This window comes from Micromonospora sp. NPDC049274 (assembly GCF_040678875.1).
Taxonomy (GTDB): Bacteria; Actinomycetota; Actinomycetes; order Mycobacteriales; family Micromonosporaceae; genus Micromonospora.
The window spans coordinates 112,978-337,658 of sequence record NZ_JBFAQS010000005.1 but is presented as its reverse complement, the minus strand read 5'-3'; the positions used below and the strand labels follow the sequence as shown (position 1 = coordinate 337,658).

At 70.7% G+C, this 224,681-nt stretch carries 207 protein-coding genes, 6 tRNA genes and 1 pseudogene (2 of these 214 only partly in view); 102 read left to right on the top strand and 112 right to left on the bottom strand.

Going from position 1 to position 224,681, the window contains the following annotated elements; genetic code table 11:
- Window positions 1–1,231, bottom strand: partial view of an MFS transporter gene (locus AB0K10_RS12665; protein ID WP_363682745.1) — the 5' portion only. The gene continues 206 nt to the left of window position 1, outside the view; only the first 1,231 of its 1,437 coding nucleotides appear in the window; it begins with the start codon at window positions 1,229–1,231; its stop codon lies off the left edge, out of view.
- Between the two features lie 32 nt (window positions 1,232–1,263).
- Window positions 1,264–2,589 (bottom strand): FAD-binding monooxygenase, encoded by a 1,326-nt coding sequence (locus tag AB0K10_RS12660; RefSeq protein WP_363682744.1) that lies wholly within the window; start codon window positions 2,587–2,589, stop codon window positions 1,264–1,266.
- Between the two features lie 219 nt (window positions 2,590–2,808).
- On the opposite strand from AB0K10_RS12660, the gene AB0K10_RS12655 reads away from it, so the two are divergent.
- Window positions 2,809–3,969: an epoxide hydrolase family protein gene (locus AB0K10_RS12655; protein WP_363682743.1), complete on the top strand. Its 1,161-nt coding sequence runs from the start codon at window positions 2,809–2,811 to the stop codon at window positions 3,967–3,969.
- A 66-nt stretch (window positions 3,970–4,035) separates the two neighbouring features.
- Here the strand turns inward: AB0K10_RS12655 and AB0K10_RS12650 are convergent, their stop codons facing one another.
- From AB0K10_RS12650 to AB0K10_RS12635, 4 genes are all read right to left on the bottom strand, one after another.
- Window positions 4,036–4,569: a copper resistance CopC family protein gene (locus tag AB0K10_RS12650; RefSeq protein WP_363682741.1), complete on the bottom strand. Its 534-nt coding sequence runs from the start codon at window positions 4,567–4,569 to the stop codon at window positions 4,036–4,038.
- A 2-nt stretch (window positions 4,570–4,571) separates the two neighbouring features.
- Window positions 4,572–5,129, bottom strand: coding sequence for a hypothetical protein (locus AB0K10_RS12645; protein WP_363682739.1), 558 nt, complete (start codon window positions 5,127–5,129; stop codon window positions 4,572–4,574).
- A 110-nt stretch (window positions 5,130–5,239) separates the two neighbouring features.
- The gene (locus tag AB0K10_RS12640) at window positions 5,240–6,295 is read right to left on the bottom strand and encodes a carboxymuconolactone decarboxylase family protein (protein ID WP_363682737.1); all 1,056 of its coding nucleotides are present in this window, start codon (window positions 6,293–6,295) and stop codon (window positions 5,240–5,242) included.
- A gap of 172 nt (window positions 6,296–6,467) precedes the next feature.
- Window positions 6,468–7,271 carry a helix-turn-helix transcriptional regulator gene (locus tag AB0K10_RS12635; RefSeq protein WP_363682735.1) on the bottom strand — a complete coding sequence of 268 codons (804 nt, stop codon included), beginning with the start codon at window positions 7,269–7,271 and terminating at the stop codon, window positions 6,468–6,470.
- A gap of 914 nt (window positions 7,272–8,185) precedes the next feature.
- Here AB0K10_RS12635 and AB0K10_RS12630 point away from each other — a divergent pair.
- Entirely contained in the window at window positions 8,186–8,851 is a 666-nt protein-coding gene (locus tag AB0K10_RS12630; protein ID WP_363682733.1) for a MerR family transcriptional regulator, read from the top strand.
- A 163-nt stretch (window positions 8,852–9,014) separates the two neighbouring features.
- Here AB0K10_RS12630 and AB0K10_RS12625 read toward each other — a convergent pair whose 3' ends face one another.
- Both AB0K10_RS12625 and AB0K10_RS12620 read right to left on the bottom strand, forming a co-directional pair.
- A complete protein-coding gene (locus AB0K10_RS12625; RefSeq protein WP_363682731.1) occupies window positions 9,015–9,437 on the bottom strand; it encodes an SgcJ/EcaC family oxidoreductase in 423 nt (140 codons plus the stop codon).
- 215 nt (window positions 9,438–9,652) lie between these two features.
- Window positions 9,653–10,834 carry an acyl-CoA dehydrogenase gene (locus AB0K10_RS12620; RefSeq protein ID WP_363682729.1) on the bottom strand — a complete coding sequence of 394 codons (1,182 nt, stop codon included), beginning with the start codon at window positions 10,832–10,834 and terminating at the stop codon, window positions 9,653–9,655.
- Window positions 10,835–11,081: 247 nt separating this feature from the next.
- Here AB0K10_RS12620 and AB0K10_RS12615 point away from each other — a divergent pair, with 247 nt between their 5' ends.
- Entirely contained in the window at window positions 11,082–11,822 is a 741-nt protein-coding gene (locus tag AB0K10_RS12615; RefSeq protein ID WP_363682727.1) for an SDR family oxidoreductase, read from the top strand.
- Between the two features lie 95 nt (window positions 11,823–11,917).
- Here AB0K10_RS12615 and AB0K10_RS12610 read toward each other — a convergent pair whose 3' ends face one another.
- Complete coding sequence (locus tag AB0K10_RS12610) at window positions 11,918–13,156, bottom strand: cytochrome P450 (protein WP_363682725.1); 1,239 nt, start codon at window positions 13,154–13,156, stop codon at window positions 11,918–11,920.
- Between the two features lie 234 nt (window positions 13,157–13,390).
- Between AB0K10_RS12610 and AB0K10_RS12605 the strand changes: the two genes are divergently transcribed.
- The 3 genes from AB0K10_RS12605 to AB0K10_RS12595 all read left to right on the top strand — a co-directional run bounded on the left by AB0K10_RS12605 (window position 13,391) and on the right by AB0K10_RS12595 (window position 15,901).
- Entirely contained in the window at window positions 13,391–14,149 is a 759-nt protein-coding gene (locus AB0K10_RS12605; protein ID WP_363682723.1) for an LLM class F420-dependent oxidoreductase, read from the top strand.
- 146 nt (window positions 14,150–14,295) lie between these two features.
- Entirely contained in the window at window positions 14,296–14,652 is a 357-nt protein-coding gene (locus AB0K10_RS12600) for a YciI family protein (RefSeq protein ID WP_363682721.1), read from the top strand.
- 1 nt (window position 14,653) lies between these two features.
- On the top strand, window positions 14,654–15,901 hold the full coding sequence (locus AB0K10_RS12595) for a sigma-70 family RNA polymerase sigma factor (protein ID WP_363682720.1): 1,248 nt from the start codon (window positions 14,654–14,656) through the stop codon (window positions 15,899–15,901).
- On the opposite strand, the gene AB0K10_RS12590 is transcribed toward AB0K10_RS12595, so the two are convergent.
- The 9 genes from AB0K10_RS12590 to AB0K10_RS12550 all read right to left on the bottom strand — a co-directional run bounded on the left by AB0K10_RS12590 (window position 15,864) and on the right by AB0K10_RS12550 (window position 30,415).
- Window positions 15,864–16,685 carry a PIG-L family deacetylase gene (locus AB0K10_RS12590; RefSeq protein ID WP_363682718.1) on the bottom strand — a complete coding sequence of 274 codons (822 nt, stop codon included), beginning with the start codon at window positions 16,683–16,685 and terminating at the stop codon, window positions 15,864–15,866. The genes AB0K10_RS12595 and AB0K10_RS12590 overlap by 38 nt on opposite strands.
- Complete coding sequence (locus AB0K10_RS12585; protein WP_363682716.1) at window positions 16,682–17,959, bottom strand: glycosyltransferase; 1,278 nt, start codon at window positions 17,957–17,959, stop codon at window positions 16,682–16,684. Before AB0K10_RS12585 ends, AB0K10_RS12590 begins: the two co-directional genes overlap by 4 nt.
- 48 nt (window positions 17,960–18,007) lie before the next feature.
- Window positions 18,008–19,243 (bottom strand): glycosyltransferase, encoded by a 1,236-nt coding sequence (locus AB0K10_RS12580; RefSeq protein WP_363682714.1) that lies wholly within the window; start codon window positions 19,241–19,243, stop codon window positions 18,008–18,010.
- 23 nt (window positions 19,244–19,266) lie between these two features.
- Window positions 19,267–21,039, bottom strand: a complete 1,773-nt coding sequence (locus AB0K10_RS12575) for an ABC transporter ATP-binding protein (protein WP_363682945.1) — start codon at window positions 21,037–21,039, stop codon at window positions 19,267–19,269.
- Between the two features lie 5 nt (window positions 21,040–21,044).
- On the bottom strand, window positions 21,045–22,865 hold the full coding sequence (locus AB0K10_RS12570; RefSeq protein WP_363682712.1) for an ABC transporter ATP-binding protein: 1,821 nt from the start codon (window positions 22,863–22,865) through the stop codon (window positions 21,045–21,047).
- A 204-nt stretch (window positions 22,866–23,069) separates the two neighbouring features.
- Window positions 23,070–23,429, bottom strand: coding sequence for a VOC family protein (locus AB0K10_RS12565; protein ID WP_363682710.1), 360 nt, complete (start codon window positions 23,427–23,429; stop codon window positions 23,070–23,072).
- A 132-nt stretch (window positions 23,430–23,561) separates the two neighbouring features.
- Entirely contained in the window at window positions 23,562–25,106 is a 1,545-nt protein-coding gene (locus AB0K10_RS12560) for a non-reducing end alpha-L-arabinofuranosidase family hydrolase (protein ID WP_363682708.1), read from the bottom strand.
- A gap of 474 nt (window positions 25,107–25,580) precedes the next feature.
- Complete coding sequence (locus tag AB0K10_RS12555) at window positions 25,581–26,912, bottom strand: cellulose binding domain-containing protein (RefSeq protein ID WP_363682706.1); 1,332 nt, start codon at window positions 26,910–26,912, stop codon at window positions 25,581–25,583.
- A 518-nt stretch (window positions 26,913–27,430) separates the two neighbouring features.
- Entirely contained in the window at window positions 27,431–30,415 is a 2,985-nt protein-coding gene (locus AB0K10_RS12550; protein ID WP_363682704.1) for a BTAD domain-containing putative transcriptional regulator, read from the bottom strand.
- A gap of 247 nt (window positions 30,416–30,662) precedes the next feature.
- On the opposite strand from AB0K10_RS12550, the gene AB0K10_RS12545 reads away from it, so the two are divergent.
- The gene (locus tag AB0K10_RS12545; RefSeq protein ID WP_363682702.1) at window positions 30,663–31,925 is read left to right on the top strand and encodes an MFS transporter; all 1,263 of its coding nucleotides are present in this window, start codon (window positions 30,663–30,665) and stop codon (window positions 31,923–31,925) included.
- 201 nt (window positions 31,926–32,126) lie between these two features.
- Entirely contained in the window at window positions 32,127–34,247 is a 2,121-nt protein-coding gene (locus AB0K10_RS12540) for a glycogen debranching N-terminal domain-containing protein (RefSeq protein WP_363682700.1), read from the top strand.
- 19 nt (window positions 34,248–34,266) lie between these two features.
- On the opposite strand, the gene AB0K10_RS12535 is transcribed toward AB0K10_RS12540, so the two are convergent.
- The 3 genes from AB0K10_RS12535 to AB0K10_RS12525 all read right to left on the bottom strand — a co-directional run bounded on the left by AB0K10_RS12535 (window position 34,267) and on the right by AB0K10_RS12525 (window position 36,109).
- Window positions 34,267–34,782, bottom strand: coding sequence for a sigma-70 family RNA polymerase sigma factor (locus tag AB0K10_RS12535; RefSeq protein ID WP_363682698.1), 516 nt, complete (start codon window positions 34,780–34,782; stop codon window positions 34,267–34,269).
- 177 nt (window positions 34,783–34,959) lie between these two features.
- The gene (locus AB0K10_RS12530; protein WP_363682696.1) at window positions 34,960–35,412 is read right to left on the bottom strand and encodes a DUF4333 domain-containing protein; all 453 of its coding nucleotides are present in this window, start codon (window positions 35,410–35,412) and stop codon (window positions 34,960–34,962) included.
- Window positions 35,413–35,428: 16 nt separating this feature from the next.
- Complete coding sequence (locus tag AB0K10_RS12525) at window positions 35,429–36,109, bottom strand: hypothetical protein (protein ID WP_363682694.1); 681 nt, start codon at window positions 36,107–36,109, stop codon at window positions 35,429–35,431.
- A 229-nt stretch (window positions 36,110–36,338) separates the two neighbouring features.
- Between AB0K10_RS12525 and AB0K10_RS12520 the strand changes: the two genes are divergently transcribed.
- Window positions 36,339–36,635, top strand: coding sequence for a WXG100 family type VII secretion target (locus tag AB0K10_RS12520; protein ID WP_007457407.1), 297 nt, complete (start codon window positions 36,339–36,341; stop codon window positions 36,633–36,635).
- Between the two features lie 86 nt (window positions 36,636–36,721).
- Window positions 36,722–41,119 carry an FtsK/SpoIIIE domain-containing protein gene (locus AB0K10_RS12515; RefSeq protein WP_363682693.1) on the top strand — a complete coding sequence of 1,466 codons (4,398 nt, stop codon included), beginning with the start codon at window positions 36,722–36,724 and terminating at the stop codon, window positions 41,117–41,119.
- 72 nt (window positions 41,120–41,191) lie between these two features.
- Here AB0K10_RS12515 and AB0K10_RS12510 read toward each other — a convergent pair whose 3' ends face one another.
- Window positions 41,192–41,863 carry a hypothetical protein gene (locus tag AB0K10_RS12510; RefSeq protein WP_363682692.1) on the bottom strand — a complete coding sequence of 224 codons (672 nt, stop codon included), beginning with the start codon at window positions 41,861–41,863 and terminating at the stop codon, window positions 41,192–41,194.
- Window positions 41,860–42,165: a hypothetical protein gene (locus tag AB0K10_RS12505; protein WP_363682691.1), complete on the bottom strand. Its 306-nt coding sequence runs from the start codon at window positions 42,163–42,165 to the stop codon at window positions 41,860–41,862. The genes AB0K10_RS12510 and AB0K10_RS12505 overlap by 4 nt, the downstream gene beginning before the upstream one ends.
- Window positions 42,166–42,364: 199 nt before the next feature.
- Here AB0K10_RS12505 and AB0K10_RS12500 point away from each other — a divergent pair, with 199 nt between their 5' ends.
- The 4 genes from AB0K10_RS12500 (at window position 42,365) to AB0K10_RS12485 (ending at window position 46,248) form a co-directional block, all read left to right on the top strand.
- On the top strand, window positions 42,365–44,185 hold the full coding sequence (locus AB0K10_RS12500) for a hypothetical protein (protein ID WP_363682690.1): 1,821 nt from the start codon (window positions 42,365–42,367) through the stop codon (window positions 44,183–44,185).
- A complete protein-coding gene (locus AB0K10_RS12495; RefSeq protein WP_363682689.1) occupies window positions 44,182–44,760 on the top strand; it encodes a type VII secretion system-associated protein in 579 nt (192 codons plus the stop codon). Before AB0K10_RS12500 ends, AB0K10_RS12495 begins: the two co-directional genes overlap by 4 nt.
- 220 nt (window positions 44,761–44,980) lie before the next feature.
- A complete protein-coding gene (locus tag AB0K10_RS12490) occupies window positions 44,981–45,529 on the top strand; it encodes a sigma-70 family RNA polymerase sigma factor (protein ID WP_358110402.1) in 549 nt (182 codons plus the stop codon).
- Window positions 45,526–46,248, top strand: a complete 723-nt coding sequence (locus AB0K10_RS12485; RefSeq protein ID WP_363682688.1) for a zf-HC2 domain-containing protein — start codon at window positions 45,526–45,528, stop codon at window positions 46,246–46,248. The genes AB0K10_RS12490 and AB0K10_RS12485 overlap by 4 nt, the downstream gene beginning before the upstream one ends.
- A gap of 157 nt (window positions 46,249–46,405) precedes the next feature.
- Here the strand turns inward: AB0K10_RS12485 and AB0K10_RS12480 are convergent, their stop codons facing one another.
- The 3 genes from AB0K10_RS12480 to AB0K10_RS12470 all read right to left on the bottom strand — a co-directional run bounded on the left by AB0K10_RS12480 (window position 46,406) and on the right by AB0K10_RS12470 (window position 51,644).
- Window positions 46,406–47,320 carry a hypothetical protein gene (locus AB0K10_RS12480; protein ID WP_363682687.1) on the bottom strand — a complete coding sequence of 305 codons (915 nt, stop codon included), beginning with the start codon at window positions 47,318–47,320 and terminating at the stop codon, window positions 46,406–46,408.
- A 119-nt stretch (window positions 47,321–47,439) separates the two neighbouring features.
- A complete protein-coding gene (locus AB0K10_RS12475; protein WP_363682685.1) occupies window positions 47,440–48,648 on the bottom strand; it encodes an alcohol dehydrogenase catalytic domain-containing protein in 1,209 nt (402 codons plus the stop codon).
- A gap of 167 nt (window positions 48,649–48,815) precedes the next feature.
- On the bottom strand, window positions 48,816–51,644 hold the full coding sequence (locus AB0K10_RS12470; RefSeq protein ID WP_363682683.1) for a BTAD domain-containing putative transcriptional regulator: 2,829 nt from the start codon (window positions 51,642–51,644) through the stop codon (window positions 48,816–48,818).
- 339 nt (window positions 51,645–51,983) lie between these two features.
- On the opposite strand from AB0K10_RS12470, the gene AB0K10_RS12465 reads away from it, so the two are divergent.
- The 4 genes from AB0K10_RS12465 (at window position 51,984) to AB0K10_RS12450 (ending at window position 54,644) form a co-directional block, all read left to right on the top strand.
- Window positions 51,984–52,988 (top strand): sigma-70 family RNA polymerase sigma factor, encoded by a 1,005-nt coding sequence (locus tag AB0K10_RS12465; RefSeq protein WP_363682681.1) that lies wholly within the window; start codon window positions 51,984–51,986, stop codon window positions 52,986–52,988.
- Window positions 52,989–52,992: 4 nt separating this feature from the next.
- Complete coding sequence (locus AB0K10_RS12460) at window positions 52,993–53,745, top strand: GNAT family N-acetyltransferase (RefSeq protein ID WP_363682679.1); 753 nt, start codon at window positions 52,993–52,995, stop codon at window positions 53,743–53,745.
- Window positions 53,746–53,882: 137 nt separating this feature from the next.
- A complete protein-coding gene (locus AB0K10_RS12455; protein WP_363682677.1) occupies window positions 53,883–54,338 on the top strand; it encodes a hypothetical protein in 456 nt (151 codons plus the stop codon).
- 3 nt (window positions 54,339–54,341) lie between these two features.
- Entirely contained in the window at window positions 54,342–54,644 is a 303-nt protein-coding gene (locus tag AB0K10_RS12450) for a transcriptional regulator (RefSeq protein ID WP_363682675.1), read from the top strand.
- Window positions 54,645–54,666: 22 nt separating this feature from the next.
- Here AB0K10_RS12450 and AB0K10_RS12445 read toward each other — a convergent pair whose 3' ends face one another.
- The 3 genes from AB0K10_RS12445 to AB0K10_RS12435 all read right to left on the bottom strand — a co-directional run bounded on the left by AB0K10_RS12445 (window position 54,667) and on the right by AB0K10_RS12435 (window position 58,409).
- The gene (locus AB0K10_RS12445; protein WP_363682673.1) at window positions 54,667–56,262 is read right to left on the bottom strand and encodes a Na+/H+ antiporter; all 1,596 of its coding nucleotides are present in this window, start codon (window positions 56,260–56,262) and stop codon (window positions 54,667–54,669) included.
- Window positions 56,263–56,347: 85 nt separating this feature from the next.
- Window positions 56,348–56,959, bottom strand: a complete 612-nt coding sequence (locus AB0K10_RS12440; RefSeq protein ID WP_363682671.1) for a YdeI/OmpD-associated family protein — start codon at window positions 56,957–56,959, stop codon at window positions 56,348–56,350.
- A 178-nt stretch (window positions 56,960–57,137) separates the two neighbouring features.
- On the bottom strand, window positions 57,138–58,409 hold the full coding sequence (locus AB0K10_RS12435) for a cellulose-binding domain-containing protein (RefSeq protein ID WP_363682669.1): 1,272 nt from the start codon (window positions 58,407–58,409) through the stop codon (window positions 57,138–57,140).
- Between AB0K10_RS12435 and AB0K10_RS12430 the strand changes: the two genes are divergently transcribed.
- On the top strand, window positions 58,408–58,659 hold the full coding sequence (locus tag AB0K10_RS12430; protein ID WP_363682667.1) for a hypothetical protein: 252 nt from the start codon (window positions 58,408–58,410) through the stop codon (window positions 58,657–58,659). The two genes, AB0K10_RS12435 and AB0K10_RS12430, sit on opposite strands and share 2 nt — an antisense overlap.
- Before the next feature lie 198 nt (window positions 58,660–58,857).
- Window positions 58,858–60,840 carry a GTP-binding protein gene (locus tag AB0K10_RS12425; protein WP_363682665.1) on the top strand — a complete coding sequence of 661 codons (1,983 nt, stop codon included), beginning with the start codon at window positions 58,858–58,860 and terminating at the stop codon, window positions 60,838–60,840.
- A 9-nt stretch (window positions 60,841–60,849) separates the two neighbouring features.
- Here the strand turns inward: AB0K10_RS12425 and AB0K10_RS12420 are convergent, their stop codons facing one another.
- Entirely contained in the window at window positions 60,850–61,347 is a 498-nt protein-coding gene (locus tag AB0K10_RS12420) for a YcxB family protein (protein ID WP_363682663.1), read from the bottom strand.
- 65 nt (window positions 61,348–61,412) lie between these two features.
- Complete coding sequence (locus tag AB0K10_RS12415) at window positions 61,413–61,835, bottom strand: GNAT family N-acetyltransferase (RefSeq protein ID WP_363682661.1); 423 nt, start codon at window positions 61,833–61,835, stop codon at window positions 61,413–61,415.
- 95 nt (window positions 61,836–61,930) lie between these two features.
- Here AB0K10_RS12415 and AB0K10_RS12410 point away from each other — a divergent pair, with 95 nt between their 5' ends.
- On the top strand, window positions 61,931–62,455 hold the full coding sequence (locus AB0K10_RS12410; RefSeq protein ID WP_363682659.1) for a hypothetical protein: 525 nt from the start codon (window positions 61,931–61,933) through the stop codon (window positions 62,453–62,455).
- 17 nt (window positions 62,456–62,472) lie between these two features.
- A complete protein-coding gene (locus AB0K10_RS12405; RefSeq protein ID WP_363682657.1) occupies window positions 62,473–63,975 on the top strand; it encodes an MFS transporter in 1,503 nt (500 codons plus the stop codon).
- Between the two features lie 227 nt (window positions 63,976–64,202).
- Here AB0K10_RS12405 and AB0K10_RS12400 read toward each other — a convergent pair whose 3' ends face one another.
- The gene (locus AB0K10_RS12400; protein ID WP_363682655.1) at window positions 64,203–64,796 is read right to left on the bottom strand and encodes a CDP-alcohol phosphatidyltransferase family protein; all 594 of its coding nucleotides are present in this window, start codon (window positions 64,794–64,796) and stop codon (window positions 64,203–64,205) included.
- A gap of 141 nt (window positions 64,797–64,937) precedes the next feature.
- On the opposite strand from AB0K10_RS12400, the gene AB0K10_RS12395 reads away from it, so the two are divergent.
- From AB0K10_RS12395 to AB0K10_RS12385, 3 genes are all read left to right on the top strand, one after another.
- Window positions 64,938–66,041, top strand: coding sequence for a sensor histidine kinase (locus AB0K10_RS12395; protein ID WP_363682653.1), 1,104 nt, complete (start codon window positions 64,938–64,940; stop codon window positions 66,039–66,041).
- Window positions 66,038–66,685, top strand: a complete 648-nt coding sequence (locus AB0K10_RS12390; protein WP_363682651.1) for a response regulator transcription factor — start codon at window positions 66,038–66,040, stop codon at window positions 66,683–66,685. Before AB0K10_RS12395 ends, AB0K10_RS12390 begins: the two co-directional genes overlap by 4 nt.
- 102 nt (window positions 66,686–66,787) lie before the next feature.
- Window positions 66,788–67,669, top strand: a complete 882-nt coding sequence (locus tag AB0K10_RS12385) for a fructosamine kinase family protein (protein WP_363682649.1) — start codon at window positions 66,788–66,790, stop codon at window positions 67,667–67,669.
- A 77-nt stretch (window positions 67,670–67,746) separates the two neighbouring features.
- Here the strand turns inward: AB0K10_RS12385 and AB0K10_RS12380 are convergent, their stop codons facing one another.
- The 3 genes from AB0K10_RS12380 to AB0K10_RS12370 all read right to left on the bottom strand — a co-directional run bounded on the left by AB0K10_RS12380 (window position 67,747) and on the right by AB0K10_RS12370 (window position 70,293).
- A complete protein-coding gene (locus AB0K10_RS12380) occupies window positions 67,747–68,430 on the bottom strand; it encodes a phosphotransferase (RefSeq protein ID WP_363682647.1) in 684 nt (227 codons plus the stop codon).
- Between the two features lie 67 nt (window positions 68,431–68,497).
- Window positions 68,498–69,139: a response regulator transcription factor gene (locus AB0K10_RS12375; protein ID WP_363682645.1), complete on the bottom strand. Its 642-nt coding sequence runs from the start codon at window positions 69,137–69,139 to the stop codon at window positions 68,498–68,500.
- Window positions 69,136–70,293: a histidine kinase gene (locus tag AB0K10_RS12370; RefSeq protein WP_363682643.1), complete on the bottom strand. Its 1,158-nt coding sequence runs from the start codon at window positions 70,291–70,293 to the stop codon at window positions 69,136–69,138. Before AB0K10_RS12370 ends, AB0K10_RS12375 begins: the two co-directional genes overlap by 4 nt.
- A 136-nt stretch (window positions 70,294–70,429) precedes the next feature.
- Here AB0K10_RS12370 and AB0K10_RS12365 point away from each other — a divergent pair, with 136 nt between their 5' ends.
- Window positions 70,430–70,840 carry a hypothetical protein gene (locus AB0K10_RS12365; protein WP_363682641.1) on the top strand — a complete coding sequence of 137 codons (411 nt, stop codon included), beginning with the start codon at window positions 70,430–70,432 and terminating at the stop codon, window positions 70,838–70,840.
- Between the two features lie 4 nt (window positions 70,841–70,844).
- On the opposite strand, the gene AB0K10_RS12360 is transcribed toward AB0K10_RS12365, so the two are convergent.
- Window positions 70,845–71,900, bottom strand: coding sequence for a glycosyl hydrolase 53 family protein (locus tag AB0K10_RS12360; RefSeq protein ID WP_363682943.1), 1,056 nt, complete (start codon window positions 71,898–71,900; stop codon window positions 70,845–70,847).
- 130 nt (window positions 71,901–72,030) lie between these two features.
- Window positions 72,031–73,257 (bottom strand): cellulose binding domain-containing protein, encoded by a 1,227-nt coding sequence (locus AB0K10_RS12355; protein WP_363682639.1) that lies wholly within the window; start codon window positions 73,255–73,257, stop codon window positions 72,031–72,033.
- Window positions 73,258–73,467: 210 nt separating this feature from the next.
- On the opposite strand from AB0K10_RS12355, the gene AB0K10_RS12350 reads away from it, so the two are divergent.
- Both AB0K10_RS12350 and AB0K10_RS12345 read left to right on the top strand, forming a co-directional pair.
- On the top strand, window positions 73,468–75,228 hold the full coding sequence (locus AB0K10_RS12350) for a DUF1996 domain-containing protein (protein WP_363682637.1): 1,761 nt from the start codon (window positions 73,468–73,470) through the stop codon (window positions 75,226–75,228).
- A gap of 169 nt (window positions 75,229–75,397) precedes the next feature.
- Window positions 75,398–75,787, top strand: coding sequence for a hypothetical protein (locus AB0K10_RS12345; RefSeq protein WP_007457332.1), 390 nt, complete (start codon window positions 75,398–75,400; stop codon window positions 75,785–75,787).
- A 40-nt stretch (window positions 75,788–75,827) separates the two neighbouring features.
- Here the strand turns inward: AB0K10_RS12345 and AB0K10_RS12340 are convergent, their stop codons facing one another.
- Window positions 75,828–75,998, bottom strand: a complete 171-nt coding sequence (locus AB0K10_RS12340; protein ID WP_363682635.1) for a hypothetical protein — start codon at window positions 75,996–75,998, stop codon at window positions 75,828–75,830.
- A gap of 127 nt (window positions 75,999–76,125) precedes the next feature.
- Complete coding sequence (locus tag AB0K10_RS12335; protein WP_363682633.1) at window positions 76,126–76,818, bottom strand: MOSC domain-containing protein; 693 nt, start codon at window positions 76,816–76,818, stop codon at window positions 76,126–76,128.
- Window positions 76,819–77,042: 224 nt separating this feature from the next.
- On the opposite strand from AB0K10_RS12335, the gene AB0K10_RS12330 reads away from it, so the two are divergent.
- Window positions 77,043–77,870, top strand: a complete 828-nt coding sequence (locus tag AB0K10_RS12330; protein WP_363682631.1) for an SAM-dependent methyltransferase — start codon at window positions 77,043–77,045, stop codon at window positions 77,868–77,870.
- A gap of 781 nt (window positions 77,871–78,651) precedes the next feature.
- Entirely contained in the window at window positions 78,652–79,917 is a 1,266-nt protein-coding gene (locus AB0K10_RS12325) for a PHB depolymerase family esterase (RefSeq protein WP_363682629.1), read from the top strand.
- Window positions 79,918–79,962: 45 nt separating this feature from the next.
- Here the strand turns inward: AB0K10_RS12325 and AB0K10_RS12320 are convergent, their stop codons facing one another.
- Entirely contained in the window at window positions 79,963–80,232 is a 270-nt protein-coding gene (locus AB0K10_RS12320) for a hypothetical protein (RefSeq protein WP_363682627.1), read from the bottom strand.
- Window positions 80,233–80,442: 210 nt separating this feature from the next.
- On the opposite strand from AB0K10_RS12320, the gene AB0K10_RS12315 reads away from it, so the two are divergent.
- Together AB0K10_RS12315 and AB0K10_RS12310 are read left to right on the top strand one after the other, a co-directional pair.
- Window positions 80,443–80,748, top strand: a complete 306-nt coding sequence (locus AB0K10_RS12315; RefSeq protein ID WP_363682625.1) for a hypothetical protein — start codon at window positions 80,443–80,445, stop codon at window positions 80,746–80,748.
- A gap of 162 nt (window positions 80,749–80,910) precedes the next feature.
- On the top strand, window positions 80,911–81,153 hold the full coding sequence (locus AB0K10_RS12310; RefSeq protein ID WP_363682623.1) for a potassium transporter TrkA: 243 nt from the start codon (window positions 80,911–80,913) through the stop codon (window positions 81,151–81,153).
- A gap of 48 nt (window positions 81,154–81,201) precedes the next feature.
- Here the strand turns inward: AB0K10_RS12310 and AB0K10_RS12305 are convergent, their stop codons facing one another.
- Window positions 81,202–81,531, bottom strand: a complete 330-nt coding sequence (locus tag AB0K10_RS12305) for a TraR/DksA C4-type zinc finger protein (RefSeq protein ID WP_363682621.1) — start codon at window positions 81,529–81,531, stop codon at window positions 81,202–81,204.
- Window positions 81,532–82,106: 575 nt separating this feature from the next.
- On the opposite strand from AB0K10_RS12305, the gene AB0K10_RS12300 reads away from it, so the two are divergent.
- On the top strand, window positions 82,107–84,377 hold the full coding sequence (locus AB0K10_RS12300; RefSeq protein WP_363682619.1) for a glycoside hydrolase family 44 protein: 2,271 nt from the start codon (window positions 82,107–82,109) through the stop codon (window positions 84,375–84,377).
- Window positions 84,378–84,465: 88 nt separating this feature from the next.
- On the opposite strand, the gene AB0K10_RS12295 is transcribed toward AB0K10_RS12300, so the two are convergent.
- The 4 genes from AB0K10_RS12295 to AB0K10_RS12280 all read right to left on the bottom strand — a co-directional run bounded on the left by AB0K10_RS12295 (window position 84,466) and on the right by AB0K10_RS12280 (window position 87,906).
- A complete protein-coding gene (locus AB0K10_RS12295; protein WP_363682617.1) occupies window positions 84,466–84,693 on the bottom strand; it encodes a ferredoxin in 228 nt (75 codons plus the stop codon).
- Entirely contained in the window at window positions 84,690–85,919 is a 1,230-nt protein-coding gene (locus tag AB0K10_RS12290; protein WP_363682615.1) for a cytochrome P450, read from the bottom strand. Before AB0K10_RS12290 ends, AB0K10_RS12295 begins: the two co-directional genes overlap by 4 nt.
- 174 nt (window positions 85,920–86,093) lie before the next feature.
- Complete coding sequence (locus AB0K10_RS12285) at window positions 86,094–87,314, bottom strand: MFS transporter (protein ID WP_363682613.1); 1,221 nt, start codon at window positions 87,312–87,314, stop codon at window positions 86,094–86,096.
- 103 nt (window positions 87,315–87,417) lie between these two features.
- Window positions 87,418–87,906 (bottom strand): isochorismatase family cysteine hydrolase, encoded by a 489-nt coding sequence (locus tag AB0K10_RS12280; protein ID WP_363682611.1) that lies wholly within the window; start codon window positions 87,904–87,906, stop codon window positions 87,418–87,420.
- 61 nt (window positions 87,907–87,967) lie between these two features.
- Here AB0K10_RS12280 and AB0K10_RS12275 point away from each other — a divergent pair, with 61 nt between their 5' ends.
- Together AB0K10_RS12275 and AB0K10_RS12270 are read left to right on the top strand one after the other, a co-directional pair.
- Window positions 87,968–88,984 carry an aldo/keto reductase gene (locus AB0K10_RS12275; protein ID WP_363682609.1) on the top strand — a complete coding sequence of 339 codons (1,017 nt, stop codon included), beginning with the start codon at window positions 87,968–87,970 and terminating at the stop codon, window positions 88,982–88,984.
- A 1-nt stretch (window position 88,985) separates the two neighbouring features.
- The gene (locus tag AB0K10_RS12270; RefSeq protein WP_363682607.1) at window positions 88,986–89,450 is read left to right on the top strand and encodes a MarR family transcriptional regulator; all 465 of its coding nucleotides are present in this window, start codon (window positions 88,986–88,988) and stop codon (window positions 89,448–89,450) included.
- 81 nt (window positions 89,451–89,531) lie between these two features.
- On the opposite strand, the gene AB0K10_RS12265 is transcribed toward AB0K10_RS12270, so the two are convergent.
- Entirely contained in the window at window positions 89,532–89,867 is a 336-nt protein-coding gene (locus AB0K10_RS12265; protein WP_363682605.1) for a cupin domain-containing protein, read from the bottom strand.
- A gap of 71 nt (window positions 89,868–89,938) precedes the next feature.
- On the opposite strand from AB0K10_RS12265, the gene AB0K10_RS12260 reads away from it, so the two are divergent.
- Window positions 89,939–90,856 (top strand): helix-turn-helix domain-containing protein, encoded by a 918-nt coding sequence (locus tag AB0K10_RS12260; protein WP_363682603.1) that lies wholly within the window; start codon window positions 89,939–89,941, stop codon window positions 90,854–90,856.
- A 77-nt stretch (window positions 90,857–90,933) separates the two neighbouring features.
- Here AB0K10_RS12260 and AB0K10_RS12255 read toward each other — a convergent pair whose 3' ends face one another.
- On the bottom strand, window positions 90,934–91,920 hold the full coding sequence (locus AB0K10_RS12255) for a hypothetical protein (protein WP_363682601.1): 987 nt from the start codon (window positions 91,918–91,920) through the stop codon (window positions 90,934–90,936).
- Between the two features lie 70 nt (window positions 91,921–91,990).
- On the opposite strand from AB0K10_RS12255, the gene AB0K10_RS12250 reads away from it, so the two are divergent.
- The 4 genes from AB0K10_RS12250 (at window position 91,991) to AB0K10_RS12235 (ending at window position 94,459) form a co-directional block, all read left to right on the top strand.
- Window positions 91,991–92,599 (top strand): TetR family transcriptional regulator C-terminal domain-containing protein, encoded by a 609-nt coding sequence (locus AB0K10_RS12250; protein ID WP_363682599.1) that lies wholly within the window; start codon window positions 91,991–91,993, stop codon window positions 92,597–92,599.
- Window positions 92,600–92,776: 177 nt separating this feature from the next.
- Window positions 92,777–92,902: a hypothetical protein gene (locus AB0K10_RS12245; RefSeq protein ID WP_363682597.1), complete on the top strand. Its 126-nt coding sequence runs from the start codon at window positions 92,777–92,779 to the stop codon at window positions 92,900–92,902.
- On the top strand, window positions 92,899–93,831 hold the full coding sequence (locus AB0K10_RS12240) for an AEC family transporter (RefSeq protein WP_363682595.1): 933 nt from the start codon (window positions 92,899–92,901) through the stop codon (window positions 93,829–93,831). Before AB0K10_RS12245 ends, AB0K10_RS12240 begins: the two co-directional genes overlap by 4 nt.
- An 88-nt stretch (window positions 93,832–93,919) precedes the next feature.
- The gene (locus tag AB0K10_RS12235) at window positions 93,920–94,459 is read left to right on the top strand and encodes an HAD domain-containing protein (RefSeq protein ID WP_363682593.1); all 540 of its coding nucleotides are present in this window, start codon (window positions 93,920–93,922) and stop codon (window positions 94,457–94,459) included.
- Window positions 94,460–94,581: 122 nt separating this feature from the next.
- On the opposite strand, the gene AB0K10_RS12230 is transcribed toward AB0K10_RS12235, so the two are convergent.
- The 6 genes from AB0K10_RS12230 to AB0K10_RS12205 all read right to left on the bottom strand — a co-directional run bounded on the left by AB0K10_RS12230 (window position 94,582) and on the right by AB0K10_RS12205 (window position 100,743).
- Window positions 94,582–96,705, bottom strand: coding sequence for a cytochrome c oxidase assembly protein (locus AB0K10_RS12230; protein ID WP_363682591.1), 2,124 nt, complete (start codon window positions 96,703–96,705; stop codon window positions 94,582–94,584).
- Between the two features lie 55 nt (window positions 96,706–96,760).
- Window positions 96,761–97,321: a copper resistance CopC family protein gene (locus AB0K10_RS12225; protein WP_363682589.1), complete on the bottom strand. Its 561-nt coding sequence runs from the start codon at window positions 97,319–97,321 to the stop codon at window positions 96,761–96,763.
- A 22-nt stretch (window positions 97,322–97,343) separates the two neighbouring features.
- The gene (locus AB0K10_RS12220; RefSeq protein WP_363682587.1) at window positions 97,344–98,585 is read right to left on the bottom strand and encodes a Dyp-type peroxidase; all 1,242 of its coding nucleotides are present in this window, start codon (window positions 98,583–98,585) and stop codon (window positions 97,344–97,346) included.
- On the bottom strand, window positions 98,582–99,175 hold the full coding sequence (locus AB0K10_RS12215) for a copper chaperone PCu(A)C (RefSeq protein WP_363682585.1): 594 nt from the start codon (window positions 99,173–99,175) through the stop codon (window positions 98,582–98,584). Before AB0K10_RS12215 ends, AB0K10_RS12220 begins: the two co-directional genes overlap by 4 nt.
- Window positions 99,176–100,019: 844 nt before the next feature.
- On the bottom strand, window positions 100,020–100,427 hold the full coding sequence (locus AB0K10_RS12210; RefSeq protein ID WP_363682583.1) for a nitroreductase family deazaflavin-dependent oxidoreductase: 408 nt from the start codon (window positions 100,425–100,427) through the stop codon (window positions 100,020–100,022).
- A gap of 169 nt (window positions 100,428–100,596) precedes the next feature.
- Window positions 100,597–100,743 (bottom strand): hypothetical protein, encoded by a 147-nt coding sequence (locus AB0K10_RS12205; RefSeq protein WP_363682581.1) that lies wholly within the window; start codon window positions 100,741–100,743, stop codon window positions 100,597–100,599.
- A 49-nt stretch (window positions 100,744–100,792) separates the two neighbouring features.
- On the opposite strand from AB0K10_RS12205, the gene AB0K10_RS12200 reads away from it, so the two are divergent.
- The 3 genes from AB0K10_RS12200 to AB0K10_RS12190 all read left to right on the top strand — a co-directional run bounded on the left by AB0K10_RS12200 (window position 100,793) and on the right by AB0K10_RS12190 (window position 105,575).
- Window positions 100,793–103,300, top strand: coding sequence for a hypothetical protein (locus tag AB0K10_RS12200; RefSeq protein ID WP_363682579.1), 2,508 nt, complete (start codon window positions 100,793–100,795; stop codon window positions 103,298–103,300).
- Window positions 103,297–104,346 carry a hypothetical protein gene (locus AB0K10_RS12195; protein WP_363682577.1) on the top strand — a complete coding sequence of 350 codons (1,050 nt, stop codon included), beginning with the start codon at window positions 103,297–103,299 and terminating at the stop codon, window positions 104,344–104,346. Before AB0K10_RS12200 ends, AB0K10_RS12195 begins: the two co-directional genes overlap by 4 nt.
- A 344-nt stretch (window positions 104,347–104,690) precedes the next feature.
- The gene (locus AB0K10_RS12190; RefSeq protein WP_363682575.1) at window positions 104,691–105,575 is read left to right on the top strand and encodes a methyltransferase domain-containing protein; all 885 of its coding nucleotides are present in this window, start codon (window positions 104,691–104,693) and stop codon (window positions 105,573–105,575) included.
- 181 nt (window positions 105,576–105,756) lie between these two features.
- Here AB0K10_RS12190 and AB0K10_RS12185 read toward each other — a convergent pair whose 3' ends face one another.
- The gene (locus AB0K10_RS12185) at window positions 105,757–106,269 is read right to left on the bottom strand and encodes a MarR family transcriptional regulator (protein WP_363682573.1); all 513 of its coding nucleotides are present in this window, start codon (window positions 106,267–106,269) and stop codon (window positions 105,757–105,759) included.
- 40 nt (window positions 106,270–106,309) lie between these two features.
- On the opposite strand from AB0K10_RS12185, the gene AB0K10_RS12180 reads away from it, so the two are divergent.
- The gene (locus AB0K10_RS12180; protein ID WP_363682571.1) at window positions 106,310–107,581 is read left to right on the top strand and encodes an NAD(P)/FAD-dependent oxidoreductase; all 1,272 of its coding nucleotides are present in this window, start codon (window positions 106,310–106,312) and stop codon (window positions 107,579–107,581) included.
- A 146-nt stretch (window positions 107,582–107,727) separates the two neighbouring features.
- Here AB0K10_RS12180 and AB0K10_RS12175 read toward each other — a convergent pair whose 3' ends face one another.
- From AB0K10_RS12175 to AB0K10_RS12165, 3 genes and pseudogenes are all read right to left on the bottom strand, one after another.
- Window positions 107,728–108,114: a tautomerase family protein gene (locus tag AB0K10_RS12175; RefSeq protein ID WP_363682569.1), complete on the bottom strand. Its 387-nt coding sequence runs from the start codon at window positions 108,112–108,114 to the stop codon at window positions 107,728–107,730.
- A gap of 282 nt (window positions 108,115–108,396) precedes the next feature.
- Window positions 108,397–108,870 carry a hypothetical protein gene (locus tag AB0K10_RS12170; RefSeq protein WP_363682941.1) on the bottom strand — a complete coding sequence of 158 codons (474 nt, stop codon included), beginning with the start codon at window positions 108,868–108,870 and terminating at the stop codon, window positions 108,397–108,399.
- A gap of 12 nt (window positions 108,871–108,882) precedes the next feature.
- Window positions 108,883–108,963: pseudogene (locus AB0K10_RS12165) on the bottom strand (TetR family transcriptional regulator); the annotation flags it as partial.
- On the opposite strand from AB0K10_RS12165, the gene AB0K10_RS12160 reads away from it, so the two are divergent.
- Complete coding sequence (locus tag AB0K10_RS12160) at window positions 108,928–110,382, top strand: NAD(P)/FAD-dependent oxidoreductase (RefSeq protein ID WP_363682567.1); 1,455 nt, start codon at window positions 108,928–108,930, stop codon at window positions 110,380–110,382. The pseudogene AB0K10_RS12165 and the gene AB0K10_RS12160 sit on opposite strands and share 36 nt — an antisense overlap.
- Window positions 110,383–110,645: 263 nt before the next feature.
- On the opposite strand, the gene AB0K10_RS12155 is transcribed toward AB0K10_RS12160, so the two are convergent.
- From AB0K10_RS12155 to AB0K10_RS12135, 5 genes are all read right to left on the bottom strand, one after another.
- Window positions 110,646–111,734: a CHAT domain-containing protein gene (locus AB0K10_RS12155; RefSeq protein WP_363682565.1), complete on the bottom strand. Its 1,089-nt coding sequence runs from the start codon at window positions 111,732–111,734 to the stop codon at window positions 110,646–110,648.
- Window positions 111,640–113,511, bottom strand: a complete 1,872-nt coding sequence (locus AB0K10_RS12150; protein WP_363682563.1) for a hypothetical protein — start codon at window positions 113,509–113,511, stop codon at window positions 111,640–111,642. Before AB0K10_RS12150 ends, AB0K10_RS12155 begins: the two co-directional genes overlap by 95 nt.
- A gap of 20 nt (window positions 113,512–113,531) precedes the next feature.
- Window positions 113,532–114,251 (bottom strand): DUF6338 family protein, encoded by a 720-nt coding sequence (locus tag AB0K10_RS12145; RefSeq protein ID WP_363682561.1) that lies wholly within the window; start codon window positions 114,249–114,251, stop codon window positions 113,532–113,534.
- Window positions 114,248–114,427, bottom strand: a complete 180-nt coding sequence (locus AB0K10_RS12140; RefSeq protein WP_363682559.1) for a hypothetical protein — start codon at window positions 114,425–114,427, stop codon at window positions 114,248–114,250. The genes AB0K10_RS12145 and AB0K10_RS12140 overlap by 4 nt, the downstream gene beginning before the upstream one ends.
- Window positions 114,428–114,856: 429 nt before the next feature.
- Complete coding sequence (locus AB0K10_RS12135) at window positions 114,857–115,558, bottom strand: HAD-IA family hydrolase (RefSeq protein WP_363682557.1); 702 nt, start codon at window positions 115,556–115,558, stop codon at window positions 114,857–114,859.
- 508 nt (window positions 115,559–116,066) lie between these two features.
- Between AB0K10_RS12135 and AB0K10_RS12130 the strand changes: the two genes are divergently transcribed.
- On the top strand, window positions 116,067–116,495 hold the full coding sequence (locus tag AB0K10_RS12130; protein WP_363682555.1) for a hypothetical protein: 429 nt from the start codon (window positions 116,067–116,069) through the stop codon (window positions 116,493–116,495).
- 173 nt (window positions 116,496–116,668) lie between these two features.
- On the opposite strand, the gene AB0K10_RS12125 is transcribed toward AB0K10_RS12130, so the two are convergent.
- The 3 genes from AB0K10_RS12125 to AB0K10_RS12115 all read right to left on the bottom strand — a co-directional run bounded on the left by AB0K10_RS12125 (window position 116,669) and on the right by AB0K10_RS12115 (window position 119,939).
- A complete protein-coding gene (locus AB0K10_RS12125; RefSeq protein WP_363682553.1) occupies window positions 116,669–117,223 on the bottom strand; it encodes an SMI1/KNR4 family protein in 555 nt (184 codons plus the stop codon).
- Between the two features lie 202 nt (window positions 117,224–117,425).
- Complete coding sequence (locus AB0K10_RS12120) at window positions 117,426–118,721, bottom strand: hypothetical protein (RefSeq protein WP_363682551.1); 1,296 nt, start codon at window positions 118,719–118,721, stop codon at window positions 117,426–117,428.
- Window positions 118,722–119,006: 285 nt separating this feature from the next.
- On the bottom strand, window positions 119,007–119,939 hold the full coding sequence (locus AB0K10_RS12115; protein ID WP_363682549.1) for a hypothetical protein: 933 nt from the start codon (window positions 119,937–119,939) through the stop codon (window positions 119,007–119,009).
- Between the two features lie 950 nt (window positions 119,940–120,889).
- On the opposite strand from AB0K10_RS12115, the gene AB0K10_RS12110 reads away from it, so the two are divergent.
- From AB0K10_RS12110 to AB0K10_RS12100, 3 genes are all read left to right on the top strand, one after another.
- On the top strand, window positions 120,890–121,669 hold the full coding sequence (locus tag AB0K10_RS12110; RefSeq protein WP_363682547.1) for an FkbM family methyltransferase: 780 nt from the start codon (window positions 120,890–120,892) through the stop codon (window positions 121,667–121,669).
- A gap of 257 nt (window positions 121,670–121,926) precedes the next feature.
- The gene (locus tag AB0K10_RS12105; RefSeq protein WP_363682545.1) at window positions 121,927–122,424 is read left to right on the top strand and encodes an LURP-one-related family protein; all 498 of its coding nucleotides are present in this window, start codon (window positions 121,927–121,929) and stop codon (window positions 122,422–122,424) included.
- Between the two features lie 395 nt (window positions 122,425–122,819).
- Window positions 122,820–123,638: an MOSC N-terminal beta barrel domain-containing protein gene (locus AB0K10_RS12100; protein ID WP_363682543.1), complete on the top strand. Its 819-nt coding sequence runs from the start codon at window positions 122,820–122,822 to the stop codon at window positions 123,636–123,638.
- Between the two features lie 190 nt (window positions 123,639–123,828).
- Here the strand turns inward: AB0K10_RS12100 and AB0K10_RS12095 are convergent, their stop codons facing one another.
- Window positions 123,829–125,070, bottom strand: coding sequence for an NAD(P)-binding protein (locus tag AB0K10_RS12095; RefSeq protein WP_363682541.1), 1,242 nt, complete (start codon window positions 125,068–125,070; stop codon window positions 123,829–123,831).
- 637 nt (window positions 125,071–125,707) lie between these two features.
- Between AB0K10_RS12095 and AB0K10_RS12090 the strand changes: the two genes are divergently transcribed.
- Window positions 125,708–126,859 carry a Shedu anti-phage system protein SduA domain-containing protein gene (locus tag AB0K10_RS12090; RefSeq protein ID WP_363682939.1) on the top strand — a complete coding sequence of 384 codons (1,152 nt, stop codon included), beginning with the start codon at window positions 125,708–125,710 and terminating at the stop codon, window positions 126,857–126,859.
- A gap of 838 nt (window positions 126,860–127,697) precedes the next feature.
- A complete protein-coding gene (locus tag AB0K10_RS12085; protein ID WP_363682539.1) occupies window positions 127,698–128,477 on the top strand; it encodes an HAD family hydrolase in 780 nt (259 codons plus the stop codon).
- Here the strand turns inward: AB0K10_RS12085 and AB0K10_RS12080 are convergent.
- Window positions 128,435–128,986 carry a kinase gene (locus AB0K10_RS12080; RefSeq protein WP_363682537.1) on the bottom strand — a complete coding sequence of 184 codons (552 nt, stop codon included), beginning with the start codon at window positions 128,984–128,986 and terminating at the stop codon, window positions 128,435–128,437. The two genes, AB0K10_RS12085 and AB0K10_RS12080, sit on opposite strands and share 43 nt — an antisense overlap.
- Window positions 128,986–129,840, bottom strand: coding sequence for an AAA family ATPase (locus AB0K10_RS12075; protein ID WP_363682535.1), 855 nt, complete (start codon window positions 129,838–129,840; stop codon window positions 128,986–128,988). Before AB0K10_RS12075 ends, AB0K10_RS12080 begins: the two co-directional genes overlap by 1 nt.
- Window positions 129,841–130,040: 200 nt before the next feature.
- Between AB0K10_RS12075 and AB0K10_RS12070 the strand changes: the two genes are divergently transcribed.
- The 11 genes from AB0K10_RS12070 to AB0K10_RS12020 all read left to right on the top strand — a co-directional run bounded on the left by AB0K10_RS12070 (window position 130,041) and on the right by AB0K10_RS12020 (window position 137,479).
- Window positions 130,041–130,439 (top strand): transcriptional regulator, encoded by a 399-nt coding sequence (locus tag AB0K10_RS12070; protein WP_350856940.1) that lies wholly within the window; start codon window positions 130,041–130,043, stop codon window positions 130,437–130,439.
- A gap of 257 nt (window positions 130,440–130,696) precedes the next feature.
- Window positions 130,697–132,343, top strand: coding sequence for an FtsK/SpoIIIE domain-containing protein (locus AB0K10_RS12065; RefSeq protein ID WP_363682533.1), 1,647 nt, complete (start codon window positions 130,697–130,699; stop codon window positions 132,341–132,343).
- The gene (locus tag AB0K10_RS12060; RefSeq protein WP_355388513.1) at window positions 132,340–132,645 is read left to right on the top strand and encodes a spread protein; all 306 of its coding nucleotides are present in this window, start codon (window positions 132,340–132,342) and stop codon (window positions 132,643–132,645) included. The genes AB0K10_RS12065 and AB0K10_RS12060 overlap by 4 nt, the downstream gene beginning before the upstream one ends.
- Before the next feature lie 24 nt (window positions 132,646–132,669).
- Window positions 132,670–132,858, top strand: coding sequence for a hypothetical protein (locus AB0K10_RS12055; RefSeq protein WP_363682531.1), 189 nt, complete (start codon window positions 132,670–132,672; stop codon window positions 132,856–132,858).
- Window positions 132,855–133,121: a hypothetical protein gene (locus tag AB0K10_RS12050; protein ID WP_363682529.1), complete on the top strand. Its 267-nt coding sequence runs from the start codon at window positions 132,855–132,857 to the stop codon at window positions 133,119–133,121. The genes AB0K10_RS12055 and AB0K10_RS12050 overlap by 4 nt, the downstream gene beginning before the upstream one ends.
- The gene (locus tag AB0K10_RS12045; protein ID WP_363682527.1) at window positions 133,106–133,714 is read left to right on the top strand and encodes a hypothetical protein; all 609 of its coding nucleotides are present in this window, start codon (window positions 133,106–133,108) and stop codon (window positions 133,712–133,714) included. Before AB0K10_RS12050 ends, AB0K10_RS12045 begins: the two co-directional genes overlap by 16 nt.
- Window positions 133,711–134,148 (top strand): hypothetical protein, encoded by a 438-nt coding sequence (locus tag AB0K10_RS12040; protein WP_363682525.1) that lies wholly within the window; start codon window positions 133,711–133,713, stop codon window positions 134,146–134,148. The genes AB0K10_RS12045 and AB0K10_RS12040 overlap by 4 nt, the downstream gene beginning before the upstream one ends.
- 5 nt (window positions 134,149–134,153) lie before the next feature.
- On the top strand, window positions 134,154–134,375 hold the full coding sequence (locus AB0K10_RS12035) for a hypothetical protein (RefSeq protein ID WP_363682523.1): 222 nt from the start codon (window positions 134,154–134,156) through the stop codon (window positions 134,373–134,375).
- Window positions 134,372–136,108 (top strand): replication initiator, encoded by a 1,737-nt coding sequence (locus AB0K10_RS12030; RefSeq protein WP_363682521.1) that lies wholly within the window; start codon window positions 134,372–134,374, stop codon window positions 136,106–136,108. The genes AB0K10_RS12035 and AB0K10_RS12030 overlap by 4 nt, the downstream gene beginning before the upstream one ends.
- A gap of 13 nt (window positions 136,109–136,121) precedes the next feature.
- Complete coding sequence (locus AB0K10_RS12025; RefSeq protein WP_363682519.1) at window positions 136,122–136,388, top strand: helix-turn-helix domain-containing protein; 267 nt, start codon at window positions 136,122–136,124, stop codon at window positions 136,386–136,388.
- Window positions 136,388–137,479: a tyrosine-type recombinase/integrase gene (locus tag AB0K10_RS12020; RefSeq protein ID WP_363682517.1), complete on the top strand. Its 1,092-nt coding sequence runs from the start codon at window positions 136,388–136,390 to the stop codon at window positions 137,477–137,479. The genes AB0K10_RS12025 and AB0K10_RS12020 overlap by 1 nt, the downstream gene beginning before the upstream one ends.
- A 59-nt stretch (window positions 137,480–137,538) precedes the next feature.
- Here AB0K10_RS12020 and AB0K10_RS12015 read toward each other — a convergent pair.
- Both AB0K10_RS12015 and AB0K10_RS12010 read right to left on the bottom strand, forming a co-directional pair.
- A tRNA-Val gene (locus AB0K10_RS12015) sits at window positions 137,539–137,610 on the bottom strand.
- A gap of 50 nt (window positions 137,611–137,660) precedes the next feature.
- Window positions 137,661–138,239 (bottom strand): TIGR02611 family protein, encoded by a 579-nt coding sequence (locus AB0K10_RS12010; RefSeq protein WP_363682515.1) that lies wholly within the window; start codon window positions 138,237–138,239, stop codon window positions 137,661–137,663.
- 273 nt (window positions 138,240–138,512) lie between these two features.
- Here AB0K10_RS12010 and AB0K10_RS12005 point away from each other — a divergent pair, with 273 nt between their 5' ends.
- Window positions 138,513–138,944, top strand: a complete 432-nt coding sequence (locus AB0K10_RS12005; protein ID WP_007457244.1) for an SsgA family sporulation/cell division regulator — start codon at window positions 138,513–138,515, stop codon at window positions 138,942–138,944.
- A gap of 181 nt (window positions 138,945–139,125) precedes the next feature.
- Here the strand turns inward: AB0K10_RS12005 and AB0K10_RS12000 are convergent, their stop codons facing one another.
- On the bottom strand, window positions 139,126–139,902 hold the full coding sequence (locus AB0K10_RS12000) for a RhlG family 3-oxoacyl-ACP reductase (protein WP_363682513.1): 777 nt from the start codon (window positions 139,900–139,902) through the stop codon (window positions 139,126–139,128).
- Window positions 139,903–140,092: 190 nt separating this feature from the next.
- Here AB0K10_RS12000 and AB0K10_RS11995 point away from each other — a divergent pair, with 190 nt between their 5' ends.
- Window positions 140,093–141,085, top strand: coding sequence for a helix-turn-helix domain-containing protein (locus tag AB0K10_RS11995; RefSeq protein WP_363682511.1), 993 nt, complete (start codon window positions 140,093–140,095; stop codon window positions 141,083–141,085).
- Between the two features lie 7 nt (window positions 141,086–141,092).
- Entirely contained in the window at window positions 141,093–141,548 is a 456-nt protein-coding gene (locus AB0K10_RS11990; protein WP_007457237.1) for an Rrf2 family transcriptional regulator, read from the top strand.
- Between the two features lie 6 nt (window positions 141,549–141,554).
- Here the strand turns inward: AB0K10_RS11990 and AB0K10_RS11985 are convergent, their stop codons facing one another.
- Genes AB0K10_RS11985 through AB0K10_RS11975 form a run of 3 tightly spaced genes read right to left on the bottom strand, consistent with a single transcriptional unit; the run spans window position 141,555 to window position 142,845 of the window.
- Complete coding sequence (locus tag AB0K10_RS11985; protein WP_363682509.1) at window positions 141,555–142,166, bottom strand: malonic semialdehyde reductase; 612 nt, start codon at window positions 142,164–142,166, stop codon at window positions 141,555–141,557.
- Complete coding sequence (locus AB0K10_RS11980; RefSeq protein ID WP_363682507.1) at window positions 142,163–142,726, bottom strand: flavin reductase family protein; 564 nt, start codon at window positions 142,724–142,726, stop codon at window positions 142,163–142,165. The genes AB0K10_RS11985 and AB0K10_RS11980 overlap by 4 nt, the downstream gene beginning before the upstream one ends.
- Window positions 142,723–142,845: a hypothetical protein gene (locus tag AB0K10_RS11975; RefSeq protein ID WP_363682505.1), complete on the bottom strand. Its 123-nt coding sequence runs from the start codon at window positions 142,843–142,845 to the stop codon at window positions 142,723–142,725. The genes AB0K10_RS11980 and AB0K10_RS11975 overlap by 4 nt, the downstream gene beginning before the upstream one ends.
- A 460-nt stretch (window positions 142,846–143,305) precedes the next feature.
- Here AB0K10_RS11975 and AB0K10_RS11970 point away from each other — a divergent pair, with 460 nt between their 5' ends.
- Window positions 143,306–143,485 (top strand): DUF4236 domain-containing protein, encoded by a 180-nt coding sequence (locus tag AB0K10_RS11970; RefSeq protein WP_007457220.1) that lies wholly within the window; start codon window positions 143,306–143,308, stop codon window positions 143,483–143,485.
- Window positions 143,486–143,654: 169 nt separating this feature from the next.
- On the opposite strand, the gene AB0K10_RS11965 is transcribed toward AB0K10_RS11970, so the two are convergent.
- Together AB0K10_RS11965 and AB0K10_RS11960 are read right to left on the bottom strand one after the other, a co-directional pair.
- A complete protein-coding gene (locus tag AB0K10_RS11965; RefSeq protein WP_363682503.1) occupies window positions 143,655–144,659 on the bottom strand; it encodes a hypothetical protein in 1,005 nt (334 codons plus the stop codon).
- A 25-nt stretch (window positions 144,660–144,684) separates the two neighbouring features.
- Window positions 144,685–145,206 (bottom strand): VOC family protein, encoded by a 522-nt coding sequence (locus AB0K10_RS11960; RefSeq protein ID WP_363682501.1) that lies wholly within the window; start codon window positions 145,204–145,206, stop codon window positions 144,685–144,687.
- Window positions 145,207–145,255: 49 nt separating this feature from the next.
- Between AB0K10_RS11960 and AB0K10_RS11955 the strand changes: the two genes are divergently transcribed.
- Window positions 145,256–145,717: a MarR family transcriptional regulator gene (locus AB0K10_RS11955; RefSeq protein ID WP_363682937.1), complete on the top strand. Its 462-nt coding sequence runs from the start codon at window positions 145,256–145,258 to the stop codon at window positions 145,715–145,717.
- 57 nt (window positions 145,718–145,774) lie between these two features.
- Window positions 145,775–147,418, top strand: a complete 1,644-nt coding sequence (locus tag AB0K10_RS11950; protein WP_363682499.1) for a tetratricopeptide repeat protein — start codon at window positions 145,775–145,777, stop codon at window positions 147,416–147,418.
- 24 nt (window positions 147,419–147,442) lie between these two features.
- Here AB0K10_RS11950 and AB0K10_RS11945 read toward each other — a convergent pair whose 3' ends face one another.
- Both AB0K10_RS11945 and AB0K10_RS11940 read right to left on the bottom strand, forming a co-directional pair.
- On the bottom strand, window positions 147,443–148,804 hold the full coding sequence (locus AB0K10_RS11945) for an ATP-binding protein (protein WP_363682935.1): 1,362 nt from the start codon (window positions 148,802–148,804) through the stop codon (window positions 147,443–147,445).
- An 83-nt stretch (window positions 148,805–148,887) separates the two neighbouring features.
- Window positions 148,888–149,544 (bottom strand): response regulator transcription factor, encoded by a 657-nt coding sequence (locus AB0K10_RS11940; protein ID WP_363682497.1) that lies wholly within the window; start codon window positions 149,542–149,544, stop codon window positions 148,888–148,890.
- An 88-nt stretch (window positions 149,545–149,632) separates the two neighbouring features.
- On the opposite strand from AB0K10_RS11940, the gene AB0K10_RS11935 reads away from it, so the two are divergent.
- Both AB0K10_RS11935 and AB0K10_RS11930 read left to right on the top strand, forming a co-directional pair.
- A complete protein-coding gene (locus AB0K10_RS11935) occupies window positions 149,633–150,748 on the top strand; it encodes a sigma-E factor regulatory protein RseB domain-containing protein (RefSeq protein ID WP_363682495.1) in 1,116 nt (371 codons plus the stop codon).
- 185 nt (window positions 150,749–150,933) lie between these two features.
- Window positions 150,934–153,231 carry an AAA family ATPase gene (locus AB0K10_RS11930; protein ID WP_363682493.1) on the top strand — a complete coding sequence of 766 codons (2,298 nt, stop codon included), beginning with the start codon at window positions 150,934–150,936 and terminating at the stop codon, window positions 153,229–153,231.
- Between the two features lie 51 nt (window positions 153,232–153,282).
- Here AB0K10_RS11930 and AB0K10_RS11925 read toward each other — a convergent pair whose 3' ends face one another.
- Window positions 153,283–153,702, bottom strand: a complete 420-nt coding sequence (locus AB0K10_RS11925) for a hypothetical protein (RefSeq protein WP_363682491.1) — start codon at window positions 153,700–153,702, stop codon at window positions 153,283–153,285.
- Window positions 153,703–154,011: 309 nt separating this feature from the next.
- Between AB0K10_RS11925 and AB0K10_RS11920 the strand changes: the two genes are divergently transcribed.
- A complete protein-coding gene (locus AB0K10_RS11920) occupies window positions 154,012–154,386 on the top strand; it encodes a hypothetical protein (RefSeq protein WP_363682489.1) in 375 nt (124 codons plus the stop codon).
- Window positions 154,387–154,456: 70 nt separating this feature from the next.
- On the opposite strand, the gene AB0K10_RS11915 is transcribed toward AB0K10_RS11920, so the two are convergent.
- The 3 genes from AB0K10_RS11915 to AB0K10_RS11905 all read right to left on the bottom strand — a co-directional run bounded on the left by AB0K10_RS11915 (window position 154,457) and on the right by AB0K10_RS11905 (window position 158,426).
- Window positions 154,457–155,422 (bottom strand): sporulation protein, encoded by a 966-nt coding sequence (locus AB0K10_RS11915; RefSeq protein ID WP_363682487.1) that lies wholly within the window; start codon window positions 155,420–155,422, stop codon window positions 154,457–154,459.
- A 201-nt stretch (window positions 155,423–155,623) separates the two neighbouring features.
- On the bottom strand, window positions 155,624–156,397 hold the full coding sequence (locus tag AB0K10_RS11910) for a DeoR/GlpR family DNA-binding transcription regulator (RefSeq protein WP_363682485.1): 774 nt from the start codon (window positions 156,395–156,397) through the stop codon (window positions 155,624–155,626).
- 37 nt (window positions 156,398–156,434) lie between these two features.
- Window positions 156,435–158,426, bottom strand: a complete 1,992-nt coding sequence (locus tag AB0K10_RS11905; protein WP_363682483.1) for a beta-galactosidase — start codon at window positions 158,424–158,426, stop codon at window positions 156,435–156,437.
- A gap of 285 nt (window positions 158,427–158,711) precedes the next feature.
- On the opposite strand from AB0K10_RS11905, the gene AB0K10_RS11900 reads away from it, so the two are divergent.
- The 7 genes from AB0K10_RS11900 (at window position 158,712) to AB0K10_RS11870 (ending at window position 166,267) form a co-directional block, all read left to right on the top strand.
- Window positions 158,712–160,043: an ABC transporter substrate-binding protein gene (locus tag AB0K10_RS11900; protein WP_007457188.1), complete on the top strand. Its 1,332-nt coding sequence runs from the start codon at window positions 158,712–158,714 to the stop codon at window positions 160,041–160,043.
- A gap of 21 nt (window positions 160,044–160,064) precedes the next feature.
- Window positions 160,065–161,021, top strand: a complete 957-nt coding sequence (locus AB0K10_RS11895; RefSeq protein WP_363682481.1) for a sugar ABC transporter permease — start codon at window positions 160,065–160,067, stop codon at window positions 161,019–161,021.
- Window positions 161,018–161,932, top strand: a complete 915-nt coding sequence (locus AB0K10_RS11890) for a carbohydrate ABC transporter permease (RefSeq protein WP_363682479.1) — start codon at window positions 161,018–161,020, stop codon at window positions 161,930–161,932. The genes AB0K10_RS11895 and AB0K10_RS11890 overlap by 4 nt, the downstream gene beginning before the upstream one ends.
- Window positions 161,929–164,136 (top strand): alpha-galactosidase, encoded by a 2,208-nt coding sequence (locus AB0K10_RS11885; protein ID WP_363682477.1) that lies wholly within the window; start codon window positions 161,929–161,931, stop codon window positions 164,134–164,136. Before AB0K10_RS11890 ends, AB0K10_RS11885 begins: the two co-directional genes overlap by 4 nt.
- A gap of 93 nt (window positions 164,137–164,229) precedes the next feature.
- The gene (locus tag AB0K10_RS11880) at window positions 164,230–164,631 is read left to right on the top strand and encodes a YciI family protein (protein WP_363682475.1); all 402 of its coding nucleotides are present in this window, start codon (window positions 164,230–164,232) and stop codon (window positions 164,629–164,631) included.
- A 4-nt stretch (window positions 164,632–164,635) separates the two neighbouring features.
- Window positions 164,636–165,898 (top strand): sigma-70 family RNA polymerase sigma factor, encoded by a 1,263-nt coding sequence (locus AB0K10_RS11875; RefSeq protein ID WP_363682933.1) that lies wholly within the window; start codon window positions 164,636–164,638, stop codon window positions 165,896–165,898.
- A 48-nt stretch (window positions 165,899–165,946) separates the two neighbouring features.
- Complete coding sequence (locus tag AB0K10_RS11870; protein ID WP_266250832.1) at window positions 165,947–166,267, top strand: multidrug efflux SMR transporter; 321 nt, start codon at window positions 165,947–165,949, stop codon at window positions 166,265–166,267.
- Between the two features lie 53 nt (window positions 166,268–166,320).
- On the opposite strand, the gene AB0K10_RS11865 is transcribed toward AB0K10_RS11870, so the two are convergent.
- Window positions 166,321–167,685, bottom strand: coding sequence for a cellulase family glycosylhydrolase (locus AB0K10_RS11865; RefSeq protein WP_363682473.1), 1,365 nt, complete (start codon window positions 167,683–167,685; stop codon window positions 166,321–166,323).
- 376 nt (window positions 167,686–168,061) lie between these two features.
- Between AB0K10_RS11865 and AB0K10_RS11860 the strand changes: the two genes are divergently transcribed.
- Together AB0K10_RS11860 and AB0K10_RS11855 are read left to right on the top strand one after the other, a co-directional pair.
- Window positions 168,062–169,024, top strand: coding sequence for a TIGR03557 family F420-dependent LLM class oxidoreductase (locus AB0K10_RS11860; RefSeq protein ID WP_363682471.1), 963 nt, complete (start codon window positions 168,062–168,064; stop codon window positions 169,022–169,024).
- On the top strand, window positions 169,021–169,854 hold the full coding sequence (locus tag AB0K10_RS11855; RefSeq protein WP_363682469.1) for an alpha/beta hydrolase: 834 nt from the start codon (window positions 169,021–169,023) through the stop codon (window positions 169,852–169,854). Before AB0K10_RS11860 ends, AB0K10_RS11855 begins: the two co-directional genes overlap by 4 nt.
- A gap of 152 nt (window positions 169,855–170,006) precedes the next feature.
- Here the strand turns inward: AB0K10_RS11855 and AB0K10_RS11850 are convergent, their stop codons facing one another.
- From AB0K10_RS11850 to AB0K10_RS11825, 6 genes are all read right to left on the bottom strand, one after another.
- On the bottom strand, window positions 170,007–170,810 hold the full coding sequence (locus AB0K10_RS11850; RefSeq protein ID WP_363682467.1) for an endonuclease/exonuclease/phosphatase family protein: 804 nt from the start codon (window positions 170,808–170,810) through the stop codon (window positions 170,007–170,009).
- An 8-nt stretch (window positions 170,811–170,818) separates the two neighbouring features.
- Window positions 170,819–172,309: a phosphatase PAP2 family protein gene (locus tag AB0K10_RS11845; protein WP_363682465.1), complete on the bottom strand. Its 1,491-nt coding sequence runs from the start codon at window positions 172,307–172,309 to the stop codon at window positions 170,819–170,821.
- A gap of 70 nt (window positions 172,310–172,379) precedes the next feature.
- Window positions 172,380–173,381 (bottom strand): YihY/virulence factor BrkB family protein, encoded by a 1,002-nt coding sequence (locus tag AB0K10_RS11840; RefSeq protein WP_363682463.1) that lies wholly within the window; start codon window positions 173,379–173,381, stop codon window positions 172,380–172,382.
- Entirely contained in the window at window positions 173,374–174,378 is a 1,005-nt protein-coding gene (locus AB0K10_RS11835; RefSeq protein ID WP_363682461.1) for a diacylglycerol kinase family protein, read from the bottom strand. Before AB0K10_RS11835 ends, AB0K10_RS11840 begins: the two co-directional genes overlap by 8 nt.
- 93 nt (window positions 174,379–174,471) lie before the next feature.
- Window positions 174,472–175,050, bottom strand: coding sequence for a Clp protease N-terminal domain-containing protein (locus tag AB0K10_RS11830; RefSeq protein ID WP_363682931.1), 579 nt, complete (start codon window positions 175,048–175,050; stop codon window positions 174,472–174,474).
- Window positions 175,050–175,286, bottom strand: coding sequence for an HTH domain-containing protein (locus AB0K10_RS11825; protein WP_007457155.1), 237 nt, complete (start codon window positions 175,284–175,286; stop codon window positions 175,050–175,052). Before AB0K10_RS11825 ends, AB0K10_RS11830 begins: the two co-directional genes overlap by 1 nt.
- A gap of 177 nt (window positions 175,287–175,463) precedes the next feature.
- Between AB0K10_RS11825 and AB0K10_RS11820 the strand changes: the two genes are divergently transcribed.
- The 3 genes from AB0K10_RS11820 to AB0K10_RS11810 all read left to right on the top strand — a co-directional run bounded on the left by AB0K10_RS11820 (window position 175,464) and on the right by AB0K10_RS11810 (window position 179,641).
- A complete protein-coding gene (locus AB0K10_RS11820; RefSeq protein WP_363682459.1) occupies window positions 175,464–176,324 on the top strand; it encodes a universal stress protein in 861 nt (286 codons plus the stop codon).
- A gap of 67 nt (window positions 176,325–176,391) precedes the next feature.
- The gene (locus AB0K10_RS11815) at window positions 176,392–178,785 is read left to right on the top strand and encodes a phosphoketolase family protein (RefSeq protein ID WP_363682457.1); all 2,394 of its coding nucleotides are present in this window, start codon (window positions 176,392–176,394) and stop codon (window positions 178,783–178,785) included.
- A gap of 10 nt (window positions 178,786–178,795) precedes the next feature.
- The gene (locus AB0K10_RS11810; RefSeq protein ID WP_363682455.1) at window positions 178,796–179,641 is read left to right on the top strand and encodes a universal stress protein; all 846 of its coding nucleotides are present in this window, start codon (window positions 178,796–178,798) and stop codon (window positions 179,639–179,641) included.
- A gap of 94 nt (window positions 179,642–179,735) precedes the next feature.
- Here the strand turns inward: AB0K10_RS11810 and AB0K10_RS11805 are convergent, their stop codons facing one another.
- The 4 genes from AB0K10_RS11805 to AB0K10_RS11790 all read right to left on the bottom strand — a co-directional run bounded on the left by AB0K10_RS11805 (window position 179,736) and on the right by AB0K10_RS11790 (window position 181,854).
- Entirely contained in the window at window positions 179,736–180,746 is a 1,011-nt protein-coding gene (locus tag AB0K10_RS11805) for an NAD-dependent epimerase/dehydratase family protein (RefSeq protein WP_363682453.1), read from the bottom strand.
- 149 nt (window positions 180,747–180,895) lie between these two features.
- Window positions 180,896–181,546 carry a TOPRIM nucleotidyl transferase/hydrolase domain-containing protein gene (locus AB0K10_RS11800; protein ID WP_363682452.1) on the bottom strand — a complete coding sequence of 217 codons (651 nt, stop codon included), beginning with the start codon at window positions 181,544–181,546 and terminating at the stop codon, window positions 180,896–180,898.
- 112 nt (window positions 181,547–181,658) lie between these two features.
- Window positions 181,659–181,733: transfer RNA gene (locus AB0K10_RS11795), tRNA-Val, on the bottom strand.
- Between the two features lie 48 nt (window positions 181,734–181,781).
- A tRNA-Gly gene (locus AB0K10_RS11790) sits at window positions 181,782–181,854 on the bottom strand.
- Window positions 181,855–182,003: 149 nt separating this feature from the next.
- Here AB0K10_RS11790 and AB0K10_RS11785 point away from each other — a divergent pair.
- Complete coding sequence (locus AB0K10_RS11785) at window positions 182,004–182,276, top strand: DUF6458 family protein (protein ID WP_363682450.1); 273 nt, start codon at window positions 182,004–182,006, stop codon at window positions 182,274–182,276.
- A gap of 136 nt (window positions 182,277–182,412) precedes the next feature.
- Here AB0K10_RS11785 and AB0K10_RS11780 read toward each other — a convergent pair whose 3' ends face one another.
- Window positions 182,413–183,228 (bottom strand): isocitrate lyase/phosphoenolpyruvate mutase family protein, encoded by an 816-nt coding sequence (locus tag AB0K10_RS11780; RefSeq protein WP_363682448.1) that lies wholly within the window; start codon window positions 183,226–183,228, stop codon window positions 182,413–182,415.
- Between the two features lie 70 nt (window positions 183,229–183,298).
- Here AB0K10_RS11780 and AB0K10_RS11775 point away from each other — a divergent pair, with 70 nt between their 5' ends.
- The 5 genes from AB0K10_RS11775 (at window position 183,299) to AB0K10_RS11755 (ending at window position 192,036) form a co-directional block, all read left to right on the top strand.
- On the top strand, window positions 183,299–184,279 hold the full coding sequence (locus AB0K10_RS11775) for a DUF5937 family protein (protein WP_363682446.1): 981 nt from the start codon (window positions 183,299–183,301) through the stop codon (window positions 184,277–184,279).
- Window positions 184,280–184,456: 177 nt separating this feature from the next.
- Entirely contained in the window at window positions 184,457–185,389 is a 933-nt protein-coding gene (locus AB0K10_RS11770; RefSeq protein ID WP_363682444.1) for an ABC transporter ATP-binding protein, read from the top strand.
- Window positions 185,386–186,108: an ABC transporter ATP-binding protein gene (locus AB0K10_RS11765; RefSeq protein ID WP_363682442.1), complete on the top strand. Its 723-nt coding sequence runs from the start codon at window positions 185,386–185,388 to the stop codon at window positions 186,106–186,108. Before AB0K10_RS11770 ends, AB0K10_RS11765 begins: the two co-directional genes overlap by 4 nt.
- Before the next feature lie 7 nt (window positions 186,109–186,115).
- On the top strand, window positions 186,116–189,280 hold the full coding sequence (locus tag AB0K10_RS11760) for an FtsX-like permease family protein (protein ID WP_363682440.1): 3,165 nt from the start codon (window positions 186,116–186,118) through the stop codon (window positions 189,278–189,280).
- On the top strand, window positions 189,277–192,036 hold the full coding sequence (locus AB0K10_RS11755; RefSeq protein WP_363682438.1) for an FtsX-like permease family protein: 2,760 nt from the start codon (window positions 189,277–189,279) through the stop codon (window positions 192,034–192,036). Before AB0K10_RS11760 ends, AB0K10_RS11755 begins: the two co-directional genes overlap by 4 nt.
- 82 nt (window positions 192,037–192,118) lie before the next feature.
- Here the strand turns inward: AB0K10_RS11755 and AB0K10_RS11750 are convergent.
- The 3 genes from AB0K10_RS11750 to AB0K10_RS11740 form a co-directional block, all read right to left on the bottom strand.
- Window positions 192,119–192,193 (bottom strand) — tRNA-Val (locus tag AB0K10_RS11750).
- 13 nt (window positions 192,194–192,206) lie between these two features.
- Window positions 192,207–192,277: transfer RNA gene (locus tag AB0K10_RS11745), tRNA-Cys, on the bottom strand.
- Window positions 192,278–192,311: 34 nt separating this feature from the next.
- Window positions 192,312–192,384: transfer RNA gene (locus AB0K10_RS11740), tRNA-Gly, on the bottom strand.
- A gap of 411 nt (window positions 192,385–192,795) precedes the next feature.
- Here AB0K10_RS11740 and AB0K10_RS11735 point away from each other — a divergent pair.
- The 3 genes from AB0K10_RS11735 (at window position 192,796) to AB0K10_RS11725 (ending at window position 197,436) form a co-directional block, all read left to right on the top strand.
- Window positions 192,796–193,398, top strand: coding sequence for a TetR/AcrR family transcriptional regulator (locus tag AB0K10_RS11735; protein ID WP_363682436.1), 603 nt, complete (start codon window positions 192,796–192,798; stop codon window positions 193,396–193,398).
- Between the two features lie 108 nt (window positions 193,399–193,506).
- Window positions 193,507–194,088, top strand: a complete 582-nt coding sequence (locus tag AB0K10_RS11730; RefSeq protein WP_363682434.1) for a TIGR03086 family metal-binding protein — start codon at window positions 193,507–193,509, stop codon at window positions 194,086–194,088.
- Between the two features lie 414 nt (window positions 194,089–194,502).
- Window positions 194,503–197,436, top strand: coding sequence for a M36 family metallopeptidase (locus AB0K10_RS11725; RefSeq protein WP_363682432.1), 2,934 nt, complete (start codon window positions 194,503–194,505; stop codon window positions 197,434–197,436).
- Window positions 197,437–197,524: 88 nt separating this feature from the next.
- On the opposite strand, the gene AB0K10_RS11720 is transcribed toward AB0K10_RS11725, so the two are convergent.
- Window positions 197,525–198,379, bottom strand: coding sequence for a hypothetical protein (locus AB0K10_RS11720; RefSeq protein ID WP_363682430.1), 855 nt, complete (start codon window positions 198,377–198,379; stop codon window positions 197,525–197,527).
- 180 nt (window positions 198,380–198,559) lie between these two features.
- On the opposite strand from AB0K10_RS11720, the gene AB0K10_RS11715 reads away from it, so the two are divergent.
- Together AB0K10_RS11715 and AB0K10_RS11710 are read left to right on the top strand one after the other, a co-directional pair.
- Window positions 198,560–199,228, top strand: coding sequence for a 50S ribosomal protein L11 methyltransferase (locus AB0K10_RS11715; RefSeq protein ID WP_363682428.1), 669 nt, complete (start codon window positions 198,560–198,562; stop codon window positions 199,226–199,228).
- A 66-nt stretch (window positions 199,229–199,294) separates the two neighbouring features.
- Window positions 199,295–200,419 carry a cytochrome P450 gene (locus AB0K10_RS11710; protein WP_363682929.1) on the top strand — a complete coding sequence of 375 codons (1,125 nt, stop codon included), beginning with the start codon at window positions 199,295–199,297 and terminating at the stop codon, window positions 200,417–200,419.
- Here AB0K10_RS11710 and AB0K10_RS11705 read toward each other — a convergent pair.
- On the bottom strand, window positions 200,393–200,686 hold the full coding sequence (locus AB0K10_RS11705) for a hypothetical protein (protein WP_363682426.1): 294 nt from the start codon (window positions 200,684–200,686) through the stop codon (window positions 200,393–200,395). The genes AB0K10_RS11710 and AB0K10_RS11705 overlap by 27 nt on opposite strands.
- A 110-nt stretch (window positions 200,687–200,796) precedes the next feature.
- Here AB0K10_RS11705 and AB0K10_RS11700 point away from each other — a divergent pair, with 110 nt between their 5' ends.
- From AB0K10_RS11700 to AB0K10_RS11690, 3 genes are all read left to right on the top strand, one after another.
- Complete coding sequence (locus AB0K10_RS11700) at window positions 200,797–201,639, top strand: polysaccharide deacetylase family protein (RefSeq protein WP_363682424.1); 843 nt, start codon at window positions 200,797–200,799, stop codon at window positions 201,637–201,639.
- A gap of 83 nt (window positions 201,640–201,722) precedes the next feature.
- A complete protein-coding gene (locus AB0K10_RS11695; protein WP_363682422.1) occupies window positions 201,723–202,655 on the top strand; it encodes an ATP-binding cassette domain-containing protein in 933 nt (310 codons plus the stop codon).
- Window positions 202,652–203,473, top strand: coding sequence for an ABC transporter permease (locus AB0K10_RS11690; protein ID WP_363682420.1), 822 nt, complete (start codon window positions 202,652–202,654; stop codon window positions 203,471–203,473). Before AB0K10_RS11695 ends, AB0K10_RS11690 begins: the two co-directional genes overlap by 4 nt.
- A gap of 31 nt (window positions 203,474–203,504) precedes the next feature.
- Here the strand turns inward: AB0K10_RS11690 and AB0K10_RS11685 are convergent, their stop codons facing one another.
- The 4 genes from AB0K10_RS11685 to AB0K10_RS11670 form a co-directional block, all read right to left on the bottom strand.
- Entirely contained in the window at window positions 203,505–204,122 is a 618-nt protein-coding gene (locus AB0K10_RS11685) for a response regulator transcription factor (protein WP_266251523.1), read from the bottom strand.
- 56 nt (window positions 204,123–204,178) lie between these two features.
- Window positions 204,179–205,765, bottom strand: a complete 1,587-nt coding sequence (locus AB0K10_RS11680) for a histidine kinase (protein WP_363682418.1) — start codon at window positions 205,763–205,765, stop codon at window positions 204,179–204,181.
- Between the two features lie 54 nt (window positions 205,766–205,819).
- The gene (bioD, locus tag AB0K10_RS11675; RefSeq protein ID WP_363682927.1) at window positions 205,820–206,524 is read right to left on the bottom strand and encodes a dethiobiotin synthase; all 705 of its coding nucleotides are present in this window, start codon (window positions 206,522–206,524) and stop codon (window positions 205,820–205,822) included.
- A gap of 136 nt (window positions 206,525–206,660) precedes the next feature.
- Complete coding sequence (locus AB0K10_RS11670; RefSeq protein ID WP_363682925.1) at window positions 206,661–207,797, bottom strand: 8-amino-7-oxononanoate synthase; 1,137 nt, start codon at window positions 207,795–207,797, stop codon at window positions 206,661–206,663.
- Between the two features lie 252 nt (window positions 207,798–208,049).
- On the opposite strand from AB0K10_RS11670, the gene bioB reads away from it, so the two are divergent.
- From bioB to AB0K10_RS11655, 3 genes are read left to right on the top strand one after another with little or no spacing between them, the layout of a single operon-like run.
- A complete protein-coding gene (gene bioB / locus AB0K10_RS11665; protein ID WP_363682416.1) occupies window positions 208,050–209,045 on the top strand; it encodes a biotin synthase BioB in 996 nt (331 codons plus the stop codon).
- Between the two features lie 20 nt (window positions 209,046–209,065).
- A complete protein-coding gene (locus AB0K10_RS11660) occupies window positions 209,066–209,266 on the top strand; it encodes a hypothetical protein (RefSeq protein ID WP_363682414.1) in 201 nt (66 codons plus the stop codon).
- Between the two features lie 4 nt (window positions 209,267–209,270).
- On the top strand, window positions 209,271–209,777 hold the full coding sequence (locus AB0K10_RS11655) for a GNAT family protein (RefSeq protein WP_363682412.1): 507 nt from the start codon (window positions 209,271–209,273) through the stop codon (window positions 209,775–209,777).
- Between the two features lie 68 nt (window positions 209,778–209,845).
- Here the strand turns inward: AB0K10_RS11655 and AB0K10_RS11650 are convergent, their stop codons facing one another.
- The 5 genes from AB0K10_RS11650 to AB0K10_RS11630 form a co-directional block, all read right to left on the bottom strand.
- Window positions 209,846–212,350, bottom strand: a complete 2,505-nt coding sequence (locus AB0K10_RS11650) for a non-reducing end alpha-L-arabinofuranosidase family hydrolase (RefSeq protein ID WP_363682410.1) — start codon at window positions 212,348–212,350, stop codon at window positions 209,846–209,848.
- 206 nt (window positions 212,351–212,556) lie between these two features.
- Complete coding sequence (locus tag AB0K10_RS11645; protein ID WP_363682408.1) at window positions 212,557–212,922, bottom strand: hypothetical protein; 366 nt, start codon at window positions 212,920–212,922, stop codon at window positions 212,557–212,559.
- Between the two features lie 147 nt (window positions 212,923–213,069).
- The gene (locus AB0K10_RS11640; protein WP_363682406.1) at window positions 213,070–215,973 is read right to left on the bottom strand and encodes a glycoside hydrolase family 9 protein; all 2,904 of its coding nucleotides are present in this window, start codon (window positions 215,971–215,973) and stop codon (window positions 213,070–213,072) included.
- 340 nt (window positions 215,974–216,313) lie between these two features.
- A complete protein-coding gene (locus tag AB0K10_RS11635; RefSeq protein WP_363682404.1) occupies window positions 216,314–217,390 on the bottom strand; it encodes a GNAT family N-acetyltransferase in 1,077 nt (358 codons plus the stop codon).
- A gap of 92 nt (window positions 217,391–217,482) precedes the next feature.
- Window positions 217,483–218,184, bottom strand: a complete 702-nt coding sequence (locus tag AB0K10_RS11630) for an amino acid-binding protein (RefSeq protein ID WP_363682402.1) — start codon at window positions 218,182–218,184, stop codon at window positions 217,483–217,485.
- A gap of 150 nt (window positions 218,185–218,334) precedes the next feature.
- Here AB0K10_RS11630 and AB0K10_RS11625 point away from each other — a divergent pair, with 150 nt between their 5' ends.
- Together AB0K10_RS11625 and AB0K10_RS11620 are read left to right on the top strand one after the other, a co-directional pair.
- On the top strand, window positions 218,335–219,414 hold the full coding sequence (locus AB0K10_RS11625; RefSeq protein ID WP_363682400.1) for a phosphotransferase family protein: 1,080 nt from the start codon (window positions 218,335–218,337) through the stop codon (window positions 219,412–219,414).
- Window positions 219,414–220,622: an acyl-CoA dehydrogenase family protein gene (locus tag AB0K10_RS11620; RefSeq protein ID WP_363682398.1), complete on the top strand. Its 1,209-nt coding sequence runs from the start codon at window positions 219,414–219,416 to the stop codon at window positions 220,620–220,622. The genes AB0K10_RS11625 and AB0K10_RS11620 overlap by 1 nt, the downstream gene beginning before the upstream one ends.
- Before the next feature lie 11 nt (window positions 220,623–220,633).
- On the opposite strand, the gene AB0K10_RS11615 is transcribed toward AB0K10_RS11620, so the two are convergent.
- From AB0K10_RS11615 to AB0K10_RS11600, 4 genes are all read right to left on the bottom strand, one after another.
- Window positions 220,634–221,680 carry a LacI family DNA-binding transcriptional regulator gene (locus AB0K10_RS11615; RefSeq protein ID WP_363682396.1) on the bottom strand — a complete coding sequence of 349 codons (1,047 nt, stop codon included), beginning with the start codon at window positions 221,678–221,680 and terminating at the stop codon, window positions 220,634–220,636.
- A gap of 82 nt (window positions 221,681–221,762) precedes the next feature.
- Complete coding sequence (locus AB0K10_RS11610) at window positions 221,763–223,196, bottom strand: GH1 family beta-glucosidase (protein WP_363682394.1); 1,434 nt, start codon at window positions 223,194–223,196, stop codon at window positions 221,763–221,765.
- Window positions 223,193–224,038 carry a carbohydrate ABC transporter permease gene (locus AB0K10_RS11605; RefSeq protein ID WP_039905712.1) on the bottom strand — a complete coding sequence of 282 codons (846 nt, stop codon included), beginning with the start codon at window positions 224,036–224,038 and terminating at the stop codon, window positions 223,193–223,195. The genes AB0K10_RS11610 and AB0K10_RS11605 overlap by 4 nt, the downstream gene beginning before the upstream one ends.
- 70 nt (window positions 224,039–224,108) lie before the next feature.
- On the bottom strand, window positions 224,109–224,681 hold the 3' portion of the coding sequence (locus AB0K10_RS11600) for a sugar ABC transporter permease (RefSeq protein WP_363682392.1). The gene runs 414 nt beyond the window's last position; 573 of the gene's 987 nt are visible here — the last part of the coding sequence; its start codon lies beyond the right edge, outside the window; the stop codon is at window positions 224,109–224,111.

Sequence of the window (224,681 nt, the reverse complement as noted above, 5' to 3'; positions counted from 1 at the left end):
GGGAGGCGGTGTTCATCCCCGACGCGAGGCCGAGATCGGTCTCGGCGACACCGGCGAGAGCGGCCGCCGAGGCAGCGACCGTGCCGAGCCCCAGGCCGGTGCCGAAGACGAACAGCCCGATGAACAGCCCGACGGACGAGCCACCGGACGCCACGGCCTGCGCCAGCAGCAGGCTGCCGGCCCCGAGCAGGACGAGGCAGATCGCCGCGACCGGCCGGAAGCCGTACCGCGTGATGAACGACTGCCCGGCGTACGAACCGACCAACGCCATCAGCGGCATGATCGACTGCCGGATGCCGGATTCCAGCGCGGTGTCGCCGAGCGGTCCCTGGGTGTACTGGGCGATCGTCACCGACATCCCGAAGGCACACATGATCATGGTGACCATGACCAGGTTGCCGCCGACAAGCGTCGGCGAGCGCAGCAGCCGCAGCGGCAGCAGGGGCTCGCTGGACCGCGCCTCGATGGCGACGAACACTCCGGCCAGCACGATCGCGGCGGCGAAGGTGCCCAGGGTCTGGACGCTGAGCCAGCCCTCCGCCGGCGCGGTCACCAGGGCGTAGATCACGAGCACGAGCGCCGCGGTGCTCGTCACGGCGCCCGCGACGTCGTACGTGCGCCTGGCGTTCAGGTCCCTGCTCTCGCGCAGCAGGACCGGGATGAGGGCCAGCATCAGAAGTGCCACCGGCACGTTGACGAAGAAGACGGCGGGCCAGCCGAAGCTGCTGGTGAGCCAGCCACCGATGAGCAGACCCACCGTCGCGCCGACACCGGCGATGCCGGCCCAGCCGGCCAGTGCGAGATGCCGCTCGCGGCCCTCGGGGAACATGCTGGTGAGGATCGAGAGCGCGGTCGGCGCCATCAGGGCCGCCGAGAGGCCGTGCACGGCCCGGGCGGCGATCAGCACCTCGCCGTTCCACGCGAAGCCCGAAGCCAGCGAGACCAGCAGGAACAGCACAGTGCCGACGAAGAACATCCGGCGACGCCCGAGCAGGTCGGCTGCTCGGCCACCGAGCAGCAGCAGACCACCGAAGGTGACGAGATTGGCACTGAGCACCCACTGGGCCGCGCTGGGCGCCAACTGGAGTTCGGTGCCGATCGTCGGCAGCGCCAGGATGACGATCTGCGTGTCGAGGATGACCATGAAGTTCGCGGTGCACAGCAGGACGAGCGCCCACCATCGGCGCGAGTCCGGTGGCGCTTCGGTGCCGGCGAGCTGAGCTGTGTCCATGTCGCTGTCCTTCGTCTCGATGGCTGGAGGGGTCAGCGCCGCGAGCGCAGCACGCGAGAGATGATTGCGGGACGCATGAGTGCCTGCGGCGGGTCGACCAGCCCCGCGGAGCGCAGGAAGGCAGTCGTCAGCACGCCGTCGTGAGCCGCTGCCGCCTGCAGGCGGGGGATGTAGAGATTGCCCATCCGCACCTTTGCCGTCCGTCGCCCCACGACACCGGGGAAGCCGAGGTCGGCTCCGGCTGACATGTCCCACGGCGCATCGATGAGCCGGGACAGGTCGCGGAAGAAGGCCCGCGGCGTCGGCGGACCGGAACGCACGTGCTCGCCAAGCAATCGGGCGGACATCGCCGCCACCGTCATGCCCTGGCCGTAGACGGGATTGAAGACACACGCGGCATCACCGAGGACGATCAGCCCATCCGGCGTCCGCGCCAGCCGATCGTAGCGCCGACGGATGCTCGCCGGGAACCGGAAAGAAGCCGCCGGTCCCATCGGCTCGGCGTCGCGGACCGCCTTGTAGATCTCCGGTACGGGCAGGGACTGCACGTACGCCAGGAAGCCCTCGTGGTCGGTCGGGGGGCGGTCGCCAAGGATGCCTGTCAGCGACACGGCGTACCGGTCGGGCATCCGGGCGAAGATGGCGCCGCGCGGCTGTGCCGGGGTGGCGACCGGGAGCAGCGCGATGTCCTCGCCGATCGGGTCGAACGACAGCGGGCCGTGAAAGTCCATAGTGGTGTATGTCAGGTCCATCTTGACCCGATCCTCGGGCACCCGCTGGTAGCCCAGCTCCTCCAGCCAGAGCGGCGTCCGCGAGCCACGCCCGGTGGTGTCGACGACCAGATCCGCGTCGAGGATCTCCCCGGGTGCGCTCGGCGCCCGCCCCTGCACGCGGACGCCGGTGATCCGCTGCCGATCCGGCGACGCGACCAGACCCACGATGTCGGTGCGCTCCCGATAAGTGACGTTGCCGAGAGCCCGGACGCGGGCGCGTACGCGCGACTCGAGCAGCGGCCGTCCACTCGCGACACAGATCAGCCCGGTCTCGGCCTTACGGATCATCTGGCCGTTGAAGTACCAGCTCAGGCTGGTGCCGAAGTCGCCGATCGGCACTCCGCCGGCCACCAGCTCGTCGGTGAAACCCGGGAACAGCTCCTCGAGGATCTGCTGGCCGCGGGCGAGCAGAGCGTGGATGTGGTGGCCCTGCGGCGCCGCCTGGCGAGGCTCCACCGGCCCGAAGAGGTCGTCGCGGTCGACGACGGTGACCCTCTCGCAGGCCGGTGACAGGACCCGGGCCGCCAGCGATCCGGCGACGCTGCCGCCGAGGACCACCGCATGCGCAATCAGCGGAATGCCCATTACCGTCAGCCTCCTGCATTGGGATTAGAATCAATTGTTGCCAGTTATGGTATCGACCGGAACCGTCAATTCTTCTTCCAGAATGCTCTCTCCCGAAAATGGATTCCGCGAGCCTTTCCGGTCGACCTTCGCATCGCTAACATGGTCCGCGGACGCCGCCGCGATATTCCCTGTCGCGAGGAATAGCGTTCCGTTCCCTCATCGAGTGAGGATTGCCGCATGAAACCGTTCCGGATCGACATTCCGCAGGCCGACGTGGACGACCTGCGCCGCCGTCTCGCCGACACGCGCTGGCCTGCCGACTCGCCCACCGAGGACTGGAGCCGGGGCGTGCCGGCCGGCTACCTGCGCGAACTGGTGGAGTACTGGCGAACCGGTTACGACTGGCGTGCCGCCGAGACCCGGCTCAACACCTTCGAGCAGTTCACCACCGAGGTCGGCGGCACCAACGTGCACTTCCTGCACGTCCGCTCCCCCGAGCCGGACGCCACCCCCGTGATCATCACGCACGGCTGGCCCGGATCCTTCGCCGAGTTCCTCGACATCATCGGACCGCTCACCGATCCGCGCGCCCACGGTGGCGACCCGGCGACGGCCTGCCACCTGGTCATTCCCACCATTCCGGGCTTCGGTTTCTCCGGGGCTCCCAGTGGCCCGGGCTGGACCATGCCGCGGGTCGCCGCCGCCTGGGCGGAGCTGATGGCCGGCCTGGGCTACGAGCGGTACGTCGTCCAGGGTGGCGACTTCGGCGCCTGGATCAGCCTGGTGCTGGCGGGCCTCGACCACGAGCACGTCATCGGCGCGCACGTGAACTTCCTGCCGACGCCGCCCTCCGGCGATCCCGCCGACCTGGCCGGGCTGACCGAGGTCGAGGGGGGCCGGCTGGGGCTGTTGATGAACTACGTCGACGACCAGTCCGGGTACATGAAGATCCAGGCCACCCGGCCGCAGACGCTGGCGTACGCCCTGAACGACTCGCCGGTTGGTCAGCTCGCCTGGATCGTCGAGAAGCTGCACGAGTGGAGCGACTCGACAAAGGCTCCCGAGGAGGCGATCGACCGTGACCGGATCCTCACCAACGTGATGCTGTACTGGCTGACCGGCACCGGAGCCTCGTCGGCCCACTTCTACTACGACAACGCCGAGCTGCTGCCCATCGCCAAGACGCCCCCGCCGCCCCCGCCGCCGCTGCCGGTGCCCCTGGGCGTGGCGATCTTCCCCCGCGACCCCGGGCAGCCGGTCCGGCGCTTTGCCGAGCGCGGTTTCCCGAACATCGTGCAGTGGACCGAGTTCGACAGGGGTGGCCACTTCGCCGCCATGGAGCAGCCGGACCTGCTGGTCGGTGACCTGCGCTCGTTCGTCGCGACCCTGCGGAGCTGAACACACGGCGAGGGCCTCGGATGTCGCGGCATCCGGGGCCCTCGCCGTGCGGCCTGTCCAAAGGCGCTACCGCGGAGGTACGCGGCGGGGCGCTGGTCGGCGGAGGAGCAGGATCGCCAGGACGACGACCGTGACGAAATTGATCAGGAGCAGTACCGCGCTGAGCCCGTCGACGCCGTGCTCGTGCTCGTGCCCGGTGGCCACGTCCGCGGCACCGGACGCCCGCGTGCCGACGGCGAACCGGATGACGCCGCTGGTCTGCCCGCCGGCGACGCCGATGACGTGGTAGACGACCGTGTACGTGCCGTTGGCCTCGATGCGCACGGGCACGCGCAGGATGTCATCCGGCCCGGCGGTGACCGCGCCGGAGTCCACCCGCCGCCCCGCGCTGTCGACCACCGAGAGGTGCGACAGCGCGGGGTCGGCGGCCGCCGAGAGGTTCAGTCGTGCCTCGCCCGGAGCGACCGTCAGGCTCTGCGCGTCGGCGGGCGAACTGCCCAGGAGGCGTACCGCCGGCGCGCGGCCGGTGACCGTGACGAGCCAACCCAGTGGCAGCAGGACCAGCACGGCAGCGACGAGAAGGCGGGTCCGACGAGACACGGTCAGGCCGGTACGACGCTTGGGTGCGACTGCGTCTGCACGCAGTTGCAGCGCGTCTGCTCCAGTTCCCGATCGTTCGGCCGCAGGTGCAGATACATTCCGATGATCATCGGCAGGAACACGACCGAGTTGTAGAACAGGTGCAGCTCGACGCGCGGATAGATCAGTTGCAGGACACTTGTCGGCACCGCCGCACCGAAGAAGTTGGTGTGCAGTTGCGCCTGCAACAGCAGCAGGAAGTGCTCGATGTGGTGCCAGAACTGGATCACCAGGGCGACCGTCCACCAGGTCCGGGCCCGGCCGACGAAGCCGGGTCGGAGCAGGAACAGTCCGACCAACATGACAAGCGCGTACCCGTAGTGCATCCATTCCGAGGTCACCAGCCACGGAAGGAACTGCCCGAGCACGCCGCGCGCCTGCGGGCGGGCCCAGCCGAGCACCCAGATCTGGTAGGCCTGGACCAGGTGTTCGGCCCAGTGCGCGAGCGTGATTGCCAGGAAGCCACCGAGCGCAGCCCGGTGGTGGGCATGGTTGAGGGTGCGAACCGGTGCGACCACCATTCGGTTCTCCTGTTCCGTGGGGTTCGATCCACGTGCCGCATGGCCGCGGCACGGGGGCCAACGAGAAACGACAGTGGTTCCCACCGGCGTTGGCACTTCGCACGCGCCTCTCAGGACCCGCGAGGCACGCCAGCGCCATTGTCATGCCAGAGACGTCCGTCATTCTTCTTCTCGTGTGCGCTGTGCCGGACGCCGATCCGACGGGCTGCGGCGAAGCTGGCCCAGGCGGCCACGTCGACAAGCGTGGCGTCCGCCGGGTGGTGCCGACGGAACTCCTCGACGACCTCCGGGCCGACGCGGTAGGAGGCGAACGCGCTCAGCAGCGCGAGGCGTGCCGCCGCCCGCTGTGGTGCGGCAAGCGGCTCGATCAGCTCCTCGCACCAACTGGTGCTGAGACCGGCGTCCTCCCCCGCCCACCCGTCGAGCCGGGCCAGCACGAGGCGGCGGACCGCGGGGTCAAGCGAGCGCTCCCCGGCGACCTCGAAGACGCGGTAGGAGCGTGTCATCGCGTCCGCGATCCGCGGGCTGCCCGACGCCCAGCTCACGTCCGAGGTCGGTGACGCGGCGTCGAGCAGTCGGGTGGCTCGACCAGCGACATGCTGTCCCCGGAGGGTGGGCCGGAGCACCCGGCCGAGCCCCTGGTTGAGCCGGCGCCGCGCGCGCGGGCCGAGGCCCTGCGGTAGCAGTGAGTTGGCGAGGAAGACGTTTACCACGCGGCTCAGGTAGTGGAAGCCCACCACGACACCGACCAGCTCGGCGCGTTCCACATCGGACAGTTCGGGTGGCAGCGGCGGCCCGTCGGAGAGGTGCGCACCTCGGGCCCACTGCACGATGCGGCGCGTCCGGATGTCGTCGATCTCGTCCGGCCGGTCGGCGGCGATCGCCTCGGCGTCGCGCTCGTCGGAGAGTTCGAAGAGGCCGGCCACGTGCAGGTCGGCACAGTAGGGACAGGTGTTGGCCACGGACACCGTCGCCGCGACCGCTTCCTTGACCGCGCGGTCCACCACGCCGGCTGGCAACAGCGGCTCCCGGGTGATGGCCCAGTAGGCCGCCAGGACGTCGGCGGACGGCGAATGCAACAACGCCGGAGGCACCACGATCTGATATTCCTCGGCGACCTGGCGGTACACCGCGGCGACGAGTCCGCGTGCCGTCGTGGCAGGCACGACGGTAAGGAATTTGACGTGCTTCTGAGCGACCGAGGACGCAACCCGTCTCGCCACCATCAGGACCTCCCGCGCCGGATTCGACGAATGCTCCCGCTGCCCGCGGGCGGGTGACGCAGACCGCGCACCTGCGGCCGGCTCGGCCGCCCCCCTGCCATCCGGGTCGGCGCACTCAGGCGGCCGCGCCCACCCGGTCCCGTAGCGCGGCACTGCCGAGCTGGGCCTGACTCAGCGCGTACTTGCGCGCGTCGAGCAGGGCGAGCAGCACCGGCGGATCCAGTGCGCTGCTGCGCCGCAGCACCACGTCCGCGGTGACCTTCGAGTCGGCGCGGACCGTGAGCGGGCCGTACGTCGCGACCGAGACGGCACGATCGGCCACGTCGGCGGCGGCGCCGTCGGATTCGGCCGACACCGACTGGGCCAGCAGGTACCAGGAGCCCAGGGGGACCGCGTCGAAGTGGACCCAGCCCGGTTGCTGCAGCACAGTGCACCGCACCGGACGTCCTTCCGGGATACGGCCGCTGAACAGACCGACGAAAATGAGCTGTTGGCCGTCGTCTTCGGCGAGGCGGACCTGGCACGACACCTGGCCGCTCGACGAACGCCCGGAGCGCCACTCGAAGTGCGGGTGGATGGACTGCGTGTAGCCGGCGTGTCGGCGGAACGCGGTGGGCGACATACCGACGCTGCGGCTGAACCGCCAACTGAACGTACCGACGCTGTTGTATCCCACGCGGACGCTGATGTCCGCGACGTTCATCGACGTGGTGATGAGCAGGTCCTTCGCCCGCTGCAGGCGCAACGCCGAGAGGAAGCGAGCCGGCGAAACTCCTGTCACCCGCCGAAAGATGCGTGTGAAGTGGAATTTGCTGAACATTGCGGCGCGGGCCATGTCATCGACGGTCAACTGTTCGCCCATGCGGTCGTGCATCGCTGCGACTGCGCGCAGTACCGCTTGCTCGGAAACGTCTTTCATGACACTCCCCCAGATGCTGTTCCGCTGAATCATTCAACTCGTGGCAGTCAGATATTCGCGCCTACCTGACAATTGAATGCAGGAGCCGAAACAGTAGATTAGTTTCGTCGGATGATCTCCCGACTTATGGCAACAGTATCTGACGCCAGGTCGGCAATCAACCCTGCGTGAGCACGCGACGCAATCGTGGAGAAGCGGCAGGTATTGGCGCTACTGGATATGGATAGCGTGTATCACCGGTATATGAAGACCTCCCGGCCGGGACGGTCCCCGCTCGCCCGGCGTCGCGTTCCGCCGACGTGAGAACCGAATTCGATCATCAATCGCACTGCTGAGCGCGCACGAGACTGGTCGCGGCGGGCAGACGAGCGCGGGCACGTGACCGATCCGCCGGCAGGTCTGCTCAACCCCCTGGCGTCACCGGGCCGCCAGGCGCCGACACCCGCCGACGATGCCGCTCGCATACGTGGTCAGCACGCCGTCGTGGTGCCAGCCACCGGTCTCAGCCAGGGCTTCCGCGGCGGCCAGTTCTATTTGTGCGGTCGACCGTGACAAGGGGCGCGGCGCACGCCGCCGGTCACCCGCATCCGTTCCCCAGCCAGTGACGGAGGTGATTGGGAGGCGAACTCTGGTCACTAACAGTGTTTGTGTGGTAATTGAGGGTTGCCGAAGTATGTCCAAGTCTCCTAGTCTCCTATCGGACGGCGCAACCATCAGCCCTTCGATTGCGCATCCGGCACCACGCTCGGAAGGAGCCGATCACCCGTGCTTCTCGGTCCACACCAGCCCAGGACAGCCACGACGACCACCGCCGGCAGCGACGCCGCAACCACCGCGTTATTTCCGCGGCGCAGCCACGGCTAGCACGAGCGGTCGCGATCCACGGGCCTGACACGTTGATCACGGGAGCCACGATGCGAATTTCTGACTTGAGTCGGCAGTCCGGGGTGCCGGTCGGGACGATCAAGTTCTACCTGCGCGAACATCTCCTACCACCCGGCGAACCGACAGGACGCAACCAGGCACTTTACAATAAGAATCACCTACGACGTCTTCGACTCATCAAGATATTCACCTCAATCGGTGAACTCGATCTCACGTCGGTACGGCGGCTCCTGATCGCCGCCGAAGAGGAAAACCTGCCGGCGATCGAGTTGTTCGAGGTGCTCAACCAGGTGTCGATGGCCGGCAAGGACACCGCCACCGAGGAGGACGAGAGCCTCGAACTGGCCCGCGCCGACGCGAACCGCATCATCGAATCGTCCGGCTGGGAGGTCAACCCGGACGCCGCAGCCCGCTCACACCTCACACTCGCGCTCGCCGCGATGCGACGTCTGGGTTGCGACTGCGATCCCGACTTTCTCGACGTCTATCGGGAGGCAGCCGATCGGCTCGCCCGGCACGAGGTCGGTCGGATCGCGAACGACCACACCGCTCGCATCGAGGCCCTCGCGCGCAACGTCCTGCTGCACCAGGCATTCGCGGCGATGCGCCAGCTGGGACAGCAGCATCATCTGTCCCGCCGATTCGGCCTCGTGCGGGCGAACCAGGGAACGGCCGAAGACGGCGACCGCTCCTGACACCACCGGAGTCGGTGCGCCGAGCCGCACTTGTCGACCGATGAGGCCGTCGGCCCGGCGGGCGTCGCCGACGGCCTGCCTGAGACAACCGTCTGCCGCGGGCCGCGAGCCGCTCACTCACGCGTGAGGGCCGGCCACCCGGCCGGCCCTCAGAACTGACTACTCAGGCCGGGTCACGCGGGCAGTTCTGGTAGACCGCGAGCAACCAGCCTTCGTCGCGCTTGACGAGGATCCAGGAGGCCCGGATGGCGTCCGCGGCGGCCAGCTCGGTGCTCCCGGCCGCGATCACCCCGCCGACGGTCAACAGGGCGACCGCACCGGGCCCGAGAGGCTTGACGTCGATCGGCTGCCCGGTGACGGTCGTGCCGGCGTACACGCCCTGGTAGGCGTCCGCCATGTAGTCGCGAATGGCCGTGCGGCCCTTCACGTACACGCCCGGCAGGATGAGCGTGCCGTCCTCGGCGAACAGGTCGGCGAAGGCGTCGGCGTCGTGTGCCGCCCAGGCCTTCACCATCCGGGCCGACACCGCGCCGATCGCCGCCTGATCCGATCCGTCCAGGACCGGAACTTCCGTTCTGGTGGTCATCTGCTACCCGCTTTCGTCGGTCGTTCATCGATGACAACTGATGACCATCGTGTCCGGATCCGCGCCGTCCTGGCGTCTTCCAGCGTGCGGCGGGTCGGTAGGGCGCAACGTCCGAGAAGTGCCGGCGGCCCGGACCGGACCGCCGGCAGCATCGGCTCGTATGCGCGCGGATGCCCACCGACGTGTCGGTGGGCATCCGCGCGTTGGTGGACAGTTCAGATGAAGAACGTGTTGGGCTCCAGGCCGCACAGCACCCGGCCGTAGAGCTCCATCGTGGTCGTCGGCAGATGCAGAGCATGCAGGGTGACCGCGCGGACGTCGCGCCGGATCCGCTGGATCGGCTCCCGCGTGTAGATCGAGGACGCCCCACAGGCGCCGGCCAGGATGTCGACCGCCTCGGCGGTCAGCTGCGGCACGCGACCGGCCACCGCCCTGGCGTACGCCCGATCGCGGACCGTCCACGGCTCACGCGTCAGACCGCGCTCGTCCACAAGCGTGGCGAGCCTGCGCGCGTGCCCCTCGGCCTCGTCGATCTTGAGGGCGGCGTCGGCCGCCTGCAGGTGCGTGATCGGCGCGTCCGCCTGGCGCTCGTAGTTGGTGTTGGAGATGGGCCGTTCGTTGATCCGGGCGTAGAACTGCTCCTCGGCCGCACGGGCCATGCCGATCATCTTGCCGGAGGTCGACGCCGCGACCGCCGCGACCAGCGGCGACTGGAACATGGGCAGGTCCCGGTTGCGCTCGGACGCGTACTCGCCGGCGGTGAACGCGGCGATCCGCATGACGTTGGCGCCGGGCACGAAGACGTCCTCCGCGACAGCCCGGACGCTGCCGGTGCCGGAGAGCGCCGAGACGTGCCAGTCGTCCACGATGCGCAGCGCGCTCATCGGCACCACTGCCATCACCGGCTCGGGCTCGCCGTCGGACGGGATGAGCAGGGTGGAGAGCAGCTTCCATCCGCTGTGCGCGGCGCCACTGTTGAACGCCCACTCCCCGTTGACCACGATGCCGCCGTCCTTGGGGACTCCGGTGCCGTCGAGCGCCAGCGTCCCGCTGATCCGGGCGTCCGGATCGGCGAAGATCTCGTCCTGCACCTCGTCCGGGAACAGGCCGACGTTCCACGAGGTGATCCACCAGGCGGCGACGTCGAACGCCGCGGCGCCGTCGCCGCGGCCCAGCTCGATGCCGACGTCCAGCAGCGTGTGGGCGTCCGCCTCGTACCCGCCGAAGCGCGCCGCGGTACGCATACGGAAGATTCCGGCAGCCGTCATCGCCTCGACGCTCTCGTCGGCCAGCCGGCGGTTCTCCTCCTGCCACAACGAATTCTTCCGGAGCACCGGAACAATGTCGGCCGCCCTCTTCGTCAGATCGGTTCGGTGTGACGTCTCGGTTGTCTGCACGAGGTCTCCTCCTGGTACGGCCCCATCGTGCCCCCGCCGGAAAGCGGATGGCGCAAACGGGCGGCTGCATGAAGCGCGAAGGTCGTTGCCGGGAATTCAGGAAGTCACGTTAACCCCTGGGCGTCGGCCGGAAAAGGCATTCCGGAGCCACGCACAGAACCGCGCATTCTGAAAGAAGATCGGGCTCGACCGGGATCGTAGCTTTACGGTGACCAATTGACCGACGGCATCGGAAATGGTGGACGACATGAGTTACTGGTCCGATCGCAAGGTGCTCGTCGTCGGGGCGAGCCGTGGCCTCGGCCGCGGGGTGACCGAGGCGTTCCTGACCGCCGGCGCGACGGTGACGGCGCTGTCGCGGGACACCGCGCCGCTGGCCGCCCTGGCCGACGGGCACGGTCACCTGAGCCTCGTCGACGCGGACGCCACCGACCCGGCCAGCCTTGACGTGCTCCGCCGCAACCCGCCGGACGTCCTCGCCCTGGTGGCCGGCGCGTCACCCGAGCTGCGTCCGCTGGCCGAGCAGACCTGGGAGACGTTCTCCGCACCCTGGAACACCGACGTGCGCATCGCGTTCCTCTGGCTGCGCGAGGTGCTGCGGCAGCCCCTGGCGCCCGGCAGCCGGGTCATCGTGACCAGCAGCGGCGCCGCGCTGAAGGGGTCCGTGCTCAGCGGCGGCTACGCCGGAGGCAAGGCGACAGTCCGCTTCCTCGCCGACTACGCGGAGCAGGAGGCCACGCGTGCGGGGCTGGGCATCACGTTCCACACGGTGCTGCCGCAGCTCACGCCGGAAACGGGCCTCGGCCGGGCGGCGGTCGACGCGTACGCCGAGCGCGCCGGCGTCACGCCCGAGGCGTTCGTCGAGCCGCTGCGCCCGGTGCTGACGCCGAAGGCGGCGGGTACGGCCTTCCTGCGGCTCGGCGGCGACCCGGATCCGGCCGGCACCGTGCACCTGCTGTCCGGCGCCGGCCTGACGCGACTGCCCTGAGCCCGCGCAGGACCGTTTCCGAGGAACCCCGGACGTACGCATGGCGGTGGCCACCATCGTGGTGGTGGCCACCGCCATGACTGTCGGCACGGGGCTCAGGCGGCAGCGGGGACCGCGGCGGTGAGGTACATGGGCACCCGGTCGTAGCCGTTCATGATGAACGAGCCCTGTGGGGGCAGCTCCTCGCGCGGCACGGCCAGGGTCAGGTCGGGAAAGCGCTCGAAGAGGGCCGGCAGGGCCACCATCGACTGCATCGTGGCCAGCGGCCGGCCGAGGCAGTAGTGCTCGCCGTGACCGAACGACAGATTCGTCTTGTCCGGCCGGGTGATGTCGAAGTCGTTGGCGTTGTCGCCGTGCAGCGCCGGGTCGCGGCCGATCCCGGCGTACGCGATCAGGACCAGGTCACCCTTGGCGATGTGGACGCCGGCGATGTCGATGTCCTCCTTCGCGTAGCGGAAGGGCAGCTGGGCGACGGCGGCGTCCTTGCGGACCGCCTCGTCGAAGGCGTCCATCCAGGTGTACTGCCCGGAGCGGATCAGCTCCAACTGGTCCCGGTGGGTGCTCAGGTCGATGATGCAGTGGGCCAACACGTTGCTCAACGTCTCCGAGCCCGCGCCGAGCAGGACGTGCAGGCTGCCGATCAGCTCCTCGTTGGAGAGCGTCTCACCGTCCTCGTTCGCGGCGATCAGGACGCTCGTGAGGTCGTCTCCCGGGTCCTGACGGCGGCGGGCGGCGAGCTTGGACATGGCGTCGTGCCACTGGTCGAGGTTCGCCGCCGCCATCTCGCCGGTGTGGTTGGTGAGGCTGTTCTGCTTGGTGCCCCTGAGCGCCTCGTCCCGCACCTCCTCCGGCACACCGAAGAGGTCGCAGATGAGCGTCGCGGTGAGGGCGTACGTGAACTGGCCCTTGATGTCGACAGTCTCGCCCGCTCGGGTGGTGGCCTCCATGTCGTCCAACAGCCGCCGCACGATCGACTCGACGCGCGGGCGAGCCTTCTCGACCTCCCGCGGCGTGAAGGCGTGCGACACGAGCTTGCGCAGCCGGTCGTGGTCGGCGCCGTCGCGGACGGTCAGGTTGTCCATCGCCACCCAGGTGATCAGCTCCCAGTCGTGCGGCACCTCGCCACGCACGAACGGGGGCCAGTCCTCCTTTGCGTTCTTGGAGAGCTGGTCGCCGGACAGCAGCTTCTTGCCGACGTCGTACGTCGTGACGCACCAGGCGCGATAGCCGCCGGGAACCTCGACGAGGGTGACCGGACCCTCGGCGCGGATCCGGGCGGCTTCGGCATGAATGTCACGTCCCTCAGGGTCGAGCATGATCGGGCATTTACCCATCGCGGGCCTCCATGGTTCGGTGCACGGCACCGGGCAGGGATCCGGTGGTGCGAAGAGCGGTATCTGCGCCGAACCTAATGACCCCCACGGCTGCATATTTCTTCTCGATTGCCGAGCGGCGGAAAATACTCCACGCGTGCCTTTCTGGCGTCGGAACAGCAATTCGGGAGAGGTTTTGCGGGGCTGGCTTGGGCATCCTCGACTCGATAACGCGTAAACCCAGAGGAGACGGTCATGGCTCGATTCAAGGTCGGGGTGCTCTTCAAGCCGCAGCACTGCGAGATGGCCCAGCTACGCGAGAGTTGGCGTGCGGCGGACGAGCTCGGTGTGGACACCGTCTGGACCTGGGACCACTTCTATCCGCTGTACGGCGACCCGGACGGCGCGCACTACGAGTGCTGGACCACCCTGGCGGCGCTCGCCGCCGACACCCGGCGCGCCCGGTTCGGCTCGCTCGTGACGTGCAACAGCTACCGCAACCCCAACCTGCTCGCGGCCATGGCGGGCACGGTCGACCAGATCAGCGACGGTCGGCTGATCCTGGGCCTGGGCGCCGGTTGGTTCGAGCGGGACTACACCGAGTTCGGCTACCGGTTCGGCAGCGCCCCGGAGCGGCTGCGGGCGCTGGAGGACGGCGTGCGGACCGTACGCGCCCGCCTGGCCGCGCTGGTCCCGTCGGCAGCGCGGGTGCCGCTGCTGATCGGCGGGGGCGGCGAGAAGGTGACCCTGCGCATCGTGGCCCGGTACGCGGACATGTGGAACGACTTCGGTTCGGCGGAGCGCTTCGCCCACAAGAGCGCCGTCCTCGACCGCTGGTGCGCCGAGCAGGGCCGCGATCCCGCCGAGATCGAGCGCACCACGATGATCGAGACGGCGGAGGTGGACGAGGTCGACGCCTACCTCAAGGCCGGCGCCACCCACGTCATCCTCGGCCTGGACACCCCGTTCGACCTGGAACCCCTGGACCGCCTGCTCGCGCACGCCAGCGACTGAACCGGTCAGCCGACGGCTCGGCGCGGGACACGTGCCGAGCCGCCGGGGCCCAGATTTTCGTCGCTGCTGTCGATCTACCGCCCGTGCGACCCGTCGTAATGTAGAGGCCACCACCCAGGGGGCCGGCACACGACAGGACATGAGACATGGCCAAGTACATGATCCTCATCTACGGCGACGCCCAGCAGTGGGACGCGATGACCGACGAGCAGTGGAAGGCGCACGACGCGGCGCACGAGGCGTTCGTCGCCAAGGCCGGCACGCAGATCATCGACGGCCAGCAGCTGGAGATGGCGCCCACTGCCACCACGCTGCGCTCGGACTCGGCGGGCCAGATCCAGACGACCGACGGCCCGTTCCTGGAGACCAAGGAGGCCCTCGGCGGGTACTACCTGATCGAGGCGACCGACCTGGACGACGTTCTGTCGCTGGCGACGCTGCTTCCCGAGGTGCACGCTTCGCACAGCGGTGTGGAGATCCGCCCGGTGGTCGACCACGGCTGACGTGGCCAACCCACTGATGAAGGACGAGGTGGTCGCGGCGGTCGCCCAGGCGCACCGCCGCGACTGGGCCCAGGTGTTCAGCACCACGGCCCATCTGACCCGGGACCTCGACCTCGCCGAAGAGTGCACGCAGGACGCGTTCGCACAGGCCCTGGAGACCTGGACGGAGACCGGTGTCCCCGACCGGCCGGGCGCCTGGTTGACCACCATCGCCCGCAACCGGGCCCGCGACGTCCTGCGCCGCGAGTCGGTGCTCCGCCGCAAGATGCCGCTGCTCGTCGCCGACGAGACCACGCCGGGGCCGGAGGACGGCCTGGTCGACGACCGGCTGCGCCTCATCTTCACCTGCTCGCACCCGGCACTGGCCCGGGAGGCGCAGGTCGCCTTGACGCTGCGCCTGGTCTGCGGGCTGTCCACGCCGGAGGTGGCACGCGCGTTCCTGGTGCAGCCGGCCACCATGGCAGCCCGGATCACCCGGGCCAAGAAGAAGATCGCCGCGGCCCGCATTCCGTACCGCGTGCCCGGCCCGGACCAGCTCGAGGAGCGGGTGAGCGCCGTCCTGGAGGTCGTCCATCTGATCTTCACCACCGGCCACACGGCGCCGCTCGGCGCGCAGCTGGTTCGCCAGGATCTGGTGGACAGCGCGATCAGCCTGGCCCGGATGCTGCATCTGCTCATGCCGACCAACGCCGAGATCAGCGCGCTTCTCGCGCTGCTGCTGCTCAACGCCTCGCGCCAGGACACCCGCATGTCCGCGGACGGGCGTCTGGTGCTGCTGTCCGAGCAGGATCGCTCGCGCTGGAACAGGCAGCTCATCGCCGAGGGCCGGTCGTTGGTGACCGACGCGCTGCGCCGGCGGCCACCGACGCGGTACGCGCTGGAGGCCGCGATAGCAGCGCTGCACGCCGAGGCGCCGAGCTGGCGGGACACCGACTGGGCCCAGATCGTCGCGCTCTACGACGCCCTGTTCCGGCTCTGGCCCTCGCCCGTGGTCGATCTCAACCGGGCCGTCGCGATCGGGCTCCGCGACGGCCCCCGGGCCGGCCTCGACGCGCTGAATCCCCTGCTCGCCGATCCGGCCCTGGCCACGTACGGATACCTCAGTGCCGCCCGGGCCGACTTCCTGCGCCAGCTGGGGCAGTGGTCGCAGGCCCGGACGGCCTACGAGGAGGCGCTGACCCTCACCGACAACGACGTCGAGCGCGCGTTCCTCAGCGAGCGCTTGACCGAAGTGGAGCGGAATCTGTGAGCGTCAGCACCGCACGGACGGTCTCGTAGAAACCGTCGACGCCGTGGTGGCCGCGGCGGGTCGCGCAGTCGTCGGCGTACTGCTCGCTCATGGTCTGGCCACCGCTCTCCAGCATCGCGATCTGGCTCGCGTAGGCGCCCACCGCGCGCAGTTTGCGGGCCCACTCGCTGTCACTCATGGCGACGGCCACCGGCTCCGACACGCGCACACCGGCCGGTAGCGCGGGCATGACGTTGACCCCGGGCCACGCGAGGTAGGGGAAGTCGTCCCAGAGCGACAACGGCGAGTCGGTCCCGGCCGCCGCGGCGAGGACGGCGTCGCGGGTGCGCCGGTGGTCAACGTGATTGCCGACCGCAGCGCAGGTGACGACCCGGTCGGCGGAGTACTCACCGATCACCCGCTCGATGTCGGCGGTGATGTCGGCGACCAGCTCGTCCTCGTCGTCGGCGTGGTGGTCCATCGGGTTCTCGTCGTCGATCACCCAGCCGCCGTGCGCGTACCTGCGGTAGATCGCGTCGAGGAACGGGCCGCACAGGTACGGCGGGTCGATGCCGAGCGTGGCGAGGGCCGCCGCGTTCTCCTCGCGTCGTGCCGCCACGGGATCACCGACGATCGCCCACTGGTCGTGGAAGGTGGTCGCGATCGGCGAGTACGGCGGCTCGGGACTCCCGGCGAACACCGTGTACACGACGACGGGTTCGCCGGCGTCAACCAGCTGGACGAGGTGGCCGCCGTAGGACAGCACCGCGTCATCGAGATGCGGCGACACCACAAGCGTTGTCATGCGGCTCTCCCTTGGAAGTGGGTTTCCAGCGAATGTGCGGTCGGCAGCACCGGGTCGGCGTACGAGATCGTCCGGCGGCCGATCCGGCTGGCCTCCGCGAGGATCTGCATCCCCCAGGTGTCCCAGACGCCGGCCATCCGTGAGGTGATGACGACAGTGCCGGCGCTGTCGTCGCTCAGCGGCGTGTACAGCCCGACGGCGTGGTAGCCGCTGTGGTCCCCCGAACGCACGGCGCGGTCGAGGAGTTCCTGGTCGAAGTCGACGACTGTCGCCCCGGTCACCGTCGCGGGCAGCTCACCACCGCACCCGATGATGGTGACCGCCTCGCCGTCGGGCACGTCCGCCAGGGCGCGGGCGATCTCGTCCGCGACGCTCAGACCGCGCGCCCGCTGTTGCCAGTCGAGGAGCTCCACGTACATCGGCTCCCACTGCCAGAACTCCCCCTTCTCCACCATCACGGCCAGACCCATCTCGACCGCGGGCTCGGGGAACTTGCTCAGGAACACCCGCATGTTCGCGAACAGCTCGTCGAAGTTGGCCTTGTGGTCACGGTCGTGCGGCGCGACGACCGCCCACGCCTGGGCCGCGAGTTCGATCGTCAGGCCGGCGCGGTGCAGCCGGAATCCCAGCTCCATGTCCTCGCCACCCCAGCCCTGGAAACGCTCCTCGAAGGCGCCGACCCGGCGGAAGTCGTCCATCCGGATCGAGCAGTTGCCGGTCCAGAAGGCCTTCCAGGGGATCGACCGTTTCGTCAGGTCCATCCCGCAGCCGACGAAGTAGGGCTGACGCACGTCCTGGAACTCGGGTAGGTGGCGGTAGCGCTCCACCACCAACTCGGGAGGCAGCTGCGCGAGGAGCTCGTCCACCCCCGCCATCGGCACGTCGGGGTTGTAGCCGTAGCTCGGCCCCACCACCGCCCGCCGCGACTCGCGGCCCACGTGGGCGGCCAGGTGCGCGGCGAGGAATTCCGGACCCACCATCGAACCGGTGTCGAGAATGACCAGCAGCGCGCCGACCGCCATCCGGGCCGCGCCGTTGCGCGCGGACGCGACCCGGAACCCGCGGTCCTCCTGACGGACGTACGTGATGTGCAACAGGTCGGCGTAGGAGCGCACGACGTCGCCGGTGTGATCGGTCGACCCGTCATCGCCGACGATCACCTCGAAATCGTCGGTGGGGATCGTCTGCCGGGTGAGCTGCCGAAGGGTCTCCGACAGCAGGTCGGCCTGGTTGTAGGTCGCGATGATGACGGATGCCCGCCGCCGGTGGCGCATGGTTCTCCTTCGCATGGTCGGTTCAGCCCTTCGAACTGGCCTACGGGTTCACGAGGAGGCCGGACCGGCGTACGGGATGGTCCGCCGGCCGATCCGGTCGGCCTCGGCCAGGATCTCCGCGCTCCAGGTGCCCCACAGGCCGGCCATCCGGGAGGTGATGACGACCGTGTCGACGCTGTCGTCGGCGAGCAGCGTGTGCACCCCGACGGCGTGGTAGCCGCTGTGGTCCCCCGAACGCACGGCACGGTCGAGGAGCTGGTCATCGAAATCGACGAGTATCGCGCCGGTCACCGACTCGGGCAGCTCGGCGCCGCACCCGATGATCGCTACCGACTCGTCGGCCGGCACGTCCGCCAGGGCCTTGGCGATCTCGTCGGACACGCTGAGGCCGCCGGCCTGCTTCCGCCAGTCGAGAAGCTCCCGGTACGACTGCTCCCAGGCCCAGAACTCCCCCTTGTCGAGCATCACGCCCAGGCCCAGCTCCACCAGCGGCTCCGGAAACTTGCTCAGGAACATCCGCATGTTCACGAAGAGCGCGTCGAAGTTGGCCTTGTGGTCGCGCTCGTGCGGCGCCACCAGGACCCAGGCGTCCGGCGCGACCTCGATCGTCAGGCCGCCGCGCTGCAGCCGGAGCGCCAGCTCCATGTCCTCGCCGCCCCAGCCCTCGAACTTCTCCTCGAAGCCGCCGACCCGGCGAAAGTCGTCGGTGCGCACCGACGCGTTCAGCGTCCAGAATGCCTGCCAGGCCACCAACCTCCTGCTCAGGTCCATGTCGCAGTCGACGAAGTAGGACTGGCGGACATCCTGGAATTCGGGCAGGTCGCGGAACCGCTCCACAGCCGTCTCCGGGAGCATCTGCGCGAGAAGCTCGTCCACCCGCGCCGTCGGCACCTCGGGGTTGTAGCCGTAGCTGAGCCCGATCACGGCCCGCCGCGAGTCGCCGCCCTCGTGGGCGGCCAGGTGTGCGGCGAGGAATTCCGGACCCACCATCGAGCCGGTGTCGAGGGTGACCAGCAGCGCGCCGGCGGCGAGCCGGATCGCCGCGTTGCGGGCGGCGGCCGCGCGGAATCCCCGGTCCTCCTGGAAGACGTACTTGACCTGGAGAGTGTCGGCGAAGGACCGCGCCACCTCGGCGGTGTGGTCGGTCGACCCGTCATCGCCGATGATCACCTCGAACTCGTCGGTGGGAATCGTCTGCCGGACGAGGTAGCGCAGTGTCTCGGCCAGCAGGTCGGCCTGGTTGTAGGTGGCGATGATGACGGATACCCGGATCCGGTGGCCCATGTCTTACTCCCTCGTGTGGTCGGTCAGCGGTACGCCTTGGCCTGGATGGCGAACATCTCGGCGTAGGGGCCGCCGGCGCGCATCAGGGTGTCGTGGTCGCCGACCTCGAGCAGTTGCCCGTCACCGACCACGATGATCTTGTCTGCCATCCGTGCCGTGGAGAAGCGGTGCGAGATCAACACGGTGACGGCCCCGGTCTGCGCACTGGTGCGCCTCGCGTGCTCGGCGTAGCGCTCGAACAGCTCGTGTTCGGCCTGCGGGTCGAGGGCCGACGTGGGTTCGTCGAGCAGCAGCAGCATCGGGTTGTCGCGCATGAGAGCCCGGCCCAGGGCGAGCTTCTGCCACTGCCCGCCGGACAACTCGACGCCATCGGCGTACGACGTGCCGAGCTGCGTGGACAGCCCGTCCGGCAGGGCACGCAGAACGTCCGTGGAGTGCGCCTTCACCAACGCGTCGTGGACCGCGGCCTCGTCCGACACCCGCGCCACGTCACCGACACCCACCGCTTCGAGCGCGCGGATCTCGTACCGCACGAAGTCCTGGAAGCCGGCGGCCATCCGCTCGCGCCACCGCTCGACGGGCAGCCGTCGCAGGTCGACACCGTCGACGAGGATCCGGCCGGCCGTGGGCTGGTAGAAGCCGCACAGCAGCTTGACAAGCGTCGTCTTGCCGGCGCCGTTCTCACCGACGATCGCCACCGTGCTGCCCGCGGCCAGGTCCAGATTGACATCGCGCAGCGTCTGCCGATCGGCGCTCGGGTAGCTGAAGCTCACATTCTCGAAGGCGATCCCGGTGACCAGCCGGTCCGGGACCGGCTGGTCGGCGGCGGGCCCCGCAGTGGTGACCGCGTCGCGCAACCGTCTCAGCCGCGCGTAGGTGTTGGCGAGCCGTTGCAGTTGCTGCAACTGCGCGACGGCCCCGGTCACCTGCTGATTGACCTGGGTGGCCAGCACGATGACCAGGACCACCTCGCCGACGCTCTGCTGCCCGGCTATCGCGTCGCGGACGACGAGCAGCACCGCTCCGACGTACGCGAGGCCGAAGACGACCTGACCCGCCGCACGCAGAGCCATGGCCCTGAGGTGCGCGCCGTAGAGACCGCGGGTGGCGGTCCGCCACAGGCTCGCGTACCGCTGCCGCAGTTCCTTCTCCACCCCGAACACCCGCAGCTCACCGGCGTAGCGGGCGGTGGTCGTGGCCTGGAAGAGGTTGAGCGCCACGCGGGTCGGCTCGGCGACCGCAGTCTTGGCCCGCTCCAGGGCGCTCTCCGCCAGCCGGCCGGTGATCAGCGGCACGGCCGCCGCCACCGGAAGCAACAACAGCAACGGGCTCTGCCAGGCCAGGATCGCCGCGCCCAGGACGACCGCCAGCACCATCGTGGCCGCCTGGAACAGCGACTCCATGCTGCTGCGGAACTGCCCGCTGTCCTGGACCAGGACGGTGAGGTCGTCGGCCTGCTCGGGGCGCTCGTGATGGCCTATCCCCGCGGATCCGTTGGAGACCGCCAGCAACTCCCGGTGCAGATCCAGTTCGATGAGTTCGGACAGCTCGAAGTACGCGACCATGGCGAACTGACCGGAGGACTGCGCCAGGATGGCGAGCAGGGCCACCACCGCGCCCAACACGGCGGCCTCGGTCGCGTGCCGGCCGATGACCGCGTCGGTCATCATCCCGAGCGCCACCGCGAGCAGGGCGGCCGACGCGGCCAGGGCCAGCATCAGGAAGGTGGCGACCACCGTCTTGCGCGCGTCGATCCGCCAGGCCGCGGACAGCAGCTTGCCGACGCCTGCGAACATGGCCCTCACAGCAGCACCTCGTCCCGGTCCGCATCGGTGTTGTCGGCGAAGCGGTCGGCCTGCAATCGGAACAGCTCGGCGTAGCGCCCGTTGCGCGCCAGCAACTCGTCGTGCGAGCCCTCCTCGCTGACCCGACCGTCATGCAGCACGACGATCTTGTCGGCGTGCCGGACCGTCGAGAAGCGATGGGAGATGAGCAGCGTGGTGGCGCCCTGGGTGAGCGCCGCGAACTGGTCGAAGAACTGCGCCTCGGCGCGTACGTCGAGGCTCGCGGTCGGCTCGTCGAGCACGACGACCGACGCGCCGTGCCGCAGCGCGAACAGGGCACGCGCCAGCGCCAGCCGCTGCCACTGGCCGCCGGACAGCTCGGCGCCGCCGGTGACGTGCGTGGCCAGCGGGGTGTCCAGCCCGCGGGGCAGCGAGCGCAGCACCTCGGTCAGGCCCATCGCGGCCACTGCCTCGCGGACCCCGTCCCGATCGTCCGCCGAGCCCACCGCGCCGAACGCCACGTTGTCGGCTGCCGAGAACTCGTAGCGCAGGTAGTCCTGGAAGATCACGGCGAGCCGGGCCCGCCACTGCGACAGCTCGAACGTCCGGATGTCGACGCCGTCGAGACGTACGGCGCCGCTGTCCGGCTCGTAGAGCCGAGCGAGCAGCTTCACCACTGTCGTCTTGCCCGCGCCGTTGAGCCCGACGATCGCGGTGCACCTGCCGACCGGGATGCGCAGGTCCAGGCCGTCGAGCACCGGCCGATCCTGACCGGGGTAGTGGAACGACACGCCATCGAAGTGAATCTCACCGACCGGCTCCGGCGCCGGGTCGCCGGAGCCGGCCGGTTCCAGCACCGTGAACCGGTCGATGTGCTCGGAGAACCGGCGTACCGCCCGGTGGGTCTCGGTGCCGATCGCGGTCTCCAGGTCGGCCTCCGGGTAGAACACCGACAGCCGGATGGCGCCCAACGCCGCCTGCATGATCAGGATGAACTCGGTGAGCGTCAACGTGCTGATCGCGGTGGCACCGATCGTCGCGAAGATCGCCCCGCAGGCGATCAGGCTGAACCCGGTGGACCACACACCGGGCCACAGGTAGACCCGCCGCCGCGCCGCCCACAGCGGCGTGAACCACGCGCGGTAGGAGGACCGCATCTCGCCGTCCATCCAGTTCGCCAGACCGAAGACCCGGATCTCCTTGCCCGCCGGCGCCTGCACGGCCAGGTTGCGGACGTACTCCACCTTGTTCTGCTGGGGCATGAGGCTGAACCGGGCGTGGGCGTAGCGACGCAGACCGCCGCGCTGCACGTTGCGGAACCAGAGCACGGTCACCGCCACCGCCAGGGCCGCCCACCAGGAGTAGACGACGCCGATGACGACCGCGTAGCCGACCAGCTGGCCGTACCGCGCGATCAGCGCCAGAGTGCCGGCGCAGGCGCTGCCCGGCCCCCACATCTGCAAGCCGTGCTCCAGCTCGCGGGCGGCGTAGCGCAGGTCGGCGAGGACGGCCTGGTCCTCCATCGGGGCAACCCCGGTGCTGCGCGTCGACGCCCGCATCACGTCGTCCACAACGGTGCCGTCGATCCGCCGCGCCAGCAGCTCACCCAGCGAGAGCTGGGCCGGGGCCAACACCTGCTGCAACACGAAGATGCCGGCCGCCACCGCGAAGACCGGCACCAGCTCCTGCCACGCCGTCGAGCCGAGGCCACCGTCCACGGCCCCCGGCACCTTACCCAGCACCAGGCTGGACGTGATGACGAACGCGATGGGCAACGCGGCGAGGAGCAGGTTGAGCAGCAGGAGCGCGCCGAGGAGGCCGAAACCCCCTCGCGGCATCAGGCGGAGGATGCTCGCACGCGCGGATATCAGTCCCCACAGCCTGCTGCGCATCATCATCGATCTCCCTACTCGACCGCCGGTGCTGTCACCTCCCCGACGAACGTCGAGCGGTCGAGATCGACACGACTGTCGAAATCAATCGAGGAACATGGTGCGAGCGGACGCGCGGCGGAGCAACGCCGCACGATGGGAGAAGGCAGCTCAGGTATCGGCCTCGACGGCGAAGGTGTTGCCGTCCGGGTCCTGGAACCACGCGATACGACCACCGCCGGCCCGCTCGGTGATCCCCTTCGGGTCGTGGTCGAGCTGCTCGTAGCGGACGAACTCGACGCCGGCCGAGGACAGCTCGTCGACGATGTCGTCGATGTCGTCGACGTACCACGTCGCCAACGTCGCCGGGGTCTTCCCGGCGGTGACCGACTGGTACACGTTGAGGGCCGGACCGCCACCGGAGGCGTAGATGCGACTGCCGTCGGCGATGGTGGCGCTGGGCGCGGACCGCAGCGACACCAGGCCGAGCCTGCCCTCGTAGAAGGCGACAGCCCTCGCGATGTCGGACACGGCGACCGATGTCCTCAGGTGGTGTGCGTTCAATGGCATGACCCACCCTGGCATGGACCGGTGGCCCCCACACGCGACGCGGGGCGGGTTCGGCGTGGTGCCGAGCCCGCCCCGCTTCGGGGGGTGGTGGTGTCAGCGTTGCAGGGTGAGCAGGCCGGGGCGGTACGGCAGCAGGCCGTAGGGGACACCGTCCGAGCTGGGGGAACGACCCTGGTAGAGCAATTGCAGGTTGCAGGCGTCGACGGTCATCGTCTGGTCGGCGCTGGTGCGCAGCAGCTCACCGTGGCTGATGTCGTTGGTCCAGGTGGCACCACTGTTGACCTTGCCAGCGAACGGGTTGCTCTGCGTAGCGGCCTGCGGCGTCCACGTACCGTTCAGGCTGGTGGCCGTGAACGAGCGGAAGTAGCGGCCGGTCGAACCGATTGCCTCGACGATCATGAGGTACTTGTTCAGACCCTGCAGCTTGTAGACCTGCGGGGCCTCGAACAGGTTGTTCTGCGTGTCGCTCATGATGGTCGTGTAGCTGCTGCCGAAGTTACCGGGGAAGTTCCCGATCGGCATGCTGGTCCGGTAGATCTTGCCGTTGTCGCCGGCGAAGAACAGGTACATGGTCGTGTCGTCGGCGATGACCGTCTGGTCGATCGGCCCCGTGCCCGAACCGGTGATGCTCCCGGTGAACATCGGCTGCGCCGCGGACCAGCCGTTCGGGTTGGTCGGGTTGGTCGAGGTCCGGTAGTGGAACGCCGCCCCGGCCCCCCACTGGTAGGTGAGCACCCAGATGTTCTTCGGCGCGAAGTAGAACAACGACGGCGCGACGGTCCCCGAGTTCATCCCGGTCTGGGTGGCCGAGGCCATCTGCGACCAGTTCGAGAAGAGGCTGAAGTTCATCGAACCCCAGCTGTCGCCGAAGTCGTGCGTGGTGGCGTAGACCAACTGCTGGCCGTTGTACGGGGCGACGGTGAAGTCCTTCAGCGACACCCAACCCGACTTCGGCTGCGCCAACGCGCCTGTCGACGACCACCGGTACGACGACGGCAGATCACACGTGCCGCCCGGGGGTGGCGTGGTGGGGGGCGGCGTCGTGGGGTTGCCCCCGCCGTCGACGCGGACGAGCTGCCACTGCTGGTTGGTGCCGTTCCAGTCGTCGTACTGCACGATGTTGCCACCATCAGCGGTCGAGGCGCCCTGCACCTCCATCGCCTTGTTGCTGTTGCGGTTGATCAACCGCACGTACCCGCTGTCCGAATCGGTCAACCGGAACTGCTGGTTGGTGCCGTTGTTGTCGGACCACTGCACGATCGCCCCACCGTTGGCGGTCGAACGGCCGGACACGTCCAGCACCTTGCCCGACAGCCTCGACTTGATCCGGTAGTAACCGCTCCCGGAGTCCACGAACTGCCACTGCTGCTGGTTGCCGTTGTTACGCGTCCACTGCGTGATCCGCGCACCGTCGTTCGTGGCCAGGTTGTACACGTCCACGGCCTTGCCACTGTTGCGGTTCACCAGCACGTACCAGGCGCTCGTGTCGACGGTCGCCGCCGACGCGGGTGACGACACCGCCATCGCGGCGGCACCGGCGACCACCACCGCTGCCGCGCCGGCGGCGACTGCTCGCACCAACCACCCGCGCCGCCGCGCGGGCGGTGCTGTCGACGGAGACCTACCAAAGGCAGACATGATCCTCCTCAATCACCAAAAGCCGAACGGTCACCCGAAGCTGGGCGCACCGCGACACGCGACCGGGTGCATGCGTCGGGAATGTTCGCGCTAACAAGCTCCCCGGCATGCTGTGGACGCACGTCTGACCAAGGTCGACGAAGCACGCCCGCCCCGTAAGCCGCAGCCGTCGTCGTCCTTGACCATCGACTGTGAGCGATAACATGCTGTTCGTCAAGTCGTAACATCGGCGGCACATGGGGCCCGTCGGCGCACACCGAGCACGATGTGACTGATCGACGCCGGTCACGCGCAACCGCCACGCCGTGCACGGTCAGCGCACCGGGACGCCTCACCCGGCGCTCGGGAATGGTCGACGCTAACATCGACGCTCGCACATGACCTGGTGACGGCCCTCGCGCACCGACGCCAGGCGTCGGGCAGACGCGGCGCCGGGGCCCGGAGCTGGTGGCTCCGGACCCCGGGCTCGAACGTTCAGGAGCTCGTGCAGGTGAGGTTGCCGGGCGGGGTGTCGCCGTTGCCGGTGGCGGTGAACCCGAAGGTGGTCGAGGCGTTCGGCCCCAGCGTGCCGTTGTACGCGGCATTGCGGACGGTGACGTCGCCTGTGGTGCCCGTGTTGGTGCCGCTCCAGAGGCTGCTGATGGCCTGGCCGCTGCCCAGCGTCAGGCGTACGGTCCATCCGCTGATCGTGGTGGCGGTGTTGTTCGCGACGGTGACCTCACCCTGGAAGCCGCCGGGCCAGGCGTTGACCGCCCGGTAGGTGGCGGCGCAGCCGCCGGGCTCACCGGTCGGAGGCGGCGTGGTCGGAGGTGCCGTCGTCGGTGGGGCCGTGGTGGGAGGCGCCGTCGTCGGTGGGGCGGTGGTGGGAGGGGCCGTCGTCGGCGGCGTGGTCGTCGGCGGCGTGGTGGACTGGAACTGGGTGAAGAATCGCCAGATCTCCGCCGAGGTCCACGTCCGGGAGTCGTTGGGGCTGGACGACCCGTCGACCGGGCTCGGGGTGTGGTCGCCGTCGAACGCGGCCCACTGCACGGGATAACCCGAGCGGCAACCGGCGTAGGTGGTGGTGATGTGGGTGAGGCTGCCCCTGCTGGGCTCGCGCGGGCTCTGTGCGGTGCAGCCGTTGTTACGGACGAAGGTGTCGCGCAGCGCCCGGCCCTGGGAGATGTTCAGCACGCTGTCATGGATGCCGTGGATGCCGAAGTACGCCACAGGCTGGGTACCGCCGTTACAGCCGCTGAGGTTGGCGCCGGAGAGCACGGTGACCGCGCGGATGACCGTGGGTCGGGCACAGGCCACCGCGTAGCTCATGGCCCCGCCGTAGCTCCAGCCCAGGGCGAAACGCTGGGTCGTGTCCACGCAGAGGTCGTTCTCGACCTGCCGGGAGATGTCGTCGAACAGGGTCAGGTCCCGACCGTTGGTGTTGGCCCAACCGGCGTCGATGCCCTGCGGCGCGACGAAGATCGTGCTGTTGTTCGACAACGGCGCGAGCCCGTAGTAGCCGGCCGAGGCGACGTTGTTGGCCGAACCGTTCAGCCAGTGGAAACCGAAGACCAGTCGGTACGGACGGTTCCGGTCGTAGCCGCTCGGGATCTGGAGGATGTAGGTGCGATTCTGGCCGCTGCTGGAAATCGTGCGCGTCCCGCTGGTCAGGGTTGGCGCCTTGCCACAGCCAGCCGTCGCCGCGAGGGTGCCGTTCGTGGCAGCCACCGCTTCGGTGCCGAACCCGCCCCGCAGCGCACCGCCGGTCGCCGCGACGAGAACCGCCGCGGCCGCGACGTACGAGAGGAGTTGTCTCCGTTGGACCATTGCTCGACTCCTTGCCGTTGATCGTCCGTCCGACAGGCACCTCGCCGTCAACGAGTCGGTTCGCGCCGGTACGCGCACCGGCAGGGCTCCACAAGCCGGTGCGGCGCACACGGGTGACGTACGGGCCGTACCGTCGCTGCCGGGTTGTCCGTGACGGGGCAAGGAAGCGGGGCATGCAGCCGGACCGGGGGCGTCCGGCGACCGCCTGCGGTCACCTGGCAGTGGCGGAGCGACCCGGACTGGTCACCGACCGGCGAGGCGGTGGGAGGGGTGAGCCCTCGGCGTGCCTGCGCCGATTGACTGAGGTGACGGGGAGCGTGCCCTTCACTCCCGCGCCGAAAGATAGCATGTTATCGATACCATGCTCAACCGGCCGAGTGCCGCGGAACGGGCCACAGCGGACGGACCGACCCGGCCCGAAGCGCGCCGGTCAGGCCGCGGGCGCGGACCGGAGGCCGATGGCCTCGCGGCAGGCGACCGCATCGTCCGCCACCGAGTAACCGGCAGCGGAACGCAGCTCACCTCTGCGTGTCCCGCGATCGCGGCACCAGGTCGGTGACCTGGTTCAGTCTGACCCCCAGGTCGCAGACCTCGTCGCGCATGGTCCGGGTCCCGCCGTTCTGCATGGCGTGCATGGCGTCGCAGGCGCGTCGCCACGCCCGGCAGGCACCGGGCACGTCATCGAGGTCCAGGAGCGCCGCGCAGAGCAGGGCCGACGCCTCGAAGACGCCGATCCGGCTCTGCGACTCAACGGCCGCCTCGACCGCCTGCTCAAGCTGGTCCCGGGCCTGGCGCTGGCAGCCCAGCAGGCCAAGACACTCGGCGATCACGATGCGGATCGCGGGCTCGTCCGTCCTCCGATCGGACTTCTCGCTGCGGGCGAGCGCCTCCGTGAGGCACGACATGGCCTCGCCGAGAGCGCCGAGCCGGACGAGTGACCGCCCCCGGGCCGCAGCCGCCCGGATCTCACCGTGCTCGATGCCGGCGGCGCGGTACAGGGACAGCGCTCTCTCGTTCTCCGCGAGCGCACGCTCGTGCTGGCCGAGCTGGCCGTGGATCCGTTGCGCGGCGGCGTGAACATCGCCCAGCTCGGGGATCATGCCGTGCTCCGCGAAGGTCTCGCGGGCGCGCGAGAGCAGATCGAGCGCCTCGTCGTAGTTGGCGAAGTAGTAGCAGGAGTCCGCGAGGCCCCGCATGGCGTGGGCCGCGCCGACCTCGTCCCCGCTGTCCCGGGCGGACCGCAACGCCACACGCATCATGTCCTGCCAGTCGTGAAACCGACCGGTGAGCTGGAACCACGGCACGATGGCGAGGGCCAGTTGCCACGGCGAGACGCCGAAGGCGCCCTCGGCCGCGCGCCGCACCGCCTCCGGCAGGACCTCGCGGTGGTCCTCGAACCAGCGCATCGCCTCGTCGTACGAACCGGGACGCCCCACCACCACCCCATCGGGCGCCGGGGTCGGCACGATCGTCGGGCTCATCGGGGCCAACCTGGTCGCGGCGTGGTAACTGCTGTGCAGATAGTGCTGCAACAACCGGCTGACCGCCGCATCCCGGTCCGGCTCCTCGGCCAGGAGAAGCTCCAGCGCGTACGCCCTGATCAGGACGTGCGACGTGAACCGACCCTCATCGTCCTCGTCGAGCATCGCCGCGTCGGCGAGTTCCCGCAGCATCGCGCGCGCGACACGTGGCGGAGTCTCGGCCATGCTGGCGAGGGCCTCGGCCGAGATGCCGGGAGCCATCGCGGCGGAGGACAGCCGAAAGACGCGGGCAGCCTGCGGGCTGAGCTGACGGTACGACCAGGCGAACGCCGCACGTGGGTCGCACCCGCCGTGACTGCTGGCGAAGGCCGCGAGGCGCCGTGTGCCGTCACGGAGTTCGGCAGCCACGTCCGCCAGGGCGAGTCGCGGACGCGCGCTCAGCCGCCCCGCCAGGATCGCCATCGCGAGCGGTAGGCGGCCGCACAACTCGATGATCTCGTCGAGGACGCCGACCGGAGACGCGCTGGCCCGCAGGGAGCGGTTCGGCGCGTGCTCGAGCCGGCGCTGGATCAGCTCGCGGGCGGTCGGCATGTCCGGAGGGTCGAGATGCAGCAGACGGGCGCCGTCGAGCGCGGCCAGCTCGACGAGCGGCTTACGGCTCGTCACGAGGACCAGGCACGCCGGGGAGTTCGGCAGCAACGCGCGCACCTGCGCGGCATCCCGCGCGTTGTCCAGGAGCAGCAGGAGGCTCTTGCCGGCGGTGAGGCTCCGGTAGATGCCGACGCGCGCCGCTAGCGTCTCCGGAACGCTGGACATGTGGAAGCCCTGCGACGACAGCAGGGATCCCAGCGCGTCGGAGGCGGACAGGCTGTCCGACTCGGCCTGGTCTCCCCGCAGGTCGAGGTAGAGCTGACCATCGGTGAAGTCCCGCGCGACCAGGTGGGCGAAATGCCCGGCCAGCGTGGACTTCCCCACCCCACCCATGCCGTCCAGGGCGACGATCAGCGGGCCGGTCCGCCCCGCATCGGCCCGACCGCCGTGCAGACCGGCGAGAGTCGCGAGTTCCGCGGTGCGCCCGACGAACGCGGGCAGGTCGGGTGGTAGCTGCGCCGGTCGTACCAGCGGCATCGACACGAGAGGCATGCTCGGCCGGGGATCACCATCGCCCGCGCCGTTCCCGGTCACCGGCGGCGCCGTCTGGGTCAGCACCTGCAGGTGCGCCGCTTCCAGCGCGCTACCGGGATCGATACCCAGGTCGTCGGCGAGGCGGGAGCGCACCGACCGGAACGTCTCCAGCGCCTCGGCCTGATGGCCGGCCGCGCCCAGGGCGGCGATGAGACTCGCCTGCACGGGTTCGTTCAACGGCGCCATCGAGGCGGCCAGTCGCAGGTGGTGGAGAACCACCGCCGGACGGCTCAGCGACACCGCGAGTTCGGCTGCGGAGACGCACGCGGCGAGGAACTCACGGTCGAGGGCGGTGAAGATCGGCGTCGCGGCCGTTCCGGAGGCGTACGAGTCACCCGCCGGCCCGCGCCACAACTCCAGCGCCTCGACGTAACGGTCGAGCGCCTCGTCCCGATCCCGTACGGCGAGACTCGCCCGGGCGGTGCCGGTGAGCTCACGGAAGGTGACCAGGTCCAGCGTGCCCGGTCCCGGCGCGAAGAGGTAACCGCCACCGTGGCGCCGCAGGTACGAGCCGGTTGCCCGCGGCGGAAGCGAGGGTTCCATCAGCCGTCGCAGGGTGCCGACGTACTTGTGGATGACGTTGACGGCGCTGGCGGGCGCCTCCTCACCCCAGAGGAGCTCGATCAGAGTGTGCACGCTGATCGGTCGCCCCGCTCGCGCCAGGAGCAGGGCCAGCAGGCGGCACTGCTGCCGAGGCCCGGCGTTCACCTCCACGCCGTCGCGCCAGAAGCGCAGGGGGCCCAGGATCTGGAAGCGCAGACCGCCGCCTACCGGCCGTACCCCGTCGTCGGCGCGACGGGCACCGGCCGATTTCGACAATGCGATCTCCTGTTCCACTGGACAGATCGTGAACATCCCGGACGAGCTGACAAGTCTACGACCGGTCCACGCCGAACGAGCCGATGGTCACGGCGAAACGGACACCGGCGAAACAGCGCCCGAGCAGCGGCATAAACCCACCGCGTTATGTTCCAAGGACCGGGCAATTGTCCGATTCGGGAGCGCATCATTCCTATTTCAGTATTTGTCAACTGCCTGTGGTCAGGATGTGTCTGGACGGATTCCCCCATCGAGGACAGGCTCCATGACCGCGTCAGAAAGCAGCACCCAACTCGCTCCGGCTCAGCCCGACCAGGCGTACGAACCCCAGCGGGCCGCCGCGGGGCCGGGTCGCCGGAAAGGGCCGACCCTGTTCGCACTGGCCCTGGGCACCTTCGCCATCGGCACCGGCGAGTTCGGCAGCAACGGGATCATCCAACTCTTCGCCGCCGACCTGGACACGTCCATACCGGTCGCCACCTACGCCATCAGCGCGTACGCCTTCGGTGTCATGATCGGTTCGCCGGCGATCACGCTCCTCGCGGCCCGGGCCAACCGCCGTACCCTCCTGCTGGGCCTGATCGCCCTCTTCCTGGTCGGCAACGTCCTCTCGGCCCTGGCCCCGACCATCGCGACCCTCGTCGTCTTCCGCTTCATCACCGGGAGCGTGCAGGGCGCCTACTTCGGCGCCGGGGCGGTCGTCGCCGCCTACGTGTACGGCCCCGGCAAGGGTGGACGGGCCTTCGCAACCGTGATGGGCGGCCTGACCGTCGCCACCGTGCTCGGCTCGCCGCTCGGCACCCTCGTCGGCCAGCACGCGGGATGGCGCGCCACCTACTGGACGGTCATCGGTCTGGGTCTGCTGGCCGGCGCGGCGTTGTTGGCGTGGCTGCCCCGCACCGACGACCTGCGCGGCGGCTCCGTAAAACACGAACTCGGCGCACTCCGACGACTCCACGTCTGGCTCATGGTCGCGGTCGCGGCGCTCGGCATCTCCAGCATCTTCGCCGTCTACACCTTCATCGGGCCGTTCATCACCGACGCGGCGCGGGAGAGCCCGTCGCTCATCCCCGTCGCCCTCGCCGTCTTCGGCCTCGGCATGGCGTTCGGGAACTACTTCGGCGGCCAGGCCGCCGACCGGCACGGCAGCCGCCCGCTGATCTACGGCTTCGGCTACGTCCTGGTGCTCCTCGTGGCCATCGGACTCTTCGGTACCGAGATCCTGATCCTCCTGCCGGCGCTGTTCGGCGTCGGAGCGACAATGATGTTCGCCATTCCCACCATCCAGGTGCGGTTGACCGAATTCGCACCCGAGGCGCCCACCCTCATGGGTGCCCTCAACCTGACCGCCCTCAATCTCGCCAATTCGCTAGGCGCGATCGGTGGTGCCGTCACCCTCGGCGCCGGATGGGGAACCCTCTCCACGGTGTGGGCGGGATTCGTCCTCACCACCGCGGGTCTGATCCTCTACCTCACCACTGTGGGCCGGAAAAAGACAGGCGTCACGCCCGCACGCACACCGGCATGATCGGCTGCCCGGATCGCCGCCGGCACAGCCCTTCGATATCGCAGCGAGGCCCTCTTTTCGAGCCATAGACTGCGAGCGTGCCCGGCGGGGCCGCCCCCTGCCTAGCGTCTGTGTCAAAGCCAGAGCCCGTGGCCGGCCTGCGGCGGGCCCGGCTCGACCGAGGACTTTGACACAGGCCCAAACGGGGGAGGTGCGGGTGCCATGAATTCTCGGCCGACGCAGCAACAGGATCAGGTTCACGGCGGCGCCAACCGCGACATGCCCCCGGAACTGGGTTCGGACTCCGTCGGCATATTCGAGGGCCGAACGTTCATGTTGTCGAATTCGACAGGTGACGTGCCGGGCGACTCCATCGCCGGCCTGGTGCACGACGACACCCGCTATCTCAGCCGTTGGCAGATGACCCTCGACGGACTCGCCCCGCTCGTGCTCAGCGCCGGCGCGGTCGACGCCTATTCGGCGGCGTTCTTCCTCGCCAATCCGGAGCTGCGGGGAATGCGGGCGAACAGCATCGGCGTGCGGCGGGAACGATTCGTCGGAGACGGCATGTACGAGCGGATCACGGTGCAGTACTTCGGCGTGGAGCCGGTCCGCGTACGCCTGCGGTTGGATGTCGGCGTGGACTTCGCCGACCTCTTCGAGATCAAGCGAGCGGGACGCAGCAGGCGGGCGGACATCAGGCGAACCCATCGACCGGACGGCTCGGCCCTGCTCTTCTCCTACCAGAACTCGCACTGGTCCGCCGGCACGACGGTCGAGGCCAACCCACCCGCCGAGCAGGTCGACGGCGACGCACTGGTCTGGGACGTGCACCTGGGGCGAGGTGACACCTGGGGTTGCGAACTGCGCGTGCTGCTGAACTGTCAGGGTGCGGACTACCAACCGGCCAGCCGCGCCTTCGGCGAGGCACGTGACCCCGGCGCCGACGACGCGGCGTCGCGGTGGACGGCGAACAAGCCGGACCTCAGCGCGGAATCGGAGTTGTTGCGCAACGTCTACCACAAGACCGCCGCCGACCTGGTGTCGATGCGCATCGTCAAGGAGATCAACGGCGCGAAGGTCGTCCTGCTGGCAGCCGGCATGCCCTGGTTCCTGACCGTGTTCGGGCGGGACACGCTGATCACCGCCTACCAGAGCATCAGCTGTGGACCGGACGTCGCGCGGGGTGCGCTGGTGACGCTCGCCGCGCACCAGGGCACCGCCGTCGACAACTTCAGCGACGAGGAACCCGGGAAGATCATGCACGAGTTCCGCTCGGGTGAGCTGACGCAGCTCGGCGTCATGCCGTACGGCCCCTGCTTCGGCTCGAACGACACCACCCAGCTGTGGCTCATCCTGCTCTCCGAGTACTGGCGATGGACCGGGGACGACGCGCTGGTACGGCAGTTGCGGCCCAACGCCGACGCCGCTCTGCGGTGGATCGACGAATTCGGGGACCGCGACGGCGACGGTTACGTGGAGTACGCCACTCGCTCGCCGGGCGGCATGCGCAACCAGTGTTGGCGCGACTCACCGGACGGTGTGCAGTTCGCCGACAGCAGCCTGCCCGACCTACCGGTCGCCACCTGCGAGATCCAGGGCTACACCTACGACGCCAAACTCCGCGCCGCGGAACTCGCCGACGGGCCGTGGGCCGACGCCCCGTTGGCGCGACGCCTGCGCGGCGAAGCAGCCGATCTGCGTGAGCGGTTCAACCGAGACTACTGGCTGCCGGGGCGCGGCGGTTACTACGCGATCGGCCTCGACGCGCACAAGCGGCCCATCGACTCGATGACCTCGAACATGGGCCACCTGCTGTGGAGCGGGATCGTCCCGCCCGAGAGGGCCAGCGTGGTGGCTCGGCAGCTGATGTCCGACGCGATGTTCTCCGGCTGGGGTGTCCGGACGTTGTCCACCGAGGACACCGGGTACAACCCCATCGGCTACCACCTGGGCACGGTGTGGCCGCACGACAATTCGATCATCGCCGCCGGGCTCGCCCGCTACGGCCACCGGGATGCGGCCAACCGCATCGCGATGGCGATGCTCGAGGCGGCGGCCCACTTCGACTACCGCCTGCCCGAGGCGTTCTCCGGGTACGACCGATCGCTCGGACGGCGGCCCGTGCCGTACCCCACCGCCTGCAACCCCCAGGCCTGGGCCAGCGGCACCCCGCTGCTGTTGCTGCGGGCGATGCTCGGCCTCGATGTCCGCGACGGCGATCTCCGCACCGATCCGCATCTCCCCGAGGTGTTGGGGAACATCCGGCTGACCGGCGTCACCGTGCACGGCGCGCGGCGGACCGTCGACGCGTCCGGCTCGCGCCCGCGCTCCCCCGCCTGAGCTGCGGCACCCCCGTTGGTCAGGGCTGCGGGCTGCCCGTGCGCAGAGTGAACAGCGCGTCGTGGTGCCGGGACCGGACCGTGCGGACCGGCACCCCGAGCACACGAGCAGTCTGGTACGTCGTCCGTCCCGCGAGGTAGGTGTGCAGGAGCACCGCGCGATGCTCGTCGGGCAACCGCCGCAACAGCGTGATCGCCTCGGCCGTGGCGACGGCGGCGTCCGCGTGATCGGGCTGGGCGACGTCGATCTCCGGCTCGGTCGTCTCGCGCTGGAGGGCGACCTCCCGCAGCGACGTCACAGCCAGCTCCCGCGCCACCCCCATCAGCCAGTCACGAATCGGAACCGGACCGAAGGGGAGGCGCCTGCCGTGCTGCCACGCCTGGAGGAAGGTCTCCTGCACGATGTCCTCGGCAAGGTGATGATCCGTCACGACCGTCTCGACGAAGGTGAGCAGCGGTCCGCCGTGCTCGGACATCAACTGGTCCAGTGCGGGAGGTCGACCGGTGCCCGCACAGGTGTGGTCAGCGGTTGTCATTGCTGGTGCCTGTTCCTCCGCGAGAGGGTGTACGAGCAGCCCCGCCACCGACACCCCTCGGGATCGGCACTGGCGATGGGCCCGAGCCCTGACGCTACGGTCCGCCAGTTACCAGCCTCGTGACGAACTCTTACCGGGATGCGCCAGGCCCCGGGCGTACGCCGAGTCCCCTGCGGACTACCGGGGGCGTGCCACGTCGAGTTGCCCGCTCGCCCGGACCGTCACCCAGGTCGTGACAGTCGCCCCGTCGACCTGGGCCGTGCAGGTGAACCGGTGCCCCTCGATGACCGGCTGGTCGACCGGACAGGCGACGGTGTCCGCGTTGAGCCGGTAGTCGGCACGAAGCACGGCGAGCACCTGCCGTTGCAGGACCGCGGTGTCGAGGACCCTGTGCCGCGGGAGGTCGGGCCGGGCCACGGCCAGGACCGTCCCCGCGGTGATCAGTAGGACGACCGGGACCGCGATGGCCACCGCGAGCTTCCGGGAGGGACGCCGCCACCGGCGCGCCGCCGACGCGGCCGTGGCCGGCCCCCAGTGCGGCGGGGGCGCCGGCTTCCAGCGGGGCACCAGCAGGGCCGCCCCGCCGGTGCCGATGGCAGTGGGACTGTCGGGCGCGCCGTCTGGGTTCATCGTCGACTCCTCGGGCTCAACGGGCGGTGGGGGTCGGAACGGTGACCACCTCCGGTAGCGGTTTCGTCCGGTCACCGGTCGGGGCGACGGCGAACCAGGTGCCACCGATTCCCTGGCCCCGGATGTCGCCGGGCGCGGTGTCCCTGGCGAACCGGTAGACCGGCCAGCCGGCGATGGTGACCTGGCAGGTGCCGTCGGCCCGCTCGACGTACCCGACGAGTTGCGGGTCGACGCCGTCCGGGTAGATCTGGCCGGGCGACGAGACGAGCACCGGGGGCCAGGTCTTGGCGCAGTCGCCCGCGCAGGTCGCCTTCGGCGGCTTCGCCGAGTCCTTGTCGAACCGGTAGAGCGTCATGCCCCGGCCGTCCGCGACGTAGGTGCCGATGTCGGCCTGGTTCGTGGCCCGCAACTGCACCACGGAGACACCCCGGCCGCGGTCCGGAGCACTCGGAACGGGAACGTCGGAGGGTCCGCTGAAGATCTGGACCCGCCGTTGGGTCTTCGCCACCGTCGGCTTCGGAACCGGGCTGACCTCGATCACCTGCGGGGTCGGCTCGGTGCTCGCGCTGGCCGATGCCGTCGGCGCGGGTACCGGGGGCGGCGCTGTCGCGGTGGCGCCCGCGCCCGTGGTGTCCCCGCACGCGGCCAATGCCGCCAGACCGATCGCCGCGATCGCGACCCGCGCTCTCTCCACCATGTTCGCTCTCCTCGTGCTCGGTGTGGACCGGGCTGCTGCACCGGTCCGGCACCCACACGGACGACCCCACGAAACGGTTCAGCGTCGCCAGCGGACCGGGCACGCGACGGAATCCACCGGGCCCTGAACCGGATGGCGCGCGCATCCGTGTGGGTGGCGGCATCGGCGCAAGACGGTCCACGAGGGGAACGCCTCGCCGAACCATCGACCCAGGACAAGGAAGGGCGACATGGCCACGTATCACATCGTCAGTGAGGACATCCAGGAGTCCGCGAGCTGGCTGCAGCAGAACATGCAGACCCTGCTGGACGGGATGACCCAGGCCAAGAGCAAGATCGACACTCTGATCCAGGGTGGTTACAACACCCCGGGCGCGCAGCAGCAGTTCGGGCCGTACTTCGAGGAGTACAAGGGCAGCGTCGACCAGACCCTGCACGGCATGGAGGGCATCAGCCAGTACCTCACGCAGGTCAGCGACGCCTTCTCCGAGACCGACACGCAGACCGCCGCCAGCCTCAGCCGCTGACGAACGAACGGTCGGGGCCGCGTGGTGCGCACTCACCACGCGGCCCCAGCCGTGTTCCCGACGGATCATCCGACCAGGAGATACGCGTGCGCCTGTTGCTCACCGTGACGGACCAGTCCACCCCTGCCACCGACTACCAGGTCGAGGCCGCCCTCGACTCCACAGTCGCGGAGCTCGCCGAGGTGCTGGCCCAGCGCCGTCCGGAACCCGGCGGCCGACCGCCGACGCTGTTCGTCGCCGGCGCTCCGCTAGATCCCGGGCTCACCCTCGCCGACGCGCCGCTGTGGCAGGGCAGCGTGCTCGAACTGGACCGCCCGGCACCCGTGTCGCCGCCGCGACCGCCGAGCCCGCTGGAGATCCGGGTCGTCAGCGGCCTGGGCGCCGGCAGCCTGTTCCCGCTCGACGTCGGTGAGCACGCCCTCGGCGTCACCGACGACGACCACGTACGTCTCAACGACGACCCGCTCGCTCCCGCGCTCGCGCGGGTTCTGGTGAGCGAGGACGGCGAGTGCCGGCTGCACCCGATCGGGCCCGGGTTGCTGCTCGACCGGGTGGAGGTCGAGGACGAGCCTGTCTGGGCGCCCGGCGCGCAACTCGCCGTGGGCTCGTCCCTGCTGGAGCTTCGTCGCCCTGTTCGGGACGAGGCCGCGCTCCAGATCTCGGAGGACCGCACCGGCCTCGACTACAACCGACCGCCACGACTGCTGCCCGCCGCGCGGACCACCCAGTTCACCCTCCCCGGGCCTCCGGCGCCGCCCGAGCGGCGGCCGCTCACGCTGATCACCGTGCTGGCGCCGGTCCTGCTCTCCGGCGCCGCGTTCGTCGTCACCCGCAACCCGCTCACATTGCTCTTCGCCATCCTGTCGCCGCTGGTGCTGGTCGCGGGCCAGATCGGCGCCCGCCGACAGGGCCGGGCCACGTACCGCTCACGGCTCGCCGAGTACGAGAAGAAGAAGGCGCGCATCAGCGGCGAGGCGCAGGAGGCGCTGACCACCGAACGGCTGGCCCGCCGGAACAACTTCCCCGACCCGGCGTCGCTGGCGCTGATCGCCGTCGGGCCGCAGCGTCGGCTCTGGGAGCGACGCCGCACCGACCCCGACTTCCTCGAGCTGCGGGTCGGCAGCGCGGACCTGCCGTCCGAGGTGGTGCTGCGGGACCTGAGCCAGGACGAGAACCGGCGCGAGGTCCGATGGCTCGCCCTCGACGTGCCGGCGACCGTGCCGGTACGCAAGCACGGCGTCGTGGGAGTGGCCGGGGGCGCCATCGCGCGCACGACGGCCCGGTGGATGCTGACCCAGGCCGGTGCCCTGCACAGCCCGGAGGACCTGCAGATCTACCTGCTCTGCGGCGCCGACGACGAGCAGGGCTGGGCGTGGGCCGGCTGGCTGCCCCACCTGCGGCCCCGCGACGGTCAGGACACCCTCGCCACCGTCGGCACCGACACCCCGACACTGGCCCGCCGGGTCGGCGAACTGGTGACGATCATCTCGGCCCGCTCCGGCGAGCGGGCCGACGGGGCGTTTCGCGACATCCTCGTGGTGCTCGACGGGGCACGGAAGCTGCGGTCCCTGCCCGGCGTCACGCAGATCCTGCGGGAGGGACCGTCGGTCGGCGTGTACGCCATCTGCGTGGACGCCGAGGAGCGGCTGCTGCCCGAGGAGTGCCAGGCGGTCATCGCCCAGCAGCCCGACGGATCACTGCTGGTGACGCAGACCCTCGCCGCGCCGATCGACGACATCCACCCGGACGTCGTCTCGGCCGAGTGGCTGAGTCGGGTGGCGCGGGCGCTGGCTCCGTTGCGGGACATCGGTGGCGCCGACGAGGAGAGCGCCCTGCCCGGCGCGAGCCGGCTGCTCGACGTACTCGGAATGGAACCGCCGGAGCCGGACGCCGTGACGGCGCGGTGGACCTCCGGCGGGCGGACCACCGAGGCCGTGCTCGGGGTGTCGCTGGACGGGCCGTTCGCCCTCGACCTGAAACGCGACGGACCGCACGGTCTGGTCGCCGGCACCACAGGCTCCGGCAAGTCGGAGCTGCTGCAGACTCTCGTCGCCTCACTCGCCGTCGCCAACCGACCGGACGCGATGACGTTCGTCCTTGTCGACTACAAGGGTGGCAGCGCCTTCAAGGACTGCGTCCTCCTGCCACACACGGTCGGCATGGTGACCGACCTGGACACCCACCTGGTGAGTCGGGCGCTGACCTCCCTCTCGGCGGAGCTGCGGCGACGCGAGCACATCCTCGCCGAGGCCGGGGCGAAGGACATCGACGACTACGTCGAACTCCTGCGTCGTGAGCCGTCGCGCATCCCGATGCCGCGGCTGCTCATCGTGATCGACGAGTTCGCGTCGATGGTTCGTGATCTGCCCGACTTCGTGACCGGTCTGGTCAACATCGCGCAGCGGGGCCGGTCGCTCGGCATCCACCTGGTGCTCGCGACCCAGCGGCCGGGTGGCGTGGTGTCGCCGGAGATCCGGGCCAACACCAACCTACGCATCGCCCTGCGGGTCACCGACAGCAGCGAGAGCCAGGACGTGTTGAACGCCCCGGACGCGGCCTCGATCTCGAAGTCGACGCCCGGCCGCGCCTTCGTCCGTCTCGCCCAGTCGTCGCTGGTGCCGTTCCAGGCGGGACGGGTCGGCGGGTTCCGCCCCGGCGCGCGCACCACCGCCCGGCCGGCGCCGTGGCTGGCGCCGCTCTCCTGGCCGGATCTCGGCCGCCCGGCGCCTCGCCGTCGCAGCGGCGAGGCGGAACCGTCCGCCGAACTGACCGACCTCGCGGTGCTCGTGGCGGCGATCAGGGATGCCAGTGAACGGCTCGCCATTCCGGCGCAGCACAGCCCCTGGCTGCCCGCGCTGCCGGCGAAGCTGTCCGTGGACGCGCTGCCGCCGGCCCGCGCCGGCGACTACCACCTCCCGGCGGTCGCGTACGGGCTGGTGGACCTTCCCGCGCAGCAGGACCAGGTGCCCTTGGCGCTGGACCTCGGGACGCTCGGGCACCTGCACATCGTCGGCTCCTCGCGCAGCGGCCGATCGCAGACGCTGCGAACCATCAGCGGCGCACTCGCCCGCGTCCACTCGGCGGCGGACGTCCACCTCTACGGGGTGGACTGCGGCAACGGGGCACTGCTCGCCCTCAACGGCCTGCCGCACTGCGGGGCGGTGGTGCAGCGCACCGAGGCGGAACGGCTCGGTCGGCTGTTCGCCCGCCTCGTCGCGGAGCTGGGCCGACGGCAGCAACTGCTCGCCGCCAGCGGCTCGGCGAGCATGGTGGAGTACCGGACCGCTGTGGCCGAGGGCGAGCGACCGCCACACATCCTGCTGCTCGTGGATCGCTTCGAGGTCTTCGACAAGACCTTCGCCGACTACGACAACGGCACGATCATGGCCGGTCTGCTGACGCTGCTGCGGGAGGGCGCCGGGGCGGGCATCCACGTGGTGCTCGCGGGCGACCGGGCAATGTTCTCCAGCCGTATCTCGTCCACCACCGACGACAAGCTGGTGCTGCGGCTGACCGAACGCGGCGACTACAGCATGGTCGGCATCAACCACCGGCAACTGCCGGACGAGATCGAGGCGGGCCGGGCGATCCGGACGTCCGACGGCGCCGAGGCGCAGATCGCGCTGCTCGGCGACGATGTGTCCGGTCAGGGTCAGGCGCGCGTCCTCGTCGAGATCGCCGAGGCGGCCCGGCAGCGGGACAGGGACCTCGTGGCCGCCGGTCGCCCGTTCCGGATCGACGTGCTGCCGGACGAGCTGACCCTGGCGGACACCGAGGCGCTCTCCCAGCCCGTTGGGCCACTGTGGACGATGGTGGGGGTCGGTGGCGACGAACTCGCCGCGCTCGGGCCGGATCTGTCCGTCATTCCGAGCCTGGTGCTGGCCGGGCCGCCGCGCTCGGGTCGCAGCACCGCGCTGCTGACGATGGTCGCGGACCTGCTGCGCAGGGGGACGCCTGTGGTCGTGGCGGCACCCCGCAGATCACCACTGCGCGAACTGGCCGGCCTGCCGGGGGTGCTCGACCTGGTGGCGAGCGAGAACCTCACCTCCGCCGGACTGGCGGCGGCGCTCAAGGACCGGAACGGGCCGGCAGTGGTCGTGCTGGACGACGCCGAGTTGCTGCTCAAGTGCGATGCGGGAAGCGACCTCGGGGAGATCGCGCGGGCCGGCACCGAGCGGGGCCTCGGGCTGATCATGGCTGGCACCATCGACGGACTGTCCGGCGGCTTCGGCGGCTGGCACGTCGACGCCCGACGCAACCGGCAGGGTGCGCTGCTCAGCCCTCAGGGCCTCGGCGACGGAGAGCTCATCGGCGCCAAGCTGAGCCGTGGCCAGCTCGGCGTGGGACGTCTGGGCCGGGCGTTGCTGCACCTGGGCGACGGCACCGTCCGCCTGGTGCAGGTGCCTCGGACCGATCCGGCAGCGCTTCGGGCGTTGGTGACGCCCGACGTGGCCGAGCCGCGGGCCGCGGCGGCCCAGGAGTGAGGTAGGCGGGCCGTAGCGGAAACGGTCAGGGGGACACCGGATCGCGGTGTCCCCCTGACCTGTCTCGCCGGGTCACGCGTCCGCCGAGGACTCCCCCGTGGACTCCGCGCGGGCGGTCAGCGCCGGAAGCTCGTCGTCCCAGGTGAACGTCAGCGTCTCGGTGATCGTGCCGAAGAGTTCGAAGATCTCCTCGGCCTCCGCGAGGTTCGGGCTCGATCCGGTGACCACCACGACGTCCGCCGAGCCCGGCATCGGCACGACCGTGTGCATCACCGCGCACCGCATCGTCGCGCCGTCCTGGGCGACGTTCTGGATGCCGTACACCCGGCCGACCGTGCCGATCCCGGGAATCACCGCGGTGGTCACCCGCCGCCAGGTCCCGTCGGCGCGGGCGGGCTGCCCCACCGCTGTCAGCGCGCCGAGGATGTCGCCGTTGGCCGGCGGAGTGGCCACCGCGACGAGCACCGTCGCGGTGAGCGGACCGTCCTCGTACAGCTGGAAGACGCCGGCCGCGTGGACCGCGCCCGAGCGCCGGGCCTCGCGCACCGACCGGCGCACCTGCTCGGCGTACCGGCCCGCCTGGTCCGCGGTGAAGCCTCCGGCCAGGGCGTGCCCCCGGGCCTCGTCGCCCAGTCGGTTCTCACTCGCCTCGTCGGCCGTCGAGAAATCGACCCAGGCCTCGGGAGTACGCAGCTCGAACCCGGTAGGGGTCGGAGCGGGAGCGTGGGTGTCCGTCGCGCTCACGCTGCCGCCCCCTCAGCCGGCGCCGTCAACGCGTCGACCGTCTGCGTGTCGGTCTCCCGGAAGGCGTCGGCGACCGCCTTGGCGGCGTCGCGTACCCCTTCGAGGTCCTTGGCCACGACGTGCCGGCCGTCGCCCCACCGCTTCTCGAAACTGTGGGCGGCATCCTCCAGGTTGCGCTGCCCGAGCGTGTCGACCACCGAGCCCATCGACCGGACCGCCGTGCCGTCCATCAGCTCCTTCGTGCGGCGCAACAGCTCGTGGACGCGCTCCAGCTCCGCGCCGGGAACGTGGATCACGCTCATCGCGCCCACTCCCCCGCCGGCCTGCCATTCCGTTCGCTCATCTCCGCACCCTCCAGACCGTCACGGCAACTGCGCCGTACACGGATCGGCGGCCGGTGCGGTTCAGCCGGTGAACCGATCTCCCGCCGGCTACGTGTGCGACTCGGCTCCCGGCGGATGGCTCGGGCGCCGGCCTGACGATGCGATGGGGAGGTTCGTCATGACGCGTCCGGGCGACGCCGAGTGGTCCGTGTTGCAGCTCGACTCAGATCCCGTGCCGGGTGATCCCGAGTCCTTCGAGGAGATCACAAGGGCGTACCAGGAGCTGGCCAGAACCACCCAGGAGGCGCACGACCTGCTCGCGTCCGGAAGTCAGATCGATGTCGGCCAGGGCAAGGCGATGGACGCCTTCCGGGATCTGATCGGCAAGCTGCCCGGCCGGCTGGACGGGATGGCGAACTCCTACGCCAGCGCGGCTGACGCGTACCTCCGTTATCTGCCGTCGCTTGAGGAGGCGCAGACGATGTCGCTGCGCGCCCTCGACCAGGCCCGCCAGGCGGCCGGGGACCAGAGCGCCGCCCAGGCGGCGGTCGCGTCCGCGGTGTCCGCGCTCGTCGCGCTGAACGCCGACACCGCGACCACCCCGGACGCGAAGGACCAGGTCACCGACGACGCCGACGCCGCCCGGAGCCGGGCCGCCGACGCCCGACAGTCGCTGGACGGGGCGAAGGCGTTGCTCGGCCAGGCGACCGCCCTGCGCGACCAGGCCGCGCGGACCGCCGCCGAGACGCTGCGCCAGTTGGCGAAGGACGCGCCGCAACGGTCCCTCTGGGACAAGATCGCCGAGGCGTTCCACGCGTTCGTCGACTTCCTCCGGAGCACGGTGATCGAGTGGATCACCACGGTCCTGGACGTGCTCTCGGTGGTCGCGTCGTTCATCTTCCCGCCCCTGGGTTCGGCGATCGGTTTCCTGTCCGGCGCCATCGACCTCGCCTCGGCCGCGGTCGGCGGTGACCCGGCCGAGATCGCCCTCGCCGCCGGTGGGCTGGCGCTCGGCCTGGTCCCCGGCGGTCGACTCGTCAGCCGGGTCATCAAGATCGCCAGCAAGCTCGGCAAGGTACGCCCCGGCAAGATTGCCGACGGCATCAAGGACAGCACCAGGGAGGTCACCGGAGGCGCCGCCGCCGCACCGGGTCGCGGCATCGACGCGAAGGTCACCGAGGTCGGCATCGGCAAGGCCATCAAGGGTGTGTTCAACCGGATCGACGACAAGTTGTTCGACCTACGGTTCGCCCGGGATCTCAAGAACGCCCGGAAGAAGCAGGCGAACGATCCGACACTCATCCTCGGCCAGAACAGCAAGGGGCACCTGAAGACGTTCCACGCCTCGGACGTCGAATCCACCCCGCTGGTGGACAACAACGGGAAACAGATCGGTGTGCTCTTCCCGAGCAGGGCCACCGACAACGACAGCTTCACGAGCTGGGCCCGGACCGACGCCAACCTCGCCTTCGGCAGGAACATCGGCGGGACGATCGCCGAACCCGGGACCAAGGCGATCCGACGCCTGCCCGGGAAGGAGACCAACTTCGCGAACAACAAGTTCGACATCGCGCCCTGGGCCCGACTCAAGAGCGAGCCCACCCTGGTCATCGCGCACGGCAACCCGAACGGCGCCGCGGTGCGGCTGAAGAACGGCGCCGTGCTGCACGTTTCGGGCAGGCAGTTCGCGAAGGTCCTGCATCACAACGAGATCTTCAAGGCCAGCAACTCCGCCTCGGACCCGGGGAAATCGATCGCCATGATCTCCTGCAACTTCGGCAACACCGCGGGCACCGGGGGGCAGGACTTCGCCAACGCCATGCGCGATCTCGGCAGCCAGCGGCGGATCTTCGCGGCGAACGAGACGGTGGTGACCACCGAGGGCGTGGACGTGGACGGGCTGTTGACCGCCAAGGGCGGAAACATCGCGACGTTGGCGGTGGAGAACGGCGGCAAATTCAGACGCATCAATCCGAACACCGAGGGGGCGAGTTCATGAACGAGCAGGACGAGGGCGTACGCCAGCGGAACTGGATGCTGTTGACGGACGCGGGGTGGACCGAGCCCGCCGACGAGGACGCGGACACGGCGCAGGTGCCACCGGTGGAGGCCATCGTCGGTGGCTGGCCGGTGGAGCCGGACGGCGCCGTCGGCCGGTTCACGCCCAACCCCCTGTACGAGCCGGAGGATCCGGACGCGCCCACGAGTCCGGTGGACGCCGCGGCGAGGCTTGTCGCCACCGGTCGCGCCGGTGTCGACGCGGTGCTCCTGGCGCTGCGGGACAGCCTGGTGGACGTCGCACTGGACAGCGTGGGTGACGTCATCGTGGCGCCGGCGCCGGACGGCATCCCCTGTGTGCTCGTCGCGACCGGCGCCGCGGACCAGGCCCGGGTGGACGCGGCCGGCTGGCGGCAGGTCGACCTGGACGAGTTGCTGACGCTGCTGCCGGACGGCGTCGACGTGCTGCTGAATCCGGGCGGGCACCGTGCCATGCGCCTGTTCGCCGACGCGCTGCGGGACGTCGTCGTCAAGAGCGACCCGCGGGGCGGCGAAGCGTCGCCGTCGACCCGGTAACGCCGCCTCGCGCTGGGCTCGGACGTGTCGTCCGAGCCCAGCGGGGCGGGCCGCCGAGAACACAATGGCGGCCGTCAACATCTCGATTCGGCCACGACGTGGGTCAACAGACAAATCCTCTGTAGATCAACAAGCGCGGAGATCGGCACGTGCATCCTGAGGACCCGTGGGCATTCGGCGACAACGCCGGCGACGCAAGGGTCAGCAAAGGGTGGTAGTTATGGCGGGATCGGGACCTGTTCGTCGGCGCGAGGTGGCAGGCGAGGCACTGGTCCGGTCCATATTCGAGGAGCACGGACGCGCGATGCTCGCTTACGCGACACAGCTGACCCGGGACCGCGCGGCCGCGGAGGACGTCGTCCAGGAGGCGCTGGTGCGCGCCTGGCGTCACCCCGACAGCCTGGTCAACGGCAAGGGCTCGGTGCGCGGCTGGCTGTTGACTGTCGTCCGCAACATCGTGACCGACACCGTACGAGCCCGCAACGCGCGGCCGCCCGAGGTGCCGGAGGGTCCGACGGAGACGGCTGTCGAACGTGACCACGCCGACCAGGTGGTGACCTCGATCGTGGTGACGGACGCGCTCAGTCGCCTGTCCCCGGAACACCGTCAGGTGCTTGAGCAGGTATATCTACGCGGGAGTACAGTCGCGGAAGCCGCCCAGGCACTCGGGATCCCGCCGGGCACCGTGAAGTCACGCTCCTACTACGCACTCCGGGCACTCCGCGATCTCGCCGAGCGTCCCGCCGGGGTGGAACGGCCTGCCTCATGACATCCGACAGCTCATCGCCGCACGCAGATCAGCTGGACATCGGTGGCTACCTGCTGGGGGCACTCGACCCGGAGGCGACCCGCCGAGCCGAGGAGCACCTGGCGGGTTGCGCCCAGTGCCGGGCCGAGGTCGAGTCGCTGCGGACGTGGGCGGACGCGCTCGAGAACGTACCCGACGTGATGCTGCTCGACGGCCCGCCGGAGGACGGCGATCTCCTGTGGCAGCGCACCCTGCGACAGATCCGCGGCGAGGCCGGCGACCAGCGGCGCCGCCGGCACGCGCTGACCGGTGTCGCGGCGGCGGTCGTCGCCTCCGCGGTCCTCGGCGGTGTGGTCCTCGGTCCCGCGAACGACCCGGCGAAGGACGCGACCGCACAGCCGGAGCCGGCGTCCCCGAGCAGCGCGGCCGACCGTCCGGCCCGTTCCACAAGCGCCTCCGACCCGGGCACCGGGGCTCGCCTGGCCGTGGCCGTGCAGCCGGCCACCGGCTGGGTACGCGTCCGCGCCACGGTTTCCGGCATTCCGCAGGGTCGACGCTGCCGCCTGCTGATCGTCGGCAGGGACGGCGGCACGGTGCTGGCGGGCAGCTGGCTGGTGTCGGAGCGCGGGGCCGCCGAGGGCGTCACCCTCGACGGCAGCGCCCTGATCGACGTGGCCGAGATCGACAGCGTCCGGGTGGAGACCACCGACGGCATGGCGTACGTCAGCGCGACGTTCTAGCGACGGCCGCCCGCCACACCGGTCCGGCGGGCGAGCGGACAGCCGAACGCCGACGAACGCGGCCCCGGGCCGCGTTTTCGTTGGGCCCGGCGGCCAGCGGACAGCGGCGCGCCGGCCCAGCCAGTGGCTGAGCCGGCGCGAGGCGTGCCGTCCCGGGTCAGCCCAGGCGGACCGAGACGACCGCGTTGTCGAAGTCGACAGTTCCCAGGTCCGCGACATCCCCGTTGATCACCTTCGAGCGGCCGGTGCAGTCCGGGCCGGCCCAGAGCTTGAGCGAGCCGGGTGCCGCCACGGACGACGAGACGCCCGGCCGGCTCAGGTTCCGACAGCCGGTGCCGGCGACGCCCTGCGAGCCGGCGCCGTCGCCGAAGTCGGGGTCGTCGAAGAGGACCGCGCTGGTGGCCGGCGGCGCGGGCGAGGCGTCCGGCGCGGACTGCTCGCCACCGGACACGCCGGCCTTCCCGCCGGTCGCGGTCACGCCGAACCAGGTGTTCCCGACGCCCTGGCCGTTGGTGTCACCCGGCTTGGTGTCCTTGGCGAACCGGTAGACCGGCCAACCGCCGATGGTGACCTGCCGACTGCCGTCCGGGCGCGGGATCGTACCGACGTCGGCCGCCTTGACCCCCGCGACGAAGATCTTGCCGGCGGACGCGACGGTGACAGGCGGCCAGGTGGTGGCGCAGTCGCCGGCACAGTTCGAGACCGGCGGCTTGTTGCTGTCCTTGTCGAAGCGGTAGAGGGTCAGTCCGGCGCCGTTGACCACCACCGGGTCGAGCTTGCCCGCCCTACCCGCCGTCACCTGGACCCACCGTTGTGCGGATTCGCGGGCGTCTCCGGTGGCGACCCCACCGTTGGGCGTCGCCCAGTCACCGGTGCCGGCCGCCGCGTTGTTGGACTTCGCGGTGCCGGACAGGAGGGCGACGCCGGCCCCGCCCGTCGGGGACGCCGCCGGGCTGCCGCTCAGGTCGGCGGCCCGGGCCGGACCTGGCGGCACCTGGCTCGAGCCGCACGCCGTGAGCGTCGCCGCGCCGACGGCCAGCACGGCGATGAGGGGAGTCACGTGGTTGCGCATCATCGGGATTCTCCAGCGATCACCCGGCTCCCAGGAGGTCCGGAAGCCGTTCGCCACTCACACGGAGCAGGTCCGCGATCGGTTCAGGCTCGGTGTCGCCGCCGTCGTCGCACATGGGCTCAGGTGGCCTGCAAGGCGACCTTCAGCCAGCCGGGGCTGCGCAGATCGAACTCGCGGTACGCCCCGATCGCGTCCGTGAGCGGCTCGTGCTCGGTCACGACGTCCTCCGGACGGACCTGACCGGACGCGACCATGGCCACCAGCTTGGGGATGTACCTGGGATGGTTGCCGTTGCCGGCGCGGACGGTCAGGTTGCGCGCCATGGTGGTGCCGATCGGGAAGTACCTGTCGGTGGGCGGGTAGACCCCGACGATCCCGAGCGTGCCCACCTTCGCGAGGCTCTCGACCGCCCAGGTCTGCGCCTGGCTCGGCGCGTCACCAGGCTTCCAGTGCCCATCCTGGCCCTGGCTGTCGAGATTCGGGGAGATCTTGCGCTGATCCTCGGCGTTGCGCTCGTCGTCCCGACCGGCGGCGGGCCCGGACTTCGGGCTCTCGCTGTCCACTCCGACGGCGTCGATGGCGCAGTCGGCTCCGATCCCGTTGGTCAACTCCATGATCGCCTCGACCGGATCGACCTCGTTGAAGTTGATCACCTCGGCCCCCCGGCGACGGGCGTGTTCCAGCCGGTCCGCGTGCCCGTCGATAGCGATCACCCGGGACGCGCCGCGCTGGTACGCAGAGAGAATGGCGAACTGACCCACCGGGCCACAACCCCAGACGGTGGCGATCTTGCCGTCACTGGCGTCCGCGAGCACCGCCCCGAAGTAGCCGGTCGGATAGATGTCGGACAGCGTGATGGCCTGCGCCTCGGTGACGTTCTCCGGAAGGGGGATCAGGTTGGTGTGCGCGAAGGGGACCCGGGCGTACTCGGCCTGCAAGCCGTTGAACGGGCCCTGCGCCTCGGGTGAGCCGAACGAGGCGGTGCCGGAGCGCGGCCCGTACGGGTTGGCGTTGTCGCACTGCGCGAAGAGGCCCCGGCGGCAGTAGCCGCAGGATCCGCAGCCCAGCACCGCCGAGATCACCACCCGGTCGCCCGGCTTGAAGCTGTGGATCTGCGCGCCCACCTCCTCGACCACCCCGACGCCCTCATGGCCGAGCACCTTCCCCGGCTTCATCCCGGACATCGTGCCGCGTACGAAGTGCAGGTCGGTGCCGCAGATCGCCGCCGTGGTGATCCGGACGATCGCGTCCGTGGGCTGTTCGATGCGGGGCTCCGGCACATCGTCGACTCGAATGTCGCCGATGCCGTGATAGACGACAGCCTTCATGTGCACTCCCATCCGGACCGATCCCGGGGCGCTGTGGGCCTCGTACGAGAACTCGGGCTTCCCCGACCCCGGCACGGCAAACCCGCCCCGAAAAGCGAGCGGACCGCCGCGTGGCCAACTCCGGCGCGTGACAACGCGTCCGTCAATCACCCCTGTAACCGGTCCGGTCACCCGAGTTTCGCGGCGAGCCGGGTGACCGAGGCGCGCATGCCGTCGGTGCCGCCGTCCTGCAATTCGCGTAGCACCGCACGAGCCCGCTCGAACGCCCGCTGCGCCCCGGGCTCATCGTCGGCGGCGAGGAGAACATCGGCCATCTGCCGCAACGCCTCGAACTGCGACGGCCGGTCCCCGACGCGTCGCGCCGCGTCGGCCGCCAGCTCCAGTTGCGCGACCGCCTCGCCGACACGTCCGGTCACGGCCAGGTTGTCCGCGATCGCGCTGCGGATCTCGCTCTCCTCGTGGGCGCGTCCGCTCCGCCGGTTGAGTTCAAGGGCCTCGCGCAGCGCCTGGGCCGACTCCTCGACCTGCCCCAGGGCGGTGAGCGACTTTCCGCTGAACAACAGGCTGGACACCTCGCCCCGACGGTTGTCGAGGAGGCGGAACAGAGACAGCGCCCGCACGCTGTGGTCGAGGGCGCGGTCGTGCCGCTTGAGCGCGCTGAACGCCTGATGACAGTTGTTGTGCACCAGCGCCTGTTCCAGCCGCAGACCCCGGTCCCGGTAGATCCGCGCGGCCTCGTCGAGCAGGCCGAGCGCCTCGTCGTGGGCCCCGAAGAAATGCCGAGCGCCGGCCAGGCTGCGCAGGACATGCGCCTCCCCGACGGCATCGTGGCGCTCCCGTGCCGCGCGCAGCGCAACCCGCATGACGTCTTCCCAGTCCTGGAAGCGGCCGGCCCACTGGAGATACTGCTGCATCGTGAGGGCGAGCTGCCACGGCACGATGCCGTACCCGACGTCGGCGGCCAGACGCACCGCCTCCTTGAGCACCTCCCGGTGGCGCCCGAACCACGCGATGGCTTCGTCGTACGTGGCCGACCGCTCGGCGACCACACCGGGCAGCGGCGCTGGTGGCGCGATGGGCGGCCGGTTCGGGTCCAGGACCACCTGCGCCTGGAAACTGCTGTGCAGGTAGTGCTGCAACAGGCGGCTGACCGCCGCCTGTCGTTCGGCCGCCGGCTCCTCGGCCTGGAAAAGCTCCTGGGCGTACGCCTTGACGAGCACGTGCGACGTGAGTCGCCCGTCGTCGTGCTCGGTAACCAGGGCCGCCTCGATGAGCTCGGCAAGCTCCGCGCGCGTGCGGTCGGGGTCGCGGTCGTCGAGGCTCACGCAGACCTCGGCCGTGACACCCGTCAGCGGGGCCACCGACAGGAGCCGGAACAGCCGGGCGGCACCGGGGGTGAGCTGCCGGTAGGACCACGAGAAGGCGGTACGCGGATCGTTCAGGCCACGGCCACCCGGGAACGCCTCGAGCCGACGAGCGCCGTCGCGCAGCTCGGCGGCGATCGTGGCGAGTGACAATCGCGGGCGGGCGGCGATCCGGGCCGCCAGGATGGCCAGTGCCAGCGGGAGCCGGCCGCACAGTTCGATGATCTCGTCGGCGGTCTCACACGCGACGCCTCCGGTCGACCGGTTCGGCAGGCCGGTGAACCGGCGTTCGACAAGCCGACGGGCCGTCGGGAGGTCGGGCACGTCGACCCGGAGCAGGTGGGCGCCGTCGAACGCGGCGAGGCCGACGAGCGCGCGCCGACCGGTGATGAGCACGAGACTCTGCGCCGAGTTCGGCAGCAGCGGGCGCACCTGGGCAGCGTCGCGGGCGTTGTCCAGCAGGAACAGGATGCGCTTACCGGCCGTCAGGCTGCGGTACATCCCGACTCGCGCGTCGAACGTCTCGGGGACGTCGGCGGCGGGCACGCCCACCATGTGCAGGAGCGAGCGCACGGCCCGGTCGGCCGACACGCCCTCGTCCTCGCCGAGGTGACCCTGAAGATCGAGGTAGAGCTGCCCGTCGGTGAACTCTTCGGCCACTCGGTGCGCGAAGTGCGCGGCGAGTGTCGACTTGCCCACCCCGCCCATGCCGTCCATCGCGACCACCAGCGGGCTGGTCCGTCCGGAGGCGCGCATCCCCGTGGTGAGGTCACGCAGGATCAGCAGTTCCGATTCGCGGCCCACGAACAGGGGTGGGTCCGGCGGGAGCTGCGCCGGGCGTATCAGCGGGACCGGCCGGGACACCACGGGGGCCACGTCCGCGGCGGGTGGCAGCACCGTCTGGGTGAGGGCTCGCCGCTGGGCGTCCTGGAGCTGGTAGCCGGGGTCGATGCCGAGTTCCTCGTCGAGGCGTGTCCGGATCGCGCCGTAGACCGCCAACGCCTCGGCCTGCTGGCCCGCCGCGGCGAGAGTCGTCACGAGGCTCGCGTGGACCGGTTCGTTGAGCCGGCTCATTTCCGCCGCGAGCCGCAGTGGGGCGAGCACCCGGGCGGGTTGCCGCACGCGTACGGCCACCGCGGCGGCCGCCACGGCGGCGTCGAAGAACTCGCCGTCGATGCCCGCGAGGACCGCCGCCGCCGCGGCACTGTCGACCAGGTCGTCCCCGGCCGAGCCGTGGCACCGTCGCAGGGCGGCGAGGTAGTGATCGAGGGCGTCGAGCGGGCTGTCCTGTCCCAGACTGGTCCGCGCCGCCGCCACGTCGCGGCGAAACGCGACGAGGTCGAGCGTCTCCGGCCCGGCCGCGAAGAGATATCCGTTGCCGTGCCGGAGGAGGTAGGAACCGGCGGCGCGTGCCGGCAGATCAGGTTCGAGCAGGCGGCGTAGCGCGGCGACGTACTTGTGGATCACGTTCACCGCGCTGGCCGGCGCCTGCGGGCCCCACAGCAGATCCAGCAGATCGCTGGTGCTGGTGGGTCGTCCCTCCCGAGCCAGGAGAACCGCCAGCAGACGGCGTTGCTGCCGCGGGCCCGTGGCGACCTCGTTCTCGCCGTGCCAAAGACGTAGCGGCCCCATGACCTGCAGGCGTGGTCCACCCGGGGACGATGGTTCCCCCGCCCGACCGGGGCGGGCGTCGCTCTTCGCCACGATCACGCCACGGCCCCGTCGCGCACCCGTTGGCGCAGGCCCAGTTGACAGTTACTGAATCCATAGTTCTTCCGTGCGGCGTGGAAGAGGGGCGAGTGCCGGGACCGGCAGAACCGACGTCGGGGCTGAACACGGCACATTTCGACCGGTTCGGCGATGCCATGGTCCGGCCCTGTCTCGATACGCATGCTCAGCAGACGCGACCACCGGGACGAAAGTTCGATCCGCCGAAGAAAGTTTTCACCGCGTGCGAGCTAGCGTTCCGGCATGCTCCTCTTGACCTCGGGATCCGTGTCCGCCAGCGACACGGCGCAGCTGGTCCGGGGCGCCCAGCAGGGCGATCCGCGCAGCTTCGCGTTGCTGTTCGACAGTCACTACGCCGGCATGCTCGCGGTGGCGCACCACATTCTGGGTGCCGGGCCCGACGCCCAGGACGCCTGTCAGGACGCGGCCATCGCGGCGTTCGGCCGGATCGGTGAACTGCGTGACCCCCGCGCCGTACGGCCGTGGCTGCACGCCATCGTGCGCAACAACTGCCGGACGTTGCTCCGCTCACGCGTACCCGTCCCGGTCGGAGTGGCAGGTGAGAACCTGCTCGCCTCGGGGCTCGACGACCCGGCCGCCCGGATCGAGCGCAGCGCCACGCGGGACTGGGTCTGGTACGGGCTGCAACAGTTGTCGCCGGCCGCGCAGACGGTGGCGTTGCTGCGCTACTTCACCGAGAACAACTCGTACGAGCAGATCGCGGAATTGTGCGGGACCCCAGTCGGTACCGTCCGCAGCCGCCTCAGTGAGGCGCGTCGGCAGTTGGCCGAGATCCTTCCCCGCGTACGCGACGAGCGGCACGACGGGACCGGGGCTCTGCGCGCCGAGCGGCGCGAGGAGGCGGCGACGATCCTGTCGGCGGTGGCCGACGGCGTCTCACCGACAAAGGTGACCGCGCGCTGGGCCGAGGACATGGTCTTCTGGTGGCCGGACGGCACCCGGACGATCGGTCGAGAAGCACTCTTCGCGGTCATTCGGCAGGACAACGAATCCGGCGTCAGTCACCAGATCACCGGAGTGCTGGCCGGCTCCGGCATCACGATCTGGGAGAACGTCTTCATCAACCCGCCGGAGGATCCGTTCCACTGCCCGCCCGGCGCGACCTGGCTGCTGCGGGAGAAAGACGGCCTGGTGCGCGAGGTGCGCCTTTTGCACACCCCGCGTCCGGCCCGGCCGGAGACTTTCTTCGCGCCGAATCGAACTTCCGGCTGCCCAGCGCTGTCCTGAGAGTATGAAGACCTACTCCATCCACGACCTGGAACCGCAACTCGCCGCCAACCGCCGGTACTGGTGCGGCTGGGCGGGCGCCGACCCCGACACCGACCTGCCGATCTATCGCACCGACGTTCCCCACCCGCTGCTCAACGCGGTCCTCCGCGTTCGTGACCGGCCGCTCGACGAAGCGATCACGGAGGCGAGGAAGCACCTGACCGGCTCGCACTGGGGCTGGTGGGTGGGCGCGGACAGCGATGAGGGCACCGCCGAGGGCCTGCTCGAGCGCGGCGCGGAGCAGATCGTCGAGATGCCCATCATGGCCGTGGACGTGACCACCGTGGCCGAGGTCGAGGCGCCTACCGGTCTGCAGATCGGGCTCGCCGTCGACCCGTCCGAGCTGCGGGAGTACGTCGAGGCGTACGCCGGGCCGCTCGGCATCCCCGGCGACCGCGGACTCGTCGTCGACCGGGAGCTGAACTTCGCCTACCCGGACGTGCTCCGCCTCGCGGGCACGATCGACGGCCGCATCGTCGGCACGTGCACCCTGTCGCTCGGCACCGACATCGGCGCCCTGTACTGCATTGCCACCGACCCCGACTTCCGTCGGCGCGGCATCGCGACCGCGCTCACCCTTGAGGCGCTGCGCCTCACCCGCGAGTCCGGGCGGCGGATCGTCACGCTCCAGGCGAGCAGCGAGGGCGAGCCGGTGTATCGGCAGATCGGCTTCGAGACCGTCGCCCGCTATCGCCTCTACCAACTCCCGGAGTGAGTCTTCCCGGCGCTGCCGCTCGGGTCCATCAGGACCGGGCGGCAGCGCCACCAGCCGGCAAGTACTTGCTCCTATGGAAAGTGAGTGTTAACTTTCCATAGGAGCAAGTACTTTCCATAGCCTCTAGGAGTCGCCTGATGAGCACCACCCCAACGCCCGAAGAGGCGCGCGAGGCCCTGCGGGACGTCGACCGACGCCGAGGCCAGACGGCAGCGGCGGCCGGCCGGTCCCGATGGACGTGGCTCGCAGCCGGTGTCTTCGTCGTGGCCTTCGGAGCCCTCGCCGACAGCTATCCGGATTTCCTGCGCACGTACGGCCTCACCATCGTCGTCTTCCTGCTGCTCCTCTCCATGGCGGGCAACACCCGGTGGGGTGCAGCCCTGCTGCGCCGGCCGGTGCGCCCCCGCATCTCCCCCGCCCCGGCGGCCCTGCTGTGGTCGGCGCTGGTGCTGGCCCTGCTGATCGGCGGCACTGCGCTCGCCACCGCGCTGGACGTCCCGCACGTCTGGCTGTGGATCGGCCTGTTCATCGGTGTCCTGCTGGCCGCCGCGGGCCCGTGGTGGCAGCACCGCGTACTCACCCGCGTGGTCTGACCCGTGGCCGACCCGAAGCTGGACCCGGCCCTGCTCGATCCCACCCGGCTGGCGATACTGGCGCTGCTGGCGGGGAGCGAGTGGGCCGAATTCGCGTTCGTCCGCGACGCCGTGGAGCTCAGCGACTCCGCCCTGTCCAAGCGGATCTCGACGTTGAGCGACGGCGGGTACGTCGAGGTCCGCAAGGGCTACGTGGGCAAACGCCCGCGGACCTGGATCAACCTCTCCACTGCCGGTCGGGCTGCCCTGAGCGCCCATGTCGCCGCCCTGCGTGACATCGCCGCCCGCGTGGACGGCTCGGACTGAAGGGCCGTCCGCCGGCCGACGGTCAGCGGGTGTCGTTGTCGCGGCGCTGGGCCATGTGGACCTGTTCGAGGTCGAGGCCGTCCTGGACGCGGCGGAGCACCTCGTCGTCGATCTCACCCTCGTCGCGCATCCGGACGACCGTGTCGTGGCGGTGGTCGATGACCGCCAGGTGGAGATCGGCGTACTGCTGCTCGTAGTCGGCCGCGGCCTCGTCCGGCCCGGAGGTGGCGTCGCTGTCGCGCAGCACGCGCAGGCGACGGTCGTACTCCGTGCGCAACTGTTCGTGCACGGCACCGCTCGTGCCCAGGTCGGCGGCCATCGTCGGCAGGGACGCCAGCGCCCGGTCCATCGACGTGATCTCGGCCTGCCGGCGCTCCCGCTCGGCCTCCCCGTCCGCGCCCAGGCCGGCCCACCGCGTGACCCGGGGCATCAGCGGCGCCTGGAGCAGCAGGGTCACCGCGATCACGATGGCCGTGACGAAGACGATGAGGTCGCGGTCCGGGAACTCCGCCCCGGACGGAAGGGTGTGCGGCACGGCCAGCGCCGCCGCCATCGACACCGCGCCCCGGAAACCGGCCGCCGACATGAGCGCCCTCGGCCGTCCGCTCAGTCGTCGTTCGCGCTGCTGCGGCCGGCGGTCGATCGCCCGGATCACGTACGGGCTGGTGAACAGCCAGCCGAACCGCACCGCGACGATGACTGCGCAGACCACGACCGCCACCAGCGTGCCGTGCGCCAGCCCGGTGCTGTCCAGCCCGCGGACGGCCGACTGCGCCTCCAGCCCCACCAGGACGAACAGCGCGGCGTTCGCCAGCGTGGTCAGGAAGTCCATGACGGTCTGGACGTACCGGCGGGCGTTGCCGGGGAACAGGCGCGGCGAGACGCGACCCACCCACAGTCCGCTGACCACGGCCGCGAGGACGCCGGACACCTCGGCCGCCTCGGCGATCAGGTAGGCGGTCAGGGGCGTCAGCAGCGCGAGGAGGTTGTGCTGGAACGGGTCGGTCAGCCGCCGACGGAGTTGCAGGACGAGGAACGTGACAGCCGCGCCGCACGCGATGCCACCGAGGTACGAGAGCGCGAACAGCCCGGCGACCCGACCCGCGCTCAGGTGTTCCTCGCCCAGGGTGATCCCGACCGCCAGTGTGTAGATCACCAGCGCCGTTCCGTCGTTGACCAGGCTCTCCGCGCGCAGGGTGGTCGCGATGCGCCGCGGCAGCATCCGACCGAGGACGCCCACCGCCGTCGCGTCGGTGGGCGCGACGGCGGCGCCCAGCACCCACGCCGGCCCCCAGGCCAGCCCGAGCGCGTGCGCGGCCGCCGCCACACCGGCCGCCGTCGCGACCACGAGAAAGGTGCTCAGCAGCACGATGACCCGGAGGTTTCGCCGGATCTCGCGCAACGAGGAGGAGAACGCCTCCCAGTAGAGCAACAGCGGTAGGAACACCAGGAGGACGGCCTCGGGCGGCAGGTGCACCACGCGCAGCGCGGGCACGAACCCGAGGAGGACGCCGGCGATCAGCAGCAGTACCGGTGGGGCGATCCGGAGCCGACGGGCGGTGCCCGTACCGACCAGGATGGCGATACCCACCACGACGACAAGTGCGAGGCTGGACATTCCCCTGTCCTTCGGTGCGGGGGGCGCGGATCCGACAAGGATCACCTGTCGCAGTGGACAGCCAGTTGACGGTTCCGGTGCCCCGTCACACGGGTGGCGGGCTCGCCGGCCTGGCCTTCTGCGGATAGGGGGTCTCGTGACGCGCCAGCATGGCGACGAACTCGCCGATCTTCCGCTCGCGGGTCTCCGCGCGTTTGACGGCGTTGAGGCGGTGGATCAGCGCGAACCGGTTGGTCTTGGTGAGCACGTCGAACATGGCCTGGGCGGCCGGGTCGGCGGCGATGGCGGCGAGCAGATCGGCCGGCACCTCGGCTTCCGACGGCGGGGCGTACGCGGCAGCCCACCGCCCGTCGGCCTGCGCGGCCTCCACCGCGGCGCGGCCCGGTGGCAGCATCCGTCCCTGCGCCTCCAGCCGGGCCACGTGGGCGACGTTGCGCTGCGACCAGGCACTGCGGGGTCGGCGTGGGGTGAACCGGATCCAGGAGGTCTGGTCGTCCCGCTTGCGGGCCTGCCCGTCGATCCAGCCGAAACACAGCCCCTCGTCGACCGCGTGCTGCCAGGTGAGCGTCGTGACCGTGCCGCCCTTTTTGGTCAAGGCGAGCCAGACGCCCGGCGACGTGGCGTGGTTCTCCGACAACCACGCGCGCAGCGCGTCGGCGTCCGCGACGATCAACTCTTCCAGCTCGGCGCTCGCCATGGCAGCAGGCTATCGCTGGGCCCTGACGTAAACCTCGGCCGGTGGGGCGTCCCGATCCGCCGGGCGGCCGGGATCGGTGGAAATCGGAGGTGGCCGGGGGTGTGACCCGTCGAGCGGGCCACACCCCCGACCAGAGCACCGCAGCGCCGCCCGCTTTCGGCGGAAGCAGCTCGGAGGGTCAGCAGCCGATCCGGCTGGCCCCGACCGCGACGTCGTCGTACCAGAGGGTGTCGGCTCCGTTGCCGTAGCTCTCCCAGCCCAGCTTGAGGTCGGTGAGCTGCGGTCGCCAGGTGCGGTTGTACCACTGGCCGTCGATGTCGTGCGTCGGTACGCCGTCCGCGGTCAGCCCGGTGATGGCGGTGCCGTCCAGCCAGGTACGGAGCTGACCCGCCGAACCGTCGACCATGAACTCCAGGCAGGTCCACCGGTTGGTGGGGAGCGGCACGCTCTGTGCCACCCCGGCCGGGCTCTGCTCGGGCAGGGTCGCGTCGTCGGAGGCGCGGTTCCACTGCAGGGCGCCGTTCTGGCCGCCCATCCGCAGATCCTTGTTGCCGTCGGCGGCGTCGGTCATCGCCAGCATCGTGGTGTGGTCGGTGGGCTGGGCGGTGGTGTGCCGCACCCAGATGCGGGTGTACCGCACACTGCCCAGGCTGCCGAGGTTCCTGGTGGACCTGATGAAGACGTGGTTGCAGTATCCGGCGGCGCCGTTGATCCGGACCGCCCGGCTGCCGCTGTGCGTGGTGGCCGTGTCGATGGTGGCCGTGCCGGCGCCGGAACAGTCCGGGTTCACCACCGTCCAGTCCCCCGACGGCGTCGAGCCGGTCTGGTTCTCGAAGCCGTCGCAGAGCACGGCGCCGGCGCACCCGACAGGCGGCGGGGTGGTGGGCGGAGGCGTCGTCGGCGGCGGGGTGGTGGGCGGAGGCGTGGTGGGCGGCGGGGTGGTGGGCGGAGGCGTCGTCGGCGGCGGGGTGGTCGGCGGGGCCGTGGTCGGCACCGACGTGGTGGGCACGCCCGTCGGGGTCGGCCCGACGCCGTTGCACGGCACCCCGTTCAGGGTGAACCCGGTAGGCGTGCCGCCACTGGCGCCGTACGTGCCCTGCACGCCGAACTCGGTGGAACCGCCGGCCGGGATGCTGCCGTTGTACGACATGCTGCGGGCGGTCACCGTCGACCCGGACTGGCTGACCGTGGCGTTCCAGCCGCTCGTGACGCGCTCGTCCCCGGCGTACGTCCAGGTGACGGTCCAACTGGAGACGGCGCTGTCGCCGGGGGTGACCTTGACGGCGGCGGTGAAGCCGCCGGGCCACTGGTTGGGTGTGTAGTCGACCCGGCAGCCCTGGGCGGCCGCCGCGGGAACGACGAGCACTGCCGTTCCGGTCGCGGTCACGGCGGCGGCCAGCGCGGCGACGACCGCCAGGGTCGGGGCGGGGCGGGCGCGGAGAATCGTCATGAAAAGTCCTTCTGCCATCGAGCTGGAGGAATCGGCGCGGCAGCGCGCGTCCAGGACGGACGCGGCGCGGCAACGCGCCCGGGTGCGGCGCGGCGATGCGCCACAGCGGCTGGTCGATGCGGACGACCAAGGTGCCCGGCTCGGGATGGACCTGTCAGTCGCCGACGGCCCGGTTGCCCGGACCGCGGCGACGCCCGTCCTCAATCTATTGACAGATCCCTATCGAATCAAGCGTCACACGTTCGGGTGACAGCACGCCGCCCGCGCGTTATTCGGTGGCCCGACCGGCACCGGCCGTGCCAGCCTGGCCCGCAGACGGACCCGGCTGCCCGGGTTCATCCGGCCCGCCGCCAGGACGGGCTCGAACCGACCGACGGGAGCACGGCAATGCGAGGACTCGAAACCTTCCCGCCCATCCGGACGCGAGCTTTCGAGGACCCGACAGCCCATGCAGACCGTCAACCTTGGCATCGTCGCCCACGTCGACGCCGGTAAGACCAGCCTCACCGAACGCCTGCTCTACGACACCGGCGTCATCGACCGGCTCGGCAGCGTCGACGCGGGCACCACCCGGACCGACACCGGCGAGATCGAGCGCCGCCGGGGCATCACCATCCGCAGCGCCGTCACCGCGTTCGCCGTCCGCGACCGCCAGGTCAATCTGCTCGACACCCCCGGGCACAGCGACTTCGTGGCCGAGGTCGAACGCGCGCTCGGGGTGCTCGACGCGGCCGTCCTGGTGCTGTCGGCCGTCGAGGGAGTCCAGCCGCACAGCCGGCGGATCATGCGGATCCTCCGGTCGCTCGGACTGCCCACGCTGATCTTCGTCAACAAGATCGACCGGATGGGCGCGCGCACCGACGAGCTGGTCGCGGACGCGCGCCGGCTGCTCACCCCGGCCGTCGTCCCGCTGGGCACGGTCCGCGCGCCCGGCACCCCCGAGGCCGCCTTCCGGCGCCACCATCCGCGGTACGACCACAGCGCCGCCCACCGAATCGCCGAGGCCCTCGCCGAGCACGACGACCACCTGCTGGCCGCCCTGGTCGACGACCTGCCACCCGACCCGGACCGGATCGACGAGGCGCTCCGCACGCAGGTCGCGGCCGGGCAGGTCCACCCGCTGCTGTTCGGCTCGGCGCTGTCCGGGGCCGGCGTACCCGAACTGCTGGACACCATCGCGACTCTGCTCCCGGCGTCGCCGCCGGCCGAGCCCGAGCCGCGGGCCCGGGTCTTCGCAATCGTTCGCGATCCCTCCGGTGAGCGGGTGGCGTACCTGCGGTCGTACGGCGGGCAGCTCCGGGCGCGGCAGCGGATCGTCGCGTACCGCCGGGAGCCGGACGGCCGGACGACCGCGACGCGCGCCCGGATCACCCGCCTCGACGTGGTCGACGCGACCACCGACCGGACCGAGCCGACCGGGCGGCCGGGCGGACCGACGGCGCTGTCCGCCGGCCACATCGCCCGGGTAGCCGGCCTCACCGGGGTACGCCTCGGTGACCAGCTCGGCAGCCCGGCCGGTCTCGACGGGCGGTCGTACTTTCCGGCGCCGACAGTGGAGGCGGTGGTGCGACCCCGCGACCCGGCCCGGACGCTGGCGCTGCACGCCGCGCTGCTGGACATCGCGGACACCGACCCGTTCCTCCGGACCCGGGTGGCCCCGGACGGCGGCACGAGCGTGCTGCTCTACGGCGAGGTGCAGCGCGAGGTGCTGGCGGCGACGCTCGCCGAGACGTACGGGGTCGAGGCGGAGTTCGGGCCGGCCCGGCTCATGCACGTCGAGCGACCCACCGGCAGCGGTACCGCCGTGGAGATCATCGGGCACGGCTTCTTCGGGACCGTCGGTTTCCGGGTCGAACCCGGATCGGGCGTGGACTACCGGCTGGAGGTCGAACTCGGCTCGCTGCCGCTGGCGTTCCACAAGGCCATCGAGGTGGCCACCCGGGCGGCCCTCGACCAGGGCCGGCACGGCTGGCCGGTCACCGACATCCGGGTCACCCTCACCCACAGCGGCTACTGGTCACCGATCACCACGGCCGGGCACTTCCGGGACCTGGCCCCGTACGTCCTCATGCAGGCGCTCGCCGAGGCCGGCACCCGGGTCTTCGAGCCGTGCCGCCGGTTCGAGGCGGAGGTGCCGGCCGACCGCCTCGGCCCGGTCACGTCGTTCCTGAGCCGCCTCGGCGCCCGCATCGACGGCACCGACGACAGCGCGGCCGGCTGGCGCGTCGGCGGGGTGCTGCCGGCACGGCTCGAACCCCAGGCGCAGCGGTTACTGCCGGACCTGTCCGGCGGGGAAGGGCTGTGGTCGTCGGTGCCCGGCGGCGATCGTCTCGTGACCGGCGATCCGCCGCGCCGGCCGCGCACCGACGGCAACCCGTTCGACCGGGTGGAGTACCTGCGCTTCCTCGCCCAACCACGGAACCGGTCCTGAGACGTCGGGTCAGCGCGGCGCGAGCAGCCCACGGTCGGCCATGAAGGCCCGCAACGTCTCGGCGTCCTCGGCGGACATCAACCACCGTGGGATCACGGTCGCCGGCATCCGGCCGACGTACACGATCCAGAACTCCGGGGTGTCCTGCACCCGGGCGACGCCGTCCCACGCGATGCCACCGGACTCCGAGCCGCTGCGCATCATGATGTTGTCGTCGGTGATGTCGTAGCCGCCCTCGACCGCGTAGCCACTGGAGCGGCGTCGCGCGCGCCACCGCACCCACGGCAGGTACAGCATCGACAGCACGCCACCCACGAGCATCGCCATCCACAGCGGCGACGTCCGCTCGCCCCACCCGGGCCCCCGCGAGACGGCCAGACCGACCGCCCCCGCCACCGCCAGCACCGCGCCGACATAGCTGTACCTGCGCAGCCGAACCCCGCCGAGCGTGGCCGCCACGCGACCCGGGTAGGCGGGATCGGCGGGGACATCAAAACGGATGTGCACCCCGAAACGATAGTGCCCCGACGGCCCCGGGCACCGGCTGACCCGTCGTCCGTCCCGCCGGACGATCAGGAGGCGTCCGGCTCCCACAGCAGGAGCTGACGGTGGTGGGTGAAGCCGTTGCGCCTGTAGAAGTCGACAGCGCGGCGGCTGGAGTGGACGGTGACGTGCAGCAGTCCCCGCGTCCGGGCCTCGGCCAGTAGCGCGGCCATCAGCGCTCCACCGACGCCGCGATTGCGGTACTCCTCGCGGACCTGGACGGACTGGACGTCGCCGTACCACCGGTCCAGCGACTCGTTGCTGGGCACCCGTTGCGCGAGGAGGAGCCAGGCGGCCCCGACCACACGCCCGTCCATTTCGGCGACGAACGGCAGGTGCGTGGCCGCGCGGGCGGCCACCCAGTCCGCGTACGCCCCGAGCTTGTGTCCGTCGATCCCGCGTAGTTCCGCGAGCGCCGCCGCGTCCGCGACGCCGCCCTTTCGCACGATCACCCGGAGCAGTCTACCGACGGCGGCCCCGAGCGGCCCGTCGTGCCGACCGGCCGCCGGAGTTTCGCCGACTGCCACATCCGGGTAGCGGATGGCCCATGAACCGCAATGTCGTCAAGGCTCTGCAGGTCGCGTGGGGGCTGCCGGAGTTCCGCAGCGGGGTGCGACATCTCATCGATCTCGACGAGGTGTCCGTGCTGCTGGCAGCGCTGTCCGTCCCGGATCACGACGGCGAGGTCGAGCGCAGCCTGCTGAGCCTGCTGCGGTCCGGCCTGGAGACGATCGAGATCCGGGAGGCGGTGCTGCTGCTGTTGGAGCAGGACGAGGTACGCCGGCCGCTCGTCGCGGCGGCGGTGGAGCCGCTCGCGGACCGACCGGGCCTGGCCGCCGCCGTCGCCTCGGCGGCCGAAGATCCTGCGGTACGGCGTGAGGCACGGGCCGCTCTGGACAGCGCCAAGGTGCGCGAGCTGATCTGGCAGGCGATGGAGAATCAGGTAAGCGACAACCGGTTCGGCCTGATCCGCCGTGCGGCGGCGCTGCTCGTGTGGCACCCGAGCGTCCGGCGCCTCGCGTGGGCCGCGCGCCGGCACGGTGTACTGCGCGAACTCCGCCGCAAGCCGTAACCCACTAGCCTGGCGGGATGGCGGTCTCCCGCACGCCACCGCCGTCCGGGATGACGCGCGGGCTGACGTTCCTGCTCGCGGTGGCGGCGGGAGCGGCGATCGCCAACCTGTACTGGGCGCAGCCGTTGCTCAGCTTCATCGCGGGCGACCTGGGCGCCGCGACCGCGACGGCCGGCTGGCTCGTCACCGCGACGCAGATCGGGTACGCCGTCGGCGTGCTGCTGCTCGTGCCGCTCGGCGACGTCCTGGACCGCCGCCGGTTCGTGCCGGCGATGCTGGTGGCCTCGGCCGCCGCGCTGCTGCTGTGCGCGCTGGCGCCGTCGTTCGGCGTACTCCTGCTCGCACTGACCGTCCTCGGCGTCACGACGATTTCCGGGCAGGTCCTCACGCCGCTCGCCGGGGACCTGGCCAGCGACGCCCACCGCGGTCGGATCGTCGGCGTCGTCGGGTCCGGGACCCTCACCGGCATCCTGGCCTCCCGCACGATCAGCGGGTCCGTCGCCGGCCTCGCCGGGTGGCGTACGACCTTCGCCCTCGCGGCGGTCGTCGCGGTTCTGCTCGCGGCCCTGCTCCACCGCGCGATTCCGCCGCTGGCACCGCGCGCCCGCATGCCGTACCTCCAGCTCATCGCCTCGGTCGGTGCGGTGGTTCGGCGCGAGCGGACGGCCCGCTGGACACTGGTTCTGGCGGCAACCGGGTTCGCCACGTTCTCGCTGTTCTGGACGGCGCTGACGTTCCTGCTCAGCGGCCCGCCGTTCCACTACCCGGTGGCGGTGATCGGGATGTTCGGGCTGGCCGGCCTCGCGGGTGTCCTCTCCGGCCTGCGCGGCGGTCGTCTGCACGACCGCGGGTGGTCGCTCCCTGCGACAGGTGTGGCCTGGACACTGGCCCTCGCCGCGTTCGCCGTCGCCGCGTTCGCCGGCCGGTCCGTCGTACTGCTCGTCATCGCCATCATCATGATCGACGTCGCTCTCCAGACGCAGGCCCTCCTCAACCGGGCGCGGCTGTTCGCCCTCTCCCACGAGGCCCGCAGCCGGCTCAACACGGCACTGGCGACAAGCAACTTCATCGGCGCCGCCGCCGGCTCCGCCGCCGCCACCACCCTCTGGGCTGTGCGCGGCTGGACGGCGGTCACGTGCACGGGGATGGGTCTCTGCTGCTTCGCGCTCGCCGTGTGGGCGCTGGGCCGTCGTGGCCCACTCCAGATCCGCCAGGTCGGGTCGGGTGGCTCGCGGGCGGGGCAGTCCGGGCAGCACTTCGCCGGCTGGCCGGACACGGACTCAGATCAGGGCTGCCGGCAGGACGAGGAGTGCGAAACGAATCACCCGCCCGACCAGGCAGGTGACGGCGAACTCCCAGTGTCGGAGGCCCGCGGTGCCGGCGGCGAAGCTGACCACGGCCAGCGGTGGAACACCGACCGCGGCGGAGACCAGCACGGTCGGAAGGGCGGTGCTGCGGCGGGAGAGCCAGCGGCGGATCGGCCCGGTCCAGCGGGCGGCTCGTACTGCCGTACGACCTGACCCGCTCCGTCTCCTGAGCTTCTGGGCCAGCCGTCCCGTTCCGCGGCGGGCGGATTCGAACAGGAGCAGTTTGCCGGCGGTCTGGCCGAGCGCCAGAGCGAGCACGGCGACGACAACGTGGCCATCACGTTGCCCGGCGACCACGGCGTAGGCCTCGGCGTTGACGACCGGGACGAGGGCCGACGCGAGACCGTATCCCAGGCCCGCCACCGCTTCGGCGAGGCTGCTCACGCGCGGCCGTCCCGGTCGAGCAGCCGGGCCACGGCCGCGACCGACCACAGCTTGACCCCGACGACGGCGACGGCGACCGCCAGCGCGAGCCGGTACTGCCCGAACGCGATGGCGCCGATGACCCCGGCGGTGTTGGCGGCCTTGGCCACCGGCGACCAGTTCCACGCCCACACCCGGCGGTCGACCAGGTGGAAGTCGTTGGGGCCGAGCAGGGGCCAGCACAGGAACGCCAGCGACAGCATGGTGTCCAGGACCAGGAACGACAGCAGGAACACCAGGGCCACGACCGCGACGTCGGGCACGAGGGAGACCAGGCCCACGCAGAGTACGGAGGTGCACGCGCGATCGCTCACGATGTCGAGGACGGCGCCCGCCCGGGTCTCCTGTCCGAGCCGCCGGGCGGCCCAGCCGTCGAGCATGTCGCCGATCCAGTAGATACCGTACGCTACCGCCATAAATGCCACGGAGCCGGCGACGAGAGCGACGATACCGATGGTGACAGCGGCGATCGTGCGGACGGCGGTGATGTAGTTGGGAACCGTACGCAGAGGGCCGATGCTCAGGGCAGCGCGGGAGTCGACGAGAGTCACCCAGGAAGCGTCGCGCGGTACGCCTCCCGACGGAACGTGCCGTGGTGCCGATCCGCTCGCCGGGGCGGCACTGGGGTGCCGCCCGATCTGGTACCCAGGTACTGGCCGGTCTTCCGGCTGGTCGCGGAGACTGTCCAGGTGATGAACGGAGCCCGGAAATGGTTGCGTGACCCCGAGCGGGTGCGCCGGCTGGCGTACGGCGTGGCGGGCTTGATCGTCGCCCTCGTGGTCGCGACCGTCGACGGGGGCGTGGCCGTGCCGGCCAGGTGGGCGTGGCTGGTGCTGCCCGTCGGCCTCGGGGCCCTGACGCTGGGGCGCCGCTACCGGGCCCTGGTCCTGGCGGCCTGCGCCGAGTTCGTGGCGATCGTGAGCACCGGAGAGTCGGTGCAGCTGGGCCTCGCGGCCGCCGCCCTCGTGTTCGTCTCGACCTGCGAAGATCCGGCTCGACGCCCGTGGCTGGCATGGGTGGGTGGCCTGCTCGGCGCGACAGGTGCCCTCGCCGTCGCGCTGCTCAACGGGCGCGGGCCGTACGAGCAGCCGTTCGTCTTCGTGACCGCCGGCTATCTCCTGGCGATCCTGTTGCGCTCGTGGTCACGCGGCCACGCCCTCAGCCGGGAAACCGGCGAACTGCGCGGCCAGGCGGCCTGGCTCGAACAGCGCACCAACCTGGCCCGCGAGCTGCACGACGTGGTCGGCCACCACGTCACCGCAATGGTGGTCCAGGCGGAGGCGGGCCAGCTCAGCGTCGACCCGGGGGCGGCGCTGCGGGCGATCGCGGACAGCGGACGCACCGCACTGAGTGAGCTCGACACGCTCGTCGTGCACCTGCGCGATCCGCTCGCGCCGATCGCGGTGACCGCGCCGCCCCGCCTCTCCGACATCGACGAGCTGCTCGCACAGCCACTACGCCAGCAGGGCGTGACGGTGCGGGTCCATCTGGATCCCCAGCCGGGCCTGGACGAGCTCGGCGTGTTGGCCGCCTACCGCATCGCCCAGGAGGCCCTCACCAATATCGCCCGCCATGCGAAGGCCACGGCCGCCTGGGTCGAACTGGTCCGTGTCGGCGACCGCGCCCGCCTGCGGGTCAGCGACGACGGCATCGGGCCGCCCCACGAACCCACGCGCGGCTCGGGCCTGCTCGGCATCGAGGAGCGCGTTCGCGCTCTCGGTGGAAGCTGGGAGCTGAGCCAGCGCCCCGGCGGTGGCACCATGGTGCAGGCGAACCTGCCGATGGCGAACCCGTGATCCGGGTCGCGATCGTCGACGACCAGCAGCTGGTCCGCGACGGCTTCGGTCTGATCCTGCGGTCCCAACCCGACATCCACGTCGCGGCCGAGGCGGCCGACGGCCGGCAGTTCCTCGACGCCGTACGTCGCGACCCCCGCATCGACGTCGCCCTCGTCGACATCCGCATGCCGGTCCTCGACGGGCTGCAGGCCACCCGCGAGTTGGCCGCGATCCCGCACGCCCCGGCCGTGATCGTCGTGACCACCTTCGACGACGACGCCTACGTCCTGGACGCCATCGCCTCCGGCGCGCGCGGCTTCCTGCTCAAGCGGTGCAGCGCGGCCGACCTGATCGCCGCGGTTCGCACCGTCGCCGCCGGCGAGGCGATCCTCTCCGCCGAGGTCACCGGCGCCGTTCTCGACCGGGTACGCGCGACCGGGCCGGCCACCCGCGTGGACCTGGCGGGCTGCCAGCTCACCGCCCGGGAGGTCGACGTGCTCTCCCTGATCGGTGCCGGGCTCAACAACAACGAGATCGCCGAGCGCCTCTACCTCTCGATGAGCACCGTCAAGACCCACGTCACCAATGTGCTGGCCAAGACCGGGAGCCGCGACCGGGTGGGGGCCGCCATCCTGGCGATCCAGGCCGGCCTCACACCCTGACGCCGTCGCCGGACCCGCCCCGGACGTCGATCCCTCGGCAGGCGGTCATCGGCCCTAGTATTGCGCGCGACGTGAGCCGCCGCACCTGAGGAGTCGGACCTGATGCGCTCGACGACGGTCCTGCTGGAGGGCCTGCTCCGGCCCAGGATGCACGACATCGTCACAGTGGAACCGGTGACGGGCGGGGTCGCGGCGCTCGCGGGCATCGCCACCCGCCGGGACTCGCCGCCGGTGTTCGTCAAGGCATTCGCCGAAGCTCCGGCCGACGACGTCTTCGTCGCGGAGGCCGAGGGGCTGGCCGCCCTGCGCGAACTCGGCGGCGTGGCGACACCCGAGGTGATCCTGGCGGACCGGGAACTGCTCGTGTTGTCGGTGCTGGCTCCGAGGCCACACAGCGAGGTCTTCTGGGAGCAGTTCGCACACGTCCTCGCCCGCGTGCACCTGAGCACGACCCACACTCGCTTCGGCTGGCACCACGACAACTGGCTGGGTCGCCGCCGCCAGATCAACACCTGGAACGACGACGGCTACACGTTCTTCGCACAGCACCGGCTGCTTCGGTGGCTCGGGCAACCTCGCGTCGACGCGGCACTGGACGCCGGCGACCGGGAGGCGCTGGAGCGGTTGTGTCACCGGCTGCCCGACCTGCTGCCGGACCGGCCGGCCTGCCTGACGCACGGCGACCTGTGGGTCCAGAACATCCTGGCCACGCCGGACGGGCAGCCCGCGCTTATCGATCCGGCCGTGTCGTACATGTGGGCCGAGGTCGATCTCGCCCACGTGTGGTCCACGTCGCCCCCGCCGGAGGCGCGCCGGATGTTCGAGGTCTACGCGGACCTGACTTCGCTCGACAGCGGCTGGCAGGCACGCATGCCTATCGTCCAGCTGCGGCAACACCTCGCGGTGCTGGCCCAGTTCGACGACGACTGGGGCGCAGCCGATCAGATCCGCGCCGTCCTCGCTCCGTTCCGGAAGCGTTCCTGACCATCGGACGGCGTCGAGCGTCCCACCCCTGTCCGTGCCGCGCCCTGGGCAACGCTGGGTACCCGCACCATCGGAGGTCAGGCGCCTAAGGTCGACGTCTTCTCCCGGCCTCGATGATGGCCGACGACGAGGGCGGCGGCGGCGCCGAGCAGCTCCCGCTCACCGCCGGTGAGAGCCGCGTCGTCGCGCCGGATCGCCAGGGCGCGGTCCAGCTCGGTCAGCAGGTCACCCCCGACGCGGTCGAGGAACGCGGCCAGCAGCGTTGCGGCCGGCGACGCCAGGTGATGGTTCTCCCCGACTGCCACCTGGGCGAGGATGACCGCGGAGAGCGCGACATCGAGGTCCGCCGGCCCCTCGGCGGCGTTGCGCCAGTCGATGACGACCGGCCCTCGTGACGTCAGCATGACGTTGTCCGGATGCAGGTCGAGGTGCAGGATCCGGGCGTCCCCCGCGCCGAGCCGGGACGGCAACGCATGGAGTCGACGATGCAGATCCGCCAGACAGGTGGCCGCTTCCGCGGCATCGAGCTCACCGGCCAGAAGCGCCGACAGCATGGTGCGCCCGTCCAGTCGTTCCATGACGAGATCGACCCCGCGTGCCTGGAACACGGTGGGCACCGGGAACCCGAGACCCGCCACGTACGCCATGACCGCGGCCTCGGCGGCCAAGTCTCCACCGTGGCGGTAGCGACGAAGGACACGTCGATCGTCGATGGCGAAGACGTCAGCGTCTCGGCCCGACGCCAGAGGGACCGCATCCACGGCCCCGACAGTAACCGAGCAGCCAGCCGCCACCGCTCTCGATCACGGAGAGCGCAGCGTCAGGGGGTCACGACCCGCCCAGGTCGTGTCGGAAGGCATAGGCGACGGCCTGCGCCCGGTCACGGGCACCGATCTTCGCGAAAAGGTGGTTGACGTGGCTTTTCACCGTCGCCTCACTCACCGTCAAGCGAGAGGCGATCTCCGCGTTGGACAGGCCCTGGGCCATCAGTGACAGCACCTCGGCCTCACGCGGCGTGAGACCGCCGGGGAACCTCGGCGGTGGCGTCGAGTCGGCCGCGATGGCGTCGACGACGTGCCGCTGGACGGCCGGGTCGATGACGGCGTGGTCGTCGACCACCTGCCGCAGCGCCTCGTGGATCTGCTCACCGCTGGCGTCCTTGGTCAGGTAGCCGCGGGCGCCGGCCCGTAACGCCTCCAGCACCGAGCGGTCGTCCGAGTAGGTGGTGAGCACCACCACCCTGACCTCGGGCGCCTCGACGCGTAGGCGGCGGGTGGCCTCGATCCCGTCGCACCGCGGCATCCGGAGGTCCATGAGCACCACATCCGGCCGCTCGGCCTGAACCAGCCTGACCGCCTCGGCACCATCGGCGGCCCCGCCCACCACCTCGACGTCCTTCATCAGAGAGAGGACCATGCCCAGCCCCTCGCGGACCACCCGCTGGTCGTCGGCGATGAGCACCCGGATCACGCCGGCACCGCCAACTCCACCCGGAACCCCTTGTCGGTCGCGCCCGCGCTGAGGGTCCCGCCGAGCAACTCGGCCCGCTCCCGCATCCCCGTCAGTCCGTAACCGTCGGTCTCGTCGGGAACCACGGGCGGTCGAGCGGCGAAGTCCTCGACGATCAGGCGGGTGACCGTCGACTCGTAGGTGAGGCGCAGCGACACCCGCGCCGGAGACGCGTGCCTGGTCACGTTGGTCATCGCCTCCTGCGCCACGCGATAGAGCGCCAGTCGCGCCTCCGACTCCAGCGGGCGCGGCTCCCCCGACACCACGAAGTCGCACGGCACGGCCTGATCGCGAGTGAACTGCTCGGCCAGCGCGGCCAGCCGATCCGGGCCGGGCAGGTCGTCGTCGCGCAGCATGCCGATGGCCCGTCGAGCCTCCTGAAGGCCGGTACGGGCGAGGTGGTGGGCCCGGTCGACAACCGCCGGCAGGCGTGGGTCGGTCGGATCCTCGGCGATCAGCATGCGAGCGCCCTCCAGTTGCAGCGACAACCCCGACAGCGAGTGGGCGAGCACATCGTGCATCTCCCGGGCCAGCCGCTGGCGTTCGGCCAGCCCGGCCGCCTCGGCCAGCGCCACCTGACCGGCCTCCAACTCGGCGAGCAGTCGCTTCGTCTCACGCTGCGCCTCGGCCAGGCGGAACGCCAGGTACATCAGGCCGAACAGCACGGCGAACCCGGCGAGCACGGCCAGGAAGCCGAAGTCCTGCCCGGTGATCGACGCCACCATCTCGAGCACCACGAACGCCGCGATCAACACCGGGACGGCCACCCGTACGGGCATCAGCCCGGTCGCGGCGCACAGCACCGCCACCAGAACCGCCACGGAGGCAGGCCCGCCGGGCTGCACGACCACCAGCGTCACCGAGCTGACCAGCATCGCCCCGACGAACACCACGTACGCCGGTCGGATCGGCAGGTCGGTGGCCGAGTTGCGGCCGAACACCCCGACCACGAACACGGCGGTGGCCAGCACGACGATCAACCGCCTGCCGGTCAGTCCGAATCCAGGCTCGGCGGTGGCGGCGGCCCACACGAACCACGCCAGCATCAGTGGTGTCAGCAGTTGCATCCACCGCACGACCCGCAGGCGGGTCAGCGTGGGCTCTTCGGTCTGCACAGGTAAAACCTAGACGGATGTCGCCCATGGCAGCATCGGCGCACGGTTGCAGACCCGTCTGCAACCGTGGGTGCAGACGCAACATCGATCCGCGCGCCGATGCTTCGCCCCGGCCTTCGGGAGCAGGCTGACCGGCATGAGAAACGACCACCTGAACACCGTTGTCAAACTGTTGGCCGCCTTCCTGGTGATCAGCGTGTCCACCGTCGTAGCCGTGGTGCTCATGCGCCACAACCCCGCGCTCGTCACCACGGCCGTCTGGATCCGTACACCACTTGTCGCCGCCAGCGCGGCGGTGCTCCTGCTGCTGTCCCGGAGGGCGGCCGCGGGGCACCGCAGCTCCTTCCGCCGGCTCCGCATCATCGCCATGGTCGTGCTCGCCGCGATCGTCGGTGTCGTCGCCTGGCCGGGAGCGTTCCCGGCCTGGCTGCGCATCGAACAGGCCGTGTGCGGCGTGTTCGTGGCAAGCGTCGTGGTCCGCACGAATCTTCGCGTGGTCCGGTCGGCCATGGCGGGCAGCTCAGGGGAGACGGCGGCGCAGCGGTGACGGGTCAGGGCGTCCAGCGCACGTTCGGGTTCACCCGCCCGGACCAGTCGAAGACGGCCATGTTGTCCCACTGGTTTCCGGTGCCGTTGATGTTGGCCGGGTCCCAGCCGTTGCCCCGGACGGCGTACCAGGTCGGTTCCCAGTAGAAGACACCGACGGCCCCCGCGTTGCGGGCCGTGTTCTGGACCCAGTCGAACTCCTGGGCCTGCCCGGACCAGGTCGCGGCGATGCCGTCGCAGGTCGCGCCGCCGATGGCGTTCGGCTCGCTGTCCGCGTTGTCCCGGGTGAAGGGGTACGCGGTCTCCACGATCACCACCGGCTTGCCGTAGCGGCCGCGCAGGTCGACGATGTTGTTGTAGAGGTTCGCCAGGGTGCCGTGCCACATGCAGTAGTACGACAGGGCCGTGATGTCCCACTGCACGCCCTGCGCGCGGATGCCGTCATAGAACCAGCGGGCGTTGGCGTTGCTGTCGGCGTCGGCGGTGTGGATCATCACCGGGATGCCGCTGCCACACGCCTTGGTCGCGTTGTAGCCCTGCTTCAGCAGGCTGGCCAGTGGGGCGAAGTCGTTGTTGACGACCTTCCCCTCGTCCCACAGCATCCCGACGTTGATCTCGTTGCCGATCTGCACGCTGTCCGGCGGGGTGCCCTGTCCCCGCAGGCTGGCGCAGACGTCGTAGGTGAAGGCGTACACGTCGGTGCGCAGTTGGCTCAGGCTGTGGCCGACCCAGGCTGCCGGCTTGTACTGCTTGCCGGGGTCGGCCCAGGTGTCGGAGTAGTGGAAGTCGATGAGCACTTTCAAGCCCTTCGCCCTGGCGGTTCTCGCCTGGGCCAACACCCTGCTCTTGTTGTTGTAGCCGCTGATCGGGTTGTTCCAGACGCGCAGTCGGACGTAGTTGACGCCGACGGACTTCAGGATGTCCAGTGGGTCGCGGGCGACGCCACCGAAGTCGTAGTACCTGGCACCCAGATCGAGGCTGCGCTGCAAGGAGGAGACGTCGGCGCCCCGCATGTTGAGCGTGTTCGCGGCCGAGGCGGGTACGGGCGATCCGCTGAGCATGGTGGAGACGGCGAGGATGCCCACCGTGACAGCCCGGATCAGCGTCCGGTGTCGGGGGGTGCCCGAATGTGTGCTCACGAGACTCCTCCTGACAGGCGGCGGGACGCGACCGGCGACCGGCGGGCCGCGCTCAGCCCACGGTGCAGGGTGCGCCGTTGAGCGAGAAGCCGGTCGGCGCCGTGTCGCTGGTGCTCCACCGTCCCTGGATGCCGAAGCTCGCGGAGCTGTTCGGCGCGAGGACGCGGTTCCAGTCGACGTTACGGGCGGTGACGGTGGCACCGCTCTGGCCGACGGTGGCGTTCCACCCCGAGGTGACCTGCTGGTCTCCGGGGAAGTTGAAGGTGACGATCCAGCCGTCGATCGGTGCCGCCCCCGTGTTCTGGACCGTCACCGTGGCCACGAAACCGCCCTGCCACTCGGACTGGTTCCGATACGTCACCTGGCAGGTCGAGGGCGGTGGCGGCGGCGGAGTGGACGTCGTGGGCAGAGCGACCGTGTTGGAGGCGATCGACACGTTGCCCGCCGCGTCCCGGGCCCGCACGTAGAACAGGCTGCGCAGCGGCGTCGACGGGGGTAGCGACGCCGTGTACGTCGTTCCCGGCACGGTGGCGATCACTTTCGAGCTGAACCAGCCGTCGAACTGGTAGACGTTGTAGCCGAGCACGCCGACGTTGTCGGTCGACGGCGACCAGGACAGCGTGACGGTCGAGGCGGTCACCTCGCCGACGGTCAGGTTCTGCGGGGCGCTCGGCGGTGTGGTGTCCGACCCGGTGTCCGTCGTCGGCGTGACCACGGTCAGCGCGTCCGTCCACGTCGAGAGGTGTCCGAGGCTGTCCCGAGCGGCCACCCGGAACGAGTACTGCCGGCCCGGCTGGATGTAGTTGCTGATCGTGGTGGTGGTGACGGCCCCGACGCTGGCGCTGTAGATCACGTCGTCGAACGCCTGGTAGTACGTGATGTCGTAGCCGGTGACGGCGCAACAGCCCGGCCTGGCGGCCGTCCAGGTGAGGGTGACCGACCCGGTCCGTACCTCGGTGGCGGTCAGGTTCGTGGGCGCGCTCGGCGGGAAGGGCGAGGTGTTCGGCGTGCCGGGCGGGCTGGTCGGCGGGCCGGGCGAGGTGTTCGGCGTGCCGGGCGCCGTCGGCGACGGCGCGGTTGCGGCCGCCTTCACGACGGACACGGCGGCCCCACCGGGCGCCGGGGCGACCCCCGGATACGCGGCGGGCGCCGCGGTGCCGGCATCGGCCGCCGGCGCGACGCTCAGCGCGGATCCAAGCACTGCCGTCGACACCACGACGGCGGCCAGCAGACCCGGTCGCAGACGGCGGAACAGCGAGGACGAGAAGACGCCTGTCATACGTCGACGATGACGCAACACATCGAAGATCGCCAACGTATCTCACGCCTCGGCCAGCGATCGGTCAATTCCGGCGGGTCGTCGTCGCGCCGCTACTCCCGCGCCGGGACTTCTTACCGAACCATGACGTACCCGGCGACGGTTGACCGTTGACCGTTGGCCGGCCCGTACCGAGGGGAGACAGCCGCTTCCGGCTTTGAGGAGATTCCGATGAAGCGCAGAACGAACGGGACCGCGCTGGTCCATACCCGACCGGCCAGGCTCGCCATGGCCGCGCTCGTGCTGGCGGCCACCGGTGGGATCACCGCCACCTTCGTCTCCGGTGGCGGCCGGGGCACCGCGGATGCCGCCACCAGCCTGGATCAGTTCGTGGCGATCGAGAAGGTGCCGCCGAACGTGCAGAACCCGCGACCTGCCGCCGGCGCGTCGACCGGCCGGTTCACCGTCGACTGCGGGACGAACGGCAACGGCAAGTTCAGCCCGGACAATCCGGTGGCCCAGCCCGGCATCCGCAACGGCGCCGAACACGTCCACGACTTCGTCGGCAACCTGGCCATCACCGCGAACTCCTCCAACGCCGACCTGGACGCCTCGGGCACCACCTGCCGCAACGGTGACAAGTCGTCCTACTTCTGGCCGGTGGTACGCATCGACAAGGCCGTCCGCAGTGGCAACCAGGTCAGGCAAGCTCTCGCCCAGACCCAACCGACGGTCGTCTGCCCCTCCGTCGGCAAGCGGCTGCGGGCCGTCCCCGTCCGGGCTCGCAGCACCGTCGACCGCCTGCTCGCCGATCTGGATCGCCAGCAGGCCGCCGCGAACCAGCGAATGACCGCCACCCGGGGCCGCATCGACGCCGCGTTCAACCGGGAGGTCATCGACTCGCTGCGGGCCCGCCGTGCCGCGATGATCAAGGAGATCAGCGCCACGATCACCACCGCCGGCGGCAACCAGCCTGGCCTGGTCTCGCTTGTCGACTGCGACATCAGCTACGACGACATGCATGCCCGGATGCCGGGCAGCGCCCACCGCGCGAGCGTCGAGGCGGCCCGAGCCGCGAATCCGCGAATTCAGTGCCCCGCCGTGCGGGACAGGCTGCCGGGCGTACCCGACCGGGCGCTCGCCGAGGTGGACCGCGCCCTCGACGACCTCGACCGGCAGGTCTCCGAGGCCAACGAACGCCTGGTCACCAGCCGCGGCCAGGGCGGCGCGGCCTTTGTGGACAACGCCATCCTCGGACCGCTGCGCGCCAAGCGGGCCGCCGTGCTCGACCGGATCGCCATCGCGATCGGGCGACAGGCCCCCCGCCCGCAGGGGCTCGGAGCGCTCGCCGCCTGCACGCTGGACCACTCCCCCGTCGCCCCGGCGACACCGAGCAGCGCGCCCACCACCGCCGCCGCGCTCCCCGATCCGCAGGGCCCCAACCTCGAACTGCCCGGCAACACCGGCGGCATCGTCCGCCCCGCGCAGGTGCTGATCGAGTATCGCGGAAACCCCGTCGGCAAGGTGGTGCCGATGCCGAAGTTCCTCCGGGCCCTCACCGGCGACGCCAAGCCCACCAGCCGCGGGCCGGCCAACGCCCGTGCCACCTGGACCTGTTCGGGTTTCACCGACCGGCTCTCCGACAGGTACCCGATCTGCCCGGCCGGCAGCCGCGTGCAGCGCGTGCACGACTTCCCCGGCTGCTGGGACGGCAGGAACATCGACAGCGACAACCACCGCAACCACGTGGCGTTCGCCGACAGGGCCACCGGCGCCTGCCCGCAGGGCTTCCAGGCGATTCCGCAACTGCGGATCACCGTGGCCTACGACATCCCTCGCGCCGTGCAAATCAAGGGCCAGTACGCCCTCGACTCCTTCCCCGAGGAGAACCACAACCCCTTCTCGGACCACAACGACTTCGTCAACGTCAACTCCGCCCGGGCCATGCAAAGGATCGCCACCTGCATCAACAAGGGCAAGAACTGCTCCTGACGCCGTGAGCGGGAGGTGATGGGCAGCGAAGAGGCCGGCCGGACGGTGTCCGATCGGCCTCTGACCTGCTGTCACCCACCCGAGGCGGGACCACCCAGGTACTTGACGTCTCAACTTTCCCGCAGTAGCTTATTGCCATTCACGAACGTCTATTTCGAGTGGGTGAACCATGCTGTGGAAGACCATCGCCGTAGCCGCGTCCGTCGTAGGTGTGCTGGCCACCGCCCCCGCCGCCTCGGCCGCTACCAGCCAGGCGGCAGACGGCGGCTGGGGCCAGGGGAACTGCCCGCAGAGCATGCTCTGCATCTGGCCAAACTGGAACCACCCGCCGGAGGGGCCGGTCGAGACTCCGTCCGTGTTGACCAACAGCGAGTGGTCCGGCTACGCCCCGGCCTTCAACTTCTACAACGGCACATCCCGGAACGCCGAGATCACCTGGTCCTTCAACTATCTCGGGACGCCGCTGACCGGGACGATCTGCGCGCGAGCCGGCGGAAGTGGTGACCTGTATGTGCCCATGTACGTGACGAAGGTGAGCTGGCAGCCGCGCAGCTGCTGACCCCGCCCCGGCGGGCGGGGTCAGCGCAGCCGGACGACTGTCACGCCGGCTCGGGCACGCCGCCGGGCTCGCCGTCGTCGGGCATCGGTTCGGTCGGCGCGTCCGGCAGTTCGTTCGGCGTACCGGGGAGCAGCTCTTCTGGGGTCTCCGGAACGGGCTCGCGGGGATCGAGGGGTGGATAGACGTCCGGATCGAGCTCAGGATTGGTCATCGGGGAAGTATTCAGCACGACAGCTCCCGCCGCCTGTCGAGGCGGTTGCCGCGACACCGGGGCGCCGGCCGCCTCGGCGGCCTCGGGCGCACGGCTCGGCGTTCGGAGCCGCCGGCGTCGGCGATGTTCAGCTCGCCAGTTCAACGGTGTCCAGGAGTGCGATACGACCCGGCCGCTCAACAGTTGCCCACACACCGAACGTCATGTCGTTGCACTCCGCGACGGTCTTGAGAATCTGTCCATGTTCCACGGCACGCTCCTGAGCGAGGTCGACCATGACGCATCGGGTCAGCCGTCGGTGTGGCCGCAACACGACCTCCGAGCCGACACGGATGGTTCGCCCGAGCCATCCGTGTTCCGGGAAGTCGTTTCCGGGCACGTCAACGAGCAGGTTGGCCCGGAACCGTACCGGGTCGACCGGCTCGCCCAAGAGGTCGTGAAGCCGTCGCAGCGACGCGGTGCTGATCAGACTTACCGGCCCTTCGTCATGGTGCAGGACCGAAGCCTCACGCTCGATCGTCACCGGACGACCGACCACTTCACTGACTGCCTCGTGCCCGGCTGCCTCATTGGCATCGAAGCGACGACCGTCGGGCAGCTCGACAACCGGCACGGGATCACCGCAGTGTCCACGAAGCGTGAACAACCCCGGCATCCGGCGGAAGCGTCGGGTGTTCTTTCCGCTGCCGAGCTTGCCGTCCGCGTCGCGCACGGCCCACAGCCGGTCACCTGCGAGTCCCCGCTGCTCAACCTCGACTGTCGACAGCCGCTCACCGAGCAACGACTTGATCGGAAACCGGCGGATCTCAACCAGCGTCATCGGCGTCACTGTAGATCACCGAACGAATCACGAGTCACGATCGACGCCGCTGGTGGATCAGGACGGCCCAGGCGAGCGGGAGGTTACTCCCGTAGATGGGGACCATTCGCTGGGAGCGATACCAGCGGGGCGGAATTCAACCCTCCCGATCGCTAGACTCGCCCGCAGCCCAGCACCGCTCGCAGACCTCAGCCTGTGCCCGTCCCGATCGAATGGAGACGCCTGTGACCCGAGACATGGCGGCACCCCCCGGCATCGACCCCAACATTCCCAGCGTGGCCCGGGTCTATGACTTCTTCCTGGGCGGCAAGGACAACTTCGAGGCCGACCGAAAGGTCGCCGAGCACGCCCTGCGCATCACACCGGACGGGCCGGCAGCCGGCCAGGCGAACCGGGCCTTCCTGCGTCGCGTGATTCGTTTCCTTGTCACCGAGGCAGGCATCGACCAGTTCCTCGACATCGGATCGGGGTTGCCCACCCAGGGCAACGTGCACGAGGTCGCCACCGAGCAGAATCCGTCCGCTCAGGTGGTCTATTTGGACAATGATCCGATTGTCCTGACCCACGGGCGGGCTCTCCTCGCCGCCGAGGGCACCGCAACGGTGATCCAGGCAGACGTTCGGGCACCGCAGGAAATCCTCCACCATCCCGACGTACGCCGATTCCTCGACTTCGACAGGCCGGTCGGCCTGTTGCTCTTCGCGATCCTGCACCACCTCGGTGACGACGAGGATCCGCGAGCGGTAGCGGCGGAGCTGATCGACGCGCTGCCCTCCGGCAGCTACGTGGCGATCTCGCACTTCCGCGACCCGGGTGAGCGGGACCCAGAGGGCTCCCGCAAGGCCCGCGAGGTCGAGCGGGTCTTCAACGAGTCGCTGGGCACCGGTCGCTGGCGTACGGACGAGGAGATCCTCTCGTTCGTGGATGGGCTGACGCTGCTGGAGCCGGGGCTGGTGCCGCTGGCCGAGTGGCGTCCGGAGGCGGACTCACCCGCTCCGCAGCAGACCGACACCTATCACACCTTCGTCGGGCTCCTCGCCCGCAAACCGTAGGCGATCTTCCCGTCCGCACGTCGCTGCCGTGCCGGGCCGGCAGTGCCACACAGCATGCGGCGACGCGCCCAGCCCGGCCGCCCATTCCACCCCCGGCCCGCGCACGAAGTTGGCCCTCGGCTTCGCCGAGGGCCAAACGGGTTCGGCCAGCCCGGGGCAACAGGCCGAAACCTCTCCGCGCCTGAGCAAGTCAGGCAATCCTGAGCCGGGCTAACGAACGACGCGGTGAAGCAAACCGATCGTCGCGACGCCCGCCGTCACACCCGCGGCGGGACCAGCCGCATAACCGACCAGAAGTCCCACGCCGGTGCCGACAGCCAGAATCACAACCCACCGCAACGGGAGGTGACTCTGCTCAGGCTCTTTTGTTGTGCCACGTGGATCGATCATCGAACCACCATCCAATCCCTGGGAGGGTGTGGGCGACCCAGAATTTCGGTCGGCCCCGTTTGGCAACGACCGAAATCGAGACCACACCCGGCCAGCCCGGCAAGCCAGGCCAGCAGTTGGAGGTCGCGGAATGCACGGCCTCCATCTCCCAGGCGAATCGGTTGGAGTTGCGGCTCCGATCGACTCACGCACCGGCCATCGTACTCGTTCGATGCCACCTCCGCGACTGCCACCGCTCGACGGCGATCGCCGGAGAACGAGGTGAACGCGGCCCCTGCGACGACCTCGGGCTGCCCGATCACCCGCGGCGGCACCGGTTGCCAGCGGATCTCCGCGACGCTAGGTTGAAATTCCATCGACGAACGTCTACGAAACAAGTCCGGGGGCCCGCATGTCCACGTCTGTCACTCGCCGCAGCGTCCTGGCGGGTGGCGCCGGTGCCGCCGTCGGCCTGGCGCTGCCCGGCCCTGCCGCCCACGCCGAGGGCCACCACCCCACCAGCGTGAGCTTCACCCTCGACGCGAGAACGCTCGACGGCGGCGAGCAGGTCACCTCGGTCACCCTCGACACCGGCCGACTCGGCCCGATCGACTCCGCCGGGCTCACCCCCGCCACGTTCAGCGTGCACGCCAAGGCCACCAGCCCGATCCCGATCGCCCCCGGCGACCAGATCTTCAGCGAGTACGACCTGGACCGCCCAGTGACCGCGGCCCGCGTCGACCGGCACGGCAACATCGTGCTGGAGCTGAGCCACGCCGAAGGCCAACTCGGCGGCGGCACCCTCGGCTACATCCTGAGCAGGGGCCGCAACGTCCGGCTGAACCTCGTCTACACCATCACGCAGAACACCCCACTCGTCCGGCGCCACGGCCCGCCGGTCACCATCACGCGCTTCGTGCAGGGGCGGCTGTCGAATCCCGAGGTGGACGCCTTCAGCCACCACGTCTCGGGCTCGGGCCTGAAGTACCGGTTGTACGCCCCGCAGCGTTCGCCCCGCCACGGTCGACTGCCGCTGGTCCTCTGGCTGCACGGCGCCGGCGAGGGCGCCTCACTGCCCGACGACTACTACGACAATGAGACCACGCTGCGCGCCAACCGCGGCGCGCTGGGCTTCGCCACCCCGGAGGCGCAACGGATCTTCTCCGGCGCGTACGTCGTGGCTCCGCAGAGCACCTCGTACTGGATGGAGGACGGCCCCCGGTTCGCCCCGCTGATCCGCGAGATCGTCTCGGACCTCGTACGCCAAAGGCGTGTCGATCCCGACCGCATCTACGTGGTGGGTTGCAGCAACGGCGGCTACATGTCCCTGGAGATGACAGTTGCCTATCCCGACCTGTTCGCCGCGTCGGTACCGATCTGCGGCGTCGTCGAGCCCCTCACCGGGCAGGGGCCACCGCTGATCACCGACGCGGAGCTGGCGAGGATCCACACCCCGACCTGGCTGGTCGCCTCGCGCGACGACGACACCGTGCCACCCGAGACCAACACGATCCACGCGCACGACCTCATCCAAGGATCACTGATCACCCTGTATGACCACGTCGTCTGGAACGGCTACCAGTTCCCCGGTCACTGGTCCTGGATCTACGTGGCCCGCAATGACCCGAGCCGCAACGGCACCCACATCTGGCAGTGGATGGCCCGCCGGCGTCGGTGATCCGCCACGTGCGCCTGGGCTTTCCGCGCCCGGCCCGAGGGAGGATCAGCCCTCGGGAGTGGGTCGGCTGTGCACCACCAGCTCGTCGATCGTCAACCGGCCGACGCGCAACTCCCGCACGACCGCCCGACGGATGACCAGCCGCCCAATGACCAACACCCCCACGGCCACGGCCCCGACCGCCAACGCACCGACGGCGACAGCGCCGAGCGACGCCGCCCCGGCAGCCCGCGCCCCGGTAGCCGTCGCGCCCGTCGCCACCGCGCCGTCGGCGCGCGTCCCGGCCAACCGTGTCAGGCGAACATCTCGCTTCATGCCCCCATTGTCCGCGAAACGCCGGCGACCGCTCCCCACGGTTCCGGATGTCACCCCACAGCCCGTCCGCACCCGTACCGCCGCCACCAGCGAAAACCCCGTGGCTCCGGGCGCTTCCGGAACCACGGGGTCGGTGCTGCGACGGGGTCGGCCGTTGCGCTGGCTCTTTCAGTACGACCCGGCCCACCTGTCTCCGCTCGCTGCTCCTAGGTGGCGGCCCATTCCAGCCCACCGCACCAGGAGAGCGATATCCGTTCACCCGACGCGGATGTGATCCACACTCTGGGCGACGGCTATGGTTTGGGCATGCACGATCGAGGCAGCCTTCGGCGCATCGGCGAGCGAGCACCGCTGCCGACGATGCTGCTGCTTGCCGTGCTCGTACTGGTGCTCTCTGCCACCCGGTCGGTCGGGCTGTGCATCGTGTTCCGTTCCGCACGGCGGGCGATCCCCGGTTGTGTGCCCGCCTGGTCGGCGGATCGCGCTCCCCCGCGCCATGCGCGGGGCCTCGCCTGACCCACTCGCCCCGGCTCGCGCCCGTCCCGTCGTACCGCCCGGCGAACAGCCAGGACCGGCCGCGCTGTCACCGCGCCGCCGCACGTCACCTGGCCACGCTCGCCGGCCAGGGCCGCTGCCGAGCCGCTGGGCACATCCGCCGCCTTGCCCGCTGGAGCCCCCATGATTGTCGAACTGACCCGGCTGCCCGGTATCGGGGTACGCCACATGTTCACCACCGCTGACGGCCGCCGCGTGGGCGTGGTCACGCACCATCCGGGCGGCCGGCGAGATCTCGTCTACGAGTCCCCCGACGACCCCGACGCCACCTGCTCTCTGACCCTGACCCGCTCCGAGGCCGTAGCCCTTGCCGGACTCCTGGGAATCCTGGACGTCGTCACGATGGCGGAGTCATCTCCCGCGTGACGGCCTGTGGCTGCCGTGCCCACCGCGGCACGGCAGCCACACCGCGGGTCAGCCGTTGTGCTTCGCCTGGCAGGACACACAGAACTGCGCGTGCGGAAGGATTTCGAGCCGCTCGGCCGGGATGTTCTGGTGACACTTCTTGCAGACCCCGTAGGTGCCGTCGCTGATGCGGCTCAGCGCACCGGTGATCTGCTCGATGTTGCGGCGGGTGGCCACCAGCAGTGCGGCGCGGTTGTGGGCCTCGCTCGGGTCGCCGGTGTCCGCGTTGAGCTCGGTCAGTTCCCGCAGCCGAGCCGTCTGCGTGGCAAAGTCTTCCGCCAGGGACGCTCGCAGATCAGCCAGCCAGCCCTGGTCGACAGTTCGATGATCGACGCTCATGGTCTACCTCTACCTTTCACGGAAAGAAGAAAAGGGCCGAAGCTTGATAGCTTCGCCCTGGCGGTCGTTTTGTGATGCAACGATTCCGCGGGGGGCCTCGGCCGGTTCGCGCCGGGCTCGACAGCCGGGACGTGGGCGCGACGTGCAGCACGCGGACAACCGGCACCCGCATCCCGACCATCCGGCACGCCGCCGTCGCCACGTAGGCAGCCCCGATTGCCGCCACACCGGTGACGGCAGGAGAGCGGAACGTCACCGGAGACATGTCTCCAACCATAGGCGGCGACCGCAGCAATGCCAACGCCTGCGCCGCACTCCTACCACGATCCACGCCTCGGCCGCCCCGCCCCGACGGCGGAACTGTCGGGTCATTCCTCCGGCGCGATCAGCCGGTCGTCGGTGGCGTCGCGGACACCGCCACCGAACGGTAGGGCCCGGCCCGCACGACCAGGCCGCACACGCCGAATCGAATCGACCTGATCCACGGCCAGTCTTCCGGCGTTGACTCGGGGCCAGGAAACCGCAACGCTGTGGAAGCGCTCCCATCGTCGATCTTCTATTAGAAAGGACTGCTCGTGCGTCCCACCACCGCTCTACTCCCCGTCGTGCTCGCCACGGCCCTCGGCGGTCTGGCCCTGCCGCAGCCTGCCCTGGCCGCGGCCGGCCCGGCCCTGGCCGTGGACACCACCGCGGCCCGACACCAGATCAGCCCGTACGTCTACGGCATGAACTTCGCCGACCAGGCCCTCGCCCGCGACCTGCGGCTGCCCGTGCACCGCTACGGCGGCAACGCCACCACCCGCTACAACTTCCGTGCCGACACCACCAACCGCGCGGCGGACTGGTACTTCGAGAACATCCCCAACGACAACACGAGTCCGGAAGACCTCCCGGAGGGCTCGGAGACCGACCGGTTCGTGCAGCAGAACAAGGCCACCGGCGCCGCCACGGTGATGACAATGCCGATGCTCGGCTGGGTCGCCAAGGACCGGTCGCGGGCGTGTGGCTTCAGCGTCGCCAAGTACGGCCCGCAGGAGTCCACCGACACCTGGGCACCGGACTGCGGCAACGGCAAGAAGCCGGACGGGACGCTGATCACCGGCAACGATCCGGAGGACACCAGCGTCGCCGTCGGTCCGGAATACGCCACAGACTTCGTCAACCACCTCAAGGCGCAGTTCGGCACCGCCGCTGAGGGCGGGGTCCAGTTCTACAACCTGGACAACGAGCCGGACCTGTGGCACTCCACCCACCGCGACGTCCGTCCGACCGGGCTGGGCTACGACGAGCTGCGTGACCGCACCTACGAGTACGCCGCCGCGATCAAGGCCGCCGACCCCGGCGCGAAGACGCTCGGTCCCGTCGGCTGGGGCCTCAACTCGATCCTCTATTCCGGCCTCGACCAGGACACCTGCTCGCGTACCGGCTGCTGGTCGAACCCGCCGGACAAGGCCGCTCACGGCGGCCAGGACCTCGGGCCGTGGTACCTGGACCGGATGCGCGAGTACGAGCAGCAGCACGGCACACGCATCCTCGACTACTTCGACGTCCACCTCTACCCGCAGCAGTCCGGAGTGTTGGGCGAGGCGGCCGGCGACGCGAACACCCAGGCGCTGCGCCTGCGCTCGACCCGCCAGCTCTGGGACCCGACGTACGTCGACGAGAGCTGGATCAACAGTCCGGTCCGCTACATTCCGCGGCTGCGCGAGCTGGTCGACCAGCACTACCCGGGCACGAAGATCGCGATGACCGAGTACAACTGGGGCGCCTTCGGGTCGCTCAACGGCGCGCTCGCCCAGGCTGACGTGCTCGGCATCTTCGGCCGCGAGGGGCTCGACCTGGCCACCCTCTGGACCGCACCCACGGCCGACCAGCCGGTGGCCAACGCGTTCCGCATCTACCGCAACTACGACGGCAAGGGCGGCGCGTTCGGCGAGACCTCCGTCCGGGCGACAAGCGCCGACCAGGGCAAGCTGGCCGTGTACGCCGCCGAGCGCAGCGCCGACAAGGCGCTCACCCTGGTCGTGGTCAACAAGACCGGCGACGACCTGACCAGCCCGGTCGCCCTCACCGGCGTCTCCGCCAGCACCGCTCAGGTCTACCGGTACAGCGGGGCGGATCTCGCCGGCGTCGTCCGGGAGGCCGACCTGCCGGTGACCGCCGGCGGTCTCACGGCCACGTTCCCGGCCAACTCGATCACCCACCTGGTGCTGCCGCGCGGCACCACGCCCGGCGACACCCAGGCGCCGACCGTCCCGGGCAAGCCGACCGCCGGCACGATCACCGGCGACAGCGTCGCGCTGACCTGGACGCCGTCCACCGACGACACCGCCGTCACCGGTTACGACGTGCACCGGGTCGACACCACCGGCACGGTGAAGGTGGGCAGCGCCACCGGCACCGCGTACACCGTGACCGGGCTGACGCCCGACACCCCGTACACCTTCGTGGTGACCGCCCGCGACGCGGCGGGCAACGTATCGGCGGCCTCACCCGGCCTGACCGTGCGGACCGCGCCCACCGCCCCGACCGGCGGTTGCACGGTCGGCTACACGGCGAACAGCTGGCCGGGCGGTTTCACCGCGTCCGTGACGGTCAAGAACACCGGCACCACCGCGATCGACGGCTGGAAACTCGGCTTCGACTTCCCCACCACCGGCCAGAAGGTCGATCAGGGCTGGTCGGCCACCTGGAAACAGAACGGCACGAGCGTCACCGCGGACAGCATGAGCTGGAACGGCAAACTCGCCCCCGGCGCGTCCACGAGCGTGGGCTTCAACGGCACGTGGAGTGGCACCAATCCGGCGCCAACCGCATTCACCCTCAACGGTCAACGCTGCGGATGACCTGAGAGACCCCTGCTCCGCACCACACCGGCGGAGCAGGCGGGAGGGGGCCGGGGCGCTGTCGCGCCCTGGCCCCCTCGCCCGCGGGTCACTCCTGGGGCGCGATCAGCCGGCCGTCGGTGGCGTCGCGGACCGTGATCGCCTCCACCGGGCACGAGTCGGCGGCGGCGAGGATGGCCTCGGCCGGGGCGGCGACGTCGGCCAGCGGCGTGGACAGGCCGCCGACCAGGCGGAAATGCTCGGGCGCGGTTCCGGCGCAGATGCTCGTGCCGATGCAGCGGCGCGCGTCCACCCCGATCCGCCACGGGGTACTCACCAGGCCACCGGCATGCCGAGCAGGCCCCGCACCAACATGCCGTGCTTCCACTCCAGCTCGGCTTCCGGTACGGCGAGCCGCAAGCCGGGCAGGCGGGTCACCAGGGTGGTGACGGCGACCTGCAATTCCATGCGGGCCAACTGCGCGCCGACGCAGTGGTGTACGCCGTGCCCGAAGCCCAGGTGCGGGTTCTGCTCGCGGCCGAGATCCAGGCGGTCCGGGTCGGCGAAGACCGTACCGTCCCGGTTCGCCGACGACAGCGAGCCGAGAACGGGCTCACCGGCCCGGACCAGCACCCCGCCGACCTCGACGTCCTCCTTGGCGTACCTGGCGAAGGAGGAGCCGACGCCGAGCGGCACGTACCGCAACAGTTCCTCGACCGCGGCCGGCACCAGCGACGGGTCGGCTCGCAGCCGAGCGAGCTGGTCCGGATTGTGCAGCAGGACGTAGACGAAGTTGGGGATCTGGGTAACCGTGGTCTCGTGGCCGGCCGCGAGCAGCCCTCCGGCCAGCTCCACCAGCTCGGTCTCGCTGAGCCGATCCTCATTGTCGTCGCGGGCCCGCACCAACGCGCCGAGCAGGTCGTCGATCTCCGGCTCGCGGCGGCGCTCGGCGACCAGGCCACCCATGTAGCCCCAGAGATTGTTCAGGTACTCCTGGATCGTCTCCGCGGGCAGCGACGTGGTCGAGACGATCGCCTCGGACCAGATGTGGAAACGGTCACGGTCGGCGTACGGGACTCCGAGCAGTTCGCAGATCACCTGGATCGGCAGCGGCGTGGCGACGTGCTCCACCAGGTCGGCCGGAGGACCGAGCCGGACCATGTTGTCGACCAACGCGTCGGCGATCCCCTGGGTTCGGGGTCGCAGCGCCTCCACCCGGCGTGCCGTGAACGCCTTCGCCACCAACCGGCGCAGTCGAGTGTGATCGGGCGGGTCCATGGTCAGCATGCCGCTGTACTGCTGGCGCGGGGTGAGCCTGGGCTCGTCGCGCTCGACGGCCGGGGCGCGGCCGAACCGCACGTCGCCGAGGACCGTACGGACGTCCTCGTAACGGGTGGCGAGCCACGCCTCCTCGCCGTAGGGGAGCTGCACCCGGGTCATCGGCTCGTTCTCGCGCAGCTCGCCATAGGTCGGATCGACGACGAGACGGTCGGGCACGCTGAACGGGTACGGCCGCGCGGGCGGAACGGTTCGGCTCTCGGTGGTCTGCGCGCTCTCCGTCATCCGGATTCCCTTCGTCGAGACGGCGTGATCCTGAGGCCGGCGCCACGTTCACGGCGGCGCCGGCTTGCCAGCGTCCAGGGCCCGCGAACAGCACACATCGACGCTGAGTAATCTCCTGAAATCGGATAGTAACGACAGACGTCGATGATCGCCATGGCGAGCGGTCGCGGCGCGTCAGCGGGCGAGCTCGTCCTCGACGAACGCGGGCCTCGCGAGCGTGATCGCCGGGATGGTCGCCACGAGGACGACAGCGAGCAGGAACAGCAGCGGCAGGGTCCACCCGCCGCTCGCGTCGTGCAGCAACCCGACGAGCAGCGGACCGAGCGCGCCGAGAGCGTACGCGACCCCCTGGGCGAAGCCGCTCAGCGCGACGGTGCCGCCGTGGGTTCGGGTGCGAACGTTGATGAGCACGAGGCAGACGGGGAAAAGGATCGACCCCGAGCCGATGAGCAGCACCCAGAGCAGCGTGAGTGTCGCGGGTGCGAGCAGCAGGCCGAGGTAGCCGAGCAGGAAGCTCGCGACACCAGCGGCGATCAGCCAGCCGACATTGCGCAGCCGCGCCACGAGCAGGGGCGCGATGAAGGCGCCGGGCACGCTGATGATGCCGGTGACGGCGAGCAGCACACCGGCCTCGGTCGGCGTCGAGCCGGCGATGTCGCCGAGGATCTCGGGCAGCCACGCGAAAGCCGCGTAGGTGCAGATCGTGCTGGTCGAGAAGACGACGGTGATCGACAGGGCCACGCGTGACCGCCACAGTCGCGTGACGAGGGCGGGGGGCGAGGACTCGACGGGGACGGCATCCGAGAGTCGCTGGCGGCGCTCCCGCGCGATGATGACGAGCCACGGAACGAGCGCGACTACCGAGGTCACCGACCAGACGCCGAGCAGGAACCGCCAGCTGGTCTGCTCGGTGACCGGAGCGGCGACCGCTGCGGGCACGGCCGTGCCCAGGCCCACGACGCAGACGTACACGGCGGTCAGCAGTGCTACCCGGTCGGGGAAGTAGCGCCGCACGATCGGCGGCAGCAGCACATTCCCGATGCCCGTACCGGCGAGCGCGACGACGCTGCCGACGAGCAACACCGCGAAGTCCGGGGCAAACGCGCGCACGAGATGGCCGAGGGTCATGAGCAGCAGCGCGAGCACGATGCCGCCGTCGAGGCCGAAGCCACGGGCGACGCGCGGCGCGATGAACCCGGATGCCGCCAACAGGATCGGTGGCAACGTGCCGAGCAGCCCGACGCCGATGTTCGATATCGGGATGTCCACCCGGATGTCGCCGAGGATCGGCGATATCGTCGCCACCGCCTGGCGCAGGGTGAATGCGACGAGCACGATGCCCAGCAGCGCGGCCGTGCGTCCCGCCCACAGCGGAAGGCGGCGGAGCTCGGGCATCCCCCGAGCCTAGTACTCCGTCCGGGGATGTTGACCTTGGGCCGAGCACCTCAGCTGTGCCGCGCCGGCCGCAGGCCGCCAGCGAACCGATGGCCGAATGTGCCTACCTCCCTTCCTGGAGGGTCACGCCCCGATCGCGCAGGTCGTCGAGGGTGTTGCGGTGTCCTTCCGGCGTGTTCCCGGCGATCGCCGGCAGCAGCACGGAGACCTGGTAGCCCAGCCGCAGCGCGTCGACGGCGGTACTCGCGACACCGCCCTCGGTCACCAGCCCGGCCAGCACGACATCGCTGACCGCATGGTCGCGCAGCATGCCGTCCAGCGGGGTGCCCGCGAACGCGCTGCGGTCGTACTTGGTGACGACCGGCTCGCCGTCCCCTACCGTCACCGCGTCGACGAATCGTGTCGCCGGTGCGTCCGGCCCGCCGTCCGAGCCGTCAAGGGCGAGGTGCCGCACGTGAACAACAAGATCGCCGGACACCCGGAACGACTGCCGTGCCTGCTCGGCGGCGCGCGCCGCCGCCATGCCGCCATCGGGCGCGTACCGCTCGACGACCCACCACTGTAGATCGATGAGGATCAGGGCCGATGCCATAGCCACCCCTTGGTAGTAGACTGTTGAATGACAGAGTACTGCTATTCGAGAGGTGTCGAAAATGCGGACACGCGAGGTGGGTGCCACCGGCCGCCACGTCGGCGCGATCGGTCTGGGCTGCATGGGCATGAGCTGGGCGTACGCCGAGAGCACGCGGAACGATGCCGCCTCACGGGACGTGGTGCGCGCCGCCGTCGACGGCGGTGTCACCTTCATCGACACCGCCGATGTCTACGGCGCCGGCCACAACGAAACGCTTGTCGGCGAGGCGTTGTCCGGCCTGCGCGACACGGTGTTCCTGGCGACCAAGGCCGGGTTGGTGGTCGATGACCTCCCCGCCAAGAGCATGTATCGCGACGGGTCACCCGCCCACCTACGCGCCGCCGTCGACGCGTCGCTGAAGCGCCTCAACACTGATCACATCGACCTGTGGTATCTGCATCGCGTCGACGACGCCGTGCCGCTGACCGAATCCTGGGCCGCCATGGCGGACATGGTCCGCGCGGGCAAAGTCCGCTACCTCGGCCTGTCGGAGGTAACCGTCCAGCAGGCCGCCGCCGCGGCCGCGGTGCACCCGGTGACCGCCATCCAGTCCGAGTTGTCGCTCTGGACCCGCGAGGCGCTCGGACACTCGTCCACGGGCGCATCCGCACCTGCCATCGCCGGCGGCGGTGCGACCGACGTCGGCGACGTGGTCGGCTGGTGTGCGGCGAACGGTGCCGCGTTCGTGCCGTTCGCGCCGCTCGGAAGAGGCTTTCTGACGGGCGCCATCGACACCACCACCCAGTTCGAGGAGGGCGACCTACGCGCGCGCAACCCCCGCTTCACGAGCGCGGCCCGCGCGGCAAATGCCCGCATCGTCGACACGGTACGCGCAGTCGCCACCCGCCACGGCGTGACTCCCGCGCAGGTCGCGATCGCTTGGACCATGGCGCAGGGCCAGCACGTCATTCCCATTCCGGGTACGCGTCGGCTCGGCCATCTCGCGGACAACGTCGGCGCCGCCGACGTAACGCTTACCGCAGCCGACCTGGCGGAGCTCGACGCCGCACCGACCGCCGTCGGCACCCGGTACTGAGGTGGAACGGCTCGGCCTCGTCATCAAACGCGCCGAACAGGCGCTGATCGCCGAGAAGACGCGCGTGCTGCAGGAGTTTCACCTGACCGTCCCGCAGTACGCGGTCCTGCTCGTCCTGCTGCAGTCCTCGGAAGCATCGGCTGCGCAACTCGCCCGCGCCTGCCTGGTGACCCCGCAGACCATCGCCACCGTGCTCACCAACCTCGAAGGGAAGGGGCTCATCGAACGAGCAGCGTCGCCGCTTCACCAGCGCGTACGGGTCGCCCAACTGACGGCCAAGGGAACCGACCTGATACGCCGAGCGGACCCGGCCGCACTCGCCGTCGAGCAACGTCTGGCGGCCGCCTTCACCCCCGACGAACGGAATACGTTCACCGAACACCTGGAACGGGCGATCACCACGCTGGCTCGCCGCCAACTTCCCGCCGACGCACCGACGCCACAGCCTGCGGACGACCCCTCGTAACGTGGTGCCATTCGTCGTCGCACGTGTTCTCCTCGGAGGTCAGGGCGCGGCCTTCGTCGTCGGGCGGCACGAACGGTCGTACTAGCCGGCGGGATAGAAGAGGAACAGGGTGCAACCGCTGGTGGTGGCGGGCACGTGCCAGGAACCGGCCGGGGCGTGCAGGAACGTCCCGGCGGGGTGGTCGCGTGCCCCGTCGTGGAAGATGCCCGCTAGCACGAAGACCTCCTCCGGGCCTGGCTCGTGGACGTCGCGGCGCGGCCAGGAGCTGCCCGGGTCCATTTCCAGTACTCCCGCGTGCGCGCCATTCGGGCCGGTCCAGAGCGGGCGGTGTCGGACCCCGGGGAAGAGTTCCTGGATCGGTGCCTGGTCGACGCGGGCGAAGGCGTAGCCCTCCTGGGCGAGGATCTCGGGATGCATGCCTCTCAGGGTGCCGACGATGATCACAGCAGCCCAGAGCCCGTGCGGACAGCGTGGGGTATTTTCCTGCCATGCATCGCGTTGTGGCTCTGGTCCGGCCGGTGCAGTCGACGTTCGAGCTCGGCTGTGCCGTCGAGGTCTTCGGCACAAAACGGCCCGGGGTGCCCCAGCACTACGAGTTCGAGGTGTGCACGGAGACGCCGGGCCTGGTGCCGACATCCGCCGGGTACGCGATGGCGGTGTCACGCGACCTGTCCGCGCTGGAGCACGCCGGTACGGTGATCATCCCGGGTTGGGCGCCCGTCGAGGCGCCGTTGTCGGAGCGGGTGCACCGCGCGTTGCTGCGGGCGCACGCGCGCGGAGCACGGCTGGTGACGATTTGTTCAGGAGTGTTCGCCCTCGCCCGCACGGGCCTGCTGGACGGCCGGTCGGCCACCACCCATCCGGGACGCGCCGAGCAGCTACGACGAGAATTCCCCCGGGTCCGGGTGGAGCAGGACCGGCTCTATGTGGACCACGGTGACGTCGCCACCAGCGCCGGTGCGGGCGCGGGCATTGATCTGTGCCTGCACCTGGTCCATCAGGACCACGGGGCGGCTCATGCCGCCCTCCTCACCCGGCACATGGCGATGCCGCCGCACCGCGAGACGCCGCCTCCGTCCACGGGGGACGCGCTCGACGGACTGCTCGAGTGGGCCGGGACGCGCCTCGGGACACCGTTGTCCGTGCACGCCATGGCCGCGCACGTCGGCGTCTCACCGCGCACGTTGGCCCGGCGCTTCGCCCGTCACCTCGGCACGACCCCCGGTGGGTGGCTGCTGTCGCGCCGGGTGGCCGAGGCACGCACCCTGCTCGAGCAGACGGATCTGTCCGTCGAGGTGATCGCGGCACGCGTCGGCCTCGGCTCGGCGGTCAACCTGCGCCGACGGTTCCACGCGCGGCTGGGCATGACTCCGAGCGCCTACCGGCGCGCATCACGCGTTCCGTGACCACCACCGCACAACCCTGATCGGTACGCACACGAGCCCTGAAACGCCGTGGTGTCGTGGTCATCGCCGGCGCCGCTTCAGAGGCGGAAGATCCGAACTATCAACCCGGTGTCGTGCATCGTGTGTGGCGCGAGGGCGTGGTACGCCCACGCGTGCACCCAGGCGTTGCCGGTCCGTACGGTGAGCCAGGTCTTGAACGCGCCGGGAAGCGTGTAGATGAGAAGGACGAACAGGATCGTCAGCGTCGCCTCGCGCGGCGATCCGAACCTGCCCCAGCCCTCGAACAGGTGCAGTGCCGCGTACGTCAGGCCGCCGAGAACGAGGGTCGCGGTGGTGGAGCCGGTCAGACGGGCGTATCGGGGAACGAGGATGCCCTGCACGAAGATGACTGTCGGCAGCACCGTGCCCGCCATGTACAGCAGGAATGTCAGTGGCACTCCGGCGGCGAGCTGACCCGGGGTCAGGCCGGCGAACGCGTGGCCGAGCACCACCCATTGCGCGAGCGATTCGAGGACCAGCACGGCGAGGATGAGGATGGCGTCGCCGCGCCGATCCGCCGAGCGCAGACACATCTGGTGGGCGGTGTAACGCCGCCGGAACCACAGCAGCGGCAACAGCGCATAGACCACAACGTTGTACGCGGCCCAGCCGAGCGCCTCGGCGGGCCCGACCGGATCGGTGGTACCGACGAGGGTGCCGGCCAGGTGGAAGCCGATCGGGTGCCAGCCGAGCCCTCGGCCGATGAGCAGGCCACCAAGTTGGGCGAGGACGCCGTACGCCAGGACGAGTCCTGTTTCACGGCGAGCGGTGGGGAGCGTCGGTGCGCGCTCGGCGATCACCGGCGCGGGTCGACCTCGGGTGAGCGCGTATCCGATGACGGCGAGCAGTACCAGCTCGACGAGGGTGGCCTGAGCGGCGATCACCTGACCGGGCCCGGATGGCGGGTCGTGCTGCGCCGGCCAGTCGAAAGGGGCGTTGCCGGGCGCGAGGAGCAAGACCGCGCCGTTGAGTGCGATCCAGCCGACCACCGCTGCCGTGAGCCAGGCTTTTTCTCGACGTGACACAGACGCTCCCGCTTATCCAGCACAGGCGTGTTAGTCAAAGGAAGGTAGCACGAGTGTGTTATAAAAAGTGGTGCCGAAGCTGGTGGATGCGCAGGCCCGACGGACCGAGCTCGCCGAAGCGGTCTGGCGGATCACGATGCGGGATGGGCTGGAGCAGGCATCCGTACGAAACGTGGCGCGCGAGGCCGGCCTGTCCATGGGTTCGTTGCGCCACTTCTTCACCACCCAGTCCGAACTCCTCGGATTCGCCCTACGGTTGGTGGGAGAACGGATCGAGGAGCGAATCCGAGCCGTGGACACCACGGGCGACCAGCGTGCGGTGGTCCGGTCGATGATCGACGAGATGCTTCCACTGGACCGGCCGCGGCGGGGCGAGTGCGAGGTGTGGCTGGCGTTCACGGCACGCGCCGTCGTGGAACCGACAATGGCCGGCCTGCGCAAGGACATCGACAAACGCCTCACCGACGCCTTCACCGCCATGATCCGGCGACTGGCCGACGCTGGTGCGCTCCGGCCCGGGCTCGATCAGAAGGTCGAGGCAGAGCGTCTCTACGCCCTCGTCGACGGCGTGATCCTGCACGCCCTCCTGCGCCCCGGCCGGACCTCGAACGCAACCGCCAAGGCCACTGTCGACGCACACCTGGACCAGATCGCGCCAGCAGCCGCGGATGAGCACTGAGATTCCCCGACCGGGATCCTGTTCACGACACCGTGCACGTTCGATGTCGAGGCGTGGATCGGTGCCCACCGGATTTTGCCTCCGGCGGCGCACGTAGCTGCACGTTGGAGATGCCCCCGCGCAGATGCGGTTGAGCGGGATTCTTGTTCGGTCCGGACGGGATGCGAGGCTGGACGCGTGACTTCCGGATCGGCGTACCTCGCCCACGTGGAGATCGTCGCCAGGTTTTTCGACTCGTACGCCCCGGACGCCTGCCAGTCCCTGAGCCGGCGCGATGCTCGCCCGCCGGTGACGCCCGCATGAGCCTGGTGTCGGCGTTCGTACCGGTCTGGATCCTCACCGCGGTCGGCTACGCGGCCTGTCGTTGGGGCCTGCTGGGTGAGGCGGTGGCGTCGGTGCTGGGCCGATTCGTGTTCCATCTCGCGATGCCGTCCGCCCTGTTCCTGGCCCTGTCCCGAATGCCGCTCTCCGGGTTCGCCGGCCGCTCGCTGCTCGCCTTCGGGGTGAGCACGGCCGCGGTCGTCGGGTTCGGGTGGGTCGGCGCGAGCCGGCTGTTCGGTCGCACGCCAGGCGAACGACCGATCTGGGGCATGGCCGCCGGGTACGTCAATTCGGCGAACCTCGGCATCCCGATCGCAACGCAGGTTCTCGGCAATGTGTCGTTCCTGGCGGAGGTGGTGCTGCTGCAGGTGCTGGTGGTGACGCCCGTGATCCTGGTCGCCCTGGACCGGCACAGCGACCCGGCCGGCCGGGTACGGGTCGGCCGTATCGCCTCCCTGCCGGTACGCAACCCGGTGATCCTGGCGTCGCTGCTCGGTGTCGCGTGCTCGGCTACCGGCCTGCACCTGCCGTCGGCGGCCGGTGCGCCGCTCACCCTGCTGTCGGGCGCCGCGGTTCCGGCCGCCCTGGTCGCGCTCGGCGCGTCGCTGCACCGCACGGCGCCGTCGCGGGCCGAGCCGGCCGAGATGGGCGGGCTGGGAGAACTGGCCGTGATCACCGCCCTGAAGCTCGTCGCACAGCCGGTCATCGCGTACGCGGCCGGGCTGGCCCTGCACCTGTCCGCGCCGCAGTTGCTCGCCGTGGTGGTGTGCGCGGGCCTGCCGACAGCGCAGAACACGTTCATCTTCGGCCAGGAGTACGGCGTCGGCGAGGCGGTGGCCAATCGGGCGGTGGTGGTGACAACGACGCTGTCGCTTGCCACCCTGGCCGTGGTGGCGACGCTGCTCGGGTAGGTCCGTCAGCCTGCTTCCAACGCCAGGACTACTGGTGGGAGGGTGTTGTCCCGACTGTCCGCCACGTCCTCGACTGCTGAAGGCTGGGATGCCGCCCATGACTGATAACGACGTACGTCCGGTGGTTTTCCTCGACGTCGACGGAACGCTCCTTCCCGCGGGCGGGGTGCAGCAACCCGCGACCCTCGAGGAGTGGAACGCGAAGTGGCAGAACTCGTCGAATCCGCACCTGGCGAGATTGACGCGTGAACACGGCCCGCGTCTGTTGGCGCTGTCCTGCGATCTGATGTGGGCGACGGCGTGGATGGAAGATGCGAACGAGGTGATAGCGCCACTGCTCGGCCTGCCCACGTTGCCAGTGGTTGACATGGGTGAGCTGCCGGACATCGACGATCCGGTCTTCTCCGAGGACGACTGGACCGCCAGGCTGCACTGGAAGACGCGGGCCCTCGTCGAGACTGCCGCGGGACGCCCGTTCGTCTGGGTCGACGACGAGATCACCGAGGTTGACCGGTCCTGGGTCGCCGCGCACCACCCAGGGCGAGCGCTGCTCCACCGTGTCGCTTCCGACTCCGGTCTCACCGACGCCGACCTCGTCGTGGTCGAGGAGTGGTTGCAGGGGGCATAGCGCCGCTGGATCGCGGGTGACTTGCCGGCGAGGATCGCCATGTCGCGTCAGGTTCGGTCCGGTGAGGTGGCCGGAGGACGTCGGTGGTTCCCCCGGATTTGTGGATGATCGGGTCTTCGATGTCAGGGTCGGTCAGTCCCGCTCGTACGGCGCGGGTCGCTGTCGGAACGGGCGGCGGCGAGGAACGCGTTGTAGCGGGCGAGGTCGTCTTCCTCGCCGGTGGCGTCGGCCCGGTCGGCGGCCCGGTCGAGGCGGTCCTGTTCACGCTGGTCGGCGCGGATCCACTGGCGAATCAGGACGATCATGACGACGACGGCGGGCAGCTCGCCGAACGCCCAGGCGATACCGGCGCCGAGCCGCTGATCGGCCAGCAACGACGACGCCCAGGCGGGGTGGACAGCGGTGTACCAGTCGGGGGCGATGACGGTGGTGGTCTGCATGAGGACCAAGCCGAAGAAGCCGTGCGCCATCATCGACGCCAGGTGGATGATCACCAGCAGAGGATGGGGGACTCGTCGGCGGCCCGGGTCGACACCGATGAGCACCCAGAACAGCAGATAGCCCGCGACCACAAAGTGGGTGAGCATCGCGAGGTGACCGAGGTGGGAGCGCATCAGCACGCCGAGCAGGTCGCTGAAGTACAGACCGAACAGGCTGGCGGTGTAGATGCCCAGCGCGACGAGCGGATGCGTGAGCACTCGGGTGGGGCCGCTGTGTAGCGCGATCAGCAGCCACTCCCGGGCGCCGCGCACCCGGGGGTCGGCCGGTCGACGCAGGGCGCGCAGGGCGAGGGTGACCGGTGCACCCCCGACCAGCAGGATCGGCACCAGCATCGACAACACCATGTGCTGGGCCATGTGCACGCTGAACAACACGTACGCGTAGCGGGCGACACCAAGGTCGGTGGTCGCGGCGAGCAGCGCCAGCCCGCCCACCCAGCTCGCCGTCCGGGCGACCGGCCAGCGGTGCCCCCTGCTGTGCATCCGGCGCACACCAGCCAGGTACCCGCCGACACCGAGAACACAGATGGTCAGGAAGAACAGGTCCGGTAGTGGCTGCCCGAGCAGGTTGACGGCGGTGGGCGCGGCAGGCATCGGGAAGCCGAGCAGCTCGGTGATCGGGTCGGCGTCGATGCCGGACTCGGGGATCGGTGTGGGGCTGCGGGACAGAGCCACCGCCAGGCCGACCGTGGCGGCGAACACGATCAGCTCCCCAGCGGCCAGTCGGCCGAACGCCCGGGGCCTTCCGGCGTGCAGTGCCGGCAGGGTGCGGGCGCGGTGTATCGCGCCGAGCGTGCCGAGGATCACGAGGGCGGCGAGCTTGCCGAGGACCAGCCAGCCGTAGCGGGCCTGCCAGAGCTGCTCGACCGACCCGAGGCGGACGGCAGCGTTGGCCAGCCCGCTGACCGTCACGGCGACGAAGCAGCCCAGGGCGAGGCGACTGTACCGAGCAGCGGCCTCGGCCAGCAGCCGACTGCGCCGCACGATCAGCAGTGCGACGAGTCCACCGATCCACACCGCGGCGGCGAGGATGTGCAGGGCCAGGCTGGTGACCGCGATCTGATGGTTACCGGCTCCGGCGGAGTGACCGGTGAACGCCGGGGGCAGCACCGCCACCAGGGCCAGGATCGTGACCGTCGCGGCGAGCCCTCGGGACACGCCGACGCGGGCCAGCAGCGCCGCGGTCAGGGCCAGCCCGGCTTGCAGCATGAGCGACTGGCCCTGCGAGATCGTGGTGGCGAAGCTGATGACCGTCGCGGGTTTGAGCGTCTCCAGCGGTTGACCGAGCAGGTCCGACACCGTCAGCACCATCAGCGACAGTGCCGCCACCGTCCAGCCGAGCGCGGTGACGCTCGCTCGCCGGAGCAGCAGGTAGCCGTGCGGCGAGACACTGCCTCCGTCGCCGGGCAGCAGGAACGCAGCGGTCACCAGCATGCCGACGGTGACCGTGGCAAGGCCGTCGCAGAGGAGCCGGACCATCGGTAGCGCCCAGGTCGTGGCCGGTCCCGCGTCCGGCAGGCCCGGAATCGCGGCGGTGAGGGCGCCTCCGACCCGTAGGCCGAGCAGCAGCAGAGCAACGCCCGAGGCGCCGATGGCGACAATGACCAACCACTCGAACGTCATAGCTGCGGTCGACCGGGGTCGGCCGGTGGACGTCGCCTCGGCCGGCCCCGCCGGCGCCGGGACTGCGGTCTGGGCGCTACCAGGATCGTCGGCGGCGGACTGCCGGGAATCTGTGTCGGACACGTGTTGACCTTGACCTGTCAGGTGGTGAGGTGGCGCGACCGCGAGAGCGGCCGGCTCATCGACGGTTCGCTCGCCACCAGAGCAGCCCAGCAACCGCCACGACGACGATGGCCAGCGCGCCGCCGGCGACGAGGACACCAGCGCCCGGGCCATCGTCGTCCTGCACCGACGCGACGGCGGACGGCTCGTCGGTCGTCGTGCTGACGATTGGCGGGGCGCTGGAATTGGGGTCGGCCACCGTGAAGGGGTACGACCCCTGCACCGGGTGCCCGTCAGTGGAGACGACGCGGTAGGCGACGGTGTAGGTGCCGTTGGGCAGAGCCTCGGTCACCTGGACCGAGCCCTTTGCCCCGCCGACCACCGGGTCACCTGTGGGGATCTTCCGCCTGGCGGCGTCGGTGAGAACGATGGTGGTGAACGGGGGGTCGAGCCGCTCAACGAACTCGAGCACGATCTCGGTAGGGGCGCTGGACAGGGTCGACTCCTGGACCGGCGCCGAGGATCGAAGCGTGTTGTGCGCCCAGGCCGGGCTGACCGGAATGAGCACCGCCACGAGGACGGCGAGGACCGCCGAGCCGAGCCGGAGGGCGGTGGGGCGGGACGACGGTACGGTCATGACGAAACTCCGGTTGGCGTGATCATCCGAGCACCTGCTCGCCGACCCATCCCCCCGGCTGGCAACCGGGAGGGATGGCGAAGACGGCGGACCCGATCGGAGTGGTCCACTCGTTGAGCAGGTCCCGCTCGGCCAGCCGGCGTTGGATGGGCAGATACTGCCGGGCAATGTCGGCCTGGTACGAGGTGAAGATCAACCCGCTGTCGGCGTGACCCTCCGCCGTCGGCGCCCCGTCGTAGTTGTACGGCCGGCGCAGGATCTTCAGCCGGTCGTCAGTGACGTGCGCGCGGGTCAGGTGAGAGAAGTCGGGGATGATGGTGAGGCCGTCCGGGCCGGTGGCGGCGAAGTCAGGTTCGTCGCGTTCGGCCGTGCCGGTCAGCGGGGCGCCGGTGTCGAGCCGCCGCCCGACGGCGATTTCGCGGTCGGGCCGGCCGAGCAGGTCCCAGGTTTCCAGATTCATGCTGATCCGCCGTACGACGAGGGTGGTGCTGTCGCGCAGCCACGCCGGGCCGTCCGGGACCCAGAGCGCGGTGTCCATGGGTGCGCCGGGGCGGGGATTGGCGGTGCCGTCGAGCTGACCGAACAGGTTGCGTTGGGTATGGCCGCCCGGCTCGACACCGGGGCTGCGCCGGAAGCCCTGCTGGGCCCACCGCACCGTGGCGAAGGGTCGGCTGTCCTTGATCAGGACGCGTTGGGCGTGCGCCACCGTGATCGCGTCATCGGCGCAGATTTGGAGCAGCAGGTCACCGCCGCACCAGGCTGGCTGGAGCCGGTCGATGCGAAACGAGGGCAGTTCGGTGACCGACACCGGCCGCCGGTCGTCGACCCCGGCGGCACTGTAGAGACCGGGGCCGAAGCCGAAGGTCACGGTCAGCCGTGCCGGCAGCAGCCCGAGTTCGGCCTCGGTGTCGGCCAACGCGGGTTGGCCCTGGGTGAGCCGGGCCGCGTCGTCGGTGAGCAGCCGCAACATCCGACCCATCGCTGCCCGATCCGTGTGGCCGCGCAGGGTCAGTGCCACGAACGACGCGTACGCCTGTGGTTCGGTGGCCACCCCGGCCTGCCGGGTGCCGTGGAACGGCTCGATGAGGCCGCCGACGGCCGCCACCGGCGTCGTGTCGGCAGCGACCACGTCCGATCGCGCGGACCCGCCGGTACGTGTCATGGCGGCCGCGGCACCGCCGGTCACGGCTCCCCCCACGGCGAGAGCACCGCCGGTGAGCAGGCCACGCCTGCTCACCGGCCGGACCGGTGAAGTCCCGGTCACGATGCCGGGCTCATGCTCATCCCCGGCGTGGCGCTCATCCCGGGCATGGGCTCGCCATGCCCGGGGGCGTAGCTCTCCTGCGCGCCGGTGAACGGCTTGGCCACGGCGCGGAACTGCTGAGTCTTGCCGTCGGCGAAGGTCAGGGTAAAGGTCAACTCGTCGCCGGCCTGGACGGGCTTGGTGAGGTTCATCAGCATGAGGTGGTCGCCACCGGGCTCTAACGCGTGCGTGCTCCTGGCCTTGATCACAATGCCGCCCTGCTTCTGCCGCATGACCATCTTGCCGTCCTTCATGGCCATCTCGTGCAGCTCCATCGACGACAGCGAGGTCGTGGCACCAGTCACCGTGACATCGGTGTCCCCGTCGTTGACCAGGGTCCCGAAAGCTGCCGTCATGCCCTTGTCGGCCGCCTTGACCCACGGGTCACGAATCGTGACCACACCAGCGGCGGCGCTCGGCGATGCCGACGGGTTTGGCTGCGCGGACGCCGGCGAGTCGGATGACCCACACCCGGCCGCGCCGACCGCCACGAGCGCAGCGGCGGTGGCGAGTGCAATGGCCGAGCGTCGGCGCGAGCTGATGGTAGCCATGAATTCTTCCTCCGATGGTTGTTGCTGCTTCGTTGGTCGGTCGCCGTGGGGCGGAAGTTCCGGGCTGGCGGATAATGGCCCGATCGCGGCTGCCGGACGGAGGTTCGGCGAAGCGGCGGGGCGTTTCCGCCGGTCACGCTGCTGACCGGCCGTGGACCCGTGCCCGGCCCCGCTGGGATGGAGCCCGGTGCAACCGACTAGCAACCAGAAGCTGGACCTTGATAGCTCCGCAGAGCGGACGTGGACCTCTTCGGTGCCGCCGCGGCGTGAGGTGACCCGAGATGCCGGCCGGTGTCAGCCATCCTGCGAGCAGCGCTACCTCACCCACGTCGCGTTTCACTGAGAAGTCACGCCGCACCGGCCGCCGGCGAATCCTCGGGGACCAATACCGTGAGGGAAGGTTCGTACGGTTGCTGCGTGATGTCGCGCCTTAGCAGGGGATGACAGACTGTTCGGCGAGGGCGCTGCCGACGGATTGGTCTATCCTGCCGGCGACCGGCTGGTGGTTGCTGCCGCTGCTGGAGTGGACCCCGATCGACGTCAGTGCGGCATCGCCTGACGTGCCCGTTGCCGACACACCGCTTCCCGCTCTCGTCCGGTTCGCCCGTGCGGCTTGGGGACTACTGGCCGACATGAAGGACTCGCGGCAACTCTCCCAGCCACTTCGCTACCGAGCACTTCACCTCTGGCACGTCTCGGCGCATGCCTGACGGCCTGACATGCCCGATCGGACGTCGAGCATTGCATGGTCGCGCCCAAGGGGGTGACGCACGGCTACCTGGATCCACAGCGCGTACCGAGGAGTGAGCTTCCACCAGCCGCAGCGGGGTTGTGTCGTCTCCGCCTACGGTGCGGGTTCCAGTACGACGACTGGGATCTGGCGGGTGGTCTTCCGCTCGTAGTCGGCGAAGCCTGGATACGCGGCCTTCTGCGCGCTCCAGATCCGTTCCCGCTCGGTCCCGGTGGCAACTCGGGCGACCAACTCGACCTTGTCCGTGCCGATCTCCGCGTGGGCCTGCGGGTGCGCGAGCAGGTTGTGGTACCAGTCGGGATTGGTGGGCGCACCGCCCTTGGACGCGAACACGGCGTAGCCGCCGTCCACCTTCTGGTACATCATCGGGTGCACGCGAGGCTCGCCGCTCTTGGCGCCGACCGTGTGCAACAGGAGCAGCGGCGCGCCAGCGAACTGACCGCCGACCTGCCCACCGTTGGCACGAAACTCGTCGATGATCTTGTCGTTCCAGTCACTCATGCCGTCTCCTCGCCTCCGCGAACCGACCTTCGGTAGCGATTCTGACAGTCTCAGCCGAGGTGTGACACAGGGGACTCACGTGCACTCACAGCAAATGCCGCCGTGGTCTCCGCCAACGAACGCCTCGCTCGCTCAGCCCTGCCGTCGAGCATGCTCCAAGCGTCGGCGCTCATGGTGGCTCATAGTCGCACGGTCGCGGTGCGGTGCCCTCCGCATCCTCGAGATACAGCTGGGCATCGGCGTTGTCGCCGGTCTCGGGCTCGCCGCCGAGGCCGGCATCGTCCACCGCAATCCCCATATCGGCGGCGGTGCCCATCCATGAGGGCCATTTCCGGCGGACTGCGCCAAAGGATAGCCTCATCAGCGTGTCGGGTGAAAAGCTCGCGGCTGAGACTGAGATCGCCTCGCAGGTGCAATCCGCCCTCAGTGAGATCGCCGCTGTAGCGATTTCCCAGCCCGGCCCCTCCGAAGAGCGCGTGAGCGCGATGATGGACAGCCTCCAGCAAGACGAACTCAGGGCACTCGAGCCCGCCTTCCGGCACACGATCGGGGCGTTTCTCCGCAAGCGCCGGGACCGCCTCCTGTTGCACCTGGAAAAGAAGCTCACCGCGCCGAAGCCGGGAATCCCTCCACGTCCGGCGGCGCCTACACCGGCGACCGTGTTTCGGCGGAACACTCCAGGCACTCCGGCATCCCAGATTCCGACCGCCCGCCCCGTGAAGCAACCGGTCACGCAGGCAGAGGTGGACGAACGGATGGCGGACCTCGAGGAGGCTCTCAACGAGCTCAGCGAGAAGCACATCTTCCAGTGGCACACCCTCTACCGCGACTGGCTGTCCGAGGACTTCGACTGGTTCCTGGACACACTCGCGAGCTATGTGCGCTATCCGCAGGTGCTGGAAAAGATCCACGAGGCGCTCGCGGCCCACTCGGCGGAAATCTTCGAAAAGGGCAGACGCCACCAGATCAATCAGGGGGAGACCGAGCAGTACGCGGTCGACAAGTCGCTCAAGGGTCTGCAGAGTTTTCTCGACCTGCCGATCGAGTTCTACTCGGCCCGGCTGCCGAGTGCGGTGGACACCAGGCGGGCGACGAGGCTGCGGGCGCTCACGTCCACCATGCTCTCGGCAATCCTGACTGGCTACATGCAGCTCGACTTCGGCACGGTCACCGGCGGTGGCGTGCTCGCCCGCTACCCGCGGTCGTGGGCGCACACGCTCGCCTTCTCCACCCCCGACGACCTGGACGCGCTGCTGGGGTTCATCGAGCACAACGACTTCGCGCGCGGCCTGATGTTCTACCTCACGCCGCTTGTGGAGGCGATCGAATCGCTTGGTGAGGGCAGGGAGCACATGCCCCTGCCCGCACTCTCCCAGCTTCGGTCGGATGCCGGGCTGATGAACATCTGGCTCAGACCCTCGGCGCTGTCCCCGTACCCTCAGCTGATCGAGCTTGAGTGCTATCTCGGCGATCGGTACGTGCGACAGCCGGATCTGCTGGAAGCCGCCCGCCGGGGCGTCACGGTCGCGGTGGTCCCGATCAGCACCGGCCCCGCACACCGCGTGCAGGACGACCCGCGGCTACAGCAGATTGTCGTGCCCGCCGAGGCGGACCTGTCGAAGGTGCCGAGTATCCGTGACGCGATCAGGGCACCGCTGATCGCCAGGGCCTACCACCAGGGCACCGCGTCGTCGCGCCGGCAGCCCTTGGGCCACAACGTCGCCAGGGCTTTCCCGCGGGACAACCCCAACCTCCTGCCCTACTACATCGTCCACCGTCAGACGGTGCGGGATCTGTTCCGCACATTCGAGAGCCGCAGCGGCGTCCGCCTCTGGTGCAGCGTGCGGCGCAGCGGCAAGACGACTGCTGGAGCACGGCTCGACGCCGACACGACCACGGGTCAGGTGACCGTTGTCAAGCAGACCTGTGACACGACGGGCGAAACCCCCAACGACAACATGTTCTACAAGCAGGTGCAGGCCGCCCTGACTGCTGGCGGCTGGTTGCCGGAAACATTCTTCAGGGATCTCATCCGGCGGTGCGGTGACGGCCAGGCGATCTCCGACCGCACGGTCTTCGTCCTCGACGAGTACGAAACGCTCTTCGGTGCGCTCAGCGCGTCCCTGCGGCGGGACAACGACCTGCGTTACTTCGTCGTGCAGCCCCTTCTCAACCAGATGGTCGAGTTCTCCCGGGAGAACCTCATCATCTTTCTGGGGCAGCAGCCCAACGCCCACTACATTCTGATGGATCAGAACCAGCTCAGCCCCTACGTGCAGCAGGACTCCTTCCCCCTGTTCGACCACAAGCAGGGAGAGCCCCGGGAAGAGTTCGCACAGCTCATCCGGAAGGTGCTCACCAATCCGGTGAACCCGGACGCGTCCTTCGTCGACGCCGTTTACCGCGAGACCGCCGGCCACCCGTACCTCACCGTGTCGATATTGTCGGGGCTCGTCGACTGGCTCATCGAGGAGAAGCGGCCCGTCAACAAGCTCGAACTCACGCGAGACGACTTCGACCAATTCGCCGCGACCCGGCTGCGGCCCGCCGCGGTGAGCCTCAACCGGGACTACGGCATCTTCCACGAGGCCGCCCGTGAGGCGCTCAGCGAGGCCGGACGCCAGCGGTCGCCGTGGCTGCACGAGGTCTACGCCGTACTACGCGCGGTGGCACGGTCCTCACCGGAGAGCCTCCGCTGCACGCGGAAGGACTTCGAAGAGATCGCCGCGCAGGTGTCGGACGGGATCGACGCCGGGCGGCTGCTGGCCACGTCCAGCGACAGCAACTTCCTCGCCTACGACGACCAGCACGTCTGGCCACGCATCCGGCTGCTCGGCCGGATCGCCGCTGTCGCGCAGGGAGGAGTTACATGACCGCGTACATCGACGAGCACATGTCCCCGCACCGGCTGGCCCAGGTCGTGGCGGACCGCCTCGATACCGAGGAGTCGCCGGTCGCCGGTTACTGGTACGAGGTCCGTGGCGACCGGGGCACGTACGCGGACGAGCTGCGCAGGCTGCTCGCCGGCAGCCCCGTGGTGGTCCTCGTCGTCCGCGAGGTCGTCTTCGACAACCCAAATGCCGTGCAGGCGGAGTTCGTCGACCTGATCGACAAGCACCGCGACGAGTTCGAGAAGGTGCTGGGCGCCCTGCCCGAGTACGCACCCGTGGTGGCAGTCGTGCTGCTGACCCGCCGCGTACCGGCGGTGCCGCAGTTGGCGTCGCCGGCCGTGATGCCGGGGTGGTTCCCTCGTGTGGGCGGCACCGTCGTTTCCGTCTACCTGCGGGACCTCACGTGGACCGGCGGTGCGGCGATCGACTGCAGCGAGTCCGCGGTCCCCGAGATCAGCAGCGGGTTGTTCAGACTGGACGAAGCGCTGTTTGAACGGCTCACCTGCGTCCACGCCGCGGAGCCCGCGGCTGCCGACGCCTTCTGGGAGCGGGTGCGTTTCGACGACGGGTACGACTTCGGCGCCTTCCTGTCCCGGTCCCGCCGCTCCCGTGCCGCCGTACGCAACAGGCAAGCGTTCCGCCCCGACGCCGGGAAGGGCACCACCGTGGTCGCGCGACTCTGGAAGATTGTTCAGCGGACGCCGCCCGAGGCGCTGGGCCGCGTCGGCGCTAATCTGGCGACGGCCCTGCGCCTGCCCGAACCGCTGGATCGCGACTGGCATCAGCCGTTCGTATCGGTGCTCGGGCGACCGGCCAACCGTCCGCCGGCGATGGCCACTGCATTCGCCAGCAGTGTGCTGCGGACCGTCGCCGCGAGCGCCCAATTCATCACCGTCGCGGCACACGCCGACGCCTACGGAGCCTATCCGGTGACTCTCCTACGCTCGAACTCCCTTGACTTGCTGGTGGCGATGCGGGACGCCACCTCCCTGCTACAGACGCTCGATCCACCCCGGTCAACCACCTAGCCACGGTGATGGCACCACCATGTGCGGCCACCACACCCGGTCGACGGCATAGCGCCCGCCAGGGCCCTCGACCCGAGCACCATTCATCTGCCGGTCCGGTGCCAACCAGCAGCACGGTAGCCCGGTAGCCGACGCGTTCACGCAGTTCAAGGCCGTTCAGGGCAACCCGCTGCTCTCAACCTGCTTCCCCGAACCGGACTCGCACCCGAGGCTGACCGCTGACCGGTCGTGAACTTCCGGCCAGTACCTTGGTGGCGCCCGCACTGGCTCCCGCAGCCGCATCGGTCCATCGGGAAGCACGCCGGTACACGAATGTCCGTGAGCGTCCGGGCTACGGTGAACCGGTGGCACCGGACAAGTGGGCACAGTGGCTCTTGACCCGCCGGGACGGCAACAGCGCGGGCTTGTGCGCCCGCAACGCCCGAGATCTGGCGGCGTTCCGTGACGGCGTCCTTGCGGGAGCTGACCTGGCCGCCGACGACGTGGTCCTCGACGTGGGCTGCGGGACGGGACTGATCGGGTTCGGCGCCCTGGGTCGACTCGGCCCGGACGGTCATGTCATTTTCAGCGATGTCTCACTCGATGTGCTCGACGAGTGCCGGCGCACCGCGAGGGACGACCCGCGGTGTAGCTTTGTCGTCGCGTCCGCCGATGATCTCGCCGGAATCGCCGACGCCTCTGTCGACGTCGTGACCACTCGGTCGGTGCTCATTTACTCCGATCGCAAGGCCGCCGCCTTCGCGGAGTTCTTCCGAGTCCTGCGGCCGGGCGGACGGATTTCCCTGTTCGAGCCCATCAACAGCTTCGCGATGCGGCTTCGACCCGACGATCTGTTCGGGGTGGGCACCGCGCCCGTGCACGACCTGATCGCCAAGGTGCGCGACGTCTACCGGGGCACCACCGAGGAAACCATGCGACCGATGATGGACTTCGACGAGCGTGACATCGTCGACTGGGCGGTTACCGCCGGCTTCGAGGCTGTGGAACTGGACTACCACGCCCAGGTCGACGTGCCCGCCGATCCCATCGAGGACTGGGAAACACTCAAGCGCGTGGCGCCCAACCCCTTGGTCCCCACGTACGGCGAAGCGATCGCCGTTGCCCTGACCCACGATGAACGCGAACGTCTCGACACATACATGACCGCCCTGGCCGCGGCCGGCACGCCAACGCGGCGCACGATGGCCACCGCGTTTTTTCGCGCACGGCGTCCGCACAGGAACCGCTGAGGACCTACCGCGCCACCCGGCGCTCACCGACGCACCGGACACGCGTGTCCGGAAGGGGGATCCGAGGCTCGGCTGCCGGAATCCCCATCGACTCCGGCATGGCGGATCCAGAACCGACGCCGTTCAGCGGAGCGGTGTTCGCTCCAGGTCTGCTGATCGAAATCTGCGACACGTCGCGCGTTCAGTCCGGTAGACCATCCGACCGCCGGCGATTCCGCGTGGAATGTGGCTTGCCGCCCTCGCGGAGCCGGGTGGCCTCGTGCAGCGCCACTTCGCGGCCGGTGCGGGCGAAGTCGGTCAGCAGGCGCAGCTGGTCGTCGGTGAACCCGGCGATGCGCTCGGTCAGGTACGCGGCCATCGGCTGGTAGAGCGCGGACAGTTCCTCGGTCCGGTCGGGCCTGGCGTGCACGGTGATCCGGCGGCGGTCGTGCGGATCATGCTCGCGACGGACGAGGCGCTGCGCCTCCATCCGGTCGAGCATCTTGCTCATCGCGCCGGTGGTCATGCCCATCCGTTCGGCGAGCTGAGTGGGTGTGACGGCAAGACCCGCGCTGACGAGGTTGAGGCAGTGCAGGTCGTTGACCGGTACGCCGAGCTGGTCGGCGACCGCCGACTGGAACAGCGCGGTGGCACTGACGAACTGCGGGATCTCCACCCAGGCAGCCGCGACGAGCGCCTCGTGCCCCGTTGACATGCTCACCTCTCTCCGGATAGCTTCCTGAAGAAGTTACTTCTTGAAGAAGTTACTTCCTGAGCGGGATGACAACCGCGTCGAAAGCCTAGAACAGGAACGAGAGGGCATGGCTCACGCACTGATCATCGGCGGCGGTGTCGCGGGTCCCACCGCCGCCATCGCACTCCAAAAAATCGGAATCGACGCCACCGTCTACGAGGCGTACGCCACCACGGCTCACGACGTGGGTGCCAGCATGGGCATCTCCCTCAACGGTCTCGACGCGTTGCGCACCCTCGACGCGCACACCGTCGTCCGCGACGCCGGATTCCCCGTACCCCGCGGCATCATGTGGCTCGGCAACGGCAGACGCCTTGGCGAAGGACACACCGGCACTCCACTGCCCGACGGAACACTCCCCATCGTCATCGGACGCTACGACCTGTACGCCGCGTTGCGGGAGGAGGCCCTCCGCCGTGGCGTGCCCATCCACCACGGCAAGCGCCTGGCCCACATCGGACAACGCGGTGACCAGGTCGCCGCAGTTTTCACCGACGGCACGGAAGCTGTCGGCGACCTGCTCATCGGCGCCGACGGCATCCGCTCGACGACCCGGCACTTTGTCGCCCCGCACGCACCACGACCCCGATACGTCGGGCTCATCGGCACGGGCGGGATCACCCGCGAGGTCGCGCCGCAGTCCGATCCCGGTGTGATGAATATGGTCTTTGGCAGGCGGGCGTTCTTCGCCTCCATGGCCAGTCCGGACGGCAGCGTCTGGTGGTTCGCCAATCTGCCCTGGGCCGACGAACCCACCGCAACCGACCTAGCCGCGACTTCCGGCTCGCAGTGGCAAGAGCGATTGCTGCAAGCCTTCGCCGAGGACAGGTCGCCGGCCGCGCGGCTCATCCGCGCGACACCGCCGGACTACACGTGGTTTCCCATGCACGACATGCATGCACCGGAGCGGTGGCACCGCGGACGCGTCGTCCTGATCGGTGACGCCGCGCACGTGAGCTCAGCCAGCTCGGGGCAAGGCGCGTCGATGGCCTTCGAGGACGCCGTGCAACTGGCCCGCTGTCTGCGAGATCGAGACGATCCGCCTGCGGCGTTCCACGACTACCAACGGTTGCGCGTCGACCGAGTCAGCAAGGTGCTGGCGGGAGCCAAGCAGGTCAACCGCAGCAAGGCGGCCACCGGCGTGAGTCGAGTCCTGCGCGACGTGACGTTCCCCCTGTTCATGAGGAAATTCAGCACTCCGGGCGCGTTTGCCTGGCTGTACGACCACCGCATCGACTTCGACCGACCGATAGACGACCAGCTAAGTCCATAAGGCAACGGGCTTCTGACCTGCATCCCAATCGGCCAGCCAGGAGGAAAGGTGGACGAGATCCTCGCGCCGGTGCGCAGGCTGGACGGCCCCGGCAACCGACAGCGGGTGGCGGCGAAAGCTGCCGGCCACCCGCATTGCCGAGACGCTCACTTCCCCTTGAAGAGTTGAGCTTCTCCGTTACCGAAAGACCAGTTCTCGGCGCCAGTATCGACCACCGAGATCAACACATCCTCCGGACGCACTCCCGGGTCGCGGCCGAGCCGATCGACGATCGCGCGATACATCGCCAGTTTGGCGTCAGGGGACTTGCCCGATGTCCAGAAGACTTGGATCTGCACCAGGTCAGCCGACCGCTGAATACCGAGGAAATCTCCATAGGCGAATGCGCTCTCACCGTGCTCCGTGATGGCCATGAAGCGGTCGCCGTCCTTGATCTTGACTGTTTCGCGCATGGCCTCGTAGACCTGGCTGAGCAGTGCCTGCTTGTACGTCTCGGACTTGCCCTCGCGAATCGCAATACGAGTGATGGGCATCAGTTTCCCTCTCTTGTCGGCCGAAGTGCATCCGAGGAGCGTGCAGAGAACTTGGTCCGTGCAGAGCCGCTGACATTCCGAATGAAGGCGTATGTCGATCGACATCGGATGGGCCGCGGCTCTGCGGCCTCAAGCCTTCGCTCAACGTGAGGCGTCAGGAGGTCCAGGCGCTTGCCGTGGCCTGAACCGTTGATCGAAGGTCCACCGCACTTCCCCGGACCTGGTTCGATCAAACAGGGCTGGTCGGGACCGCTTTGGGCATGGCTTGCGCCAACTTGGGCTTTATGAGGGGGCGTCCGACTGTCCGGCGAGACGGGCGATGACGCGACGCAACTGCTCGGCGTAGGCGTGGAGAAACTCTGGTGAGTCAGCGGCGAGACCGGTCATTCGGCGGGCAACCTGGGGCAGCACCGTCGGCGCCAGTGTCGCCGCGAAGAGCAGCACCTGGACGTACGCCGGGTCCAAATCGGCGGCGAGTTCGCCGGCCTGCTGCCGACGGCGCATGTCGTCGACCATCGCGGCAAAGTAGGCGTCGGTCGCCGGATCGACATCCGGGTCGGTGGGTGCCTCGGCGCGGGTGAGCCCCTCCCAGGCGAGCAGCCGCGCCCACGACCGCTGCGGCTCACCGGGGGTGAGGAACCCGCTCACGATCTCGGCCAAGGGCAGGTCCGGTCGGGCGGCGCCGTTGGTCGTCTCCCATTTGCGCTGGAGGGCCCGGTAGAGGCCGTCCTTGCCGTCGAAGTAGTACGAGATCAACTGCTGGTTGACCCCGGCGCGGGCGGCGATCGCACCAGTTCGGGCACCGGCGAACCCATGTTCGCTGAACTCGACGAACGCCGCGTCGAGGATGCGCTCGCGGGTGCGCTCGGGATCGCGTTTGCGCTGTTCACCGCTTGGGGACCGGCGAGGCTTGCCCATGAAGATCACCGTAACACGGTCACGCGGGCGACTACCCTAATCAACTGTTTGGTTGACAGTGACATGCAGTTGGGTGATAGTCGTCGCATGGACACGCCAGAAGTCATGATCATTGGTGCCGGGATCGGCGGCCTGTGCCTGGCCCAGGGCCTGCGCCGCGCCGGGGTGTCGGTGACCGTCCACGAACGCACGAAGGCCCGTACCGATTGGCTGCAGGGCTACCGCATCCACATCAACCCGAACGGGAGCCGAGCGCTGCACGCGTGCCTTCCGCCCGCCACCTGGCAGGCTTTCCTCGACACGGTCTCGATCGACACCGGCGGCTTCGGTTTCACCACCGAACGGCTCGACGACCTACTCCGCTTCACCGCTGAGGAGATCACGCCCGCCCGTGCTCCCGAAAGCCGGCACTATGGCGTCAGCAGGATCAGCCTGCGCGAGGTGCTGCTGTCCGGCATGGATGACGTGGTGCGGCTGGACCACGAGTTCACGCACTATGAGGCCACGGCCGACGGGCGGGTGATCGCCTACTTCGCCGACGGCGGCACGGCCACCGCCGACGTGCTCATCGGCGCCGACGGCGCCAACTCACGAGTCCGCCGCCAGCTACTCCCCCACGCGCGGCGCGTCGACACCGGCGTCGTGACGGTCGCCGGCAAGCATCGCCTCGCCGACGCCACCCTGCCCAGAGTGCTGACCCAGGACGTCAACCTCGTGATCCCGAAGAGCCGTGGATCCTTCTTCACCGCGGTGTGGCACCCCGGCCCGCAGGTGATCGCTCCACCGGAAGAGTTCCTGCTCGACAACACCACTGCCTACCTCCTCTGGGGCTACACGGACGCGGCGACGGCTTTCCCGGCCGAGGCCGTCGAGTCCCTCTCCGGAACGGACCTCCAGCGCCTCGTGCTGGACCGCACGGTCGAATGGGCACCGGCGCTGCGGGAGGTGATCACCGGCTCCGATCCGCAGACGATCAACGCCATCCGAGTGCGCAGTGCCACTCCCGTCGACGCCTGGGAGACCGGACCAGTCACCCTTCTGGGCGACGCGATCCACAACATGACACCGATGGCGGGGATAGGCGCCAACACCGCACTGCGCGACGCCACCCTGCTGTGCGGCAAGCTCACCGAGGTCCACGCCGGCACGACCGCGATGGTGCCGGCTCTGCACGACTACGAGCGGCAGATGCTCAACTACGGCTTCGCCGCGGTACGACAGTCGCTGCGCAACGCCCGGCAGGCGAGCTCTACCAACCGCCTGGCCAGGACCGCGCTCCGCACGACACTGCGTACCGTCAATGCCATGCCGCCGCTGCGCCGCCGGATGGCGGCCCGACTCGGCCAATGACCCCGCGTGACCAACGATCACCTCGAGCTGGCCCCCGCCCAACGCTTCGACGTACGCGTCGACTTCTCCCACTACGCCCCCGTGCCGAGGTCACCCTGGTCAACGACTTCCGCACTTCAGTAATGGGACAGACCACGACCTGGTCCCGGGCGGATGCGAGGTCAGCCGAGACCTTAGCGCTCGGGCGGATGGCAGCCGCGAGTCGTGTGCAGCGGGTGCACTTCTGTGGCGGAGCTAGCCGCGCGACCAATGAGGTCAACGGACTACCCTGGTCCGAGATCCTCGGATACTGGGTCGACGATCCCCGGTACGCCGATCAGCGCAAGGGCGGCCCATCGACGGGGCGGGACTTCGCGTCCATGTCGGGCCAGGTAGTCGAGCTGGGCGTCACGGAGAGCCTCACTCGGTGGCCGACCCGCCGCAGTTGCGGCGTAGAAGGCGGCGAGGATCTCCGCCGTCCCGGTGTCCTCGACGGCGACTTGCCCGCCGACGAACCAACGGCTTCCGCGGGAAAGCATCACCGTCGGCAAGCCCCACGGCTCCGTGCCCGGTGTGGAGCGAACCTTGGCCGACCAGCAAGCGGCGGCGATGACTAGGCTGGGGAAGTTCAAGCGCAGAGCGGCTGCGGCCGTGAAGTCTTGGCCGTCCACCTCAATCGCGTGCGCGAGGCCCTCGCGGCCATTGCCGTGGGCGGAGAGTGTCAGGAACAGCAAGCCGTTTTCGGCGGCCAGCACGCGGCAGACGTCGCCATAGGAGCGCAATCGCTCTACGTCGATGCGTCGGTTGTCGGGCCCGGGATCGCCCAGGGCGGACAGTGCGGCTCCCTCGATCGAGGTGGACTCCAGATCCGGGTCCAGGTACGCCGCAGCGGTTCTCTGGTGCGGGGGGCGCTCGCGGTCGACCAGCGCCTGGAGGAATCTAAGGCTGGGGGTCTGGCAGAGCCGGGCGCGATCGACCAGGAGGTGACCCGATCGCAGGGGTAGTGCCGCGATCGGGATCGAGGCCAACGCGCCCACGGCGACCACGACGAGGTCGATGACGGCCGGCGTCTCCGGCCTGTCCAGGTAATCGAGGAGCGCGGGCGGCAACAGAGCGGCACCCAGCTCGCCCCATTGCTGTTGGGTCCACGCGTAAGAGCCGCTCGTCCCGTCGGCGACCTGGCGGAGCCGGGCTCCCGAAAGACGGCCTCGGCCTGTGGCACCACCGCCGTCCGGAGCGAGCCAGACCGAGAAGATCTCCCAGCGGCGCGGATCACTGTCATCGACGTCCAGCAGCAGGGAGTGCGCTCCGGCCAGGCAACCGCGCAGGTCGGCCAGAGTGCCGACATCGAGCGGGTCCGGCGCGAGGGCCACTCGGAAGGCATGGGAGACTGCAGTCTCCAAATCCTGCAGCGCGCCGGCCGTCCGGGCGTCCGCTTCCGATGTCGCGCTGCCGGCGTGGTTCGGCGTCACTGGTGGCTCGTCGGCCAGGTCGCCTTCGTCGCCAATGACGAACACCCCCTCCTCCGACGCTGTCTGCGCGAGGGGCCGCCTCGGTGAGCCGTTGGTAGATCGCGGCAATCTCGGCGGGCAGCTCGTCGGCTCCGGTCAGCATCAGCGTAGCCAGCAGGTCACTGCGCGATGCCTCGATGACCATCGCGGACTCCATGAATCTGCCGACGTTGACCGCCAGTCGGAGTGCGTAGAGAAAGTCCGACCGCCGGAGCGCGAGTATGCGGCTTCGATCTGCGGGCACAGTGAGCCTGCGGCGGGCCCGGTCGTATCCGGCCACTGCGCTTATGGCGAGCTCGAGGGCACGGTCCGGATCGTTGCCCTCCTCCGCCACGGCACGCGCCAGCGCGGCCATAGCTTGAGGTCCATAATTAGGAAATCGATCTGGTGGAAGCAGCTCGCAGGAAGTTTCGAGAATCACGGCAGCCGATCGGTTTCCGACGTCTTGTCCTTCCGCCCGGCACTCGTTGAGCGCCACGCCGTAGGCGTGGAGTGCCCTGCCCAATCGACGCGTGCCGGCAGTTACTCGTGCGTGTTCGACGGCCAGCTCGCCGAGCGCAAGACGAAGCGGGGAACAGGGCAACGTCATCACGAGCCGGCGGAGCAGATCCGCGCGGCTGTGGTCGTCCGGCGCCAGCAGGTACGCGCGAAGAAGGTGCTGAGCAGCGACGGTCGGATCCTCCACCGCGTCCGCGATGGCCGCCTCCGACCACGTCAGACCGGTTCGGCCGCCGCTGCGCTGAAATAGCTCCGCGGCCTCCTCCGCCCGGCGTTTCGCCTCGTTCCGGTTGCCCGTCTCGTTGAGCACCCGAGCCAATTCGAGCAGCGCGTTCGCGCGCGGCGTGTCCTTGCCTAGAGTGTCGGCAATCGCAAGCCTTTCCACCGCCAGTTCCTGGGCCAGGGACACCGCGCCGTCCAGCCGGGTGGCAATCCCGAGATCGCCGAGCAAACTCTGCCGGGCGGCGGGCAGGTCACCGAACTCGTGCAGCAGTTGCTCGCAGACAGCTCGTGCTTCCTCGTAGCGGCCGAGTTTCCGCAGGCGTACGCCGTTTTGCCGGCGGATGCCGCAGAGAATCTCCCGATGACGATCGCTGCTGAGCGTGATGAGTCCGGCAAGCCGTTGGGCGTGCTCAAAAGATTCAATATCATCGATTCGACGTGCGACAATTGACGCGTAGCGAAGAGCCCAGAGCGCGTTGGTCGCGACGCGATCTGTCGCCGCCGCGCTGACGTCGGTCATGCCGACCTCGTACGCAGCAAGGTGGTGCCCAAGAGCCGCTTGCGGCTGCCGGTACTCGAGGGCCCGACCGAGAAAGCGGAGTGCCTTGGCCTCCAGCAGGCGGTCGGGCGTCTGCTGCGCCGTCCGGTGAGCCAGCTCCGCCCACTGGATCGCCTCGTCGTCGTCCCCGCGCCTGCGGTGGGCCGCCGACCGTTGGATCGCGTACGCCGAGGTTAGGGCCGGGTCAGCGATGCTCGACCGCATCCGACCGGCGTGGACGAGCGCCTCCCACACGAGGTCTTGGTGCTGACTGGTACGCAGCCGACCGGCGAACCGCACCAGCTGGCCGAACTCGTCCATCGGTGAAAAGCCTCCGGACTGGATACGTGCCAATTCGTCTTCCATCTGGATGCGGTCCACCACGCTGCCCTGTCGTCCGGCTAGCCCGCTGAGTGGGCAGGCTGTGAAGTCGCCGAACCGGCGTCGCTGTCGTCAGCGGGCTCGTCGGCCTCCTTCGCCACGTAGGTGACCGAGAAGAAGACGATTTGCCGCGCGCTCACCGCGATGACGTCATGATCCAAGATGTCGCGCGGTCCGCGGTCGCCTGGTCGCCGATAGCTCAGCGGCTGTCCGAGCGCCAGCTCACGGTCGGGCGTCTCGCGCGGATCGTGGGAGAAGTGCATGAGCGTGCCGACCACCGACGCTCCGTTGACCAGTTCACACTCGACGCGGACCGTATAGGCCCCGCTCTGGCGACGGTACTCCTCGAACAAGCGCCACCAGGACGAATCGGGTCCCAGGTTCGTGATGCCACGGGGCACCACCAGCGCGGCCAGGGCGGCGATCACGACCGCGAGGATCAGAAGGCCCAACGACCAGCCGGCAATGGTGGCGAAGTGGGACCGCGCGTACGCCCCGCCCTGGACGACCCAGGCGGTGACATCGGGCGTGGATCGCGGCGCGATGAGTCTGACGAGGACGAACCCGCCTAGGGCCGCGACGTCGCACACGAAACCGATCGTGACCGCTCTGCTCAGTTCTCTCAGTTGGCTGGTCGCGATCTCCGGGAAGCGCAGGCTGCGGACGGTCGAGAATGCCAGCGCAGGCAGGAAGATCACCAGGACGAACACAACGCCGACGACCGTGGTCGGCATCGTCATCGGTCCGCGTCGTCCACCGGCGGCGGCAACGGCTGGGGGCGGCCCGGCCGCGCCTTCGGCATCGGCACGTTCGGGAGCTTGGTGGTTCCCTCCCGCGTTCTGCTGCCGTCCGGCGCGGACGGTTCCTGGGAAACGTCTTCGGGCACGTCGAAATCATCCGGGTCTGCGATGGGCATGATGAGGGAACCTTCGCATCTCGACGGCGTTGGAGCGCCTCAGTACATCACCGGGCAACCACCTGTACGGCGAGCCGTCCGTGATCCGACAGGCGGAGCGTCGGCTCGGCATGGTGTGTGTACTTCAGCGCCCCGTGAGGCGCGACCCCTGGTGCGTGTCCGGAGGTCGGGAGGGCGCCCGCACGACAGGACACAGGGCCCGTCGGAGGTGGCAGCGCTCGAGGACGCCGAAGTGAGGTCGCACCGTCCGGAGCTACGGATTAGAGGGTGGCGGTACAGCCGCCGATGCAGCCAAGCCGGCCTCGCCTAGCCTCGCTCGCCCTCGGCGTCATCGTCCTGGTTGGCCCGTACCTGTCCGGCTGTCAACCTGTCGGGGTTGGCACGGACACCCTGCGAGCTGCAGATCAGGGCTTTCGATCTTGACGCGGCTCACCAAGTGCTGTCGGCGACTCGCCTTGCCTCGATCATTTGAAGGAGATCGTTCAACGACACGATGACATCGCTCGCGGTGCTGCGCTCCGCATCTCGATCGAGCGTAACGCCCTGATATCCGAGGTCCTTGGCGGCGGCCACGAGCTGCGGGTCATCGTCGATGAACAGGCACTCGTGCCGCTCGAGGCCGAGTAAGCGACTACCCTCGGCATACATCCGCGGATCGGGCTTACGGCAACCGAGGACCTCGGAGATCGCGAAGCCTTCGAAGTAGTGCTGGATGTCCAGGCCGGCGAACGTCGCCTCCAAGCCGGCCCAGTTGTCGGAGACGATCGACATGCGAACGCCCCACAGCTTGAGCCGGTCGAGGACGACGCGAACGTCGGGGTAGGGCTCGATGGTAGGCCCCGCGGCCGGAGCCTCCAGCTGCTGCAGCAGTTGCTCCGATGGGTGGTCGATGCCGAGCACCGCCAGCATCGTCCGGTGATAGTCGGTGCGATTCGCCGTCGCGGTTGTTGAGTCCAGGAAGCGCTGCCCGGCTTCGATGGCCTGGGGAAACAGGCCCTCTCTCACCTGAGGGTGATGCGTTTCGACGATGCTCTCGAAGTCGTACCGGGGATTCCACCGACCACCGATCGGTCGCGTCAGGACACCTCCGGCGTCAAACATCACTCCACGAATACGCCCGCCAGCCTTCACCGACGGGAGTCTATCCGTTCGCCGGTCAACGACGTCCCTGTCATCAATCCGGCATCCGGTGCCTACCGATCTGGGCATGAGCGGGCTTCGAGAGATTCGACCACCCGGCGACGTCAGTAAAACTGCTCCCGGTCACCAGTCGGGCGACGTCCGTGACGCAGGGCACATCGCCCTGGGGCGTAGTGAGGAGCACGTACGAAGGTGCGGGCATCCAGTAGCGATCGGATCGCGGAATGAGCCCCGTCCTGTAGCTGGATACCATGCGCAGGTGCTGGGGATGCGTCGTCCGCCGACGGGTTTGAGTAGACGGGCCCATTCGTTCGTCAGCGTTCACGGAGCTTGGCTCGACGTGCCGCCCGGGAGTGAGTTTCGAGGCGCGTGGCAGGAGGCGCAGATCCCTGACGAGGCCATCGACCGCGCGGCGGCATATCAGGCACGGTGGGGTGGCCTTGTCCTGCCGTGTGCGCCAGGCATGCCCGAGGATGCCGCGGGCCCTCGAATGCTCCACGTGGACACACCAGAACGGGAAGACTGCTGTGCTCCCCAGGGATGGTTCTTCGAGGCTGGGCCGCAACGCACCGCTGTGCCGTATGCGTTCCTGATCGGTCCGGATGGCACGTTCGGCATCGCCGGTGGCGATGACGGGCAGTGGGTCGCGCTGCACCGCAGCATCGACGGCTGGGTTGAGGCCTTGGCTCTGGCGTATACGGCGATGGACGTCGCGGACACGGTCACCCGGCTGACAGGTTCGGCCGTCGACCAGCTCGACCTGACCGCGATGCAACCGGTCGCAGAGGTTGGTGGCATCACGAACGGCTGGTGGTACAGGCCGGGCCTGCTCGTTGCCGTGTACTCGGGCGAGTCGGAGCTGTTCGCCGGACCGGCCTACCGCACCGCCTACCTGTACGCCGGCAACGTCGATGAGCAGTGGCTGTAACGCCGCTGCACACCATCGGGGGCTCAACCTCACGGGTCTTGCCCCGACGCTTCTTTCAGCTGGACGCGTTGGACGCGCCCACCTGTGCTTGTACGTCGCTCCTGCACGCAAACGGACGAGGGTGGCAGATCAAGCGGGATCGCTTCTTGTCATCACCAGCGGCAGGAACCGATTCAGGCAGCGTCGAACCATGGCTTGCCGGCCGCCCAGTGCCGAACCCACCCGACGAACCCCGACGCCCCGGTGGTGTGGCCGAACTCCGCTCCGAAGGGCATCGCGCCCTCACCGCTGATATTCCAGATGTGACCGCGATGCGGGCCGGTCACGATGAGATGCCAGTACATCCCACAGCCATCCGTGCCGAGCACGATCGATCCATGCTCGAAGACGGGATCGAGCAGCGGCTCGATCTCCTCCGACGGCCGGGAGTCCTCCTCCCACAGCCACGCCTCAGTCAGCGGGAACGAGGCCGCCAACTCGCGCACCGGGCGGTCCTTGCCCCAGTCATCGGGCATCTCGGCTACGCCGAGGAGGCCGAAGTCCGGTGGTCCGGAGAACGATCCGTCGGTGATCTCCGCGACGAAGGTTCGGTACGGCTCCGGCAGCACGACCCCATGCTCCGCTTCAAAGGCGTGCACCCCTGGCCAACCCAGCGCCGATTCACCGGCGTCGTCCACCATGAAGGCAGCTCGAAGCTCAACGAGGTCGGGGTAGGTGTACGGGTCCATGACGCGTAGTCGTACCACGTTGGATCGGGCGACGATCGGTTGGTCCAGCCCAACCTCACCCTCTGGTCTAGGTTCGGCTCCACGCTTCCACCGCGAGCGCGACCGCACCGCGCCGGGCATGGCGCAGATCGCGGCTACCTGGTGACTCTTGGCATGACCGCAGCCCAGCCAGGCTTGGTCGAGGTGACCGGCGGCATCGCTCTCATCGCGATTGCCCACCGCAGGTCGAACCTCGCGGATCTTGTGGTCGGCGCGGCCAGCACAGACGAGCAGCGGCGGTGGCGCGTACCTCGGAGGTCTCCATCGGGTCGTCGCGGAGATAGCTCAGTTGTTTGCGCGTCATGTCGTCGAGTGGGACGTGTTCCGCCGCGAGCTGTCGTACGTCGCTTTCGCAGTCCCACAAGCCCTCTGTGAGCAGGTAATCCGTGTTACCTGGGTCGAGCGCTACAACGGCCCGTAGATAGGCCGCCCGCTCGAAGGTGTGCGGCGTGAACCAGAGCTGGCGAAGCCGGGGTACCACGGCCAGCGCGGCCGGTCCACCAATACGAGCGATGCCCACGGCGAGGTCATCGTAACCACAGCGGTCATTCGTCCTGCGATCCAGCCAGTCCCAGCCAGCGAGCAGTGCCGGAACGTCGGAGTCGTCGCCGTGCTTGGCCAACACCAGGCAGGCGGTCCAGACCATCGGATGGATCGGGGGTGCGGCCCAGGACCGGGCCAGTGGAAGTGCCTCGGAGCCGAGCATTCGGATCGCGCGGCCCAACGGGCCGTGGAGCTCTGCCACGGGCAGCTCGTCCACGATCGGCAGCAGGGCCGGCTGCGGCCCTCGACGGTTCAGCTCACGCAACACGTCTTTCTGCCGGTCGGTCCCGCCGGTGCGAAGCATCGTCAGAAGATCATCGATCGACAGCTGTTCAAGTGGTCGTGAGGCGGATCGTGGCTGGAACGCCGCAACCGCGGTGGCGACCTGGTCGTCCGCGTGAGCCCAGTCCTGCCATGGCCTGCTACGCCAGAACACGTCGTCCGCGTTGTCACCCTGTGCGAGCCGGGCGGTTGCGACCGGCAACAAATCGTCCCAGAGCTCGCGGGGCCAATCACGGGCGATCGTTTGAAGTACGTCGACCCAACGCGGACCGTTGCGCACGTACCACCGCAACCCGTCGATCACGTGCCGGTCGCCCGCACGGCCCAACGTCTCGAGTACCTCAAGGGTGTTGTCGAACGTGTTGTCATCGTCATCGACTGCGTCTTGGTGCAGCAGGGTGAGCAGCGGAGGTATCGGTAGCGCAAGGTCGCGAATCAGCCGGGCGAGGTAGACGGCGCGCTCGTCAACGAGCCAATCCCAGCGATAGTCCCGCTTGACGCACGCGAGGACGGCCTGTGGCGTCGCAGGGTCGCGCAACGCCCGGTACGCGCCCCGTCCAAGGCCGTGCTGGAGCGAGCCTACGAAGCTTGTTGGCTTGGCGTAGTACCAGAGAGCGGTCGTCGGTTCCGTCATCGCGGCCAGAACGCTCCTCGGTGAAACGAAGTGCGGATTCGTTGGGCACCGTACCCACGACACGACACATCCGCGACAGACTTCCGGACGTCGGCCCCCAGGCCGCAGAAGCGGGCATGACGCGCCTCCCGGCGAGGGATCGAAGTGTTGTCGCGACGTTGATCGGGAGAGCAGCCGAACCCTCCGACCATCCTGACGGGCATCATAGAATCACGGGTGCCCGCGGAAGCGACGGTCGCCGGATCACCGCCCGACTGTGCGCTCGTGACGACCTTCCAGCCGTTCTCAGTCGGTCGTCCAACCAACTGAGTGCTGCCAGTCGGTTCCGGGCAGTTCGGCAAGTTGCTGTGCCTCTACCCGTCGAAGGGTGACCTGCGGTGCCAGCGGCGCGAGGCTCGGCATTTGTGGGTCGGGTCGTATGTGCATTTGAAACCCCTTCTCCGCCAGGCAATAGACCAGGCCCCCGTCGCTGGAAACGAGTCGGTCGTCCGCGCGCCCCCGGCAGGACACCCTTCCAGAGGTCGGGTAGCCAGCGCCCGCCGTCCTCTGGACGAGCACGGTGACCGTGCGGCCGTAGGGCCTGGCTGGTCGATCGGAGAGCTCGAGAAAGAGGTCCGGATGGCCCGGCTGGCCGGGATACGCGTCCGTCAGTTCGAAGCCGGGGATCTCCGGAACGACCAGCGGCACACCGAGGACGCGAAAATCGTCGACTCGCCACCGCAATTGACTGGCGCGCTCGATGCCGACGACGGCGACGAACATGGCCGCCACAGCGAACACGGCGCTCACTCGGGCCAAGCCCGGCAGCCGCCGACGAGCCGCCAACGCCACAGCGAGGTGCACACACAACGTAAACACGGCCCAGCAGCCGGTGGTTTCCCACCGGTCGCGTACCGGCCCGCCGCTGGCCACCCCAACCGGAATCAGGACTACCAGCAGGATCGGCGCCAGGGCATGCGCCAGATGGACTCCACGTCCCCTCCGCCGCATCACCAACATCCATGGCAGCCGTGACAACGCGGCGATGACACATGCGGCGCAGAGTGCCGCGGCGAGGGAGAGGAACATTGGACCTATTGACACGGTCCAGTCCTGGTCTGCCGTCCACAGCCCGACAGCCAACACGGCCGTGACCGAGACGGTCCCACATGCCAACGCATGGAGCGTCTCGATCCGCAGGGCCGGAACGTCGATGCCATCACCGCCGAGGCCCGTCATGTCTTACCACCCCTGTTCTGAATGCTCAGCCGTCCCGTACGAGAGCGCTGTCTGATGGTTGCGGGCGGGAACCAGACCGTGACGAGGTAGACCTCGCCGCCGCCGAACTCCCCACGTCGTACCGTCGCCCAGGCTCACGATCCGGGCTGGTTCGGTCCGCGAGTGGGTCCACAACGCGGCGCGGCGCCCGTCCCAGTCGCCGGTCAGCAACCACTCCGAGCGCAGCAGCCGGGACCAAGCGGCCGCCACGCAGGCTTCGAAGTCGCGTACTGCCTCTGTCTCGTCCATGCTCCTCCCCGCCCGTGAAGGAGGGCCGAACCGGGAATGACAGCTCAAATGCTCAGCCCTCGGATGTGAGGTCGGCGGTTCCAATCAAGGTAGCGGTGACGTCGAGGAGGTTCCGTAGCGCCGGTCCTTCGCGGGGGGGGCATCCAGGCGACGACGGTCTCGGCGTGGTCATCGGCCAGCGGCACGAACACGACCCCGGTGCGTCGGATGCTGCGGGCCGAGCGGGCGAGGCGAGTCACTCCGACGCCTGCGCGACGAGGCCGAGCAGATTCGGCACGCCGTCGGCGCGATGGACGACCCTGGGGTGAACCCGGCGGCGGTGAAGTCCTGATCGTACTTGGCGTGCCAGGGCGGCCACGACTCTCGCGGCGTGAGCAACCAGTTCTCGGCGGCAAGGTCAGACAAGCGCAGTACGTCGCAGGTGGCAAAGGGGCGCCCGGCGGGTAGCCCGTTCGACAGCCAGTGTTCGGGTCGCCAGGTCGGCAACCAGGGGCGGTGCGGGTGCTGTTGTCGGCCCGGATCGGCCAGCCGAACCTGAGCCTTCACCAAACCAGGACTACGGTCCTGTCTACGCCATCCTAGGAGGCTGGGCATCCGGGGGTGCCCAGGAGATGGACGCGAATCGCCCTCGCGTTGCTTCGGACGCGACTACGGTCGGACCAGTGGTCGACGACCCCAGAGCGGTGGAGGCACTCAAGGCGGACCCGACCCTGTCCGGGTTGCGCCGCTCGCTGGAGGCGTACTACGGCGACCCGGCCCGCGAGGCGGCGATGGACGCGTTCTACGCGCCCCTGGTTCGCCCAGGGGACCTGGTCTTCGACGTCGGCGCGCACGTGGGCGACCGGCTCGGCAGCTTCCGGCGGCTGGGCGCCCGCGTGGTGGCCGTCGAGCCGCAACCGCTCTGCACCCAGGCCCTGCGCGCCCTCTACGCCGACGACGACCGGGTAACCGTGGTGGAGGCGGCGTGCGGGGCGTCTACCGGACCGGTGCGGCTGCACGTCAACTCGGCGAACCCGACGATCTCCACGGCGTCGGCGAATTTCCTGCAGGCCGCCGAGGGGGCCGGCGGCTGGGAGGACGAGATCTGGGACGTCGAGATCGAGGTGGCCGGAACCACACTCGACACCCTGGTCGCGGCGCACGGCGTGCCGGCCTTCGTCAAGATCGACGTGGAGGGATTCGAGGACGCCGTGCTGGCCGGGTTGAGCCGCCCCCTGCCGGCGCTGTCCTTCGAGTTCACCACCATCGAACGGGACCTGGCCGCGCACTGCTTGGACCGGCTCACCCGCTTGGGCTTCACCAGGTTCACCGTGGCGCTCGGCGACGAGATGACGTTCGCACTCAATGGCTGGCGGCCAGCGCGCGAGGTGGCGGCTTACCTGCGGGCGCTGCCCCACGAGGCCAACTCGGGCGACGTCTACGCCCGCGCCCGGCCCGCCTGACCCTGGCAGGAGCCTCGTCTTACCACAAAGGACTCGCCAATAGCCGCACTGCCGGTGGGATCGGCGTCTCAGCTGGCGGGAGCGGCCATGAGTCCGAACTTCGCGGCTTCGGCATGCCTCAACCATGGCCCGGCCCTCTGCCTCGGTGGCGCCATCGCCAGAACGTGCCGTAGGCGCATCCCGGCCACCCGTCCGCCTTCTCGGGAGGACCGGTTCGCCGGCCAGCCCTTTCCCCCACCGTGAGAGAGAATCGAAGAATGTTTGTCATCAGGGAGCGGTTCTTTTCGATCGGCGACGACTTCGACGTACTCGACGAGCACGGCACCAAGGTCTTCCACGTCGACGGTAAGGTGCTCAGCGTCCGCAACAAGGTCGTCATCGAGGACGCCTCCGGCCATGAGGTCGCCACGCTGCACCGGCACCTGGTGGCGCTGCGTCCCACCTACGAGATCCGGATCGGCGGCGAGAAGGCCGCAGAAGTCCGCAAGAAGCTCCTCACGCCGTTCCGCGACAAGTTCACCATCGACGTGCCGGGGCCCAACGACCTGGAGATGAAGGGCGACCTGCTCGACCACGAGTACGTGATCGAACGCGACGGCACCGAGGTGGCCGTGGTCTCCAAGCGGTGGCTGACGATCCGCGACACCTATGCCGTGCAGGTCACTGCCGGTATCGACCCACTGCTCATCATCGGCAGCGTCCTCGCGCTCGACCTGGCCCTGGACCGCGACAAGAAGAAGGGCGACGAGGACTGACCCGTTGGGCAGCAGCAGCGCTGCTCCGGGCCTGCTCGTCCCCGCGACGGTCACCGGGATCGTCGGCGGCGGATCGCCGATCAACTAGGTCACCATCGCCGGCGACCGTCCGCAACGGACGCAGGCGAGGGTTACGAGACGTCTCTCTGACGGCTTCAGGGTGGTGTGCCGAGGCCAGCTTCGTGGGCCAGCAGGGCGGCTTCAGTACGGGTGCTGCAGCCCAGCTTGACCAACAACCGCGAGACATAGCCCTTGACGGTGGCCTCGGACACGTGTCGACGAGGCCCATATGGCGCAAATGCTTGGAAGGTGGCGCGTACATCCGGCGGCGTGAGCGGATGTTCCTAGTGCCACCCATCTCGAGATGCTTACGGCGGTAAGGCAGCATCATCGTCATGCAGACGGTTGTTGCGCTCCGCCGTTACCCGCTCAAAAGCGCCCGAGGTGAGGTTCTCAAGGCGGCTGATGTCGAGTCGACCGGTCTGCGCGGCGATCGGACGTGGGCCTGTATCGACTGCCTGGACGGGACGGTCGGCAGTGCCAAACACCCCCGACGATGGGGTCGTCTGTTCGATGTCGGTACGACAATGCGCGATGACGGCCCGGAGACGATGTTGACGCTGGATGTCAACGGCACGTCGCTGCAAGCCGGAAGCGCCGCGGCAGATGCCGCACTCAGCAAGCACCTGGGCCGGCCGGTGCGGCTGAGCCGGGAGCTGCCGCCCGACGCGAGGCTGCACCGGGCGTTGCCTGATGAGGTCGGCATGGTGCCGGACTGGATGGACGGTGCCCGGCCCGGTCAGGAAACGATCACGGCGATCGCGGGCGCGGGGCGGGTCGGCCGGTTCGTCGACTTCGGCGCCGTTCATATTGTGACCACTGGTGCGCTGTCTTTGCTGGGTGAGCGCATGGGAGGTGTCAGTGTGGCAGCTGAGAGGTTCCGCCCGAACCTGGTCATCGACGCACCGCGTGACCCCGAACCGGAGCAGGAACTACGTCTGGGCGACGTCGTGCTCCGGGTGGTCCTGCCCACTCCGAGGTGCGTCATTCCCGGGCTCTCCCAGGCCGAGCTGCCGGCCGACCTCTCGGTGCTGAGCGCCCTGGCCAGGCACTACCGCATCCCGGTGGCCGGCCTAGGGCGTGCGGCCTGCTTCGGGACCTATGCCGATGTTGTCCAACCAGGCCGGCTCCGACTGGGGCAGCTCGTTCACTAAGCCCGTACCTGGTCGTCCACGTCCGGGTCGATCAACGGCTCCTTACCGCCTTGACCCGGGCACACCTCCCTGCCACGCGACATAGGGAGTCCCCCGCCGACTCGTCCGCGACTAGGAAGCCCGACCCGCGCCGGGTCGGTCGGAGTCTTGGACGGCCCGTAGGGCGTTGTCAACGGTGGCGGTGAGGCTGTCACGCTTCGGCGGTGTGAGGATGGATGACCGCGCGCCGGTCCTGCCGTTCGTGCTGTCGTCCATCGCGTAGTGATGCGACGATCGCCCGTGCGAGGTGGTGGAGGGTTAGATCGGGCACGGTCACGCGTTCTAGTCGGCACGCCAGCGCCGCGACCTCGCTCTCTGCGGGCAGCCAGATCACCGGGAGGTCTGGACGGATGCTGCGCGCGGCCATGGTGATCTCGAGGCCGGTGTCGTCATCCGAGAGAACGACGAGCATTGCGCGGCTGCGTTCGAGGGCCGCCTGGCGCAGGGTGTCGGTCCACCTCGCGTCGTCGACGATGACCGGGATGTCCCGCTGGCGGGCGGCTCGGACGCCGCGCGCGGTCGGTTGGGTGTCGACCGCGACGACCTCCTCGCCAACCTCGTGCAGTGCCTGCAAGACCTGTGTGCCCCGCTCGCCGAGGCCGACGAGGACGAGGTGCCCGCTGGTGCCCGCCGCCGGTGCGCCGGCTGCCGCCAGCGCGCGACCCTGTTGCAGTGCGTCGCCGAGGTAGACACCCGTCATAACGCTGCCGAGGATCGTGAGTAGCGCGAAGCCGACCTGGTACATCTGCACGGCGGTGCTGCTGTCGAAGTCGGGCTCGTCCGCGCCGCGCAGCAGCGTGATGTAGAGAGCTTGGCTGATGCTGACTTGCTCCAGCACCACGAGCAGCAGCGTACTCACCGCGGCGAAGGCGAGCGCGATGAAGGCGGCACGCGTGGCGCGGCCCCGTAGCTGGTCGCGGACGACCCGCTGTTGGCGGTGCGGCCGTTCTGCGCGCAGAAGTCTCGTCAGCGGACGGTGCTGTCGGGGCGCCACGGTGGCCACCGCAGCCAGGTAGGCCCGCGCGGTGAGCACGGCGGGTGAGAAACGCCGCACGCTGGCTGTGGCATCAGGGTCGAGGTCGGTGCGTACCACCAGCCGTGCCTGCGGGTACGTGGCACTGACGAGCATCGCGTTTCGGGCGGCGGTGTCCCTGCTCAGGAGCGCCGCCGCGTCGGTGGATCCGCAGCGGGCGAGGGTCTCGGGATCCAGGCGTGCGGTGATAAGCACTTTCGCGTTCGAGAGCGGCTCGGCGCCGATTAGGTCAGCCGCCTGCGGTGGAATGACGACCGTAACCAGCGCATCAGGTGTGGCGAGAAGCTGTCGTGCCACTGCGAGGGCGAGCACGTCGTCGCCGTGGACCAGGTAACGAATTCCTGAGTGCTCATCGGACATGCCTTGACGCTAAGCAATGACGTCAACACTGGAAGCGATGACCGCGCTCACCTGATGTCGTGGACTGATCGGCGTCGAGTGTCGTTGGCCGGATCGCCTGCGAACACGAAGATCGAGGAGAGCCAGTGTCACGGCTGCCTGCCTGGTCATCGCGGCGACCGCCGCATATCCGGCTACGTGCCGCTGCTCCCCATCCGCTCCCAATATGAGCGGCACATACGGCGAAGCCCGTTACCGAATGATCCGGCAACGGGCTTCTGACCTGCATAAACTGAGAGTGGGCGATGCTGGTATCGAACCAGCGACCTCTTCGGTGTGAACGCCAGCACCGCAGACCGGGGCCTGCCGTCGGTTGCGGTTCCACGCGTATGAGCGCGACAGCGATGCCGTTCGTTGGCAAATGTTGTCGACAGCTACCAGCCGTCTCGCTGCCTCCTCGCTGCCTCAGCCCTTGGAGAACTCATGGCCCCTGTCGGCCAGCGTCGCTGAACCTGCTCGTCGTCTCGGCTGCAGCCCCTTGGACCACGCCCTTCGACTGGTTTCGGCTGTACAGCAGGGGCAGGACCCCGATCGAGCAACTGTCGTTGGGACGACAGGGCATCAGTCCAAAGGCTACAGGCTGAGATCATTGCGCGAGGTGGAGGACGAAGGGCGTGAGGTGCAGATGGACAGGTTCCAGAAATGGGAGCAGCCCGAATGGCGGACGGACTTCATAACGACCGGCCAAGACCCAGAATTGGCCGAACTGCTACATAAGCGCGTTTTTGGGGATTCGGCTCCACCAGGACCCAGACACGGAGCACCCGCCAACCAACTCTTCAAGATGGCGAAGGAGATCGTGTTTGACGTCAACGAAGAAGGCCAAGCGACCCTCACGCCTATGACCTGGATAATAGATACAGACTCGATTGAATACCGGCTTTCCGGAATCATCAAGGCCACCTTCACCACCGATGAGTCCGCGAAGGTCATGCTACTGGACGCGCTTGTCAACGAGGTGCCCGTTGTCCCGAACAACGAGGTAGTAGCCCCCAGACTGGAGGCACTATTCGCAGACATGATGACTAATGGCGTCACACACTTCGTGGACGGCGAAGAACAGACTTACGCGGTTACAGGTCACCTACTTCTAACACACGAGGGCGCCCCAGACTCCGGCAGGGTTATCGCGCAGCCAGCTGAGTTCTCCGCCTTGCAACGCCGCCTTGAACATGAAGTTGAGCAGGGCAGGCAGGCCAAAATCGCCCTTGCCCGAATAACTGCCGCACTGCGCGAACTCAGAGAATTGCTTACTCGCGAAGAGCGCAACGAGCACGACTTGCAGCGATGTCTGACGAAATATCCGATCTTTTTCGGCCCCAGCTATCGCCGAATTCTGCCCAAACACAAACTAGGCTCTGAATATGAAGCAGACTATGCCCTAGAGATTGTTGACGGGAGCATAGACGTAATGGAAATTGAGGCTAGCACGCATCGCCTGTACGGCAAGAGAGGAAATCCATCCCAGGCACTGATACACGCCGAGCAACAAGTTCTTGATTGGCTCGCCTGGCTCGATGAGCAGTCATCCTATGCGCGGAGGAACCTGCCGGGAGTCCGTCGAGCATGCGGAATCGTAGTGATCGGGCGGCGGGCGAATCTTTCGGAGAAAGATGTTGAGCGACTGCGATGGCGGAACATGATGTACGGAGGGCGTCTCACGATCCTGACCTTTGACGACCTGATTGATCGATGCGAGGCCATTCGTTCCCTCCTGATTGAGCAACAGGTACAGGAGTCAAACAGCTAGCCTCTCGTCCACCTCCGCTGCCATCCCGTCTGCCGCCGACCCACACACCGTGGAGCGGGCCAGGGCCAGGGTGACAAGGTGGAGCGCCCTACCGGACGAACGACCTTGGCGCCCTGGCCCTGGTCTGCTCGGCTTGCCTGGGTCGGTGGTAGACGGGATGGCAGCTCCCCAACCACCCACCCACCGAAACCGTTCGGCAACTCCATCCCGGAGTCGTCTGGCCCCCGCCGGAGGCAGCCCTTACCCGCCCCTCCCCTCACCCCACCCCCTCCACCTTTCTCCCCTCCCCATGGGCCTCGACGGCGCCGTGACCGCCGTTCGGCAACTCCGGCTTCCCGAGGTGCCTACCGGTCGTTGTACGCCTTTGGATCGCCGAGGACGGGTAGAGCCGTTTCCGCCCGGCCACGGTCTTCCGGGCTCGTTACCGGGTCACCTCGCTGACCCAAGGGTGACGCGCGGGGCGGGGTGTGGGGTTCGGGCCGGCTGACTTTCCGCCCCGGCGCCGTAGGCGGCCGGGGCGGCGGCTCCGTCAGGAGCCGGTTACCGCGCCCCGGCCCGCGCCGCGCGGAGCGCCTTGATCTAGTACAGGCTAATTCGGCAACAGATCACAGGCAGCTCCGAGCGACCAAGGCCAGCGCGAAGCAACTCACCCAATCGAGCTGTCCGCCGGCCGCGACGTGCCGCCCGGGTCACGCTCCGGTGCAGTCGACTGGAACAGCCGCGACGTGGCCACTCAACGCTCCGGCGCCCCGACCCGCTCACATCGAGATCCTGCCGGCTCACCAAGCCCTGGCCACTGTTCCTTCTCCCCTTCTCTTCCCTGGTGGAGGATGGCCGCATGCTTCGTACGCCTCGCGCACTCCTGCTGGACTTCGGTGGTGTCCTGGTTGACGCCCCTCCGCAGCCTTCGGCCCCGCCCGAGCTGGTTCGCCAGTTCGCTCGGATCGTGGAAGGCGCGGTATCCGATGAGCAGATCGCGGCTGATCTGAGCCAGGGCGCACGGGCATACGCGCTGTGGCGCGATGGGGTGGGCAAGACCGGCGATCCGATTGAACTTCCGCACGCGCAGGTGTGGGATAACTTCGTCTCCGCCACCTGGCCAGAGTCAGCCCGAGATGCGGTTGAGCGGGAAGCCACCGCGCTGGCATACGCCTGGACTTGGCGGGCCGAATGGGAGGTACGTCCCGGCGTCCCGGAGGCACTGCGCGCCGCTGCCGATGCCGGTCTCCCCCTGACCGTGGTCAGCAACACCCTGTGCGGCGCCGCCCACCGCGATTACCTCGCCGCCACCGGCCTGTCCGACCTGTTCACCGTCGAGTTCTACAGCGACGAAGCCGGCCCCCGCAAACCCAACCCTCAGCTGGCCCTTCTGGCAGCTGACGCCGTTGGCGTACCTATCGGAGACTGCTGGTTCATCGGTGACAGCCTGCACCGGGACATCGCCTGCGCCCGCCGCGCTGGTGCTCAGGCCGCCATCCTGATGCATTCACCCCGCACGGATCGTGAGCCACCGGACCCCGACCTGATCCCCGACGCGACGATCCAGGACGGTCACGGTTTACTCGAACTGCTCCGTCAGGCGTTCGGCACGGTTGATCGGCCATCGGCCAGGACGTGACGGTGGATCCGCTCGGCTGCGGCGTGCGGCGACACTTCTGCGGTGTCGATGGTGAGGTCCGCGTCGGGTAGAGGTTCGGTGTCGTCCCATGCCCGCAGACGTGCGTCCGTGTCGCCGGTGTGGCGCGCCACGATTCTCCGTTCAGCCACGTCACGGGGACACCAGAGGTAGACCACCCACCAGCTGGCATCGGGGACAGCCCTCGTGACAGCCGCGACGGCTGGGCGCTGCCCAAGGTGTACGACAGGAACTGCGTCCGACAGCTGCTGCGCAAGGAACCGCCGGTCGACCACGTACCGCGCGCCGTATCGATGGTTCTCCCAAACGACATCGCCGGCACGGTGCAACTGGTCGACCGTCGTCTCATCGGCCATGCGATAACCCCTCGTGCGGCCTGATCCCACCTTTAGCCGCTCGAACAGGACGTACCGGGGGTCGAGGTCGCGCAACGCGGCGGTCACGGTGTCCTTGCCGGCCGCTGGTGGTCCGTAGAGGATCACACCCCGCATCAAAAGCCCTCGCCCGCGAGGATCCCCTTTACCAGTTCTTTGGCCTGCTCCTGCAAGGGCCGGCTTGAAGCGCAGTTGTCCACCACCAGGTGAGTGTCCGCCGGGCGGAAGCCAAGGTTGATGGAGCCGACGTACGCCGGCCAGTCGGCAAGCTTGAACGCATCGCGGGCCGCACCGCGCCGACGTACGTAAGTCAGCATCGTTTCGGCATCGCAGTACACCCACACCACCGTGACAGCGGCGTTCGCCGCTTCATAGAACGCACGTGTGCGAGCCATCCATGCGGGATCGCCGAACTCTCGAATAAAGGGCGCTGTCACAACGACGCTGTTACCGCACTGCACATTCTCACTGGCCGCGTCTTGCAGGGCTTCGTACTCCCGGGGGCGGATAGTGCTCAAGTACGTCTGCGACTCGCGATCGTTCGGCGATAGTCCCAGCGTAGCCAGCGCCGCCTCGACTACTGGCCGAGTCAGAGTGTCCTTGTCGAGCATCGGCCACCCCGTCTCGCGAGCCAAGATGCGGCCCAACTCGGTCTTGCCGCTACCTGCGTAGCCACCGATCAACAAAACTCGCGGACGCTCCGGGCGTACCTCGCTGCGGCGCAGCTGATCTGGCGCGTGTACCACCCGCTTCGAGCGGGACTCGTTGATGACGAGCCCTTCATCGGCCAGCACTTTCATGGCTTCGGTGATGGTGAAGACGCTGACGCCCCACTCGTCCGCAAGCTTCCTGGTCGACGGCAGGGCTGTGCCGTGCACCAGTCGACCCGCCTCAATCTCGTTGCGGATGTTCCGAGCCACCTGCTGATGCCGGGCCTCCGGCCGCTCGGTGCGGCCCTGCGGAGAGGTCATCGCGGTGCTCCCTGTGGTTGGCGTCGCATACCGATTGCAGGCTACCAGTGGCCTAACAGATGAGCGGTGCCCTGGCTGCTCGCTTGCGCTCCACGAGAACCTTGTACCTAACAGTTGACTGGTGGCCATATCAGTTGTTAGGTTGGATGCATCACAGAGACCGGAGCGCCGGTCAAGTCGCAGCAGCGAAGGAGACGGACATGGCCCTCAGGGGTGGTACTCGGTTCTCGGTTCCGTTCGAGGCGGTTTTCCCGCACGGGTGTGTCTTGGTGCCGGACTCGATCGCGGAGGCGCAGGACTTCGACGAGAAGACCCGGGCGCGGACGCCGAGCAAGGACAAGCTGACGGGTCAGCGGGTGTGGCAGTGCCGGGTGATGGACATGGACCCGGAGCTGGGTTCCCGCTCGCGTGAGGTGTCGATCAAGGTCCTGGCGGATGTGCAGCCGGTACCGCCGGTGGGTCCGTTCCAGCCGGTGGAGTTCGAGAACCTGATGGTGACGCCGTACGTCGGAAGCAACGGCCGGCTGGCCTACTCCTACCGGGCGACCGCGCTGACGGCGCCGAAGACCCTCGCGGAGTCGCGCGGCAAGGCTGCTTGATCCCTTTCATGGCGCGGGGCGGTCCGCTTCCTACGGCCTGACCGCCCCGCTGCCCTCTCAACCCTCTCGGCCTGGAAGGGCAGGTTCATCATGCCAATTTCCTTGGACTGGACTCGCGGCGGTAGTGCCGGCGCGCCGGTCCCGTGTGTGATCTGCGGGAAGCCGGCGATCTGCCGCAGCCCTGCGGGCAAGCCAGTGCACAAGACCTGCGCAGAGGCGTGGACCGAGCAGCACAGCGCCCGTAAGGCGGTGGCCTGATGCGCGCCCCGCTGGTCAACTTCCGCCGCCTCCAGGTGGCTACCCCGTGGCCCCTGGTCTGGACAGTCACGGTCGCCTTCCTCCTGGTCCGCCTCGTCGTGGCGACGGTGCGCTTCGCCGTTTGGGCGTTGCGGCACTGGCGGGCCTGGCCCGCCGTCGCCCTGGTCCTGGTCGCCGTCGATGTTCACCAGTCACGCGGCTGGTGGCCTCACCTCCTGGTCCTGCTTGTCCTCGCCGCTGGTGCTGGCCTGTGGTTCTGGCGCGGTCGGGACTCCTTCCACCGCCTGGTTGTCCTGCGTGTGGTCACGGTGTGGCGGCGGCTGTGGGTCTATCGGCGTCAGTGGCACGAGGCGATGACGCTGTGCGGGCTGGTGAAGAAGTACGAGGGTGGCGAGAAGGTCCCCGACCTACTCTCGGTGCGCTGCTCCTACGCCACCGATGAAGTCGTGTTGCGGATGCCTCGGGGGCAGAACCCGGAGGCGTACCACAAGGCGGCTCGGGACCTGGCGTACTCGTTCGGCACCCGGCACTGCCGCGTCTTCTCCGGTCGTCGGCAGGCACCACCTGTGCGCTCCGGTCGCCTGGCGTGGCTGCTGCGCCGGGTCGACGCGATCCGGTTCCGGGACCGACCTCGGCATGTGTGGTTGGTGTTCATCCGCCGCGACCCGTTGACCCGCATCGTGGCGCCGCTGCCCGTGCCGGCCCGCCCGGACTTCACCGCGCTACCGCTCGGGCTACGCGAAGACCTCGCTGTCTACTGCCTGCGACTGCTCGCGACTCACGTCCTGATCGGCGGCGCGACCCGGATGGGCAAGGGCTCGGTCATCTGGTCCCTGCTACGGGCGCTTGCCGCCGGCATCCGCTCGGGCCTCGTGCGGGTCTGGGCGATCGACCCGAAGGGCGGCATGGAGCTGTCCATCGGTCGGCCGTTGTTCTCCCGCTACGTCGATGACGACTGGTCGCGCATGGCGGAGATGCTCGATGACGCCGTGACCCGGATGCGTGCCCGGCAACGGCTGCTGCGGGGCAAGGTTCGGGTGCACACGCCGACCGTGGATGAGCCGCTGATCGTCATCGTCATTGACGAGATCGCCGCTCTGCTGGCGTACCTGCCCGACACCGACATCCGTAACCGGATCGCTCAGAGCTTGGGGCTGCTGCTGTCGCAGGGTGCCGGGCTCGGCGTCCTGGTCGTCGCCGCCACTCAGGATCCCCGCAAGGAAGTCGTCTCGGTCCGGGACCTGTTCCCGACCCGCATCGCCCTCGGCCTCACCGAACGCGGCCACGTCGACCTCCTTCTCGGTGACGGCGCTCGCGACCGGGGAGCCCTGGCCGATCAGATCCCGCTGTCGGCCAAGGGCGTGGCCTACGTCCTGCTTGACGGCCAGCCGGAACCTGCCCGGGTCCGGTTCTCCTACATCGCTGATGACGTGATCCGGGACATGGCCGCGACGTTCCCCGCGTCGCCTGAGATGGCGCCGGAACCCGTCGAGTCCCCGGCCCCGGTGAAGCCGGCCCGCTCCAACGGCAACGGGCGGCACACCTACCGGCCGACCCCGCCCCGGCAGGCTGCGCCGCTGCTGCCGCCGTCGCTGCTCAACGCCCTGGACCTCAATACCACCCCGAACGGCGGTGATCCCCGATGACCGAGCTGCCCGAGGACGTCCCGGTGCGGATGCCTTACGCCGACGAACCCGACGAGCAAACCCCGCAGCAGCGTCGCTTCTACCGGCTGCGCGCCCCGCACGTTGACAAGGCCACGGTGCCGGTCACGGTCCGGGTCACCCCCGACGCCGACCTGTACGTCGCGGTTGGCTCCGGCCGGCGCCGCATGTACCTGACCCCGGCTGAGGCGTGGGCGCTGTGGCGCTGCCTGTCGGAAGCCGTGGCCTCGACCGGTGAGCCGCCGGAGTGGATCCGCGTGCACATCACCCCCACCCACCGCTGACCTTCTGCCTGCTTGGAGCACGTGATGCGTACCCGTCGACTCAACCGCCGGCCCATCCGCCGGACCTGCCTCGATCTCGCCCACACCGACCCCGACCAGCAGTGCCCCTACTGCGCCCCCGACACCGCTGTCGACGCGATCCTCGCCGCCGCGCTCGCCCGGCACGCCGAGATCGCCGCCGACGACGCCGAAGCGTGGGGGTGGGCAGCATGAATCCTCAGCTGTGGTCCTGGCTCCTGATGGCCGTCGGCGTCACCGGCCTCTACCTCGCCGGTAAGCGCTCCTGGACCGGCTGGGCCGTCGGCCTCGCCGCTCAACTCCTGTGGCTGGCCTACTCGATCACGACCGAGCAGTGGGGCTTCCTCGTCTCCTGCTTCGCCTACGGCGCCATCTACATCCGCAACCTGGTCGCCTGGCTCCGCCCCACCCCGCCGACCGCGACCAAAGCGGAGGTGACCGAATGCGCCGCGTCCTGAACGCCGATCGGCTGGAAGCCGTCGCCCTGGTCCTCATCCTCCTGGCCGTGGGCGGGATGGCCGGCGCCGCGTCGTTCACCCACGTCAAGGACTGGACCATGCTCCACGCCCCCGCCGGCACCGGGGACTGGTTCGGCTGGTCCAACGCCGTCATCTCCGAACTGACCCCGGCCGCCGCGCTGCTGGTCATCCGCCGACGCCGCCGTCACGACCCGGAAGCCTCCGTGCTCTACCCGCTGGCAATCCTGATCGCCGCCGTGGCGCTGTCCTTGGCCGCGCAGATCGCCGTCGCCAACGACAGCTTCTCGTCGCGGCTGCTGTCATCGGTCCCAGCGCTGGCGTTCCTCGCGCTGTCCAAACTCGTCCTCAACGGCGCACCGGCTCAGCCCTCGCCAACTCAGCCCACGCCGGTCCCGGCGCAACAGCCCGCCGACCTCGCTCCGGTCACCGTGCCCGCCGACCCGACTCCGGCCGCCGTGGTCCCGACCCCGCCGACGCCCACCCCGACACCGATCGGACGCCCCGCGTTGGTGTCGTCCGTCGTCCAGCCGCCCCGCAACGGCCACGTCTTCACCTCGGAGGTGACCCGATGACCCGCACCCAACTCGCCCGCGTCCAAACCCGCCGCCCCACCGCCGTCAGCCGCCGGATTATCGGTACCCCCGCCGAAGTCGCCGCGACCGTCGCCCTGGTCCGCGACTCCAACCGGCTGCTCTCCATGAGCGAGCCCCAACTGATCCCCGGGGACTCCCGGGTGACGGTCACGGTGCGGTTCCTCGACACCACCCGACCCACACCCGCCCCGACCCGCCGGGTCAACCGCGGTCGAGTCGCCGCCGCGATCGCCGTCCCGACCGTGGGCGCCCTCGCCGCTGTCGGCTACCTCGCCGCGCAGCTCGTCCAGACGATCCGGGCCGCGTTCCCCGCTATCGCGGGCGGCGTCCTGGTCCTGATCGTCATCGCCCTGCTCCTGCGCCGCTCGGGTCGCTGCTGCCCCGGTCTGCACTGCCCCGGCTGCGGCCACTGACCGCCATGGCTACCGGCTGGCCCACCTACTGCGCCCGCTGCGGTGGGTCAGCCACCGCCCTGATCGAAGCCGGCCACCCCGGTACCGGCCGCTACCGCGCCGAAACCGCCTGCGCCCGGCACACCGCTGCCGCCCACCGCTGGGCCAGCACCGCCGGCCCGACCCGCACCACCCCGATCGGTGACACCCAACCCGCCCTGTTCGATTTCCCGGAGGTGACCCGTTGACCGCCCCGACCCTGCCCGGCCTCGCCCCCGACGCCACCACCGAACCCACCCCCGCCCCGGCTGTCCCGCCGGCGAGCGGGTCCCGTGCTGCCCGCCTCGCTCTGCCCATGTCCCGTCAGGTGCTCACCGAGATCGCCGCCGAGTACGGCGTCTGTCTGCGCCCGGTCACCCTGCGCCGCACCGACCTGCACACCGGCCAAACCGAAGTCATCGACCTGCCCTGCGGCTCCACTCGGGAAGACAAGTGCGAGCCGTGCGCCAAACGCGCCCGCCGGCTACGCCAAACCCAGATCCGGGAAGGCTGGCACCGCACCGACGAACCCGCCCCCGCACCCAACCCGGCCACCGACGCTCAGCGGGAGCTAATTCTCCTGCGGGCGCACCTAGAATTCGCCCGTGATGAGGCCCAACGCGCCGCGCAGTTCGAGCAGGTACCGGGCATTGACCACGCCATCGCGGAGGTAGAAGAAGCCATCGCCGCCGAAGGGCTGCGTGGGCAGGTCGCCCCACCTCACGACGATGACGACTCCGAAGGCGCCCGGCGCAAGCGGTCCACCAAGCGTCGCCAGGACGCCCCCGACCTACCCCGCAAGAAAGTCGAACGCCGCACCGTGGGCAAGGTCTACACCGCCCCGGACGGCACCGAACACCGCCCGTCGATGTGGCTGTCGCTCACCCTCGACAGCTACGGCCGCGTCCGGCCCGATGGGACACCAGTCGACCCGGACAGCTACGACTACCGGCGGGCCGCCTGGGATGCGGTGCACTTCGCCCGGCTCCTCGATCGGTTTTGGCAGAACCTGCGCCGCTGCGCTGGCTGGAACGTCCAGTACGCCGGGTGCGTCGAGCCGCAGCGCCGTCTGGCGCCGCATGGTCACTTCGCCATTCGGGGAACCATTCCTCGGGCGATGCTGCGGCAGGTCGCTGCCGCCACCTATCACCAGGTGTGGTGGCCGCCCGCTGACGAACTCGTGTACTCCCTCGATCGGCTGCCCGTCTGGGACAACGACCGCAGCGAGTGGATTGATCCCGACACCGCAGAGCCGCTGCAGTCGTGGGCTGACGCCCTGGACCTGATCGACGCCGACCCCGACGCCGAACCCGTCCACGTCGTCCGCTTCGGTCGGCAGGTCCACGCCGAAGGCGTCACCCCCGGCACCGTGCACGCCGACCGCACCATCGGCTACATCACGAAGTACATCACCAAAAGCGCCGCCGACTGCCATAAGACCGACACCAACCGCCAGCGCGAGCACCTCGACCGGCTCTGGCACCAACTCCGGGTGACACCGTGCAACGAGCGGTGCGCCAACTGGCTGCTCTACGGTGTCCAACCCAAGAAGGCACACGGACGGCTGCAAGCGGGACGCTGCAAAGGCAAAGTCCACCAACGGGCCACCCTCGGCATCGGCGGCCGACGCATCCTCGTCTCCCGCGACTGGTCCGGAAAAACCCTCGCCGACCACCGTGCCGACGCTCGGGCCTGGGTCCGCAACCTTCTCGGCATCACCACCGGCGCCGACGACTCCGACCCCGCCGGCCCGGACCAACCCGCCGCCTACGCCTGGGAAATGGCCCGCCCCGACGACCCGGACATCCCACCCCTGCAACACCGGCTCCTACGTGCCCTGTCCCAACGGGCCCAGTGGAAAGCCGCTCTCAACGCCGCGAGAACCAGAGCCGATGAGGTCTCGGCCTCTGCGCCGATATCGCTGCCCACCCTTACGTCCTGAGCGGAGGAACATCGTGGAATCCGTCTTGTCTCTCGTTCCCCGTCAGCGCTCCACCACCGGCGACGCTGCTCAGTCGAATCGGCTCGTACGAGCTGCCGACAGTCGTGCCGTCTACACGGTCGCTGAGGTGGCCGGGCTGCTGTCCCTGTCCCTCGGCAGCACCTACGCCCTGGTGCGTGAGGGTGAGATCCCCGCTCGCAAGCTGGGCGGACGGTGGGTGATCCCGAAGGGCCGTTTCCACTCCTGGCTCGATGGCACCGACGCGGAGGAGTGTGCCTGATGGGATTCGTTCGGAAGACTCCCGCCGGCCGTCAACGTGCCTGTTGGCGTGATCCGGCCGGCAAGCAGAAGTCGAAGACCTTCCGCACGAAGAAGGAAGCCAACGCCTTCCTGGCCGAAGTCGAGTCGGCTCTGAATCGGGGAACCTACGTCGCACCCGACGCCGGCCGGCTCCACTTCGCCGAGTACGCCGAGAAGTGGCTTGCCAACCGCAACGACGAGAAGGCCACCGCCGCCCGTGATGCCTCGATCATGCGCAATCACGTTATCCCGCGCTGGGGCACGGTTCCGCTGGCAAAGGTCGAGCACTCGGCCGTGCAAGGCTGGATTACCAGCCTCGGGGAACGGCTCTCCCCCGCCACGGTGCGCGAGTGCTACCGCCTGACCTCCGGCGTCCTGCGCACGGCCGTTCGTGACCGGCTCATCGGGTTCAACGCCTGCGAGGGTGTCCGTCTGCCTCCGCGCCGACGGTTGGACACCGACGATCAGGTCATCTCCCGCCCGGAACTGTTCAGCAAGCTACTGCCCGTCGTGCCCGATCGGTACCGCGCCCTGGTCGCCTTCGCCGCCGGCACCGGGCTTCGATGGGGAGAATGCGCCGGACTCCGCTGGGACGCCGTCGACCTGGACGCTGCCGTCGTCCGCGTCGTCCGGGTGGCCGAGGAGGTCTCCGGGTACGTCAACCTCAAGCCGTATCCGAAGTCACGAGCTGGCCGCCGGACGGTTCCGCTGCCGCCGTTCGTCGTCCAGGCGCTGATCGAGCATCGCCGCACGGTCGAGCCAGGTGCGGATGGCCTGATCTTCGTCACTCGGACCGGGGAGGCGGTGCGTCGTGGCACGTTCCGCGCTCGGGTGTGGAAGCCATCGCTACAGCGGGCGGGCCTTCCGATGGGGCTGCGGTTCCACGACCTACGCCACTCGTACGCGACGTGGCTGGTTTCCGATGGCGTTCCAATCAACGACGTTGCCAAGGTGATGGGTCACGAGCAGACATCCACCACACTGAACCGGTACACGCACTCCACCGGGGAACGTGACCGCCGGGTGCTGGCATCGTTCGCTGCCTTCTCGCTGCCTCCGGACCAGCACTGATCGATGGAAACGACTCAAGGCCCCTCAATCGAGGGGCCTTGAGCTTGTCATATAGAGGGTGGGCGATGCTGGTATCGAACCAGCGACCTCTTCGGTGTGAACGAAGCGCTCTCCCACTGAGCTAATCGCCCTCAGCGCCACTGACTCTACCCGATCGTGGAACCGGACCGGAAATCCGGGGTCAGTGCGTCGCGAGATACCGCATCGCCTCGGCCACCACGTCGATGCCGAAGCTGACCTTGAGGGAGAGCCAGACCACCACGCCCACGAAGACCAGGCCGACGGCACCGAGTACGAAGCGCAGCGGCAGCGACTGTCGCGTCACCCACTGCGTCCAGCCGTGCACGTGTCGACGCGTGAAGCCGAGCAGCCGGCGGGCCCAGTGGTATTCGACGGCCCAGATCCCGAGGCCGGCGATGACCAGCAGCCAGCCCGGCCCGGGTAGCGGGATGAGGGCGATGCCGATGGTGACCACCAGCGCGCCGGCGATCGCGATGAAGATCTTGAGGGCGATCCGGCCGGTGGGGTTGGCCCGGATCAGGTCGAGGGTCGTCGAGATGCGGTCCCGCCAGCGTGGGCGGCGCGGCGGCTCTCCGACGACGGCGACCCCGCCGGGGCGGCCGGCGTCGGGCGTCGACCGTCCGGGTCGCTCGGGCTGCTCCATCGGCACGTCGTACCCCCGCTGTTCGGCTGCTCGGACCGCGACCTTCGGCGGACCGGACGCTGCCACCGGATCCACTGAGGATCGGTTCGTGACCATTTCACCCCCCAGTGTCGCTCGGGCCCGTCACTGCAACGGCCGACTGGACGTTACCGGAGTAAGTCGACGACTGAGCCACCCGACGCCGGGCGGAATCACGCACTGGGCAGAACCGGAAATCCTACCTGAATGCTCACATTCACGCGGCCTTTCCGTCCCCCTTCCCACCACTGGGTGAAGTCAGCGTATGGCGGAGCGTAGCCAGGAGTAGCACCTGAGTATGGGAAAAGCGGGACACGCGCGTTCCGCAGCGGTGCCGGGGGGAGAACGTCCATGAGTGTCATTCGACCGACGACCGTAGAGGTCGAGACGTCGCTAAGGCTCGTCGCACCTGACGCCACCGCCTTGCCGGTGCGTGCCAGTCTGCGTTACGACCCTGCTGACCCGTATGCGGTCCATGTCCTGTTCCATGCCGAATCGGCAGGGGGCGAGGCGGTGAGCTGGTCGTTCGCTCGCGAACTTCTGGTCACCGGCCTGGACGAACCGGCAGGCATCGGTGATGTGCGGGTCTGGCCCTGGGCCACACCGCGCGGTGACTTCGTCGCGCTGGCCCTCTCGTCACCGGACGGCAACGCCCTCTTCGAGGTGCCGCGCAGCGTCCTGGTGCGTTTCCTTCGACGCACGTACGTCGTCGTCCCGCGCGGCCGTGAGGCCGAGCACCTGGATGTCGACACGGCGGTGAACCGGCTGCTCGCCGGTCGCTGAGCACCGCCCGAACGGCCAAAACCGGCCAGACGGGGCCGCGCGGATCTGCCGAGTCCGCGCGGCTCCGGCATACCCGGGGGTACGCGGGCAGCCCGACCCGGGTCGGCCGGCAGCCCGCCCAGCCGTGGCCGGCCGGCGCCCAGCCGTGGCCAACCGGTCCTCAGCCGTGAAGGTCCGGGGCTCAGCCGTGGGTGGTGATACCGCCGTCGACCGGGATGACCGCGCCGGTGAGGTACGCGCCGGCCCGTGAGGAGAGGTAGATGGCGGTGCCGGCCATGTCCTCCGGGCGCCCGATGCGGCCCAGCGGCACCTGCTGCTCGATGGCGGCCCGGCTCGCCGGATCGTTCAGGGCGAACGCCATCATCTTGCTCTCGAACGGGCCGGGCGCGATCGCGTTGACGGTGATCTGCTCGCCGGCCAGCTGGTGGGCGAGGCCGCGGGTGAGCATGTGCACGGCGGCCTTGGTGGCCGAGTAGGCGTACACCTCCATGGACGGCACCCGAATGCCGTCGATGGACCCGATGTTGATCACGCGGGCGGGGTCGTCGGCGCTGGCGGCGGCGCGCAGCGTCGGCAGCAGCGCGGTGGTGAGCCGGAAGACGGCCTTGACGTTGACCGCCCAGAGCTTGTCGAAGGCGGCCTCCGGGTAGTCCTCCAACGGTGAGCCCCAGGTGGCCCCCGCGTTGTTGACCAGAACGTCGAGACGGTCGACGCGCTCGCGGACGGCGGCGGCCAGCGTCTCGGCGCCCGCGTCGGTGCCCAGATCGGCGGGGATCGCCTCGCAGTGGCCCTCGGCGGAGAGTTCCTCGGCGACCGTCGCGCAGACGTCCGCCTTGCGGGACGAGATGATCACGCGGGCGCCGGCCCGGACGAAGCCCTGGGCGATCATCAGCCCGATCCCCCGCGACCCGCCGGTGACCAGAACCGTCTTACCTTCGACCGAGAACAGCTGCGTCATGCCCATCCCATCGGGTGTCGGCGGGTCCGCCGGGCGGTCGGGCGGACGGCGGACGCCAGGCGGGCCACGGACCGCACAGCGCTACCGCCGGGTAACGTAGCCCGGCCGTGGGGACCGCGACAAGCCGCGACACCGCCGCGTACGGAGATCGGGATGCGGTGACCTGCGGTTCGGGCTACCGTCGCAGACGATGGTCTCCACCGATCCCTCCCCCGCGCCATCGATCGGAACGGCGTCACCCGTACCCGACGAGATTTCCACCTTCGCGCTGGCCGACCTGGCCGGTGACCCCGGCTGGCGGCGGCCGGTGCTCGTCGAGCGGGAGCTGTTGATCCTCACCACCCGGGGTCACGGCGACGCCGAGCTGGATTTCCACAGGCTGCCCTGCCGACCCGGGACGCTGCTGCGGGTCCGCGTCGGCCAGGTGCTGCGCTGCGCCGGCCCGCAGTTCGACGCGACTGTGGTCGGCTGGACCACCGGAGCTCTGGACGGCCTGGCCGTCGACCCGGACGCGCCGCAGACGTGGCGACAGTTGGCCGGCGAGGACGAGGACGCGGTGATCAACGAGGTGAGCCAGTTGGCGGTGGATTGCCAGCGGCACGGCGCCGGCCCAGCCGGTCGTGCGCTGCTGCGCCACCAGCTCGCCGTGCTCCTGCTGCGGCTGTCGCTGCCTGGTGCGCCGGGTTCCGGGCACCGGCCGGAGGTCGAGACGTTCCAGCGGTTCTGCCGGGAGGTCGAGCACGGCTACCAGGTGACCCGACGGGTCGAGGACTACGCCGCCGCGCTCGGCTGCTCGGTGCGGACCCTGACCAGAGCCTGCCTGGCCGAGACCGGTCGCAGCGCCAAACAGGTCATCGACGAGCGTGTCGCGTTGCAGGCCGCCCGGCTGCTCGCCGCGAGCGACCACCCGATCGCGCAGATCGGCCGCGAGCTCGGGTTCTCCGAGCCGACCAACTTCGGTCGCTTCTTCACGCGCGAGATCGGGGTCAGCCCCGGCGCGTTCCGCGCTGCCCGCGATCAGCCGCACGCCGGCCGGGTCGTCCGACCCCGACCGGCGCTCGAGCCGACGGGCGCCAACGGTGGGCGGTTCCGCTCCGGCACCTCCGCCGACCCGACCAACGGCGGTCACGCCACGCGGTCGGGGATGCCCGGTGGGTCGGGCGGCGGCACCGGGCGGGCATGATGACGAGGTGCAGATCTCCGCGCGCGGCGACTACGCGGTACGGGCGGCGCTGAGCCTCGCGACCGCGTACCCCTCGCTGTTGTCCACCCAGGCCATCGCCGCCGAGCAGGACATGCCCCGCAAGTTCCTGGAGGCGGTCCTGGCCGATCTGCGCCGGGCCGGCATCGTGCGCGCCCAGCGCGGCGCCGAGGGCGGCTACACCCTCGCCCGTCCGCCCCGCGAGGTGACCGTCGGCGCCGTGTTGCGCGCGGTGGAGGGCCCCCTCGCGGGCGTACGCGGCCTGCGCCCGGAGGAGACCCGTTACGAGGGAGCGGCGGAGAACCTGCCCGGCCTCTGGGTCGCGGTACGCGCCGCCGTCCGGCGGGTGGTCGACGAGGTGAGCCTCGCCGAGATCGTCAGCGGGCGGCTGCCCGCGCACGTCCGCAAGCTCACCGCCCTGCCCGACGCGTGGGAGCCCCGCTGACACTGGTCACAGGGTGTGGATGACGTCGGCCGTGGGCAGGCGGGGCAGCCGATCGCGCCAGGCGTCCGGGCCGGGGTGGCCCACGTTCATCAGCAGCAGCGCCTCCTGCCGCCCGTCGGGAAAGAACTCCCGGGTCACCCCTGCGGCGTCGAACCCCGCCATCGGTCCGGCGGCCAGTCCCGCGGCGCGTACGCCCACCAGCAGGTAGCCGATCTGCAGGGTCGCGTTGAAGCGGGCCTGCTCCGCGCGGGCCGCCCGGTCGGCGAGCCAGTCGCGGGCCTGCGGCCGGTGCGGGTACAGCTCGGGCAGCCGCTCGTGGAAGTCCACGTCGGCGGCGAGCACCGCCACCAGCGGCGCGCTGGCCGTCTTCGCCCGGTTGCTCGACGACACGTGCGGCAGCAGCCGGGCCCGCGACTCCGCCGAGCGCAGCAGCAGCACCCGCAGCGGCTGCCCGTTGTACGCCGTCGGCCCGTACCGGATCAGGTCGTGGATCGCCGCGACCTGGGCGTCGGTGACCGGCTCGTCGGTGAACGTGTTGGCCGTGCGGGCCGCCCGGAACAGCAGGTCCTGGGCGGCCCGGTCCAACGCGAACAGGTCGGCCGCGGCGGGCGCGGTCATGCCGGCACCGCCGTGGCGTAGCGGCCCTGGTGGCGTACCAGCGGTCGGCCGTCGCCGCCGTCGCTCAGGGCGAGCGGTTCGGCGATCACCAGCGTCTGGTCCCCGGCCGGGACGCGGTGCACCACCCGGCAGAGCAGCCGGGCCAGCACCCCGGTCAGCAGCGGCACCCCGAACGGGCCGGGTGTCCAGTCGGGGTAGGCGGCGAACCTGTCGATGCCACCGGTGGCGAAGACCGTCGCGGCTTCCCGCTGTGCCGCGGCCAGCAGGTGGATCGCGACGTGCTCGGCGCGGGCCAGCACCGGCCAGCTCGACGACGCCACGTCGAGGCAGAACGAGACGAGCGGCGGCTCCTCCGAGACCGAGGTGAACGAGGTGGCGGTGAACCCGGCCCGGATCGGCGCGCCGATCCCTCCCAGGCAGGCCGGGTCGGTGGCCCGGGCCACCACGGTGACGACTGTGACGCTGGTGGCCTGTCGCAGCAGCACCGCACGGAACAGGTTCCGGTCCACCGGTCGCAGCTCGGCGGCGGCGTCCGTGGCCGGACGCTCCACGGTGGTCATGCCGACGCCAGGGGCGGCACGGCGTACGAGCTGGCCGGTCGAGGCAGGCCGTTGGCGGGCGTGCCGGTGCGCAGGGTCATCGCGAGGGTACGCGGAAGGGCACGTCGGGGTGGGGACATGAGAGGTCTCCTGATCTGTCGCACGGTGGGTGTGCAGGGCACCCGGGTCAGGTGCCGGAGGCACGCCGCTCCGCGGTGAGCGGGCGAGCGGTGAGGGTGCGGCGACGGAACCGAGCCGGGAGAACCGCTCAGCTCAACAGAGCGCGCTCGCGTGCCGGACGAGGTCGACGTGCACGCAAGCGATGAGGAGGAGCTCATCCCGCTGCGACATGACCTCATGCTGCCGCTGGTGGGATCGACCGGTCAACGGCCTTCCAGAAGGTGGGACTTCCATCGGCGCCGATGTTGCGATCTGCCCCGAGCAGTGTTTACCGCCACGCAAGACCTATCTGATGGATAGGGATTGCCGAGCGGCGCCACGTCACCGTCCACCGGGGACGCCGAGAGGGTTTCGGAATTCGCCCGTTCGGGAATGTTCGATCTCGACACGGCAGGGAACGGTGACGAGGGGAGTCCTCCGATGGGCCTCATGTTTCGCAAGCGCAAGAAGATCGGTCCGCTGATCCTGAACTTCACCGAGAACGGCTTCTCCTCGTGGAGCATCAAGATCGGGCGCTGGTCCTGGAACTCGAAGGCCCGGGCACACCGTGTCGACCTGCCGGGTCCGCTGTCCTGGAAGCAGGACAAGTCCCGGTCGTAGCGTCCCGGGAGTCGAGCGGGGTGCCGGTGATTCACCGGCACCCCGCTCGGCGTCTGCGCCGCCGACCCCACCGTCCTGGCCCCGTCGATCACGCTCTCTCGGTCGACGTGCCGCGTGGATTACCCCTGACCCCGGGGCAGAAGTGCACGATCGCGGAGGGGCAGGCCGCTCAGGGCGTGGGGGTGATGAGTTCGTCGCCGGCGAGCCGGCCGGTGTCGCGTTCGCGGCGGACGTCGCCCGCCTTGACCAGGTCGGCGAGCGCCTGGTTGGCGTCGGCGGCGCGGTAGACGGTCGCGGTGAGGGTGTGCCGGCGCAGCTCGGTGACCGGCCGCGGCCCGCCCAGGCGCAGCTCGGCCAGCAGCTTTCGGGCCAGTGGTCGCAGGGCTGGCGCCCCGGTCACGTCCACCGGCGGGGCCGCCGGATCGGCGGGGTCGCGGTAGCGCACACCGAGTTCCGCGCCGACCGTCCACAGCGCGTCACGAACCGCCTCCAGGCTTCGATCCGAGCGGCTGCCGAACGCGACGACACCGGCCGCCGCGCCACCCGTCACGTCGGCCGCGTCGGCCGCGGCGGCCAGGTCTGTCACGGCGGCCGCGTCCGTCCCGTCGGCCAGGTCTGTCGCGTCAGCCAGGTCTGTCGCGTCAGCTGCCGTGTCGGCCGTCAGCACCGGCGCCACCTCGGCGACCAGCGGAAACCCGGCGGCGACGAGGGCCGCGCGGGTGGTGCTGCCGGCGTGCAGCAGCACCTCGCCGGTGCGGCCGTTGGTGGCGGCACTGAGCAGGGGCGGGGGCACCTCGCCGGGCACGTCCAGGAAGCAGAACAGCGGCGACCCGGCCGCGCCGGCCGCCTTCACCGCGACCGGCAGCCGGTCCGGACCGCCGGGCAGCAGGTGCACGGTCACCTCGGCCGGCAACTCCGCCTCGATCGGCCCGAGCCGGACCGGCAGGTCGGCGGCGTCGTCGGCCAGCACCAGCACCGTCACCTGGCGGCCGCGCACCTGGGCGGCGTGGCCGGCGACCACCCGCAACACCGCCTCCGCTCCGCCGCCGTCGGCACCAGCCCACGCCAGCGCGACGGTTGCCCGGCGGGAGCGGTGCAGGGCGGCGGGCAGCCAGGTCGCCACCTGGCGGACCAGCAGTTCACGGAGGAAGTCGGTGGTCCGGTTGGTAGGCATCGGTCCGTTCTACCCTATGGCCGATTCACGCCGGGACGGAGATCCCCACTCCACCGCGGGTCTGACCGCCGTACCGCTGCCGCTCGGCGGCCAGGTCGAGCCGGCCGATGCGCTTGCGGGCGGCCAGCGCGCCGTCGTCCAGCCGGTCGGCCGGGACCAGCCAGACCACCTCGAACTCCAGTCCGTCCGGGTCCTGCCCGTAGAGGCTCTTGGTGGTGCCGTGGTCGGACGTGCCGACCAGCGCCCCGGCGGCGGCGAGCCGCTCGGCGGTAACGGCCAGCTCGTCGAGGGTGTCGACCTCCCACGCCAGGTGGTAGAGCCCGACGGTGGCCCGGCCGGCGGTGGATCGTCCGGCGGCCGCGCCGATCTCGAACAGGCCGAGGTCGTGGTCGTTGGTGGAGTCGGGGGCCTGGAGGAAGGTGGCGCCCCGGAAACCGTCCGGGGTCATCGCCACCGGGCGGAAGCCCAGCACGTCGCGGTAGAAGGCGACGCTGCGGGCGAGGTCACTGACGTAGAGGACCGCGTGGTTGAGCCGGTGGATACCCATGACCCGAGACTAACGCCATTTAGTTGAGCGTTCAACCATTGCGGGTATGATGGCCGTCATGACTCGCTGGTTGAACCCCGACGAGCAGCGCACCTGGCGGGCGTTCCTCGCCGCCTCCCGGGCGCTGATGGACACGCTCGACCGTGACCTGCAACGCGATGCCGGCATGCCGCACGCCTACTACGAGATCCTGGTCCGGCTCTCCGAGGCCCCGGGTCGGCAACTACGGATGAGCGACCTCGCCGAGGCCGCGGGGTCGTCGCGCAGCCGGCTCTCGCACGCGGTGGCCCGCCTCGAGGCGGCCGGCTGGGTGCGCCGCGAGGACTGCCCCACCGACCGGCGCGGGCAGATCGCGGTGCTCACTGACGAGGGTTTCGCGATCCTCGCGGCCGCGGCCCCCGGCCACGTCGAGGGGGTACGCCGACACCTGTTCGACGCGTTGAGCCCGGCCCAGGTCGACCAGTTGCGCCGGATCAGCGAGACGTTGGCCGAGCACCTGACCAGATCCTGACCGATCGGCACCGGCGCGGGTCTTGTACTTACCGTCGTCGGATGAGCACGATGGGGCGTGTCCTCCGGCTTCGACGAGTTGACTGACCAGGCGCACCACCTCGTGTCCACTGGCGACGTGGCCGGTGCGCAACGGCTGCTCTCCGACGCGCTCACCGACGCCGACCCCAGCCCGGCCAACGCCACACCCGATCTGGCCGAGGCGGCCAGCCTCCAGGCGCGCGTGCTCGTCGCCCTCGGCGAGCCGCACTCCGCCCGAGGCTGGGCCGCCTTCGCGTACGCGGCCACCACCCGGTTGCACGGCCGCTCCGACCCGCGCACGGTTGCCGCCGCGGCTACCCTGGCCGCCGTGCTGCACCGGGTGGGCAGCCACTCCCGGGCCGCCCGGCTCTACCAGGAAGTCATCATCGAGCTGACCGCGCAGGACGGCCCCGAGTCGCTGCGAGTGCTGGCCGCGCACGCCGACCTCGCCACCGTCGAGTACGCCCGCGGCCAGTGCACGGTGGCCCGCGACCGCCTTCAGGACGCCTGGGAGCTGCACCGCGAGGTGTACGGCGACGGTCACCCCAGCGGCATCAAGATGCTGGCCCGGCTCGGTGCCATGCAGCGCGACTGCGGGCAGTTCGCCGAGGCGCACGACAACCTGGCGCTGGCCCGCGAGTTGTGCCGGCAGCACCTGGCCGCCGACGACCCACTGGCCCTGCAGGTGGCGGCTCTCGCCCGGGCGGCGGCCAACCCGGACCACGTCTGCGTGGACGACGCGCCAGCCGACCGGGACGCCCCGGTGGTGCCGGCCGCGCGTACCGCGCCGCACAGCGACCGGCCGGTCGAGTCCGCCTACGACCCGCCCGCGCCCCCACCACACCAGTTCGATCCGGAGGTGACCGGTCCGGCCGACCGCCCCGACGAGGGCCGGGCCGGGCACGGGGTCGGCGCGGTGCCGAGCCCCCGGGTCCCGGCCGACGAGCCGGACGGGTCGTCGGGCTTCCGTTGGCCGCCGGACCCGCCGGACGACGAGCCGGCCCCGCACCCCACCGTCGGGCCGGTGCCCCCATCGGTGGCCGGGTTCACCGGCAGCGAGGAGGCGTACGGCGTCTACCGGCTGCACCGCCCCGGCGCGTCGAGTCAGCCGGATCAAACGGCCCCGCCGTACGCGCCGCTGGAGCCGTACACACCGTCCCGGCTGTTGCCGGTGCCCGTGCACCGCGCGCCGACACCGCCGCGCAACCGGCTGGTGCCGGTGCTGGTGGCCGGCGTGGTCGTGGTGCTGCTGGGCGCGGCGGCGGTGATCGCCGGGGTGGCGCGGGTCGGTGACGGGGACGACCCGTTGCCGGGGCCTACCAACGGCTCCCCCAGCGCCGGCCCGACCGGCGCGGGCAGGCCGACCACCAGCGGTGGTCCGGCCGGCACGGCCCCGCCCGTGGCCGCACCCGGCACCCCGCCCGGCACGGTGAGCCTGCGCGACAACCGGGACAACATCGCTCTGCGCTGGACGTACCCGGCCGGCGGCGAGGGGCCTGTCGTGGTCTCGGCCGGCCGGGCCGGGCAGGAGAAGACGGCCATCGCCACGCTGCCCGCCGGCACCGACAGTTACATCGTCTACGCGCTGAACCGCGCCAACGACTACTGCTTCACCGTCGCGGTCGTCTGGTCCACCGACACCGTCGCGAGCGCCGACCAGGTCTGCACCCGTCGCCGCTGACCCCCGGCCGGCTGGCCACCCTGGTCATGGTGTGTGGACCGCCGGTTGGCGCTCGTCCTCGGGCGGGAGTGCCGGCAGCAGCAGGCACACCCGCAGCCCCGACTGGTCGTCCGCGTCGGTCAGGGTGATGGTGCCGCCCGCGCGGCGGACCAGCTCCCACACGATGGCGAGACCCAGGCCGGCGCCGCCGTCGTCGCGGGCCCGGCCGTCGTCCAGCCTCGTGAACCGGTCGAAGACCCGTTGCCGATCGGCCGCCGGAATCCCCGGGCCGTCGTCGGTCACCGTCACCAGGTGGTACGCGGCCTCCCGGTGCGGCTCGGCCGTGAGGATCACGCTGCCCCGCGCGTGGCGGACCGCGTTGTCGACGAGGTTCGACAGCACCCGCCGCAGCTCGGCCGCGTTTCCTGCCGTCCACAGCGGGCCCGCCGCCGGCACGAGGAGCACCGGCGGCGAGGGATAACGGGCGGCGACCTCGGCGACCAGTGCGCCCACGTCGACCGGGCCGGTTCCCCGGGCCGATGGCATCTCGTCCAGGCGGGCCAGCAGCAGCAGATCGTCGACCAACCGGCTCAACCGGTCGGTGTCGGCGAGCAGGTTGACGGTCACCGTCGTCCAGTCCGTCCGGTCGGCGAGCCGCTGGGCCACCTCGAGCTCGGTACGGATGTTGGTGAGCGGGCTGCGCAGCTCGTGTGCCGCGTCCGAGACGAAGGCCCGCTGCCGGTTCCGCGCCGACTCCAACCGGTCCAGCATCCCGTTGAGGGTGACCGCCAGCCGATGGATCTCGTCGGCGGAGGCGGGCACCGGCAGGCGGCCCCCGGCCGCTCGGCCGGTGATCTCCTCGGCGCTTCGGCGCAGCGCCTCCACGGGCCGCAACGTCGCACCGACCACCCGCCACGCCACCCCGGCCAGGATCGCCACCAGCAGTGGGAAGGCCACCAGCAGGATGGTCCGTACCACGTGCGTGCCGCGCCGGACGTCGGCCATCGACCGGGCGACCAGGACGGTGAGCGGGTCGGCCGCCGTGCCGGCGGGTACGGCGACCACCCGCACCGGCCCGGCGAGTCCGGCCCGCTCCGCCGGCACCACCAGACGCTGACGGTGACCGGTGTCCAACCGCTCGGGGCGGACCATCGGAACCAGCCGGTCCGCGTCGATCGAGGCGGCCCGGATCCGACCCTGCGCGTCGATCACCTGGACCCGGACCTGCCCACCGGCCACCGGCAGCGGGTCGGGCAGCGCGTCCTCGGCGGCGAGCAGGGCGACGGCGTCGGCCGTCCGGAACGCCTCGGTGTCCACCGTGCGCTGGAGCAGGAAGCCGAGCGCGCCCAGCAGCACCGCGCCGCCGAGGGCGAGCCCCACGGTGAGGCCGACCACGCCGAGCGCCATGAGCCGTCCCCGCAGACCCAGCCCGCGCAGACCCCATCCGGGTAACCGGCGGACGCGGCGGCGGCCCGGCGGATCGGCCGTTGTCATGTAGCCAACCGGTAGCCAGCGCCCCGGACGGTCTCCAGCCGGTCCCGGCCGAGCTTGCGGCGCAGGTAGCCGACGTACACCTCGACGACGTTGGGTGCCGTCTCCAGGCTGGCGTCCCACACGTGGTCCAGCAGCTCGATCTTGGAAATCACCTGGCCGGGGCGACGCATCAGGTAGTCCAGCAACGCGAACTCCCGCGCGGTCAACGCCACCTCGGCGTCGGCGCGGGTCACCCGTCGGCGCGCCGGGTCCAGCCGCAGGTCACCGACGCTCAGCACGGTGGGACGTTCCGGCGCTCCCCGGCGCAGCAGGGCCCGCAGGCGGGCCAGCAGCACCACGTACGAGAAGGGCTTGGTCAGGTAGTCGTCGGCGCCGCAGTCCAGGCCGTCGGCCTGGTCGTACTCGCCGTCCTTGGCCGAGAGCATCAGGACCGGCAGCCAGTGCTGCTCGGCGCGCAGCCGGCGGACCAGCTCGTAGCCGGACAGCCCGGGAAGCATCACGTCAAGGATCATCGCGTCGTATCCGCCGTGCCGCGCCGCGTCCAGGCCGGCGGGACCGGTGGCCGCCACGTCGACCGCGAACCCCTCCGCCTGCAGGCCGCGTTGCAGGGCGGCCGCCAGCCGGGCCTCGTCCTCCACCACCAACACCCGCACGCCTCAAGGGTGCCACCCGGGTCAAAGCCGGCGTCCTCAGCGCTTTCACAGGGCCGAGGAGGCAGGATGTCGGGCAGGAGGTGCCACCATGTCCGTCCTGAGAAGCCGTCCCGTTCTGCGCTGGTTGGTCCCGGCTGCCGCCGGTGTCGTCGTCATCGGCGGAGGTGCCGCAGTCGGCACGTTCGCCGCCGAGGCGGAGCCGAGCCTGCCGCCACGTACCGCCGCCCAGCTCCTGGTGGATCTTCAGACCTCCCGGTTGGAGGGGTTGTCCGGGACTGTCGTGCAGCGCGCCGACCTCGGTCTGCCTCCGCTGGTCGGGCTGATTCCCGGCAACGACCTGACGAGCCTGCTGACAGGTACGCACACCCTGCGGGTCTGGTATTCCGGCCCGGAGCGGCAGCGCCTCGCGCTGCTGGACACCCTCGGCGAGCAGGACGTCATCCGCAACGGCCGGGACGTGTGGACCTGGGAGAGCCGGGGCAACACCGCGCGCCACCGCACGCTGGGCGACGCGGGCACGACCGGGAAGCCGGGCCACGCGGCGACGCCCAGTCTCCCCGCCACCCCGCAGGAGGCCGCCGACCTGGCGTTGGGCGCGATCGACCCGAGCACCGAGGTAAGCGTCGGTCGCTCGGCCACCGTCGCCGGGCGGGACGCGTACGAGCTGGTGCTCCAGCCGCGCGACAGTGACTCGCTGGTGCACCAGCTGCGGATCGCCATCGACGCGAAGCAGCACGTGCCGCTGCGCTTCGAGGTGCTCGCCAAGGGCAGCGACCAGCCGGCGTTCGAGATGGCCTTCACCCAGGTCGACTACCGGCACCCCGACGCCGACCAGTTCGCCTTCAACCCGCCGCCCGGGGTGACCGTGACCGAGGAGACCGCCGAGCGACCGTCGGCGGGCCGGCCGGCGCAGGCCGCGCGGGGCGGGAACCCGCAGGTGCGTGCCGTGGGCGAGGGCTGGGCCACCGTCCTGGTCGCGCGCCTCGACGGGACCCCGGGCAAGGCGGCCGCCGGTGAGCCCGCCGGCGCCGCGCCGCCCGCGGACGTGTCGAAGCTGCTCGGCGGGCTGCCGGCGGTCAGTGGGGACTGGGGCAGCGGCCGGCTGCTCACCAGCAAGGTGTTCACCGTCCTGCTCACCGACGACGGTCGGGTGCTCGCCGGAGCGGTCACCCCCGAGCGGCTCTACCAGGTCGCCCGCGGCTGACGCCTCGAAGCTCCCACGCCGGGTCGACCAGATGGTCGGCCCGGCGTTCGGCTTGTGTGACCTGAATCGGGCCGGTCGGCTTGGTGGCAGCCGCCGCAGCGCGCTATCTTCAACAATTCGAGGGCACAAAAAAGAACGGCATAAAAGCCGTTCCTGCAAGGCATTCTAATCTTTAGGGAGACGGCTTGTCAAGGCACTCCGGCGGTACCGGCGAATTGCCGCTCGACGACGAGATCGGCCGCGAGCAGGAGTACGTCTCGATGCTCTACGACCGGCTGGACGGGCTGCGTGAGCAGGCCGCCCACCGGCTCACCGACGCGCTGCGCAGCACCGGCGGCACCCTGCAGGATCGCTCTCAGCGCGACAGCTCGGTGGCGATGTACGCCGACCAGGTCGAGCAGTTCTCCGCCGTGGAGAATGGCCTCTGCTTCGGCCGGCTCGACGGCGACGACGACTCCCGCCGCTACATCGGCCGGATCGGGATCTTCGACACCAGTGGTGACTACGACCCGCTGTTGATGGACTGGCGGGCCCCCGCCGCGCGTCCGTTCTACCTCGCCACCGCCGCCAACCCGCAGGGCGTACGCCGGCGGCGGCACCTGCGCACCCGCCAGCGCAAGGTGACAGGGCTCAACGACGAGGTGCTCGACATCGACAGCGCCTCCCCCGGCGGGCACGAGGAGCTGACGGGCGAGGCGTCGCTGCTCGCCGCCCTCAACGCCGGTCGGACCGGCCGGATGCGCGACATCGTGGAGACCATCCAGGCCGAGCAGGACGGGATCATCCGCGCCGACCTGCCCGGCGTCATGGTGGTCCAGGGTGGCCCCGGCACCGGCAAGACGGCCGTCGCGCTGCACCGCGCGGCGTACCTGCTCTACACACACCGGCGGGAGCTGTCCAGCCGTGGTGTGCTGCTGGTCGGCCCGAACGCGACATTCCTGCGCTACATCTCCCAGGTGCTGCCCACGCTGGCCGAGACGGGCGTGCTGCTGCGTACCCAGGGTGATCTGTTTCCGGGGGTGAGCGCCCAGCGCGTCGAACCGGCCGAGACGGCGGCGCTCAAGGGCCGCGCGGTGCTCGCCGAGGTGCTGGCGCTGGCCGTGCGGGACCGGCAGTGGGTGCCGGACGAGCCGCTGGAGATCGAGGTGGAGCGGGAGGTGCTCACCCTCGACCCGGAGACGGTCCGCGCCGCCCGGGACCGGGTGCGCCGCACCGACCGGCCGCACAATCTGGCGCGGGCGCTGTTCGACGTGGAGATCGTGCACGCGCTCGCCGACCAGGTGGCCGAGCGGATCGGCGCCGACCCGCTGGGCGGGGACAACCTGCTCGACGAGGCGGACCGCGCCGAGATCCGCCGCGAGCTGCGCGAGGAGACGGAGATCCAGGCCGCCCTCGACCGGCTCTGGCCGGTGCTCACCCCGCAGCGCCTCCTCGCCGACCTGTACGCCGACCCGGACCGGATCGCCGCCGCCGCGCCGATGCTCACCGACGACGAGCGGGCTCGGCTTCATCGCGAGCCGGGTGGCTGGACGCCCGCGGACGTACCGCTGCTGGACGAGGCCGCCGAGCTGCTCGGCGAGGACGAGCGGGCCGCCGCCGCCCGCCGGGACCGCATCCGCCTGATGGAACGGGAGTACGCCGAGGGCGTTCTGGAGATCGCCCGGGGTTCCCGCTCGATCGACGTCGAGGACGAGGCCGAGGGCGGTGAGATCCTCGGCGTGACAGACCTGATCGACGCCGACCGGCTGCTGGAGCGGCAGGAGGAGGCCGACCGGCTGACCACCGCGCAGCGCGCCGCCGCCGACCGGACGTGGGCGTTCGGCCACGTCATCGTCGACGAGGCGCAGGAGTTGTCGCCGATGGCGTGGCGGCTGCTGATGCGCCGGTGCCCCAGCCGGTCGATGACGATCGTCGGGGACGTGGCGCAGACCGGCGCGCTCGCCGGAACGCCCTCCTGGGCCGACGCCCTCGCCCCCTACGTGGCGCAGCGCTGGCGGCTGACCGAGTTGACCGTCAGCTATCGCACGCCGGCCGAGATCATGGCTGTCGCCGCCGACGTACTGACCCAGATCGACCCGGCGCTGCGACCGCCGCGCTCGGTGCGGGAGAGCGGCGTACTCCCGTGGGACCGCGCGGTGCCCGACGAGCAGCTCCCCGCGGAGCTGGTGTCGGCGGCGACGCGTGAGGCCGCGGGGCTGGCCGAGGGTCGCCTCGGCGTCATCGTGCCGGCGAGCCGTGTGGACGCGCTCGGCGCGGCGCTGACCGCGGCGCTGCCGGAGGCCACGGTGGGCGAGCACCCGGAGCTGGAGAGCCGGGTGGTCGTGCTGACTGTCGCGCAGGCCAAGGGGCTGGAATTCGACTCGGTGCTGGTGGTCGACCCGGACCGGATGGTGGCCGAGTCGCCCCGCGGGCGCAGTGACCTGTACGTCGCGCTCACCCGAGCCACCCAGCGCCTGGGCGTCCTGCGCCCCACCACCTCATGATCGACGGGCCGGGGGACGTGCGGCGCCCCGCGAACGGGGCGCCGCAGCGCGTCAGTCTCCGGCCTTGTCCCTGATGGACTTCGCCGGCCCGGTCGCCGACGTGGACTGATCGCTGGTGCCGCCGCCCATCGGCGTGCTCAGACCGCCTGTGGTGGCGTCCCCGGTCGTCGTCGGGGCCACCTTGCCGGGGTGCCGCTCCGGCTGGCGGGCCACCCGGCGCACGCTGGCCGGGCCGGCCGTGCCGCCGGTGGTGGTCACCGCGCCCTGGCCACCGACGGGGCCGCCGTCGCGCAGCACCTGCGGATCGATCCGCTCCTTCGCCGGGTCGAACGGGTCGTCTCGCTGGATCTGGCTCTCGATGTCGGTACGGGGCAGAGTCACCTCGTCGAGGGCGCCCTCGCCATACACGCCGCCCGCGATCCGGTTCTCGGCCTGCCGGGCGGCGTCCTGCCGCATGTCGTCCTCACGCACGTTCATCACCTCGCAGAAGCTGTGGAACTGACAGCGTGCCCGGTCACCCGTCGGCCAAACCCGCAGCGCGCCCGCCGAGAGGGAATCGGACATCCGGCGCAATGGGCCGCCCGGCACGGGTGCCCGCACTGAATATCAAGCGGCCCGGCCGCCGCCGATTCTTTTCCGGCCGGAGGACGTGTTACCTGGTCGGCGGCCTCGGGTAGTCGGGGGGTGTCCCCGCCGTGAACGCGAACCGTGCCGTGGCCGAAACGCGGTAGCGGGGCGAGGGAACGCAGGTACGACTCATCGCATCCTGAGGAGGACCAGATGAGCACGCAGGCTGCTTCCACCCGGCCGATGAACCGGCCGATGTCGGACGTGCAGAACCCCGCTTCGATGCGGGAGACGCAGCAGATGCCGGCAATGCACGACGGGCACCGAGACCCGATGCCGTCGCCGGGCACGGAGACCAAGCAGGCGTTCCTGACGACGGAATTCTGGGTCTACGCCGCTGCCGTCGCGCTCGTGGTGATCGCCGCGTTCTGGAAGGGCACCACAGCGAACGGGCTGAACATCAACGACCCGAACCGGGCCTGGCTGTTCCTGACCATCCTGACCGGTGGTTACCTGGTCAGCCGTGGCCTGTCGAAGGCCGGCTCGCAGCGCCGGTCCGGCAAGGAGCGGAGCATGCGCGGGCGTTGACGCCGCCGCACGTGAACAGTGGCCTCCGGGAGACTTCTCCCGGAGGCCACTGCCGTCGTGTGTGGACCGCTTACTCGTCGCCGCCGAAATCGCCGAAGTCGCCGCCGAAGTCGCCCTCGAAGGCGTCCTCGATCAGCTCGCCGGCGACCATGCCGCCGGCCACACCGAGCGCCGCGCCGGCCACCATGCCACCCATACCGCCCATACCGCCGTGCCCGCGGCCGTGGCCGTGGCCGTGCCCGTACTGTGAGCGCAGGTTGCCGTAACGGGACGTCGTCTCGCGCAGCCACCCGTCGACGACCTGCGCCCAGTCGACGCGGTCGACGTCGGCGTGGGACACCTGGTAGCGGCCGAACGCGTCGTGGCCGGCGCTGAGGAAGCCGCCCCGCTTGTCACACTCCAGGATCACCTCGACACCGCGCTGGCCGGTCACGAAGGTCAGCTCGACCTCGTTGATGGTGCCCGCGTACTGCGGGGACGCGAAGAACTCGATCTCCTGGTAGAACGGCAGCGTCTGCTGCACGCCCCGGATGTGACCGCGCTCCAGGTCGGCGTGCTTGAACCGGAAACCGAGCCGCTGGAACGCCTCCAGGATCCGCTCGTGCACCGGCAACGGGTGCACCGCCACGTGGTCCAGGTCGGTCTTGTCCACCGCGCGGGCCACCGACAGCTCCGTCCGCAGGCCCATCGTCATGCCGTGCAGGCGCTGGCCGTACACGTCGGTGATCGGGGTCTCCCACGGCACCGGAAGCTGGAACGGGATCGACAGCTCCTGCTTGGGCGCGAGCTGGAACGCGCCGCTCACTGCCATCCGGTGAAACTCCATGGTGCCCGCGTACTCCGTGTCGTGGCCCTCGACCTCGACCCGCGTGACCAGACCGATCACCACCTGCTCGATGACCGCCGGGCTGTCACCGCCAACGAGGTTGACCTGACCGTCGAGGGTCAGGCCGGGCCTGGTGTTGGGGTTGGTCAGCACGGTGTCCACGCTGGGACCGCCCACGCCGAACGCGCTCAACATCTTCTTGAAGACCATCGGAACTCCTGTGCGACAGCCGACCGCTCCAGGTTGGAGTCGGACGTTGACTCGACGGGCACCCTATCCAGCACCCCTGTGAGATGGCTGTGAAGCGCCGCGGCTGCGCAGCGTGGCAGCTAGATCGACTCGGGTTCCTGGAAGTCGGGGCGTCCCGCCGAAGAGGACACCCCGATTTCCAGGAACCCGAGTCGATCAGACTCACGGGTCGACGATCACCAGCTCGCCGACCTGTTCGCCGATCGTGGTGCGGGCCTCGGCGGGTATCCCGACGTCGGTGATCAGCACGTCGGCCGCCTCCAGCGGGGCGATGGTGGCGATGCCTATCGTCTCCCACTTGGTGTGGTCGGCGAGCACCACGAGCCGGCGGGCCGCGCCGATCAAGCACCTGTTGACGCCGGCCTCCAGCAGGTTCGGCGTGGTGAATCCGGTACGCGGGCTGATCCCGTGCACGCCCAGGAACAGCAGGTCGACGTTGAGGGCGCTGATCGCGGCCTCGGCCACCGGGCCGGTCAGCGCGTCCGACGGGGTACGGATGCCGCCGGTCAACACGACAGTCTGGTCGGCGCGCGGGTTCTGGTAGAGCGCGTCGGCCACCGGGATCGAGTTGGTCACCACGGTCAGCCCGTGCACGTCGGAGAGCAGGGTGGCCAGCGCGGCGGTGGTCGTCCCGGCGGACAGCGCGATGGCCATCCCCGGCTCCACCATCGTCGCCGCCCGCTCGGCGATGGCCCGCTTCTCGGCCTGCTGGCGGATCGACTTCGCGGCGAACCCGGGCTCCTCGGCCGAGCCCGGCCCGGCGAGGGTCGCGCCGCCGTGGACCTTGTCCACGAGGCCACGCTCGGCCAGCGCCTCCAGGTCACGCCGGATCGTCATGTCGGACACGCCGAACCGGCTGACCAGGTGACTCACCCGCACGCCGCCGCGCTGGCGAATCAGATCGAGGATGGCGGTCTGCCGCTGCTGGGCGAGCATCGAGGGAACCTCCTTCGTACCGTGACTGTCGTCAGAATCAGGTCCGATCCTCACGGACGACCGCCACCTCACCGGCCGGTAGGGTCAGCTCACCCGCGCATCGGGTCCCGGTCAACAACTCGTCGCCGTGCGCCGCGAGCCGTACCTCCGCGTCGGTGTGGTTGATGACGAACAGCCAGCTTCGCTCACCGTCGCGCCGTCGTACCACCTCCACCCCGGTCGGCGCCTGGGCCGCCGGGCGGACGCCGGCCTCGTCGAGCAGCCGGGCGACGAGCCGGTCGGTGGCCGGCTCGTCGAGGCGGGTGCCGACGTACCACGCGGCACCCGCGCCCACCGGCCGCCGGGTCAGCGCCGGCACACCCGGCAAGGGCCCGTCGGTGTACGACGCCAGCACCTCGGCGTCGTCGGCGTGCAGCCACTCGGTCCACACGTCTGCGGTGCCGCCGTCGTCGAGCCCGACCCGCTCGCCCTCGCGCAGTGGGAAGAACTCCTCGGTCCGTACGCCCAGCAGGTCCCGGAACGCGCCGGGGTAGCCGCCCAGCCGGATGTGGTCGTCGGGGTCCACGATGCCGCTGAAGTAGGTGACGGCAGCCGTGCCGCCGGCCTCGACGAACCGGCGCAGCGCGTCAGCGTCGGCGTCGCGGACCAGGTAGAGGGTGGGCACCAGGACCAGGCGGTAGCCGCTGAGGTCGGCCGACGGGTGCACGATGTCGGCGGTCACGCCGGCCCGCCAGAGGGCCCGGTAGAGGGTGTTCAGCCGGTCGTCGTACCGGATGTCGGCGCTGGGGTGGGAATCCAGCTCGACTCCCCACCATGCCTCCCAGTCGAACAGGATGGCCACGTCGGCGTCCACCCGACTGCCGCGTACCTCGGCGAGGGCCTTGAGGTCGGCGCCGAGTTGGCAGACCTCGCGGAACACCTTGGTGTCCGGCCCGGCGTGCGGCACCAGCGCGGAGTGGAACTTCTCCGCGCCGGCCCGGGAGGCCCGCCACTGGAAGAACAGCACGCCGTCGGCGCCGCGGGCGACGTGCGCGAGGCTGTTGCGTCGCAGTTGGCCGGGGAGCTTGGCCACGTTGCGCGGCTGCCATTGGACCGCACTTGTGGAGTGCTCCATCAGCAGCCACGGATCGCCGCCGGCGACGCCCCGGGTGTGGTCGGCGGCGAGCGACAGACCGAGGTGCGCCTGCGGGTCGGCGGCGGTCAGGTAATGGTCGTTGGATACCAGGTCCACGTCGTCGGCCCAGGACTGGTAGTCCATGTGCTTGACGCCCATGCCGATCATGAAGTTGGTGGTGACCGGCTGGCGGACGAGTGTCTTCAGCACCTCGCGTTCGGCGCGCAGTTGGGCGCGCAGCTCGTCGGAGGAGAAGCGCAGATAGTCGAGTTGCTGCGTGGGGTTGGCGAAGGCGGTCACCGTGCGCGGCGGGTTGATCTCGGCCCAGTCGCCGTAGTGCTGGCTCCAGAAGGCCGTGCCCCAGGCGTCGTTGAGCCGATCCAGGTCGCCGTAGCGTTCCCGCAGCCACCGCCGGAACGCCTCGGCGCTGACGTCGCAGTAGCAGTGCGCGTTGTGGCAGCCCAGCTCGTTGGAGACGTGCCACATGACCACTGCGGGATGCTCGGCGTACCGGCCGGCTACCGCGCGCACCAGCTCCAGGGAGCGCTCGCGGAACACCGGGGAGCTGGGGCAGTACGCCTGCCGGCCGCCCGGCCAGAGGATCGTGCCGTCGGCCTCTCGGGGCAGCATCTCCGGATGCGCGCGGGCCAGCCAGGGCGGCGGGCTGGCGGTGGCGGTGGCCAGGTCGACCTGGATACCGCCGTCGTGCAGGAGGTCCAGCACTCGGTCCAGCCAGCCGAACTCGAACCGGCCCGGGGCGGGCTCCAGCAGAGCCCAGGAGAAGATGCCGACGGAGACCAGGTTGACCCCGGCCCGGCGCATCAGCTCGATGTCCTCCGACCAGGTCTCCTCGGGCCACTGCTCCGGGTTGTAGTCGCCGCCGAAATAGATGCCGTTCCCCTGCCATCGCCGCATGACAGGTGAGGGTGCACCCGCCGCCGCACCGAAGTCAACAGGTTCCAACATCGACTTTCTTTACAACGTTTACCGCGTAACAGCCGTATCACAACTGGGTTATCGGAGGCGAACGGCCCTCTTGACAGCGGCCTACGGAGGGGTAGCTTGAGGCCCCACTGGCCGATCGTGTTCGCCAATGTGGATTCTCGGTGGATCACGATGCGTATTGACATGGCCGGACCCGCTCACCCACCACCCTGACGGCCCTCGGGCGTAGCACCTCTTCATCAGCAGGAGGCACAGATGTCCCGTCCCCGATCCCAAGCCGAGTATCTGGCTCGGCTCGTACCGCCCTCCGTCGCCGGCATCAACCGACGGTCACTGCTGGCCGGCGCGGCCGGCACGGGCGCGCTGCTCGGCACCGGCCTGCTCGCCGGCTGCGGCGACGACTCCGGCTCCGGCGGCGGGTCCAGCAAGGACGTGTCGCTCGGATCCAACCAGTCCGACCCGAAGCCCAAGGACGTCCTCGCGAAGGTCGCCGACGGGTTCAAGACCTCGTCCGGCGTTCAGGTCGCGGTGAACACGGTCGATCACAACACGTTCCAGGAGAACATCAACAACTACCTCCAGGGCAAGCCGGACGACGTCTTCACCTGGTTCGCCGGCTACCGGATGCGCTTCTTCGCCCAGAAGGGCCTGGCCAGCGACATCAGCGACGTGTGGGGCAAGATCTCCGGCTACTCCGACGCCTTCAAGAAGGCGTCCACCGGCGACGACGGCAAGCAGTACTTCGTTCCGGCGTCGTATTACCCGTGGGCCGTCTTCTACCGCAAGTCGGTCTGGCAGCAGCACGGCTACCAGGTGCCCACCACGCTGGACCAGTTCACCGCGCTCGGCGCGCAGATGAAGAAGGACGGCCTGACCCCGATCGCCTTCGCCGACAAGGACGGCTGGCCGGCGATGGGCACCTTCGACATCCTCAACCTGCGGATCAACGGCTACCAGTTCCACGTCGACCTGATGGCCGGCAAGGAGGCCTGGACCTCCGACAAGGTCAAGAAGGTCTTCGACACCTGGGCCGGCCTGCTCCCCCTGCACCAGCCGGACAGCCTCGGGCGCACCTGGCAGGAGGCCGCGCAGTCGTTGCAGCAGAAGAAGAGCGGCATGTACCTGCTCGGTCTGTTCGTCGGTCAGCAGTTCAGCAACGACGAGCAGAGCGACCTCGACTTCTTCACGTTCCCGGAGATCGACCCGTCCATCGGAGCGAAGGCCCTGGACGCCCCGATCGACGGCTACATGATGGCCCGCAAGCCCAAGAACGAGGACAACGCCCGCAAGCTGATGGAGTACTTCGGCGGCAAGACCGCCGCGGACATCACGGTCAAGAGCGATCCGACCACCCTGGTCGCCAACACCGGCGCCGACGTCAGCGGCTACACCGCCCTGCAGAAGAAGGCCGCCGAGCTGGTCGGGTCGGCCACCGAGATCGCGCAGTTCCTCGACCGCGACACCCGGCCGGACTTCGCCTCCACGGTGATGATCCCGGCGATCCAGCAGTTCATCAAGAACCCAAAGGACATCGACGGTCTCACCTCGTCCATCGAGAACCAGAAGAAGTCGATCTTCACTGACTGACGGCGGAAGGGGGAGGACATCGTGTCCGACCTGCCCCTGATCCAAGCGGATCGCGCCGTGCCGCCGCCGGCCGCGACCACCTCAAAGGGTGGTCGTCGCCGGCGGCTACGGCTCCTGTCCCGCACCGACCGCGTGGTCATCACGCTGATGGTGCTCGTCCCGCTGCTGCTCGTCACCGCCTTCGTCTGGCTGCCGGCGCTGGCGACAGTGGTGCTCTCCGGCACCGACTGGGACGGCATCGGCCCACTGAACGAGATCGACTTCGTCGGCGCTCGCAACTACAGCGACGTCGTGAACATCTACCCGCCGTTCGTGCCGGCGATCCAGCACAACCTGCTCTGGTTGGCCGTGCTGTTCGTGCTCGCCACCCCGTTCGGCATGTTCCTGGCCGTGCTGCTCGACAAGGAACTGCGCGGCAGCCGGTTCTACCAGACAGCGTTGTACCTGCCGGTGGTGCTCTCGCTGGCGCTGATCGGCTTCGTCTGGCAGCTGCTCTACTCCCGCGATCAGGGGCTCATCAACGCCGTCTTCGGCAGCAACGTCGACTGGTACGGCGACTCGAGCGTCAACATCTGGGCGGTCATGATCGCGTCCAGCTGGCGGCACGTCGGCTACATCATGCTGCTCTACCTGGCCGGCCTGAAGGGCGTCGACCCGTCGCTGCGGGAGGCAGCCGCCGTCGACGGCGCCTCGGAGAGCCGGACGTTCTTCCGGGTCGTGTTCCCGGTCATGCGGCCCATCAACATCATCGTGCTGGTGGTGACGGTGATCGAGTCGCTGCGGGCGTTCGACCTGGTCTGGGTCGTCAACAAGGGACGAAATGGCCTGGAGCTGATCTCCGCGCTGGTCACCCAGAACGTGGTGGGTGAGGCGAGCCGGATCGGCTTCGGCTCGGCACTGGCGACGATCATGCTGGTCGTCTCACTGGTCTTCATCACCATCTACCTGGCGACCGTGATGAGGGAGAACCGGGAATGAGCACCGCGACAGGGACCCGGCGTTCCGAGGATGGCACCGACACCCCGGTCCGCCGCCGCAAGCTGACCCCGGCGCGGCTGCTGCTGCACGGCTTCCTCATCGTCGTGTCGCTGGCCTGGATCTTCCCGATCGCCTGGGCCGTGCTGACCTCGCTGCGCTCGTACGACTACACCGCCGCCAACGGCTACGTCTCGTTCGGCGGCTGGACCTTCGACAACTACGTCACCGCCTGGCGGACGGCGGAGTTCGGTAAACACTTCCTCAACTCGGTCTACATCACCGTGCCGGCGGTGCTGCTGACGCTCTTCCTCGCCTCCTGCGTGGCGTTCGTCATCGCCCGGTTCAACTGGAAGATCAATCTTGTCCTGCTCGGGGTGTTCACCGCCGCCAACCTGCTGCCCCAACAGGCGTTGCTCATCCCGCTGTTCCGGCTGTTCACCGAGGTGCCGCTGCCGGAGTTCATGAGCGACTCGGAGCTGCTCTACGACAGTTACTGGGGCCTGATCCTGATCAACGTGGCGTTCCAGTGCGGGTTCTGCGTCTTCGTGCTGAGCAACTACATGAAGGCGCTGCCCCGCGACCTGTACGAGGCGGCGATGGTCGACGGGGCCAGCGTGTGGCGACAGTACTGGCAGGTCACCATGCCGCTGTGCCGGCCGGCCCTGGCCGCGCTCGCCACCCTGGAGGTGACCTGGATCTACAACGAGTTCTTCTGGGCCACAGTCCTCATGCGTACCGGCGACAAGTTCCCGGTGACCAGCTCGCTCAACAACCTGCGCGGCGAGTTCTTCACCGACAACAACCTCGTCTCGGCGGGCAGCGTGCTCGTCGCGATCCCCACTCTGGTGATCTTCTTTATGCTCCAGCGGCACTTCGTCCGGGGCCTGACCTTGGGAGCCTCGAAGGGATGACCATCCTGCACCTGCGCCGCGCGCGGACCAGCCTGGTGCTCGACGCGCGCGGCCCGGGGCTGCCGCGCGTCGTGCACTGGGGTGGCGACGTCGGCGACCTCGACGACGACGCCCTGCGTCAGCTCGCCGACGCGACAGTGCCACCTGTGGTGCCGAGCAGCTTCGACGAGCCGCCCGTGCTGTCCCTGCTGCCGGAGGCGAGCGCCGGCTGGAGCGGCAGGCCGGGGCTGGCCGGACACCGCGACGGACGGGACTGGTCCACCTCCTTCCGCCTCGACGGGCTGGACGTGCGCGACACCGGCGCCGACCCGGGCCACGTGGCCGCGGGCGGGGAGGTGGTGGGCGTACTCCCGGCCGACGGTGGGCAGGACGCGCCCGGCGCGGCGCTGCTGACCGTGCGGGCGTCGGACCCGGCCGCCGGTCTGACCCTGACCAGCGAGATCATGCTCGACCCGCACGGCCTGCTGACCGTCCGGCACCGGCTGCGCAACGACGGTGACGGCGCCTACGAGGTACGGGAGCTGACGCCTGTGCTGCCGGTGCCGGAGGTCGCCACCGAACTGCTCGACCTGACCGGCCGGTGGTGTCGGGAACGGTCCCCGCAGCGGCACCGCTGGCAGCAGGGCGCCTGGGTCCGCGAGGGCCGGCACGGCCGCACCGGCCATGACGCCACGTTGCTGCTGGTGGCGGGCACCGCCGGGTTCGGGTTCGGCCACGGCGAGGTGTGGGGGGTGCACACCGCGTGGAGCGGCGACCACGTCACAGTCGCCGAGCGCCGGCCCACCGGCGAGTCGACCCTCGGCGGCGGCGAGCTGTTGGCCCCCGGTGAGGTCCGGCTCGGCCCCGGCGAGTCGTACGAGACGCCGCTGCTCTACGCGGTCTGGTCCGACGCCGGGTTGGACGGGCTCAGCGACGTGCTGCACACGCACCTGCGGGCCCGGCCCGGGCACCCGCGCTCCCCCCGCCCGGTGACGCTCAACGTCTGGGAGGCCGTCTACTTCGACCACGATCTGGACCGGCTGCGAGCCCTCGCCGACCGAGCGGCGCAGATCGGCGTGGAGCGGTTCGTGCTCGACGACGGTTGGTTCCGCGGTCGGCGCGACGACACCGCCGGCCTCGGCGACTGGTACGTCGACGAGGGCGTCTGGCCCGACGGTCTGCAACCGCTCATCGACCACGTGACCGGCTGCGGCCTTCAGTTCGGTCTCTGGGTGGAGCCGGAGATGGTCAGCCCCGACTCCGACCTGTTCCGCGCGCACCCCGACTGGGTGCTGGCCGTACCGGGGCGACTCCCCCCGGCCTGGCGTAACCAGCAGGTGCTCGACCTGGGTCGCCCGGAGGCGTACGACCACGTGCGGGACCGGCTCGACGGGCTGCTCACCGAACACCCCGGCATCAGCTACCTCAAGTGGGACCAGAACCGGGACCTCACCGAGGCCGGCCACCACGGCCACCCGGGGGTGCACGGGCAGACCCTGGCGGTCTACCGGCTCTTCGACGAGCTGCGCGGCCTCCACCCCAGAGTGGAGATCGAGAGTTGCTCGTCGGGCGGGGCCCGGGTGGACCTGGCCATCCTGGCCCGCACCGACCGGGTCTGGGCCAGCGACTGCAACGACGCCCTGGAACGGCTCAGCATCCAGCGCTGGACCGGTCTGCTGCTGCCACCGGAGCTGATCGGCACGCACATCGGCCCGGAACGCTCGCACACCACCCACCGCGTGCACGACCTGGGCTTCCGGGCGGCCACCGCGCTGTTCGGCCACCACGGCATCGAGTGGGACATCGCGTCGATCAGCGCCGCCGAGCAGGCCGAGCTGGCCGCCTGGGTGGCGCTGCACAAGCGGCTGCGTCCGCTGCTGCACGCCGGCCGGGTGGTCCGGGTCGACCACCCGGACCCGGCCGTCTGGGCGCACGGCGTGATCGATCACGACACCACCCGAGCGGTGTACGCGGTGACCCGGCTGGCCACCTCCACGACGCCGTTCCCCGGCGCGGTACGGCTGCCCGGCCTCGACCCGGCCCGGCGGTACCGGGTGCGGCCGGTGGCGGACGTACCCGCTCCGGCGACCATCGAACGGTCCGCGCCACCGTGGCTGGCCTCCGGTGTCACGCTCAGCGGGGCGGCGCTGGCCCGGGTGGGTGTGCAGCTGCCCGCGTTGCACCCGGAGCAGAGCCTGGTGCTGGAGGTCGACGCGGTCGGCTAGAAATTCTTCCGCCGGAGTGTCGAGAACCGTGCCGCGTGCTTCTACCTCAGGGTGAGAGCACCGAGGACGGTGCGCGGACGTGAGGGGCCAAACATGAAGTACATGCTGCTGATGCAGTTCAGCGCCACCGGGACCGACTTCCCGAGCATCGACACCTGGACCCCGGACGAGGTCCGGGCCCACATCGCGTTCATGGGCGAGGTCAACGACAAGCTCACCGCCGCCGGAGAGTGGGTCGACGCGCAGGGCCTCGGTGGCCCACAGCAGGCACGGATCGTGCGCGCCGGCGAGGGCGGAACGCCTGTGGTCACCGAGGGGCCGTTCGCCGAGACGAAGGAGTTCCTCGCCGGCTACTGGATCGTCGACTGCGACAGCCCACAGCGGGCGGTGGAGCTGGCCGCGTACATCTCCACCGCGCCCGGCCCCGGCGGCCGGCCCCTGAACATGCCGATCGAGGTGCACCCGGTGATGTCCGCACCCACCGAGGAGTTGTGACGGGCTGACCACCGATCCCCGCATCGAGGACCTGCTGCGCGAGATGGCGCCGCAGGTCCTCGGCGTGCTCGCCCGTCGGTTCGGTGACTTCGCCACGGCCGAGGACGCCGTGCAGGAGGCGCTGCTCGCCGCCGCCACCCAGTGGCCGGCCGAAGGGCTGCCGGCCAACCCGCGCGGTTGGCTGATCCAGGTCGGCTACCGCCGGATGATCGAGCTGATCCGCGGCGAGCAGGCCCGCCGCCGCCGGGAGGACCTGGTCGCCCGCCGGGATCCCGACGACAGGCAGTACGCGCCGGCAGCGGACGAGGAGTTGACAGCCGAGCGGGACGACGCCCTGGTGCTGCTCTTCCTGTGCTGCCACCCGGCGCTCGCCCCCGCGTCGGCTGTCGCGTTGACCCTGCGCGCGGTCGGCGGGCTCACCACCGCCGAGATAGCCCGCGCGTTCCTGGTGCCCGAGGCGACCATGGCCCAGCGGATCAGCCGGGCCAAGCAGCGTATTCGCGCGTCCGGGCTGCCGTTTCGGATGCCCGAGGAGGCGGAGCGGGCCGACCGGCTCGCCGCCGTCCGGCAGGTGCTCTACCTGATCTTCACCGAGGGGCACACCAGCACCGCCGGCCCGGCCCTGCGCCGCGTCGACCTGGCGGCCGAGGCGATCCGGCTGACCCGCGCGCTGCACACCCAGCTGCCCGACGACAGCGAGACGGCCGGACTGCTGGCGCTGCTGCTGCTCACCGAGGCGCGCAGCCCGGCGCGGACCGGCCCCTCCGGGGAGCTGATCTCCCTGGCCGACCAGGACCGCAGCCGCTGGGACGCCGCGGCGATCGCCGAGGGCATCGCACTGGTCACCCGGGCGCTGCCGCGCGGCCCGGTCGGCCCGTACCAGGTGCAGGCCGCCATCGCCGCCCTGCACGACGAGGCGCCGAGCACCGCGGCGACCGACTGGCCGCAGATCCTGGCGCTGTACGAGGTGCTGGAACGACTCGCCGGCACCCCGGTGGTGACGCTCAACCGGGCCGTGGCCACCGCCATGGTGCACGGACCGGCAGCCGGCCTCACGGCCCTCGACGCGCTGGACGCCGATCCCCGGCTGACGGAGCACCACCGGCTGGCTGCCGCCCGCGCCCACCTGCACGAGATGGCCGGCGACCGGGAGCGGGCGATAGCGGACTACCGCGCCGCCGCCGCACGCACCAGCAGCCTCCCCGAACAGCGCTACCTCACCATGCGGGCCGCCCGGCTCGCCGCCAACCCCGTAGATCTTCCGTAGAACGGCCGGCTGCGCTGCCACAGCGACCATCGAGGACTGAGGAGCCGTATGGCGTACGTGCTGCTGGGGATCGCCATCCTCGCCGAGGTTGTGGCGACCAGCCTGATCAAAAGTACTGCCGGGTTCAGTCGTCTCTGGCCGACGCTGGGCTGCCTCACCGGGTACGCGCTGGCGTTCCTCCTGCTGGCCCAGGCCGTGAAGGAGATACCTGTCGGTGTCGCGTACGCCCTCTGGTCGGGTCTCGGCACCGCGGCCATCGTGGCGATCGGCGCGGTGTTCCTGGGTGAGTCGGTCGGGCTGGTCAAGCTCGCCGGCATCGCCCTGATCATCGCGGGGGTGGTCATCGTGAACCTGACCGGGGAGCACTGACCGCAGCAGGCGCGGTGGCCGGGCCCGCTGCGGGCCCGGCCACCTGGCGTCGGTCAGCTCGCTGTGCAGCTCACCTGCGGCGTGGGGTTGGTGCCGGTCCAGCCGCCGAGGAAGCCGAAGCTGGCGGTTGCGCCGGCCGTCAGTCGCCCGTTGTGGTCCACGTTGCGCGCGGTGACCGTGGATCCGCTGCTGGTCACCGTCGCGTTCCAGGACTGGGTGACGCTCTGGCCGTTGGCGAGGGTCCACCGGGCGGTCCAGCCGGCGATCGCCGTCGCGCCGGCGGTCACCCGCACCTCGGCCTGGAAGCCGCCCTGCCACTGGTTGAGCACGGTGTACGTCGCCGTGCAGCCACCGGCGGGCGGCGGCGGCGTCGTGGGAGGTGGCGTGGTCGGCGGGGGCGTCGTGGGCGGGGGCGTGGTCGGCGGCGGGGTGCCGCCGAAGACGCTTGCCTCGCGGGCTGTCTGCCGGATGCCGTTGGCGCCGTTGAAGATCCGCTGCCCCCAACTGGTCAGGTTGGCCGGGTTGAACGCGGTGGCCATGTCGAGGTACTCCACGCCACCCCCGTTGCCGCTCCACGACCAGCCCAGCCAGCCGATCCCGTTGGCCTGGCTGTAGGCGAGAATGGTGTCCTCGTCCGGGTCTCCGTCGGAGTGGTTGAAGCCGAACTCACCGACCACGATGGGCAGCCCGGCCGCACGGAAACGGCCCAGGTAGTCGCTGATCTCGGCGGCGGTGTCGAAGACGCCGTACATGTGGATGGAGAAGACCGTGTTGCGGGCCGGGTCCGCGGCGAAGACCGACGCCGCGTTGTCCCGCATCGTGAAGGACCAGTCCTGCCCCCAGTTCGGGGCGTCCACCATGATGGTGTGGGTCAGCCCACCGGCCCGCAGCCGCTTGATCGCGTTGGCGTTGTCGGTGGCCCACGAGCCGTAGTTCTGGTTGCCGTACGGCTCGTTGCCGATGTTGACGAGGACGTAGCGTTCCTGGCCGGCGAGGACGTCGGCGAGGCTGAGCCAGTAGTCGACGGCCCGGTCCAGCGTGATCGCGCCGCTCTGCTCGCCGTAGCCGGTGGTGTCGTGCACCTCCAGCACACAGATCAACCGGTTGGCCTTGCACAGCGAGATGACGTTGGCGACGTCGGCGTTGGTGTTGCGGGTCCACCGGTCGCCGCTGGCGAGCACCACCCGTACGGTGTTCGCGCCGAGTGCCTTGACGTCGGCGAACGATCTGGTCTGCTGCGGATACCAGGTGTGGGCGTGGTTCACCCCGCGCATGACGAATTCGGTGCCGTTGGCGTCGTACAGCTTGCCGCCCGCGACGGAGAAGCCGGCCGCGGCGTGCGCCGGCTGGCCGAACGCCAGCACGGCGAGGAGCAGCGCGAGCAGGGCCGCGCCGGCGGCGGAGAGTCGAGTCTTCATGGCCTTCCTCAGGGAGGACCCCCGATGCCCGACAGGGGTGGGACTGACAGGGGAAGGCGGCTGCAGCCCGACAACCGCCGCCCGACTCCCGGCGACGCTCGCATCAGCGTAGGTGGATGGACCAGCCATCGCAACCGGTTCAGTAGCTCGGCCAGGGCGGCAGACAGCCGTGACGGCCCGCGCGGACGCGGGCCGTCACGGGGCGGTCATCCCCACCACAGGATGTGCGCCAGACCGTAGGTCTTAACCGGTTAAGACGACCGTAGGCGGGTCGCTCACATCCGTCAAGGATCGGCCGGCCGAACCGGACGTGAGGGTTGACCGCAGCTGACCTGGGTATCTCGGGACGAACCGTCGGCGAGAAGGAGATACCAGGATGGTGAGCGTCGGCTACACCCTGATGTGCGAGCAGGCCGGTCCGAAGCAACTGGTGGACCATGCAGTGCGGGCCGAGGCGGCAGGCTTCGACCAACTGGTGATCTCTGACCACTACTCTCCCTGGCTCGACGCCCAGGGCCACTCCCCGTACGCCTGGTCGGTGCTCGGCGCGGTCGCGCACGCCACCTCCCGCGCGGAACTGATGTCCTTCGTGACCTGCCCGATCCGCCGCTACCACCCGGCGGTGGTGGCGCAGAAGGCCAGCACCATCGGGGCGCTCTCGGACGGGCGGTTCACCCTCGGCCTGGGCGCCGGGGAGAACCTCAACGAGCACGTCGTCGGCGGCTGGCCGCACGTGCAGCAGCGCCACGAGATGTTCGAGGAGGCGCTGCAGATCATCCGGCCGCTGCTCAACGGTGAGACGTTGACCTTCTCCGGCAACCACTTCGACGTGCCCGACGCCTACGTCTGGGACCGCCCCGAGCGGCCGGTGCCGATGGCCATCGCCGCCTCCGGCCGGCAGTCCGCCACCCTGGCCGCCGAGTACGGCAACGGTCTCGTCTCCACCGAGCCCGACCGGCACATCATCGAGATGTACGACGACGCCGGCGGCGTCGGCCAACCCCGCTACGGGCAGGTGGCCATCTGCTACGGCCCGGACGAGGCCGAGTGCCGCAAGATCGTGCACGACCAGTTCCGCTGGTTCGGCATGGGTTGGAAGGTCAACGCCGACCTGCCCGACCCGGACGCCTTCGCCGCCGCCACCCAGTTCGTCCGCGAGGAGGACGTCGCCGAGGGCATCTCCTGCGGCCCGGACGTGGACGCGCACGTCGAGGCGTTCCGCAGGTTCGTCGACGCCGGCTTCACGCACGTGGCGATCGTCCAGGTCGGCGGCGAAACCCAGCCGATGTTCCTGGACTGGGCACAGGAGCAGCTGCTGCCCCGGCTGCGCCAGCTGTGAGGTTGACGCCCGCCGGTCGATTCGGGCCGGCCGAGCTGCGGCTCGCCATGGCCGCTCCCCGGCCGGCCGCCGGCCTGACCAGCGAGTGGCGGCTGGTCGACGGGCTGCGTACCCACACGCGGCGTGGGCCGGACCCCGGCACCGGCGCCCCGCCCGTGGTGCTGGTGCACGGCCTGGCGGTCTCGCACCGCTACCTCACCCCGCTGGCCGTCGCGCTCGCCGAAACCCATCCGGTGTACGTGCCGGACCTGCCCGGCTTCGGTCTGACCGCGCACCCCCGGGGCGCGTACGACGTGCGCCAGCACGCCGCGCACCTGGCCGCCTGGCTGGCCGCGTACGGGTTGCCGCCGGTCTGCCTGCTCGGGCACTCGTTCGGCGCCGAGGTGGCCGCCGCGCTCGCCGCCAACCACCCGGAGGCGGTACGCGCGCTGGTGCTGGCCGGGCCGACCACCGACCCGGCCGCCCGGTCCCGGCGGGCCCAGTTCGGCCGATGGCTGGTGGACGTCCTGCGCGAGTCGCCGTTGCAGGCGCCGATCCTGGCCCGTGATGTCTGGAACGCGCGACCCTGGCGGGTCCTGGCGACGTTGTCGCACTCGGTTCACAACGCGATCGAGGCCGACCTGGTCCGGATCACGGCACCGACAGTGGTCGTCACTGGCGCCCGGGATCCGGTCGCGCCGGCCACGTGGCGGGCCGAGGTGGCCCGGCTGGTGCCGGACGCGGGCCTGGCGGTCGTCCCCCGGGCCGCGCACAACGTGGTGACCACGGCTCCGAAGGCGGTCGCGGACGCGATCCGCCAGCTCCATGCCCCGACTCTCGTGAACAGGTGAGGTCCATGCGCTTCGGCAACACGGAGATCAGGCCCCTCGGCGGCGGCCTCGGCTGCCTCCTGATGATCCTCTTCTCGATCGTCGCCTCGGTGGTGCTGACCGTCCTGCTCAACGTCGTGCTCTGAGCCGTCAGCACCCGGGCTACACCGTGGTCAGCTCAGGTCGAGCGTGGCGAGCAGCGGGTAGTGGTCGGAGGCCGTGTCCGCGGCCCCGCCGCGGATCACCCGGCAGCCCCGCACCCGCTCGGCCACGGCGGGGGTGCCGAGCAGGTAGTCCAGCCGCATCCCGGCGAACTCTGCACCGCCGAACCGGGTGGGCACGGTCAGGCCGTCGGCCTCCGGCGCTCCGACGTTCGACGACGGCCACAGGTCGACCAGACCGGCGGCGAGCAACCGGGCGATCGCCCGAGTGTCGACGCCGCGACCGCCCCGGCGCAGGTGCCGTCGCCGGTACAGGGCAGGCATGCCGGCCAGCCGCTCGCTGTGGTCGACAGTCGGGTCGAGCGAGTTGAGGTCACCGGCGAGCAGCGTCAGCGGCCCCGGGGCGCGGCGCGTCGCCGCCACCAGCCAGTCGACCTCCATCCGCCGGCGTCCCCCGGAGTACGGGTAGAGGTGGGTGCCGAGCACCGTGAGGGGGCCGGCCGAGGTGGACACCACGACGCGGGCGGCGGCGTGGTGGAACGGCCGGCGCAGCGCCCCGGCGGCGACGACCTGGTACGGCGGCCGGACCAGCACCGCCACCGGCTGCCCGAAGCAGGACCGGGCCAGGTGGGGCGTCATCCCCACCCGGCCCGCCACGCCTGCCATCAGCCCGCCGGAGTCGAAGCCGCGCAGTTCCTGCAGGACCAGCACGTCCGGCGCCTGCTGGTTGACGACCTGGACCACCTGATCCAGCCGGTCGGCACCGCCGCGGTCCCGGCCGCCCGTGCGGATGTTCCAGGTCAGCACCCGCAGCACGACGGCGCTCAGTCGGCTCGGCCGGCGCGGGCCAGCTCGTCGTCGAGGGTGTCCACGTCCTCCGACTCGATGGCCGGCTGGTTGCCCTCCAACAGGTCGGCGTTCGGGCGGATCACGAGGTAGAGCAGCCCGATCCAGAGGGCGGAGAGCAGGATCGCGCCCATGAAGTCGGTCGGGTGGTGCATCCCCCGGTACATCCGTGAGGTGGCCACCCCGGCCGGCATGATCACGGCCAGCGCCACGAAGACCCACCGCCACCAGCGGTCGGTACGCGGGAACACGATGAGGGTGATCGCCAGCCAGACGCAGATCGTCGCCGCGATGTGCCCGGACGGGAACGAGGAGGTGGGCATCTGGCCGTCCAGGTTCTCCACCGGAGGCCGTGGCCGGTCGACCGCCCGCGCCGAGGCGAGGAAGAGGGTCAGCTCACCGACCATCGCCAGCGCCACGAACAGCACCGGCCGCCACCGCCGCCACACCGCCAGCACCAGCGGGCAGAACACCAGCGAGATGAGCAGGATCGCGTGGGTGTCCCCGAACTTGCTCCACCACCAACTCACGTCGGTCAGCACGTCGGTGTGCCGCTCGGCGAACCAGCGGGGCACGTCGGTGTCGAGGGTGTCGAAGAAGGTGCCCTTGGCGTAGTAGCTGACGTAAGTGCCGAAGCCGTACAGCGCACCGAACACCAGCACCCAGCCGACCAGCAGCTCGGCCACCGCCGACCGGGGGTGCGCCAGCACGTGCTCCTCGGCCGGGGCGGGGGCGATGTCGTGCCCGGCCTCCGGCTCCAGCCCCTCGCTCAGGGGCGGCACCGGCCGGCCACGCTCGCGCCGCCACAGCCGGAAGGCGTACGCGGTCACGCCCAGCCACACGGCGCCGAGCAGCCAGCCGGCCAGCACGTCGGAGACGAAGTGCACGCCCAGCGCGATCCGGGTCAGCCCGATCAGCGCCACCAGCACGCCGACGCCGACGATCGCGGGCTTACGCCAGCGCGGCGCCATCGCCGGCAGGAACACCAGCAGCAGCGCCCCATACGCGACGAACGAGCCGAGCGCGTGGCCGCTCGGGAAGCTGTTGCCCGGTGCGCTGGCGACCGGGATGTCCACCACCGGGCGGAGCCGACCGACGAGGGTCTTGAGCGACGGGTCGAGGATCAGCCCACCGACCCCGGTGATGATCAGGTAGACGGCCAGCCGGGGCTGTCGTCGGATCAGCAGCCCGACCACCGCGATGGTGACCAGCCAGATGAGGATCGGTCGGCCGCCCAGGTCGGTAACCGCCTGGAGCACGGTGACCAGCGGGTGGTGCGGGGCCACGAGCGAGTTGAACCACTCGGCGACCGAGTGGTCGGCGTCCTGCAACGGGCTCCATCGCACCCGGACGAGCAACAACAACAGCCCGAAGGCCACCCCGGCGCCGGTGACGGCCACCAGGCCGGCGATGCTCCGTTCGGCGAAATGACCGATCGGACGCCGAGCCACCTCTTTGACCGCGGTCACCCCGCACCTCCCTTGTCGTACCTGGCGAGGCGCTGTACCCGATCCGGGTCAGGCGTACACCCGGCAGCGCTCAGAGCGCCGTCATGTCCCCGGTGTCGACGAGCTCGACGCGGTCGGCCTCGGGCTCCCACAGGTCGGGCTGCGCCGGCTCCTCCACGCCGATGCGCAGCGCCTCCAGTTGGGCGGCGAAGGCCAGCCCGCCGAAGAGCGCCATGCCGGTGAGGTTGGCCCAGAGCAGCAGCGCCATCATGCCGGTGAGCGCGCCGTAGGTCTGGCCGAAGCCGTCGCTGAACCGTACGTACGCGGCGAGCAGCAGGCTTGCCAGCCACCACAGGGCCGTGGCGATGCCCGCGCCGAAGAACAGCCAGGACAGGCCGGGCTGGTTGCGTCGTGGCGCGTGCCGGAACAGCACGGCCACGGCGAGCACGGTCAGCCCGAGGCTCAGCGGGAAGCGGACCACGTCCCAGATGCCGTTGGCGACCTCACCCCACTCGTAGTGCCTGCGGACCGAGTCGCCCATCGCCCCGCCGCCCACGAGGATCAGGAAGCCGGCAAGCGCGGGCAGGCCGGCGGTGACGGCCAGCACGGCCGCGCGCAGGTATTTCCACAACGCCGGGCGGTCCCGCTCGACCCCGTAGATGCGGTTGGCGCCCCGCTCGATCTGGGCCATCGTGGTGGTCAGCGCGACCAGCCCGGTGAGCAGACCGAGGGTTAGCGCCAGCTCTCCGGCGTCCTCGACGCGTTCGCCCTCGCCGAGCAGTTCGCCGACCACCTGCGCGCTCTGGCCCGGGGTGAGCGCCAGCACGGTGTCGGCGACCACCTGGCCGCCCTCCTCGACACCCAGCTCGCTGATCAGACCGGTGAGGGCGATCAGGAACGGCACCACGGCGAGGCAGAGCTGCAACGCGAAGGCGCGGGAGTGGCTGAAGCCGTCGCCGTAGCGGAACCTGATGAACGCGTCGCGCAGCAGGTGCCAGCTGCCCTTGCGGCGCAGTGTGTGCCAGGCGTCGTCGGCGGACAGCTCCTCGTTGGCCATCAGCCGGGTCTCCGGCACGATCCGGGTGCTACTCACGGCGCGCTTCCTCGATCAGCTGCTCGCCCCGCTCCCCGGCGCCCTGCGCGTCGACGGCCAGGTCGGGGGCGTCCTCGGGCTGCGGGACACAGAGCCAGAGCGCCTTGGGCCGGATCTCGGCCCGCAGGTGTCGATTCGGCGCGATGAGGTCGCCATCCAACTCCCGGGGCTGGGCCCGGTTGCTGGTGACCACCACACGGCGGCCGCGGAAGACCTCCATCTGCGGCACCTGGCCGTTGCGGCGGACCACCGCCCAGCCGAGCGCGAGCCAGTGCCGCAGGTTGCGCGGGGTGAGCACGGCGACGTCGAGCCAGCCGTCGTCCGGTTCGGCCTCGGTGAGCAGGCGGACCCCGCCCTGGAGCCGGCCAACGTTGGCGATCAGCACCGAGCGGGCCCGTCGGCGCACCGGCGGGCGGTCGTCGATGCGGATCTGCACCCGCATCGGCCGGTCCCGCAGGTGCCGAGCGGCGCCCACGACGTACGCCGGCCAGCCGATGCGGGCCTTGGCGGTCTCGTTGGTGGCGGCGAGCATCTGGGCGTCGAAGCCCATGCCGGCCATGACCGTGAAGTACTGGTTCTCCACCGCGCCGACGTCGAGCAGTCGCCGACCGCGTTCGACGGCGACCTGGAGGCCTGCCGCGAGGTCGGTGGAGAGGCCAAGATTCGCGGCGAGCAGGTTGCCGGTGCCCTGCGGCAGCACGGCGAGGGCCACGTCGGTGCCGACGAGCCCGCTGACGCAGGACATCACGGTGCCGTCGCCGCCGCAGGCGAAGACCAGGTCGACGCCCGCCTTCACGGCCTGCTCGGTCTGGCCCCGACCCGGGTCGTCGACGGTGGTCTCGAACCACTGCGGCTCGGGCCAGCCGGCGGCGGTCAGGGCGTCGCGCACGGTGCGGCGCAGCTCGTCGAGATCGTCGACCTTCGACGGGTTGACCACCACGGCGGAGCGCAGCCCGCCGTCGCCCCCTGAGGGGCGCCTGTCCTGTCCAGCATCCACGGCGCCAGTGTGCAGCACCGGGCCGCCTTCAGCGACCCGGTGCCCGGCCGGCGTCGGAAGTGCCACAGACAGGTTTCAACGCGTACGCGCCCGTCACGCCGCCGCGCGCAGCGCGCTCTCCACCCGTCGGCGCAGATCGTCGAGGTCGATGCCCGCTTCGGTGAGCACCAGCGCGCCCAGCCCGTGGCCCTCCCGCAGCACCCCGAGCAGGATGTGCTCGGTGCCGATGTGCTTGTGGCGCAGCCGCAGCGCCTCCCGCAGCGACAGCTCCAGCGCCTTCTTGGACCGGGGCGAGAACGGCCCGCCCAGGTAGCGTCGACGCCTCCAGCGGCGGCGCGGCGCCGGAACGGCCTCGCGCAGCGCGTCGGGGCCGAAGGACTCCTCGATGCGGGCCACGATGGCGGCCAGGTCGATGCCGATCTCGCGCAGCGCCTCCGCGTCCGCGTCGCCGAGGCCGGCGCCGCCGCCGCCGGTGTGCCGCCGGACCCGCTCGCGCAGGTCGTCGGCGCGCACCCCGGCGTCGGTAAGCACCCGGCTGGCCAGGCCGGCTTCGTCGGCGAGGAGGGCGAGCAGCAGGTGCTCGGTGCCGACCGGCCGCTGGCCCTCGGCCCGCGCCTCCTCCAGCGCCTGCCGCACCACGCCGCGCGCCCGGTCGGTGAACCGTTCGAACATCACGCCTCCCAGGATGAGTTGACCGCCGGTCGCCCAGCGTGTTTCTTGTGCACCGCCTGCCGGCTGACCTCGAGCGCATCGGCGATCTCCTGCCAGGACCAGCCCTGTCGTCGGGCGTTGTCCACCTGGACCACCTCGAGTCGCTCGAGCAGCCGGCGCAGCGCGCGGACGGCGCGCAGCCCGACCCGGGGGTCGGTGCTGCCGGCTGCCGCCGCGAGTTCCGTCGCCTGACTCATGCCGTCAACATACGTTGACACCGCCACTCCTGTCAACCTTTGTTGACGTTCCGGCCGCCTCGCCGCCGATGTGCTGACCACCGCCGAGAACCCACACCGCCATCGTGCTCATCCGACTACCCTCGGTCAGGAGACAGCGCGGTCGTGCCGGGCGCGACGCCCGGGAGGTGATATCGGATGGCGGTATCCGCCGACGCGGAGGTGCTGGTCGGCCTCGGCTCGGACGCTGACCTTCCGGTCGTGGAGCAGGCCGCGCAGGAGGCCGCCGGGCACGGCCGACCCCTGCATGTGGTGCACACCTTCGACTGGCACGCGGCCTTCGCTGCGGATACCGTCGCCGCGCCCCGGGACCGGGCCGAGGACCTGATCACCCGAGCCGCCCAGCTAGCCCACCAGGTCGAACCCGGTCTGACCGTGCGCGCCGAGATCGTCGAGAGCGGCCTGCTGCCCACCCTCATCCGCCGGTCCGAGACGGCCTTCCTGCTGGCGGTCGGCGACAGCGGAATGGCCGGCAGCGGCCAGTGCGTCCCGGCCGAGACGGCCGCCGTCCAGTTGGCCGCGCGGGCCGACTGCCCGCTGCTGGTGGTCCGCCGCGAACCGCCGCCGCAGGGCCCGGTCCTGGTAGGGGTGGACGGCTCGCCCAGCTCACACCTCGCCCTGCGCTGGGCCGTGGAGTGCGCCTTCCGACGCGACGCCCGCCTCGTGGCGCTGCGGGTGGTGGAGAGCGACGAGGACACCGACGCGGTCGCCGAACAGCTCAGCGAGGCCCTGGCCCGCCACGCCGACCGGCACACCGGGGTGCCCACCGAGTGCCGGGTCGTCCGCGGCGACCCCGGGCAGGTGCTCGTCGACACGTCCCGGTCGGCCCAACTGGCGGTGGTCGCCGCCCGGGGCGACGAACCGGGACGAGCCATGCTCGGCGCGGTCGCCCAGTCCCTGCTCTACCACTCCCCCGCCCCGGTGGTGGTCGTACGCGGCCTGGCCGAGATGCCGCTCACCGGACCCGACGCGCGACCGGCCCGGGACCAACGGCCCTGACCCGCCACGGCGGCAGCGGCGAGGCTGGACGCCGGACACTAACCCGTTACCCGCGAGAGGCAGCATCATGGACACCGCTCTCGACGTGCACCGCGCACTCACCGACGACGAGCTGCGCCGGCTGGACGCCTACTGGCGTGCCGCGAACTACCTCACCGTCGGGCAGATCTACCTGCTGGGCAATCCCCTGCTGCGCGAGCCGCTGACCCGCGACGACATCAAGCCCCGGCTGCTCGGGCACTGGGGCACCAGCCCGGGGCTCAACCTGATCTACGCCCACCTCAACCGGGTGATCGTCGCCCGTGACCTCAACGCCATGCTGGTCACCGGGCCGGGGCACGGCGGCCCGGCCATCGTGGCCAACGCGTGGCTGGAGGGCACCTGGTCGGAGCGCTACCACGACGTGGCCCGCGACGAGGCCGGGATGGCCCGGCTGTTCCGACAGTTCTCCTTCCCCGGCGGCATCCCCAGCCACGTCGCGGCGGACGTGCCGGGCTCGATCCACGAGGGCGGCGAGCTGGGGTACGCCCTGAGCCACGCCTACGGCGCCGCGTTCGACCACCCGGACCTCGTGGTGGCCTGCGTGGTCGGCGACGGTGAGGCGGAGACCGGGCCGCTGGCCGGCAGCTGGCTCTCCACCGTCTTCCTCAATCCGGCCCGCGACGGCGCGGTGCTGCCCATCCTGCACCTCAACGGTTACAAGATCGCCAACCCGACCGTGCTGTCCCGGATCCCCGAGGCGGACCTGCTCGGCATCCTGCGGGGCTCCGGCTACCAGCCGTACGTGGTGTCCGGCGACGATCCGCCCGTGGTGCACCGCACGCTCGCCGCCACGATGGACCGGGCGCTTGACGAGATCGCCGCGATCCAGCGCCGGGCGCGCTCCACAGGCGTCGTCGAGCGGCCCCGCTGGCCGATGATCGTGCTGCGGACACCGAAGGGCTGGACGGGTCCCCGCGAGGTCGACGGCACCCAGGTGGAGGGCACGTACCGGGCGCACCAGGTGCCCCTGTCGGGCGTCCGCGACAACCCCGCGCACCTGGCCGAGCTGGAACACTGGCTGCGCAGCTACCGGCCGGAGGAGCTGTTCGACGCCACCGGCGCCCCTGTCGACGAGCTGCGGACGCTGCCGCCACGCGGTGACCGGCGGATGAGCGCCAACCCGGTCACCAACGGCGGAGTGGTCCTGCGTGATCTGGCCCTGCCCGACTTCCGCGGCTACGGCGTGGACGTCCCGGAGCCGGGTCAGCCGATGGCCGGCGCGACCGGGGTGCTCGGCCCGTGGATCCGCGACGTGATCAGCGCCAACCCGCAGTCGTTCCGACTGTTCGGCCCGGACGAGGTCGCGTCCAACCGGTTGGGCGCCGCCTTCGAGGTGACCGACCGGGCCTGGATGGGCGCCACGGTCCCCGGCGACGACCACCTCTCCCCCGACGGCCGGGTCATGGAGGTGCTCTCCGAGCACCTGTGCCAGGGCTGGCTGGAGGGTTACCTGCTGACCGGCCGGCACGGCGTGTTCACCAGCTACGAGGCGTTCATCCACATCGTCGACTCGATGCTCAACCAGCACGCCAAGTGGTTGAAGGTGACCCGGGCGATCCCCTGGCGGCAGCCCCTCGCCTCGCTGAACTACCTGCTGTCCAGCCACGTGTGGCGCCAGGACCACAACGGCTTCTCGCACCAGGACCCGGGCTTCATCGACCACGTGGTCAACAAGAAGGCCGAGGTGGTGCGGGTCTACCTGCCACCGGACGCCAACACCCTGCTCTCCACCATGGACCACTGCCTGCGCAGCCGGCACTACATAAACGTGGTGGTGGCCGGTAAGCAGCCGGCACCGAACTGGCTGACGATGACCGAGGCGATCCAGCACACCCGCCGGGGGCTGGGCATCTGGGAGTGGGCCAGCAGCGACGGCGGCAGCGAACCGGACGTCGTCCTGGCCTGCTGCGGTGACGTGCCCACCCTGGAGACGCTTGCCGCCACCGAGCTGCTGCGCGAGCATCTGCCCGAGCTGAAGGTGCGACTGGTGAACGTGGTCGACCTGATGCGTCTGCAGCCGGACACCGAGCATCCGCACGGCCTGCCGGACAAGGAGTTCGACACCATCTTCACCGCGGACCGGCCGGTCATCTTCGCCTACCACGGCTATCCGTGGCTGATCCACCGTCTGACCTACCGCCGCTCCAACCACGACAACCTGCACGTGCGCGGCTACAAGGAGGAGGGCACCACCACCACCCCGTTCGACATGGTGATGCTCAACGACCTGGACCGGTTCCACCTGGTCATCGACGTCATCGACCGGGTGCCCGGCCTGGGCGCCCGCGCCGCGCACCTGCGTCAGCAGATGGTCGACGCCCGCCAGGCCGCCCGCGACTACACCCGCGAGCACGGCGAGGACGACCCCCGGGTCGCCGAGTGGCGCTGGGTCCGCGAGACCGACCCGACCAACCCCTGAGGAGGACGACGTGCGGGACGCGGAGATCCTGGTCGGCTACGACGGCTCCACCGACGCGTCGGTGGCCCTGGACTGGGCGCTGACCGAGGCCGAGCGCAGCGGCCAGCCGGTGCGGCTGGCGTACGTCTTCGAATGGCTGACGGTGGCCAGTTGGGTCGGTCCGGGCGTGGCGCCCGGAGTCTGGCCGGACGACACCGCCCGGCGGCAGGTCGACGACCTGGTCCGCAAGGCCGCGGCGGCCGCCGCCGCCGCGCATCCCGGCCTGACGATCACCGGCGAGGTGTACGACGGGCCTCCCGCCCTGGTGTTGCAGGAGCGCTCCGCCGACGCGGGGCTGTTGGTGCTCGGCAGCCGGGGCCACGGTGGGTTCGGCGGGCTGCTGGCCGGGTCGACGGCGGTGGCTGTCGCCGCGCACGCGCACTGCCCGGTCGTGGTGGTCCGCGACGGAACGGCGGGCGGGCCGGACGCGCCGGTGGCGGTCGGTGTGGACGGTTCGGAGCCGTCGCTGGTGGCGCTCGGCTTCGCGGCGGAACGGGCGGCCCAGCGACGGGTTCCGCTACGGGTGCTGCACGCGTGGACGCCCGGCCCCGGCGGGGCGGCCGGCGTGCCGGACGAGCGGGCGGCCGTGCAGGAGACGCTGGAGCCGTGGCGGCGGACGTATCCCGAGCTGAGCATGACCGTCGACGTGGTCGGAGGCAACCCGGCGGCGATGCTCATCGAGGCGAGCCGGTCGACGCAGTTGGTGGTGGTCGGCAGCCGTGGCCGGGGCGGCCTGGCGGGGATGCTGCTCGGTTCGGTCAGCCAGCAGGTGATCCAGCACGCCGGCTGCCCGGTCGCAGTGGTCCGGGAACGCTGAGACCGACCGGGCGGAAGAGTCGGCGGTCGAGACGTACGGGCCCCTGCACGACCCGCGCCGGCGGGAGCGGCCACGCACCGAGGGACGCCGCCGGTCAGCCCGCCGCCGACTCCGCGGCGGCGAGCAGCGCGGCCTCCCGGGCCGGGTCCAGGCCGACCGAACCGCGGCCGGGTCTGCCGGCGCGCGGCGGGACGGCGCCGACCTCCCGCAGCCACCGCCACGTGTCCGCCACCGTCTCGGGCACCGGCCGACAGGTCAACCCCGCCGCGTGGGCCCGGCTGGTGTCCCGCTCCAGCAGCCAGCGGTACGGATGCCCGAGCGGCAACCAGATCGGCAGGTCGTTCCACGGCTCCACACCGGCGGCGAGGATCGGCTCGGGGTCGGTCCACCGCAGCCGGGCGTCGGAGCCGGTGACCGCCACGCACTCGTCGAGCAGCTCACCCATCGTGGAGTGCCCGGGACGGCTTATCGCGTTGAACGTGCCGCCCTGCCCCCGCTCGCCCTGGTCCAGCATCCAGCTGGCCAGGTCGCGCACGTCGATGCACTGGATCGGCAACTCCGCCGGCCCGGGGGCGAGCACGTCGCCGCCCCGCGCGATCCGGTTCAGCCACCAGGGCAGCCGGCCGATGTCCTCGCCCGGACCGAGGATCAGCCCGGCCCGGGCGATCAGCGCGCGGTTCCCGAAGACCTCCCGCACCGCCCGCTCCGCCCCGGCCTTGAGGTGCTGGTAGTCGCCGTCGACAGCGTCCGGATCGCCGTCGGCCACCGGTGCTGTCTCGTCCGAGCCGGGCACCACCGGGTCGGCGTAGACCGAACCGCTCGACACGTACACGAAGTGCCCGACCGCGTCGACGAGCGCGCGGGCCGCGTCACGGGCGGCGCGCGGCGCGCCGTCCCAGGTGTCCACCACCACGTCCCACTCGCCGCCGGCCAGCGCGGCGAGGCCGTCGGGCGCGGTCCGATCACCCCGCAACCGGTGTACGCCGGGCGGGATCGACCCGTGCAGCCCCCGGTTGAACACCGTCACCGACCAGCCCCGGCGTACTCCCTCGGTGACCGTCGCGCCGCCCACGAAACCCGTACCACCCAACACCAGCAGTCTCATGTGCTCCACCCTGCCGGATCGGGGCGGCGGGCGGTGCTCCTGTTCACCGCGAGCGGATCTGCCCTCGGCAGAACCCGCGCCGACACCCGGGCGCGGCCGGAATCCGCTCGGTCCGGCCGGGTCGGGTCGACCATCCGGGTTCGGGCCGGTCAGCCGGCGAGCAGCCGGTCCAGCGGGCGGGGCACGGCGCCCGGCTCGAGAGCACGCACGAGCGCCCCCGCGTACCGGGCCTTACGGCCACTCATCGTGCCCAGGAAGCGACGCAGTTGCCGCTCGATCGACCGTCCACGCTGGGCGGGCTGGTTCTGGAAGACCCGCAACCGATCCAGGTCGCCCTGCTCCGCGATGACCCGTTCGACGCCGTCGCTGCCGAGCGCCCGGATCAGTTCGTCCTCCAGGTCGGTCACGCACACGTGGAAGCCGAGCACCTCCATCGCCGACCGCGTCAGGCCGACGCCGAGGCCCGCCTGTTCCAGGCCCCGTCGGAAGAAGCCCTCCTCGGCCTCGTCGCACAGCCCTCGGACGCTCACGGCGAGGCCGTGCGCCCCGAAGAGCCGCAGGTACCGACCGACGCTCATCGCGCCCCCGAGCGGCACCACGCACACACCCTCGGCGGCCAGGTCGCGACGCCGTCGCTCCGCCAGCGCCTCCACCGCGCGCTGGTCGCTGACGCCCTCGACGAGCACGACGGCGTGCAGGCCGGCAACCAGTTCCCGGGCCACGCCGGCAGCAGTCGCCGCATCGGGACCGCCAGCCGCCCAGAGGCGTACGGCGGCTCGGAAGCGGTCCGGCTCTCGCACGGCACCGAGTCTCCCAACGAGCGACCCCGCCCCGCCACCGGAATTGGCGGGCGTCAGATCGGTGTCAGACGCACGACGGCTCGCCACCGATGTCGATGACGAGCCGTTTTCCTGGTGGGCGATACTGGGTTTGAACCAGTGACCTCTTCCGTGTCAAGGAAGCGCGCTCCCACTGCGCCAATCGCCCGTGGTTTCCGCCCGGCCCGGGCACTCAGGCCCGTCGAGGCGGATCGCGAGCGGACGACGGGATTCGAACCCGCGACCCTCACCTTGGCAAGGTGATGCGCTACCAGCTGCGCTACGTCCGCACGTCCCCGACGAACGTCGGCGACGCGGCAAACTCTACCCGATGCCAAGATCGGCGGGCACGCGACCCTGGGCTGCGGCGATTGCGCAGGTCGCCACCGGGGTACTGAGAGACCTCGACAGCGCACCACACCCCCCTAAGGAGGCTGTCGTGGGTATCGGCACCAGCATCTTCCTGATCGCGCTCGGCGCGATCCTCACCTTCGCCCTGGACGCTGACGTCGGCGGCATCAACCTCGACGTGGTCGGCTGGATCCTGATGGCGGCCGGCGTGCTCGGCCTGATCATGACCACGCTGATCTGGGGTCGCCGCCGCCAGGCGGTCCCCGTCGCCACCGAGCAGCCGGTGGAGTACCGCCAGGTCGAGGAGCCGGTGGAGTACCGCCGGGTCGAGGAGCGGCGGGACATCGCCCCGCCGCTGTGACGCGAGCATGGGCCACCGCTGACGGAGCAGGCGAGCCCGGGCCGGCCACCTCGACAGAGGCGGCCGGCCCGGAGTCTTCCCTGGCCCCCGTGCGCCACGGGAGGCGCCGGCTCCGAGCCCGACCTGGCCCGCCCGTTTAGCGCATGAGGGCGTTGAGCGTGCCGTAGTCGAGGGCGTCGGCCAGCGCGCCGTACGTGCCCGTGCCGAGGGCCTCGTCCGCCGCCCGGCGGGCGACCGCGTACGCGGCTTGCGCGATCGACGAGCCGAGGCTCACCCGCGCCACCCCCAGTCGGGCCAGCTCCCCCACCGCCGGCGCACCCGGCCCGGCGAGGACGTTCAGCGGCGCCGGCACCGCCTGCACCAGCGCGCGGATGGTCACCGGGTCGACCACCCCGGGCACGAAGATGCCGTCCGCGCCGGCGGCGAGATAGGCGGTGGCCCGGGCCACCGTCTCGTCGACGCCCCCGGCGCCGCTGAGGAACGTGTCGATCCGGGCGTTGACGAAGAGCGGCAGGCCCGCCGCGTCGGCCGCGCCCCGCGCCGCGCCGATGCGGGCGCACTGGTCGGGCACGTCGCGCAACGGCGGGCCGTCCGTACGTTGGGCGTCCTCGATGTTCACGCCGACGGCGCCGGCGTCCAGCACGGCTCGGGCGGTCACGCCGACCTCCGCGGGTGTCTCCCCGTACCCGGACTCGATGTCCGCGGTGACCGGCAGCGCCGCCGAGGCGGTTATCCGGCGGACCAGGTCCACGGCCGCGTCGCGGCCGAGAATGTCACCGTCGGGCGCACCGAGACTCCAGGCGACGCCGGCGCTGGTGGTGGCCACCGCGCGGACGCCGGCGGCCGCCACGACGCGGGCGCTCGCGGCGTCCCAGGCGTTGACCAGGACCAGGGGCGACCCGGGGGTGTGCAGGGATCGGAAGAGTTCGGCTCGGGTGTGGTGTTCGCTCACGCGGCAAGTCTCGGCCGGACCCGCGGCCGCCGGTAATGTTTTAGCGTCAGCTGAAACCACCGGGGGTGCCGTGGTCGCCATCAGCATGTCGGCGGGCGCCGTCGCCCGCATCCGGTTCGCCGTCTCCTGCCTGTGGGAGGTCGTCGCGAGCGTCCGGGTGCTGCGCGACCCCGGGGACCACGCCGTCCACCTGCCCTGGGTCCGCCGGGTACGACAACCGCTGGCCGAGGCGGCAGTGATCGAGGCGGACGACGCGTTGCTCTGGCAGCTGGTGCCGGTCCCGCCGGGCTACCTGGCCGACTTCCTCACCCCGCCGCCCGTCGGTCTCATCCCGGACCTGGCCGCCGAACTGGCCGCCCTGCGCGCCACCCCGGCCGACACCGTCCGGGCACACCTGGACCTGTACCCGGGCGAGCGCACGCCGGCGCTCTCCGCCCTGTACGCCGACCCGCCGGCCGGGCTGCGCCGGCTGAGTGCGGAGATCGAGACGTACTGGCGGATCGCCCTGGCCCCGCACTGGCCACGGCTGCGGCTGCTGCTCGACGCCGACGTCACCGCACGCGCGCGCCTGCTCGCCGAGGACGGCGCGGCGGTGCTCCTCAACGACCTGCACCAGCAGGTCCGGTGGGAGGGCGACACCCTGCTCGTCGCTCAGCGGCACTGCCTGGCCCCGGACGTCGCGGACGGTCCGGGCCTGGTGCTGGTCCCGTCGGTATTCGTCTGGCCGTCGGTGCTGAGCGTCTCCACCGGGGACGCGCCGCAGCTCGCCTACCCCGCCCGTGGGCTGGGCACCCTCTGGGAGCGGCCGAACGGCGTCCCGGACGCGCTGGCCGCCGTCCTCGGGCGCGGACGGGCCCGGCTGCTCGCCGAACTGACCGGGCCGGTGAGTACCACCGAGCTGGCCCGGCGCAGCGGGATGTCACCCGGCGGCGTCTCCCAGCATCTCACCGCGTTGCGCGCGGCCGGTCTGGTGGTGACCCACCGTCGGGGCCGGACGCTGCTCAGCGCCCGCACCGACCTCGCGGAGGCTTTGCTCTCGGCGACCGCGTAGACGTCGACCGGGCGACCCCGGTACGCGGCCGGCACCGTCCCCGCGCCGCCAGACCCTCGCCCAGGATGCAGGAAAGCCGCGCAGGGGCATGGTCAACGAAGCCGCCGATACGCGAAGCTGCTTCAATCTGCGTCAGCACGGCAATCGAGGCCCCTGACGCATGCGGACGGAGAGGGAATGTCCCGTACACCGCTGTCCCTGCCGCAACCCACCGCGCGGGCGCCCGAGTTCGGCCGGGACGCGCTCATCGTCTGCGAGAACCTGGTGCGGATCTACCAGACCGGTTCGATCGAGGTGCAGGCGTTGCAGGGCCTGGACCTGGCCGTGGAGAGCGGTGAGCTGGTCGCCATCGTCGGCGCCTCCGGGTCGGGCAAGTCGACACTGCTCTCCATCCTGGCCGGCATCGACTCCCCCACCGCCGGGCGGGTCCGGGTCGACAGGTGGAATCTGCTGGCCATGTCCCGCGCGGACCGGGTGGACTACCGGCGGCGCACCGTCGGGTTCGTACGGCAGCAGACGGCCAGCAACCTGATCCCCTACCTGACCGCACGGGAGATGGTGGACCTGCCCATGACGGCGGCCCGTACGGCGAAGGAGGAGCGCCGGGAGCGCGCGGCCGAGCTGCTGGACAGCCTCGGTGTCGCCGACTGCGCCGATCGGCGTCCCGGGCAACTCTCCGGCGGGCAGCAGATGCGGGTCGCGATCGCGGTGGCACTGGCCAACCAGCCGCGGATCCTGCTCGCCGACGAGCCGACCGGCGAGCTGGACGCCGCCACGTCCGCGGAGGTCTTCGGCGTCCTGCGGGACGTCAACCGGCGCTACGGCGTCACAGTTGTCGTGGTGACCCACGACCCGGAGGTCAGCGGCCAGGTCGAACGGACCGTCGCGATCCGGGACGGGCGCACCAGCAGCGAGGTGCTGCGCCGCACCACCACCGACGCGGAGGGCGACACGCACACGATCGCCGAGGAGTACGCCGTGATGGACAGGGCCGGACGCGTCCAGGTGCCCCGAGACTTCCGCCAGGCACTGGCCCTGACCCGACGGGTTCGGCTGGCCCTGGAAACCGACCACATCACGATCCACCCCGACTCGGGAAGCGGCGAATGAGCGGCGAGCCGCTGCTTCGCGTACGCGGTGTGCACAAGCGCTTCCGCACCGGGCCGACAGTCGTCCATGCCCTGCGCGGCGTGTCGTTCGACGTGGCCGCCGGTTCCATGGTGGCGCTCGTCGGCCGGTCCGGCTCGGGCAAGACCACCCTTCTCAACGTCCTCGGCGGCCTGGACCGCCCGGACGCCGGCACCGTGCACGTCGACGACACCGACGTCACCGCGCTCGACGAGGACGGCCTGTCCCGGCTGCGGCGCGAGAAGGTGTCGTACGTCTTCCAGAGCTTCGGGTTGATCCCGGTGCTGTCGGCCGCCGAGAACGTGGCCGCCCCGCTGCGGCTGGCCCGCGTCGCCCCGGCCGAGCGCGAGCGGCGGGTCGAGTTGCTGCTGGAGCTGATCGGCCTGGCCGACCACGCCCAACAGCGGCCGACCGAGCTGTCCGGCGGCCAGCAGCAGCGGGTGGCGATCGCCCGCGCGCTGGCCGCCTCGCCCCAGCTCCTGCTCGCCGACGAGCCGACCGGGCAACTGGACGCCGAGACCGGCCTGTCGGTGATGGCCCTGCTGCGCGGGATAGTGGAATCCGAAGGCGTCACAGTCGTGGTGTCGACGCACGACGCGGTGATGATGGCCCTGGCTGACCGGGTGATCCGCATCCACGACGGGCACCTCGACGAGCAGGCTGCCGGGCAGCCGCGCGAGCCTCTGCCGGACGCCCGGTGACGCGACGATGCTGAGGCTGGTCAGCCGGCGTGCCCGCGCGCAGTGGCCGTTGCTGGCAGCCCTCCTCGGGGTCGTCACGATCGGCGCGACCCTGCTGGGCACCTGCACCCTGCTGAGCACCCGCACCACCGAGCGGGCGCTGGAGGTCGCCATGGCCCGCGCCGCCCCCGCCGCCGTCGACGTGACCGTCTACACCGGAACCGTCGAGGGCCCGGACGCGGCGTCCGTCACCGCCGACACCCGCACCGTCGTGGCCTCCGCACTCGCACCGTTCCCGGTGACGACAAGCGCGCGGGCGTCCACGGTGCTGCGGGCGCTGCCGCCCGCGCTCGCCCCGGGCACCACCGTTGCGCCCCAGGCGTACCTGTCCGGGCTGGACGACCTGCCGACCCGCGCCGAGCTGGTCACCGGCCGCTGGCCACAGCACCGTGGCGACGCGGTGCTGCTGGAGTCCACCGCCCACCTGCTCGGCCTCACCCCCGGCCGCCGGGTGCGCCTCGGCACCGAGCTGGCCCACGCGCCCGTCCCGGCCGTCGACGTGACAGTCGTCGGTGTGGTGCGGCCGCTGCCGGGGCGCGGCTGGGACCGCGACCCCCTGGCCGCGGCCGGCTCCGCCATCGGCTACCGGGACGGCCGCTTCCTGCAACCGGTAAACGCCTACGGCCCGTTCCTCGTCGACCTCGCCGACCTGGTCACCACCGATTCCACAGTCGACCGGATGGAGATCACCGCTCATCCGGACCTGTCCGACCCCCACCGCCGCGACCTGGAGACCGTCGCCGGGGCGGTCGACGGCGCCGACCGCCGGCTGGCCGGCACCCTCGGCGACCGCGTCCAGCTCGCACGTGTCGCCTCCGACCTGCCGGCGACCCTGCGATCCGCCGACGACCAACGGCACGTCACCGCCGCCGTCGTGCTCGCCATCGCCGCCCTCGGCAGTGTCCTGACCGCGACGGCGCTCGTCCTCGCCGGCCGGCTGACCGCGGGCATCCGCGCCGACGAGACCGCCCTGCGGTCCGCCCTGGGCACCAGCCGTCGCCAACTCGCCGCGACCGCCACACTCGAGGCCGGGCTCATCACCGCCGTCGCCGCCACGCTCGCGATACCGGCCTCGTCGGCCCTGCACGCCGGTCTGACCCACCTGCCACCGCTGGACGCCGCCGGCCTGACCGTCGCGCCGGCCATCACCGGCGTCCAGGTCCTCGCGGTCACCGGCGGCGCGCTGGCGCTCGCCGCCGTCCTCGCCGTCCTGGCGATCCGGGCCGTCCCGGCAGCCGGCGACCGACGCACCCGCCGCGAACTACTGGCCCGCTCCGGTGCCGACCTGATGCTCGCGGTGTTCGCCGCCGCCGGATGGTGGCAGCTGTACGCGCAGCCCACCGCCGCCAGCCCGCGCGCCGACGCGGTACGGGTGCTCGCCCCGGCGCTGCTGCTCACCGCGGGCGCCGCCCTGGCGCTCCGGGTCGTACTGCCCGCCCTGCGCGGCGCCGACCGGTTGGCGTACCGCGCCCGCGGGCTGGCGCTTCCGCTCGCGGTCGCCGAGAGCGCCCGCCGGCCCCAGGCGGTCGCCGCCGGGCTGCTCGTCGGGCTGGCCTGCGCGGCCGGAACGTTCGGCCTCGCCTTCGACGACACGTGGCACCAGTCGCAGCGCGACCAGGCCGCGTTCTCCGTCGGCACCGATCTGGCACTCACCCTCGGCACGGCGCCGGTGGCCGGCGAGGGCGCGATCGTCAGCGCCGCCACCGCGGGGGCGGTGAGTCCAGCCCTCAACCGTGGCACCACCGTCGGTCAGTGGCTCGGCGCCGCAGGCGAACCGCCGCGCCTCGTCGCCGTCGACACCACCCGCGCCGACGCGCTGCTACGTGGGCGGTTGGACGGCGACCGCGGATGGTCGGACGTGGGTGCCACGCTGGCGCCACGTACCCCGGTCGCCGGCATCGCCATTCCTGCCGACGCCCCACTCGTCCTGAGCGGGACCGCCGCCGGCGACACCCCGCTCGCCGTGACACCCCGGCTGCTGCTGCAGGACGCCACCGGCCTCCGCACGACCTGCACCGGTCCCGCCGTACCGCTCGACGGCCAGGAGGTCCGCCTGCCGGCCTGCGCGACTGCTGACGGGCAGCGCCTCGTCGCGGTCGCCCTGCCGCTCACCTCCGACGCGGTCGGCGCGCCCGTCGCCGTAGCCGTCACACTCACCGTGCCGCCCACAGGGTCGACCGAGAGGTCCCCCGACGGATCGGATTGGACCGCCACGTCCGCGCCCCCGGTCCCGACCAAGGTGAGCGACCTGACCGTCGGCCTGTCCGCCACGCCTGCGGGAACCGCGCTGCGGATGGCCGCGACCGTCGACCTCGGCGGTGCCGAGGACGCCGCCCGGACCATGGTCGCCACCGCGTTCCCGAACCCCGGCCCGGTGCCCGTCGCGATCTCCGCCCGCTTCGCCAGCGAGGTCGGCGCCCACCGCGGCAGCCAGCTCAGCGTCACGGTCGGCATCACGCCCGTCCCGATCGTCGTCACCGAGGTGGTGCCGACCGTGCCGTCCGCCCCCGGCGCCGTCGCCGTCCTGGCCGACCTGGACACGCTGTCCCGCGCACGCGCCGTCACCGGCGACCTGACCTTCCCGGTAGACGCCTGGTGGGTCGGTCACCCCGCCGGCGGCGCCGCCGAGCGGGCCACCGCCCTGCACCTGGGCAGCGTCGCGGCCCGCGAGGCGGAGACCGCCCGCCTCACCGGCGGCCCACTGCGCGCAGGGCTGCCGGCCGCGCTCCGGCTCATCGTCCCGGCCGCGGTCCTGCTGCTGCTCGCCGGTGTCGTCCTGCACGTCACCTGCGATCTGCAGCTCCGCGCCGTCGAGGTGGCGCGGCTCCGCGGCCTGGGGATGTCCCGGCGCGGCATCCGGGCCGTCCTGCTCGGCCAGCACGCCGGCGTTCTGCTGCCCCTCCTCGCGACGGGCGCGGCCGTCGGCGCCCTCGCCACCCGCGTCGTCGCTCCCCTGCTCGTGCGCTCCGACAGCGGCGCCGCGCCCGTGCCGGCCGCCCAACCGCACTGGCCATGGCCGGCCGAGGCCGCACTGCTCGCCGTACTGCTGGTCGGATGCCTGCTGGCGGTCACCGTCGTGGTCGCCGTGCAGGTCCGGCGGGCCGACGCAGCGCACCTGCGGGTGGCGCCGTGAAACAGTGGCTGACCCGCCGACGGCCGGCGCCGCACTGGCCCAGCATCCGCGGTCGGGCCCGAACCGACGCCGGACCGCTGCTGCTCACCGCCGCCGTCATCGCGGCCGTGGCGCTGCTCGCCGGAGCCGCGCCGGCACTGCTCCGCGCCGCCGCCGACAACGCCGTCCAGGACGCGGTCCGCCGCGCCGGCCAGGACTCGAACGTCCTCGTGCACGCCGACTGGGAACGGGACGACGGCCCGACCGGCGGGCGGGTCCGCGCACCCCGCCTCGCCGACGACGTCGACACCTTCCGCACCCGGGCGGCCCACGCGCTCGGATCCGACCTGGACGCCACGCTCCTTGCGCCCATCGCCGTCGTCAACGGTCCGATCCTGCACATCACCGAGGGCAACGCGCCGCGTACCTTCCAGTTCACCTACCTCGCCGGTGACCTCGGTGGCCCGGCCGTGACCTGGATCGCCGGCAACGCGCCCGGCGCCACTCTCCCCGACGAGTACGTCGAGACGCCCTACGGGGGACCGCCCTGGCCGGTGCAGGTCGGCCTCTCCGAGGCGGACGCCGCCGCACTCCAGCTCGGACCCGGGGATCGGATCCCGGTCAGCGACGGCCGGGGACGCGACAAGGACATCCGGGTCAGCGGGATCTACCGACCCGCGGACGGCGCCGACCCCGCCTGGCGGCTCGCCCCGTCGCTCCTGAGCCCCCTGCCCGGTGTCGACGGCGTGGGGACCACCCGGTACGGCGGCCTGCTGTCGCGTGAGTCGTTACCGGACGCCCGACTCGCCGTCGACCAGGACCAACTGCCGCGCACCGTCCACTTCGCCCCGGAACCCGACGCGCTGACCTGGGACACCACCGCAGCGCTCGCCAGCCAGGTGGTCAAGCTCAAGGCGGCCTCCGGATCCTCGGGCGAGCGCAACGAGTCCCTGAAGTGGGAATCGCAGCTCGACACGGCGCTGCGCGACGCCCGTAGCCGGATCAGCGCCGTCCTCACACAGGCCGCCGTCCTGCTCGCCGGGGTGCTGACCGCCACGGTGCTGGTCCTGCTGCTCGCCGCCGATCTGCTGGTCCGCCGCCGTGCTCCGGCTCTGATCGCCGCCCGGCAGCGCGGGGCGGCGCTACCTGACATCGGTGCGGAACTGCTCATCGAGTCCGCAGTGGTGTCCCTGTCGGCCGCCGCTGTCGGGCTCGCGCTCGCTGGCGCAGCCGCTCCGGGCGTCTCCTGGACCTGGGCCGTTCCCGTGCTCCTGGCCGGTGCCGTCGCCGGGCCGGTGTTCGGCACCCTCGCCGCCGCCCGCGCCAGTCGCGACCGGCGTCAACCCGCCAACCCGGCCGCTCGGCGCTGGATCCGGGTCACCGGCCAGCTGCGCCGCGCGGGCGTGGAGGCCGCCGTCCTGATCGCCGCGGTCGCCGCCTTCGGCGCACTGCACCAGCGCGGGCTCCTGCCCGTCGCCTCCGACGGCGAGACCGGTGAGCTGACCGGTGACCTGATCCTGCCGATCAGCGCCCTCACTCTGGGCACGCTCGTCGGTGCGCTCGTCCTGCTCCGGCTGCTGCCCCTCGGTGCGCGGATCGCGCTCCGACAGGCCCTGCGCTCGCGCCGCCCGCTGGCCGTGTTCGGCGCCGCGCGGGCGGCCACCACGGCCGGGCGCACGCTGCCGCTGCTGATACTGGTGAGCAGCACGGCGCTCGCGTCGTTCGCGCTCGTCCTCGGCGCCACCGTCACCCGGGGGCTGGCCGACGGCGCGTGGAGCACCGTCGGCGCCGACGCCCGCCTCGACGTCAGCGCCGACGCCGCCACCGCCACGCCCGCACTCGCCGAGCGCATCGCTGCCACTCCCGGGGTGGGGCAGGTCGTCGTCGCCCGGGTGACCGACTCGGCGCGCGTCTTCAGCGAATCGACACCGCTCGCCCCACGCCTGGTCATCGTGGACGCCGGCGCGTTTCAGCGCCTGCTGGCCACGACCCCGCTGCCCGACGCGCCGGCGCTGGCCCGGCTCACGGCACCCGGTCCCGGCCCCGGGGACGTCCCGGCGCTGGTCCGATCGAGCGACGGCGAGCTGCGAACGGGTACGCGGTTGCAGCTGCTCCGGGACGACGGCCCGGCGATCCATCTCACCGCGGTCGGTACCGCTCCCTCCGTCGGCGGTGCCGGCGACGTCGTCATCGTGGACGCCGCGGCCCTCGCCGACGCCGGGCTGCCCGCCGTTCCGAACACCGTCTGGGTGACCGGCCCCGGGGCGGCGCGGGCCGTGTCGAGCAACGACGTCGCTGCCGACGTCGTGCTGCGCGCGGACGTCCTGCGGGCGCAGCGGATGGCGCCGCTGACCAAGGGGCTGCTGCGGCTCGCGTGGACGGCCGCCGCGGTGATGCTGGCGCTGGGGCTGCTCGGCCTCGCGCTCGCCGCCGCCGCGGGTGCGTCGGAGCGGTGGCAGACCCTGACCCGGCTGCGGACTCTGGGTCTGCGGCCACGCGACGCCCGCTGGGTCGCCGCCGGAGAGCTGCTGCCGCCGGCCGTGGTCGCCGCGGTGTGCGGCCCGCTCCTCGGGGCCCTGCTCGCACGCCTGCTGCTCGGCCCACTCGCTCTGCGGCTGCTCACCGGCCAAGCCACCGACCCGGGTCCGGTCCTGCCGTGGTGGCTGCTCGGCCTGCTGAGCGTGGCGCTGCTGGCGGCGGCAGCCACCGTCGTACCTGTCGAGTCGGCGCTGCGGCGACGCGACCGGTTGAGCGAGGTGCTCCGCGCTGGCGAGTAAACGGCCGGTGGGCTACGACCCGAATAGACAAAGGCCCGTCACCGAAGATTCGGTAACGGGCCTTTCAACCTACTTGTCCAGCTGGTGGGCGATACTGGGTTTGAACCAGTGACCTCTTCCGTGTCAAGGAAGCGCGCTCCCACTGCGCCAATCGCCCGTGCTTAAAACCGAGGTGGGGACGGGATTTGAACCCGCGTACACGGCTTTGCAGGCCGTTGCCTCGCCTCTCGGCCACCCCACCGAGGTTGCCCCCGTCATGCGTGGCGGCAGCTCCGAGCGGACGACGGGATTCGAACCCGCGACCCTCACCTTGGCAAGGTGATGCGCTACCAGCTGCGCTACGTCCGCACGCCCCCGGCGTTCCCGGGTGACGGATGAGAACTTTAGCCGAGCCGGTGAACGACTGCCAACTCGGGGTCCGCGTCGGCGCGCCCCCTCCCGCTCGGACGGGGTGGCCGTGCCGGGTGCCGGGAACGTCCGGCCCACCCACCACAGGCTTCCTAGGGAGCTGGACTGGCTTCTCAATTGACGTCCGGCCGTCACACTCCGGCATCAACCAACGGTCGATGGCACCACGGGACAAAAGGCCCGTTGACCGGCGGCGACGCACCTCGTCGACGGGCGGCGGACCTCGACGAACGCCGCCCGGAAACCGGCCCACGGCACCTGTGGAAACTGTCCGGATTCCGACTGTTGCCCCACCAATCGGACGGTAGCGGTAACTGTTCGTGTTCGGGTGGATGGGCTACGGTAACGGTCGTGACGAGACGTGCGGCCGAGATCCGCCTGGATGCCCTGCTGCGCACCGCCTGTGACGTGATCGTGGAGCGCGGTCTGGCCAACACCCGGACGGCGGACGTGGCACAGGCCGCCGGCGTGAGCCAGGCACTGGTGTTCTATCACTTCGCCACCAAGGAGCGGTTGCTCGCGCAGGCCTTCGCGTACGCCGTCGAGCAGGATCTGGCCCGCCTCGACGCGGTCACCCGCTCCTCCGCCCCGCCGTTGACGAAGCTCCGCCGCATCCTCAAGCTCTACACCCCGGCCGGGCGGGCGACCTCCTGGTCGATGTGGATCGACGGCTGGTCCGAGTCACTGCGCACCCCCGAGCTGGAGAAGGTGTCCCGCCGACTCGACCTGCGCTGGCGGCAGGACCTCGCCGCCGTGATCTCCGCCGGGGTCGCCGACGGCACCTTCCAGTGCGCCGACCCGGAGGGGGCCGCCTGGCGGATCAGCGCCGTGATGGACGGCCTCGCCGTACAGCTCGCCGTGCACGACCGGGTGATCTCCCGCCGACAGCTCGGGGAGTGGGTGCGTCTGGTCACCTCCCGGGAGCTGGGCCTGGCCCCGACCGACCTGGACTGAGCGGGGCCGGCGGGGCGACACCGATCCCCGCGGCAGGCAGCACGACCCGGGGCTCCCGGGCCTGGCAAAACGGCTCGGGCCACCGCCCCGAGGAGAACAATCGACGGCATGGATCTGCTGGAGGCGTACCGCCGGAGCCTGGCCGAGTTCGTCGACCGGGTGGACCAGATCGGGCCTGGCCAGTGGGCCGAGGAGACACCGTGCCCGGACTGGGACGTCCGCACCCTTGTCAACCACGTGGTCGGCGAGGACCGGTGGAGCGTCCCGCTGCTCGCCGGCCGCACCATCGAGGAGGTCGGCGACCGCCTCGACGGTGACGTGCTCGGCGCCGACCCGGTCACGACGGCGCGGGAGGCGGCAGCGCAGGCCGAGATCGCCGTCACCCATCCCGGCACGATCGACCGCACCGTGCATCTGTCGGCCGGCGCGACCCCGGCCGCCGAGTACGTCCAGCAGCTCCTCGCCGAACACCTGGTGCACGGCTGGGATCTGGCGGTGGCGATCGGCGCCGACCCGCGACTGGACCCGGACGCGGTGCACGTGTGCGCCCAGTGGTTCGCCGGCCGGGTCGACGACTACCGCCGCGACAAACTGGTCGGCGACGGCACACAGGTGCCCGCCGACGCCGACGAGCAGGACCGCCTGCTGGCCGCCTTCGGCCGCGACCCCGACTGGGCCCCGGGCGACTGAGCGGTAACCATCGCGGCCCCGTACGGGCCAGGCCCACGTCACCGCCGTAGTGCACGAGCACCCGGTGGTCCACCACCCGCCGCCACAGCGGCGGGACCAGCGCCACGACCACCATCGTCGCGTACCCGCCCAGAAGCCCTCCCCCAGCCGTGAGCTGGCCGCGTCCTCCGACGTGGCGACGCGTACGTGGTGGCCGCGGTGCTGCTCGACGTGGAAGTGCCCGTAGGCGGCCGGAACGAGGGCCACCTTGGACAGTCACCGGCTTTGCGAAGTCGACTCATCTTGATTGAGTGGCGCATCAGTGACCTTGGGCCTTGCCGCCACCCCGGCCGACTGATATCCACAGATGCACATGCGTCACCGCGCTGTGTCGGCCGGCAGCCGCCGGCCCTTCCGCTCCCACGAGGAGGTTCCGTGCCACAACCGGAGTGGTCACCCCCGATGAGCCGGCGTCGACGCCGGCTCATCGCCGTCCTGGCGACGACCGCGACCATCGCCGCGCTGCTACCCACAGGCGCGAGCACCGCGGCCCCCGCCGGCGGCGCGCCGTCCACCCCACGCTCGTCCGGACCGTTCGCCGAGGGCAACCACGAACCCGCCGACCTCGACAACCGCTCCGGTACGGCGGCACCCGACGCCCGCCAGCGCGGCCTGGCCCGCGCCGCCGATCCCGACGTGCGGTGGAACCGGTTCGGCACCCCGCAGGCGCTCGGCCCCGGTCGTACCCCGCTCGCCACCGGACTGCCAGGCGACCCGGAGGCCGCCGCCCGCGCCTACCTGAGGACCAACCGTGACCTGTACGGCATGGACGCCTCGACGGTCGCCGACCTGGAACGGGTGCTGGTCCGACCGATCGGCAGCGGCGCCGTGGTGACCCTGCGGCAGCGCTTCGGCGACCTGCCGGCCGGGCCCGAGGGCCTGGTCACAGTCGCGGTCTCCGGCGGCTCGGTGCTCGCCGTCAACTCCTCGCTGGCCCGCGACACCAGCGCGCCCGCCCCGGCCACCCGCACCGCCGAGCAGGCGTACGCCGACGCCCTCGCCGACGCCGGGCTGACCGCGACGGCCGTGGCCAGTCACACCGTGCGTGCGGTGGCCGTGCCCACCCCGCTGGACGGGCCCCGGGCCGCCTACGAGGTGACCATGATCGGCGCGGACACCGACCACCCGGCCGCTTTCACCAGCTACGTCGACGGCAGCACCGGAAAGGTGCTGGTCCGCGAGGACCTCGTCGACTTCGACTCGGACAACCCGAGCTGGGCGGTCTTCCCGGCCACCCCGCCCCGCGACCTCGCCGCCGGGCAGGACCCCCGGGTGCGCTGGTGCGGCGACCCGGCCCCCGGCTGCCAGGCCGCCCAGCGGGACCCGGCCACCGGCCAGCCGTGGGACGTCGACGCGGCCACCGGCACCCCGACCTTCACCTCGCGCGGCAACTCGGCCAACACCGTGCTCTCCTGGGGCAACAACACCCCTGTCGTCCCGGCCACCCCCAGCCCGGAACGCCGCTACGAGTACCCGTTCACCGACCAGTGGCACCAGGCGAAGTGCAACCCGGAGGTGTTCACGTCCGCGCAGCGCAACGACGCGGACGCGGCGATCGCCAACCTCTTCGTCATGCACAACCGCATGCACGACTGGGCGTACCGGTTGGGCTTCACCGAGTCGGCATGGAACCTCCAGGCGGTCAACCTGACCCCGTCCGGGCTGGGCGGCGACGCCGAGCAGGGCCGCGCCCAGCAGGGCGCGCTGACCGGCAACCGCAACAACGCCAACCAGGGCACCGGGCGCGACGGCCAGCCGCCGACGACAAACATGTACCTGTGGCAGCCCCAGGCCGGCGGCCCGTACCCGCCGTGCGTGGACGGCGACTACGACATGACGGTGATCGGCCACGAGTACACGCACGCCATCACCAACCGGATGATCGCCGGCCCGGACAGCGGGATCGGCGGCCACCAGGGCGGGGCGATGGGTGAGTCGTGGGGCGACCTGCTCGCCGGCGAGTACCTGTACCAGAACGGGCTGCGCGCCCCCGGCGAGACGCCCTTCGTCACCGGCGGCTACGTCACCGGCAACCTGGTCAGCGGCATCCGCAACTACGACCTGAGCCGCAGCCCGCTGAACTACTCCGACATCGGTTACAACACCGGTGGCCCGGCCGTGCACGCCGACGGGGAGATCTGGGGCGCGACCAACTACCGGGTCCGCTCGGCGCTGGTCAAGCGGTACGGCCTCGGCACGCCGCAGCGGCAACTGGAGTGCGCGCAGGGCACTGTCGCCGCCGACAGGTGCCCCGGCAACCGGCGCTGGTCGCAACTGGTGTTCGACTCGTTCCTGCTCCAGGCGGTCAGCCAGGTCAGCATGCTCGACATGCGCGACAACATGCTCACCGCCGACCTGCTGCGCTTCGGGGGCGCGAACCAGGACCTGATCTGGGCCGAGTTCGCCCGCTCCGGGATGGGCCGCGACGCCGCCACCAACGGCGCCGCGGACACCGACCCGACGCCGAGCTTCGCCTCGCCCCGCGGCGGCAACGCGACGCTCACCCTGCGCCCCCGTGGGGACAGCGTCGACGCGCCGATCCGGGTGTACGTCGGGGCGTACGAGGCACGGGCCACCCCCATCGCGGACACCGACCCGGCGACCCCGATCCCGGACACGGTGGAGCTGGTGGCCGGCACGTACGACCTGCTGGCCGTCGCGCCCGGCTTCGGGCACCAGCGGCTCAGCGTGGTCGCCGAGGCCGGCCGGACCGGATCCGTGGACCTGCGGATGAGCCGCAACCTCGCGTCCACGACCTCCGGGGCCACGATCACCGGCGACGGGGTCAACCTGGACCGGGTCGCCGACGACACCGAGGCGACGAACTGGGCCTCCCTGGACGGGGTGACCGGCCGGCAGCTCACCGTGGACCTGCCGGGCGACGGTCCGCAGACGGTCAAGCGGGTGAACGTCAGCGCGATGCTGCGTCCCGCGATCACCGGGGACGCCGACGCCGGCAGTCAGAACGCGCTCACCGCGCTGCGCTCGTTCGCGGTGTCCGCGTGCGACGCGACGACCACCGACTGCGCGGATCCGGCGCGCTGGCAGCGGATCTACACAAGCGCGGGCGACGCGTTCCCCGGCGGGGTGTACCGGGCGTACAGCCGCGACATCAACCTGCGGACGTTCGCGGTGCCCGCCACCCTGGCCACCCACCTGCGCCTGGAGGTGCTGGCCAGCCAGTGCACCGGCGGCCCGCAGTACGCCGGTGAGCAGGACGCCGATCCGGCCACGACGACGGACTGCGCGACCGCCAGCCCGGCCCGTGCCCAGGTCAGGATCGCCGAGTTCCAGGCGTTCACGAAGTGACATCGCCGGGGCCGGCGGATCTCCGCCGGCCCCGGCACCTCTGGGCGCAGTGGCGGCGGTCGCCGGGCCGGTCGCGCGTGACCCGGGGTCAACGGCGGGCCGGCCGCCAGGGGTCGGCCGGCGCCGGGCGCTCCCACAGCCGGTCCACCGGCGGGTCGCCCTCCGCTGCCGTCGCGGCCCGGGTGAGGTGACGCAGCCGCAGCAGCAACCCCAACCCGAGGGAGAGCAGCAACCCGCCGAGCAGGAACGCGGCGTGCACCACGCCGAATCCGCCGGTCTGGGAGACCGGACGGCCGGCGCCGGCCGCGGGTGGCGCGGCGTCGACGGGCTGGTCGCCGACCGGCTCCTCGGCCGGGGTGCTCTCTTCGACCGCTTCGCTGGGCGGGTCGCTGGGCTCGGCCGGCGTCGCGCTCGGTGTCGGCGTACCGGTCGGCCGGACACCCGCCCCCACCACCGAACGGGTGGCCGTCTGGCGGGCCAACAGGCGCAGGTTGACGTCGTACGCCTCGGCGGCGAGGGTGACCCGTCCCTGGGTGACGTCCTCGTCGAAGGCCACCCGGTAGCGGGCGGTGACCGTGCGCCCCGGGCAGAGCGTGCCCGGATCGAGTTGCCTGTCGGTCAGCCGGGCCACGTCGCCCTCGGTCCGGATCTCCAGCGGAAAGTCGCCGGTCTCCTCCACCCGGTCCATCTTCACCTGGTCGAGCCGGATGCCCTGCACGCGGAGCACCATCGACCAGCGCACCTTCGCGCAGCGGCCGCGCCGGTCCGTCTGCGAGACCACCGCGGAGATCGTGCGGACCTGGTCCCCGGCGGTGAACCGGGCCGGTAGGCCGCTCATCTCGGTCGCGAAGGCCGCCTGCGCCGGAGCGGCAAGCGCCAGCTCCACCCCGCTCAGGCAGGCCAGCACCACTCCGATCCGTAGCGCACTTCGCCACACCGTCACCACAGCCGCCCTCCGTCCGGTCGCCCCCACCCCGCAACGCTAGGAGCGCGGTGTCGAGGGGGCCAGACGGGTGTGTTCGCACCGGGCGGCAAGGAGAGGACGCCTTATCACCGACAGTGGTGAACCGGTCACCGGGCCCCGCGACACGCCCGGCGGTCGGCCGCTGGGACAATCGCCAGCGTGTCCGAGCTCTCCAGCACGTTCGTCCGGCTGCACGCCCGACTGGCCCCGGTGGCGTTCGTTCCCGAGGTGCGCCTGCATCAGGCGGACGAACCGATCGGGCTCTGGGAGCTGACCGAGGGCGAGTTCTCCAGTGACCGGCCGCCGCCGTTCTGGGCCTTCGCGTGGGCCGGCGGGCAGGCGCTCGCCCGGTACGTCACCGACCACCCGGAGCTGGTCGCCGGCCGCCGGGTGCTCGACCTCGCCTCCGGCTCCGGCCTGGTGGCCATCGCCGCCGCCCGGGCCGGAGCGGCGTCCGTGCGGGCCGTCGAGGTGGATGAGCTGGCGGTCGCGGCGGTCGCGCTCAACGCCGAGGCCAACGGGGTACGCGTCGACGCCGAGTTCGGCGACATCCTCGACGGCGACGCGGGCGACGCCGAGGTGGTGCTCGCCGGGGACGTGTTCTACAGCGAGGCGATGGCTCGCCGGGTGCTGCGCTTCCTGCTGCGGGCCGCCCGGGCCGGGGCGCCGGCGCTTGTCGGTGACCCCGGCCGGGCGTTCCTGCCCCGGGACCGCTTCGACGAGTTGGCCGCGTACGACGTGCCGGTGCCGGAGGCCCTGGAGAGTGTCCGGGTGAAGCGCACCACCGTCTGGCAGTTGCGCGCCGGCCTGCCGGGGGCTGCCGGCTAGCGTGTCGACGTGCTGTTCTCCGGCTGGGCGTCCGAGGTCGAGGCACCCTGGCCGGACGTCGCCGAGGTGACCGACCACGTCGGCGTACGTCACCTCGTCGTCACCCGGCACGCGCTGGTCCGCCAGGTCCTCGCCGACCCGGGCCGCTACCGGCCGGACAACGCCCTGGACGCGGTGACCCCGATGCCGGTGACCGCGCTGCGGGTGCTCGCCGGGCACCGGTTCCGGCTGCCGCCGACCCTCGCAAACAACTCCACCGCCAGCCATCCGGGAATCCGGGCGATCGTTGCCGACGCGCTGCACCCCGCCCGGGTCGCCGCGCAGCGGCCCTGGCTGACCGCCCTGGTCCGGGAGCGGGTGGCCCTGCTGCGCGCCGCGCTCGACGCCGGCGCGGCTGTCGACCTGTACGCGGACCTCGCCGCCGACCTGCCCCTGCTGGTGCTGGCCCGGCTGGTGGAGCTGCCGGACGCGCCGGTCGGCGCGGTCAAGGAGTTCGCCCGGGCGGCGCTGGAATTGTTCTGGGCGCCCCTGGACGACGACCGGCAGGTGGCGCTCGCCACCGAGGTGGGCCGCTTCCACGGCGTCCTGCGCGAGTTCGCGGCCACCGGCGGTGGCCTGGCCGCCGAGCTGCGCGCGGGCGGCCATCCACCGGACGTGGTGGTCGGCGCGCTCTTCTTCCTGCTGGTCGCCGGCCAGGAGACCACCTCGCAGTTCCTCACCCTGCTGCTGCACCGGCTGGCCGGCGAACCGGCGGTACGCGCCGGCCTGCGCACCGGCGACGTCGCGGTCGCCGACGTCGTCGAGGAGGGCCTGCGCCTTGAACCGCCCATCGTGACGTGGCGTCGCGTCGCGGCGATGGACGGCATGCTGGGGGGGACCGCCGTGCCGGCGGGCACCAGCATCGTGCTGTGGCTGGCCCGCGCCGGCCGGGACCCGGCGATCGTCGAGTCGCCCGACGAGTTCCGCCCGGGGCAGCGCGGGTCGCGCCGGCACCTGGCGTTCGGGGCGGGCGCGCACCGCTGCGTCGGGGACGTCCTGGCCCGGATGGAGGCGGCCGTGGTGGTGGCCGAGGCGACGCCGCTGCTCGACGACGTGACAGTGGTCCGACCGCCGTGGTGCCCGGACAACCTCACCTTCCGGATGCCGGACGCCTTCGTGGTGCGATCAGTCGAGCGGCCCGCTGACCAGTAGCACGATGCCCCCGATCAGGGCCAGGGCACCGAGGAGGAGCGCGGCGCCGCCGACGAGGAACCGCCCGAGGGTGAAGCCGCTGTCCCTCCGCAGCTCGGCCGGACTCCGATCCGGAATTCCCCACAGGCGGTTCCACGGGTTCTTCGACAACCGGCGGGTTTCCGCGTCGACAAAGCCGAACAGGTCGAGGGTCATCGTCAGCCCGATGAACCCCAGCAGCAGGCCGAAGCCAATTGTGGCGAGTATCTGCAAGATCCACCGCGTCATCGGCTGCCCCCGCTGCTCGAATCGACTCCGATTCGAGGCTACGCAGCCCGGGCAAGGAAGCACGGGAACGGGCACGCGGCACCTGACCGTGACTCGGTATGTTTCCGGGCGTGTCCGTCACCCCTGCTCGTCAGATCCTCGCCGCCGCAACGCTTCTGGCCCTGTTGGCGCTGAGCGGTTGCACAGCCGGCCCCGTGTTTCATGCCCGGCAGATCACCGCGACCCCGCCGAGCCCCGCGGTTTCGACAAACACGCCGTCGGCCTCGCCGACGGCGACGGCCAGGCCCGCCCACGGAAGCCTGGACTGGTACGTGTCCCAGGTGCCGACCTTTCCCGACGCGCCGCCGCCGCAGCCGGTGCCAATGACCGCGACCGGAGCGATCCCGTTCTGGCACCGCCTGCCGATCGACCAGAAGGTCGCCTTCATCACCATCGACGACGGAGGGCTGGCCCGCCCGCCCGCGGTGCCCGACTTCATCCGGGAAGCGCACATCCCGGTCACGATGTTCCTGAACTCGCCGGCGGCCGAGGAGCACGACGACTACTTCCGGCAGATCCAGGCGGTCGGCGGGGTCGTCGAGAACCACACGATCCGGCACACCTCGCTGGCCGGCCGGTCGTACAGCTACCAGAAGCGGGAGATCTGCGGCGCCGCGGACAGGCTGGAGACGCTGTTCGGCAAGCGGGCGACCCTGTTCCGCCCCCCGTTCGGTGAGTACGACAGCACCACGCTGACCGCCGCTCGGGACTGCGGCGCGAAGGCGGTCCTGCACTGGTCCGAGACCGTCCACGAGGGCAAGGTGCGCTACCAGACCCCGGAGAAGGTGGTCCAACCCGGCGACGTGCTGCTCATGCACTTCCGACCGGCGCTGATGGACGACCTCCTCGCGGCGTTGAAGGCGATCCACCGGGCGGGGCTCACCCCGGCGCTGCTGGAGGACTACATCCGCTGACCCGGGCGGCCTGACGAAAGTCAGGGTCGGGTGCTGCCCTTCGGGCGCGGCGGACCGACGTGGCGGACGCCTAGCGTCAGCGCATGATCACATTACGTGGGTTGACGAAACGGTTCGGGGCCACAGTCGCGGTCGACGCGCTGACCGTCGACATCGCACCCGGCCGGGTCACCGGTTTCCTCGGCCCCAACGGCGCCGGCAAGTCCACGACCATGCGGATGATCCTCGGCCTGGACCGGCCCACCGCCGGAACGGCGCTCGTCGACGGCCGGTCGTACCGGGAGCTGCGGCGACCACTGCACGAGGTGGGCGCCCTGCTCGACGCCCGGGCCATCCACCCCACCCGGTCCGGGCGCGCGCACCTGCTGGCCATGGCCCGCAGCAACGGCATCCCCTCCCGACGGGTCGACGAGGTGCTCGACACCGTCGGACTGGACGCGCGTGCCGCCGCCAAACCGGGCCGTACCCTCTCCCTGGGCATGGGCCAGCGGCTCGGCATCGCCGGAGCGCTGCTCGGCGATCCGCCGGTGCTGATGTTCGACGAGCCGGTGAACGGCCTCGACCCGGACGGGGTGCGCTGGGTGCGGCACCTGTTGCGCTCCCTGGCCGGGCAGGGCCGCACGGTCTTCGTCTCCAGCCACCTGATGAGCGAGATGCAGCTCACCGCCGACCAGCTCGTGGTGATCGGCCGGGGACGGCTGCTCGCCGACGCCCCGGTCGGCGAGGTCATCGCGGGCAGCGGGCACGCCGTACGGGTCCGCAGCCCGCACTCCGAGGGGCTGGCCACCCTGGCCGCACGTCTCGCCGCGCACGGCGCCACAGTCGAACCGGCCGGCCCGGACGAGCTGACAGTCACCGGGGCCACGGTCGACCGCATCGGTGACCTGGCGTACGAGCTGGGGGTGCGGTTGCACGAGCTGAGCCCGCACGGCGCGTCGCTGGAGCAGGCGTTCATGGAGCTGACCGCCGACAGCGTCGAGTACGCCGGCGGCCCGACCGGAGGTGACGCACGATGAGCACGCAGACCGTGGTGGACAGTCGTCCCACCGCCACGCCGGCGGTCAGCGCGCCGGCGGCTTTCCGCGCCGCGGTAGCCGCCGAGTGGACCAAGCTGGTCTCGGTACGCAGCACCTGGTGGACGATGCTGGCCGGGCTGCTCGTGATGGCCGCGAGCGCCGGACAGCTCGCCATCTACGCGGCCAACGCCAACACCAACGACGACCCGGCCGACGACCCGGGCATCGTCGCCGCCGGAAGCGTGCTGATCGACGCCGTCGACCTGACCCAGTACGCCGTGCTGGCGCTGGGCCTGCTCGCCATCACCACGGAGTTCACCAGCGGAACCATCCGGACCACCCTGCAGTGCACCCCGGCACGCGGCCGGGTGCTCCTGGCCAAGGCCGTGGTGACCGGCGCCGTCACCTTCGTCCTCGGACTGCTGCTCGGCGGTCTCGGCGTCCTGGTCGCCCGGCCGGTGCTCGGCGAGTGGGGCAGCGCGCCGATCGCCGGCACGATCGGCGACATCGTGGCGGTGGCGACCTACCTGGCCCTGGTCAGCGTCCTCGCGCTCGGCCTGGGCGCGGCACTGCGCAGCGCGGTGCTCACGATCGTCGTGCTCTTCGCCACCCTGATGATCGTGCCGCTGTCCCTGCAGGAACCGGACATCGCCGTCCTGAACCGGATCGCGAACGCGTTCCCCGGGGTGGCCGGTGGGCACTTCATGGCCGGCGACACCGACCCGTACCCGGGCACGGTGGGGTTGCTGGTGCTCGCCGGTTGGGCGGGCGCCGCCCTGCTGCTCGGCCGGGCCGCCCTGCGCCGCCGCGACGCCTGAGGCAGCGAGCGGGGGCCCTCGCGGCCCCCGCTCACTGCTCGACCAACCCCGCCTCGTACGCGAGGATCGCCGCCTGCACCCGGTTCCGCACGTCGAGCCGGGTGAAGATGCTTGTCAGGTAGCTCTTCACGGTGCCCTCCACCAGGTGCAACCGGCGGGCGATCTCCGCGTTGGACAGCCCCGCCCCGACCAGGGCCAGCACCTCGCGTTCCCGCTCGGTCAGCCCGGCCGTCCGGTCCCGCGCGGCAGGTCGGCGCGCCAGCCGCCCGGCCCCCAACTCGATCACCCGGCGGGCCACCCGCGGCGACAGGTACGCCCCGCCGTCGGCTACCGCGTGCACCCCGGCGATCAGCTCGCGCGGATCGCCGGACTTGAGCAGGAACCCGCTCGCGCCGTGCCCGAGCGCCCGGGCCACGTGGTCGTCCTCGCCGAAGGTGGTCAACATGAGCGTCGCGGTGGCCGGCGCGACCCGGTGGATCTCGGCGGCCGCGGCAAGTCCGTCCAACCGGGGCATCCGGATGTCCAGCAACGCCACCCGGGGTCGGTGCGCGCGCACCAGCTCCACCGCGGCCCGCCCGTCGCCCGCCTCGGCGACCACCTCGATGCCCGGATCGGCGGCGAGGATGGCCCGGACGCCGGCCCGGATCATCGCCTCGTCGTCGGCGAGGACCACCCGGACCGGCGTCGGCACAGCCGTGTCGGTGTTCACGACTCGATCCGCTCCTTGCTGGCCAGTCGGCCGTCGGTGAAGCAGAGCCGCCACGTCGGCTCGGCGAGGGGGAAGTTGCCGTCGGTGTAGTACTCGCATCCCGGCGATGACACGCCGAGCGGCGGCGTGAGCTGCCGGCGGGGCAACCCCCGCAGGTCGGCGCGCTCGGTCCCGGGCCGCATCCGGTCGTACGCCGACTCGTCCAGCACCGTCCCTGCCGTGGCGAACGAGTAGTAGAGCAGCGACAGGACGAGCCCGAAACCGGCCGGGGCGGCCAGGGCAGTCAGCAGGCTGCGCCGAGCCCGCCGACGCGCCTCACGCAGCCGGCGCTCGGCGTCCGCCGGCCGTTCCGGGCCACCGCCGACCAGGGCGTCACCAGTGCCGTCGAGCACGTCCCCCACCGCAACGGGCAGCCCCGTCCACCCCGCGCCGGAGTGCGCCTCGGCGGGCAGCGGCAGCCGGGCGCGCACCGCGAAGCCACCGTCGGGTGACGGGCCGGCATCCAGTACGCCACCGGCCAGCCGGACCCGCTCGGCGAGGGCCAGCAGGCCACTCCCCGAGGAGGCCGGTCGGGGCAGCGGACCGGCCGGCGCCGACGCGTTGCGCACCCGCACCTCCACCACGTCCACGTCGCGGGCGAGGGCGACGGTCACCGGCGCGCCCGGGGCGTACCGGGCCGCGTTGGTGAGCGCCTCCCGCACCACCTGATGGGCGGCGGAACCGGTCATCCCGGGCAACTCCACGGTGTCGGGCGGGGCGTCCAGCCGTACCGCCATCCCTGCCTCGCGGGCCCCGGCCACCAGGTCGACGACCGTCTCCCCCACCGGACGGACGCCGGCCGGACCGCCCTCCTCCCGCAGCACCCCGATGATGCCGTGCAGGCGTTCGGTGGCCGCCGCGACGCTGGCCCGCAGCTCACCCACCGCCGTCCGGTGCTCCGGGGCGAGGGCGTCGGCCAGCTCCAACGCGGCGGCCCGCACCGCGATCAGGCTCAGATCGTGACCGAGCGAGTCGTGCATCTCCTCGGCGATGCGGGCCCGCTCGCGCAGCCGTACCCGCTCCGCAGCGCCCCGCCGCTCGCGCGTCAGCGCCTCGACGTGCAGGCGGCCGGCGTCGGCCAGCGCCTGCTGCTGCCGCCGGTACCGGCCCACCAGCCAGGGGAACACCCCGGCGAACAGCAGAACCGAAGCGAGCAGGAACCAGGTCGCCGCCCCGGTGCCGAGCAACCCCAGGTTCAGCACCGTGCCACCGAGGGCGATCACGCCGAACAGCACGGCCGCCGGCGCGGGGCCCGCACTGCGCCGCCCGCTCAGATAGCTGAACACCGGGATCGCGAAGACGAAGTTGCCGTCCACCAGCGAGCCGAGCACCACCAGCAGCAACCCCACCAGCGGCCAGCGCCGCGCCGACGCCACCGCGACCGCCAGCAGCGCCAGCGAACCCAGCAGCAGCGCCACGTCGAATCGCGGGTACGGCGGACTCAGCCGGGCAGCCGCGATCGGAGCGGACACCACCGCCCAGAGCAGCACGTCCAGCAACGGACGCCGCCACCGCTCGGGCACCGACCGGTCCAGGATCCTCACGGCGGCCAGGCTACCCACGTCCGACCTGCGCGGACACTGACGAAAGTCAGGTGTTCAGCTGCTCTCCTCGGCCCAGACGCGCCAGTCGTCCAGCACCCCGTGCAGCGCCGGAGTGAGCCAACCCGGCGCCGACCGCCGGAACACCCCCGGGTCCATCGCGCCCGCGCCGGACGGCACCGCGCCCAGCAGGTTCGGCACCAGGTCGGTCAGGTTCGTCCAGTGCACCAGCTCCGGCGACGCCGGCCAGGCGCCGATCACCACGCCGGCCGGCACCGCACGACGGTCCAGCGCCTCCAGGGTCAGCGCGGTGTGGTTGAGCGTGCCCAACCCCGCGCGGGTGACCACCACCGCGGGCGCGCCGAGCGACACCGCCAGATCGGCCATCGTCCAGGCCTCGCCGGACGGCCGCAGCCCCATCGGCACCAGCAGGCCGCCGGCCCCCTCGACCAGGACCAGGTCGTGCTTGTCCGCCTCCTCCCGGACGGCGTCCACCGCCGCGTACAGCTCCAGCGGCGGCAGGTCCGCGACCCGGGCGGCGGCCAGCGGGGCGAGGGGATCCGGAAAACTCGCAAGCGTACGACCGGTCAGCGGGGCGGCCAGCCGATTGACCGCGTCCACGTCGCCAGGCTCCCCGCCGGCCGTGCCGGTCTGACCCGGCTTGACCACCGCCACCCGCAGGCCGGCCGCCTGCGCGGCCGCCGCGATAGCCGCCGTGACCACCGTCTTGCCCACCTCGGTGTCGGTGCCGGTGACCAGCACCGGCCCCTCCCACGCGCTCACGGCGTCGTCTCGGTTCGCGACTGCGGGGCTCGCAAAACCGGCTCACTCCTCGCGCTCACCGGACCACCAGAGGTTCGCGACTGCGGGGCTCGCAAAACCGGCTCACTCCTCGCGCTCACGGCGCACACTCCACTATGACGTCCAGCGCCCGCTCGAAATCCGCCCGGGGCACCCCGGCACTGACCGTGAGGCGCAGCCGGGAGCGGCTGTCCGGGGTGGAGGGCGGCCGGAAGCAACCCACCGCGACACCCCGGTCCCGGCAGTCGGCCGCCCAGGCGGTCGCCGCCTCCGGGCCGGGCGCCGCCACCGAGATCACCGCCGCGTCCGGCGCGGAGACGGCAAAGCCGGCCGCGCCCAGTCGACCGACCGCCAGCGCCACCCGGTCGGCCAGCTCGGCGCGCAGATCGTCGCCCGCCCGGGCCAGCCGCAGCGCCGCGTGCACACCGGCCGCGACGGCCGGTGGCAGCGCGGTGTCGAAGATGAACGTACGGCTCGTCTCCACCAGATGTCGGACGAACTCCGCCGGGCCCGCGACCACCCCGCCCGCCCCGCCGAGCGCCTTGGAGAGGGTGGCGGTGACCACCACGTCCGGCTCGCCGGCCAGCCCGGCGGCCGCGACCGCGCCGGCCCCGGACGGCCCGGTCACGCCGAGGGCGTGCGCGTCGTCGACAAGCAGCAGCGCGCCGTAGCGGCGGGCCACCGCGTGCAGGTCGGCAAGCGGCGCGAGGTCGCCGTCGACCGAGAAGACCGACTCGGTGACCACCACCGCCGGGCGTCCCGGCGCCACGGCCAGCGCGGCGGCCACCGCCGTCACGTCGGCGTGCGCGCTGACCACCGTCTCCGCGCCGGAGATCCGGCAGCCGTCGATAAGCGACGCGTGGTTGTGCGCGTCCGAGACCAGCAGGGTCCGGGGCTGGACGAGGGCCCGCAGCGCGCCGAGATTGGCCAGGTATCCGGAGGAGAAGACGAGAGCCCGGTCGGTGCCCAGCCACTGCGCCAGCTCGTCCTCCAGGGCCTCGTGCGCGTCGGTCGAGCCGCGCACCAACCGCGACCCGGTCGCTCCCAGCCCGTACGCTGACAGTGCCGCCGTGGCCGCGGCGGTGACCTCCGGGTGGGTGGCCAGGCCGAGGTAGTCGTTGCCGGCCAGGTCGGTCATCCGGTCGTCGGCGGGACGAGAGTGCAGCCGACGGGTCAGCCCGGCCTTCGCCCGCAACTGCGCGCGGCGATCGAGCGCCGCCAGCCAGTCCGCCACCGTCACCCCTTCACCGCCGTCCGCGCCGGTCACGCCGACACCCGCCGGGCGAAATTACCACCCGCCACCACCGACCCGGCGAATCCACGGCACGCGGGGGCCACCCACCGGTGAAGCCGAGGAGCGTGCGACCACCCAACGTCAACGACCGGTGACTCGCTGCCACTGCGCCGTCGGCGCGGCGTCGCTGGTGAAGATCGACCGGACGGCAGGTCGTACCCGGCTGACCGGGGGCCTTGTAGGGTACGAGCCATGCCAGAGATCCTCGACCAGGCCCGCACCCAGGTCCTGGGTGACGGCGTCGGCCTCGACCAGGCCGGCGTCCTCGCCGTGCTGAACCTGCCCGACGAGCACCTGCCCGCCGCCCTCCAGCTCGCCCACGACGTGCGGATGCGGTGGTGCGGCCCGGAGGTCGAGGTCGAGGGCATCGTCTCGCTGAAGACCGGCGGCTGCCCGGAGGACTGCCACTTCTGCTCCCAGTCGGGCCTGTTCACCTCCCCGGTGCGCTCGGTCTGGCTGGACATCCCGTCGCTCGTCGAGGCCGCGAAGCAGACGGCGAAGACCGGGGCGACCGAGTTCTGCATCGTGGCGGCGGTGCGTGGCCCGGACGACCGGCTGATGAAGCAGATGCGCGAGGGCGTCGCCGCCATCAGGGCCGAGGTCGACATCCAGGTCGCCGCGTCGCTGGGGATGCTCTCCCAGGAGCAGGTCGACGACCTGGTCGACATGGGCGTGCACCGCTACAACCACAACCTGGAGACCTGCAAGTCGTACTTCCCCAACGTGGTCACCACCCACTCGTGGGAGGAGCGGTGGGAGACGCTGCGAATGGTGCGCGACTCCGGCATGGAGGTGTGCTGCGGCGGCATCCTCGGCCTCGGCGAGACCGTCGAGCAGCGCGCCGAGTTCGCCGCGCAGCTCGCCGAGCTGAACCCGCACGAGGTGCCGCTCAACTTCCTCAACCCCCGCCCCGGCACCCCGCTCGGCGACCGTCCGGTGGTCGAGGGCAAGGACGCGCTGCGGGCCATCGCCGCGTTCCGGCTGGCCATGCCGCGCACCATCCTCCGGTACGCGGGCGGCCGGGAGATCACCCTCGGTGACCTGGGCACCCGCGACGGTCTGCTCGGCGGCATCAACGCGGTGATCGTCGGCAACTACCTGACCACCCTGGGTCGGCCGGCGACCGCCGATCTGGATCTGCTCGACGAGCTGAAGATGCCGGTCAAGGCCCTGTCCGCGACCCTCTGAGCTGAACCGGTGAGGACGACGTGACCGAGGTTGTGGCAGCACAGCGCTGGTGTGACCGCTGCGGCGAGGACGCGTCGGCCGCCGGTCACGAGTCGTGCGCGGCGGCCCGGGCGCTGGAGCCGCCGCGCTACTGCCCGGCTTGCCGACGCCGGATGAAGGTGCAGGTGCTGCCGGTCGGCTGGTCGGCGGTCTGCGTCGAGCACGGCGAGAGTCGGGGCTGAGCCGATGCTGCGTGGACGTGCGGTGACCCTCCGACCGGCGACGGTCGCGGACGTGCCGGCCCTCGCGGCCATCCGGGCCGACCCGGAGGTACGCCGGTGGTGGCGCGGCGGCGACGACCTGACCGCAGCCGTCCACGCCGACCTGGGCGACGACGACCTCGCCCTGTACGCCATCGAGCACGACGGCCGGGTGGTCGGCGCGATCCAGTGGCACGCCGAGCCGGACCCGGACTACCGGCATGCCAGCATGGACATCTTCCTCGACCCGGCGGTGCGCGGTGCCGGGCTTGGCGTCGACGCGATCCGCACCCTGGCCCGGCACCTGATCGACGAGTACGGCCACCACCGGTTCACCATCGACCCGGCCGCGGCGAACAGCGCGGCCATCCGGGCGTACGCGAAGGTGGGTTTCCGTCCGGTGGGCATCATGCGCCGCTACGAGCGGGGCGAGGACGGCCGCTGGCACGATGCCCTGCTGATGGACCTGCTCGCCGACGACCTGACCGACTGAATCGGAGGGGCGTGCCCGGCACCGCATGGTGCCGGACACGCCCCGGTGTTCCGCGGACGAAGTGACGCCTAGCGTTGGATGCTGAGCACACCCGGCCGCCACGGCAGCCGGTTGTAGTCGCCGCTCGCGTTGGGGTCCTTGCCCTGGTAGAGCAACTGCAGGTTGCAGGCGTCGACGGTCTTGGTCTGGTCGGGGTTGGTGCGGACCAGGTCACCGTGGCTGATGTCGTTGGTCCACGTCGCGCCGCTGTTGGCCTTGCCGGCGAACGGGTTGCTCTCGCTGGCGGCCTGCGGGGTCCACGAGCCGCCCAGGCTGCTGGACGTGAACGACCGGAAGTAGCGTTGCCCCTGGCTTCCGATCGCCTCGACGATCATGAGGTACTGGTTCTGGCCCTGCACCCTGTAGACCTCGACGGCCTCGAACAGGTTGTTCGTCGAGTCGGACATGACAGTGGTGTAGCTCGAGCCGAAGCTGCCCGGGAAGTTCCCCAGCGGCATGCTCGACCGGTAGATCTTGCCGTTGTCCCCGGCGAAGAACAGGTACATGTTCTGGTCGTCGCCGATGAGGGTCTGGTCGATCACGCCGTACGGGGCGTCGGGGAGGTTGGCGGTGGACAGCGTCTGTGCCGCGGACCACCCGTTGGCGTTCGTCGGGTCGCTCGACGTCTTGTAGCTGAACGAGGTCGGCCCCCACTGGTACGCCAGCACCCAGATGTTCTTCGGGGCGAAGTACAGCAGCGTGGGCGCCACCGTGCCCTGACTCATTCCGGTCTGGCTGGCCGAGGCCATGTCGGACCAGTTGGTGAACAGGCCGAAGTTCATCGAGCCGTACGAGCCGCCGCTGTTGACGTTCGACGCGTAGACCAGGTGCTTGCCGTTGTAGACGACGTTTGTGAAGTCCTTGAGCGAGAGCCAGCCGTTCTTCGGGCTCGTCAGCGCGCCTGTCGACGACCACCGGTAGGTCGACGGAAGCGCGCAGCCGCTCGGCGGCGTCGATGTCGGCGTCGGCGTCGGCGTGGTGGTCGGCGTCGGCGTGGTGGTGGGCGTCGGCGTGGTGCCGCCACCGAAGTCGGTCCGCCACTGCTGGTTGGTCTGCCCGTGGCAGTCGTACAGCTGAACCTGCTGGCCGTTGCCGGTGCCCCAGACGTCCAGGCACCGGCCGGACTGCGCGCCGCTGATGGTGCCGTTGGAGTTGATGTTCCACTGCTGGTTCGACTGGCCGTTGCAGTCCCAGATGATGATTCCGGTGCCGTTCGCGGAGCCCGCGCCGTTCGCGTCGAGGCACTTGCTGCCGTACACCCGCAACTGCTTGCTCGAGGTGTACGTCCACTGCTGGTTCGACTGAGTGTTGCAGTCGTAGAGCTGGACGCGTGTGCCGTTGGTCTGCGTGGAATTGGGTACGTCGATGCACCGGCCCGACTGCACGCCGACGATCCGGCCGGCGCCGCCGCTCGGCGGCGGGCTCGTGGTCGGGCTCACCGTCGGGCTCACCGTCGGGCTCACCGTCGGGCTCGCGGTTGGGCTCGAGGTCGGGGGGGCCGCGTTGAGCGCGTTGAGGACGGAGTTGTAGGCGGCCTTCTTGTTGCCGCCGCCGTCGAAGAGCAGCGGGCTCTCGTTGGAGCGCCAGGAGTCGCTGTCGCGTACGCCCCAGACGGTGATGCCGATGCAGCGCGGCACGTTCAGGCACGCCTGGGTCAGCCCGGCGTACTGGGTGGTGGAGGAGTTGGTGACGTCGACCTCGGTCAGCGCCACGTCCACGCCGAGCGCGGCGAAGCTGGACAGCGTGGTCTGGAAGTTGCTCGGCAGCGAGCTGCCGCCGGTGAAGTGGGTCTGCAACCCGACGCAGTCGATCGGCACGCCACGTGACTTGAAGTCCTGGATCATGCGGTAGACGCCCTGCGTCTTGCCGTACGACCAGTTTTCGATGTTGTAGTCGTTGTAGCAGAGCTTGACCGACGGGTCGGCCGCCCGCGCGGTGCGGAACGCCACCTCGATCCAGTCGTTGCCGGTGCCCTGGAGGTTCGACTGACGACGGCTGCCGTCCTCGTTGAACGCCTCGTTCACCACGTCCCACGCGGCGAGCTTGCCCCGGTAGTGGCCCATCACGCCGTTGATGTGGTCGATCATCGCCTGACGCAGGCTGCTGCCGTTCAGGCTCTGCATCCACCCCGGCTGTTGCCCGTGCCAGGCCAGGGTGTGCCCACGGACCTTCAGGCCGCGCTGGGTCGCCCAGTTGTAGATCTGGTCACCGGAATTGAAGTTGAACTGGCCCCGCTGGGGCTCCGTCGCGTCCGGCTTCATCTCGTTCTCAGCCGTGATCATGTTGAACTCGCGCGCGGCGATCGTGCTGTACGTCGAGTCGCCGAGCCGGCCTGCCGCGATGGCGGTGCCGAAGTACCGGCCCGACTGCGCGGCGGCCGCGCCGAGCGTGGTCGCTGCGGCGTTCGCCGAGGGCATCATCACCGCCACGGCGGCCACAGTCACGACGCTGAACGCGCCGGCGAGCAGCGCTCGGACGGCGGGCGATCGCCGTCGCCGAGTCCCGCCGCTATGAACGGTTGGGCTCATTGCCATCTCGGCCTCCTTATTGGCCAACACCCCGGGCCGCCGAGGCGGGACGACCGGAGGTCTCGGGGATCTAACTCAGTCGATGCTTGCACACGCGCCGGTCCGAGCAATGATGTTTCGGAAAAGTTTCGGAACCACGCTCGGCCGGCCGACGACCGCGCATCTGGACCTGCTCGCCGACGACCTCACCGACTGACGTCGAGCCGCCGAGGTCAGCGGCGCTGAGGCACCCGCCGGGCGGCGTAGGTGGCGAGCACGCCGGCGACAAGCGCGGTCAGCACCCCGACCAACTGGATCGCCTGTCCGGTCGCCACGTCGGCCCCGTGCCGCCCGAGCAGGTTGTCCACGCCGGTCGGGCTGATCGCGAACCCGACGGCCACGAACAGGCCCAGCAGCGCGCCCACCGCGGGCGACAGGCGCCACGGGGCGAGCGCGACGAAGAGGGCGCCGGCCAGCAGGATGATGATCCCGGGCGGTACGGCGATGGGGAACTCGACTCCGGCGGCCCACAACACGCCGATGCCCGCGGCGCCGACGACGAGACCGGCGATTGTGAACGTCCGTGCGGTGACAGTCATGCCACCACGATGGTCCGACGCCTGCCGGTTGGCGTCCGCCCCGCGACGTCATCCCGGGTACGACGGTGTGCGTACTCCGGGCACGGATCGTGGACAGTTTCCGTGAGCGCTGACGGAAACTGTCCACGATCTCGAACGTTCGAAGCCTCAGGCCACGGTGCAGGCGGTGTTGTTGACGGTGAAGGCCGTGGGCTTCGGGTTGGTGCCGGTGTGGTTGCCGTTGAAGCCGAAGCTCACCGACGCGCCCGGCGCGATCGTGCCGTTGTAGGACAGGTTCGTCGCGGTGACCGCCGCGCCGGTCTGGCTGACCGTCGCCGACCAGCCCTGGCTGACGGTCTGCCCGCCGGGGAAGCTGAACCGCAGCGTCCAGCCGTTGATCGCCGTGGTGCCGCTGTTGGTGATGGTCACCGTGGCGGTGAAGCCGGTGCTCCAGTCGGTGCTGGCGTACCCCACCGAGCAGGTGCCGCCGACCGGCGCGGGCGCGGTGGTGACCGCGACCGGCGCGGACGCCGCGGAGGTGTTGCCTGCCGCGTCCACGGCCACCACGTAGAACTGGTACGCCGTCGACGCCGTCAGCCCGGTGACGGCGAGCGTGCTGCCGCTCGGCGAGCCGACGAGCGCGTCGGTGGCGCCGGCCTCGCGGTAGACCCGGTAGCCGGTGACACCGACGTTGTCGGTCGACGGGGTCCAGGCCAGGGTGAGCCCGGTGGCGGTGACCGCCGAGGCGACAGGGGTGCCGGGCGTGCTCGGCACGGTCGTGTCGGCGGAGCCGGTCGGCGGCGTGGTCACGGTGAGCACCTGTGACGCCGCCGACCGGTTGCCGGCGCCGTCGCGGGCCACCACGCTGAACTCGTACGTGTGCTCCGGAAGCAGTGTCGAGATGGTGAGCGTGGTGCCGGTGACGGGCCGGTTCACCACCGTGTCGCCACCGACCAGGACCTCGCGGACGTCGTAGCCGGCCAGGCCGCTGCCGCCACTGTCGGTGGACGCCGCCCAGGCCAGGGTGACCGAACGGGGCGCGAGGCCGGACGCAACGGGCTTACCTGGCGTGGTCGGGGCGGTGGTGTCCGGCACGACCGGCCCCGGCTCGTCGCCCCAGACGCGGGTGGTGCCGGCGTAGAGCGGCACCTTCCGGTTCGGCCCGGCGGTGGCCTGGTACGACGGGTCGTTGGTCGGGTCCCAGGTGCCGCCCTCCGGCACGCCGATCTTGAACTGGACCTCCATCCGGTGCTGCGACTGACCGGCGGGGGCGATGGTGTACCCGGTGCAGTCGACCTCGACGTACCAGATGTCGCCGCTGTACTGCTTGGCAGTGGTCGGGGACGGGCAGCCCTGGGTGTAGCCGGGGGTGACCTGCACGCTGCCGGTGCCGTCGGGCCGGAAGTAGTACCGGAACTTCCCGTTCGTCAGGGCCCGGGCCGGGAACGCCGACTTGTTGTAGACCATCACCTTGAGCCCGGTGGCCCGGGGCTCGGCCTGCGTCACAGTGGTCTCCACTGTCAACTCGTCCATGTCCGGCGTCTCGGCGACCGGGAAGTTGGCCAGCGGGCTGCCGCCGTACTCGGAGGTCAGCCGCACCAGCGCGGAGGTGAAGCCGGCGTTGTAGTCGGTGGCCACCTCGTTCATCACGTAGTCGGACCGGCTGTCGTTGTACGCGTCGTTGGCCGCCGACGGGCCGCCGACGAGCGCGCCGTAGAGGGTGTGCCGGGTCTGCACGGGCACGGTCTGGCTGTCCCACCAGGACCCGTGGGCGGTGCGGTGGTGCGGGTTCTTCGGTGCGTTGGCGCCGAACCCGATGACGTAGCTGGAGCTACGGGGGTTGTCGCCGAGCGCGTAGTTGATCTGCCGGACGGCGAAGTCGTGGTAGCGCGCCTTGCGGGTGGTGTCGGTGGTCTTGTCGCTGTAGACAAGCGCCGCGAAGGACGTGTTGGCCGCGTAGCGCAGCGCGCCCCAGGAGTCGAGCACCGCCATCCCGCCTGGTGAATACGGAACCCGCTGCCCGTTCACGCCGACGGTCCAGTAGTCCAACCAGCGGTTGGCGTCGTCGACGTACTTCTGCTTGCCGGTCAGGTTGGCCAGCAGCACGTACGCGCCGAACTGCTTGTTGTCCCAGGCGATGGTCCACTTGTAGGAGCGGGTGGTGGACTGCGGCTCGGTGCCGAGCTTGTCGTACTCACTCTCGGCCTTGCTGAGGTAGCTGGCGTCGCCGGTGGCCCGGTACAGCCAGATGGCCGCCCACACCAGCTCGTCCTGCCAGCCGCTCCACGACTTGTAGAACGACGCCGCGTCGGTGATGCACTCGCTGTAGGACTTTCGCACCGTGTCGGCGAACGTGTAGAGCTGCCGCGCGTGGGTGAGCAGCTTGTCGGCGTAGGCCGCGTCGGTGGGCCGGAACACCATCGACGAGGCGGCCATCGCGGCCGCCGTCTCGCCGGCGAGGTCCGCGCCGCCACAGGTCGCATCGACTTTGTACGCGGGACGCGCCATCGGCAGCACCTCGGCCGGACCCCACCACTTGTGGTCGTCGTCGCCCTTGCCGACCTGCCCGTAGAGAACATTTGCCGACGGGTGCGCCTTGATGAAGTAGTCGTTGACGAAGCGCAGGTTGTTGAGCAGGTGCGGCAGTTGGCCGGAGGCCGTGTAGCCGCTGCGGTACTCCACCGCGCCCCACGCCAACATCGTGGCGCTGAACGCCATCGGGAAGCCGAACTTCACGTGGTCGCCGGCGTCGTACCAGCCGCCGGTGAGGTCCAGTCCCGCGCTGGCGCCGTCCGTGAGCGCAGAGTCGCCGCGCCAGGAGACCCGGTTCCAGTCGGGCAGCTTGCCCGACTGCTGCGCCTCGTAGAAGAGCAGCGACTTCTGCAACGCCTCGGCGTAGTTGTAGGTCGCAGCCGGCGCAGCGGCGGCGGGCCCGGACGGCGGTGCGGTCACCGCGAGGGACGCGCCGGTGAGCAGCGCGACGCCGACGGCCAGCAAGCGCCGGGGCCAAGGCTGGTCGGCGACCGGTGACCGACCGGGGTGGCCGCGGAACGGCCGGGTCAGGTGGCGCATGCGGGCTCCTGTCGGAGGTGCCGCCGGCGGCCGCACCGACGCGGGACGGCGTACGGGCGACACGGCCACCGGCGACAGCGGGGGTGGCGGTGTAACCACGGGCCGTGGAAGCGCTCCCATGGATAATCGACAATGTAATGCGCGCGTCATCGATTTGTGAAGGGGTACGGTCGGCCATTGGCGATGATCGCGCCGCTCTCGCTGGGAGTGTCCGATGCGAAGCAAGCCGGAGCGTTCTGGGCTGCCGCCCCCGGCTACCGCCGCCGCCCACCCCGCCACCCGGGCGACGAGTGGATCGTCGGGCCGCCGCGAACCGCCCCGGTGGTGACCGGGACCCTCGCTACGCCCCAGGCGTCAGCACCGTGCGCGTCCTCTCCGCCGCAGCGGAGACGACGAGCGGGACCGTCACGGTGAGCAACGCCCCGTCGCGCTGCACCGAGCTGGGCCGGTCCAGCCGCCGCAGCGTCCGCAGCATCGGCGTGTTCTCCGCCTGGACGTGCAGCACCAGCGCCGCGTACCCGGCCGCGTCGGCGTGCCGGACCAACCGGCGCAGCAACGCCGAGCCGAGCCCTCGCCGCTGCCAGTCGTCGCGCACCAGCAGCGCCACCTCGGCCTCGTCGCCCTCGCCGAGCAGGTTCGCCATGGCGACCACCGACTCGGCAGCGCCGTCGGCGCCGCTGGTGGTGGCGATCAGCGTCAGCCCTCGGCTCGGCTCCAGCAGCCGGCGCAGCCGGGCCGGCCGCGGCAGCGCCGCCGCGCCCAGATAACGCCGCTGTCGACTACGCGGTGAGCACGCCTCGTGCAGCTCCACCACACCGGACAAATCGTGGGCGCCGGCCGGCCGGACGACCACCTCGGCCCCGTCGGGCAGCACCACTGTGACCTGTTCCGCGGCCCGACGCGCCACCGTGGCGGCCAACTCGACCAGGGCCTGCGCCCGGGCGTACTCCGCCGGGGTGAAGGCGGGCGCGGCCCGGCGTAGCGCGAACGAGCCGCCCGCCGGGTCGGCCAGCGTCATGGTGGCGTCGATGATCCCCCGGTCGACACCCGTCGACGCAGGTCGCCAGGTGACCGAGTCCGCGCCGAGCAGGGTACGCAGCGCCTCGCCCGTCGCGTCCGGGTCACGCACGAGTCGGTTGGCCAGCCCGAGAACCCGGGTCGGCTGGTCGGCCAGGCCGCGCGCCTCGCTGCGCGCCACCCAGCAGTCCCGGCCACGACCCCGCTCGACCGCCGCGATCAGCTCGGCCTCGTCGAGCGCGTCCGGCGCGTCGACCAGGAAGTCGTCCACCGCGCCCTGCTCGGTGGGCTGCACCTGCACGGTGAGGATGTTGACCCCCCGCAGCGCGAGGCTCGCCGTGAGAACCGACAGGTAACCCGGCCGGTCGTCCACGGTGGCCCGAATCCGCCACAACGTCATGGTTGGCTCCCTTCCCCACCTCAGAGCCTCGCCCGCGGCTGTTGCCGCCCGGTTGCTCGGCCGTGTCGGCCCGGGAACGGCCCTGAGGCCGCTCAGGGGCCGGCGACGACCGGCGGCGCGCCGACCAGGTCGAGCCGGTCACCGAGGATCACCGCGCTGGCCCGGACGAGCTGGGTGAGCCGGTCGACCTCGGTGCTGTGGAAATTCGCGGCGCAGAGGGTGTCGTTGTGCTCGCGGGCCACCACCAGCACGAGGCCGGCCCGGCCGAACGGCGCGATCGCGTGGTGGGTGCCGTCGGGCGTGGTCATCGACCGGCCGCGCAGCGGGGTCACCTCCGGCAGCCGCAGAGGCACCGGAGCACGCCAGCTCGCGTGGCCCACGGTGGCGCCACCGCCCCCGGTACGCGAGGCCCAGTCCACCGGGACCACCGCGGCGACCGCCCAGTCGGCGGCCAGCAGTCCCGGTACCGCGTCGACGAGGGTCGCCAGCCCGTCGGCCGGGTTGGCGGCGACCTGCGCCAGCAACTCCGCGTCCTGACCGGTCGTGGTGGGCGCGCCGATCGCCCGCCACACCCCGTCCACCCGTACGCCTGGAATCGCCGCGAGGCCGGCCAGCAGCCGCTCGACCCGAGCCGCGCCGGGCCACACCACGGTGAAGTCGTCCACCGCGCGCCCGCCGAGACGCTCGAGGACCACCACCTGGACGATGTCCGCGCCGGAGACACCCAGCGTGCGGGCGACCTGGCCGAGGGTGCCCGGACGGTCCGGCAGGGTGACCCGAACTCGCAGCAACATGTCTGTCCCTCCGCTCGGCGGGCCGGCGACAGTTGGCCGGCAGGCTGCGTCACAGCCTGCCTGTTGACCATTTCGTCCCTGTTGCCGAGGCATGTCCCGAGGGGAAAATCTGACCTTGACAACGTGAGCGGCCTGCCATCAACTAGTCGGATGACCGATCCGGCCGTCAGCGCGCTCCGGCCGGGCGCGGTTCCGGCCTCCCCCGCCGGGCTCGACCTCGATCGGCTCACCGCCCATCTGGCGGCGCGCCGACCCGACCTCGCCACGGGGCCGGTGCGGGCCCAGCTGATCGCGGGCGGCAAATCCAACCTCACCTACCTGCTGCGCCTCGGCGACCGGGAGCTCGTGCTGCGCCGGCCACCGCTGGGGCACGTGCTGGCGACCGCGCACGACATGGGTCGCGAGTTCCGGGTCATCTCGGCGCTGGCCCCGACCGAGGTGCCGGTGCCCGGCGCGCTGCTGCTCTGCACCGACCCCGAGGTGATCGGCGCACCGTTCTACCTGATGGAACGGATGCCTGGCGAGGTGTTCCGCACCCGCGCGCAGACCGACCCGCTCGGCGACGAGCGACGACGGGCTCTCGCCATGGCGATGATGGACACGCTGGCCGCGCTGCACACAGTCGAACCGGCCGCCGTCGGGCTCGGCGACTTCGGCCGTCCCGAGGGCTACCTGGCCCGGCAGGTCCGCCGCTGGGCCGGGCAGCTCGACCGCTCGCGCAGCCGCGACCTGCCCGGCATCGACGAGCTGCGCGACCTGCTGGCCGCCACCGCCCCGGAGGGCGCGAACGCCGGCCGGATCGTGCACGGCGACTACCGACTGGACAACCTCCTCGCCGCGGCCGACCCGGTGGCCGTGCACGCCGTCCTCGACTGGGAGATGGCCACCCTCGGCGACCCCCTCGCCGACCTGGGACTGCTCCTGACGTACTGGGATGTCCTCGGCGGCAGCGACACGGCCGAGGGCAACCCGGTCGCCGACGGGCTCGGGCCGCGCGCCGGCTTCCCCACCGGAGCCGAACTGATCGACAGGTACGCCGGACGCAGCGACGTGGACGTCGGGCCGCTGCACTGGCACGTGGCGCTGGGCTGTTTCAAGCTCGCGGTCATCTGCGAGGGAATCCACTACCGCCACACGCTCGGGCAGACGCTCGGCGAGGGCTTCGACCGGATCGGCGAGATGGTGGCACCGCTGGTCGCGCACGGGCTGACCGCCGCCAGGGAGCGGTGATGGACTTCTCGTACGACACCCGGACCGAGGAGCTGCGCGACGAGCTGACCCGGTTCCTGACCGAACACGTCTACCCGGCCGAGGCCGTGCACGCCGAGCAGGTCGCCGCGGGTGACCCGTGGTCGCGTACACCGGTGCTGGCCGAGCTGAAGGCGGAGGCCCGCAAGCGCGGCCTGTGGAACCTGTTCCTGCCCGACCCCCGCTACGGCGCCGGCCTGACCAACCTGCAGTACGCGCCGCTGGCCGAGCTGACCGGGCGCAGCCCGCACCTGGCGCCGGAGGCGGTCAACTGCGCGGCGCCGGACACCGGCAACATGGAGCTGCTGGCCGAGTTCGGCTCGGAAGCGCAGCAGCGTCGCTGGCTGATGCCGCTGCTGGAGGGCGAGATCCGCTCCGCGTTCTGCATGACCGAGCCGGACGTGGCGTCCTCCGACGCCACGAACATCGCCACCCGGATCGTCCGTGACGGCGACGAGTACGTCATCAACGGCCGCAAGTGGTGGTCGTCCGGCGCGATGGATCCGCGCTGCGAGATCTTCATCGTGATGGGCAAGACCGACCCCGACGCCGACCGGCACCGCCAGCAGAGCATGGTGCTGGTCCCCCGGGACACTCCCGGGGTGCACGTCCGCCGGGGCATGACAGTCTTCGGCTACACCGACGGCTCACACGGCGGGCACGCCGAGATCGACTTCACGGACGTCCGGGTGCCGGCCGAGAACCTGATCGGCGCCGAGGGCACCGGCTTCGCGATCGCCCAGGCGCGACTGGGCCCCGGCCGGATCCACCACTGCATGCGGTTGGTCGGAATGGCTGAGCGGGCATTGGAGCTGCTCTGCAAGCGGGCGCTCGGGCGGGTCGCGTTCGGCCGACCGCTCGCCGAGCAGGGCGTCGTCCGGGAGTGGATCGCCGAGTCGCGGGTGCGTATCGAGCAGGCCCGCCTGCTGGTGCTCAAGACGGCCTGGTTGATGGACACCGTCGGCAACAAGGGCGCGCACACCGAGATCCAGGCCATCAAGATCGGTACGCCGGCGATGGCGGAATGGGTGATCGACAAGGCCATTCAGGGGTACGGCGGCGCCGGCGTCAGCCAGGACACTCCGCTGGCCGCCCTCTGGGCGCAGACCCGCACCCTGCGCCTCGCCGACGGTCCCGACGAGGTGCACCGCAACTCGCTCGCCAAACGCGAACTTCGCCGCTGGGCCTGAGCCACCGCCGCTCAGGCGGAGGCGCGGTGCACCAGTTGGGTGTCCAGGAGGATGTGCGGGGCGGGGAGGTCGTCGCCACGGATGCGGGCGACCAGCAGCCGGGCCATCTGCCGGCCCATCTCCTCCACCGGCTGGAACACAGTGGTCAGCGGTGGGTCCGCCTGCCGGGCGACAGGCGCGTCGTCGAAGCCGATCACGGCGACGTCCTCGGGGACACGCCGGCCGGCGTCTCGCAGCGTACGCAGCGCGCCGAACGCCATCAGGTCGGACGCGACGAAGACGGCCTCCAGATCGGGGCAGGCCTCCAGCAGCCGGCGCATGGCGGTCGCCCCGCTGCCCTCGCTGAAGTCCCCGTACGCGATCAGGTCGGGGTTGACGCCGGCGCCGGTGGCCTTGACGGCCTCGGTGTAGCCGGCCAGGCGGGCCAGGCCCGCGCCCATGTCCTGCGGGCCGGCGATGGTGGCGATCCGCCGCCGCCCCTGGCCGGTCAGGTACTCCACCGCCTGCCGGGCGCCGCCGACGTTGTCGACGTCGACGAACCAGGCCGGCTGGGCGCCGGGTTGCAGCATCCGGGCCGGCCGGCCGCCGAGCACCGCGGGCAGGCCGCGCTCCTCCAGCAGGGTGGGCAGCGGGTCGGAGTCGTGCAACGACAGCAGCAGTACGCCGTCGACGTGCTGGTTGGTGAGGTGGTGCTCGACGCGCTCCCGCTCGACAGGCGACTGGGCCATCGCCAGCCAGAGCTGCATGGGCGTCTCCAGCAGGCCGGAGCTGATCCCCCGCACGATCGCGGCGAAGAACGGCTCGGTGAAGACCCGCTCGCCGGATTCGGAGACCACCAGTGCGACGGAGTCGGTCCGCTGGGTGACCAGCGCGCGGGCCGCGCGATTCGGCACGTACCCCAGTTCGGCGATGGCCTGCTGGACCGCGGCCCGAGCCTCCGGGCTGACCTGGGGCGAGCCGTTGACCACGCGGGAGACCGTGCCTCGACCCACGCCGGCGCGCGCCGCGACCGCGTCGAGGGTCGGGCGCCCGAGCGACCGGGTGCGCTGCGTTGTCATCGTCTGCTCCTCCGACGGCGGGCGGGCCCGGTGCCACCTGCGGAAGGTGGACACCAGGACCGCCCTGATGGCTGGCCCGAGCCTATTGTGCGGCCAGACCGTTGCGTCGGATCACCGAGGCGTACCACCTGGCGCTGGACTTGGGGATGCGAAGCTGGCTGTCGTAGTCGACGTGGATCATGCCGAAGCGCTTGGTGTAACCCCAGGCCCACTCGAAATTATCCATCAATGACCAGGCGAAGTAGCCCCGCAGGGGCACGCCCGCGTTGATCGCCTCGTGGCAGGCGCGCAGGTGGGCGTCGAAGTAGGCCAGCCGGTCGGTGTCGTCGACCTGCCCGTCGACCACCGTGTCGACGAACGCGGAGCCGTTCTCGGTGACGTACAGCGGCAGGTCTGTGTACTCCTCGTGCACCCGCCGCAGCGTCTCGACCAGGCCCGGGGCGTCGATCTCCCAGTCCATGTCGGTGACCGGAAAGCCCCGGGTGACGAAGCGGACGTCCTCGCTGCCCGGCCAGCAGGACGGCTCCCGCCAGTTCGGCTCGGACTCGGCGGCCTCGACCGGCGCGGCGACCACGTGCCGGCTGTAGTAGTTGATCCCCACCAGGTCCAGCGGCGTGGCGATGGTCGCCAGGTCGCCGTCGCGCACGTGGTCGAAGTCGGTCACCGTGCGCAGGTCGGCCACCAGGTCCGCCGGGTACGACCCGCGCAGCAGCGGGTCGAGGAAGAAGCGGTTGGCCAGCCCGTCGATCCGCCGGGCCGCATCGACGTCGGCGGGGGCGTCGCTGGCCGGGTCGACCGGGTACAGGTTGACTGTCACGCCCACCTCGGCGGTGGGTCGCGCGGCCCGCAGCGCCTGGACGGCCAGGCCGTGCCCGAGCATCAGGTGGTGCCCGGCGCGGACCGCGTCCGCTCCGTTCGACCGGCCCGGGGCGTGCACGCCGGAGCCGTAGCCGAGGAACGCCGAGCACCAGGGCTCGTTCAGCGTCGTCCAGTAGCGAACCCGGTCGCCGAGCGCGTCGGCGACGAGCGTCGTGTAGTCGGCGAAGCGCGCCGCGGTGTCCCGCGACGGCCAACCGCCGGCGTCCTCCAACTCCTGGGGAAGGTCCCAGTGGTAGAGGGTGAGCCAGGGCTCGATGTCGTGGGCCAGCAGCTCGTCGACCAGCCGGCGGTAGAAGTCCAGACCCTGCGCGTTGGCCGCACCCGAGCCGCCGGGCTGCACCCGGGGCCAGGAGACCGAGAAACGGTACGACTTCAGGCCCAGCTCGGCCATCAACGCGACGTCGTCACGGAGCCGGTGGTAGTGGTCGCAGGCGACGTCACCGGTGTGTCCGTTGATCACCCGGCCCTCGGTGTGGCTGAACGTGTCCCAGATCGACGGGGTGCGGCCGCCCTCGGCCGCCGCCCCCTCGATCTGGTAAGCCGCGGTCGCGGCGCCCCACAGGAAGGCGGGTGGGAAGGTCAGCCCGGGGCGCTCGTCGAGGACGTCGACGGCGGGTGGGCTGGCGGGGTTGCTCACGACTTGACGGCACCTTCCATGATCCCGCCAATGATCTGGCGGCCGAACAGAACGAACACGATGAACAACGGAAGGGTCGCGATGAGCGTACCCGCGAAAATCTGAGAATTGTCCGCGAAATACGCGGTGTTCAGACTGCGCAGCGAGATCTGCACGGTCGGATTGGCCGGGTCGGCGAGCACCACGAATGGCCAGAAGAACTGGTTCCACTGCTCCATGAAGGTGAGCAGCCCGAGTACGGCCGCCGCGGGTCGCAGCGCCGGCACCACCACGTGCCAGTAGACGCGCCAGGTGGAGCAGCCGTCGACCCGGGCCGCCTCGATCAGCTCGTTGGGCACGGCCTGTTCGGCGTACTGGCGCATCATGAAGATGCCGAATCCGCCGATCAGGAACGGCACGGTCACCGACGGCATGGTGTTCAGCCATTCCAGCTTCGCCATCAGGATGTACAGCGGCAGCACGCCGAGCTGAATGGGGATCATCATCGAGGCCAGGATGATCAGCAACAGCGCGTTCTTGCCGCGGAAACGCAGCTTCGCGAACGCGAACCCGGCGAGCGAGCCGAAGAACACGGTAGCCACCGTGATCGTGCCGGACACCAGGAACGAGTTCAGCAGGCCCTTGACGATGTTCGCGTCGCCGTTGTCGAGCACCCGCTGGATGTTCTCGCCCAGCTTGCCGCCGGGCAGGAAGGGCGGCGGCCAGGAGTTCGCGGCGTCGCTGGTCCGCGAGGCGATGACGATCATCCAGTAGAACGGGAAGAGCGACAGGATCACGCCGAGGACGAGGCCGAACCAGGTCAGCGGACTGGCCGTCCAGAGCTTCTCCGCCCGGTGGCGAATGCCGGGGCGACTGGCCGGTGGCTGGACCGCCGGCGGTCGCAGAGTGGTACTGGTCATGGGTGGGCCACCCTCACTTGTCGGAGCTGATTCGGCGGGCCAGCAGGTAGTTGAGGAACGAGACGGACGCGATCAGCAGGAAGAGCACCAGCGCGACGGCGCCCGCGTATCCCCACCGGAACCGCTGGTTCATGACATCCAGCAGGTACATCGTGATCGTCTGGAACTGCCCCTCCGTGCCGCCGGAGAGCGCGCCCGAGCCGCTGGTGAACATGAGCGGCTCGGTGAAGAGCTGCAGACCGCCGATGGTCGAGATGATCAGCGTGAAGATGATGGTGGGACGCAGCTGCGGGATGGTGATCGACCAGAACTGCCGGCGCTGGGAGGCGCCGTCGAGGGCGGCCGCCTCGTACACGTCCTTGTTGATCGACTGCATCGCCGCGAGGTAGATCAGGGCGTTGTAGCCGACCCACCGCCAGTCGACCATCGTGGCGATGGCGAACCAGGAGGCGAAGCGGTTGGCGCGCCAGTCGATCGGACCAAGGCCGACCAGGTCGAGCAGCCAGTTCATCAGGCCGAACTCGCGGGCGTAGATCATCGAGAAGATGAGCGCCACCACGGCGGTCGAGGTGATGATCGGCATCGC

What these genes read in the sequence shown, in the direction of transcription:
- AB0K10_RS12660 (WP_363682744.1), bottom strand. Translation starts at nt 2,589, where the DNA reads ATGGGCATTCCGCTGATTGCGCATGCGGTGGTCCTCGGCGGCAGCGTC.
- AB0K10_RS12655 (WP_363682743.1), top strand. Translation starts at nt 2,809, where the DNA reads ATGAAACCGTTCCGGATCGACATTCCGCAGGCCGACGTGGACGACCTG.
- AB0K10_RS12645 (WP_363682739.1), bottom strand. Translation starts at nt 5,129, where the DNA reads ATGGTGGTCGCACCGGTTCGCACCCTCAACCATGCCCACCACCGGGCT.
- AB0K10_RS12635 (WP_363682735.1), bottom strand. Translation starts at nt 7,271, where the DNA reads ATGAAAGACGTTTCCGAGCAAGCGGTACTGCGCGCAGTCGCAGCGATG.
- AB0K10_RS12630 (WP_363682733.1), top strand. Translation starts at nt 8,186, where the DNA reads ATGCGAATTTCTGACTTGAGTCGGCAGTCCGGGGTGCCGGTCGGGACG.
- AB0K10_RS12625 (WP_363682731.1), bottom strand. Translation starts at nt 9,437, where the DNA reads ATGACCACCAGAACGGAAGTTCCGGTCCTGGACGGATCGGATCAGGCG.
- AB0K10_RS12615 (WP_363682727.1), top strand. Translation starts at nt 11,082, where the DNA reads ATGAGTTACTGGTCCGATCGCAAGGTGCTCGTCGTCGGGGCGAGCCGT.
- AB0K10_RS12610 (WP_363682725.1), bottom strand. Translation starts at nt 13,156, where the DNA reads ATGGGTAAATGCCCGATCATGCTCGACCCTGAGGGACGTGACATTCAT.
- AB0K10_RS12605 (WP_363682723.1), top strand. Translation starts at nt 13,391, where the DNA reads ATGGCTCGATTCAAGGTCGGGGTGCTCTTCAAGCCGCAGCACTGCGAG.
- AB0K10_RS12600 (WP_363682721.1), top strand. Translation starts at nt 14,296, where the DNA reads ATGGCCAAGTACATGATCCTCATCTACGGCGACGCCCAGCAGTGGGAC.
- AB0K10_RS12590 (WP_363682718.1), bottom strand. Translation starts at nt 16,685, where the DNA reads ATGACAACGCTTGTGGTGTCGCCGCATCTCGATGACGCGGTGCTGTCC.
- AB0K10_RS12585 (WP_363682716.1), bottom strand. Translation starts at nt 17,959, where the DNA reads ATGCGCCACCGGCGGCGGGCATCCGTCATCATCGCGACCTACAACCAG.
- AB0K10_RS12580 (WP_363682714.1), bottom strand. Translation starts at nt 19,243, where the DNA reads ATGGGCCACCGGATCCGGGTATCCGTCATCATCGCCACCTACAACCAG.
- AB0K10_RS12575 (WP_363682945.1), bottom strand. Translation starts at nt 21,039, where the DNA reads ATGTTCGCAGGCGTCGGCAAGCTGCTGTCCGCGGCCTGGCGGATCGAC.
- AB0K10_RS12570 (WP_363682712.1), bottom strand. Translation starts at nt 22,865, where the DNA reads ATGCCGCGAGGGGGTTTCGGCCTCCTCGGCGCGCTCCTGCTGCTCAAC.
- AB0K10_RS12560 (WP_363682708.1), bottom strand. Translation starts at nt 25,106, where the DNA reads ATGTCTGCCTTTGGTAGGTCTCCGTCGACAGCACCGCCCGCGCGGCGG.
- AB0K10_RS12555 (WP_363682706.1), bottom strand. Translation starts at nt 26,912, where the DNA reads ATGGTCCAACGGAGACAACTCCTCTCGTACGTCGCGGCCGCGGCGGTT.
- AB0K10_RS12545 (WP_363682702.1), top strand. Translation starts at nt 30,663, where the DNA reads ATGACCGCGTCAGAAAGCAGCACCCAACTCGCTCCGGCTCAGCCCGAC.
- AB0K10_RS12540 (WP_363682700.1), top strand. Translation starts at nt 32,127, where the DNA reads ATGAATTCTCGGCCGACGCAGCAACAGGATCAGGTTCACGGCGGCGCC.
- AB0K10_RS12535 (WP_363682698.1), bottom strand. Translation starts at nt 34,782, where the DNA reads ATGACAACCGCTGACCACACCTGTGCGGGCACCGGTCGACCTCCCGCA.
- AB0K10_RS12530 (WP_363682696.1), bottom strand. Translation starts at nt 35,412, where the DNA reads ATGAACCCAGACGGCGCGCCCGACAGTCCCACTGCCATCGGCACCGGC.
- AB0K10_RS12525 (WP_363682694.1), bottom strand. Translation starts at nt 36,109, where the DNA reads ATGGTGGAGAGAGCGCGGGTCGCGATCGCGGCGATCGGTCTGGCGGCA.
- AB0K10_RS12520 (WP_007457407.1), top strand. Translation starts at nt 36,339, where the DNA reads ATGGCCACGTATCACATCGTCAGTGAGGACATCCAGGAGTCCGCGAGC.
- AB0K10_RS12505 (WP_363682691.1), bottom strand. Translation starts at nt 42,165, where the DNA reads ATGAGCGTGATCCACGTTCCCGGCGCGGAGCTGGAGCGCGTCCACGAG.
- AB0K10_RS12500 (WP_363682690.1), top strand. Translation starts at nt 42,365, where the DNA reads ATGACGCGTCCGGGCGACGCCGAGTGGTCCGTGTTGCAGCTCGACTCA.
- AB0K10_RS12495 (WP_363682689.1), top strand. Translation starts at nt 44,182, where the DNA reads ATGAACGAGCAGGACGAGGGCGTACGCCAGCGGAACTGGATGCTGTTG.
- AB0K10_RS12490 (WP_358110402.1), top strand. Translation starts at nt 44,981, where the DNA reads ATGGCGGGATCGGGACCTGTTCGTCGGCGCGAGGTGGCAGGCGAGGCA.
- AB0K10_RS12485 (WP_363682688.1), top strand. Translation starts at nt 45,526, where the DNA reads ATGACATCCGACAGCTCATCGCCGCACGCAGATCAGCTGGACATCGGT.
- AB0K10_RS12480 (WP_363682687.1), bottom strand. Translation starts at nt 47,320, where the DNA reads ATGCGCAACCACGTGACTCCCCTCATCGCCGTGCTGGCCGTCGGCGCG.
- AB0K10_RS12475 (WP_363682685.1), bottom strand. Translation starts at nt 48,648, where the DNA reads ATGAAGGCTGTCGTCTATCACGGCATCGGCGACATTCGAGTCGACGAT.
- AB0K10_RS12470 (WP_363682683.1), bottom strand. Translation starts at nt 51,644, where the DNA reads ATGGGGCCGCTACGTCTTTGGCACGGCGAGAACGAGGTCGCCACGGGC.
- AB0K10_RS12465 (WP_363682681.1), top strand. Translation starts at nt 51,984, where the DNA reads ATGCTCCTCTTGACCTCGGGATCCGTGTCCGCCAGCGACACGGCGCAG.
- AB0K10_RS12460 (WP_363682679.1), top strand. Translation starts at nt 52,993, where the DNA reads ATGAAGACCTACTCCATCCACGACCTGGAACCGCAACTCGCCGCCAAC.
- AB0K10_RS12455 (WP_363682677.1), top strand. Translation starts at nt 53,883, where the DNA reads ATGAGCACCACCCCAACGCCCGAAGAGGCGCGCGAGGCCCTGCGGGAC.
- AB0K10_RS12445 (WP_363682673.1), bottom strand. Translation starts at nt 56,262, where the DNA reads ATGTCCAGCCTCGCACTTGTCGTCGTGGTGGGTATCGCCATCCTGGTC.
- AB0K10_RS12440 (WP_363682671.1), bottom strand. Translation starts at nt 56,959, where the DNA reads ATGGCGAGCGCCGAGCTGGAAGAGTTGATCGTCGCGGACGCCGACGCG.
- AB0K10_RS12430 (WP_363682667.1), top strand. Translation starts at nt 58,408, where the DNA reads ATGAAAAGTCCTTCTGCCATCGAGCTGGAGGAATCGGCGCGGCAGCGC.
- AB0K10_RS12435 (WP_363682669.1), bottom strand. Translation starts at nt 58,409, where the DNA reads ATGACGATTCTCCGCGCCCGCCCCGCCCCGACCCTGGCGGTCGTCGCC.
- AB0K10_RS12425 (WP_363682665.1), top strand. Translation starts at nt 58,858, where the DNA reads ATGCAGACCGTCAACCTTGGCATCGTCGCCCACGTCGACGCCGGTAAG.
- AB0K10_RS12410 (WP_363682659.1), top strand. Translation starts at nt 61,931, where the DNA reads ATGAACCGCAATGTCGTCAAGGCTCTGCAGGTCGCGTGGGGGCTGCCG.
- AB0K10_RS12405 (WP_363682657.1), top strand. Translation starts at nt 62,473, where the DNA reads ATGGCGGTCTCCCGCACGCCACCGCCGTCCGGGATGACGCGCGGGCTG.
- AB0K10_RS12395 (WP_363682653.1), top strand. Translation starts at nt 64,938, where the DNA reads ATGAACGGAGCCCGGAAATGGTTGCGTGACCCCGAGCGGGTGCGCCGG.
- AB0K10_RS12385 (WP_363682649.1), top strand. Translation starts at nt 66,788, where the DNA reads ATGCGCTCGACGACGGTCCTGCTGGAGGGCCTGCTCCGGCCCAGGATG.
- AB0K10_RS12365 (WP_363682641.1), top strand. Translation starts at nt 70,430, where the DNA reads ATGAGAAACGACCACCTGAACACCGTTGTCAAACTGTTGGCCGCCTTC.
- AB0K10_RS12360 (WP_363682943.1), bottom strand. Translation starts at nt 71,900, where the DNA reads ATGCTCAGCGGATCGCCCGTACCCGCCTCGGCCGCGAACACGCTCAAC.
- AB0K10_RS12355 (WP_363682639.1), bottom strand. Translation starts at nt 73,257, where the DNA reads ATGACAGGCGTCTTCTCGTCCTCGCTGTTCCGCCGTCTGCGACCGGGT.
- AB0K10_RS12350 (WP_363682637.1), top strand. Translation starts at nt 73,468, where the DNA reads ATGAAGCGCAGAACGAACGGGACCGCGCTGGTCCATACCCGACCGGCC.
- AB0K10_RS12345 (WP_007457332.1), top strand. Translation starts at nt 75,398, where the DNA reads ATGCTGTGGAAGACCATCGCCGTAGCCGCGTCCGTCGTAGGTGTGCTG.
- AB0K10_RS12340 (WP_363682635.1), bottom strand. Translation starts at nt 75,998, where the DNA reads ATGACCAATCCTGAGCTCGATCCGGACGTCTATCCACCCCTCGATCCC.
- AB0K10_RS12335 (WP_363682633.1), bottom strand. Translation starts at nt 76,818, where the DNA reads ATGACGCTGGTTGAGATCCGCCGGTTTCCGATCAAGTCGTTGCTCGGT.
- AB0K10_RS12325 (WP_363682629.1), top strand. Translation starts at nt 78,652, where the DNA reads ATGTCCACGTCTGTCACTCGCCGCAGCGTCCTGGCGGGTGGCGCCGGT.
- AB0K10_RS12320 (WP_363682627.1), bottom strand. Translation starts at nt 80,232, where the DNA reads ATGAAGCGAGATGTTCGCCTGACACGGTTGGCCGGGACGCGCGCCGAC.
- AB0K10_RS12310 (WP_363682623.1), top strand. Translation starts at nt 80,911, where the DNA reads ATGATTGTCGAACTGACCCGGCTGCCCGGTATCGGGGTACGCCACATG.
- AB0K10_RS12305 (WP_363682621.1), bottom strand. Translation starts at nt 81,531, where the DNA reads ATGAGCGTCGATCATCGAACTGTCGACCAGGGCTGGCTGGCTGATCTG.
- AB0K10_RS12290 (WP_363682615.1), bottom strand. Translation starts at nt 85,919, where the DNA reads ATGACGGAGAGCGCGCAGACCACCGAGAGCCGAACCGTTCCGCCCGCG.
- AB0K10_RS12285 (WP_363682613.1), bottom strand. Translation starts at nt 87,314, where the DNA reads ATGCCCGAGCTCCGCCGCCTTCCGCTGTGGGCGGGACGCACGGCCGCG.
- AB0K10_RS12280 (WP_363682611.1), bottom strand. Translation starts at nt 87,906, where the DNA reads ATGGCATCGGCCCTGATCCTCATCGATCTACAGTGGTGGGTCGTCGAG.
- AB0K10_RS12275 (WP_363682609.1), top strand. Translation starts at nt 87,968, where the DNA reads ATGCGGACACGCGAGGTGGGTGCCACCGGCCGCCACGTCGGCGCGATC.
- AB0K10_RS12265 (WP_363682605.1), bottom strand. Translation starts at nt 89,867, where the DNA reads ATGCATCCCGAGATCCTCGCCCAGGAGGGCTACGCCTTCGCCCGCGTC.
- AB0K10_RS12260 (WP_363682603.1), top strand. Translation starts at nt 89,939, where the DNA reads ATGCATCGCGTTGTGGCTCTGGTCCGGCCGGTGCAGTCGACGTTCGAG.
- AB0K10_RS12240 (WP_363682595.1), top strand. Translation starts at nt 92,899, where the DNA reads ATGAGCCTGGTGTCGGCGTTCGTACCGGTCTGGATCCTCACCGCGGTC.
- AB0K10_RS12235 (WP_363682593.1), top strand. Translation starts at nt 93,920, where the DNA reads ATGCCGCCCATGACTGATAACGACGTACGTCCGGTGGTTTTCCTCGAC.
- AB0K10_RS12225 (WP_363682589.1), bottom strand. Translation starts at nt 97,321, where the DNA reads ATGACCGTACCGTCGTCCCGCCCCACCGCCCTCCGGCTCGGCTCGGCG.
- AB0K10_RS12215 (WP_363682585.1), bottom strand. Translation starts at nt 99,175, where the DNA reads ATGGCTACCATCAGCTCGCGCCGACGCTCGGCCATTGCACTCGCCACC.
- AB0K10_RS12210 (WP_363682583.1), bottom strand. Translation starts at nt 100,427, where the DNA reads ATGAGTGACTGGAACGACAAGATCATCGACGAGTTTCGTGCCAACGGT.
- AB0K10_RS12205 (WP_363682581.1), bottom strand. Translation starts at nt 100,743, where the DNA reads ATGGGCACCGCCGCCGATATGGGGATTGCGGTGGACGATGCCGGCCTC.
- AB0K10_RS12195 (WP_363682577.1), top strand. Translation starts at nt 103,297, where the DNA reads ATGACCGCGTACATCGACGAGCACATGTCCCCGCACCGGCTGGCCCAG.
- AB0K10_RS12185 (WP_363682573.1), bottom strand. Translation starts at nt 106,269, where the DNA reads ATGTCAACGGGGCACGAGGCGCTCGTCGCGGCTGCCTGGGTGGAGATC.
- AB0K10_RS12175 (WP_363682569.1), bottom strand. Translation starts at nt 108,114, where the DNA reads ATGCCCATCACTCGTATTGCGATTCGCGAGGGCAAGTCCGAGACGTAC.
- AB0K10_RS12160 (WP_363682567.1), top strand. Translation starts at nt 108,928, where the DNA reads ATGTTCGCTGAACTCGACGAACGCCGCGTCGAGGATGCGCTCGCGGGT.
- AB0K10_RS12145 (WP_363682561.1), bottom strand. Translation starts at nt 114,251, where the DNA reads ATGACGATGCCGACCACGGTCGTCGGCGTTGTGTTCGTCCTGGTGATC.
- AB0K10_RS12140 (WP_363682559.1), bottom strand. Translation starts at nt 114,427, where the DNA reads ATGCCCATCGCAGACCCGGATGATTTCGACGTGCCCGAAGACGTTTCC.
- AB0K10_RS12125 (WP_363682553.1), bottom strand. Translation starts at nt 117,223, where the DNA reads ATGGACCCGTACACCTACCCCGACCTCGTTGAGCTTCGAGCTGCCTTC.
- AB0K10_RS12120 (WP_363682551.1), bottom strand. Translation starts at nt 118,721, where the DNA reads ATGACGGAACCGACGACCGCTCTCTGGTACTACGCCAAGCCAACAAGC.
- AB0K10_RS12115 (WP_363682549.1), bottom strand. Translation starts at nt 119,939, where the DNA reads ATGACGGGCCTCGGCGGTGATGGCATCGACGTTCCGGCCCTGCGGATC.
- AB0K10_RS12105 (WP_363682545.1), top strand. Translation starts at nt 121,927, where the DNA reads ATGTTTGTCATCAGGGAGCGGTTCTTTTCGATCGGCGACGACTTCGAC.
- AB0K10_RS12100 (WP_363682543.1), top strand. Translation starts at nt 122,820, where the DNA reads ATGCAGACGGTTGTTGCGCTCCGCCGTTACCCGCTCAAAAGCGCCCGA.
- AB0K10_RS12095 (WP_363682541.1), bottom strand. Translation starts at nt 125,070, where the DNA reads ATGTCCGATGAGCACTCAGGAATTCGTTACCTGGTCCACGGCGACGAC.
- AB0K10_RS12085 (WP_363682539.1), top strand. Translation starts at nt 127,698, where the DNA reads ATGCTTCGTACGCCTCGCGCACTCCTGCTGGACTTCGGTGGTGTCCTG.
- AB0K10_RS12080 (WP_363682537.1), bottom strand. Translation starts at nt 128,986, where the DNA reads ATGCGGGGTGTGATCCTCTACGGACCACCAGCGGCCGGCAAGGACACC.
- AB0K10_RS12075 (WP_363682535.1), bottom strand. Translation starts at nt 129,840, where the DNA reads ATGACCTCTCCGCAGGGCCGCACCGAGCGGCCGGAGGCCCGGCATCAG.
- AB0K10_RS12070 (WP_350856940.1), top strand. Translation starts at nt 130,041, where the DNA reads ATGGCCCTCAGGGGTGGTACTCGGTTCTCGGTTCCGTTCGAGGCGGTT.
- AB0K10_RS12065 (WP_363682533.1), top strand. Translation starts at nt 130,697, where the DNA reads ATGCGCGCCCCGCTGGTCAACTTCCGCCGCCTCCAGGTGGCTACCCCG.
- AB0K10_RS12060 (WP_355388513.1), top strand. Translation starts at nt 132,340, where the DNA reads ATGACCGAGCTGCCCGAGGACGTCCCGGTGCGGATGCCTTACGCCGAC.
- AB0K10_RS12055 (WP_363682531.1), top strand. Translation starts at nt 132,670, where the DNA reads ATGCGTACCCGTCGACTCAACCGCCGGCCCATCCGCCGGACCTGCCTC.
- AB0K10_RS12050 (WP_363682529.1), top strand. Translation starts at nt 132,855, where the DNA reads ATGAATCCTCAGCTGTGGTCCTGGCTCCTGATGGCCGTCGGCGTCACC.
- AB0K10_RS12045 (WP_363682527.1), top strand. Translation starts at nt 133,106, where the DNA reads ATGCGCCGCGTCCTGAACGCCGATCGGCTGGAAGCCGTCGCCCTGGTC.
- AB0K10_RS12040 (WP_363682525.1), top strand. Translation starts at nt 133,711, where the DNA reads ATGACCCGCACCCAACTCGCCCGCGTCCAAACCCGCCGCCCCACCGCC.
- AB0K10_RS12035 (WP_363682523.1), top strand. Translation starts at nt 134,154, where the DNA reads ATGGCTACCGGCTGGCCCACCTACTGCGCCCGCTGCGGTGGGTCAGCC.
- AB0K10_RS12020 (WP_363682517.1), top strand. Translation starts at nt 136,388, where the DNA reads ATGGGATTCGTTCGGAAGACTCCCGCCGGCCGTCAACGTGCCTGTTGG.
- AB0K10_RS12010 (WP_363682515.1), bottom strand. Translation starts at nt 138,239, where the DNA reads ATGGTCACGAACCGATCCTCAGTGGATCCGGTGGCAGCGTCCGGTCCG.
- AB0K10_RS12005 (WP_007457244.1), top strand. Translation starts at nt 138,513, where the DNA reads ATGAGTGTCATTCGACCGACGACCGTAGAGGTCGAGACGTCGCTAAGG.
- AB0K10_RS12000 (WP_363682513.1), bottom strand. Translation starts at nt 139,902, where the DNA reads ATGACGCAGCTGTTCTCGGTCGAAGGTAAGACGGTTCTGGTCACCGGC.
- AB0K10_RS11995 (WP_363682511.1), top strand. Translation starts at nt 140,093, where the DNA reads ATGGTCTCCACCGATCCCTCCCCCGCGCCATCGATCGGAACGGCGTCA.
- AB0K10_RS11985 (WP_363682509.1), bottom strand. Translation starts at nt 142,166, where the DNA reads ATGACCGCGCCCGCCGCGGCCGACCTGTTCGCGTTGGACCGGGCCGCC.
- AB0K10_RS11980 (WP_363682507.1), bottom strand. Translation starts at nt 142,726, where the DNA reads ATGACCACCGTGGAGCGTCCGGCCACGGACGCCGCCGCCGAGCTGCGA.
- AB0K10_RS11975 (WP_363682505.1), bottom strand. Translation starts at nt 142,845, where the DNA reads ATGTCCCCACCCCGACGTGCCCTTCCGCGTACCCTCGCGATGACCCTG.
- AB0K10_RS11970 (WP_007457220.1), top strand. Translation starts at nt 143,306, where the DNA reads ATGGGCCTCATGTTTCGCAAGCGCAAGAAGATCGGTCCGCTGATCCTG.
- AB0K10_RS11965 (WP_363682503.1), bottom strand. Translation starts at nt 144,659, where the DNA reads ATGCCTACCAACCGGACCACCGACTTCCTCCGTGAACTGCTGGTCCGC.
- AB0K10_RS11960 (WP_363682501.1), bottom strand. Translation starts at nt 145,206, where the DNA reads ATGGGTATCCACCGGCTCAACCACGCGGTCCTCTACGTCAGTGACCTC.
- AB0K10_RS11955 (WP_363682937.1), top strand. Translation starts at nt 145,256, where the DNA reads ATGGCCGTCATGACTCGCTGGTTGAACCCCGACGAGCAGCGCACCTGG.
- AB0K10_RS11945 (WP_363682935.1), bottom strand. Translation starts at nt 148,804, where the DNA reads ATGGCGCTCGGCGTGGTCGGCCTCACCGTGGGGCTCGCCCTCGGCGGC.
- AB0K10_RS11935 (WP_363682495.1), top strand. Translation starts at nt 149,633, where the DNA reads ATGTCCGTCCTGAGAAGCCGTCCCGTTCTGCGCTGGTTGGTCCCGGCT.
- AB0K10_RS11920 (WP_363682489.1), top strand. Translation starts at nt 154,012, where the DNA reads ATGAGCACGCAGGCTGCTTCCACCCGGCCGATGAACCGGCCGATGTCG.
- AB0K10_RS11915 (WP_363682487.1), bottom strand. Translation starts at nt 155,422, where the DNA reads ATGGTCTTCAAGAAGATGTTGAGCGCGTTCGGCGTGGGCGGTCCCAGC.
- AB0K10_RS11910 (WP_363682485.1), bottom strand. Translation starts at nt 156,397, where the DNA reads ATGCTCGCCCAGCAGCGGCAGACCGCCATCCTCGATCTGATTCGCCAG.
- AB0K10_RS11905 (WP_363682483.1), bottom strand. Translation starts at nt 158,426, where the DNA reads ATGCGGCGATGGCAGGGGAACGGCATCTATTTCGGCGGCGACTACAAC.
- AB0K10_RS11900 (WP_007457188.1), top strand. Translation starts at nt 158,712, where the DNA reads ATGTCCCGTCCCCGATCCCAAGCCGAGTATCTGGCTCGGCTCGTACCG.
- AB0K10_RS11890 (WP_363682479.1), top strand. Translation starts at nt 161,018, where the DNA reads ATGAGCACCGCGACAGGGACCCGGCGTTCCGAGGATGGCACCGACACC.
- AB0K10_RS11885 (WP_363682477.1), top strand. Translation starts at nt 161,929, where the DNA reads ATGACCATCCTGCACCTGCGCCGCGCGCGGACCAGCCTGGTGCTCGAC.
- AB0K10_RS11880 (WP_363682475.1), top strand. Translation starts at nt 164,230, where the DNA reads ATGAAGTACATGCTGCTGATGCAGTTCAGCGCCACCGGGACCGACTTC.
- AB0K10_RS11870 (WP_266250832.1), top strand. Translation starts at nt 165,947, where the DNA reads ATGGCGTACGTGCTGCTGGGGATCGCCATCCTCGCCGAGGTTGTGGCG.
- AB0K10_RS11865 (WP_363682473.1), bottom strand. Translation starts at nt 167,685, where the DNA reads ATGAAGACTCGACTCTCCGCCGCCGGCGCGGCCCTGCTCGCGCTGCTC.
- AB0K10_RS11860 (WP_363682471.1), top strand. Translation starts at nt 168,062, where the DNA reads ATGGTGAGCGTCGGCTACACCCTGATGTGCGAGCAGGCCGGTCCGAAG.
- AB0K10_RS11830 (WP_363682931.1), bottom strand. Translation starts at nt 175,050, where the DNA reads ATGTTCGAACGGTTCACCGACCGGGCGCGCGGCGTGGTGCGGCAGGCG.
- AB0K10_RS11825 (WP_007457155.1), bottom strand. Translation starts at nt 175,286, where the DNA reads ATGAGTCAGGCGACGGAACTCGCGGCGGCAGCCGGCAGCACCGACCCC.
- AB0K10_RS11820 (WP_363682459.1), top strand. Translation starts at nt 175,464, where the DNA reads ATGGCGGTATCCGCCGACGCGGAGGTGCTGGTCGGCCTCGGCTCGGAC.
- AB0K10_RS11815 (WP_363682457.1), top strand. Translation starts at nt 176,392, where the DNA reads ATGGACACCGCTCTCGACGTGCACCGCGCACTCACCGACGACGAGCTG.
- AB0K10_RS11805 (WP_363682453.1), bottom strand. Translation starts at nt 180,746, where the DNA reads ATGAGACTGCTGGTGTTGGGTGGTACGGGTTTCGTGGGCGGCGCGACG.
- AB0K10_RS11770 (WP_363682444.1), top strand. Translation starts at nt 184,457, where the DNA reads ATGTCCCGTACACCGCTGTCCCTGCCGCAACCCACCGCGCGGGCGCCC.
- AB0K10_RS11765 (WP_363682442.1), top strand. Translation starts at nt 185,386, where the DNA reads ATGAGCGGCGAGCCGCTGCTTCGCGTACGCGGTGTGCACAAGCGCTTC.
- AB0K10_RS11760 (WP_363682440.1), top strand. Translation starts at nt 186,116, where the DNA reads ATGCTGAGGCTGGTCAGCCGGCGTGCCCGCGCGCAGTGGCCGTTGCTG.
- AB0K10_RS11730 (WP_363682434.1), top strand. Translation starts at nt 193,507, where the DNA reads ATGGATCTGCTGGAGGCGTACCGCCGGAGCCTGGCCGAGTTCGTCGAC.
- AB0K10_RS11705 (WP_363682426.1), bottom strand. Translation starts at nt 200,686, where the DNA reads ATGACGCGGTGGATCTTGCAGATACTCGCCACAATTGGCTTCGGCCTG.
- AB0K10_RS11695 (WP_363682422.1), top strand. Translation starts at nt 201,723, where the DNA reads ATGATCACATTACGTGGGTTGACGAAACGGTTCGGGGCCACAGTCGCG.
- AB0K10_RS11690 (WP_363682420.1), top strand. Translation starts at nt 202,652, where the DNA reads ATGAGCACGCAGACCGTGGTGGACAGTCGTCCCACCGCCACGCCGGCG.
- AB0K10_RS11685 (WP_266251523.1), bottom strand. Translation starts at nt 204,122, where the DNA reads ATGATCCGGGCCGGCGTCCGGGCCATCCTCGCCGCCGATCCGGGCATC.
- bioB (WP_363682416.1), top strand. Translation starts at nt 208,050, where the DNA reads ATGCCAGAGATCCTCGACCAGGCCCGCACCCAGGTCCTGGGTGACGGC.
- AB0K10_RS11655 (WP_363682412.1), top strand. Translation starts at nt 209,271, where the DNA reads ATGCTGCGTGGACGTGCGGTGACCCTCCGACCGGCGACGGTCGCGGAC.
- AB0K10_RS11650 (WP_363682410.1), bottom strand. Translation starts at nt 212,350, where the DNA reads ATGGCAATGAGCCCAACCGTTCATAGCGGCGGGACTCGGCGACGGCGA.
- AB0K10_RS11645 (WP_363682408.1), bottom strand. Translation starts at nt 212,922, where the DNA reads ATGACTGTCACCGCACGGACGTTCACAATCGCCGGTCTCGTCGTCGGC.
- AB0K10_RS11640 (WP_363682406.1), bottom strand. Translation starts at nt 215,973, where the DNA reads ATGCGCCACCTGACCCGGCCGTTCCGCGGCCACCCCGGTCGGTCACCG.
- AB0K10_RS11635 (WP_363682404.1), bottom strand. Translation starts at nt 217,390, where the DNA reads ATGACGTTGTGGCGGATTCGGGCCACCGTGGACGACCGGCCGGGTTAC.
- AB0K10_RS11630 (WP_363682402.1), bottom strand. Translation starts at nt 218,184, where the DNA reads ATGTTGCTGCGAGTTCGGGTCACCCTGCCGGACCGTCCGGGCACCCTC.
- AB0K10_RS11625 (WP_363682400.1), top strand. Translation starts at nt 218,335, where the DNA reads ATGACCGATCCGGCCGTCAGCGCGCTCCGGCCGGGCGCGGTTCCGGCC.
- AB0K10_RS11620 (WP_363682398.1), top strand. Translation starts at nt 219,414, where the DNA reads ATGGACTTCTCGTACGACACCCGGACCGAGGAGCTGCGCGACGAGCTG.
- AB0K10_RS11615 (WP_363682396.1), bottom strand. Translation starts at nt 221,680, where the DNA reads ATGACAACGCAGCGCACCCGGTCGCTCGGGCGCCCGACCCTCGACGCG.